The 228136-nt window shown below is 63.2% G+C and carries 204 protein-coding genes, 1 other RNA gene, 2 pseudogenes, 1 CRISPR repeat array and 1 riboswitch (2 of these 209 only partly in view); of the genes and pseudogenes, 114 read left to right on the top strand and 93 right to left on the bottom strand.

The features are described 5' to 3' along the window. The 5 genes from RBH19_RS06860 to RBH19_RS06840 all read left to right on the top strand — a co-directional run. A protein-coding gene (locus RBH19_RS06860; RefSeq protein WP_306728084.1) for a hypothetical protein crosses the window boundary here: on the top strand, window positions 1-52 show its end. The gene continues 1013 nt to the left of window position 1, outside the view; only the last 52 of its 1065 coding nucleotides appear in the window; its start codon lies off the left edge, out of view; its stop codon occupies window positions 50-52. Window positions 53-74: 22 nt separating this feature from the next. Further along, entirely contained in the window at window positions 75-1133 is a 1059-nt protein-coding gene (gene argC, locus RBH19_RS06855; RefSeq protein WP_306728083.1) for an N-acetyl-gamma-glutamyl-phosphate reductase, read from the top strand. Window positions 1134-1210: 77 nt separating this feature from the next. After that, a complete protein-coding gene (locus RBH19_RS06850) occupies window positions 1211-1714 on the top strand; it encodes an FKBP-type peptidyl-prolyl cis-trans isomerase (protein ID WP_306728082.1) in 504 nt (167 codons plus the stop codon). A gap of 31 nt (window positions 1715-1745) precedes the next feature. After that, the gene (locus tag RBH19_RS06845; protein ID WP_306728081.1) at window positions 1746-3404 is read left to right on the top strand and encodes a dipeptidyl-peptidase 3 family protein; all 1659 of its coding nucleotides are present in this window, start codon (window positions 1746-1748) and stop codon (window positions 3402-3404) included. Window positions 3405-3493: 89 nt separating this feature from the next. Then, a complete protein-coding gene (locus RBH19_RS06840; RefSeq protein ID WP_306728080.1) occupies window positions 3494-3751 on the top strand; it encodes a hypothetical protein in 258 nt (85 codons plus the stop codon). A 296-nt stretch (window positions 3752-4047) separates the two neighbouring features. On the opposite strand, the gene RBH19_RS06835 is transcribed toward RBH19_RS06840, so the two are convergent. After that, window positions 4048-4962: a cation diffusion facilitator family transporter gene (locus RBH19_RS06835; protein ID WP_306728079.1), complete on the bottom strand. Its 915-nt coding sequence runs from the start codon at window positions 4960-4962 to the stop codon at window positions 4048-4050. 58 nt (window positions 4963-5020) lie between these two features. Further along, window positions 5021-6286 (bottom strand): 6-phosphofructokinase, encoded by a 1266-nt coding sequence (locus RBH19_RS06830; protein WP_306728078.1) that lies wholly within the window; start codon window positions 6284-6286, stop codon window positions 5021-5023. Between the two features lie 320 nt (window positions 6287-6606). Between RBH19_RS06830 and RBH19_RS06825 the strand changes: the two are divergent. After that, window positions 6607-7245: pseudogene (locus tag RBH19_RS06825) on the top strand (adenylate kinase); the annotation flags it as partial. Window positions 7246-8008: 763 nt separating this feature from the next. Here the strand turns inward: RBH19_RS06825 and rnd are convergent. Then, window positions 8009-9154: a ribonuclease D gene (gene rnd / locus RBH19_RS06820; protein WP_306728077.1), complete on the bottom strand. Its 1146-nt coding sequence runs from the start codon at window positions 9152-9154 to the stop codon at window positions 8009-8011. A gap of 45 nt (window positions 9155-9199) precedes the next feature. Between rnd and RBH19_RS06815 the strand changes: the two genes are divergently transcribed. Genes RBH19_RS06815 through RBH19_RS06805 form a run of 3 tightly spaced genes read left to right on the top strand, consistent with a single transcriptional unit; the run spans window position 9200 to window position 11731 of the window. Then, window positions 9200-9757 (top strand): hypothetical protein, encoded by a 558-nt coding sequence (locus tag RBH19_RS06815; RefSeq protein ID WP_306728076.1) that lies wholly within the window; start codon window positions 9200-9202, stop codon window positions 9755-9757. Further along, window positions 9750-11117, top strand: coding sequence for a UDP-N-acetylmuramate:L-alanyl-gamma-D-glutamyl-meso-diaminopimelate ligase (gene mpl / locus RBH19_RS06810; RefSeq protein ID WP_306728075.1), 1368 nt, complete (start codon window positions 9750-9752; stop codon window positions 11115-11117). Before RBH19_RS06815 ends, mpl begins: the two co-directional genes overlap by 8 nt. Further along, window positions 11117-11731 (top strand): flavin prenyltransferase UbiX, encoded by a 615-nt coding sequence (locus tag RBH19_RS06805; RefSeq protein WP_306728074.1) that lies wholly within the window; start codon window positions 11117-11119, stop codon window positions 11729-11731. The genes mpl and RBH19_RS06805 overlap by 1 nt, the downstream gene beginning before the upstream one ends. 63 nt (window positions 11732-11794) lie before the next feature. On the opposite strand, the gene RBH19_RS06800 is transcribed toward RBH19_RS06805, so the two are convergent. Beyond that, window positions 11795-13162 carry an amidohydrolase family protein gene (locus RBH19_RS06800; RefSeq protein ID WP_306728073.1) on the bottom strand — a complete coding sequence of 456 codons (1368 nt, stop codon included), beginning with the start codon at window positions 13160-13162 and terminating at the stop codon, window positions 11795-11797. 157 nt (window positions 13163-13319) lie between these two features. On the opposite strand from RBH19_RS06800, the gene RBH19_RS06795 reads away from it, so the two are divergent. After that, entirely contained in the window at window positions 13320-13925 is a 606-nt protein-coding gene (locus tag RBH19_RS06795) for an LON peptidase substrate-binding domain-containing protein (RefSeq protein ID WP_306728072.1), read from the top strand. A 125-nt stretch (window positions 13926-14050) separates the two neighbouring features. Here the strand turns inward: RBH19_RS06795 and hemL are convergent, their stop codons facing one another. The 7 genes from hemL to cpdA all read right to left on the bottom strand — a co-directional run bounded on the left by hemL (window position 14051) and on the right by cpdA (window position 19545). Beyond that, entirely contained in the window at window positions 14051-15325 is a 1275-nt protein-coding gene (hemL, locus tag RBH19_RS06790; RefSeq protein ID WP_306728071.1) for a glutamate-1-semialdehyde 2,1-aminomutase, read from the bottom strand. 76 nt (window positions 15326-15401) lie between these two features. Next, window positions 15402-16043, bottom strand: coding sequence for a thiamine phosphate synthase (gene thiE / locus RBH19_RS06785; protein ID WP_306728070.1), 642 nt, complete (start codon window positions 16041-16043; stop codon window positions 15402-15404). Further along, window positions 16040-16828 (bottom strand): bifunctional hydroxymethylpyrimidine kinase/phosphomethylpyrimidine kinase, encoded by a 789-nt coding sequence (gene thiD / locus RBH19_RS06780; protein ID WP_306728069.1) that lies wholly within the window; start codon window positions 16826-16828, stop codon window positions 16040-16042. Before thiD ends, thiE begins: the two co-directional genes overlap by 4 nt. A 13-nt stretch (window positions 16829-16841) precedes the next feature. Next, a complete protein-coding gene (rd, locus tag RBH19_RS06775; protein ID WP_306728068.1) occupies window positions 16842-17006 on the bottom strand; it encodes a rubredoxin in 165 nt (54 codons plus the stop codon). 119 nt (window positions 17007-17125) lie between these two features. After that, complete coding sequence (locus tag RBH19_RS06770) at window positions 17126-18028, bottom strand: TraB/GumN family protein (RefSeq protein ID WP_306728067.1); 903 nt, start codon at window positions 18026-18028, stop codon at window positions 17126-17128. Window positions 18029-18153: 125 nt separating this feature from the next. Next, the gene (locus tag RBH19_RS06765) at window positions 18154-18765 is read right to left on the bottom strand and encodes a class II aldolase/adducin family protein (protein ID WP_306728066.1); all 612 of its coding nucleotides are present in this window, start codon (window positions 18763-18765) and stop codon (window positions 18154-18156) included. Window positions 18766-18777: 12 nt separating this feature from the next. After that, a complete protein-coding gene (gene cpdA / locus RBH19_RS06760; protein ID WP_306728065.1) occupies window positions 18778-19545 on the bottom strand; it encodes a 3',5'-cyclic-AMP phosphodiesterase in 768 nt (255 codons plus the stop codon). A 165-nt stretch (window positions 19546-19710) separates the two neighbouring features. On the opposite strand from cpdA, the gene RBH19_RS06755 reads away from it, so the two are divergent. Next, window positions 19711-20388, top strand: a complete 678-nt coding sequence (locus RBH19_RS06755) for a class I SAM-dependent methyltransferase (protein WP_306728064.1) — start codon at window positions 19711-19713, stop codon at window positions 20386-20388. Window position 20389: 1 nt separating this feature from the next. On the opposite strand, the gene RBH19_RS06750 is transcribed toward RBH19_RS06755, so the two are convergent. Beyond that, entirely contained in the window at window positions 20390-20950 is a 561-nt protein-coding gene (locus RBH19_RS06750) for a thioredoxin family protein (RefSeq protein ID WP_306728063.1), read from the bottom strand. A gap of 185 nt (window positions 20951-21135) precedes the next feature. On the opposite strand from RBH19_RS06750, the gene metK reads away from it, so the two are divergent. From metK to RBH19_RS06735, 3 genes are all read left to right on the top strand, one after another. Further along, a complete protein-coding gene (gene metK, locus RBH19_RS06745) occupies window positions 21136-22314 on the top strand; it encodes a methionine adenosyltransferase (protein ID WP_306728062.1) in 1179 nt (392 codons plus the stop codon). 16 nt (window positions 22315-22330) lie between these two features. After that, window positions 22331-22407, top strand: a riboswitch (S-adenosyl-L-homocysteine riboswitch). Window positions 22408-22425: 18 nt separating this feature from the next. Then, window positions 22426-23841, top strand: coding sequence for an adenosylhomocysteinase (gene ahcY, locus RBH19_RS06740; protein ID WP_306728061.1), 1416 nt, complete (start codon window positions 22426-22428; stop codon window positions 23839-23841). A 299-nt stretch (window positions 23842-24140) separates the two neighbouring features. Next, on the top strand, window positions 24141-24584 hold the full coding sequence (locus tag RBH19_RS06735) for an acyl-CoA thioesterase (RefSeq protein WP_306728060.1): 444 nt from the start codon (window positions 24141-24143) through the stop codon (window positions 24582-24584). A 9-nt stretch (window positions 24585-24593) separates the two neighbouring features. Here RBH19_RS06735 and RBH19_RS06730 read toward each other — a convergent pair whose 3' ends face one another. After that, a complete protein-coding gene (locus tag RBH19_RS06730) occupies window positions 24594-25319 on the bottom strand; it encodes an SAM hydrolase/SAM-dependent halogenase family protein (protein WP_306728059.1) in 726 nt (241 codons plus the stop codon). A gap of 129 nt (window positions 25320-25448) precedes the next feature. Between RBH19_RS06730 and RBH19_RS06725 the strand changes: the two genes are divergently transcribed. The 5 genes from RBH19_RS06725 to pyk all read left to right on the top strand — a co-directional run bounded on the left by RBH19_RS06725 (window position 25449) and on the right by pyk (window position 32855). After that, complete coding sequence (locus tag RBH19_RS06725; protein WP_306728058.1) at window positions 25449-26543, top strand: glycosyltransferase; 1095 nt, start codon at window positions 25449-25451, stop codon at window positions 26541-26543. Window positions 26544-26724: 181 nt separating this feature from the next. Beyond that, complete coding sequence (gene tkt, locus RBH19_RS06720; RefSeq protein WP_306728057.1) at window positions 26725-28734, top strand: transketolase; 2010 nt, start codon at window positions 26725-26727, stop codon at window positions 28732-28734. Window positions 28735-28765: 31 nt separating this feature from the next. Then, window positions 28766-29773, top strand: coding sequence for a type I glyceraldehyde-3-phosphate dehydrogenase (gene gap, locus RBH19_RS06715; protein WP_306728056.1), 1008 nt, complete (start codon window positions 28766-28768; stop codon window positions 29771-29773). A gap of 82 nt (window positions 29774-29855) precedes the next feature. Then, window positions 29856-31058: a phosphoglycerate kinase gene (locus tag RBH19_RS06710; protein WP_306728055.1), complete on the top strand. Its 1203-nt coding sequence runs from the start codon at window positions 29856-29858 to the stop codon at window positions 31056-31058. A 375-nt stretch (window positions 31059-31433) separates the two neighbouring features. After that, window positions 31434-32855 carry a pyruvate kinase gene (gene pyk / locus RBH19_RS06705; protein WP_306728054.1) on the top strand — a complete coding sequence of 474 codons (1422 nt, stop codon included), beginning with the start codon at window positions 31434-31436 and terminating at the stop codon, window positions 32853-32855. A 20-nt stretch (window positions 32856-32875) separates the two neighbouring features. On the opposite strand, the gene RBH19_RS06700 is transcribed toward pyk, so the two are convergent. The 6 genes from RBH19_RS06700 to RBH19_RS06675 all read right to left on the bottom strand — a co-directional run bounded on the left by RBH19_RS06700 (window position 32876) and on the right by RBH19_RS06675 (window position 38303). Beyond that, the gene (locus RBH19_RS06700) at window positions 32876-33970 is read right to left on the bottom strand and encodes a homoserine dehydrogenase family protein (RefSeq protein WP_306728053.1); all 1095 of its coding nucleotides are present in this window, start codon (window positions 33968-33970) and stop codon (window positions 32876-32878) included. After that, window positions 33967-34974, bottom strand: a complete 1008-nt coding sequence (locus tag RBH19_RS06695; protein WP_306728052.1) for a homoserine O-acetyltransferase family protein — start codon at window positions 34972-34974, stop codon at window positions 33967-33969. The genes RBH19_RS06700 and RBH19_RS06695 overlap by 4 nt, the downstream gene beginning before the upstream one ends. Next, the gene (locus RBH19_RS06690) at window positions 34971-36290 is read right to left on the bottom strand and encodes an O-acetylhomoserine aminocarboxypropyltransferase/cysteine synthase family protein (RefSeq protein ID WP_306728051.1); all 1320 of its coding nucleotides are present in this window, start codon (window positions 36288-36290) and stop codon (window positions 34971-34973) included. The genes RBH19_RS06695 and RBH19_RS06690 overlap by 4 nt, the downstream gene beginning before the upstream one ends. A 503-nt stretch (window positions 36291-36793) precedes the next feature. After that, window positions 36794-37408 carry a biliverdin-producing heme oxygenase gene (locus RBH19_RS06685; RefSeq protein ID WP_306728050.1) on the bottom strand — a complete coding sequence of 205 codons (615 nt, stop codon included), beginning with the start codon at window positions 37406-37408 and terminating at the stop codon, window positions 36794-36796. Then, the gene (locus tag RBH19_RS06680) at window positions 37372-37782 is read right to left on the bottom strand and encodes an MAPEG family protein (RefSeq protein WP_306728049.1); all 411 of its coding nucleotides are present in this window, start codon (window positions 37780-37782) and stop codon (window positions 37372-37374) included. The genes RBH19_RS06685 and RBH19_RS06680 overlap by 37 nt, the downstream gene beginning before the upstream one ends. Further along, the gene (locus tag RBH19_RS06675) at window positions 37779-38303 is read right to left on the bottom strand and encodes a gamma-glutamylcyclotransferase family protein (RefSeq protein WP_306728048.1); all 525 of its coding nucleotides are present in this window, start codon (window positions 38301-38303) and stop codon (window positions 37779-37781) included. Before RBH19_RS06675 ends, RBH19_RS06680 begins: the two co-directional genes overlap by 4 nt. Window positions 38304-38391: 88 nt before the next feature. On the opposite strand from RBH19_RS06675, the gene RBH19_RS06670 reads away from it, so the two are divergent. Genes RBH19_RS06670 through RBH19_RS06655 form a run of 4 tightly spaced genes read left to right on the top strand, consistent with a single transcriptional unit; the run spans window position 38392 to window position 44731 of the window. Continuing rightward, on the top strand, window positions 38392-40758 hold the full coding sequence (locus tag RBH19_RS06670; protein ID WP_306728047.1) for a penicillin acylase family protein: 2367 nt from the start codon (window positions 38392-38394) through the stop codon (window positions 40756-40758). Beyond that, window positions 40758-42023 (top strand): sialidase family protein, encoded by a 1266-nt coding sequence (locus RBH19_RS06665; RefSeq protein WP_306728046.1) that lies wholly within the window; start codon window positions 40758-40760, stop codon window positions 42021-42023. Before RBH19_RS06670 ends, RBH19_RS06665 begins: the two co-directional genes overlap by 1 nt. Beyond that, window positions 42016-44280, top strand: coding sequence for an ATP-binding protein (locus RBH19_RS06660; RefSeq protein ID WP_306728045.1), 2265 nt, complete (start codon window positions 42016-42018; stop codon window positions 44278-44280). The genes RBH19_RS06665 and RBH19_RS06660 overlap by 8 nt, the downstream gene beginning before the upstream one ends. 4 nt (window positions 44281-44284) lie before the next feature. Next, a complete protein-coding gene (locus RBH19_RS06655) occupies window positions 44285-44731 on the top strand; it encodes a response regulator (protein ID WP_306728044.1) in 447 nt (148 codons plus the stop codon). A gap of 37 nt (window positions 44732-44768) precedes the next feature. Here the strand turns inward: RBH19_RS06655 and RBH19_RS06650 are convergent, their stop codons facing one another. The 13 genes from RBH19_RS06650 to RBH19_RS06590 all read right to left on the bottom strand — a co-directional run bounded on the left by RBH19_RS06650 (window position 44769) and on the right by RBH19_RS06590 (window position 55790). Then, complete coding sequence (locus tag RBH19_RS06650; RefSeq protein WP_306728043.1) at window positions 44769-45461, bottom strand: nucleotide-binding protein; 693 nt, start codon at window positions 45459-45461, stop codon at window positions 44769-44771. A 166-nt stretch (window positions 45462-45627) separates the two neighbouring features. Continuing rightward, window positions 45628-47373: a phosphoenolpyruvate--protein phosphotransferase gene (gene ptsP / locus RBH19_RS06645; RefSeq protein WP_306728042.1), complete on the bottom strand. Its 1746-nt coding sequence runs from the start codon at window positions 47371-47373 to the stop codon at window positions 45628-45630. A gap of 34 nt (window positions 47374-47407) precedes the next feature. Beyond that, window positions 47408-47677 (bottom strand): HPr family phosphocarrier protein, encoded by a 270-nt coding sequence (locus tag RBH19_RS06640; protein ID WP_306728166.1) that lies wholly within the window; start codon window positions 47675-47677, stop codon window positions 47408-47410. 39 nt (window positions 47678-47716) lie between these two features. After that, complete coding sequence (rapZ, locus tag RBH19_RS06635; RefSeq protein ID WP_306728041.1) at window positions 47717-48574, bottom strand: RNase adapter RapZ; 858 nt, start codon at window positions 48572-48574, stop codon at window positions 47717-47719. Window positions 48575-48686: 112 nt separating this feature from the next. Beyond that, window positions 48687-49166 carry a PTS IIA-like nitrogen regulatory protein PtsN gene (ptsN, locus tag RBH19_RS06630; protein WP_306728040.1) on the bottom strand — a complete coding sequence of 160 codons (480 nt, stop codon included), beginning with the start codon at window positions 49164-49166 and terminating at the stop codon, window positions 48687-48689. 217 nt (window positions 49167-49383) lie between these two features. Next, the gene (gene hpf, locus RBH19_RS06625; protein ID WP_306728039.1) at window positions 49384-49734 is read right to left on the bottom strand and encodes a ribosome hibernation-promoting factor, HPF/YfiA family; all 351 of its coding nucleotides are present in this window, start codon (window positions 49732-49734) and stop codon (window positions 49384-49386) included. Between the two features lie 199 nt (window positions 49735-49933). Then, the gene (locus RBH19_RS06620) at window positions 49934-51355 is read right to left on the bottom strand and encodes an RNA polymerase factor sigma-54 (protein WP_306728038.1); all 1422 of its coding nucleotides are present in this window, start codon (window positions 51353-51355) and stop codon (window positions 49934-49936) included. Window positions 51356-51451: 96 nt separating this feature from the next. Continuing rightward, the gene (gene lptB / locus RBH19_RS06615; protein ID WP_306728037.1) at window positions 51452-52180 is read right to left on the bottom strand and encodes an LPS export ABC transporter ATP-binding protein; all 729 of its coding nucleotides are present in this window, start codon (window positions 52178-52180) and stop codon (window positions 51452-51454) included. Then, complete coding sequence (lptA, locus tag RBH19_RS06610) at window positions 52177-52689, bottom strand: lipopolysaccharide transport periplasmic protein LptA (protein WP_306728036.1); 513 nt, start codon at window positions 52687-52689, stop codon at window positions 52177-52179. Before lptA ends, lptB begins: the two co-directional genes overlap by 4 nt. After that, window positions 52664-53236, bottom strand: a complete 573-nt coding sequence (gene lptC, locus RBH19_RS06605) for an LPS export ABC transporter periplasmic protein LptC (protein ID WP_306728035.1) — start codon at window positions 53234-53236, stop codon at window positions 52664-52666. The genes lptA and lptC overlap by 26 nt, the downstream gene beginning before the upstream one ends. A gap of 15 nt (window positions 53237-53251) precedes the next feature. Next, on the bottom strand, window positions 53252-53773 hold the full coding sequence (locus RBH19_RS06600) for a KdsC family phosphatase (RefSeq protein WP_306728034.1): 522 nt from the start codon (window positions 53771-53773) through the stop codon (window positions 53252-53254). Continuing rightward, the gene (locus RBH19_RS06595) at window positions 53773-54774 is read right to left on the bottom strand and encodes a KpsF/GutQ family sugar-phosphate isomerase (RefSeq protein WP_306728033.1); all 1002 of its coding nucleotides are present in this window, start codon (window positions 54772-54774) and stop codon (window positions 53773-53775) included. The genes RBH19_RS06600 and RBH19_RS06595 overlap by 1 nt, the downstream gene beginning before the upstream one ends. A 35-nt stretch (window positions 54775-54809) precedes the next feature. Continuing rightward, the gene (locus RBH19_RS06590) at window positions 54810-55790 is read right to left on the bottom strand and encodes a calcium/sodium antiporter (RefSeq protein WP_306728032.1); all 981 of its coding nucleotides are present in this window, start codon (window positions 55788-55790) and stop codon (window positions 54810-54812) included. Between the two features lie 216 nt (window positions 55791-56006). On the opposite strand from RBH19_RS06590, the gene RBH19_RS06585 reads away from it, so the two are divergent. From RBH19_RS06585 to hisC, 5 genes are all read left to right on the top strand, one after another. Beyond that, complete coding sequence (locus RBH19_RS06585; protein ID WP_306728165.1) at window positions 56007-56222, top strand: BolA family protein; 216 nt, start codon at window positions 56007-56009, stop codon at window positions 56220-56222. A 71-nt stretch (window positions 56223-56293) separates the two neighbouring features. Beyond that, window positions 56294-57553, top strand: a complete 1260-nt coding sequence (gene murA / locus RBH19_RS06580; protein WP_306728031.1) for a UDP-N-acetylglucosamine 1-carboxyvinyltransferase — start codon at window positions 56294-56296, stop codon at window positions 57551-57553. A 264-nt stretch (window positions 57554-57817) separates the two neighbouring features. After that, window positions 57818-58477 carry an ATP phosphoribosyltransferase gene (hisG, locus tag RBH19_RS06575; protein ID WP_306728030.1) on the top strand — a complete coding sequence of 220 codons (660 nt, stop codon included), beginning with the start codon at window positions 57818-57820 and terminating at the stop codon, window positions 58475-58477. Then, complete coding sequence (hisD, locus tag RBH19_RS06570; RefSeq protein ID WP_306728029.1) at window positions 58474-59790, top strand: histidinol dehydrogenase; 1317 nt, start codon at window positions 58474-58476, stop codon at window positions 59788-59790. The genes hisG and hisD overlap by 4 nt, the downstream gene beginning before the upstream one ends. A 14-nt stretch (window positions 59791-59804) precedes the next feature. Further along, the gene (hisC, locus tag RBH19_RS06565) at window positions 59805-60887 is read left to right on the top strand and encodes a histidinol-phosphate transaminase (RefSeq protein ID WP_306728028.1); all 1083 of its coding nucleotides are present in this window, start codon (window positions 59805-59807) and stop codon (window positions 60885-60887) included. A gap of 15 nt (window positions 60888-60902) precedes the next feature. Here the strand turns inward: hisC and RBH19_RS06560 are convergent, their stop codons facing one another. Then, window positions 60903-62039 carry a trypsin-like peptidase domain-containing protein gene (locus RBH19_RS06560; RefSeq protein ID WP_306728027.1) on the bottom strand — a complete coding sequence of 379 codons (1137 nt, stop codon included), beginning with the start codon at window positions 62037-62039 and terminating at the stop codon, window positions 60903-60905. 399 nt (window positions 62040-62438) lie between these two features. On the opposite strand from RBH19_RS06560, the gene petA reads away from it, so the two are divergent. From petA to RBH19_RS06535, 5 genes are read left to right on the top strand one after another with little or no spacing between them, the layout of a single operon-like run. Further along, window positions 62439-63029, top strand: coding sequence for a ubiquinol-cytochrome c reductase iron-sulfur subunit (gene petA / locus RBH19_RS06555; RefSeq protein ID WP_306728026.1), 591 nt, complete (start codon window positions 62439-62441; stop codon window positions 63027-63029). Further along, a complete protein-coding gene (locus RBH19_RS06550; RefSeq protein ID WP_306728025.1) occupies window positions 63029-64423 on the top strand; it encodes a cytochrome b in 1395 nt (464 codons plus the stop codon). Before petA ends, RBH19_RS06550 begins: the two co-directional genes overlap by 1 nt. Next, the gene (locus RBH19_RS06545) at window positions 64420-65178 is read left to right on the top strand and encodes a cytochrome c1 (RefSeq protein WP_306728024.1); all 759 of its coding nucleotides are present in this window, start codon (window positions 64420-64422) and stop codon (window positions 65176-65178) included. Before RBH19_RS06550 ends, RBH19_RS06545 begins: the two co-directional genes overlap by 4 nt. Window positions 65179-65221: 43 nt before the next feature. Beyond that, complete coding sequence (locus RBH19_RS06540; protein ID WP_306728023.1) at window positions 65222-65842, top strand: glutathione S-transferase N-terminal domain-containing protein; 621 nt, start codon at window positions 65222-65224, stop codon at window positions 65840-65842. A 47-nt stretch (window positions 65843-65889) separates the two neighbouring features. Continuing rightward, window positions 65890-66297 (top strand): ClpXP protease specificity-enhancing factor, encoded by a 408-nt coding sequence (locus RBH19_RS06535; RefSeq protein ID WP_306728022.1) that lies wholly within the window; start codon window positions 65890-65892, stop codon window positions 66295-66297. Window positions 66298-66537: 240 nt separating this feature from the next. Here RBH19_RS06535 and RBH19_RS06530 read toward each other — a convergent pair whose 3' ends face one another. The 5 genes from RBH19_RS06530 to RBH19_RS06510 all read right to left on the bottom strand — a co-directional run bounded on the left by RBH19_RS06530 (window position 66538) and on the right by RBH19_RS06510 (window position 71934). Beyond that, complete coding sequence (locus RBH19_RS06530) at window positions 66538-67161, bottom strand: DUF1295 domain-containing protein (RefSeq protein WP_306728021.1); 624 nt, start codon at window positions 67159-67161, stop codon at window positions 66538-66540. 246 nt (window positions 67162-67407) lie between these two features. Then, a complete protein-coding gene (locus RBH19_RS06525) occupies window positions 67408-68820 on the bottom strand; it encodes an FAD-binding oxidoreductase (RefSeq protein WP_374728963.1) in 1413 nt (470 codons plus the stop codon). Between the two features lie 230 nt (window positions 68821-69050). Continuing rightward, window positions 69051-69644 (bottom strand): phosphoheptose isomerase, encoded by a 594-nt coding sequence (locus RBH19_RS06520; RefSeq protein WP_306728020.1) that lies wholly within the window; start codon window positions 69642-69644, stop codon window positions 69051-69053. 26 nt (window positions 69645-69670) lie between these two features. Beyond that, on the bottom strand, window positions 69671-70027 hold the full coding sequence (locus tag RBH19_RS06515) for a YraN family protein (RefSeq protein WP_306728019.1): 357 nt from the start codon (window positions 70025-70027) through the stop codon (window positions 69671-69673). Next, on the bottom strand, window positions 70024-71934 hold the full coding sequence (locus RBH19_RS06510; RefSeq protein ID WP_306728018.1) for a penicillin-binding protein activator: 1911 nt from the start codon (window positions 71932-71934) through the stop codon (window positions 70024-70026). Before RBH19_RS06510 ends, RBH19_RS06515 begins: the two co-directional genes overlap by 4 nt. 140 nt (window positions 71935-72074) lie before the next feature. Here RBH19_RS06510 and rsmI point away from each other — a divergent pair, with 140 nt between their 5' ends. The 18 genes from rsmI (at window position 72075) to lpxC (ending at window position 91598) form a co-directional block, all read left to right on the top strand. Beyond that, complete coding sequence (gene rsmI, locus RBH19_RS06505; protein WP_306728017.1) at window positions 72075-72950, top strand: 16S rRNA (cytidine(1402)-2'-O)-methyltransferase; 876 nt, start codon at window positions 72075-72077, stop codon at window positions 72948-72950. A 31-nt stretch (window positions 72951-72981) separates the two neighbouring features. Continuing rightward, window positions 72982-73358, top strand: an RNA gene (gene rnpB, locus RBH19_RS06500) — RNase P RNA component class A. A gap of 451 nt (window positions 73359-73809) precedes the next feature. Further along, a complete protein-coding gene (gene mraZ / locus RBH19_RS06495; protein ID WP_306728016.1) occupies window positions 73810-74268 on the top strand; it encodes a division/cell wall cluster transcriptional repressor MraZ in 459 nt (152 codons plus the stop codon). Window positions 74269-74328: 60 nt separating this feature from the next. Then, on the top strand, window positions 74329-75273 hold the full coding sequence (rsmH, locus tag RBH19_RS06490) for a 16S rRNA (cytosine(1402)-N(4))-methyltransferase RsmH (protein ID WP_306728015.1): 945 nt from the start codon (window positions 74329-74331) through the stop codon (window positions 75271-75273). Further along, window positions 75270-75536, top strand: a complete 267-nt coding sequence (ftsL, locus tag RBH19_RS06485) for a cell division protein FtsL (RefSeq protein ID WP_306728014.1) — start codon at window positions 75270-75272, stop codon at window positions 75534-75536. The genes rsmH and ftsL overlap by 4 nt, the downstream gene beginning before the upstream one ends. After that, window positions 75533-77245 (top strand): peptidoglycan D,D-transpeptidase FtsI family protein, encoded by a 1713-nt coding sequence (locus RBH19_RS06480; RefSeq protein WP_306728013.1) that lies wholly within the window; start codon window positions 75533-75535, stop codon window positions 77243-77245. The genes ftsL and RBH19_RS06480 overlap by 4 nt, the downstream gene beginning before the upstream one ends. Next, window positions 77242-78738 (top strand): UDP-N-acetylmuramoyl-L-alanyl-D-glutamate--2,6-diaminopimelate ligase, encoded by a 1497-nt coding sequence (locus RBH19_RS06475; RefSeq protein WP_306728012.1) that lies wholly within the window; start codon window positions 77242-77244, stop codon window positions 78736-78738. Before RBH19_RS06480 ends, RBH19_RS06475 begins: the two co-directional genes overlap by 4 nt. Beyond that, a complete protein-coding gene (locus RBH19_RS06470; RefSeq protein ID WP_306728011.1) occupies window positions 78735-80120 on the top strand; it encodes a UDP-N-acetylmuramoyl-tripeptide--D-alanyl-D-alanine ligase in 1386 nt (461 codons plus the stop codon). Before RBH19_RS06475 ends, RBH19_RS06470 begins: the two co-directional genes overlap by 4 nt. A gap of 1 nt (window position 80121) precedes the next feature. After that, complete coding sequence (mraY, locus tag RBH19_RS06465) at window positions 80122-81210, top strand: phospho-N-acetylmuramoyl-pentapeptide-transferase (RefSeq protein ID WP_306728010.1); 1089 nt, start codon at window positions 80122-80124, stop codon at window positions 81208-81210. A 16-nt stretch (window positions 81211-81226) separates the two neighbouring features. Continuing rightward, window positions 81227-82573: a UDP-N-acetylmuramoyl-L-alanine--D-glutamate ligase gene (gene murD, locus RBH19_RS06460; protein WP_306728009.1), complete on the top strand. Its 1347-nt coding sequence runs from the start codon at window positions 81227-81229 to the stop codon at window positions 82571-82573. Then, the gene (ftsW, locus tag RBH19_RS06455; protein ID WP_306728008.1) at window positions 82570-83751 is read left to right on the top strand and encodes a putative lipid II flippase FtsW; all 1182 of its coding nucleotides are present in this window, start codon (window positions 82570-82572) and stop codon (window positions 83749-83751) included. The genes murD and ftsW overlap by 4 nt, the downstream gene beginning before the upstream one ends. Continuing rightward, window positions 83748-84839 carry an undecaprenyldiphospho-muramoylpentapeptide beta-N-acetylglucosaminyltransferase gene (murG, locus tag RBH19_RS06450; protein ID WP_306728007.1) on the top strand — a complete coding sequence of 364 codons (1092 nt, stop codon included), beginning with the start codon at window positions 83748-83750 and terminating at the stop codon, window positions 84837-84839. The genes ftsW and murG overlap by 4 nt, the downstream gene beginning before the upstream one ends. Continuing rightward, a complete protein-coding gene (gene murC, locus RBH19_RS06445) occupies window positions 84836-86263 on the top strand; it encodes a UDP-N-acetylmuramate--L-alanine ligase (RefSeq protein WP_306728006.1) in 1428 nt (475 codons plus the stop codon). The genes murG and murC overlap by 4 nt, the downstream gene beginning before the upstream one ends. Beyond that, window positions 86256-87200, top strand: a complete 945-nt coding sequence (locus tag RBH19_RS06440) for a D-alanine--D-alanine ligase (RefSeq protein ID WP_306728005.1) — start codon at window positions 86256-86258, stop codon at window positions 87198-87200. The genes murC and RBH19_RS06440 overlap by 8 nt, the downstream gene beginning before the upstream one ends. Next, window positions 87197-87982, top strand: a complete 786-nt coding sequence (locus RBH19_RS06435) for a cell division protein FtsQ/DivIB (protein ID WP_306728004.1) — start codon at window positions 87197-87199, stop codon at window positions 87980-87982. The genes RBH19_RS06440 and RBH19_RS06435 overlap by 4 nt, the downstream gene beginning before the upstream one ends. Next, window positions 87975-89210 carry a cell division protein FtsA gene (gene ftsA / locus RBH19_RS06430; RefSeq protein WP_306728003.1) on the top strand — a complete coding sequence of 412 codons (1236 nt, stop codon included), beginning with the start codon at window positions 87975-87977 and terminating at the stop codon, window positions 89208-89210. Before RBH19_RS06435 ends, ftsA begins: the two co-directional genes overlap by 8 nt. Before the next feature lie 56 nt (window positions 89211-89266). Then, the gene (ftsZ, locus tag RBH19_RS06425) at window positions 89267-90415 is read left to right on the top strand and encodes a cell division protein FtsZ (RefSeq protein WP_306728002.1); all 1149 of its coding nucleotides are present in this window, start codon (window positions 89267-89269) and stop codon (window positions 90413-90415) included. 265 nt (window positions 90416-90680) lie between these two features. Beyond that, window positions 90681-91598, top strand: a complete 918-nt coding sequence (gene lpxC, locus RBH19_RS06420) for a UDP-3-O-acyl-N-acetylglucosamine deacetylase (protein WP_306728001.1) — start codon at window positions 90681-90683, stop codon at window positions 91596-91598. 118 nt (window positions 91599-91716) lie between these two features. Here lpxC and RBH19_RS06415 read toward each other — a convergent pair whose 3' ends face one another. Further along, window positions 91717-92139 (bottom strand): hypothetical protein, encoded by a 423-nt coding sequence (locus RBH19_RS06415; RefSeq protein WP_306728000.1) that lies wholly within the window; start codon window positions 92137-92139, stop codon window positions 91717-91719. Window positions 92140-92356: 217 nt separating this feature from the next. Between RBH19_RS06415 and RBH19_RS06410 the strand changes: the two genes are divergently transcribed. The 3 genes from RBH19_RS06410 (at window position 92357) to RBH19_RS06400 (ending at window position 97188) form a co-directional block, all read left to right on the top strand. Then, window positions 92357-93289: a M23 family metallopeptidase gene (locus RBH19_RS06410; RefSeq protein ID WP_306727999.1), complete on the top strand. Its 933-nt coding sequence runs from the start codon at window positions 92357-92359 to the stop codon at window positions 93287-93289. Window positions 93290-93420: 131 nt separating this feature from the next. After that, window positions 93421-96156: a preprotein translocase subunit SecA gene (secA, locus tag RBH19_RS06405; RefSeq protein WP_306727998.1), complete on the top strand. Its 2736-nt coding sequence runs from the start codon at window positions 93421-93423 to the stop codon at window positions 96154-96156. 75 nt (window positions 96157-96231) lie between these two features. Further along, complete coding sequence (locus tag RBH19_RS06400; RefSeq protein ID WP_306727997.1) at window positions 96232-97188, top strand: Nudix family hydrolase; 957 nt, start codon at window positions 96232-96234, stop codon at window positions 97186-97188. Window positions 97189-97374: 186 nt separating this feature from the next. On the opposite strand, the gene RBH19_RS06395 is transcribed toward RBH19_RS06400, so the two are convergent. From RBH19_RS06395 to RBH19_RS06310, 18 genes are all read right to left on the bottom strand, one after another. Further along, window positions 97375-97560, bottom strand: coding sequence for a DNA gyrase inhibitor YacG (locus RBH19_RS06395; protein WP_306727996.1), 186 nt, complete (start codon window positions 97558-97560; stop codon window positions 97375-97377). A gap of 18 nt (window positions 97561-97578) precedes the next feature. Continuing rightward, a complete protein-coding gene (gene zapD, locus RBH19_RS06390) occupies window positions 97579-98361 on the bottom strand; it encodes a cell division protein ZapD (protein ID WP_306727995.1) in 783 nt (260 codons plus the stop codon). Window positions 98362-98417: 56 nt separating this feature from the next. Continuing rightward, the gene (coaE, locus tag RBH19_RS06385; RefSeq protein ID WP_306727994.1) at window positions 98418-99044 is read right to left on the bottom strand and encodes a dephospho-CoA kinase; all 627 of its coding nucleotides are present in this window, start codon (window positions 99042-99044) and stop codon (window positions 98418-98420) included. Window positions 99045-99060: 16 nt separating this feature from the next. Further along, window positions 99061-99945 (bottom strand): prepilin peptidase, encoded by an 885-nt coding sequence (locus RBH19_RS06380; protein ID WP_306727993.1) that lies wholly within the window; start codon window positions 99943-99945, stop codon window positions 99061-99063. Between the two features lie 183 nt (window positions 99946-100128). Continuing rightward, window positions 100129-101364: a type II secretion system F family protein gene (locus tag RBH19_RS06375; protein WP_306727992.1), complete on the bottom strand. Its 1236-nt coding sequence runs from the start codon at window positions 101362-101364 to the stop codon at window positions 100129-100131. A 113-nt stretch (window positions 101365-101477) separates the two neighbouring features. Continuing rightward, on the bottom strand, window positions 101478-103199 hold the full coding sequence (pilB, locus tag RBH19_RS06370; RefSeq protein ID WP_306727991.1) for a type IV-A pilus assembly ATPase PilB: 1722 nt from the start codon (window positions 103197-103199) through the stop codon (window positions 101478-101480). Between the two features lie 152 nt (window positions 103200-103351). Continuing rightward, a complete protein-coding gene (locus RBH19_RS06365; protein ID WP_306727990.1) occupies window positions 103352-103873 on the bottom strand; it encodes a pilin in 522 nt (173 codons plus the stop codon). Window positions 103874-104068: 195 nt separating this feature from the next. Further along, window positions 104069-104602 (bottom strand): pilin, encoded by a 534-nt coding sequence (locus RBH19_RS06360; protein WP_306727989.1) that lies wholly within the window; start codon window positions 104600-104602, stop codon window positions 104069-104071. A 237-nt stretch (window positions 104603-104839) separates the two neighbouring features. After that, a complete protein-coding gene (locus tag RBH19_RS06355) occupies window positions 104840-106225 on the bottom strand; it encodes a sigma-54-dependent transcriptional regulator (protein ID WP_306727988.1) in 1386 nt (461 codons plus the stop codon). Between the two features lie 186 nt (window positions 106226-106411). Next, window positions 106412-107179, bottom strand: a complete 768-nt coding sequence (locus tag RBH19_RS06350; RefSeq protein ID WP_306727987.1) for an SDR family NAD(P)-dependent oxidoreductase — start codon at window positions 107177-107179, stop codon at window positions 106412-106414. A gap of 266 nt (window positions 107180-107445) precedes the next feature. After that, window positions 107446-108372: a hydroxymethylglutaryl-CoA lyase gene (locus tag RBH19_RS06345; RefSeq protein WP_306727986.1), complete on the bottom strand. Its 927-nt coding sequence runs from the start codon at window positions 108370-108372 to the stop codon at window positions 107446-107448. A 247-nt stretch (window positions 108373-108619) separates the two neighbouring features. Then, window positions 108620-110608 (bottom strand): acetyl/propionyl/methylcrotonyl-CoA carboxylase subunit alpha, encoded by a 1989-nt coding sequence (locus RBH19_RS06340; protein ID WP_306727985.1) that lies wholly within the window; start codon window positions 110606-110608, stop codon window positions 108620-108622. Window positions 110609-110892: 284 nt separating this feature from the next. Further along, window positions 110893-111687, bottom strand: a complete 795-nt coding sequence (locus tag RBH19_RS06335) for an enoyl-CoA hydratase/isomerase family protein (protein ID WP_306727984.1) — start codon at window positions 111685-111687, stop codon at window positions 110893-110895. 259 nt (window positions 111688-111946) lie between these two features. Next, the gene (locus RBH19_RS06330; RefSeq protein WP_306727983.1) at window positions 111947-113557 is read right to left on the bottom strand and encodes a carboxyl transferase domain-containing protein; all 1611 of its coding nucleotides are present in this window, start codon (window positions 113555-113557) and stop codon (window positions 111947-111949) included. Window positions 113558-113940: 383 nt separating this feature from the next. Next, entirely contained in the window at window positions 113941-115125 is a 1185-nt protein-coding gene (locus RBH19_RS06325) for an acetyl-CoA C-acyltransferase (protein WP_306727982.1), read from the bottom strand. 94 nt (window positions 115126-115219) lie between these two features. Beyond that, complete coding sequence (locus tag RBH19_RS06320) at window positions 115220-115588, bottom strand: four helix bundle protein (RefSeq protein ID WP_306727981.1); 369 nt, start codon at window positions 115586-115588, stop codon at window positions 115220-115222. A gap of 120 nt (window positions 115589-115708) precedes the next feature. Continuing rightward, entirely contained in the window at window positions 115709-116875 is a 1167-nt protein-coding gene (locus RBH19_RS06315) for an isovaleryl-CoA dehydrogenase (RefSeq protein ID WP_306727980.1), read from the bottom strand. A gap of 267 nt (window positions 116876-117142) precedes the next feature. After that, the gene (locus RBH19_RS06310; protein ID WP_306727979.1) at window positions 117143-118246 is read right to left on the bottom strand and encodes a Glu/Leu/Phe/Val dehydrogenase dimerization domain-containing protein; all 1104 of its coding nucleotides are present in this window, start codon (window positions 118244-118246) and stop codon (window positions 117143-117145) included. Window positions 118247-118654: 408 nt separating this feature from the next. Between RBH19_RS06310 and RBH19_RS06305 the strand changes: the two genes are divergently transcribed. From RBH19_RS06305 to RBH19_RS06250, 12 genes are all read left to right on the top strand, one after another. Then, complete coding sequence (locus RBH19_RS06305; RefSeq protein ID WP_306727978.1) at window positions 118655-122095, top strand: methylmalonyl-CoA mutase family protein; 3441 nt, start codon at window positions 118655-118657, stop codon at window positions 122093-122095. A gap of 110 nt (window positions 122096-122205) precedes the next feature. After that, on the top strand, window positions 122206-124155 hold the full coding sequence (locus tag RBH19_RS06300) for a S9 family peptidase (RefSeq protein ID WP_306727977.1): 1950 nt from the start codon (window positions 122206-122208) through the stop codon (window positions 124153-124155). A gap of 394 nt (window positions 124156-124549) precedes the next feature. Continuing rightward, entirely contained in the window at window positions 124550-127153 is a 2604-nt protein-coding gene (locus tag RBH19_RS06295) for a TonB-dependent receptor plug domain-containing protein (protein WP_306727976.1), read from the top strand. Between the two features lie 202 nt (window positions 127154-127355). Next, entirely contained in the window at window positions 127356-128297 is a 942-nt protein-coding gene (locus RBH19_RS06290) for a class I SAM-dependent methyltransferase (protein WP_306727975.1), read from the top strand. 125 nt (window positions 128298-128422) lie between these two features. Further along, window positions 128423-131026 (top strand): B12-binding domain-containing radical SAM protein, encoded by a 2604-nt coding sequence (locus RBH19_RS06285; RefSeq protein WP_306727974.1) that lies wholly within the window; start codon window positions 128423-128425, stop codon window positions 131024-131026. Window positions 131027-131253: 227 nt separating this feature from the next. Next, complete coding sequence (locus RBH19_RS06280) at window positions 131254-132108, top strand: DUF3450 domain-containing protein (RefSeq protein WP_306727973.1); 855 nt, start codon at window positions 131254-131256, stop codon at window positions 132106-132108. Beyond that, on the top strand, window positions 132105-133457 hold the full coding sequence (locus tag RBH19_RS06275) for a MotA/TolQ/ExbB proton channel family protein (protein WP_306727972.1): 1353 nt from the start codon (window positions 132105-132107) through the stop codon (window positions 133455-133457). The genes RBH19_RS06280 and RBH19_RS06275 overlap by 4 nt, the downstream gene beginning before the upstream one ends. Next, the gene (locus RBH19_RS06270) at window positions 133454-133978 is read left to right on the top strand and encodes a MotA/TolQ/ExbB proton channel family protein (protein ID WP_306727971.1); all 525 of its coding nucleotides are present in this window, start codon (window positions 133454-133456) and stop codon (window positions 133976-133978) included. Before RBH19_RS06275 ends, RBH19_RS06270 begins: the two co-directional genes overlap by 4 nt. A 13-nt stretch (window positions 133979-133991) precedes the next feature. Then, complete coding sequence (locus tag RBH19_RS06265; protein ID WP_306727970.1) at window positions 133992-134390, top strand: ExbD/TolR family protein; 399 nt, start codon at window positions 133992-133994, stop codon at window positions 134388-134390. Window positions 134391-134434: 44 nt separating this feature from the next. Further along, window positions 134435-134854, top strand: coding sequence for an ExbD/TolR family protein (locus tag RBH19_RS06260; RefSeq protein WP_306727969.1), 420 nt, complete (start codon window positions 134435-134437; stop codon window positions 134852-134854). Further along, on the top strand, window positions 134851-135480 hold the full coding sequence (locus RBH19_RS06255) for an energy transducer TonB (protein WP_306727968.1): 630 nt from the start codon (window positions 134851-134853) through the stop codon (window positions 135478-135480). The genes RBH19_RS06260 and RBH19_RS06255 overlap by 4 nt, the downstream gene beginning before the upstream one ends. Next, a complete protein-coding gene (locus tag RBH19_RS06250) occupies window positions 135477-136748 on the top strand; it encodes a tetratricopeptide repeat protein (RefSeq protein ID WP_306727967.1) in 1272 nt (423 codons plus the stop codon). The genes RBH19_RS06255 and RBH19_RS06250 overlap by 4 nt, the downstream gene beginning before the upstream one ends. Window positions 136749-137022: 274 nt before the next feature. Here RBH19_RS06250 and RBH19_RS06245 read toward each other — a convergent pair whose 3' ends face one another. Further along, complete coding sequence (locus RBH19_RS06245) at window positions 137023-137787, bottom strand: lysophospholipid acyltransferase family protein (protein ID WP_306727966.1); 765 nt, start codon at window positions 137785-137787, stop codon at window positions 137023-137025. Window positions 137788-137853: 66 nt separating this feature from the next. Between RBH19_RS06245 and xerD the strand changes: the two genes are divergently transcribed. Continuing rightward, the gene (xerD, locus tag RBH19_RS06240; RefSeq protein ID WP_306727965.1) at window positions 137854-138771 is read left to right on the top strand and encodes a site-specific tyrosine recombinase XerD; all 918 of its coding nucleotides are present in this window, start codon (window positions 137854-137856) and stop codon (window positions 138769-138771) included. Between the two features lie 22 nt (window positions 138772-138793). Here xerD and RBH19_RS06235 read toward each other — a convergent pair whose 3' ends face one another. The 10 genes from RBH19_RS06235 to metG all read right to left on the bottom strand — a co-directional run bounded on the left by RBH19_RS06235 (window position 138794) and on the right by metG (window position 149110). Continuing rightward, window positions 138794-139534, bottom strand: a complete 741-nt coding sequence (locus RBH19_RS06235; protein WP_306727964.1) for a DsbC family protein — start codon at window positions 139532-139534, stop codon at window positions 138794-138796. Window positions 139535-139674: 140 nt separating this feature from the next. Further along, a complete protein-coding gene (locus RBH19_RS06230) occupies window positions 139675-140124 on the bottom strand; it encodes a DUF1841 family protein (RefSeq protein ID WP_306727963.1) in 450 nt (149 codons plus the stop codon). Between the two features lie 154 nt (window positions 140125-140278). Next, window positions 140279-140926 (bottom strand): endonuclease III, encoded by a 648-nt coding sequence (gene nth, locus RBH19_RS06225; protein ID WP_306727962.1) that lies wholly within the window; start codon window positions 140924-140926, stop codon window positions 140279-140281. Further along, on the bottom strand, window positions 140923-141591 hold the full coding sequence (locus tag RBH19_RS06220; RefSeq protein ID WP_306727961.1) for an electron transport complex subunit E: 669 nt from the start codon (window positions 141589-141591) through the stop codon (window positions 140923-140925). The genes nth and RBH19_RS06220 overlap by 4 nt, the downstream gene beginning before the upstream one ends. 152 nt (window positions 141592-141743) lie before the next feature. After that, entirely contained in the window at window positions 141744-142418 is a 675-nt protein-coding gene (rsxG, locus tag RBH19_RS06215) for an electron transport complex subunit RsxG (protein WP_306727960.1), read from the bottom strand. 222 nt (window positions 142419-142640) lie between these two features. Continuing rightward, window positions 142641-143675, bottom strand: a complete 1035-nt coding sequence (rsxD, locus tag RBH19_RS06210) for an electron transport complex subunit RsxD (RefSeq protein WP_306727959.1) — start codon at window positions 143673-143675, stop codon at window positions 142641-142643. Continuing rightward, window positions 143675-145231, bottom strand: coding sequence for an electron transport complex subunit RsxC (gene rsxC, locus RBH19_RS06205; RefSeq protein WP_306727958.1), 1557 nt, complete (start codon window positions 145229-145231; stop codon window positions 143675-143677). Before rsxC ends, rsxD begins: the two co-directional genes overlap by 1 nt. A 219-nt stretch (window positions 145232-145450) precedes the next feature. Then, complete coding sequence (gene rsxB / locus RBH19_RS06200) at window positions 145451-146008, bottom strand: electron transport complex subunit RsxB (RefSeq protein WP_306727957.1); 558 nt, start codon at window positions 146006-146008, stop codon at window positions 145451-145453. A gap of 228 nt (window positions 146009-146236) precedes the next feature. Then, window positions 146237-146818, bottom strand: coding sequence for an electron transport complex subunit RsxA (rsxA, locus tag RBH19_RS06195; RefSeq protein ID WP_306727956.1), 582 nt, complete (start codon window positions 146816-146818; stop codon window positions 146237-146239). A gap of 213 nt (window positions 146819-147031) precedes the next feature. Next, window positions 147032-149110, bottom strand: coding sequence for a methionine--tRNA ligase (metG, locus tag RBH19_RS06190; RefSeq protein ID WP_306727955.1), 2079 nt, complete (start codon window positions 149108-149110; stop codon window positions 147032-147034). 345 nt (window positions 149111-149455) lie between these two features. On the opposite strand from metG, the gene apbC reads away from it, so the two are divergent. Next, window positions 149456-150535, top strand: a complete 1080-nt coding sequence (gene apbC, locus RBH19_RS06185) for an iron-sulfur cluster carrier protein ApbC (RefSeq protein WP_306727954.1) — start codon at window positions 149456-149458, stop codon at window positions 150533-150535. Between the two features lie 262 nt (window positions 150536-150797). After that, window positions 150798-151364, top strand: coding sequence for a dCTP deaminase (gene dcd / locus RBH19_RS06180; protein ID WP_306727953.1), 567 nt, complete (start codon window positions 150798-150800; stop codon window positions 151362-151364). Between the two features lie 75 nt (window positions 151365-151439). Here the strand turns inward: dcd and RBH19_RS06175 are convergent, their stop codons facing one another. Genes RBH19_RS06175 through purM form a run of 3 tightly spaced genes read right to left on the bottom strand, consistent with a single transcriptional unit; the run spans window position 151440 to window position 153870 of the window. Then, on the bottom strand, window positions 151440-152171 hold the full coding sequence (locus RBH19_RS06175; RefSeq protein ID WP_306727952.1) for a DUF3108 domain-containing protein: 732 nt from the start codon (window positions 152169-152171) through the stop codon (window positions 151440-151442). Continuing rightward, window positions 152168-152842 (bottom strand): phosphoribosylglycinamide formyltransferase, encoded by a 675-nt coding sequence (gene purN / locus RBH19_RS06170; RefSeq protein ID WP_306727951.1) that lies wholly within the window; start codon window positions 152840-152842, stop codon window positions 152168-152170. Before purN ends, RBH19_RS06175 begins: the two co-directional genes overlap by 4 nt. Further along, complete coding sequence (purM, locus tag RBH19_RS06165; RefSeq protein WP_306727950.1) at window positions 152842-153870, bottom strand: phosphoribosylformylglycinamidine cyclo-ligase; 1029 nt, start codon at window positions 153868-153870, stop codon at window positions 152842-152844. The genes purN and purM overlap by 1 nt, the downstream gene beginning before the upstream one ends. Before the next feature lie 135 nt (window positions 153871-154005). Here purM and RBH19_RS06160 point away from each other — a divergent pair, with 135 nt between their 5' ends. Genes RBH19_RS06160 through hda form a run of 3 tightly spaced genes read left to right on the top strand, consistent with a single transcriptional unit; the run spans window position 154006 to window position 156394 of the window. After that, entirely contained in the window at window positions 154006-155103 is a 1098-nt protein-coding gene (locus RBH19_RS06160) for a DUF2066 domain-containing protein (RefSeq protein WP_306727949.1), read from the top strand. Between the two features lie 11 nt (window positions 155104-155114). After that, the gene (locus RBH19_RS06155; protein ID WP_306727948.1) at window positions 155115-155672 is read left to right on the top strand and encodes a CDP-alcohol phosphatidyltransferase family protein; all 558 of its coding nucleotides are present in this window, start codon (window positions 155115-155117) and stop codon (window positions 155670-155672) included. Further along, the gene (hda, locus tag RBH19_RS06150) at window positions 155669-156394 is read left to right on the top strand and encodes a DnaA regulatory inactivator Hda (protein WP_306727947.1); all 726 of its coding nucleotides are present in this window, start codon (window positions 155669-155671) and stop codon (window positions 156392-156394) included. Before RBH19_RS06155 ends, hda begins: the two co-directional genes overlap by 4 nt. A gap of 24 nt (window positions 156395-156418) precedes the next feature. Here hda and RBH19_RS06145 read toward each other — a convergent pair whose 3' ends face one another. The 3 genes from RBH19_RS06145 to arsC are packed head-to-tail and all read right to left on the bottom strand — an operon-like array spanning window position 156419 to window position 157728. Next, window positions 156419-156772 (bottom strand): DUF2069 domain-containing protein, encoded by a 354-nt coding sequence (locus RBH19_RS06145; RefSeq protein WP_306727946.1) that lies wholly within the window; start codon window positions 156770-156772, stop codon window positions 156419-156421. Further along, window positions 156769-157371, bottom strand: coding sequence for an NAD(P)H:quinone oxidoreductase (gene wrbA / locus RBH19_RS06140; protein WP_306727945.1), 603 nt, complete (start codon window positions 157369-157371; stop codon window positions 156769-156771). The genes RBH19_RS06145 and wrbA overlap by 4 nt, the downstream gene beginning before the upstream one ends. A gap of 12 nt (window positions 157372-157383) precedes the next feature. Further along, window positions 157384-157728 carry an arsenate reductase (glutaredoxin) gene (gene arsC / locus RBH19_RS06135; protein WP_306727944.1) on the bottom strand — a complete coding sequence of 115 codons (345 nt, stop codon included), beginning with the start codon at window positions 157726-157728 and terminating at the stop codon, window positions 157384-157386. Window positions 157729-158002: 274 nt separating this feature from the next. On the opposite strand from arsC, the gene RBH19_RS06130 reads away from it, so the two are divergent. Further along, window positions 158003-158752, top strand: coding sequence for a LysM peptidoglycan-binding domain-containing protein (locus RBH19_RS06130; protein ID WP_306727943.1), 750 nt, complete (start codon window positions 158003-158005; stop codon window positions 158750-158752). A 531-nt stretch (window positions 158753-159283) separates the two neighbouring features. After that, window positions 159284-159559, top strand: coding sequence for an acylphosphatase (locus RBH19_RS06125; protein WP_306727942.1), 276 nt, complete (start codon window positions 159284-159286; stop codon window positions 159557-159559). Window positions 159560-159677: 118 nt separating this feature from the next. Here the strand turns inward: RBH19_RS06125 and RBH19_RS06120 are convergent, their stop codons facing one another. Both RBH19_RS06120 and RBH19_RS06115 read right to left on the bottom strand, forming a co-directional pair. Continuing rightward, window positions 159678-160253 (bottom strand): lytic transglycosylase domain-containing protein, encoded by a 576-nt coding sequence (locus RBH19_RS06120; RefSeq protein ID WP_306727941.1) that lies wholly within the window; start codon window positions 160251-160253, stop codon window positions 159678-159680. A gap of 9 nt (window positions 160254-160262) precedes the next feature. After that, window positions 160263-161972 carry a proline--tRNA ligase gene (locus RBH19_RS06115; protein ID WP_306727940.1) on the bottom strand — a complete coding sequence of 570 codons (1710 nt, stop codon included), beginning with the start codon at window positions 161970-161972 and terminating at the stop codon, window positions 160263-160265. Window positions 161973-162204: 232 nt separating this feature from the next. Between RBH19_RS06115 and ilvC the strand changes: the two genes are divergently transcribed. The 7 genes from ilvC (at window position 162205) to RBH19_RS06080 (ending at window position 167841) form a co-directional block, all read left to right on the top strand. Then, on the top strand, window positions 162205-163224 hold the full coding sequence (gene ilvC / locus RBH19_RS06110; RefSeq protein ID WP_306727939.1) for a ketol-acid reductoisomerase: 1020 nt from the start codon (window positions 162205-162207) through the stop codon (window positions 163222-163224). Then, a complete protein-coding gene (locus RBH19_RS06105) occupies window positions 163214-163828 on the top strand; it encodes a phosphatidylserine decarboxylase (RefSeq protein WP_306727938.1) in 615 nt (204 codons plus the stop codon). Before ilvC ends, RBH19_RS06105 begins: the two co-directional genes overlap by 11 nt. An 82-nt stretch (window positions 163829-163910) precedes the next feature. Further along, complete coding sequence (gene pssA / locus RBH19_RS06100) at window positions 163911-164738, top strand: CDP-diacylglycerol--serine O-phosphatidyltransferase (protein WP_306727937.1); 828 nt, start codon at window positions 163911-163913, stop codon at window positions 164736-164738. Continuing rightward, complete coding sequence (locus tag RBH19_RS06095) at window positions 164731-165459, top strand: uracil-DNA glycosylase (protein ID WP_306727936.1); 729 nt, start codon at window positions 164731-164733, stop codon at window positions 165457-165459. Before pssA ends, RBH19_RS06095 begins: the two co-directional genes overlap by 8 nt. After that, window positions 165456-165935: a ribosomal protein S18-alanine N-acetyltransferase gene (gene rimI / locus RBH19_RS06090; RefSeq protein WP_306727935.1), complete on the top strand. Its 480-nt coding sequence runs from the start codon at window positions 165456-165458 to the stop codon at window positions 165933-165935. Before RBH19_RS06095 ends, rimI begins: the two co-directional genes overlap by 4 nt. Window positions 165936-165949: 14 nt before the next feature. After that, a complete protein-coding gene (locus RBH19_RS06085) occupies window positions 165950-166219 on the top strand; it encodes a hypothetical protein (RefSeq protein WP_306727934.1) in 270 nt (89 codons plus the stop codon). A gap of 41 nt (window positions 166220-166260) precedes the next feature. Beyond that, the gene (locus RBH19_RS06080; RefSeq protein WP_306727933.1) at window positions 166261-167841 is read left to right on the top strand and encodes a peptide chain release factor 3; all 1581 of its coding nucleotides are present in this window, start codon (window positions 166261-166263) and stop codon (window positions 167839-167841) included. 258 nt (window positions 167842-168099) lie between these two features. On the opposite strand, the gene RBH19_RS06075 is transcribed toward RBH19_RS06080, so the two are convergent. The 3 genes from RBH19_RS06075 to RBH19_RS06065 are packed head-to-tail and all read right to left on the bottom strand — an operon-like array spanning window position 168100 to window position 172033. Continuing rightward, window positions 168100-170091 carry a transglutaminase TgpA family protein gene (locus tag RBH19_RS06075; RefSeq protein WP_306727932.1) on the bottom strand — a complete coding sequence of 664 codons (1992 nt, stop codon included), beginning with the start codon at window positions 170089-170091 and terminating at the stop codon, window positions 168100-168102. Beyond that, window positions 170084-171076 (bottom strand): DUF58 domain-containing protein, encoded by a 993-nt coding sequence (locus RBH19_RS06070; RefSeq protein WP_306727931.1) that lies wholly within the window; start codon window positions 171074-171076, stop codon window positions 170084-170086. The genes RBH19_RS06075 and RBH19_RS06070 overlap by 8 nt, the downstream gene beginning before the upstream one ends. Before the next feature lie 6 nt (window positions 171077-171082). After that, the gene (locus tag RBH19_RS06065; RefSeq protein ID WP_306727930.1) at window positions 171083-172033 is read right to left on the bottom strand and encodes an AAA family ATPase; all 951 of its coding nucleotides are present in this window, start codon (window positions 172031-172033) and stop codon (window positions 171083-171085) included. Here RBH19_RS06065 and RBH19_RS06060 point away from each other — a divergent pair. After that, window positions 172032-173573, top strand: coding sequence for a hypothetical protein (locus RBH19_RS06060; protein ID WP_306727929.1), 1542 nt, complete (start codon window positions 172032-172034; stop codon window positions 173571-173573). The genes RBH19_RS06065 and RBH19_RS06060 overlap by 2 nt on opposite strands. Here the strand turns inward: RBH19_RS06060 and RBH19_RS06055 are convergent. Further along, entirely contained in the window at window positions 173570-175156 is a 1587-nt protein-coding gene (locus RBH19_RS06055) for a serine hydrolase (protein WP_306727928.1), read from the bottom strand. The genes RBH19_RS06060 and RBH19_RS06055 overlap by 4 nt on opposite strands. A gap of 107 nt (window positions 175157-175263) precedes the next feature. Between RBH19_RS06055 and RBH19_RS06050 the strand changes: the two genes are divergently transcribed. Then, window positions 175264-175887, top strand: coding sequence for a rhomboid family intramembrane serine protease (locus RBH19_RS06050; protein ID WP_306727927.1), 624 nt, complete (start codon window positions 175264-175266; stop codon window positions 175885-175887). A gap of 42 nt (window positions 175888-175929) precedes the next feature. Here the strand turns inward: RBH19_RS06050 and RBH19_RS06045 are convergent, their stop codons facing one another. Both RBH19_RS06045 and RBH19_RS06040 read right to left on the bottom strand, forming a co-directional pair. Beyond that, the gene (locus tag RBH19_RS06045; protein WP_306727926.1) at window positions 175930-179016 is read right to left on the bottom strand and encodes an EAL domain-containing protein; all 3087 of its coding nucleotides are present in this window, start codon (window positions 179014-179016) and stop codon (window positions 175930-175932) included. 80 nt (window positions 179017-179096) lie between these two features. Further along, window positions 179097-179756: an XRE family transcriptional regulator gene (locus tag RBH19_RS06040; protein ID WP_306727925.1), complete on the bottom strand. Its 660-nt coding sequence runs from the start codon at window positions 179754-179756 to the stop codon at window positions 179097-179099. A gap of 708 nt (window positions 179757-180464) precedes the next feature. Between RBH19_RS06040 and RBH19_RS06035 the strand changes: the two genes are divergently transcribed. From RBH19_RS06035 to RBH19_RS05990, 10 genes are all read left to right on the top strand, one after another. Next, entirely contained in the window at window positions 180465-182396 is a 1932-nt protein-coding gene (locus RBH19_RS06035; RefSeq protein ID WP_306727924.1) for a methyl-accepting chemotaxis protein, read from the top strand. A gap of 32 nt (window positions 182397-182428) precedes the next feature. Next, the gene (locus RBH19_RS06030) at window positions 182429-184087 is read left to right on the top strand and encodes a chemotaxis protein CheW (protein WP_306727923.1); all 1659 of its coding nucleotides are present in this window, start codon (window positions 182429-182431) and stop codon (window positions 184085-184087) included. Beyond that, window positions 184087-185208: a chemotaxis-specific protein-glutamate methyltransferase CheB gene (gene cheB / locus RBH19_RS06025; protein WP_306727922.1), complete on the top strand. Its 1122-nt coding sequence runs from the start codon at window positions 184087-184089 to the stop codon at window positions 185206-185208. Before RBH19_RS06030 ends, cheB begins: the two co-directional genes overlap by 1 nt. A 2-nt stretch (window positions 185209-185210) precedes the next feature. Beyond that, window positions 185211-186128, top strand: coding sequence for a CheR family methyltransferase (locus RBH19_RS06020; RefSeq protein ID WP_306727921.1), 918 nt, complete (start codon window positions 185211-185213; stop codon window positions 186126-186128). A 28-nt stretch (window positions 186129-186156) separates the two neighbouring features. Continuing rightward, window positions 186157-188688, top strand: a complete 2532-nt coding sequence (locus RBH19_RS06015; RefSeq protein WP_306727920.1) for a chemotaxis protein CheA — start codon at window positions 186157-186159, stop codon at window positions 188686-188688. Further along, window positions 188685-188951 (top strand): hypothetical protein, encoded by a 267-nt coding sequence (locus RBH19_RS06010; protein WP_306727919.1) that lies wholly within the window; start codon window positions 188685-188687, stop codon window positions 188949-188951. Before RBH19_RS06015 ends, RBH19_RS06010 begins: the two co-directional genes overlap by 4 nt. Then, window positions 188951-189778, top strand: coding sequence for a ParA family protein (locus RBH19_RS06005; RefSeq protein WP_306727918.1), 828 nt, complete (start codon window positions 188951-188953; stop codon window positions 189776-189778). Before RBH19_RS06010 ends, RBH19_RS06005 begins: the two co-directional genes overlap by 1 nt. Next, window positions 189775-190158, top strand: a complete 384-nt coding sequence (locus tag RBH19_RS06000; protein ID WP_306727917.1) for a response regulator — start codon at window positions 189775-189777, stop codon at window positions 190156-190158. Before RBH19_RS06005 ends, RBH19_RS06000 begins: the two co-directional genes overlap by 4 nt. Before the next feature lie 203 nt (window positions 190159-190361). Beyond that, window positions 190362-191453, top strand: coding sequence for a methyl-accepting chemotaxis protein (locus RBH19_RS05995; RefSeq protein ID WP_306727916.1), 1092 nt, complete (start codon window positions 190362-190364; stop codon window positions 191451-191453). Between the two features lie 186 nt (window positions 191454-191639). After that, a complete protein-coding gene (locus RBH19_RS05990; RefSeq protein ID WP_306727915.1) occupies window positions 191640-192143 on the top strand; it encodes a hypothetical protein in 504 nt (167 codons plus the stop codon). 516 nt (window positions 192144-192659) lie between these two features. On the opposite strand, the gene RBH19_RS05985 is transcribed toward RBH19_RS05990, so the two are convergent. From RBH19_RS05985 to RBH19_RS05970, 4 genes are all read right to left on the bottom strand, one after another. Continuing rightward, window positions 192660-195491: a valine--tRNA ligase gene (locus tag RBH19_RS05985; protein WP_306727914.1), complete on the bottom strand. Its 2832-nt coding sequence runs from the start codon at window positions 195489-195491 to the stop codon at window positions 192660-192662. An 874-nt stretch (window positions 195492-196365) separates the two neighbouring features. Next, a complete protein-coding gene (locus RBH19_RS05980) occupies window positions 196366-196686 on the bottom strand; it encodes a hypothetical protein (protein WP_306727913.1) in 321 nt (106 codons plus the stop codon). 12 nt (window positions 196687-196698) lie between these two features. Beyond that, window positions 196699-197127 (bottom strand): DNA polymerase III subunit chi, encoded by a 429-nt coding sequence (locus tag RBH19_RS05975; RefSeq protein WP_306727912.1) that lies wholly within the window; start codon window positions 197125-197127, stop codon window positions 196699-196701. 159 nt (window positions 197128-197286) lie between these two features. Next, a complete protein-coding gene (locus RBH19_RS05970; protein ID WP_306727911.1) occupies window positions 197287-198777 on the bottom strand; it encodes a leucyl aminopeptidase in 1491 nt (496 codons plus the stop codon). Window positions 198778-198983: 206 nt separating this feature from the next. Between RBH19_RS05970 and lptF the strand changes: the two genes are divergently transcribed. Then, window positions 198984-200081, top strand: coding sequence for an LPS export ABC transporter permease LptF (lptF, locus tag RBH19_RS05965; protein ID WP_306727910.1), 1098 nt, complete (start codon window positions 198984-198986; stop codon window positions 200079-200081). Then, a complete protein-coding gene (gene lptG, locus RBH19_RS05960; protein ID WP_306727909.1) occupies window positions 200078-201139 on the top strand; it encodes an LPS export ABC transporter permease LptG in 1062 nt (353 codons plus the stop codon). Before lptF ends, lptG begins: the two co-directional genes overlap by 4 nt. Window positions 201140-201146: 7 nt before the next feature. On the opposite strand, the gene RBH19_RS05955 is transcribed toward lptG, so the two are convergent. Beyond that, the gene (locus RBH19_RS05955) at window positions 201147-201656 is read right to left on the bottom strand and encodes an RDD family protein (protein WP_306727908.1); all 510 of its coding nucleotides are present in this window, start codon (window positions 201654-201656) and stop codon (window positions 201147-201149) included. 207 nt (window positions 201657-201863) lie between these two features. Here RBH19_RS05955 and pcnB point away from each other — a divergent pair, with 207 nt between their 5' ends. The 8 genes from pcnB to RBH19_RS05915 all read left to right on the top strand — a co-directional run bounded on the left by pcnB (window position 201864) and on the right by RBH19_RS05915 (window position 209049). Further along, window positions 201864-203144, top strand: coding sequence for a polynucleotide adenylyltransferase PcnB (gene pcnB / locus RBH19_RS05950; RefSeq protein ID WP_306727907.1), 1281 nt, complete (start codon window positions 201864-201866; stop codon window positions 203142-203144). After that, window positions 203141-203638: a 2-amino-4-hydroxy-6-hydroxymethyldihydropteridine diphosphokinase gene (gene folK / locus RBH19_RS05945; RefSeq protein WP_306727906.1), complete on the top strand. Its 498-nt coding sequence runs from the start codon at window positions 203141-203143 to the stop codon at window positions 203636-203638. Before pcnB ends, folK begins: the two co-directional genes overlap by 4 nt. After that, window positions 203635-204288 (top strand): deoxynucleoside kinase, encoded by a 654-nt coding sequence (locus RBH19_RS05940; protein WP_306727905.1) that lies wholly within the window; start codon window positions 203635-203637, stop codon window positions 204286-204288. The genes folK and RBH19_RS05940 overlap by 4 nt, the downstream gene beginning before the upstream one ends. Before the next feature lie 7 nt (window positions 204289-204295). Beyond that, window positions 204296-205120 carry a 3-methyl-2-oxobutanoate hydroxymethyltransferase gene (gene panB, locus RBH19_RS05935; protein WP_306727904.1) on the top strand — a complete coding sequence of 275 codons (825 nt, stop codon included), beginning with the start codon at window positions 204296-204298 and terminating at the stop codon, window positions 205118-205120. Beyond that, window positions 205120-205974, top strand: coding sequence for a pantoate--beta-alanine ligase (gene panC / locus RBH19_RS05930; RefSeq protein WP_445353966.1), 855 nt, complete (start codon window positions 205120-205122; stop codon window positions 205972-205974). Before panB ends, panC begins: the two co-directional genes overlap by 1 nt. 161 nt (window positions 205975-206135) lie before the next feature. Beyond that, the gene (gene panD, locus RBH19_RS05925) at window positions 206136-206516 is read left to right on the top strand and encodes an aspartate 1-decarboxylase (protein ID WP_306727902.1); all 381 of its coding nucleotides are present in this window, start codon (window positions 206136-206138) and stop codon (window positions 206514-206516) included. A 101-nt stretch (window positions 206517-206617) separates the two neighbouring features. Beyond that, entirely contained in the window at window positions 206618-208285 is a 1668-nt protein-coding gene (pgi, locus tag RBH19_RS05920; protein WP_306727901.1) for a glucose-6-phosphate isomerase, read from the top strand. Continuing rightward, window positions 208282-209049, top strand: coding sequence for a hypothetical protein (locus RBH19_RS05915; protein WP_306727900.1), 768 nt, complete (start codon window positions 208282-208284; stop codon window positions 209047-209049). Before pgi ends, RBH19_RS05915 begins: the two co-directional genes overlap by 4 nt. Here the strand turns inward: RBH19_RS05915 and RBH19_RS05910 are convergent. Both RBH19_RS05910 and queG read right to left on the bottom strand, forming a co-directional pair. Beyond that, entirely contained in the window at window positions 209036-210127 is a 1092-nt protein-coding gene (locus RBH19_RS05910) for an outer membrane protein assembly factor BamB family protein (RefSeq protein WP_306727899.1), read from the bottom strand. The genes RBH19_RS05915 and RBH19_RS05910 overlap by 14 nt on opposite strands. Before the next feature lie 3 nt (window positions 210128-210130). Continuing rightward, complete coding sequence (queG, locus tag RBH19_RS05905; RefSeq protein WP_306727898.1) at window positions 210131-211240, bottom strand: tRNA epoxyqueuosine(34) reductase QueG; 1110 nt, start codon at window positions 211238-211240, stop codon at window positions 210131-210133. 194 nt (window positions 211241-211434) lie between these two features. Here queG and RBH19_RS05900 point away from each other — a divergent pair, with 194 nt between their 5' ends. The 11 genes from RBH19_RS05900 to RBH19_RS05850 all read left to right on the top strand — a co-directional run bounded on the left by RBH19_RS05900 (window position 211435) and on the right by RBH19_RS05850 (window position 224661). Continuing rightward, complete coding sequence (locus RBH19_RS05900; RefSeq protein ID WP_306727897.1) at window positions 211435-212940, top strand: NAD(P)H-hydrate dehydratase; 1506 nt, start codon at window positions 211435-211437, stop codon at window positions 212938-212940. Next, complete coding sequence (tsaE, locus tag RBH19_RS05895) at window positions 212937-213416, top strand: tRNA (adenosine(37)-N6)-threonylcarbamoyltransferase complex ATPase subunit type 1 TsaE (RefSeq protein ID WP_306727896.1); 480 nt, start codon at window positions 212937-212939, stop codon at window positions 213414-213416. The genes RBH19_RS05900 and tsaE overlap by 4 nt, the downstream gene beginning before the upstream one ends. A 149-nt stretch (window positions 213417-213565) precedes the next feature. Then, a complete protein-coding gene (locus RBH19_RS05890; protein WP_306727895.1) occupies window positions 213566-214882 on the top strand; it encodes an N-acetylmuramoyl-L-alanine amidase in 1317 nt (438 codons plus the stop codon). A 90-nt stretch (window positions 214883-214972) separates the two neighbouring features. After that, a complete protein-coding gene (gene mutL / locus RBH19_RS05885) occupies window positions 214973-216844 on the top strand; it encodes a DNA mismatch repair endonuclease MutL (RefSeq protein WP_306727894.1) in 1872 nt (623 codons plus the stop codon). After that, window positions 216844-217788 carry a tRNA (adenosine(37)-N6)-dimethylallyltransferase MiaA gene (gene miaA / locus RBH19_RS05880; RefSeq protein WP_306727893.1) on the top strand — a complete coding sequence of 315 codons (945 nt, stop codon included), beginning with the start codon at window positions 216844-216846 and terminating at the stop codon, window positions 217786-217788. The genes mutL and miaA overlap by 1 nt, the downstream gene beginning before the upstream one ends. 97 nt (window positions 217789-217885) lie before the next feature. After that, window positions 217886-218116, top strand: coding sequence for an RNA chaperone Hfq (gene hfq / locus RBH19_RS05875; protein ID WP_306727892.1), 231 nt, complete (start codon window positions 217886-217888; stop codon window positions 218114-218116). Between the two features lie 59 nt (window positions 218117-218175). Beyond that, window positions 218176-219480 carry a ribosome rescue GTPase HflX gene (hflX, locus tag RBH19_RS05870; RefSeq protein ID WP_306727891.1) on the top strand — a complete coding sequence of 435 codons (1305 nt, stop codon included), beginning with the start codon at window positions 218176-218178 and terminating at the stop codon, window positions 219478-219480. A gap of 249 nt (window positions 219481-219729) precedes the next feature. Then, a complete protein-coding gene (hflK, locus tag RBH19_RS05865; RefSeq protein WP_306727890.1) occupies window positions 219730-221175 on the top strand; it encodes an FtsH protease activity modulator HflK in 1446 nt (481 codons plus the stop codon). Continuing rightward, window positions 221172-222047, top strand: a complete 876-nt coding sequence (gene hflC, locus RBH19_RS05860; RefSeq protein WP_306727889.1) for a protease modulator HflC — start codon at window positions 221172-221174, stop codon at window positions 222045-222047. The genes hflK and hflC overlap by 4 nt, the downstream gene beginning before the upstream one ends. A gap of 85 nt (window positions 222048-222132) precedes the next feature. Next, window positions 222133-223320, top strand: coding sequence for an ATP phosphoribosyltransferase regulatory subunit (locus RBH19_RS05855; RefSeq protein WP_306727888.1), 1188 nt, complete (start codon window positions 222133-222135; stop codon window positions 223318-223320). Between the two features lie 48 nt (window positions 223321-223368). Then, the gene (locus RBH19_RS05850; protein ID WP_306727887.1) at window positions 223369-224661 is read left to right on the top strand and encodes an adenylosuccinate synthase; all 1293 of its coding nucleotides are present in this window, start codon (window positions 223369-223371) and stop codon (window positions 224659-224661) included. 165 nt (window positions 224662-224826) lie between these two features. Then, a CRISPR array of direct repeats spans window positions 224827-225230; the repeat unit is 36 nt; unit sequence GCTTCAATGAGGCCGAGGCAGGATGCCTCGGATAAC. 49 nt (window positions 225231-225279) lie between these two features. Here the strand turns inward: RBH19_RS05850 and cas3g are convergent. The 4 genes and pseudogenes from cas3g to RBH19_RS05830 form a co-directional block, all read right to left on the bottom strand. After that, window positions 225280-226680, bottom strand: a pseudogene (gene cas3g / locus RBH19_RS05845) (type I-G CRISPR-associated helicase/endonuclease Cas3g); the annotation flags it as partial. A 47-nt stretch (window positions 226681-226727) separates the two neighbouring features. Next, window positions 226728-227735, bottom strand: a complete 1008-nt coding sequence (locus RBH19_RS05840) for a helix-turn-helix transcriptional regulator (protein WP_306727886.1) — start codon at window positions 227733-227735, stop codon at window positions 226728-226730. A 109-nt stretch (window positions 227736-227844) separates the two neighbouring features. After that, window positions 227845-228036: a hypothetical protein gene (locus tag RBH19_RS05835; RefSeq protein ID WP_306727885.1), complete on the bottom strand. Its 192-nt coding sequence runs from the start codon at window positions 228034-228036 to the stop codon at window positions 227845-227847. Window positions 228037-228041: 5 nt separating this feature from the next. Beyond that, window positions 228042-228136: the end of a DUF6036 family nucleotidyltransferase gene (locus RBH19_RS05830; RefSeq protein ID WP_306727884.1), read on the bottom strand. 418 nt of this gene lie beyond the right edge of the window; 95 of the gene's 513 nt are visible here — the last part of the coding sequence; the start codon falls outside the window, past its right edge; the stop codon is at window positions 228042-228044.

Below are 228136 nucleotides of genomic sequence, written 5' to 3'. Positions count from 1 at the left end.
GGTCAAGTCTCTCATTGCCCGCCATCAGCCCGGGCAACGTCGTGTTGCCTGATGGTCTGCCCGGAGGCCCGCCAATGAGTAGTGTCGATCAGGGGGTTCACGCGCTGATACTGGGCGCGGCCGGTTATGGCGGCGGCGAGCTGCTGCGCCTGCTGGATGGCCATCCGGCCGTGGGCCGGGTGCAGGCGGTTTCCCGCTCCCATCAAGGCCAGCCCTGGCATGCGGCCCATCCCCGCTTCCGGGGCTTCATCCAGGGCCGCTTTGAAGGCCGGGCGGACTGGTCCGCTCTGGCCCGCAGTGCCCGCCCGGTGTTGTTTTCGGCTCAGCCCAACGGGAGGTTGGCGGAACAGTGGCCGGAACTGGAGCGGGCGTTCCGGGCCCACGGCCTGACGCAGCGGATCACGGTCATCGACCTTTCCGGTGACTTTCGCCTGCCCGATGCCGACAGCTACCAGCGTGCCTATGGTGCGGCCCATGCCTGTCCGGCCTCACTGCCGGGCTGGGTCTATGGTCTCAGCGAGCATCACGCCGACCGTCTTGCCCATGCCCGGCGCATTGCCAATCCCGGCTGCTTCGCCACGGCCATTCAGCTCGGGCTGCGGCCGCTGCTGGAAATGGAACGGCCGGACTGGGTTGCGATCAATGGTGTGACGGGCTCCTCGGGTTCCGGTGTGCATGCCTCGCCCAATACCCACCATCCGGAGCGGGCCGGCGATTTCCGTGCCTACCGGATGCTGACCCATCAGCATGCCGCGGAAGTCCGCCAGGGGCTGGCGGATGTCGGTGGCGAGGACTGCGAGCTGGCCTTCGTGCCCCATTCCGCTCCCCTGGTGCGGGGGATCTTCATCACCCTGCAGGCCCGGGTGTCCGCATCCACCGCCCGGGGTATCCGCGATCATTACGCCAGAGCCCTGGCGGATCAGCCCTTTGTCCGCCCGGTGGAGAGCTCGCCACGGATCCATCACGTGGTTGGCAGCAATGCCTGTGATGTGGGCGTGGCTGTCTCGGGACAGCAGGTGGCGGTCATGGTGGCCCTGGACAACCTCATCAAGGGCATGGCGGGGCAGGCGCTCCAGAACATGAACCTGTCCCTGGGGCTGGATCAGACCCTCGGTCTCGGTGCTCCGGCCTGAGAACCCCGGCCCGGATTTCGCATTTGGGATGATTCGCGGTATTTTGTCCGCCATTGACGATGACCGGGAGTGTCCACATGCGAGCAGCAATTCTTTTGCCGTGCCTGTTTCTGTCGCTGTTTCTGATCACCGGCTGCGAACGCGATGACGTCGCGGAAGCCGAGCCGGAAGAGAACGGGGCAGCCGTGCCGGCCGTGCCGGAGAATGTGTCGGAGCCGCCGGCGGAGGCGGAGCGTTCCGAATCCGGTCTGGCCTGGGTCGTGCTTCGCGAGGGACCGGGCGAAGTGCATCCACGGCCGCAGGACCGCATCAAGGTGCATTATTCCGGCTGGACCACCGACGGCGAGATGTTCGACAGCAGCGTGGTGCGGGGTGAGCCTGCCGTGTTTCCCCTGGGGCGCCTGATCGAGGGCTGGGTGGAAGGCATCCAGCTCATGACCGAAGGCGATACCTTCCGCTTCTGGATACCCGGTGAGCTGGCCTATGACGGCCGCACGGATCGTCCCGGTGCGCCCCAGGGCATGCTGGTTTTTGATGTTGAGCTGATCGAAATTCTCGATGATGACGCTGCGCGTCGCTGAGGCGCCCGAAGCGATCAATGGGGGAAGTGACATGTATCCGCGTATTGCCATTCTGACGCTGTTGTCGGCCCTGCTGGCCCTTGGAGGCTGCGAGCGGGACCGTGAAGAAGCCCTGGATCCGGCCACCCAGAAGACCGAGTATGCCGAGGATCGGGTATCCATCTATGCGCCCTATCGCCTTGAGACCGGCCTGGATCATCTGACGGACAATCAGCGGGACATGCTGCTGATCCTGATGGAGATCGGCGACATCATGGACGATCTGTTCTGGGTGCAGGCCTGGGGTGACCGCGAGGCCCTGATGGCCCGTATCGACAACGAGGCCGTGCGCCGTTTTGCCGAGATCAACTACGGCCCCTGGGATCGACTTGGCGGCGGTCGGCCCTTCGTGCCGGAGGTGGGCGAACGTCCGCGGGGCGCCAATTACTATCCCCGTGACATGAGTCGCGAGGAGTTCCAGGCGGCGGACCTGCAGGGCAAGGACAGTCTCTACACCATGATTCGCCGTGATGAAACTGGCCGGCTGGTGACCATTCCCTACAGCGAGTATTTCGCCGGGGAACTGCAGCGGGCGGCGCAATTGATGCGCGAGGCGGCTGAGCTGGCCGAGTACGATGGCTTTCGCGATTACCTTCTGGCCCGTGCCGAGGCCTTTGAAACGGATGAGTACTATCCCTCGGATGTGGCCTGGATGACCATGCGCGACAACGACATCGAGTTCGTGGTCGGACCCATTGAAACCTATGAGGACCGCCTGTTCGGCAACAAGGCCGCTTTCGAGGCCTTCGTGCTGATCCGTGACCGGGAGTGGAGTGAACGCCTGCAGCGCTTTGCCGACTACCTGCCCGATCTCCAGGCCGGCCTGCCGGTGCCGCCCGAGTACCGGCAGGAAAGCCCGGGCACGGATGCGGACCTCGGGGCCTATGACGCCATCTACTATTCCGGTGATGCCAATGCCGGGGCCAAGACCATTGCCATCAATCTGCCCAACGACGAGCGGGTGCAGCAGGAGCAGGGTACTCGCCGCCTGCAGATCCGCAATGCCATGCAGGCCAAGTTCGACAAGATCGTGGTGCCCATCGCCGACACCCTGATCGTTCCGGATCAGCGCGAGCACGTGATCTTCGATGCCTTCTTCGGCAATGTCATGTTCCATGAAGTGGCCCATGGCCTGGGTCTCAACTTCACCCTGGATGGGGAGACCACGGTGCGTCAGGCCCTGCAGGAACATGCCGCCGCCCTGGAAGAGGCCAAGGCGGATATCCTCGGTCTGCACATGATCACCGAGCTGCTCATGGACGGCCGGCTGGATGACGCCAGCCTGCAGGACTACTACGTTACCTTCATGGCCAGCATTTTCCGCTCCACCCGTTTCGGGGCGGACAGTGCCCACGGGCGAGCCAACATGATTGCCTTCAATACCTTCGAGGAGATGGGCGCTTTCGAAAGGGACGAGGAGAGCGGCCTGTACCGTGTCAATTTCGAGGCCATGCGGGATGCCGTGACGGCTCTGGCCCAGGACATTCTCATGATTCAGGGTGATGGCGACTATCGTCGGGCGGACGAACTCATTGCCGCTCTGGGCCGGATTGGGCCCACCTTGGAAGGGGATCTGCAACGTCTTGAAGAAGCCGGCATTCCGGTGGACGTGATTTTCGAGCAGGGCCCGGAGGTGGCAGGCCTGCACTGAAACGTATAGACTTTACGAGTTGGGATTATCTGCCCATTCTGTGGTGGCCAAACCTTCTCGGTGGTCTTGTTCAACCTGGAGTAAGACGCATGACTGCATTTCTGGCTGTTATCGCCCTTGGGGCCATCATCGCCTTCGCCATCGCCGGTTGGCGGAGTGAGCAGCTCTGGGTGCGCCGCCTGGGCCGTGCCGGTGTCGTTCTGCTGGTGCTGGGCACCGGGGTGGAAGTACTGGTGAATACCGTCAACTGGCCCCCTCTGACACCGGGCTTCTCTTTCGTCATCGGGGCGGGTCTCGGTTTTGGCGTGGCCCTGCCGGGCATGATTCTCTACGCCATGCCACGCTGATCATTGCCCGTAAACTGCATTCAAGCCCCTGCTTCGCCAGGGGCTTTTTTGGTTCCCCTTACGCTTCCGGGCACGCCCCCACCAACCCGACGAATCACCGCTCTGGAAAGGGTCTTGGTGGCCCTGCCCAGAACCGTGGGAAACAGGGATGTTTCCCTCGAGCCTACAGGGACGTATTCACGGCGTGTTCTGGGCAGGGCCACCAAGACCCGCCCCGGCAACCACGCCCAAATTTCCTCCCCGCTTTCCCCGAAGGGGCTTTTTTGTTGTCGGTTCCCGGAGCAATCAGAGGTTCCTTAATCCGGGTTTCCCTGATTCCGCTTCAGATCCTCGATGCGGGTGGCGCCCAGGATGGCGCGTTCGGGCTGCAGGGTGGCGTGCTCGATCCCGAACGTTTCCCGCAGTTGCCGTTCCAGTGCCCAGTGAACACCCGGCCAGTCGTTGATGTCCCGGAGCAGGACATGGGCCGACAGGGCCGTCTGGGTGGAGGACAGCGCCCATATATGCAGGTCGTGCACCGACTCCACCCCGTCCACGGTGGCCATGGCCTGGCCCACTTCCTCCACGTCCAGATGCCGGGGCACACCTTCCATGACGATATGGCCGGCGTCGCGCAGCAGTCGCAATGCCGCCACCAGAATCAATGCGCAGATGAACAGGGTGAGCAGGGGGTCAATCGGCGTCCATCCGGTCAGGACAATGATCAGACCGGCACTGATGGCGGCCACTGAGCCCAGCAGATCACCGATGACATGCAGCAGGGCACCGCGCTTGTTGAGGGTTCGTTCGCCGCGCATGAGCACCAGCGCCAGTGCCAGATTGAGCATCAGGCCGATGGAGCCGACGATGAAGACGATATTGCCTTCCACCGGCCGCGGTTCCAGCAGGCGCTGAATGGCCGCCAGGCCGAGGGCGCCGACAATGACCATCAACACGGTGGCATTGATCATGGCGGCCAGTACTTCGGCCCGGCCCAGACCGAAGGTGTGGATCTTGCTGGCCGGACGCTGCGCCAGCCAGGCCGCACCGCCAGCCAGGGCCAGGGCGAAGGAATCCGAGGCCATATGAGCGGCATCGCCCATCAGGGCCAGTGAGCCGGCGATCCAGCCGAACGTGAATTCGACAATGGCAAAGCTCAGGGTGATGACAATGCCGATGAGGAAAGGCGTGGCGGATTGTCGACTGTCACCGTGGTGGTGATGACCCATCATGGCCTGCCCTCCGCGGGTGAGTGGGCGCCTGCCCGCGGGGCAGGCGCCGGATGGCGGTTCAGCGCAGCTTGAAGGCCGGGAGCTTCTTTTCCACCGCCACATTGCGAAGCTGCACGTACTGCGGCAGGCCGTCTTCACCGTAGGGCGGGTAGGCCTCGCCCTGAATCAGCGGTGCGAGATAACGACGGGCGGCTTCGGTGATGCCGAAGCCGTCGTCCGTGATGAAATCCGCCGGCATTTTCTTTTCCACGTTGGCCACATCGGCCAGCGGGGCCTCGGCGATGTCCCAGCGATAGGGGGCATCGCTCAGGCGGCGAATCGCCGGCATGACGCTGTTTTTGCCGGCCAGGGCCATGTCCACGGCGGCACGGCCAACCGCTTCCGCCTGCTCCAGGTCGGTGCGCGAGGCCAGGTGGCGGGCCGAGCGCTGCAGGTAATCGGCCACCGCCCAATGGTACTTGTGGCCCAGTTCGGATTTGACCATGTCGGCGATGACCGGGCCAACACCCCCCAGCTGCTTGTGCCCGAAGGCGTCCGTGCTGCCGGCATCGGCCAGGAATTTGCCGTCGGCATCGCGAGTGCCTTCCGAGACCACCACGGTGCAATAGCCGTAGTCCTTCACGGCCTGGTCCACCTTGGCCAGGAACTTCGCCTTGTCGAAGGCCACTTCCGGGAAAAGGATCACATGAGGCGGTTCCTCGTCGGTCTTGCCGGCCAGGCCGCCGGCGGCGGCAATCCAGCCGGCATGCCGGCCCATGACTTCCAGCACGAAGACCTTGGTGGAGGTGCGCGCCATGGACATCACGTCCAGGGAGGCCTCCAGGGTGGAGACGGCGATGTACTTGGCCACTGAGCCGAAGCCGGGGCAGGTGTCGGTGATGGGCAGATCGTTGTCCACCGTCTTCGGCACATGAATGGCCTGGATTGGATAGCCCATGGTTTCCGACAGCTGGGAGACCTTGAGGCAGGTGTCGGCGGAGTCGCCGCCCCCGTTGTAGAAGAAATAGCCGATGTCGTGGGCCTTGAAGACCTCGATCAGGCGTTCGTACTCGGCCCGGTTCTCTTCCAGGCTCTTGAGCTTGTAGCGGCAGGAGCCGAAGGCGCCACCCGGCGTGTGCTTCAGGGCGGCGATGGCCTCGGCGCTTTCCTGGCTGGTATCAATCAGATCCTCGGTCAGCGCGCCAATGATGCCATCGCGGCCGGCGTACACCGTTCCGATGCGGTCACGGTGCTCACGGGCCGCTTCGATGACACCAGCGGCACTGGCGTTGATGACGGCGGTCACGCCACCGGACTGGGCATAGAAGGCATTGCGACGGGACATGGGGTCGATCCTCCCGGGATTCGGTCGATGAGTTTGTGTAAGGAGCGGGCTTGTTCCGGCCCCGCCAACCCGACAGAACGCATTCGATCGGGTTATGATGGCCGTGAAGGATAACGGAATTTCCACCGATTTTCCGCCAAATAGGGTGAAAATGACCCGGATTCATTGACTGCGCGCCATGCCGGGGTTAGTTTTGCGCGCAGACCTTGTTGGGGAGCCGAGGCTGGCCTCGACGCCATGAGCGAATCGATCGACCTGGCAAGCAGCCTGATCCCCGCACAGCCACCAAACATCTGATCAGCAGCAAAGCGAGATTGCACATGCGTATCGTCATGCTTGGCGCCCCGGGTGCGGGCAAGGGGACACAGTCCCGCCGTCTGGTTGAGGCTTACGGAATTCCCCAGATCGCCACCGGTGACCTGTTGCGGGCGGCATTGGCCGCCGGCACCGAACTGGGACGTCGGGCCAAGGCGGCCATGGACGCCGGTCAGCTGGTCTCCGATGACATTGTCCTTGGCATCATCCAGGAGCGGCTGCGGGAGCCGGATGCCCGCAATGGCTTCATCCTCGACGGCTTCCCTCGCAACATTGCCCAGGCGGAAGAGCTGGACAGCATGCTGGTGGAGATCGGCCAGCCTCTGGATCTGGCCGTTCTCATGGACGTGGACGAGGACAAGCTGGTGCAGCGCCTGGCCGGCCGTCGGGTCTGTCAGCATTGCGGCAACGTTCACAATATCTACTCCGCACCGCCCAAGCTGGATGGTCAGTGCGATGCCTGCGGTGGCCCGCTGGCGCATCGGGCGGATGACAATGAAGAGACGGTGCTCAACCGCCTCCGGGTGTATGACGCCCAGACCCGCCCGCTGGCGGAGTACTTCCGTGGCCAGGGCAAGCTGGCCACCGTCGATGCGGATGGCGCCATGGACGAGATCTTCCGTCGCCTGAAGGCCGTGCTGGATCCGGTGGCCAGTGGTTCCGCCCCGGCGGCCAGCTCGGGTGGTGCCGCCGGGGCGGTTGCCCCCTACAGCAGTGATACCCCGGCGCAGGGTCGTGCCAGCGGTGCCCCGGGCGCCGGTGATGAGGCCGCCGAGCCGAAGGCCGCCAAGAAGGCCACCAAGAAGAAGGCCACCAAGAAGAAGGCCACCAAGAAGAAGGCCACCAAGAAGAAGGCCACCAAGAAGAAGGCCACCAAGAAGAAGGCCACCAAGAAGAAGGCCACCAAGAAGAAGGCCGCCAAGAAGAAGGCCACCAAGAAGAAGGCCTCCAAGAAGAAGGCCTCCAAGAAGAAGGCTTCCAAGAAGAAGGCTTCCAAGAAGAAGGCTTCGAAGAAGAAGGCTTCGAAGAAGAAGGCTTCGAAGAAGAAGGCTTCGAAGAAGAAGGCTTCGAAGAAGAAGGCTTCGAAGAAGAAGGCTTCCAAGAAGAAGGCTTCCAAGAAGAAGGCTTCCAAGAAGAAGGCTTCCAAGAAGAAGGCTTCCAAGAAGAAGGCTTCCAAGAAGAAGGCTTCGAAGAAGAAGGCTTCCAAGAAGAAGGCTTCCAAGAAGAAGGCTTCGAAGAAGAAGGCTTCCAAGAAGAAGGCTTCGAAGAAGAAGGCTTCCAAGAAGAAGGCTTCCAAGAAGAAGGCTTCGAAGAAGAAATCCCGGCGTCGTTGAAAATCGGGGCTGCGGACATGAAAAAGGGCCGGCAAAATGCCGGCCCTTTTTCATGCAAACCGCGGGTTCAACCTCATTCCGCCACCAGGCGTCCCTCGCTGAGCTTCAGGGTCAGGCGCCCGGCCAGCAACCCCTCCAGATCCCGGCCGGCCATGGCGGCCCGCCAGCCTCTGAGCAGGGGCAGCTCGGTTTCACCTCGCACCAGGGACTCCAGTTGCTTGCGGGTCGCGACCTGGGCGGGGCTCATGTCGTGCTCGGCGCAGCGTGCCCGCAACAGGGCCATGAGTGCATCCACCTGAGCCTCCTGATGAGCGTCCAGACGGTCGGGGGTGGCGGCCATGGAGGGTGGTGTCGCTTCCTTGCCGGCCTGGGCATGGCGGACGATGGCCTCACCGTGCTTCTGCAGGACACGGGGCGGGATGTCGCGCATGTCTTCCATGTCCTGAACCGTCGCCGGCGGGCGGCGGGCCAGATCCACCAGGGCCTGGTCCTTGAGAATCCAGCGACGCGGACGATTGCGCGCCAGGGCTTCCTCTTCCCGCCAGCGGGCCAGACTGGCCAGGATGGCAAGCTGATTCGGTCGCAGCTTGCGGTGCCCCTTCACTCGCTTCCAGGCGCCTTCCGGGTCCGGGCGGTACAGGCCTTCGTCCAGCAGGGCATCGAATTCCTCTCGCAGCCACTCAAGTCGACCGCCCTTTTCCAGGGCCGTGTGAAGCTGCTGGAAGACCGGCCCCAGATAACGCACATCATCGGCGGCGTATTCCACAGCCTCGGCCGGCAGGGGACGTGCCCGCCAGTCCGTGCGGGTGTGACCCTTGGCCAGCTCAACAGCGCACAGGGCCTGGACCAGATTGGCGTAGCCGATCTGGTCGCCATGACCGAGCATGGAGGCGGCAATCTGGGTGTCAAAGACGGGGCCGGGCAGGGCGCCCCATTCATGGTGAAAGACTTCCAGATCCTGACGGGCGGCGTGGAAGACCTTGATGCGGGAAGGGTCCAGCATCAGTTCCCGCAGTGGCTGCATGGCTTCGGCATCCAGTGCCAGGGGGTCAATGCAGGCAATGCGGTCGGCGGCGGCCACCTGGATCAGACAGAGCTCTGGCCAGTAGGTCTCCTCGCGGATGAATTCGGTGTCCACGGCCAGCCAGTCCGCGGTCTGGATACCCGCCACGAAGTCGGCAAGGGCATCGGCTCGGTTGATGAATTCGGTTTCGGCCATTCAGGGATCCTGAAAATCTCAGTGGGAACGGGCGATGATGGTAGCATGCAGGGCTTTGAGGCCGTGGAGCGTTCCGTGTTGGTATTCACTCGCTGGTTCAGCGTTGCCTGGCAGATTCTCGTCTTCCGGCAGGGGCCGCAGGATCTGCCCGGCGGACGTGAGTGGACCGCCATGGCGGCGGCCCTGTATCTGCTGTCGGGTTTTCTCCTCCTGCAGGTGCGGGGCATCAGCGGTGAAGCTCTGTTGATGCTGGCAGTGGATCTTGGCCTCGTTCTGGTCTTCGTCACGCTGGTACTGCGCTTCAGCGGTCGAGGCGAACGTCTGTGGCAGTCCCTGCAGGCACTCTGGCTCTGTGGCGCCGTGCTCAATGCCATTGCCCTGCCGTTTGCGCCGGTGCTGGCCAATCCGCCCGGCGAACCCACCGTCTGGCTGGATCTGGCCGTGGTCATGAGCCTGGCCCTGATCTTCTGGAGCATCGGCCTGATGGGGCAGGTCTTCCGCCACGCCCTGGAATGGCCACTGGGCCGGGCCCTGCTGCTGTCCCTGGCGTATGCGGTGGGCAACATTCTCATTCACTATCATCTGTTCGCACCCAATGGCTAAGCATCTTCATCTACTCGGGGCCTGCGGCACTTTCATGGGAGGTGTCGCCGCGCTCGCCCGGGATCTGGGCTACCGGGTGACCGGTTCCGACCAGAATGTCTACCCGCCCATGAGCACCCAGCTGGCGCAGCTGGGTATCGAACTGATCGAGGGATGGGACCCGTCCCAGCTGGATCCGGCCCCCGATGAAGTGGTGGTGGGCAATGCCCTGTCCCGCGGTAATCCCGTGGTGGAGGCGCTGCTAGAGCGGGGCATTCCCTATGCTTCCGGGCCGGCCTGGCTGGCCCGGGAACTGCTGCGCAAGCGCTGGGTCATTGCGGTGGCCGGCACCCATGGAAAGACCACGACCGCCGGAATGGTGGCCTGGATTCTGGAGTACGCCGGGCTCAAGCCGGGTTTCCTGATCGGGGGCGTGCCAGGCAACTTCCCGGTGTCGGCGCGCCTGGGGGACACGCCCTTCTTCGTCATCGAAGCCGATGAATACGACAGTGCCTTCTTCGATAAGCGCTCCAAGTTCGTGCACTACGGGCCGCGCACGGCCATCCTCAACAACCTGGAGTTCGACCACGCCGACATCTTCCCGGATCTGGCCGCCATTCAGCGCCAGTTCCACCACCTGGTCCGTACCATTCCCGGCAGCGGCCTGATCATCCGGCCCCGAGACTGCCCCGCGCTGGATGCGGTGATCGACATGGGGTGCTGGACGCCGGTTCTCTTCTTGCATGACGCGGATTCCGGTGTCGCGGTGGGCCGGGAAGAAGAAGGCAGCACAGCCTTTGAAGTGATCGTGGCGGGTGAGTCCTGTGGCACGGTGCAGTGGCGCCTGCGGGGCGAGCACAACCGCGACAATGCCCTGGCAGCCATCGCGGCTGCCCGGCACGCCGGTGTCGCCCCCGCGGTCGCGGTGGAGGCCCTGAGCCGTTTTCGCGGCATGAAGCGGCGCCTGGAACCGCTCGGGGCCGTGGCGGGAATTCATCTCTACGATGACTTTGCCCACCATCCCACGGCCATTCGCAAGACCCTGGGTGCCCTGCCGGCCGGGCGCCGAGTGGCGGTGCTGGAGCCCCGTTCCAACAGCATGCGCCTGGGTGCCCACCGCGAGGCCCTGCCCGCATCCTTGCAGGAGGCCGAGCGCATCTATCTGTTCGTGCCCGAGGCGCTGGAGTGGGATGGCAGCCTGCTGGAGGCCGAACTGGGTGATCGCCTCTTCATCGCTCGAAACATGGCCGAGCTGCTGGAACGACTGCCGGATGACTTGCTGCCCGGGGATCAGGTAGCCATCATGAGCAACGGCGGCTTCGAGGGTATCCACGGACGCCTGCTGGCGGCCCTCAGGGAACGGCACGGAGAATCGGCCTGATGAGCAGTGATTACCGCGATGACATCAGCCTGGCTTTCACGGGGGCGTCGGGGGCCCAGTACGGCCTGCGTTTGCTGGATTGCCTGTTGCAGGCGGATCGGCGAGTGCACCTGATGCTGTCGAAGCCGGCCCAGGTGGTGATCGGCACCGAAACCGATGTGAAGCTGCCCGGTCGTCACGCCGACATGGCCCGCTTCCTGGCTGAGCGCAGTGGTGTGACAGAGGAACGGCTGCGGGTCTACGGGCAGGATGAGTGGACCTCGGCCCTGGCCAGCGGCTCCGGCGCGCCGCGCACCATGGTGGTCTGCCCCTGCACCACGGCCACGGTCTCCAATATCGCCATGGGGGCCAGCCGCAGCCTGATCGAGCGGGCGGCGGATGTGGTGCTCAAGGAGCGCCATCGCCTGGTCCTGGTCATCCGCGAGACGCCCTTTTCGGAAATCCATCTGGAGAACATGCTGCGTCTGGCCCGCATGGGCGCGATCATCCTGCCCGCCAACCCCGGTTTCTACCACCGCCCCGACAGCGTCGAGGCCCTGGTGGATTTCGTCGTGGCGCGCACCCTGGATCACCTGGGTGTGGAGCACGATCTCATGGCCCGCTGGGGGCGTTGAACCCCGCTCATTGAATCCCCGTGATGGCCGGGTGGCCACCACGGGGCCGGGCGCGAAGGGGCTTCAGTCCCGGGCGTAGCGGTCTTCGATCGCGCGCAGCTTTCTTCCGATCGCTTCCCGGTCCAGCCAGCGGCTGCCGATCATGACGCCGCGGGGGTCACGGAGATTGGACAGGTCTTCGAGGGGGTTGCCGTCCAGCAGGATCAGTTCGGCGCGCATGCCCTCGCGGACCTGTCCCCAGTCGTCTTCGGCGTTGAAAAACCGTGCCGGATTGACGGTGGCGGTTCGCAGCACCTCGTAGGGACTCAGGCCCGCCGCTTCCATGATGGCCATTTCGTGGTGGATGGAGAAGCCGGGCACATTGAAGACCTGGGGTGCGTCGGAGCCCATGAGCAGACCGGCCCCGGCCTCGTGCAGCGCCTTGATGAGATCCTTGCGCAGGGCCATGAAGGCTTCGGCGGCCTGCCGGTCATAGTCCTCCTCCGCCTGGGTGCGCCTTGCCCAGTCCTGCCAGCGTTCCACCATGTCCGCCGGCAGATAGCGCAGTTCCGGGCGGTCCTTTTCGGCCATGTCCGGATTCATGAGCAGCAGATTGTGCATCAGGGTCTCGGTGGGCACGTTCCAGACGCCCGCATCCCGGGTGCGCTCGGCAATTTCCGGGATGGCGTCCTCATCGGCGAAGGGGGCCAGGCGGTAGTCGAAGAAGCCGGGATCCACCGAGGCCAGAGTCTCCTCATCCACCAGGGCGCGGGGATAGCGATCCAGATGGTCGATGCTGGCGTAGCGCGCCTCGAGCGCACGGTCGATGCCAACATCTTCCGGCACATGGCCGGCGAAGCGGATTCCCACTTCCCGGGCGGCCTCGACCACGGCGTCGAATTCTTCGCGGCTCAGGCCCGGGTGGATCTTGAGAAAGTCGTAACCGGCCTCGGCCTGTTCGCGCACCATGTCGGCGCCCTGTTCGGGGCTCTCCACGCTGTTGCCGTTGAAGGAAGGGCCGGAGGTGATCAGGCGCGGCCCCAGCATGTCTTCACTGGTCAGCGCTTCGCGCAGTTCCAGGTGCCAGGGTTCACCCAGCATGCCCCGGGCCAGCGTCACCCCATTGGAGAGATAGAGAAAGAGAATGTCTTCCCGCAATTGCCTGTCGGCCCGTTCACCGGGCACATGAGCGTGCATTTCGGCCAGGCCCGGCATGAGAAAGCCGCCACGGCCGTCAATGGGGCGATAGCCTTCCGGTCGGGTGCCCGCTGCGCGGATGCCGGTGATGCGCCCGTTCTCGATCAGGACGCTGCGGTCATGGAGTACCTCGTTCCGGCTCATGGGGACGACGTGGACATTGTCGATCACCCAGCGTTCGGCGGATTCGGCCGGGGCGTCCGTGGCGAACAGGCTGAGGAGCAGGATCAGCAAGAGGAGAATGAAGTTGCGCATGAGCGGCTCCCTGCATGTTTCGAATGGATTCGATGGACGGGGGTCTGTACAGCATAGATGAGGAATAGCCGCTGCGGGTTCCGTGTTTACCGGAACCCGGTGTGCTTCTGGCGCATCCAAGCCAGTAGGGCGCTCCCGCCCGGGAGGTGTTGAAAGCATGTCGGAAACCCATCAGACCCTGCCCCTGTTCCCCCTCCACACGGTGCTTTTTCCCGGTGGCCCGGTCAGTCTGCGGGTATTCGAGCCGCGCTATCTGGCCATGGTGAGCCGTTGTCTGAAACAGGACAGCGGCTTCGGTGTGGTTCTGATCCGCAGCGGGCAGGAAACAGGGGCGAGCCGAATCCACGCCGTGGGCACCGTGGCCCGCATCCGTGACTGGGATCGCCTCGAGGATGGTCTGCTGGGCATCACCGCTCTGGGTGAACGGCGTTTCCGCCTGCACGGTGTCGACCGTCAGTCCGATGGCCTCCATATTGGCCGAATCTCCCTGTGGCCGAAGCCGGAAGCGAAGGTGGCGGTGCCCGGCGACCACCGTCATCTGGTTCAGGTGCTGGAACAGGTTCTGCCACGCCTGCCGGCGGCCTGGCGACTGGTGACGCCGGCCATGGACGATGCCGAGTGGGTCGGGTTTCGTCTCGCTGAACTGCTGCCCGTAAGCCTGGTGGAAAAGCAGCAGCTACTGGAAATGAATGATCCCCTGGACCGACTGACCGAAATCAGTCGCTATTTCGAAGGGCCCGAGGGGATGGGGCGGGATGATTGATGGCGGCTGCGGTTTCGGTCAATGAATTGACCGGCCCCGTTCCTGTGTCGCCTGTGGGAGCGGCGTCCGCCGCTCCCACAAACGATGGCTATGCTGGTGGTTGCTCCTTGCTCCTTGCTCCTGTCTTAAATCTCCGCCAGCACCGTCCGCGCCGCATCCACCGTGCTGTCGATGTCCTCATCCGTGTGGGCCGAGGACAGGAAGCCCGCTTCGAAGGCGGAGGGGGCGAGATAGATGCCCTGTTCCAGCATGCCGTGAAAGAAGCGCTTGAAGCGGTCGAGATCGCAGGCGGAGACCTGGGCGAAGGTCTCGATGGGGCTGTCCTCGGTGAAGAAGACACCGAACATGCCGGGCACCTGGTTGATCTGCATGGGCACGCCGGCGGCCTCGGCGGCTTCCTTGAGGCCTTCGCACAGCTTGCGGGTACTGGCCTCAAGCCGCTGGTGGAAGCCGGCTTCGCTGATGATGTCCATCATGGCCAGGCCGGCGGCCATGCCCAGGGGATTGCCGGACAGGGTACCAGCCTGATAGACCGGGCCCATGGGCGAGAGGTGTTCCATGATTTCGCGCTGGCCACCCAGGGCACCCACCGGCATGCCGCCCCCAACGATCTTGCCCAGGGTGGTGATGTGCGGGGTCACGCCGGACCATTCCTGTGCCCCGCCCGGGGCGAGGCGGAAACCGGTCATCACTTCATCGAAGATCAACACTGCACCGTATTCCTCGCAGATGTCCTTGAGGCCCTGCAGGAACCCCGGAACCGGCGGGATGCAGTTCATGTTGCCGGCCACGGGCTCGACGATGATGCAGGCGATTTCGTCGCCCTTTTCCTCGAAGGCCTGGCGAACCGAGTCCAGATCGTTGTAATTCAGGGTCATGGTCAGTTCGGCCAGTGCTGCCGGCACCCCGGGGCTGTTGGGCTCGCCCAGGGTCAGGGCCCCGGAGCCGGCCTTGACCAGCAGGGAATCGGAATGGCCGTGGTAGTTGCCCTCGAACTTCACCACCCGATCCCGGCCGGTGTAGCCGCGGGCAAGGCGAATGGCCGTCATGGTGGCTTCGGTGCCGGAATTCACCATGCGAACCCGTTCAATGGACGGCACGATCTCGCAGATTCGCCGTGCCATGTCCGTTTCCACCTCGGTGGGGGCACCGAAGCTCAGGCCGCGGCTGGCCGCCCGCTGCACGGCCTCGATCACTTCCGGGCGGGAATGCCCGCCGATCATCGGTCCCCAGGAGCCCACATAGTCGATATAGGCCCGGCCGTCACTGGCATGAATGCGTGAACCCTGGGCACTCTCCACGAACAGGGGCTCGCCGCCCACGCCGCTGAAGGCACGGACCGGCGAATTCACGCCACCAACGATGTACTTGCGGGCTTCGTCAAACAGCGGGTGCGTCATGATCAACCTTTTTCAGCTATCGGCAATGATGGAGGGGAAGCGTTGGCCCGTATCCTACCAGCGGATGCGGGCTGAGTCAGAGTCTGGCGCCCTGTTCAAAGCGGCGGCTCAGGGCTTGGACATTGGCTTCGGGGTCGCCCGACCACACGCTGCCGATGACCGCCGCCAGTTGCGCCCCCGTGGCGGCCACGCGGTCGATATTGGCGCGATTGATGCCGCCAATGGCGCAGACGGGCAGGGACAGTCGCTGGCCCGCCAGTTCCAGCAGGGGCAGGGGGGCGTGGACGGCATCGGGCTTGGTGGCCGAGGGGAAGACGCTGCCGAAGGCCACGTAGTCCGCCCCGGCTTCGGCCGCCTGCTCGGCCCGGGTCAGCTCGTTGTAGCAGGATTGGCCGATGAAGACATTCGGCCCCACCTGATCCCGGGCGCGGGCCAGATCGCCATCATCCCGCCCCAGGTGGAGGCCGTCGGCACCCACACGGGCGCACAATGCCGGGTCGTCATTGATGACCAGCGGCACAGCCGCCGCCCGACAGCATTCCAGCAGCCGGCTGGCCCGGCGCTCACGCCGGGCGGTATCGCGGCTCTTGTCGCGAAACTGGACCAGTGCGGCGCCCCCGTTCAGGGCTGCCTGCACGTCCTGGAGCAGTCGGGCATCGTCGTGGGCATCGTGGTCGGTGAGCACATAGATGCCGCAGGGCAGCTGGAAGGAGTTCATTGGCCGCCCAGGCGATTGGGTATGTATTGTCCCTTGCCCAGGCGCCAGCCCCGGGACAGGGCCAGCCAGGTCCAGTGCTGGGCGTGTTGCACGGCCAGCGGCGGATCGTCGCCATGGGCCAGGCGGGCGGCGATGGCCGAGGCCAGGGTGCAGCCGGAACCGTGGTACTGCCCCGGCAGGCGTTCCCAGCGGAAATCCTCCCGCTGACCGTCCGGGCCGAAGAGGAAGTTGTCCACGTCCGGAGTGTCTTCGTCGGCGCCCTTGTGCAACACCCAGTCACTGCCCAGTCCCCGCAGGTATTCGGCCCGGGCAGCGGGATCCCTCGCGTTCGGGGCCAGGGAGCGGGCCTCGCTGGCGTTGGGGGTCAGTACGGTACTCAGGGGCATCAATCGCTGCTTCAGGCAGTCGATGAGGTTCTCCTCGGCCAGCCGTGCCCCGCCCGCCGCGACCAGAACCGGATCCAGCACGACCGGCAGCTCTGGATGGCTTTCCAGCACGCCGGCAACCGCCTCACCCACCTCGGCGTTGCCCAGCAGCCCGAGCTTCACCGCCGCCACCGGCAGATCATCCAGCACCGTGGCGGCCTGTTCGGCAACCAGGTCGGGGTCACTGACTTCCACCCGGTAGGCATTGAGGGTGTCCTGGACGGTCAGGGCCGTAATGACCGGGGCCGGGTGGCAGCCCAGGGCCGACACCGCCTGGGTGTCCGCCGTCACGCCGGCACCCCCTGAAGGATCGTTGCCGGCAATGATGAGAACCACGGGAGGGTGGGGCGACTGGCTCATGGTGAGATGCTCCTCAGATCTCGATCATCTCGAAGTCTTCCTTGCCGGCACCACAATCCGGGCACACCCAGTTCATGGGGACATCCTCCCACTTGGTGCCCGGCTTGATCCCGGACTCCGGATCGCCTTTCTCTTCCTCGTAGACATAACCACAAATGACGCACATATAGGCTTTCATGCGGGCGCTGACTCCTCGGCGTTGCGAGTGAATGAGAAACGCCCATTTTTCCATGCCAGGACAGGCAGGGCCAATGGGCGTTTCAGTACCTTGGCCGGCACACCGGCCACATGGCCGTATTACTGGCGTTCCACCCGGTATCCGGCTTCCCGCAGCAGATTGATGACGCCTTCTTCACCCACCATGTGCAGGGCGCCGACCGCGACGAAATAGTCCTGCTGGCCTTCGTCTAGGAAGCGGGTGAGGTCATTCATCCAGTTATGGTTACGCCGGGTGACCACCCGTTCATACACCTCGGGGTAGTCGGCGAAGTCGGCCAGCATGGTTTCTTCCAGCTTGTCCAGCTCTCCGGACTCCCAGGCGGCGACCAGCATTTCCATTTGCGCCTCAAGATCCTGGATTTCCTCCAGAGTCTGCATCAGGAAGGCCACCTCGGTGTCCCGATCCATGTCGCTGAAGAGGCTGATCTGGAACTGGAGTGTTTCAAGCTCGACGATGGATTTCTGCTCGCGTTCCGCCCGTTCCAGAAAATAGGTCTCAACGCCGTGTGCCGCGGTATAGCCCATGCGTTCCAGTTCGGTGACGCTGAGTACCAGGGCAATCAGCCAGGGTCGCAGCATGGCCATCTGTTCCAGGTCATAGCCATTGTCGGCCGCCAGTGAGCGGGCCCTTTCCCAGCGCGCTTCGCCCAGAACATCTTCCAGTGTCTGACCATCGCGCAGCATGCCGGCATTGATCATCAACTGCTGTTGCGCTTGCGGATCCACATTGACCACATCCGTTTCCACCACCAGGTAGGCGGATTGTTCAAAGGCCTCTTCCACCTTGTCGGCCAGTGGGTAGTGGTCTTCGGTCAGCACATGCACCGAGCCGAACAGCCAGACGGTGTTGTCCTGGCCTTCGGCTTTCCAGAAGCTGGGCGCACGTTCGGACAGGTTCACGTCCTCGGCCATGAGCGGGGCGGCGAGGAACAGGGCAGTAAAGGCGATGAACAGGGATCGAACCCATAGCGGCTTGAACATGAGACTTCCTCTGAATCGAATCGTAATCAGGTGACGATCGCTCGGTGTGTTGCCTTTGGAACGAATCGGATGTCATCGGTTCCCCGTCGTGACCGCGCCGGTCAGGGCGGGATGGGATACTCAGTTTACGTTTTTGGCGCCAGGATGTCGTCCAGGCCGATCAGGCCGGCCTGCAGGGCGACGTAGGCGGTGCGGGCGGACTGTTCCAGTGAACAGCTCCATTTGTAGGCCCGGTCCAGGTTCTCGCCCCGGGCGTAGAGACCATGACCCCGAACGATGCAGATGGGGTGTTCGGCCAATGTGGCGGCCACCCGGGCCGGGGCCTCCTCCACATAGCGGTCATAGGGGACGTCCAGAACCGGCACCCGGCGGAAATAGAAGCTGCCCTCGAAATCCGGTGGCAGAAAATCCCGGCCGCTCATGGTCAGGCCCACGGCGTGATGACCGTGGCTGTGCAGCACGGCGCCGATGTCGTCGCGGGCGGCATGCACGGCGAGATGCAGGGGGGCGTCCAGCGACGCCCCCTCGGGTGGAGTTTCACCCGGGCGGCAGGGGATGAGCTCATCCGCCTGCAGGGTGTCGGCGCAGGCGCCGGTGGGGGTGACCCAGATACGGTCGCCGTCGCGCACCGAGGCATTGCCGCTGTGGCTGTCGTTGTAGCCGTGGCGGCGCAGCAGTTCGTAATACAGAACCAGGGCCTGCGGCGGGGCGAGGTCAGAGACGGGCTGTGTGCTCATGGTGTTCCCGATTCAGGAATGACTCACCGCATCGTGAAGCTGCACGAGCTCATTTTCAAACCTTCCATCCTCGCCCAGCCAAAGGACACGATAGGCCGGAGGCGCCTCGGGATCAATGGCGAAATCCTCGCTGCCGGGCAGGAACTGGGCGCAGGTGGAGGGGGTGCCCAGCAGCTGGATATGCCCATGCCGCTGCTCGGAGGGCTGGTGTACATGACCCCAGATCAGGGTCTTCACCTGCGGGTGGCGCTCCAGACAGGCCAGCAGGGCGTCCCCATCCCGCAGGCCGACGCCGTCCAGCCACGGTGTCCCCACCGGGACGGGCTGATGATGCACTGCCACCAGCGTGGGGCGCTCGGGCTGCGCCTGCAGCAGGCCGTCCAGCTCTTCCAGTTGCGCCTGGCCGACTTCACCGGCCGGTGAGCCGGGGATGTGGCTGTCCAGCTGGATCAGATCCCAGGCACCGAGGGCGAAACGGGTTTCCAGGTGGAAGGGCGGGCGACTGAGCACCTGTCGCATGAGAGCCGGATCATCGTGATTGCCCGGCAGGCACAGCACCGGGATGTCGAAGCGGCCAAAATAGTGGACAAAGCGTTCGTAGGCTTCGGCGGTTTCCTGCTGAACCAGGTCGCCCGTTGCCAGGATGCAGCGGGTATCGGGATGCTCGTGGCGGACATGCTCCAGAACCCATTCCAGCGTTTCGCTGGTGCGTGTACCCCGCAGTTCGCCCTCGTCACTGGCGAACAGGTGGGTGTCGGTGATCTGAAGAACCTTGTTCATGGCGCCCGGCCCGCATCCTGTCCCCGGAATCGGACGGAGCCCGGGGAATCCCCGATTCCGCCCCTGTGCCTGAAAAACTAGCATACTTGAACCTGATCGGGTGTGAAGCAGTTGGCAGTTTCGCAACAATGGGGCCAATGTTGAGCCAGGACGGGAGGAATGAACATGTCGAATCGCACCACGGCGGTTGATCCGTCGCTGCATGAATATCTGCTGTCGGTTTCCCTGCGGGAGCATCCCGTGTTGCGTGAACTGAGGGAGGAAACTGCCCGCCTGCCGGAGCACAACATGCAGATTGCGCCGGAGCAGGGCCAGTTCATGCAGATGTTGCTGCGCCTGATGGGCGCGCGCCGCTGCATCGAGGTGGGCACCTTCACCGGCTACAGCACCCTGGCCATGGCACTGTCACTGCCCGACGACGGGCGGATCCTGGCCTGCGACGTGAGCGAGGAGTGGACGGACATTGGTCGGCGCTACTGGGAAGAGGCCGGGGTGGCCGACCGTATCGAGCTGCGCATCGCCCCGGCCAGTGACACTCTGGCCGATGAGCGCCGGACTGGCGACGGGGCTATCTGGGATTTCGCCTTCATTGACGCCGACAAGGGCGGTTACCCGGATTATTTCGACCAGTGTCTGGCCCTGTTGCGTCCCGGTGGACTGATTGCGGTGGACAACACCCTGTGGGATGGCAAGGTGGCCGATGACAGCGTGGATGATGCCGATACCCGTGCCATCCGCGAATTCAATCAGGCACTGTATGCCGATGAGCGGGTGGACATCAGTCTGGTGCCCATCGGCGATGGCCTGACCCTGGCCAGAAAGCGTCAGGCAAACTCTGATTGAATCATTCGCGCCACTTGATGGAGCAGCCCATGCTGGGGATCTGATCCTCCGGCTCCGGCCCGCGCCCGGTCTGGGCAATGCGCAGCATGGCTTCGAACAGTTCCCGCCGAACCCCGTCGTCGGCCCGGTGGCGGCCGCTGGCATCCAGGCGTCCGCGGTACTGCAACTTGAGATCCCGGTTGAAGCCGAAGAAGTCCGGGGTGCAGACCGCGCCGTAGAGGCGGGCCGTGTCCTGGCTTTCATCCAATAGATAGGGGAAGGGGAAGCCCATCTCCTCCGACAGGGCGCGCATCTTGTCGAAGCCGTCTTCCGGGTAGGCCACGGTGTCATTGGCCATGATGGCCACGCTGCGCACCCCGTGGCCTGCCAGCTCCCGGGTGTCCCGCACGATGCGATCCAGCACCGCCTGAACATAGGGGCAGTGGTTGCAGATGAACATCACCAGGGTGCCGTTTTCGCCCCGGCAGTCCTCCAGCGTCCAGTTCCGACCGTCCACGCCGGGCAGGTCGAAATCCGGGGCCGGGGTGTCGAAGTCACAGTCGGGGGTTTCCAGGCGAACCATGCTTTGTCCTCATCTCGGTCGTCGCTGCGGCTACAGGCTCCACCGCCTTTCCCCATTCGTCAAGGGAAATTGCCGGCGGGTGGTCGAGAAAACATGACTGACGCTGTAAAATCGGGCATCCTAATCGTTTTTCCTTTTGATGGCTTCGCCGGACGCGCCGGCGCCAACCCAGGAGACTGCCTGGCATGTCGAAAAACTACCTGTTCACCTCCGAATCGGTTTCCGAAGGTCATCCGGACAAGATCGCCGACCAGGTGTCGGATGCGGTACTGGATGCCATCCTGGCGCAGGATCCCCGGGCCCGCGTGGCCTGTGAGACCCTGGTCAAGACCGGTTTCGTGATCATTGCCGGCGAAATCACCACCAGTGCCTGGGTGGATCTGGAAGCCCTGGTGCGCAAGACCATCGTGGACATCGGTTATGACAGCTCCGATCTCGGCTTCGATGGCAATACCTGCGCGGTGATGAATGCCATCGGCAAGCAGAGTGAGCACATTGCCCAGGGTGTGGACCGTGCCTCCGAGGAAGAGCAGGGCGCCGGCGACCAGGGCCTGATGTTCGGCTACGCCAGCAATGAAACCGACGTGCTGATGCCGGCGCCGATCACCTTTGCCCATCGTCTGGTGCGCAAGCAGTCCGAAGTGCGTCGCAATGGCCAGCTGGCCTGGCTGCGTCCGGATGCCAAGAGTCAGGTCACCTTCCGTTACGAGAACAACCGGCCGGTGGGCGTGGACACCGTGGTGCTGTCCACCCAGCATGGCCCGGAAGTCAGCAATGAGCAGATCCGCGAGGCGGTGATCGAGGAGATCATCAAGCCGGTGCTGCCCTCGGAGTGGATCGACGACAAGACCCGTTACCTGATCAATCCCACCGGCCGTTTCGAGATTGGTGGCCCCGTGGGTGACTGCGGTCTGACCGGGCGCAAGATCATCGTCGACACTTACGGCGGCATGGCCCGTCACGGCGGCGGGGCCTTCTCCGGCAAGGATCCCTCCAAGGTGGATCGCTCCGCGGCCTATGCCGCCCGCTATGTGGCCAAGAACATCGTCGCCGCCGGTCTGGCCGAGCGCTGCGAGATTCAGCTGTCCTACGCCATCGGCGTGGCCGAGCCCACCTCCATCAGCGTGGATACCTTCGGCACCGGCCAGGTGGATGACGAGAAGCTCACGGCACTGATTCGCGAGCACTTCGACCTGCGTCCCTACGGCATCCTGAAGATGCTGGATCTGGTGCGCCCGATCTATCAGCCCACCGCCGCCTACGGCCACTTCGGTCGCGAGGACGGGGATTTTCCGTGGGAAAAGACGGACAAGGCCGAAACCCTGCGCGATGCCGCCGGTCTCAAGGCAGCAAGACAGGCCTGATCAATTGACAATCCGCCGGCCCGAGGAGCGTTGCAACGGGGTATCCCGCCAGGCTCGGGCCGGTGTCCACCTTCAGAACGGCGCTCGCTTAACACTCACAGGAGAAGCATCATGAATGCTGTGGTTGGAAAGCGAAACGACGGGGATTTCCACGTTGCCGATCTGTCTCTGGCGGAATTCGGCCGCAAGGAAATTGCCATCGCGGAAACCGAAATGCCGGGCCTGATGGCCCTGCGCGAGAAGTACGGCAAGGACAAGCCCCTCAAGGGCGCCCGTGTGGCCGGTTCCCTGCACATGACCATTCAGACGGCCGTGCTGATTCAGACCCTGGAAGCCCTGGGTGCCGAAGTGCGCTGGGCCTCCTGCAACATCTACTCCACCCAGGATCACGCGGCGGCCGCCATTGCCGAAAATGGCACGCCGGTGTTTGCCTTCAAGGGCGAAACCCTGGATGAGTACTGGGAGTTCACCCACCGCATCTTCGATTGGGAAGGTGAAGGCGCCAACATGATCCTGGACGATGGCGGCGATGCCACCCTGCTGATCAACCTGGGCGCGGAAGCGGAGAAGGACCCCTCGGTGCTGGGCAAGCCCGGCAGCGACGAGGAGAAGGCCCTGTTCGCCGCCATCAAGAAACGTCTGGACGAGAAGCCGGGCTGGTATTCCAGGGTCAAGGCCCAGATCAAGGGCGTGACCGAGGAAACCACCACGGGCGTGAACCGCCTGTATCGCATGCAGAAGGACGGCACCCTGGATTTCCCGGCCATCAACGTCAACGATTCGGTGACCAAATCCAAGTTCGACAACCTTTACGGCTGCCGTGAATCCCTGGTGGACAGCATCAAGCGCGCCACCGATGTGATGGTGGCCGGCAAGATCGCCGTGGTCTGTGGCTATGGTGATGTGGGCAAGGGTTCCGCCCAGTCCCTGCGTGGCCTGGGCGCCACCGTGTGGATCACCGAGATCGACCCCATCTGTGCCCTGCAGGCCGCGATGGAAGGTTATCGCGTGGTGGATCTCAATGAGGTGATCGATCAGGCGGATATCTTCGTCACCGCCACCGGCAATTTCAACGTCATCACCGCCGATCACATGGCCAAGATGAAGAACCAGGCCATCGTCTGCAACATCGGTCACTTCGACAATGAAATCGATGTGGCCGGTCTCAAGCAGTACGACTGGGAGAACATCAAGCCCCAGGTGGATCATGTGATCTTCCCCGACGGCAAGCGCATCATCCTGCTGGCCGAAGGGCGTCTGGTGAACCTGGGTTGCGCCACCGGCCACCCCAGCTTCGTCATGTCCGCCAGCTTCACCAACCAGGTGATGGCCCAGATGGAGCTGTTCAACAAGCCGGACGAGTACGAGAACAAGGTCTACGTCCTGCCCAAGCACCTGGACGAGGAAGTGGCCCGCCTGCACCTGGACAAGATTGGTGCCAGGCTGACCAAGCTGTCCCCCGAGCAGGCCGACTACATCGGCGTACCCCAGGAAGGCCCCTACAAGCCGGATTATTACCGCTACTGATCCCGGCCTGTAAGCAACGGCAGTATCAGGGCCCGGGCAACCCCCGGGCCCTTTTTTAATGCGCCGCGAAATGGACGCAAAATGCACGCGAGATAAATTCAAAAGCGAAAAACATTGGGATCACGAGATGGCTGGCATCATGGCAGCTTCTGAGGCTTGGGCTTTTGACTTCAGGTGATGATGCCGAGGGGCAAAAATCCGTCGAGCCATTGAACGCCACCCCGGTTTTTCGCCTTATAAATTTCGCGTGCATTTTGCGTCCATTTCGCGGCGCTTTTAATTTTTCCCCGGAGACTGACATGTTCGAGAGAGACTACGAGATACGCTGGGTGGATCTGGATCCCAATGGGCATATGCGGCATAGCGCCTATCTGGATTACGGTGCCCAGATTCGTCTGGCCGCCCTGGCTGATGCCGGGCTGGGCATGGGGGAGATGGCGAAGCTCGGGGTGGGACCGGTGCTGTACAAGGAGAGCATCGAGTATCACCGGGAGATTCGCGGTGGGGAGACCATTCGCATCGGGACCGAACTCACCGGGGTGTCGAAGAACGGCAAGCACTGGCGCATGCGCCATGTGATCAAGAAGGCCGATGGCGAGGTGGCCGCGGTGATCGAGGTACGGGGTGCCTGGCTGGACCTCAAGGCGCGGCGCATTGCCCCGGCACCGGAACAGGTACAGGCCGTGGTGGATGCCATGCCCCATGCCGAGGATTTCGAGGTGTTTGATTCCAGCCGGCGTTGAGCGGCATTTTCAGGCGGATTCGACCTCGATCGGGGAGCCGATTGCCAACCCCAGTTCTTCGGCCGCACTGGCCTGATTGATGGCAATCTCCACCAGGCCCATGGAATTGATGTACCAAAGGGGGGTTCCCCTGGGCACGCTGGTGAAGGTGAAGGCGTAATCCACGGTCTGTCCGGCCACGCTGAGTTGCTGCTCGGGCTGGATGCCATGACCTTCGATGCCGGTCACGGCATTGCCGTAGCCATCGATGTAGAGAATCTGTTCCCGACGGGTGGCAAGGGTGACCGGGTCATGCAGGGGTCTGGCCCCTATGGCCGTGGGCGTGCGGCCACTGGCGAGCTGCCCGGCGAAGGGTGCGAACTGGTCGCGGCCGTGGAAGCTGCTGGAGAGGTCTTCCGGCTGCCAGGTGATTTCCCACCATTCCTGTTCACGGGACTGTTCGGCGACCGCCGTGAGCAGGCCATTGTCCGGCCCCACGTACCAGCAGCCATCGGCCTTCAGCGCCACTGGCCAGCGCGGTCCGCCAACGCCGGGGTCCACGATGGCCAGGCAGATATCGCCGGGCCGGAACTGGCGACTCAGCCCGGCCAGCAACAGGCCGGCAGTGGCCGCATCAAAGGCCGGGGCGTCGTGCATCAAGTGGATGAAGGGGCCGCGGCAGTGGCGAAGGGCCGCCGCTTCCAGTTCCCCGACGTAAGGGCCGCGATGGTGAAAATCGGTGTAGGCAAACAGCATGAGGCCTCCCGCTTGTGTCGTTGGCCGGCGATCCTGCGCCTGCCGTTTCCCTCAGGGTATACTCTGCGGCCCGATTCTGCCTGTCCATTTCGGTCAGGCCGCCATTGAACACCATAGCCGGGATTCATCATGTCGCTGACGGTATTGCATGTCTTTCGCCAGATTGATGCGGGTGAACGCCACCAGTTGCTGGGCCAGAAGGCTCAGGGGGTGGATGTGCATGTGGTCTGCGCGGGGCGGGCCAATTTCCAGGACGATCTGGCCGCCGCCGGAATCCCGGTGCATCACATCGATTTCGAACGCCGCATTGATCGCCCGGCCATTGCCCGTCTGCGGGAACTGGTCGAGACCATTCGGCCGGACATCGTGCATGCCTTCATGAAGATCTGCCTGTCCAATGCCATTCGGGCCATCGACGGTCTGCCCCCGCGCCTGGTGGCCTACCGCGGCATTGTCGGCAACCTGCACTGGCTGGATCCTTCTTCGCGGCGCACCTTCTTTCATCCCCGGGTGGATCGCATCATCTGCGTCTGCGAGGCCATCCGCCAGGATCTGCTGAGCAATCGCTTCCTCGGCTGGGGCCTGCCGGAAGAAAAGGTGGTTACCATTCACAAGGGCCACATCGTGGACTGGTGGCGGCGGGATGACACGCCGGAGGACCTGAGCGAGGTGGGGGTGCCGGCCGGCGCACCGGTGATCGGCTGCGTGGCCCAGATGCGCAAGCGCAAGGGCATTCCCCTGCTGGTGGAGGCCTTCGAGCAGCTGGCGAATCGGGAGGCCCACCTGGTGCTGATCGGCAAGGTGGGTGACCGCCAGGTGCCTGGGCGCATCGCCCGCAGCCCGGCGCGGGATCGCATCCACCTGCTGGGCTGGCGGCCGGACGCGGCCCGCCTGGCCGGCGCCTTCGACATCTTCGTCCTGCCCTCATTGCGGCGGGAAGGCCTGCCGCGGGCGGTGATCGAGGCCATGTGCCAGAACGTTCCCCCCGTGGTGACCGACTCCGGCGGCAGCCCGGAGCTGATCGAGGACGGCGTCAGCGGGCGTATCGTGGCCTCGGGCCAGGTGGCCCCGTTGGTCGCCGCCCTGGATGGCCTGCTGGCCGACCCCGCCGGGCGTCAGCGCATGGGGGAGGCGGCCGAGCAGCGGATTCGCCAGTGCTTTACCCCCGAGCAGACGGTGGAGCGCACCCTGGCGCTTTATCGGGAGATTCTGCCCGCCCGTTGAGGGGGTGATCGCCAGGCAACTTGCCGTTTGCTCGCCAATCGGCGAAAATTGCGCCTTTGATTTTTCCTGACGCCTCCATGAGTCTCCGCCGACACCCGTCCGGCTGGCCGTGGCCGATTTTTCCGGTCCCGGCCTGATGTCGTTAGGGCTGGCGGCGGTCATCCGCAATCCGGGAGCATGCATGCCCTCACGCAGAGAACTTGCCAACGCCATTCGCGCCCTCAGCATGGATGCCGTCCAGAAGGCCAACTCCGGTCACCCGGGCGCGCCCATGGGCATGGCCGACATTGCCGAAGTCCTGTGGAACGATTTTTTCCGCCATAACCCGCTCAATCCCAAGTGGGATGACCGCGACCGTTTCGTCATGTCCAATGGCCACGGTTCCATGCTGGTCTATTCGGTACTCCATCTGACGGGTTACGACCTGTCCATGGACGAGATTCGCAATTTTCGGCAGCTGCATTCCATGACCCCGGGGCATCCGGAATACGGTTATGCGCCGGGTGTTGAGACCACGACCGGCCCACTCGGTCAGGGTCTGGCGAATGCCGTGGGCATGGCGCTGGGCGAGAAGATCCTGTCCGCCCGCTTCAACCAGCCCGGATACGACATTGTTGACCACTTCACCTATGTCTTCATGGGTGATGGCTGCCTGATGGAAGGCATTTCCCATGAAGCCTGCTCCCTGGCCGGTACGCTGGGCCTGGGCAAGCTGATCGCCTTCTACGACGACAATGGCATTTCCATTGATGGCGAAGTGGACGGCTGGTTCACCGACGATACGCCCCGGCGCTTCGAAGCCTATGGCTGGCATGTGGTGCGTGACGTGGATGGCCATGACGCCGAGGCCGTGAAGGCCGCCATCGAGCAGGCCCGCGCCGAAACCGGCAAGCCGAGCATCATTTGCTGCAAGACGGTGATTGGCTTCGGTTCACCCAACAAGAAGGGAACTGCCGGTGTCCACGGCGCGGCTCTGGGCGACGAGGAAGTGGCGGCGGCCCGCAAGGAACTGGACTGGCCCCATGCGCCCTTCGAGGTGCCGGACGAGATCCGCCATGGCTGGGATGCCCGCAGTGCCGGGCAGGAAGTGGAAGATGCCTGGCGTCGCCTGTTCGAGAACTATCGTCGGGAACATCCGGAACTGGCCGCCGAATACCAGCGCCGCATGAGCGCCGAGCTGCCGGGTGACTGGGAAGCCGTGATGGGTGAGCTTCTCACCCAGGTCAATGAAGCCGGCGAGAAACTGGCTACCCGCAAGGCCTCAGGCAATGTGCTGGATGCGCTTGGGCATGCCATGCCGGAACTGATTGGCGGCTCGGCTGACCTCAGTGGCTCCAATAACACCCAGTTCAAGGGCGCGAAGACCGTCACCGCCGCTGACCCGGATGGCAATTACATTTATTACGGCGTGCGCGAGTTCGCCATGTCGGCCATGGTGTCCGGCCTGGCGTTGCACGGCGGTTTCGTGCCCTATGCCGGCACCTTCCTGACCTTCTCCGATTACGCCCGCAATGCCGTGCGCATGGCGGCGCTGATGAAGGTGGGTTCGATCTTCGTCTACACCCACGATTCCATTGGCCTGGGTGAAGATGGTCCCACTCACCAATCGGTGGAGCATCTGGCGTCCCTGCGGCTGATTCCAAATATGACCGTCTGGCGGCCCTGTGACACTCTGGAAACAGCCGTTGCCTGGCAGGATGCGGTGGAGCGCCGCAGTGCCCCGACTTGCCTCGCCCTGTCCCGGCAGGGGCTGCCTTTCCAGCCCCGAGATGCCGAGACCATCGCTCGTATCCGGCGCGGCGCCTACGTGCTGTCTGACAGCGAGGGCAAACCGGATCTGATTCTCATCGGCACCGGATCGGAAGTGGCACTGTGTACGGAAGCCGCCGATCGACTGCGGGAGGAGGGGCTCAAGGTGCGCGTGGTGTCCATGCCATCGAGCTGTGTCTTCCAGCGCCAGGAGCCGGAGTACCGCCGTTCCGTGCTGCCCGCCGATGTGCCGGCCCGGGTAGCCGTGGAAGCCGGGGTCACGGCTTGCTGGCGGCGCTGGGTGGGTGATGCCGGCGAAGTGGTCGGTCTGGATACCTTCGGCGAGTCGGCCCCCGCCGACGATGTCTTCAAGCATTTCGGATTTACCGTGACCAACGTCATTGAGACCGCCCGCGGCGTGCTCAAGAATCTCGGTAATTGATCATTCAGGAACCTCCAAGGGAGTAAGTGACATGGCGATCAAGGTAGCAATCAACGGTTATGGCCGCATCGGCCGCAATGTGCTGCGGGCCCTGTACGAGTCCGGCCGCACGGGTGAGATCCAGATCGTGGCCATCAATGATCTGGGTGATGCCAAGACCAACGCCCATCTGACCCGCTTCGACACCGCCCACGGCCGTTTCCCCGGTGAAGTGAAGGTGGAAGGCGATTACCTTGTCGTCAACGGTGACAAGATCAAGGTCTGCGCCGAGCGTGATCCGGCCAAGCTCCCCTGGGGCGAGCTGGGTGTGGATCTGGTGATGGAGTGCACCGGCCTGTTTGCCAGCAAGGACAAGGCTTCCGCTCATATCCAGGCGGGCGCCAAGAAGGTCATCATTTCCGCGCCGGCCGGCAAGGATCTGCCCACCATCGTCTACGGCGTCAACCACGACAGCCTGACGGCCGATGACACCGTGATCTCCAACGCCTCCTGCACCACCAACTGCCTGGCCCCGCTGGTCAAGCCGCTGAACGACAAGGTGGGCATCGAGGCCGGTCTGATGAACACCATCCACGCCTACACCAACGACCAGGTGCTGACGGATGTCTATCATTCGGATCTGCGTCGTGCCCGTTCCGCCACCATGTCCATGATTCCCACCAAAACCGGTGCCGCCGCCGCGGTGGGCCTGGTGATGCCGGAATTGAACGGCAAGCTGGATGGCTTCGCCGTGCGCGTGCCCACCATCAACGTCTCCATGGTGGATCTGAGCTTCACCGCTTCCCGCGAAACCAGCGTGGAAGAGATCAACGGCATCCTGAAGGAAGCCGCCGAAGGGCCGCTCAAGGGCGTGCTGGCTTTCAGTGAGGAACCACTGGTGTCCGTGGACTTCAACCACGACCCGGCTTCCTCCACCGTGGATGCCGGTCTGACCAAGGTCATCAACGGCAACCTGGTCAAGGTCTGCGCCTGGTACGACAATGAGTGGGGCTTCTCCAACCGCATGCTGGATACCGCCCTGGCCTTGATGAAGGCCTGAAGGCGCCCGCTGCATGCACTGAGTCCGGGCGCCGGTTTGACCGGCGCCCGCTTTCGTTTTCAGCAAACCATGGAGGCTGGTGATGACCATCCTCAAGATGACGGACCTGGATCTTCACGGCAAGCGCGTACTGATTCGTGAAGATCTGAACGTGCCGGTCAAGGACGGCAAGGTGAGCAGTGATGCCCGTATTCGGGCCTCCCTGCCCACCATCAAGGCGGCCCTGGAAGGCGGTGCCCGCGTGATGTTGATGTCCCATCTGGGGCGTCCCACCGAAGGGGAGTATGACGAGACTCAGTCTCTGGCGCCGGTAGCTGATCGGCTGACCGAGCTGCTGGGCCGCAAGGTTCGTCTGGAAAAGGACTGGATTGACGGGGTGGAGATTGCCGAGGGCGAGGTGGTGCTGTGCGAAAACGTGCGCTTCCTCAAGGGCGAGAAGGCTGATGATGACGCCCTGGCTCGCAAGATGGCAGCCCTGTGCGACATCTTTGTCATGGATGCCTTCGGTACGGCCCACCGTGCTCAGGCCTCCACCCATGGGGTGGCCCGTTTTGCGCCGGTGGCCTGTGCCGGTCCGCTGCTCTCCCGCGAGCTGGACGCCCTGGGTCATGCCCTGGAAAACCCCAAACGGCCGCTGGTGGCCATCGTGGCCGGTTCCAAGGTCTCCACCAAGCTGACCGTGCTTGAAAGCCTGAGCAAGGTTGTGGATCGATTGATCGTGGGTGGCGGTATCGCCAATACCTTCATTGCCGCCGCCGGTCATGATGTGGGCAAGTCATTGCATGAGCCGGATCTGATTCCGGAGGCGAAGCGCCTGATGGAACAGGCCAGGGAGCGGGGCGGCGAGATCCCGGTTCCCACGGATGTGGTGGTGGCCACGGAATTTGATGCCAGCGCCGAGGCGGATGTGAAAAAGGTGGACGAAATTGCCGCCGATGAGATGGTGCTGGACATCGGTCCGGATACCGCCGAGCGCTTTGCGGAAAGCCTGAAGGAAGCCGGCACCATCGTCTGGAATGGTCCCGTGGGTGTGTTCGAGTTTGATCAATTCGGCGAAGGAACGCGCATTCTGGCTGAAGCCATTGCTGACTCATCGGCCTTCTCCATTGCCGGCGGTGGTGACACCCTGGCCGCCGTGGACAAGTACGGCATTGCCGATCGCGTGTCTTACATTTCCACCGGCGGTGGTGCCTTCCTGGAGTTTCTTGAGGGGAAGACCCTGCCGGCCGTGGCGGTTCTGGAAAGCCGTGCAAGTGAAAAGGCGGCCGCCAGCAGTCATGGTTGAAGCCTGTAACTGCCCTGCTTGAACCGGTTTGTTAAAACACCGCCCTCGGGCGGTGTTTTTTTATTCTTTGCGGAAAAGCGGGGAGTTGATTGGGGTTTGGGTGCCGTGGCGGGTCTTGGTGGCCCTGACCAGAACCGTGGGAAACATCCCTGTTTCCCACGGTTCTGGTCAGGGCCACCAAGACCCTTTCCAGAGCGGTGATTCGTCGGGTTGGTGGGAACGCCCCCACCAACCCGACGCCCCCAAACCGCTCGTCCCTCCCAACTTTTACGCGAAGAGCTTTTCCCATGCCAGACGTTTGACTATCGCCGTATTCTCCTTTCCATTCCTGACTGTTAGTCTGTTCGCATCACTCACTGATCTGTGTCCTTTCCCATGCCAAGAAGAACGAAGATTGTTGCAACCCTCGGGCCTGCCGTTGCGTCGCTTGAAAAACTGCGAGAGCTGGTGGCTGCCGGTGTGGACGTCATGCGCATCAATTTCTCCCACGGCAAGGCCGCGGATCATGGTCGCCTGGCCGCACTCGCCCGTGAAGCAGCGAAGGCCGAGAATCGGGATGTGGCCCTGCTGGCTGATCTGCAGGGACCGAAGATTCGTATCGATGGATTTCGTGATGGCCCCGTGGAGCTGGAGGACGGCCAGGCATTCGTGCTGGATGCCGAGCTTGATCCCAGGGGGGGTGATCAGACCCGGGTGGGGCTGACCTACAAGGATCTGCCCCGGGACGTGCAGCCCGGCGATGTGCTGCTGCTGGATGACGGCCTGATTGCGCTTGGCGTTGAACGCGTTGAGGGGGCGCGCATTCATACCCGCGTTGAGATGGGCGGGCGCTTGTCCGATAACAAGGGCATCAATCGTCAGGGGGGTGGCCTGTCGGCACCGGCGCTGACCGACAAGGATCGCGAGGATATTCGTACGGCCGCCGAACTGGATGTGGATTATCTGGCCATCTCCTTCCCGCGTTCGGCCGACGATGTTGAACAGGCGAAGCAGCTGTTGCGTGCCGCCGGCGGACAGGCCGGCATGATCGCCAAGATTGAACGGGCGGAAGCCATCGAGGCCATCGATGAAATCATTCTGGCCAGTGATGGTGTCATGGTGGCGCGTGGTGATCTGGCGGTCGAGATCGGGGATGCCGAACTGCCCGCCGTGCAGAAGATGATCATTCATCGTGCCCGTGAGTTGAATCGGGTGGTGATCGTTGCCACCCAGATGATGGAGTCCATGATTACCCAGCCACGCCCGACCCGGGCCGAGGTGCTGGATGTGGCCAATGCCGTCATGGACGGTGCGGATGCCGTGATGTTGTCGGCCGAGACGGCCACCGGAAAGTACCCGATCCGGGTGGTGGAGGCCATGAACCGGGTGTGCGTGGGTGCGGAGAAACAGCCCCGCACCCAGCGTTCCCGGCATCGCCTGGACAGTCGCTTCCAGCGTATCGACGAAGCCATCGCCATGGCCACCATGTACACCGCCAACCATCTGGATGTGCGCGCCATCGTGGCCCTGACGGAGTCCGGTTCCACCCCCCTGTGGATGTCGCGCATCCGCTCCGGCATTCCCATTTATGCCTTGACCCGGCATGAAAGCACCCGTCGTCGGGTGACCCTCTACCGTGGTGTCTACCCCGTGCCCTATGACATCCTCCACCATGAGCCGCGTCGGATACTCGAGGATGCGGCGGATCTCTTGATCGGCATGGACGCGGTGGAGAAGGGCGAGCTGCTGATCTTCACCAAGGGTGACTTCGAAGGCGTGGCCGGTGGCACCAATGCCATGAAGATCATCACCGCCTGAGTGTCCGGCGCCATCCGAACTCAGTTCCGCTCATTGAAGGTGGCCACCGCCTCGGCCACATCGGCCATGACCGCGCTGGCGGTCACGGCCACGCCGGCACCCGGTCCGAATACATCCAGAGGCGTGTTGGGATTGGTGGCCAGCTGAAGCCGGACCAGATTGCCCGATCCACTCAAACCGGCGAGGGGATGGTCGGCTGGCACGGTCACCGGCCCGACCCTCGCTCGCCTGCCATCGAAACGGGCGGCATAGACCCAGCGTTCCCCGGCCCGGCGGGCCGCCGTCTGTCGGTCCATCCACAGGGCGTCCAATTGCTCGAGGCGCTGAGCGCCGTCTGGTGCTGTCAGCCATTCATCGGGCACCAGCCCCTCACGTTGAATCACCACATCCGGGAAGCCTGCTTCACGCAGCATGATGGTGAGCTTTCTCGCCACATCCCGGCCACTGAGGTCCTCCAGGGGGTTGGGCTCGGTGAAACCTTTTCGGCGGGCATCCTCCACCGCCGCCGAAAAACGTTCTCCCTGACTGACCTGCGCCAGCACATGGGCCAGGGTTCCCGACAGGGCAGCCTCCATGGCCCGTGGCGGATCGCCGGCCAGACGCAGGCGGGCCAGGGTGCGCAAAATGGGCAGGCCCGCTCCCACGGTCGCACTGTAGCGCAGAGGCGCTCGCCCCAGTCGTGCTGTCGCCTGAATACGCTCATACAGCAGACGGTCACCCGACAGACCGTGCTTGTTGGGTGTGACCACGCCAATGCCGTGACGCAGCCAGCGTGGATAGAGCTCGGTGATTCCGGCATCGGCCGTGCAGTCGATGATCAGGGCCGGGCGACCGGCCCGCCGCAATGACTGCATCAGCTGGTCGAGATCGTCACTGGCGCGCGGGACCAGTTGCAGTTCGCCGTCTTCCCGGTGCCCGGTCTGTCGCCGATTGATGACGGTTTTCAGTTCAACCTCCAGGCCGGTGAGCTGTTGCAGACGATGTAGCAGCGCACTGCCGACCTGCCCGCTGTGGCCGATCAGGGCCAGGTTGACTGACCAGTCCCGGCGGACCGGTCGGCGGGTACTGGCAGGCAGCGTCGAAGGGTGGTCAGTGAATGTGGATGGACTGATCATGCTCTCAACTCCAGGGATTGTGCTTGGCCGTTGCGCAGGTGCCGGCGAAAACTCAGCAGCAGGGCATTGACCCGGCGCTGTTCGATGAGAAAGGCATCGTGGCCCTGTGGTGCGTCCAGCCAGCGAAGGGTGGCATTGGGCAGGTGCTCGGCCAGCGCTTGCTGGTCACAGGGCGGGTAGAGCAGGTCGGATTCAATGCCAAGGATCAGGGCCGGCACCGGGCATTGCCCCAGGGCCTGCGCCACTCCGCCGCGATCGCGACCCACATCGTGGCTGTCCATCAGCTCCGTCAGATGTCGATAGCTGATTGGGTTGAAGCGCTGCTTCAGCCGTTCGCCGTGATGGTCAAGCCAGGAGGCCACGGTGCGATCCGTGTCCTGGGGGGCAAAGCGTTCATTGAGGTTGTCCCAGTGGCGGTAACTGAGCATGGCGATCTGGCGGGCCAGTGCCAGATTGTCACTGCTGGCCAGGGCGAGGCGCTGAATGTGATTCCAGGCCCTGGCCCAGGCGCTCTGTCGCGCGGCGGCGGCAATGACGACGGCGGCATCCACCTGATCGGCCTGATCGACTGCCCATTCCAGGGCCTGCATGCCGCCCAGGGAACCACCGACCACCAGTCGCAGGCGATCAATGCCCAGTTCATGCAGCAGGCTTCGCTGCAGGCTGACCACATCGCGAACCGTCAGCACGGGAAAGCGCTCGCCCCAGGGCTGCCCATCTGTGTCCAGGTGTCCTGGCCCGCTGCTGGCATGACTGCCCCCCGGTACATCGATGCTGATGATGTGATCCCGCTGAGGATCCAGTGCCCGGTCCGGCCCCAGCAGCCCCGGCCACCACTGGCCGAGGTTGCTGTCGCCGGTGAGTGCCGGACAGACCAGCACCGTGTTATCCCCCGCGGCATTGCGCCGGCCCCATTGGCGAAAGCCCAGGGTGATGGTTGCCGGACGACCACCGCCCTCCAGGGGCGGTGGTCTCAGCTCACGGGTTTCCAGTGGTGCGCTCACGCCGCTGCCTCCAGGCCGGCCCTGGCAAAGGCCTGGCGGAAGTCCTCGATGATGTCGTCAATGTGCTCAATGCCCACCGAGACTCGCACCATCTCCGACGAGACACCGGCGGCTCGACGTTCGGCCTCACTCAATTGCTGGTGGGTGGTGGAGGCCGGGTGAATGACCAGAGTCTTGGCATCGCCCACATTGGCCAAATGGCTGGCCAGTTCCACGCTGTCGATGAAGCGTTGCCCTGCCTGTTCACCGCCGCGGATGCCGAAGTTCAGCACCGGCCCGAAGCCGTGGCGCAGGTAGCGTTTGGCCCGCTCATGCCAGGGGTGATCCGGCAGGCCCGGATAGTTGACCCATTCCACGGCTGGCTGGGCCTGCAGCCACTCAGCCAGTGCCTGGGCATTGTCCACATGGCGCTGTACCCGCAGCGAGAGAGTCTCTAGGCCTTGCAGGAAGAGGAAGCTGTTGAAGGGGCTGAGGGAGGGGCCCAGATCCCGCAGGCCTTCCACCCGGGCGCGGATGATGAAGGCGATGTTGCCGGTGGGGCTGTCCGGGCCGAAGGCTTGCTGGAAGTTGAGGCCGTGATAACCGGGCGCCGGTCGCGTGAACAGGGGGAAGCGGCCATTGCCCCAGTCGAAGCGCCCGGCATCCACGATCACACCGCCGATGGAGGTGCCGTGCCCGCCAATCCATTTGGTGGCCGATTGCACCACGATGTCGGCCCCGTGTTCGATGGGGCGGGCCAGATAGCCGGCGGCACCGAAGGTGTTGTCGACAATCAGTGGCAGGCCATGCCGTTTGGCCAGGGCGGAGAGTGCCTCGAAGTCGGGAATGTGAAAGCCGGGGTTGCCCAGGGTCTCCACATACAGGCCGCGGGTGCGCTCATCGATCTGTGCCTCGAAGGCGGCCAGGTCGTCGCCTTCCACCAGACGCACGTCGATGCCCAGGCGGGGCAGGGCGACCTTGAACTGGTTGTAGGTGCCGCCATAGAGCGAGGTGCTGGCCACGATGTTGTCACCGGCTTCGGCCAGGGTGGTGATGGTGATGAGCTGTGCCGATTGCCCGGAGCTGGTGGCCAGGGCGGCCACGCCACCTTCCAGGGCCGCCACCCGTTGTTCGAACACATCGGTAGTGGGGTTCATGATGCGGCTGTAGATATTGCCGAACTCTTCCAGGGCAAACAGGCGGGCCCCGTGCTGGCTGTTATCGAAGGTGTAGGAGGTGGTCTGGTAGATGGGCACGGCCCGGGCATTGGTGCCGGGCGCCGGTTCCTGGCCGGCATGGATCTGCAGGGTTTCGAATCGTCGACTGTCTTTGCTCATGGTCTTCTCCTTGCGGGTGATGGACGGGATGAACCCGGCCGGTTTTCATTCACCGCAGCGGAGAGACCAGTTCAGGGGGAATTCAAAGACAAAAAAACCCGCACCGGCATCGCCGCTGCGGGTTGGATGAACAACTGTCTTGCTGATCGTCTAGAACACAGTCGTGCATGACCCCGCAGCCGGAACGGCGGGCATACACATACAAGCCATCATCGCGGACGCGGGAAGCGCCGGGGCCTTGAGCAATGGAACTGTGTCGTTGGCAATGATCATGCTTTTCATCATCAAGACAATGGGGATGCCGTGTCAAGAATTTTTTCGGATTCTTCGCGGAAAAGCTGGGGCATCGAGCGGTTAGGGGGCGTCGGGTTGGTGTGCACCAATCAGACGAATCACCGCTCTGGAAAAGGGGAGGGTCAACAAGATCGCCCAGGCAACCAAACTCGAATACCCCTTCTGCTATTCAGCGAAGCGTATTCTCGATGGTTGTCTTAGTTCTCGTCTTAGTTCTCGTCCAAGCAGGTTTCCAGCCAGGCATCCAGACCGAGGAAGCCGTCGCGAGCGGCCCGCACGCAGGCGTCGCGCTGTGATCGGGACAGGGCCCGGCTGTCCAGCCAGGCACAATGGCGTTGCCATTGGCTTTCCCGGCTCTTGCCGTAGGCCGTGACAAAGCGAAGCGCCGGCTGGCAGGAACGGGGCAGGGCCAGGCGCAGATGTTTTTCCGCCACTTCACTGTTCCAGGCAATGTACTCGCTCAGGAAACAGGCCCCGGCGGCTTCCGAAAGGGAGCGGATGCGGGGCAGGTGAGCAAGGGGTGCGAGAGGGCCAGCGTCCATGTCGAGAACCGCCAGATCCTCGGCAAGCCAGTCGCTCTTGTTCAGGCAGGCATGATCCAGGCCGGTGCGCAGCCAGTCGGGATTGCGGCGGATCAATGTCTCCAGCAGACGGTAGTAGCCATGAAAGCCCATCACCAGGCGTCGATAGGCCTGCGCCTCCACCAGGTCGGCAAAGGCGCGCACGAACAGGGGGTTGCGCCCGAAGCGTTCCCGTTCAGGCTCGGTCTGTTGCAGCAGATGCAGCCTTAAAGGCTGCTCTGGCTCAAGGGCAGTGCCAGCCATATCAGCATCCCGGCCATGATCAATAGTGACAGCCATGTCAGCACCATGCCCCAGAAGCGACCAAAGGTCTTGCCGGCACTGAGGCTCAGTCCCCAGGCATGCAGCAGGCGTCCGAGCAGCAGCAGGCCGCCGATGGCGTACAGCCAGGCCGGCGATATCCCCTGAATTTCCAGCAGGCCCAGCATGAGCAGGCCCAGGGGCAGGTTTTCCACCGCGTTGCCGTGGGCGCGCATGGCCAGGGCCAGGTCTTCACGGCCGCCGGAATTGATGCCTACATGGTGACGTCGTCTCAGGGGTGGAATGCGAGCGGCCAGGGCAATCATCAACAGGGCCCCGAGGCCGGCATACAGGCTGCTTACAGGTAGCCAGATCATGGTTGCTGCTGCTCCAGTGTGTTGGCGAGTGAGGGGTTGTTGTCCATCACGCAGTCCCGCAGGTACTGCTGATATGAGCCGGGCAGATCATGTTCGGCCGCACCACTCAGGATATGCTGCACATAGTGCCACTCGGTTTGCAGTCCGCTCCGCGGTTGGCGGGGATGATAGGTATGCACGGTCTCATCCGGTCGCCGGCCGTCCCTGAAGCACACGTCAATGGGGCCGCGGTCGTAGTCCTTGCCCTCGTCTTCAATGGTATCCAGGGTGGGGAAGGGGGCGTCGGCATGCCGATAGACCCGTTCCTCGGGCACCTCGTAGATCACGCCCCAGGCCGGCCCGGGGCCACCGGGCAGTATGCCGGCGGCGGCGCAGCCATTGATGCCGCCCCAGACGGGGAAGCAGAAACGGTAGGGCGAGCGGGTGCGGGCCACGCCGACCACCCGGGCGTTGCCTCGCAGGCGCGCCTCACTATTCAGGCGCTGGGAGGACAGGTTGGAGCCGTACTGGAAGATAAGCATCCCGCCAACTTAGCTGAAGACACCACAGGCGGGCAAGACAGGCGGGCCTGTGCCAGAATCGTGACATGACAGTAACGGGAGAACGGGCATGAAGCGTGGGCTGCTCTGGGGAAGTGGGGGGCTGTTGCTCCTGGCTGTGGTGATTCTGTTGGCGGCCTGGCTGCTGTTCCGTGCCAGCCTGCCGGCCCTCGATGGTGAAATTGCCCTCGCGGTGGAAGGCCCGGTCAACATCGAGCGGGATCGACAGGGTGTTCCCAGTATTGTCGCGGACAGCGAGGGTGACGCGGCCTTTGCCATGGGTTTCGTGCACGCCCAGGAACGTTTTTTCCAGATGGACACCCTGCGTCGCTCGGCCGCCGGTGAGCTGGCGGCCCTGTTTGGTGAGGTGGCACTGGATTTTGATCGCCAGCGGCGCCATTGGCGAGGCCGTCATCTGGCCAGAGAGGCCCTGGCGACACTGCCCGAAGCCGACCAGGTCCTCTTGAGCCGCTATGCCGCCGGTGTCAATGCCGGGCTGGACGCCCTGGGCAGTCGGCCGCCGGAATACTGGTTGCTGAATGCACGGCCACAGGACTGGCGGGCCGAGGACAGCCTGCTGGTGAACCTCTCCATGTTCTTCTACCTCAACGACGCGCGCGGTCATCGGGCCCTGCAGCTGGATCGCATCACAAGAACATTGCCGGAGGCCGTGTCCACCTTCCTGCTGGATCCGGCTGACCCGCGGGACGCGCCATTGCAGGATGAGCCCCTGCCTGAGTTGCCAGCGATTCCCGGCGAGGATCAGTTTCAGGTGCGCGACTTCGAGGACGTGAACCTGGATTGGCGACGCCTGCTGGGCGGCGAGCTGCCATTGCCGGGCAGCAACAGCTGGGCCGTGTCGGGGGACCTGCTGGAGGGGGAGGCGGCCTTGCTTGCCGGTGACACCCATCTCGGCCTGTCCTTGCCGAATACCTGGTATCGCCTTCAGTTTCAGGTCCGAGGCGAGCATGAATGGCCGATTACCGGCGCCAGCCTGCCGGGCGTTCCCGGCGTGGTGCTCGGCAGCAATGGGCACCTGGCCTGGACCTTCACCAACAGTTACGGCGATTGGTCGACCCGGGTGGTCCTGGATTGGGATGAGGAGGAGGCGGGTCGCTACCTGACCCCGGACGGCCCCGAGCAGCTCATTGAACATGAAGAAGTGATCGAGGTGCGGGGCGGAGCCAGTGAAAGCCTGAGTTATGTCTGGAGTCGATGGGGGCCGGTGGTGTCGGTCGCGGATGATGAGAAGCATGCCAAGGTCTGGACTGCCGCTTTGCCAGGGGGGCTGAACGTGGCCTTCCGCGATGTCTACCGGGCGCGTGATGTGACGTCCCTGCTGGAGGCGGGTGCCCGGCTTGGCATGCCCCCCCAGAACCTCCTGGCCGTGGACCGGGCCGGCGATATTGGCTGGACGATTGCCGGTCGCATTCCCGAGCGGGACGGCGGTTTCCGCTCGGCGGCTCGCCTGCCGCGCTCCGGAGATTTCCATGCGGGTGAGTGGCTTTCGGAGGCGGCGTATCCCCGGGTGGTGAACCCGGCCCATGGTCGCCTCTGGACCGCCAATGCCCGGGTGGCCAGTGGCGAACATCTGGACAGGATCGGCGATGGCGGTTACCCGGTGGCGGCCCGTCAGCAACAGATTCGTGACCGTCTGTTTGAAATGGAACGTCACGATGAACAGGCCATGCTGGATCTTCAGCTGGATGATGAAGCCCGTTTGCTCTACGACTGGGTACCCATTGCCCTGAGCGCGGCCGACGCGGCGGAGGCCAGCGAGGCGCGTCGGCGCTTCCGCGAGGAGATCACCCATTGGCACGGTCATGCCTGGCCGGACTCCGTGGGCTATCGTCTGCTGCGGGATTTTCGTCGCGAGGTGACCGGGCGGACCTTGGGTCCCCTATTGCATCCGATGGTGGAGGCCTGGCCGGATTTTGATTACCGGCATCAGCGCAAGCGGGAGCGTCCGGTTCGCCAATTGCTGGCCGAACGGCCAATGCATCTGCTGGCACCCGATTTTGACAGCTGGGACGAGCTGCTGGTGGATGCGATGGATGCCGTGATTGCGGCCTCCCGGCAGAATGCGAATTCGGACGGAGATTGGCAGGATTGGGGGGAGCGCAACACCACCCATGTCCGTCACCCCATGAGTACCTCACTGCCCTTGCTTGCCCGCTGGCTCGATCTGACACCCGAGCGTTTGCCGGGTGATCAGCATATGCCAAGGGTTCAGGTCGGTGCCTTTGGTGCGTCCCAGCGCCTGGTGGTGCGCCCCGGTGCCGAAGCGGATGGGGTTTTTCACATGCCCGGTGGGCAGAGCGGCCATTTCCTTTCCCCCTGGTACCGAGACGGGCATCGTGACTGGAGCGATGGCCGCAGCAGTCCCTTCCTGCCGGGCGACGCGGCGCATACCCTGATTCTCATTCCGGAGTTTTGATGATGTTGAATTCGAGTCGAGCCAGCTTGTGCCTTGTTGCCGTGACACTGTTCATCCTGGCCGCCTGTGAGCGGACACCGGATGCACCGGTCTTGCAGGAATTGCCATCACCGGCCGGAGAGAACAGCTTTGCGCCACGTCTGGCGGCCGATGCCGATGGTGTTTATCTGTCGTGGTTGAAGGCCCTTGGCGATGGACAGCATGCCCTGAAATTCTCCCGTCTGGACGGGAATGAATGGTCCGAACCAAGAACCGTGATCACCGGGGATAACTGGTTCGCCAACTGGGCGGACACCCCGGGTGTGCGTCCGGTGGGTGACTACCTGTTTGCCCACTGGCTGGTTCGCAGTGGCCCCGGTACCTATCACTACAACATTCACGCGGCCTGGTCGAAAGACGAGGGTGACAGCTGGAGTGAGCCGTTCATCCTCCATCGGGAGGGCCGCCAGGCCGAGCACGGCTTCCTGTCTTCGGTGGTGCTGGAGAACGGTGACCTGGCTGTCGCCTGGCTGGACGGGCGTCACACCGTCACCGAAGGAAACACGGAGGCGGCCGGCCATGGCCACCATGGCGACATGAGCCTGCGCTGGGCACGCTTTGAGCCGGGTGCTTCCATCCCCGGTGAAGATGAAGAAGTGGATGACCGCGTCTGCGATTGCTGCATGACCGCCATGGTGCTGGAGCCGGAAGGGCCACGGGTTTTCTACCGTGACCGAAGTCATGATGAAATCCGTGACATTGCCAGCATCGGCCCGCTGGGTGAATCGATCCAGCGTTCAGAGACGGTCAAGGACGACGGCTGGCGGATTGCTGCCTGTCCGGTCAATGGCCCCGCCGCGCTGCGTCGGCCAGGAAAAACCGCTGTGGCCTGGTTCAGTGGCGCGGTCGAGCCGCGCGTTCAACTGCGTTATCGCCACGATGATTCAGGGCATTACAGCGAAGCCCTGCGTATTGACGATGGTGGCGCGATGGGGCGCGTGGCTTTGGCGGCACTGGATGAGACGTCACTGTTGGTTTTCTGGATGGCGCAGCGGAACGGTGAAGCCCATCTCATGGGTCGGGTGGTGGACGGTGAACGGCTGTCGCCGGCCACCCCCTTGCGGACGGTGGCCGCCAGCCGCGCCAGTGGGGTGCCGGTTGCACTGGCTCATGAGGGGCGCGTTCTGCTCGCCTGGACAGGCATGGGCGAGAATCGGCGCCGGGTCATGCTCGGCGTGGTGAAGCCCGAAAGTCAGGCACAGGACGCTGTTCCGGAACATGAGTGAATCGATTCACGGAAGCGGTCGCTTCAGACGCCGGTGGGGCAGGGGGCCCCCCCGGGGTTTCTGGGCACGACCGATTGCGCTGATCTTTTTCCGCCTGACCATGCTTGCCGCCATCCCGGTCTTTGTCTGTTTTGCACTGCTTTTCTGGCTGGTCTATTCCGGTGAGCGGGAACGTGCGATGGAACAGACGATCACGATCGCCGATACCATGGCCCGATCCCACGCCAATCAGCTGGAGTATTCACGCAGTCTGCTAATGCTGATGAATCGCCAGGCCGGCGAGGCATCACAGCCGGATGCCGTGTGTGGAGGCGCTTTTCAGGACGTGGTTGAGCAGAGCGACTACATCTTCAATGCCGGCGTGGTGGGAGGGAACGGCCACCTGCAATGTGCGACCCGAATGCCCGATGTGCGGCCCGATCTTTCGTCCCATGCCTTCTTCCAGGCTGCCCGATCGCGTTCGGATCCGCAGATCGGCGATGCCGTCATGCCCTTTGCCACGGGCAACAGTCAGCGTGTTCTGCATCTGGCGCAGCGTGTGGGAACGGGGCTGGATCCGGAAGCCGTGGTGTTCCTGGCCATTGATCCGGAGCAGGCCGTTTTGCCGTCAGGCCTGGAACCGTTGGCTTCGGACTACATTCTAACCCTGATCGGTGATGATGGACGGATCCACTATCGAAGTGCCGACGCGGATCGCTGGATCGGTCATCGCCTGGAGAACGTGGACAGCCTGCTTGCTCAGGTGGTGGACGGTTTCATTCGCGAGGCCATGATGGGGCTTGATGGTGTGCGTCGGCAGCATGCCGCCAATCAGGTCGAGCTGGGCGATGGGCGGCGCGTGTTCGCCGTGGCCGGGGTGCCGCTGGAGCCCGGGCTGATCCACGCCCGGCAATACCGGAACTGGTCGCTGATCCTGATGTTCACCGCCTTCTTGTCCCTGCTGGTTCTGGCGATCTTTTCCGGGCGGGTGTTCGTGCGCCGGAATGTCCTGCCCGTGCTTGAGCAGGTTCACGGCATTCGCCGCAATGAACCCGTGGATGCATCGGTTGGCGGTGACAGGATGAGTGATGAATTCCGGACGATACTCTCGCACCTGCATCAGGCGGATGAAGAACGCCGGCAGATCCTGGAGCATCTCCGGCTGCATGTTGGTCATTCGCCCCTGGCGGTCATCGAATGGGATCGTGGGCTTCGGATTCGCTCCTGGTCGTCCCGCGCGGAAAAGCTGTTCGAATGGCCGGCAACGGCCGTGCTGGGCCGTCGACCGTTTGAATGGCTCTTCTTTCATGAGGACGACCGGGCCGGCGTGGAAGAATCCTTTCGCAGGATCTTTTCTTGCGAGGAAGACGGTTGCGAGTTTGCCTGCAGAGTGCACACCCGGATGGGTCGAGTCGTCCACTGCGCCTGGTACATGGCGGCCGTGGATCTGGATGACCCGGAACGGGGTCACATCCTGAGTTTCGTATTGGACATTACCGACAAGGTGTTGGCGGAAGAGGAGCTCAGAGCCCTTAATCGCCAGCTTGAATGGCGGGTAAGGAGCCGGACGGAGGCGCTGGAGTTCGCCAATCGCGAGCTGGAATCCTTTTCCTATTCGGTTTCCCACGATCTCCGGGCCCCTTTGCGCGGGATCGATGGCTATTCCCAGGCCCTGGAAGAAGACTACGGCGGGGCCCTGGATGAAACCGCTCACCATTACATTCAGCGTATTCGTGCGGCAACCTCGCGCATGGGTGACCTGATCGATGACCTGCTTCGCCTGTCCAGGGTGTCACTCTCGGAACTGAAGCGGAGCCGGGTATCAGTCACTGACGTGGCAGTGTCGATCTGCCGGCAGCTGGAAGAGGATTACCCTGATCGTCGCGTTCACTGGCAGGTCGACGAAGGGCTGGAAGCGTATGCGGATGCGGATCTGCTGAAGACAGCGCTGGAGAACCTGTTGGACAATGCCTGGAAGTTCACCCGCCAGGCCGAATCACCCGAGATTCACCTGAGTGCCTTCAAGGGCGAGTCGGGGCAACAGGGCTTTGAATTGCGGGACAATGGTGCAGGCTTCGATTCAGCCTATGTGGAGCGCATCTTCCAGCCCTTCCAGCGCCTGCACGGTTACGAAGAATTCGAAGGGACGGGTATCGGACTCACCACGGTGCATCGGATCGTGATTCGCCATGGTGGGTGGATCACCGCCCATGGCCATCCTTCGATGGGTGCCTGCTTCCGTTTCAGTTTTGGTGACAGGGGAATGAGTGATGGATGATGAGATGGCAGCAAGATCCGAGGTGGTGTCCTTTCCCATCATGTTGGTGGAGGACAACCCGGATGACGCGGATCTGACGATTCGGGCATTGCGAAAATGCGGAATCGAAAATGAGGTATTGCAGGCCCGGGATGGCGTCGAGGCACTCGCCATGCTCGGGATCCAGCCGGAGTCGGAAGGCCCGCAGCCCATGCCGGCCGTCGTGCTACTGGATCTGAAAATGCCGCGAGTGGACGGTTTCGAGGTGCTCAGGGCCATTCGCCAGAGTGAGCGCTATCGTTTTCTGCCGGTGGTCATTCTGACGTCATCGGATGAAGACCGGGATCGGGCAGAGGCCTATTCCCAGGGCGCGAACAGCTATGTGCAGAAGCCGATCGCGTCGGAGGCCTTCCTGGAAGCGGTTGGGCGTCTCGGGCTTTACTGGCTCGGCGTCAACCGCAGTCTGGATTGAGGGCCGGGCAGCGAGACAGGCAGCGCAGTTGCCTGGCCTATTGACCGGCCAGGCGCCCGCCGTGAATCAGTTGATGGACGGGACGTGATTCAATCCAGTCGATCAGCGGCCGCCATTGAGCGCGATCCCGTGCGCACTCGGATTCCGGCAACTCGAATATGCCAATGCCCTGCTCCACGGCACGAACATAGTTCTGTGTATCGCGAAGGGTGGTGACGAAGGGAATGTCCAGGCTGTTGAGGAAGCGTTCGAGTTTGCCGTAGACCCGGGTGTGCTTGCGTACCCGGTTGGCCACCACGGCAAGACGATCGCCCCGGCGACTGATGCGCGCCTTGATCAGCAAATCGGCGATGCAGCGCGATGCCGCATGGATATCGATATTGGACGGCAGCACCGGAATGATGATGGCCTGCGCACCGCGGGTGGCTTCCACCAGACGGTGATAGTCGAGGGCCGCCGGCGTGTCCACGATGAGGCGTTCCGTCCCTTCCGGCGGGCGGGTCTGCCAGGCGCGGGTCGCTCCCGGAACGGCCTCGGCGGCCCGTACGCCCCGGATCTCGGGGCGATCCGGCCCACGCAGCTGCAGCCACTGGGAGCTGGAGCCCTGGACGTCGTAGTCCATCAGCGAGGTCCGAAAGCCCTGAACGGCAAAATAGCTGGCCAGGTTCGTGCTCAGCGTGGTCTTGCCACAGCCCCCCTTGGGGTTGATTACAACGATTCTGCGCATCATGTCCCTACCCACCTCTCGCTCCTCTGGAGCAAGTTCATGCCCGTGGCGGTAACGGTATCCCGCCACCACCGGGGGCATGGGAATTATCAACCATTCCAGAGCTTAGCAGCTTCTGAGCGGCTTTTCCGTGTTTCGGGGCGGTCTGTACGGGATCAGCGCGAATGCACTAGCCCTGGTTGGCATTCAGGCGGCGCAGCAGATCGGGGGCCCGCCCGGGGTCGGTGTTCTGCATGAAGGCGCGGGTACGGCCCTTGAGGTCACGCAAATTCGTGCGGGTAATGACCCGCTTGACTTCCAGCAGGGTCGAGGGGTGCATGGAAAATTCCCGCAGCCCCAGACCCAGCAGCAGGCGCGTGTACTGGGGGTCGCCCGCCATCTCCCCGCACATGGACACGGGAATGCCGATCCGCTGGCCGGCCTGGAGGGTGTTGGAGATCAGCTTCAGCACCGACGGATGCACCGGGTCATAAAGGTAGTTCACATGATCGTCCACCCGGTCGATGGCCAGGGTGTACTGGATCAGGTCATTGGTGCCGATGGACAGGAAGTCCACGTGTCGGGCGATCTGGTGTGCCGTCAGGGCGGCGGAAGGGACTTCGATCATGGCGCCGATGGGCACGGCCGGGTCGTAGTCCTGGCCGCGGGCGTCCAGGGTCTGCTTGGCCACTTCCACCATCTGCTGGGCCTGGAGCACCTCCTGGGCGGTGGTGACCAGTGGCAGCATGATGCGTAGCGGGGCGTCGGCCGATGCCCGCAGCAGGGCCCGCAGCTGTTTCAGGAAGGTGTTGGGTTCGCTCAGGCTGTAGCGAATGCCGCGCAGGCCCAGCGCCGGGTTGCGGGCATCTTCCGGGCCGCGATCGCTGCCCCGCAGGCGCTTGTCGGCGCCCAGATCCAGCGTGCGGATGGTGACGGGTGCGCCATCGGCGGCGGCCAGCAGCTCCTGATAGCGTTCGTGCTGTTCATCCTCGTCGGGGAAATCCGGCCGGTTCATGTAGAGGAATTCGGTTCGGTACAGGCCAATGCCGTCACCCCCGGTCTTCTGGTACAGCTTGAGGTCTTCCGGCAGCTCGATGTTGGCCATCAGCTGGATGCGGGTACCGTCCAGGGTTTCGGCTCGCGCACCACGCAGGCTCTTGAGCTCACGGACGTGTTTCCAGAGCTCTCTCCGCTTGCGCCGGTAGAAGGCGATCTCCCGTTCACCGGGATTGGCGAAGACCGCGCCCTTGAGGCCGTCGATGATCAGGGATTCGCCATCCCGCAGCAGCTGTCTGGCCCGGTGCAGGCCGACCACGGCGGGAATGCCCAGGCTGCGGGCCAGAATGCTGGTATGGGAGAGTGGGCCGCCGGACTCGGTGATCAGGGCCCGCACGCCCCGGCTCTGCATCATCACCAGATCGGCCGGGGACAGATCCTCGGCCACCAGAATGGGGTAGGCGCCCACCTCGTCGTGGGCCTCTTCCCAGAAATCCTCGCCGCGGGTCAGCAGGCGCTGTACACGATTGACCACGTGATCCACGTCATCCCGGCGGGTGCGCAGATAGGGGTCGTCCATTTCATCGAAAACAGCCACCAGCTGGTCACGCTGCTTTTGCAGCGCCCATTCCGCGTTGCACTGCTCCTGACGGATCAGGTCTTCCACCGCCTTGGACAGGGCCTCGTCATCCAGCATCAGCAAGTGGGTATCGATGAAGGCGCCAATCTCGGTGGGGGCATGTTCGGGGATCTGCTCCCGGACCTTGCTGAGCTGCTCCTTTGCCGCCTCCCGGGCCTGATGAAAACGATCAACTTCGCTGTCCAGCTCCGGGCGGGGCAGATTGTATTCGAGGATTTCCATGGGCTCGCCATCGGCCACATGCGCCTGGCCGATCACGATCCCGCGGGATACGCCGATACCATTCAGGAGCAGACTCAAATCGTGGTTCCTCGTGGCTGCCACTTATCCATGGTCATTCACCTTCATCAAAGCGATTCTTCACCAGGCGGCAGAGCTGTTCCACCGCTTCTCTGGCATCCTCGCCTTCGGCGCGAATGTGGAGGCGTGTCCCCTTGCTGGCGGCGAGCATCATCAGGCCCATGATGCTTTTGCCGCTGACATCGCGTCCATCCTTTTCGACCCTGATGTCGGCCTTGAAACGGGAGGCGGCGGTCACGAAGCGTGTTGCCGCGCGGGCGTGCATGCCCAGCTTGTTGCAGATGACCACATCGCATTCGGTCATCGGGGGTTCAGAGTCGGACATGATGCCTGACAGGCCTCCTCAATTGAGACTGATATGCCGCGTGACGACCTTGCCCCAGTGCTGCTGGAAATGTCGGGCAAGGCGGTCAGCCACATAGACTGAGCGATGTTGCCCGCCGGTGCAGCCGATGGCCACGGTGACGTAACTGCGTCGGCCCACCTCGAAGGGGGGCAGCCATTGCTCAAGGAAATCGATCAGATCCCCTACCATGCGCTGGGCGAGATCCGATTTGTCCAGATAATCGATGACTTCCTGGTCCCGGCCGGTGCGGGGTCTCAACACGGGCTCCCAGTGGGGGTTGGGCAGGCAGCGTACATCGAAGACGAAATCCGCGTCCCGCGGCACACCGTGCTTGAAACCGAAGGATTCGAACATCAGCGACAGCGTGCCCTTGCCATCGTGGCTGAGGCGATCATGAATCAGTTCCCGCAGGCGATTGGCCGTCAGGCGGGATGTGTCGATGATCAGGTCGGCCCGCTCGGCGATGGCGGACAGCAGACGTCTTTCCTCACGAATGGCGTCCGGCAGTGTCCGCTCCTCGCTGGACAGGGGGTGCCGCCGTCGCGTTTCGCTGTAGCGGCGCAGAAGCACATCCTCATCGGCATCAAGAAAGATTAATTCGCACTGGATGCCTTCTTTCGAAAAGGTTTCCAGCAGATCCGGCAGGGCTTCCACCTCTTCCGGGCGGTTGCGGGCGTCCACGCCCACAGCCATCAGGCTGTATTCCGGGTTGCCGGTGGCCACGGTCTCACGCACGAAATTCCGGAGCACGGCCACCGGCAGGTTATCGATGCAGTAATAGCCCATGTCCTCAAGCATGTGCAGGGCCACACTTTTTCCGGATCCGGACAGGCCGCTGACAATGGTGAGTTTCATGCCGTGCTCTCCGTGGTCGATCTGGCCGCGGCAGCGAATGAATGGCTCAGATGCTGCTCAGGGGAACCAATATACCAGAGCCGCCCGGCCCGGCGGCGGAGACAGGAGCGGGTCAGGCGGTTGCCTGTTGCTGGTCGTCGGCCTCCGAGCTGATCAGCAATTCGTAGATGGCGTCCGGGCTCTCGGCAAGGCGCAGCTGATCGCAAAGATCACTGCGGGAGAACATGCGGGCAAGCGCCGCCAGTGCATTCAGGTGTTCTTCGGCGCACTGGGTCGGCACGATCAGGGCAAACATCATGTCCACCGGGGCACCATCCGTGGCATCGAAATCGATGGGATCCTGCAGGCGAATGAAGGCGCCCATGCTGTTGCGCAGGCCTTCAATGCGGCCGTGAGGAATGGCAACGCCGGAACCGATGGCGGTACTGCCAAGCCGCTCGCGGTTGATCATGCTGGTGAAGATTTCGCCCCGGCTGAGCTCCTCACCACTGCTTGCCAGCAGGTCACTGAGCATTTCCAGCGCGCGCTTCTTGCCGCCCACCTCGGTGGCCGTGCTGATGCGTTCCGGAGCGATGAGATCTCTTATCGTCATGATATTGCCGTATTCAGCTGGTCAGGGGGCTGGTTTCCAATCCGGTTCCAGCCCACGAAGGCCGCACAGTCTAGACCCGCCCCGTGTCCTTCTCAAGCCTGGCCGGATCCTTTTCGGCACCAACGGCATGAATGTCTGTCGGGCGGTCCGGTGGCCGGCTTGACAGCCGGCCACCGGGGGCAGGATTCCGGCCCCGAGGGGCTGTTCTGACCCGCCGTCAGGCCGGCCCCAGCTCATCCGGGTGCGGGGGAAGCCGGTCTGCCTTGTCCACCGTGGCGGCGTGGTGGTCCTTGATCTTCTCCTTGTGCTTCTTGACCTGGCGATCCAGCTTGTCGACCAGACGGTCGATGGCGGCGTACATGTCTTCCTCCAGGGCGTCGGCGAACAGCGGCTTTCCGGTCACATTCACCTTGGCTTCCGCCTTGTGCTGGAGTTTCTCGACCGTCAGGATCACATGCACCCCGTTGATGTGATCAAAGTGTCGTTCCAGGCGCTCCATCTTGGTGTCCACGTAATCGCGCAGGGAAGGGGTGATCTCGACATGATGGCCGGTCAGATTCATCTGCATGGTCTGGCACTCCTCTCGTGATGCGCCACACACTCGAGCGGCTTGTTCCCCACCGGCAGGCCCGTCTGGTTTGGCCGGTCTCACTGCGCCGCGCTTGCGTGGCGAATCGCCACGGGCCGTTTTGAAGTGCACACGGTGCGGGACCGGATCCCGCTTTCCGCTGTCGTGTGCGCCAGCGCCGGGTCACTTCCTGAACCCGCTATGCGTTTACCCGCTTGCGTTCATGGGACGGCGGTATGTTCATGCCCTCCCGGTATTTGGCCACCGTGCGCCGCGCCACCCGGAATCCCTCCTGCTTGAGGTCGTCCGCCAGGCGGCTGTCACTCAGCGGCTTGGCCGGGTTCTCCGCGGCAATCATGCGTTTTATGCGTGCGCGCACGGCGGTGGCCGAGGTCTCGCCACCGTCTTCCCGTGCCAGCTGGGCCGAGAAGAAGTACTTGAATTCAAACACCCCGCGTGGAGTCAGCATGTACTTGCGGGTGGTGACCCGCGAGATGGTGGACTCGTGCAGATCCACCGCCTCGGCGATCTCGGCCAGTACCAGGGGTTTCATGTGCTCCTCGCCCTGATCCAGAAAGGCCTGCTGGTGCTCGACAATCGCCGAGGCCACCCTCAGCAGGGTGTCATTGCGCATCTCAAGACTGCGAACCAGCCAGCGGGCCTCCTGCAGTTGCCCGCGCATGGTCTGGAACTCGCCACCGCCCTGGCGCTTGGCCACCAGGTCGGCATAGAGCCGGTTGACCCGAAGGCTGGGCGTGATGTCGCTGTTGAGTTCCACCACCCAGCGGCCCTCGTGACGACGTACCACCACATCGGGTACCACGTATTCCGTGGTGGCCGGTGCGACCCGTGTGCCGGGGTGGGGGTGCAGGCTCCGGATCAGTGATATGGCCGCCTGTACGGATGCCACATCGCAGTCCAGGCGATTCGCCAGCTTGTCCGCCGGTTGCCGCGCCAGGGCTTCCAGGTGTTCCTCCACCAGGGTCTCGGCCAGGCGGACATCGGCCCCTTCCCGGGCCAGGGCCTGAAGTTGCAGGTTCAGGCATTCGCGCAGACTCCGGGCGCCCACGCCGGCCGGGTCAAAGCACTGGATACGGCGGATCACCATCTCGATCTCGGCGTCCTCGATCGCCTCCGCGGCCTCCTCGTCCAGTGCCTGGCGCAGGTCGTCGAGGGATTCACGCAGGTAGCCGTCACCGTCGATCCCGTCGATCACGGCCTCGGCGATGCGGCGATCGGCTTCGCTGAAGGAGGCCATGTCCAGCTGCCAGTGCAGGTGATCATGCAGGGAGGTACCTTCCGCATTCTCGCTGCGGCGATCCTCGTCAATATCCTCCTGCCAGCCGCCACCGGTGCCGGTGGAATAGAAGTAATCCGGTGTCTCGAAGCGGGTTTCCACCTCGCTGGCGGTTTGATCCGGAGCGGGCGAGTTGTCGTCGGTGGCGTCGCGGGCGGAATCCAATTCCTCCTCGGCTTCCAGCATGACGTTGCTGTCCAGGGCCTGGCGAATCTCGGTTTCCAGTTCAAGCGAGGAGAGCTGTAGCAGGCGTATGGCCTGCTGGAGCTGGGGGGTCATGGCCAGCTTCTGGCCGATCTTCAATTGCAGTGCCGGCTTAAGCATTTGATTTTTCTTGGATGGCTGGCAAGTGAGACTCCTGCTGAAAGCGTGCTGGCAAGGCGCCGCAACGGCAAAGGGGAAGCGAGGGCCTTTCTCTATTTATAGCCGAAAATCCTCGCCCAGGTAGACTTCCCTGACCTGACGGTGGGCAAGTACCTCCTCAGCGGTACCCTCGGCGATCACCGCGCCCTCGCTAATGATGTACGACCGGCCGCAGATGCCCAGAGTTTCTCTCACATTGTGGTCGGTAATCAGCACGCCGATGCCCCGATCCCTCAGGTGAGTGACGATGCGCTGGATTTCGCCCACGGAGATCGGATCCACCCCGGCGAAGGGCTCGTCCAGCAGCATGAAGGCCGGTTCGGCGGCCAGGGCGCGTGCGATTTCCACCCGTCGACGTTCACCGCCGGACAGGCTCATGCCGAGGCTTTCGCGGACGTGGCCGATATTGAGCTCCTCCAGCAGGGCCTCGGTAATGCGGTCACGGCCGGCGGCGTCGAGATCCCTGCGGACTTCCAGGATGGCCCGGATGTTCTGCTCCACCGTGAGTTTGCGGAAGACGGACGCTTCCTGCGGCAGGTAGCCGAGGCCCGCCTGGGCCCGGGCGTGAACCGGCAGGTGGGTGACATCCTCGCCATTCATCAGTATGCGCCCGGAATCGGCCTGAACCAGGCCGACGATCATGTAGAAGGAGGTGGTCTTGCCGGCGCCATTGGGGCCGAGCAGGCCCACCACTTCGCCGGGTTCAACCACCATATTGACGTCCTTGACTACCTGGCGGGCGCCGTAACGCTTGGCCAGGCCGCGTGCCTCCAGGCGTTTGCTCACGAGCCATTCTCCCGATCCGGTGACTGGCGTTCAAAGCGTACCCGCACCCGTTCGTCCTCACCGTCGCCGCGGCTGGCGCGGATACGCTCGGTGGGCAGGTCGTATTCAATGCGCTCGGCTCGCAGGTCCTGCCGTTCCTGTTTCAGGCGGGCCTCGCCCTGCATCAGCAGGTGTTCGGTCTGGAGGTTGTACTCCATGAAGTGGGCAAAGGCCTCGGTTTTCGCTCGCCCCTCCGGGGTTGAAATCAGATGAACGGGCTGGCCGCGCATCTCCGCACGATCATATTCGCCATCCTCATTCTCGAAAAAGACGACCTGATCCGCGTAAATGAGCAGATTCTGTTGCCGAATCTCCACGTTGCCGCGGTAGGTGGCGGTACCGGCCTGGCCGTCCACGTCCTGTTCGTCGGCAAGAATCTCCATCTCGCCCTCGGCCTGGGCCGCGGCGGCCAGCATCAGACCGGCCAGCAGGCTGATCCAGGCACTAGTTCGGGTCTGTGGGAGAGACATGTCGTGTCCTTACCTCCTGCTTGATGATCAGCCGATCCTCGGCCATGGCCGCATGCAGGCCGATCCCGGTGGTGATGGTCGCCCCGCGTTCCATGCGAACCGGGTCGTCCGTCCGCGCCAGATCGTCCCGGGGCAGAAACTCGAGGCTGTCGGTGTACAGCCAGGTTGACGGTCCGTGGGGTGCGCGGCGCTCCATTCTGACATCTCCGCTCAGGGCCACCAGGCTGCGGTCACCGGTGACGAGCCCGTGTTCGGCGTGCATTTCCCAAAGCAGCGATTCCGGGCCACGTTGTTCGGCGCGCACCTGTCTCATCTCGCTGCGTTCATCGCTGGGGAAATGGGCCAGTCGATCCGAGTCCAGCAGCAGCAGGCGCTCTCCGTCTTCATCGAAGCGCTCGATGCGGCTGCTTTCCATCCAGTAGTCCGGCTGTTCTTCTTCGGCCTCGACCGGTGCGGGTGGCGGCAGCGGTTCGCGCCGTTCCCCCAGCATCAGCAGGCTGATGATGGCGGCGGCAATGATGAGCAGAGCGGCGAGCCAGCGCAGCATGGTGAGGCCCCTTCCTCAATTCCCCGCGTAACGGGTATCGGATCCCCGGGCCGCGAGAATCAGGTCGCAGCACTCACGGGCGGCACCGAAGCCACCATTGGCCCGGCTGGACCAGTGTACCTGCTCAAGGACGGCCGGATGGGCATCGGCCGGGGCGGCCGCCAGGCCCACGTCTGCCATGGCCGGCAGGTCAACCAGGTCATCACCCATGAAGGCACACTGGGCCGCTGGCAGGCCGAGCTGTTCCCGCAGCTCGTGAAAGCAGGGGCGCTTGTCATCCACGCCGAGAAAGACGTGGCGGATCCCGAGTTGGCTCATGCGGTCTTCCACGGCCTGTGAGCGCCGGCCGGAGATGATGGCCACTTCGACGCCTTCCTTCATCAGCTGTTTGAGGCCGTGCCCGTCGCGGGTATGAAAGACCTTGAGCTCAAGTCCGTCGGGGCCGAGGTAGAGGCGGCCGTCCGTGAGTACGCCGTCGACGTCGAACACGGCCAGGCGGATGTCGGCAGCACGTTTCTTCAGGCCGGGATCAATCATTACACCACCCCGGCACGCAGCATGTCGTGCATGTTCAGGGCACCGATCAGGCGTCCGTCTGCATCGGTGATCAGAAGCTGGTTGATGCGCTGGGTCTCCATCAGGCGCAGGGCCTCGCCGGCGAGCATGTCGGGGCGGGCGGTTTTCGGGCCGGCGGTCATCAGTTCCCTGACCGGGGTGCTGTGGACGTCCACCAGGCGGTCCAGGGTACGGCGCAGGTCACCGTCGGTGAAGATGCCCACCACCCGGTTCTCGTCATCCACCACGGCGGTCATGCCCAGGCCCTTGCGGGTCATTTCCAGAAGGGCTTCCCGCATGGGGGTGTCGGCATTCACTTTCGGCACCTCATCACCGGAATGCATGAGGTCGTCCAGCTGCAGCAGTAGGCGGCGCCCCAGGCTGCCGCCCGGGTGGGAGCGGGCAAAGTCTTCCTGGGTAAAGCCCCGGCTTTCCAGCAGTGCCACCGCCAGGGCATCGCCCATGGCCAGCGTCGCCGTCGTGCTTGAGGTGGGCGCCAGATTGAGCGGGCAGGCCTCGCGAGCCACGGACACGTCCAGGTTGGCATTGGCGGCGCGGGCGAGGGTTGAATCCGGTCGGCCGGTCATGCTGATCAGCGGCACGCCCAGGCGCTTGATCAGGGGCAGAATGGTCAGCACCTCGCCGGTTTCCCCGGAGTTGGACAGAGCAAGCACCACATCCTCGCCGGTGATCATGCCCAGGTCACCGTGACTGGCCTCGCCCGGGTGCACGAAGAAGGCCGGCGTGCCGGTACTGGCCAGGGTGGCGGCCACCTTGCCGGCGATGTGCCCGGATTTGCCCATGCCGGTCACGATGACCCGGCCCTGGCAGTCCAGGCAGATGCGCCAGGCGGTCGCAAACTCCTCGCCCAGCCGCGCCGCCAGGTCCCGAACGGAGTCGGCTTCCAGCTCGAGCACCTCCCGCGCCAGTTCCAGTGCCTTGCTTTCACTGGCCACAGCGTTGTCCGGATTCCTGCTTGCCATGTCGCTCTCTTTCCCCTGGATGATGGATGGTGGAATTATCGCACAGCCCCGACGCCGGATGTGCCCAGCAGCAGCAGCTGATAGGCCAGGAACAGCAAGAGCAGCAGGCCACCCTGCCAGCGATGGATGACCCCGCGGCCGCCGAAGCCACGCGCCAGCACCACGATGAGCAGACTGAAGCCGATCATCACCGGGTAGTCCCGCGACAGAACGCCATCGGGGACCGGCCCGGGTGCAATCAGGCCCGGCAGGGGCAGCACGATCAGCAGATTGAACAGATTCGAGCCGATGATGTTGCCCACCGCGATATCGTGCTGCCCCTTGAGGGCGGCGGCGATGCAGGTGGCCAGCTCCGGCAGGCTGGTTCCGATGGCGACGATGGTCAGGCCGACCACCAGTTCGGAGACGCCCAGGGTGGCCGCCAGGCTGCCGGCCCCCCAGACCAGCAGCTGGGCCGCCGCCAGCAATACCCCCAGGCCAAGAAACAGCTGGCCCAGCGCCGTCTTCAGGCTGGCGCCACCATGAAGGGGGTCGGGGATGTCCGGCACGATGGGGTCGTCCGGTCCGGATTGTTTCGCCAGCCAGGCCAGCCAGAGCAGGCTGGCCACGAACATCAGCAGCATGACCCCGGCTTCCAGACGTTCCAGCTGATGATTGGCCAGCAGCAGCAGGCAGATCAGTGTGACCACGATCAGCAGCGGCAGCTCGCGCCTCAGACTGGCCGAGCGCAGTTTCAGGGGAATCACCAGGGCCGTGATGCCCAGGATCAGGCCGATATTGGCCACATTGGAGCCCACGGCATTGCCAATGCCCAGCCCGGGGTAACCCTGGGCGGCGGCCAGGGCGGAGGTGGCAATTTCCGGTGCCGAGGTGCCCACGGCAATGATGGTCAGCCCGATGACCAGGGGGGAAATGCCCAGACGGGCCGCCGTGGTGGCCGCACCGTCAACGAAACGATCCGCCGACCAGATGGTCAGACCCAGTCCCGCAATGATGGCGACGATCTGCAGCAGCATGCTTCCCTCGAATGCCTGGGCTGGTGGGTACTGTCCCGTTCGGGGACGATCAGGCGCAGTGTAGCGGCCGTAACGACCCGCTGGCGAGCGTGTGCGCTGGATTCGTTCATGCCAACGGCATTATCATGTCGCGTTCGCCATTGCCGCTGTCGCGGCATCAACGACGCGATTTCCGCCAGATTGAGGAAGCCTATGGACCCCCAGGCCGTGAAAGCCATGATTGAGGCCGGCATGCCGGAAGCCCAGGTCACCGTGCAGGGTGAAGACCACACGCATTTCGAAGCCGTGATCATTTCCGAGGCCTTTGCCGGCAAGCGCACCCTGCAGCGTCACCAGATGGTCTACCGGACGCTGGGAGACAAGATGGGGCGCGAAATCCATGCCCTGTCCATGCAGACCATGACCCCCGAGGAAGCCGCCGGGGACCAGTAAGGTCATTCTTCGATCCGCATCCGATTGTCGCCGGCACGCGCAGTGCCGATCGCCTTATCAGGGGAAATTCATTGGACAGACTGCTCATTCACGGTTCCGGCCCCCTGGAGGGGGAGATCCGCATTTCCGGCGCCAAGAACGCCGCCCTGCCGATTCTGGCGGCCACCCTGCTGGCCGACGGGCCCATGACCGTGGGCAATGTGCCGCATCTGCATGATGTCACCACGACCATTGAACTGCTCGGCGGCATGGGCGTGGATGTCACCATCGACGACCGCATGCGGGTGGCGGTGGATCCGCGCTCGGCCGACCGTTTCTATGCGCCCTATGACATGGTCAAGACCATGCGGGCCTCCATTCTGGTGCTGGGCCCGCTGCTGACCCGTTTCGGCGAAGCCACCGTATCCCTGCCCGGTGGTTGCGCCATCGGCAGCCGGCCCGTGAATCTGCACATCGAAGGCCTGCGGGCCATGGGTGCCGACATTCACGTGGAGAATGGTTACATCCTGGCCCGCGCCGAGCGTCTGCATGGTGCCCGGATCGTGCTGGATACGGTGACCGTGACCGGCACCGAGAACCTGATGATGGCGGCCTGCCTGGCGGACGGGGAAACCATCATCGAGAATGCTGCCCGTGAACCGGAAGTGGTGGATCTGGCCAACTGCCTGATCAAGATGGGGGCGAAGATCCTTGGTGCCGGTACCGATACGCTCCGCATTACCGGCGTGGAGCGGCTGGAAGGCTGCGAGTACAACGTGCTGCCGGATCGTATCGAAACCGGAACCTACCTGGTGGCCGGTGCCATGAGCCGTGGCCACATCAAGCTGAGGGATACCCAGCCGCAGGTGCTGGACGCCGTGCTGGCCAAGCTGGAAGAGGCCGGGGCCCGACTCAATGTGGGTGAGGACTGGATCGAGCTGGACATGGAAGGCCGGCGCCCCCGCTCGGTGAATATCCACACGGCTCCCTACCCGGCTTTCCCCACCGACATGCAGGCCCAGTTCACGGCCCTCAATTCCGTTGCCGATGGCACCGGGACGATTACCGAGAACGTGTTCGAGAACCGCTTCATGCATGTGCTTGAAATGCAGCGCATGGGGGCGAAGATCCAGCTCGAGGGCAATACCGCCATCATTACCGGCATCGAGCGTCTGACGGGGGCCCCGGTCATGGCCACCGATCTGCGTGCCTCTGCCAGCCTGGTGCTGGCCGGTCTGGTTGCCGATGGGGAAACCATTGTCGAGCGGATCTATCACATCGACCGTGGCTACGAATGTATCGAGGAAAAACTCCAGCAACTCGGCGCAAGAATCCGCCGGGTCCCGGACTAGGGCGGGCGAAAGCCCGCCCCTCGTTGTCGTAGTCGTAATCGTAATCGGCTTTTGAAAGAAGCAAGGCGCAAGAAGCAAGGAGTAAACAGCTCAAGGACGACAACCACGCCGAGCCGGTTCTTTTAGGTTTTTCTCGTCGCTCGGCGTTTGATAATTCCGACAACGACAACGACAACGACAACGACAACGACAACGAAAAAGAACACGACAACGATTCGAATCGGGCTGCTTTTGCAGCTTGTTAACTGTCGGTGACAAGAGACTATGAGCAACCCCCTTACCATCGCCGTCTCAAAGGGTCGGGTTCTGCAGGACACCCTGCCTCTGCTCAAGGCGGCCGGCATCGAGCCCGCCGAGGATCCCGGCAGAAGCCGGCGCCTGATCCTGCCCGTCATCGGTGATCACGCCCGCATCCTGCAGGTGCGTACCAGTGATGTGCCCACCTATGTGGAGCATGGCGCGGCGCACCTCGGTATTGTCGGCAAGGATGTGCTGCTCGAGCATGAAGGCAGCGGTCTCTATGAACCCCTGGACCTGGATCTGGCCCATTGCCGCCTGATGGTGGCCCGGCCAAGGGATTACCAGCCGCCACGCCGTCGTCTGCGGGTGGCGACCAAGTTCATGGCGTCTGCTCGTCGCCATTACGCGCGCAAGGGGCAGCAGGTGGAGCTGATCAAGCTGTATGGCTCGGTGGAACTGGCGCCCCTGGTGGGGCTGGCCGATGAAATCGTGGATCTGGTGGACACCGGCAACACCCTGCGGGCCAATGGCCTGGAACCGGTGGAGACCGTGGCCGACATCAGTGCCCGCCTGGTGGTCAACAAGGCGGCCATGAAAACCCGGCACAGCGAGATTCGCGCGGTGGTGGATCGTATCGCCGAGGCCGTGCGTGGCCGGCAGGCAGCCGCCGGGGAGGGCGCATGAGCCTGATCAATCGCCTGGACAGCCAGGCCGGGGACTTCGAATCCCGCTTCATGGCCCTGCTGGATCGGGATGGCGACGCCGCCGTCCAGGTGGACGAGACCGTCAGGCGCATTCTGCGGGCCGTGCGCGAGGAGGGCGATGCGGCCCTGCTGCGATATACCCGTGAGCTGGATCGCCTCGATTGCGCCGAGGCGGCCGAGCTGGAGATTCCCGCCGAGCGTCTGTCCACCGCGCTGGAAAAGGCCGAACCGGCGGCGAGCGAGGCACTGACGTTCGCGGCCGAACGCATTCGCGCCTACGCCGAACGCCAGAAAGAGGAGGGCTGGTCCTTCCAGGACGCCCAGGGCAATCGCCTGGGTCAGCGTGTTACCGCCCTGGACCGGGTAGGGGTCTATGTGCCCGGCGGGCGTGCCGCCTATCCGTCGTCGGTGCTGATGAACATCGTGCCGGCCCGTGTCGCCGGCGTGGGCGAGATCATCATGGTGGTGCCGGCGCCGGACGGCGTGCTCAACGATCTGGTCCTGGCGGCCGCCGCACTGACGGGCGTGGACCGGGTCTTTACCGTGGGTGGCGCCCAGGCCGTGGCGGCACTGGCCTACGGCACGGCCACCTTGCCGGCGGTGGACAAGATTGTCGGGCCGGGCAACGCCTGGGTGGCATCGGCCAAGCGTCAGGTCTTTGGCCGGGTCGGGATCGACAGTATCGCCGGGCCGTCGGAAGTCGCCATCTATACCGATGGCAGTCTGCCGCCGGACTGGGCGGCCATGGATCTGTTCGCCCAGGCCGAACACGATGAGCTGGCCCAGTCCATCCTGGTTAGTCCCGATTCCGATTATCTTGACCGGGTGGAGGCGGCCATGGAGCGTTTGCTGTCGGCGATGCCCCGTCGCGACATCATCCGCGCCTCCCTGTCCGGTCGCGGTGCCCTGATTGACTGTCATAACGAGGCCGAGGGCCTGGCCCTGATCAATCGCATTGCCCCTGAGCATCTTGAGTTGGCCGTGGACGACCCGGACGCACTGCTGCCTTCGGTACGGCATGCCGGGGCCATCTTCATGGGGCACCATGCGCCCGAGGCCTTCGGTGATTATTGCGCCGGGCCCAATCACGTGCTGCCCACGTCCGGCACGGCCCGTTTTGCCTCACCCCTTGGGGTGCAGGATTTCCAGAAGCGTTCCAGCCTCATCCAGTGCCATCCGGACGGAGTGTCGGCGCTGGCCGAGGCCTCGGTGACCCTGGCCGATGCCGAGGGCCTGACCGCGCACGCCCGCTCCGCGGCCTTGCGCCGACCGGGCGGGGACCAAAGCGCATGAGTCGGGAGGCCTGAGTGAGTCGTGTTCGGGTGTCGGAGGTGGTGCGGCCGGAGATTCTGGCGGCCAGCCCCTATGCGGTGGCGGATGCGCGTGGCCTGGTGAAGCTCGATGCCATGGAGGCGCCCACGGGCCTGCCCCCTGCCTTGCTGAAAGCGTGGCAGGACTGGGTGGCCGAAGCCGATTGGCATCGGTATCCCGACGGCGGTGCGCAGGCGGTGAAGGCCGGGCTCCGGCGCCAGTTCGCCATTGCCGATTCTCTGGGCCTGTTACTGGGCAACGGTTCGGACGAGATCATCCAGATGCTGTGTCTGGCACTGGCCCGCCCCGATGCCTGCCTGATGACGCCGGAACCTGGCTTTGCCATCTTCCGGGCCGCCGCCACGACGGCAGGAATGGGCTACCACCCGCTGGCACTGGATCCCGAGGATTTCAGTCTGGATCCGCAGCGGGCGGTTGCCGCCATCGAGCGCGAGAAGCCGGCGCTGGTCTTTGTGGCCAACCCCAACAACCCCACCGGAAATCGCTTCCCCCGTGAGACCCTGCTGGCACTGGCCGAGGCCACGCCGGGCCTGGTGGTGATCGACGAGGCCTATTTCCCGCACAGCCGCGAGCATTGCCTGGATCTGGCCGGTCGTCCTGACAATGTGGCGGTGATGCGAACCCTGTCCAAGGCGGGTATGGCCGGTCTGCGGCTGGGCTGGCTGGTGGCCGCACCGGAGTGGGTGGATGCTCTGGAGCGGGTGCGCATGCCCTACAACATCAATGTCTTCACCCAGCTGGCGACCCGCTTCGCTCTGGCGCATCCCGACTGGTGGCAGAACCTGGCCGCATCACTGCGCGAACAGCGGCTGCGGCTGCATCAGGCACTGGAGGCCATTCCCGGGCTGCGGGTATGGCCAAGCGAAGCCAATTTCCTGCTGGTGCGGGTGCGGGAGGCGTCGGCCGTACACGCCGCCATGAAGGAAGCCGGCGTGCTGGTGAAGTGTCTGCATGGCCAGCATCCTGCCCTGACCGACTGCCTGCGGCTGACCGTCGGCAGTGAGGCGGAAAATACCCGCCTGCTGGAAGCGCTGACGGCGGCCCTGAACCGGCGATAGCCGGAGCCCTTGCGGTCAGTTCCTTCCCGGGATGCCCCGTTCGGCGATCAGCGCATGGACGGTCAGTGTCTGTTCATCGCGAATCAGGCGAACTTCCGCCAGTTCCCCCGGCTGCAGGCTGGCCACCTTGTTGAGGGCGTCGTAATCGTCAAGGATGGGGCGGCCGTTGATGTGGGTGACGATATCCCCCGGGCGGATGCCGGCCTGATCGGCCGGGCTTGCCCGCTGGACATTGGTCACCACCACACCCGCCGGGGCTTCCAGACCAAAGGACTCGGCCAGCTCCGGGCTGAGCGTCTGCGGAGCAATGCCCAGATAGCCGCGGATCACCCGTCCGTGCTCAATGATCTGTTCCATCACGCCGCGGGCGAGATTGACGGGGATGGCAAAACCGATGCCGCCGCCCCCGTTCTCACCGGACAGCATGGCTGTGTTGATGCCGATCAGCCGTCCCCGGGAGTCCACCAGGGCTCCGCCGGAGTTGCCGATGTTGATGGCCGCATCGGTCTGGATGAAGTTCTCGAACAGCGTGATACCCAGCTGACTGCGCCCGGTGGCACTGACAATGCCCTGACTGACCGACTGTCCGAGTCCGACCGGGTTGCCGATGGCCAGGGTGACATCCCCCACTCGCAGGCGCTCCGAACGGCCAAAGGCAATCACGGGCAGGTTGCTGGCGTCGATCTTCAGCAGGGCCAGATCAGTCTCGGGGTCCGTGCCGACAATCTCCGCGCTGCTGACCCGGCCATCATGCAGGGCGACACGGATCTCGTCGGCACCCTCAATGACATGATTGCTGGTCAGAATGTGACCTTCCGGGGACACGATTACTCCGGAGCCGAGGCTGCTCTCGATCCGCTCCCGATGCAGCCCCGGTGCATCTCCGAAGAATCGCTGCCAGAAGGGTTCGGAAAGCATGGTGGAGGGGGAGTCCTCGACGCGCCGGGCGGTATGCACGTTCACCACCGAGGGTGTGGAGCGCTCCACAGCGGCCGCATAGCTGTCCACGGCCTGCCGCTGGGTCAGCAGTTCCGGGCGGAAATACACCACGACAAAGGCGGCTGCCAGGCCGACCACCACCGATTTGGCCAGGAAATCCATCCAGGTTGACAACCATCCGGGCGGGTTGGGCATCTTGCGGTAGGGCTCCATGTCCGGTCTCCGGGGTGGGCGGAGTTCTGGCCTCCCCGAATGCATTGCCAGAACCCGTTCGCCTTTGGCCGAACAGAATAGCATTGTCGTAATTTGCCTGTCCCGCCACCATTGCCGTCCTTCGCCCCGGCCTGTCCGGATTTGCCGGCAGTGGCGAGTCGCGGGCTGAACTGTGTATAATCGCCCCTTTATTTTTTGGGAGATTCCCGGCCCGTTTCAGGGGCTCCCGACAAGCCAGAACCACCCGGTCGGCCGGCAGGTGACGCGGCCAACGGGTTCCGGACGGGTCCCGCAGGCATATGTCGGGGCTTGCGCGGCAGCCAGGCGCTGCCCGCCAGCCCGGGTTCCGGTCATGGCAAGGTTTCGAAGATCTGCATTGAGCTCCAGGAGAACCGGAGAATGAGCAACGGCGTTGACAACAACAGACGTCACTTCCTCACCGTGGCGACCTCGGTCGTGGGTGGTATCGGTGTGGCAGCGGTCGCGACTCCCTTTATCGCGTCCCTCCAGCCCAGTGCCAAGGCCCGCCTGGCCGGTGCCCCGGTGGAAGTGGATGTGAGCAGAATGGACGAGGGTGAGCGCATCACCCTGAGCTGGCGTGGTCGTCCGATCCAGGTGGTCCGTCGCAGTGAGGACGCCGTGGCCCGGCTGTCCGACATCCGGGATCGCCTGCGTGATCCGGATTCCGAGGCATCCGACCAGCCGGATTACGCCCGCAACGAGCACCGTTCCATCAAGCCCGAGTATCTGGTGCTGGTGGCGGTCTGCACCCACCTGGGCTGCTCCCCGGCCTTCCATCCCAACCCGGGCGATCCGGCCATGGGTTCGGACTGGCCCGGCGGCTACTTCTGTGCCTGCCATGGGTCGCGTTTCGACCTGGCCGGTCGTGTGTACCGGAACGTGCCGGCGCCGACCAACATGGAAATTCCGCCGCATCGCTTTGTCGATGACAACACCCTTATCGTTGGTGAAGACACAGAGGTCGCCTGATGCAGAACAAGAGCAACACGGGTGGCGGTACTGTCGGTGACTGGATCAACGACCGCCTGCCTTACCGGGAATTCGTTGAAAGTCAGCTGACCGGCTACTACGCACCGAAGAACTTCAACTTCTGGTACTTTTTCGGCTCCCTGGCTCTGCTGGTGCTGGTCATTCAGATCGTCACCGGCATCTTCCTGACCATGAGCTACAAGCCCTCCGCGGACGGCGCCTTCGCCTCCGTGGAATACATCATGCGTGATGTGGAATGGGGCTGGCTGCTTCGCTACATGCACTCCACCGGGGCCTCCATGTTCTTCGTGGTGGTCTATCTGCACATGTTCCGTGGCCTCATGTATGGCTCCTACAAGAAGCCCCGTGAGCTGCTGTGGATTTTCGGTGTGCTGATCTACATCGTGCTGATGGCCGAAGCCTTCATGGGCTATCTGCTGCCCTGGGGCCAGATGTCCTACTGGGGCGCCCAGGTGATCATCTCCCTGTTCGGCGTGCTGCCCTATGTGGGTGAGCCCCTGGCGACCTGGATTCGCGGTGACTACCTGATTTCCGACGTCACCCTGAACCGCTTCTTCGCTCTGCACGTGATTGCCCTGCCACTGGTGCTGATCGGTCTGGTGTTCTTCCACCTGGTGGCTCTGCGTCAGACCGGCTCCAACAATCCGGATGGCATTGAGATCAAGCAGAACCTGGGTTCGGACGGCAAACCGGTGGATGGCATTCCCTTCCATCCCTACTACACCGTCAAGGACATCTTCGCGGTGGGCGTCTTCCTGTTCCTGTTCGCCCTGATCGTGTTTTATGCGCCGACCTTCCTGGATCTCTTCCTGAAGCCGGCCAACTTCGTGCCCGCGGATCCGCTGCAGACGCCGGACTACGTGCCGCCGGTGTGGTACTTCACACCCTTCTACGCCATCCTGCGTGCCATTCCGGACCAGTTGGGCGGTGTGATTGCCATGGGTCTGGCCATTGTGGTGCTGTTCTTCCTGCCCTGGATTGACCGTCACCCGGTCAAGTCCGTGCGTTATCGCAGCACCCTCTACAAGACCCTGCTGATGGCCTTTGCCGGCGGCTTCGTCGTGCTGGGCTATCTGGGTCTGCAGCCGGCCACCCCGCTGTACTCCGAGCTGTCCCTGCGTTTCACCCAGTTCTACTTCCTGTTCTTCGGGATCTCCTGGGTGTATTCCTTTGATCGCAGCCGGAATTACTACTACGGGGCCTTCGGGATCGTGGCGGCAATCATGATTCTCATGGATCTGCTGCGTGATACCGGTGGCATGAGCCTGATTGCGCTTGCCATGATGCTGCTGGTCAGCGCCGTCTTCCTGCTGCTGCCGCCGCATACCCGACTGAATGAATCCAAGCCGGTGCCGGAAAGGGTGACCTCATGATGAGAACAATCAAGAAACTGTCTCTCAGCGCAATTGTCCTGGTCGTGGCCGCCTCGGCGGGCGCCGTGATCGCGGACGACAGTGATGTCCGTGAATGGCGGCCCTCATCGGCCGGCAATGACGTGACCAATCTGTCGTCACTGCAACGCGGCGCCAAGTACTACATGAATTACTGCCTTGGCTGCCACTCCCTGGAGTTCAAGCGTTACCAGCGCATTGCCGATGACCTTCAGCTGCCCGATGACGTGGCGCTGGAGAACATCGTCTTCACGGGCGAAGAGCTGGCCGACATGGTCAAGATTGCCATGCCGGAAGATGATGCCTCGGAGTGGTTCGGCATGGCCGCACCCGACCTGACGCTGGTGGCCCGGAGTCGCGGGCCGGACTGGATCTACAACTTCCTTCACAGCTTCTACGTGGATGAAGGCACCGTGGCCGGTACCAATAACCGGATGCTGGGGAACGCCGCCATGCCGCACGTCCTCTGGTCCCTGCAGGGCCTGCAAGAAGCCGTGTACAAGGAAAGTGACAACGGAAGCGAAACCTTCGTGGGTTTCAGAACCGTTCGCGAGGGACGTCTGTCCCATAGCGAATACGATCGTGTGGTCCGGGATATCGTGAACTTCCTGGATTACGCCGGGGAGCCGATTCAGACGCAGCGTCGCCAGATGGGTTTCTGGGTGCTGGCCTTCATCGGCGTCTTTATCCTGTTGGCCTATCTGCTCAAGAAAGAGTACTGGCGCGACGTCAAATAATGTCGCGTCCGCTCCGGCGGGCAGAGGCAGGGGAGTGCTGTTCATGGCCGTGGTTGCCAACCGTCGTTCGGTGATGACGCTGTTCTCGTACCCGGACTCCATTGAGAGTCACCGGATTCGATTCGTGCTGTCCGAGAAGGGCATCAACCACGAATCCGTGCTGGTGGAGAATGGGCAGATTCCGGAAGACCTGATTGATCTCAATCCCTACCAGACGGTGCCCACCCTGGCGGACAGGGACCTGGTATTGCATGGCCCCATGGTCATCATGGAGTACCTGGATGAGCGCTTTCCCCACCCGCCTCTGATGCCGGTGGATCCGGTTGGACGGGCCAGGGTTCGCCTGATGGTCTATCAGATCGAGCAGGACTGGTATCGCCTTGCCGATGTCATTGAGAATGGCACGCCCAAAAAGGTGGAAAATGCCCGCAAGGAGCTGACGGACAGCGTAGTGGCGGCCGATCCCATGTTTGCCACCGAAGCGCTGGTGGAAGGGGAGTTCAGTCTTGCCGATTGCACGGTGGCTCCCCTGTTGTGGCGCCTGGATCGTCTGGGCATCAAGTTGCCGCCACGGGCGAAGAAGGTGCGCGCCTATTGTGACCGTCTGTTCGATCGAGCTTCCTTCAAGGCAAGTCTGACCTCCGTGGAGCGGGAACGCGGCTGATGCCGCTGTTCCCGCGACACTTTTTCGCAAGCCCCAGGTGATAGTCTATGATCTCCCGCCGTCCCTATCTCATCCGCGCCATGCACGAATGGATGGTGGACAATGGTGAAACGCCCCATCTTCTGGTGGATGCCGAGTACGACGGTGTCGAGGTGCCGACCGAACACGTCCAGAACGGCAAGATCATCCTGAACATCAGCCCGTCGGCGGTTCAGGCCCTCTCCCTGGCCAATGAAGGTATCCTCTTCAATGCCCGCTTTGGCGGCCAGCCACGCCAGGTCTCTCTTCCCATTGGCGCCGTACTGGCCATCTACTCCCGGGAATCCGGCCAGGGCATGCTCTTCAGTGACGATGACGACCCACCGCCGCCTGAAGGTGGCGACAAGCCCTCCCCCGACAGCAGCGACTCCTCCGGCAGCAAGGCCAAGCGCCCCAACCTGCGTGTTATCAAGTAAGAAAATGCGCCGCGAAATGCACGCAAAATGAACGCAAAATAAATTCAACCACAGATGAACACAGATGGACACAGATGGGGTTGTGGTGGCTCCAAGGTACATCACGGCAGTCGATGAAGTTCGAACATAGCCAAGTGCCCGTTACCCGGCACGGCCAGAACATCCGTGTTCATCTGTGTTTATCTGTGGCTTCTATTAATTATTTCGCGTTTATTTTGCGTGCATTTCGCGGCGCATTATTCATTTCAGGATCTTCGGAAACAGCAGGCCGCTGCGGGCTTTCCAGGTCTGGAATTCGGGGTAGCGGGCGAGGGAGCGGTCCTTGCGGCGCATGTTGGGGATCCAGATGATGCTCATGAAGGCCAGCAGCACCAGGGGTGGTGCCCAGTGCAGGGGCAGGATGACGAAGCTGGCGTAGATCAGCAGTTCGCCCAGGTAATTGGGGTTGCGGCTGCGTGACCACAGCCCATCGCTCAGGAGAACACCCGGACGATGGGCCAGATGCATGTGTTTCTGCATGTCCGAGGCGAAGTGCAGGAAGACGCCCGAGCAGTACAGGGCAATGCACAGGGCAAGAATCCCCGGATGAGGTTCCACTCCGCGGCTCATCAGAAGCCAGGGTCCGATCCAGTACAGACTCAGGCCACCCCAGATCACCAGACCGTAGCCAAGCCCCGTGGCTGCCTCCCAGCTCTTGTCCCCGAAGATACGGCTCTTGAGCACCCAGAAAACTCCATAGCTGCCATGCAGAGCCAGATAGACCCAGGCCGCCGTCTGATCCCAGGCCCCGTGCCAGGCCATCATGGCAATCACCGCAATGGCGGTGGCGCCCTTGTGGCTGTCGATGAAGTATTTCTGTTTCATGTCATGTGCCTTTTCAAGAAAAAACATTGGAACCGCCGAAGACGCCGAACTCACCGAAGAAACTCAAAAGAAACAAGCACAGAGCGCACAGGGTGTGGGGAGGGCGAAAGATCTGAGGCTTTCCCAGATCCATAAGCACAGCCAGGCTCTCCACCGTTGTGCTCACTCTGTCTTCCCTGGTTATTCATTTTTCTCTTTTCGGTATGTTCGGTGTCTTCGGTGGTTCCCAGTGTTTTCTCCGGATGATCAATCCGGCACCACATCCGGGAACAGCTTGCCCGGGTTCAGCAAGCCATCCGGGTCGAACTGTTTCTTGATCTGTTTCATCAGGGCCAGGGACGCGGGTTCAATCTCCAGGCCAACAAACTGGCGCTTGTCATAACCGATGCCGTGTTCACCAGACAGGGTACCGCGCAGGTCGAGAACCAGTTGAAAGACCTTTTGCAGGCACTCATCCACCACTGCCATTTGCTTCGGATCGTCCGGATCCACCAGCAGATTGACATGAATGTTGCCGTTACCGGCATGGCCGAAGTTGACGATGATGATGCCATACTGCCGGGACAGCTGATCGAGGCCGGCAATCAGATCGGCCATGCGTGAGACGGGCACCACCACGTCTTCATTGATCTTCTTCGGGGCGATCTTGCGCTGGGCGGGGGAAAGGGCCTTGCGGGCGGCCCAAAGCCCCTGACGTTCGTCCTCGCTGGCAGCAGTACGCAGTTCGCTCAGGCCGTCACCCCGCGCGGCCTCGGCAACTGCCTGTTCGGAATACGCCAGCTGCTCCAGGCTTCCATCCACTTCAATCATGAGCATGGCGCCGGCATCTTCCGGCAGATCCACGCTGGCGTAGTCACGGATCATGTCGATGGCCCGCCCGTCGATGAACTCCAGCATGCACGGCGTGACCGGCTGGGCCATGATTCGTGACACGGCTGCCGCTGCCGTGGTCATGCTGGTGTAGACAGCGCGCAGAGTTCGTCGGGCTTCCGGCTTCGGTGTGATCTTCAGCGTCGCCTGGGTGATGATGCCCAGGGTGCCTTCCGAGCCCACCATCAGCCGGGTCAGGTCGTAACCCACCACGCCCTTGGTGGTGTGCACCCCGGTGCGAATGATGTCGCCCGTTCCGGTAACGGCGGTGAGCCCCAGGATATTGTCGCGGGGTGTGCCGTACTTCACGGCGCGGGGGCCGGCGGCGTTGCAGGCCAGGTTGCCACCCACACTGCAGTAGTCGGCCGAGGTCGGGTCCGGTGGCCAGAAAAACCCTTCCCGTTCCAGTGCGCGCTGAAGGTCACCATTGGTCACACCCGCCTCGACGATGGCCAGTCGATCATCCGCATTGATCTCGATGATCCGGTCCATGCGTTCAAGTGAGATCACAAGTCCCCGCCGTATCGGCACGGCGGCACCGGCCGTCCCGCTGCCGCGACCCCGCCCGACCAGGGGCAGGCCCAGTTCGCGACAGGCGTGCACCAGCCCGGCGACTTCCTCGGTATTGAAGGGAAAGGCCACCGCCTGGGGACAGACATGTCGACGGCTGTTGTCATAGCCATAGGCCCAGCAGTCCGCCGGATCGGTGAGCAGGCGATCGGGGTCGATCGCCTGTTGCAGGCGGGCGATGGCGGAGCGGGGAAGTTCGTTCTCGGCACTAAGGGTCAAAGCGGCACCTCCCCTAGAATGAATTTCATCGTTGTCGTTGTCGTTGTCGTAATCGTAATCGGAATTTTCAGAAGCTACGAGTTACGAGCAAAACACGAAAAGCCGGCACTGCACGGTCGTCCTTGAGTAGTGGGCTTCCTGCTCCTTGCTTCTTGTTCTTTTCAAAACCCGATTACGACTACGATTACGACTACGAGATCGGATGGGCCCTGCCGGCGGTGATGTCGTGCCTAGTCTTCGACACCCAGCAACCGTCGGTCCACCAGGTCGCACAGGCAGTGGATGCACAGCAGGTGCACTTCCTGGATGCGGGCGGTGGAGGCGCCCGGGACGCGGATTTCGATGTCCCGGCCCTTGAGGGCATCGGCCATGCGGCCGCCATCACGACCGGTGAGTGCGATGACGGTGACGTCTCGTTCATGGGCGGCTTCGATGGCCCGGATCAGGTTGTCCGAGTTTCCGCTGGTGGAGATGGCCAGCAGCAGATCCCCGGACTGGCCCAGCGCCCGAACCTGCTTGGAGAAGATCTCCTCATAGGCATAGTCGTTGGCGATGGAGGTCAGGGTGGAGCTGTCGGTGGTCAGCGCCACGGCGGGCAGGCCGGGGCGTTCCATCTCGAAGCGGTTGAGCATCTCCGACGAGAAGTGCTGGGCGTCGCCGGCTGAACCGCCGTTGCCGCAACTCATGATCTTGTGATTGCTGAGCAGGGCTTCCACCATGGTACCCGCGGCCCGGGCAATGGGTTCAATCAAGGCGTCCAGGGCGTCCTGCTTGGTGCGAATGCTCTGTTCGAAGTTGAGGCGGATGCGTGCCTGCATATCCATCAGGGTCGGGCTCCCGGTTGCTGTTGTCAGTCATCAAGGCCGAAGGCATCGGCCACCCATTCCACTTCGCCATCCTCAAGGCTGCCATTGATGGCGACGACGTCAAAACGTCCGTCCTGTTCTTCCTCCAGTCCGGCCATGAAGGCCTCGGCGGCGCGAATGAGATGGCGTCGCTTGCTCGGGCTGATGGACTCCAGGGCATCGCCGTAGTCTTCCTGACTGCGATGCCGGACTTCCACGAAGACCACGCAGTCACCATCCTGCATGACCAGATCCAGCTCCCCGCCGGCCAGGTGAACATTGCGCTTCAGGGGGCGCAGGCCGCGCCGGCTGAGCCAGGCTTCGGCGCGGCTCTCGGCGCCCTGGCCCCGGCTTCGGCTCACTGGCCGCCCACATGCACGGGGACGGGCTCCTCGATCTCGCGCAGTTCCTCGATGGGTTCCAGGGGAATGGGCTGGCCACGCGAGAACTGGGCCCAGCTCAGCTGGCGCTGGATCCGGTTGTCGCCGGACAGGCTCAGGACCCCGGTCATGGCGGCCAGCGGCGGCTGCAGGGGATGCTCGAAATTGTTCAGGACCGGCACCAGTCGGTAGGCGTCAAAGCCAAGGGCGTACAGCCGCCCGTGCTGTTCGAAGGCCTCCGGCCAGATGGTTTCCACCCGCAGGCGAGCCTGGCGGGCTTCACCCTCCCGGGCGATGCTCCAGGGCATGTCGGGGAAGCGGATGCCGTCAAGATCACTGTCACTGGCCTGGCCTGGTCGATAGACATGGGAGCTGGCGAAAACCGGCACCCCGATGGCACGGTGAAAGCGCAGCTGAGGACGGATGAGTGAGGCCTGACCGTCCTGGGAAGCGAGGAAAATGGCATCGATGTCCTGGCGCCGGCGGGGCTCGAACTCCAGGCTCTCGCCAACAGCGGATGCCAGGCTGCGGTGGCGGGCGGCACTGCGGTCAAGACCCAGCACACGGGTGATGCGTCCGGAAAAGTCCCGCTGGCCACTGTGATAGGTCTCGTAATCGAGCAACACGCCACCCTGAGCCTCAAGGGCCTCGCGGAAGGCATCCAGCATGCGGTAGCCCCACTCGGATTCCGGCACCAGGGCGATGGCGTTGGAATGGCCCTCGCGAATGACGCGCTCGGCCACCTGGCGGGCCTCGCTCTCCGGGTCAAGCCCGAACTGGAACAGGCCGTCGACACTGTCTTCGTTCTCCAGCAGATAATTCAAGCCCAGTACCGGCACCTGGCGTTCGCTCCTTGCCAGGCGGGCCAGTTCAGGGCGGGTCAGTGGCCCCACCACCATGCCGGCGCCTTCATCAATGGCCTGCTGGTAGACGGTCATGACCTGTTCGGGGTCACCGGCGGTGTCGTACACGCGCACGTTCGGGCGCCGCTCGCCCGGCTGGTTGAAGTGCGCGGCCAGAAAACCATCGCGCACGGCCACCGCCGGGCCGGCAAAGCGCCCGCTCAGTGGCAACAGCAACGCCACCTGATCCGGGTAGCGGAAGCGCTCCCGGTGCTCGGCAAGCAGGCGATCCATCAGTTCCCGCGCCGGATGGCCGCGGTGCAGGGATTCCCATTCGGCGACGGCGTCGTCGAAGCGATCCGGCCTTTGCCAGCTTTCCTGGCCGGCACGTGCCAGATTGATCCAGCCGGCCACCAGGGGGCGGCCCGCCACGGCTTCACGATCCGGCAGCGTGGGCAGGCCCATCAGGCGATCCCAGAGTGTCTGCAGGACGGCCATGCGTTCCTCTCCGGACAGGCGGTCCGCCAGGCGCTGGTAATCCGCCACACCGTGAACGATGTCATCCATCTGAAAGCGGGCCTGGGCGCGCACCCGCAGCAGATCCGGCATCACGACGGAGGGGACACCTTCGTCACGCACGTCCAGGCGGGCAAGGGCTTCCCGCGGGCGGTTGTCCATGACATCCGCACGTGACAGCAGCACGGCGGCCCGGAAGCGATCCTCCCGCGACAGTTCCGCTGCGCTCAGGCTGCGAACCAGGGTGCGGGCGCGATCGGTTTCTCCGGCCTGCAGCCAGGCGTCGGCGGCACGGAACAGCCACTCCGGCCGTTCCTCCTCATCCACGGCACGGGCAATCTCCGTGAACAGGTCGGCGGCCGCGGCCGGGTCGCCTGTCTCCAGCATGATCTCGGCGCTGTCAGCCATCAGCGCCACTTCGTCCGCATCCATGACCGGCCGTTCCACCGGGCGGGGTGCGCAGGCCCACAGCGTGGCCAGCAGCAGGATGACGGCGATTCGTGACAGGCTGGCTGGAGAGATGGCTCGCATTGGCATATCGTGTGTGCTCTCTGGGAGGGATCCGTTCAGTGTGAGACCGCCGGCCGGGCCGGAAAATTCTCATGAGCGCCCTGACATTCTAACAATCCGGCGCCACCCGCTGGGGGAGTGCGCCGTAACAGGCGGTTATTGTGCAACAAAGCGGTACGCTTTACATCGTCGCCACGCCAATCGGTAATCTGGACGATGCCAGTTCGCGGATGCGTCAGGTGCTGGCAGCGGTGGATTGCATCGCCTGCGAGGACACCCGTCACAGCGGGCGCTTGCTGACCCACCTGGGTATCCGCAAGCCGCTGGTCTCCCTGCATGAACACAATGAGGCCGAGCGCGTACCGGGCCTGATTGCCGCGCTGGCCTCCGGCGAGAATGTGGCGCTGGTCTCCGATGCCGGTACGCCATTGCTGAGTGACCCGGGTTTCCCCCTGGTTCGTTCCGCCGTGGCCAGTGGCATTCCCGTTTGTCCCGTTCCCGGCCCGAATGCCGCCATAGCCGCGCTTTCAGCGTCCGGTATCGCGCCGGAACCGTTCCGCTTTCTCGGCTTTCCCCCACGACAGCCGGGGGCCCGCCGGCGTTACTTCGAGAGCCTGGCGGAGGTTGAAGATACCCTGATCTTCTACGAGTCCATTCATCGTCTGGCGGCCACACTGGCGGATCTCTGCCAGACCCTGGGTGCGGAGCGATCCGCCTGTGTCGGGCGGGAATTGACCAAGCGCCACGAGCAGCTTCGCCATGGTGATCTGGCGGAACTCGCCGATTGGGCCGCCCATGCGCCGGAAGCGCGCAAGGGTGAGGCGGTGATTGTCGTGGCCGGCGCCCCGGCCAATGACCCGGACGAGGTGTTGCAGGGGGAGGGCGCGCGGGCGATCAATACTGATGCCCTGCTCAGGGCCCTGTCGGAGGCCCTGGCGCCGCGCAAGGCCGCGCAGGTGGCGGCAAAAGCGACTGGCTTGCCAAAAAACGCCCTCTATCAGCGCCTGCTGGCCCTGAAAGGTGATGATTCCACTTGAACCCTGATGCCCGGCGGTGTCCAATAGACGCGGAGTCAGCCGGGCGGTCGCGGTGGTGTCGCGTCAGCGAGACCACGGAGGAAAGTCCGGGCTCCACAGGGCAGGGTGCCAGGTAACGCCTGGGGGGCGCGAGCCCACGGAAAGTGCCGCAGAAAACATACCGCCGATGGCCTTCGGGCACAGGCAAGGGTGAAAAGGTGCGGTAAGAGCGCACCGCGCCGCTGGCAACAGCGTGTGGCAGGGTAAACCCCACCCGGAGCAAGGCCAAATAGGGGAGCGTGCATGCCTCGTGCATGCGATGTGCGGCCCGCACATGTTCCCGGGTAGGCTGCTTGAGGTGGACGGCGACGTCCATCCCAGAGGAATGACCGTCCTCGACAGAACCCGGCTTACAGGCTGGCTCTGAAACAGGAAAGCCGCGTCCATTCGGGCGCGGCTTTTTTGATTCTTGGCGAAAGAACGGGAGGGCCGCCTTCGGGTCTGGGCGCCAGGGCGGGGTTCCCGGGATTTCCGGTCCCTCGCGGTTTCCCGACGGTTTTGCGCAGGATCACCAGGCCCTTTGCAGCGTGGTGACTCCTTGGGCGGGCCGGGCCGTCCCCTTCTTCCATTATCCCGAAAGTGGCCGAAACTCCTAAATTACACCTGAAGTAGTCTCTGTAAGCCACTGATTTTTCGATTCATCATTACCCTGAAATTGGGCCCTGAAAATGCCGTAACTATTTGACTGGCCGTGGGATTTTTCCTTGACAGTGGGTGGAATCGCTACCTATAGTGTCACGAAGTGGAGAAAAGTGGGAGAAAATGGGTTAACTGCCCATTGGCTCCCGACCCAGGGCGACACGTCGAGTGGTGCAGGGAAGTGTTCAGAGGCGTCAATCACATTGCGCTGGATACCAAGGGGCGGATGGCCATTCCCTCGCGGTATCGAGAGCATCTGCGGGAAGAGCACGAGGGTGAGCTCGTGGTCACCGTGGATCGTGACGTCTGTCTGCTTATCTACCCCCTGAGCGAGTGGGAAGAGATCGAGCGCAAGCTCAACAAGCTGCCCAGCTTCAATCGCCAGGCACGCAAGCTTCAGCGCCTGCTGGTCGGCCATGCAACGGAAGTGGAAATGGACGGCAACGGTCGCGTGCTGCTGCCGGGGCCACTGCGGGATTTTGCCGGGCTGGAGAAGAAAGTCGTTCTCATCGGCCAGGGCAACAAGTTCGAGCTCTGGGATGAGGGTCGCTGGAAAGAACAGCGGGATGCCTGGATGCAGGAGGCGCTGGACGACGAACAGCTGGATCTGCCGGCCGAACTCGAATCCCTGTCCCTGTAAGTGGCAGGGCGGACCGACAGACAGGAAGACCGTCCGAGTCAGACGGTGGAGGCCGCGCTTATGGCGCTTGAATCAGGGTTCGCCAGAGCACATCGCCCGGTGCTGGCCGAGGAGGCGGTGGCGGGTCTTGCGCCCCGGCCGGATGGCATCTACGTGGACGGGACCTATGGTCGAGGCGGCCATGCGGCCCTGCTGTTGGCGACCCTGAGTGAGCAGGGGCGACTGATCCTGATTGATCAGGACCCGGAGGCCATTGCCCACGCCCGCGAGCATCATGGTGGCGACCCCAGGGTCAGTATTCATCACACCAGTTTTGCCGCGTTGCCACTGGTGGTCGACCAGGAAGGCGTGGCCGGCCGGGTCGACGGCGTGTTGCTGGACCTGGGGGTGTCATCACCACAGCTGGATGATCCCGAGCGGGGGTTTTCCTTCTCCCGCAGTGGCCCGCTGGACATGCGGATGAACCCGGAAGCCGGGCAGAGTGCGGCGGATTGGCTGGCCGAGGCGGAGGAGGGGGAGATCATTCGTGTCCTGCGGGAGTACGGCGAGGAGCGCTTCGCCCGGCGCATCGCCCGCGCCATCCTTCAGGCCCGGGCCGCTGAACGTATCGAGAGCACCGGCCGGCTGGCCGAGATCATTGCCGAGGCGGTGCCCGCCGGGCCGCCCGGCAGGCATCCGGCAACCCGTTCCTTCCAGGCCATCCGCATCCACGTCAACCGGGAGCTGGCGGTACTGGATCAGGTGCTGGCCAGCCTCCGGCAGGTGCTGGCCCCGGGCGGGCGCGCGGCCCTGATCAGTTTTCATTCACTGGAGGATCGGCGGGTGAAGCGATTCATTCGCGGCAATGCGGATCAGCCCAAGGTGGTGGCCGGTGTGCCCCTGCCCGATGCCGAGCTGCCGCCGTTTCGTGCTGTGGGCAAGGCCATCAAGGCGGGTGAGGCGGAACAGGCAGAGAATCCCCGCGCCCGCAGTGCCGTGCTGCGAATTGCGGAGCGGCGGTCGTGAGTCTGCGTCTGCTGGCCGCGACCCTGTTGGCCCTGGTGCTGGTCACCGCCCTGAGCGTGATCTGGGCGCGGCACGAGGCCCGCGTGCTGTTCGTGGAATTGCAGGGCCTGCAGGCGCAGCGGGATGAGCTGAATGTGGACTGGGGGCGGCTGCAGCTGGAGCAGAGCGCCTGGGCCACCAAGGCGAGGATCGAGCGCATTGCCCGGGACGAGCTGGACATGCGGCGGCCGATCGATGTGGAAATGGTGTTGGTGGAACCATGAGCAAGCGTGAGCAACAGGAAGGACGCTGGCGGCGCGGGGTGGTCATGACGGCCCTCGCGCTGCTGCTGTTCGCGCTTGTGGGGCGTGCCGTGGAGCTGCAGGTGGTGGATCGCGACTTTCTGCAGAGCCAGGGACAGGCCCGCCATCTGCGGGTGGTGGAAGTGCCGGCACATCGCGGCATGGTCACCGACCGCCATGGCGAACCCATGGCGGTCAGCACTCCGGTCAATTCCATCTGGGCTCACCCCGGCGAACTGCTTGAGGCAGGCGAGCGCATCGAGGAGCTGGCCGGGGCCCTGGGCCTGTCTTCCCTGCAGCTGCGCAGCCGCGTGGAAGCTCGCCAGGATCGGGAGTTCGTCTATCTCAGGCGGCATCTGGCGCCGGAAGAGGCTGAAGCCATCCTCGGCCTGGAGATCCCCGGTGTCTACAGTCAGCGGGAGTACCGCCGCTTCTATCCGGCCGGCGAAGTGGCCGCGCATGTCCTGGGGTTTACCAATATCGACGACCGCGGGCAGGAGGGCATCGAGCTGGCCTTTGAAGGCTGGCTGAAGGGCGAGCCGGGTGCCAAGCGGGTGTTGCGCGACCGCCTTGGCCGGGTCATCGAGGATGTGGAGAACATTCGTTCGCCGCGGCCGGGCAAGACACTCGAGACCAGCATTGACCTGCGCCTGCAGTATGTGGCCTACCGTGAGCTCAAGGCCGCCATGCGTGAGCACAAGGCAGAGTCGGGTTCGATCATTCTCATGGAGCCTGGCAGTGGCGAGGTGCTGGCCATGGCCAGCCAGCCCGGATTCAATCCCAACAGCCGTCGTGGCGTCACGCCGTCCCGGATGAGAAACCGGGCTGTTGTGGACCTGATAGAGCCGGGATCCACCATCAAGCCCTTTGTGGTGTCCGCCGCCTTCGAGGCGGGCCAGATCACCGCCGATGCGCGTTTCGACACCAGCCCCGGGCGCTTTCGGGTGGCCGGTCACACGGTGAGCGACATTCGCAACTACGGTGAGCTCGACATCACCGGCGTGTTGCAGAAATCGAGCAATATCGGCGCCACCAAGATTGCCCTTGAATCCGACCCGGAAACGCTCTGGCGCGGCCTTGGTCGTCTGGGGATCGGGCAGCTAACCACCAGTGCCTTTCCCGGCGAGGCGCCGGGGCGCCTGCGGCACTGGAGCGAGTGGCGTCAGATCGGTCAGGTGACGGCCTCCTACGGCTATGGCCTTTCCATGAGTCCGCTTCAGCTGGCGGCCGCGTATGCGGCGCTGGCCAATGGCGGGGTGTTGCCGGAAGTCAGTCTGATCCGGCGCGATGTCACGCCTCCGGGCGAACCGATCATGCAGCCGGAAACCGCGGCCTGGCTGATGGAAATGCTCGAGACCGTGACCCTTCCCGGGGGAACCGGGACGCGTGCAGCGGTCGAAGGATATCGGGTGGCCGGCAAGACCGGCACCGTGAAGAAGAGCGGTGTCGGCGGCTACTCGGACGACCACTACCAGTCCGTCTTCGTGGGTGCCATTCCGGCCTCACGACCGAGACTGGTGGCCGTGGTCGTGATTGACAATCCGCGCGGTGAGGATTTTTACGGGGGCGCGGTGGCGGCGCCTGTCTTCGGGCGGGTCATGGCGGACGCCATGCGACTGCTGGATGTGCCCCGGGATCGTGTCGAGCCGACGCGCAACAGCGTGGTAGTCCGCGCGGGAGGAACCCCATGATGGCGGCGGAAGCGCTCAGGGGCCTGAATCTGGAGCAACTGCTTCACGGCATCGTCGATGCCGGGAGCGCCGCCGGTCTTTGTCCCGCGGGCGTCAGTCTGGACAGTCGAACGGTCGTGGACGGTGGCGCCTTCCTGGCCTGTGCCGGCCTGCGTGGCAGCCATGGCCTCGATCATCTCCCCCAGGCCCTGCAGCGGGGGGCCACCGTGGTGCTCTGGGAGCCCGTTCCGGGCCATCAGCCGCCGGAAGGTGCGATTCCGTTCATTGCCGTGCCGGGTCTTTCCCGGGAAGCCGGCCGCATTGCCGACCGCTTCTTCGGGCAACCCTCTGCGCAGATGCGGGTGCTTGGTGTGACCGGCACCAATGGCAAGACCTCCATCAGCCATCTGGCGGCCACGGCACTGGAAAAGCTGGATCATCCGGCGGCTGTGCTCGGCACCCTGGGCATGGGCCGGCCCGGATCGCTGCGACCGTCCACCCACACCACGCCCGATGCCGTCTCGCTGCAGTCTGCACTGGCCGATATGGTCCAGTCCGGCGCCCGCCGCGTGGTCATGGAGGTGTCTTCCCATGGTCTGTCCCAGCACCGGGTGGATGCGGTTCGCTTCCGTGGGGCGGTGTTCAGTAATCTGAGTCACGATCATCTCGACTATCACGGCCATGAAACCGCCTACGCCGAAGCCAAGCGGCACCTGTTCCAGCATCGTGAGCTGGAATGGGCGGTCATCAATGCTGACGACTACTGGGGGGCATTCATGGCGGACGCCCTGCCTGAAGGCGTCCGCTGCCTCCGGCTTTCCGAATCCGGCGCGGCTCATGAAGGTGAAATGCTGAATTACCGCTACCAGCCGCGGGCCGACGGTCTGCGGGTGGAGGTCGAGGGCGCACTGGGCAGCGCCATCATCGACAGTCCCTGGATGGGCAGCTTCAATGCCTTCAATCTGGCCGCGGCATTTGCCGCTCTGCGCCTGGAAGGGATCAGCAGTGCCCGGGCGGCCCATGCACTGGGCGAGGTGCCTGCCGTTCCCGGGCGCATGGAGCGATTCGGTGGTGGCCGCCTTCCCACCGTGGTGGTGGATTACGCTCATACCCCCGACGCCCTGTCCAAGGCCCTTTCCACACTGCGCGCGCATTGCACCGGCCGCCTGTGGTGCGTGTTCGGTTGTGGCGGTGACCGCGACCGAGAGAAACGCCCGCTCATGGGGCGTCTGGCCGCCCAGCTGGCCGAGGAAGTCATCGTGACTGACGACAATCCGCGCAGCGAGGCGGGAGAGCAGATTGTCGCTGACATTCTGAGAGGAGCCGGGCGTGAAGCCCGTGTCTGCCGGGATCGAGAGGAAGCCATTGCCCAGGCCGTGGGACGGGCGCGGCCGGGGGATGTGATTCTGGTGGCCGGCAAGGGGCACGAGACCACCCAGACCGTGGGCCGGGATGTATTGCCTTTCAGTGACCGGGATGTGGTCCAGCGTCTGCTGGGGGAGGGTGAGGCATGAGCCGCTGGCAACTCTCCGAACTGGCGGAAATCTGTGGCGGCCGTTTGCGTGGCCGGGATGCGGGCTTCGACCGTGTCAGTACCGATACGCGCACACTGGTGGCCGGTGAGTTGTTCATCGCCCTGCGTGGGCCGCGTTTTGACGGTCACACCTTCGTGCCCCAGGCCCTGGCCAACGGAGCCGTTGCGGCCCTGGTTGATTCAGCGGGCGTTTTCGATGCCGGCGTCGGGCCGCTGGTGGAGGTGGATGACACCCTCAAGGCCCTCGGCCGGCTGGCGACCGACTGGCGTGCCCGATTCCAGGGGCCGGTGATCGCGGTCACCGGTTCCAACGGCAAGACCACCGTGCGCTCCATGATCCAGGCCATTCTGTCCGAGCAGTGGCCCGGCCATGCCCTGGCCACCCGTGGCAACTACAACAATGAAATCGGTTTGCCGCTGACGCTATTGCGTCTGGCCCCGGACGATCGGGCCGCCGTGATCGAAATGGGTGCCAATCACCACGGCGAGATTGCCCGCCTGACCCGCATCACCCAACCCGATGTGGGCCTGATCACCAATGCGGGCCCGGCTCATCTGGAGGGCTTCGGTGACCTGGACGGTGTGGCACGGGCCAAGGGTGAGCTCATCGAGGGGCTGCCGGCCCACGGCATCGCCGTGCTCAACGCAGGTGACCCGCGGGTGGACGTGTGGCGGAAGATGGCCGGCTCCCGATCGCGCATCGAATTCGGGCTCGAATGTGGTGACGTTCGTCTCGCCGAGACGCCCCGGTATGCCGCGGACGGCACCCGGGCCCTGGTCGATACACCGGTGGGCAACGTGGCCCTGCGCCTGGCCCTGCCCGGGCGTCACAACCTGATCAATGCCCTGGCGGCGACAGCCGCGGCCATCGCCGTTGACATCAGCCCCGCCACCATCACTCGCGGGCTCGCCTCGGTGCGGCCCGAGCCCGGGCGCCTGGAGCCGGTGGCCGGGCCGGGTGGGGCCACGCTGATCAATGACTGTTACAACGCCAATCCGGGTTCACTGGCCGCGTCCCTGGATTGGCTCGGCGAACAGCCGCAGCCGCGCTGGCTGGTGCTCGGCGACATGGGCGAGCTGGGCGAGTCGGCAGGCGAAGCCCATGCCGAAGCGGGACGCCTGGCGCGCGAGGCCGGCGTGGAGCGCCTGTATGCCATCGGCGAGCAGGCGGCCGCTGCGGCGGAAGCGTTCGGTCCGGGAGCGATTCACTGCTGGCGCATCGAGCGCCTGATTGAAGTACTGCGCAACGAATTGCGTCCCAATGTGACCGTTCTGATCAAGGGCTCCCGTTCCATGGGGCTCGAACGGGTTGTGGACAGCCTCCGGGATCGGCCGGAGCGAATGGCCGGGAGAGGAGGCTGAAATGCTGTTGTGGTTGACTGAATACCTGACCCAGTTCCATACCGGGTTCTACGTCTTCCAGTACCTCACCATGCGGGCGATCCTCGGGGTGCTGACGGCGCTGGTATTCTGTTTCATTGCCGGGCCATCCATGATTCGTCACCTGAGTCGCTACCAGATTGGTCAGCAGGTGCGGGATGACGGGCCCCAGACGCATCTGGTCAAGGCCGGCACCCCCACCATGGGGGGAGCCCTGATCCTTCTCGCCATCACCGTCAGTACCCTGCTCTGGGGGGATCTGGAAAATCGCTACACCTGGGTGCTGATCGGAGTGACGCTGGCCTTCGGTGCCATCGGATGGGTGGATGACTGGCGCAAGCTGGCCCTGGGTAATTCCGCCGGCCTGTCGGCGAAATCGAAGATCTTCTGGCAATCCGTTGCTGCTCTGGCCACGGCCTGCTTCCTGTATTTCACCGCACCCGAGGGCAATGGTGCGGAAACGGCCCTGCTCATTCCCTTCCTCAAGGATGTGCTGCTGCCTCTGGGCGCGCTCTACATCCTGCTGGCCTACTTCGTCATCGTCGGTACCAGCAATGCCGTCAACCTGACCGATGGCCTGGACGGTCTGGCCATTCTGCCGGCGGTCATGGTGGCCGGCGGACTGGGCATCTTCGGTTATGCCTCCGGCCATCTACATTTTGCCGAGTACCTGGGCATCCCCTTTATCCCGGGCGCCGGCGAGGTGGTGGTCTTCTGTGCGGCCATGGTGGGGGCCGGGCTGGGCTTTCTGTGGTTCAACACGCACCCGGCTCAGGTATTCATGGGCGATGTGGGTGCGCTTTCCCTGGGGGCGGCCCTGGGTACCCTGGCCATCATCACCCGTCAGGAAATCATTCTCATCATCATGGGCGGCGTCTTCGTGATCGAGACCCTGTCGGTCATCGTCCAGGTGGCGTCCTACAAGCTGACCGGGCGTCGTGTCTTTCGCATGGCGCCCCTGCATCACCATTTCGAACTCAAGGGCTGGCCGGAACCGCGCGTGATCGTGCGCTTCTGGATCATCACCGTGATTCTGGTGCTGATCGGCCTGTCCAGTCTGAAACTGCGTTGAGGAGATGAATACCGGCATGTCGGCACTGGCGGACAACAGGCAGGCGGTGAATCTGGTGGTCGGGCTCGGCCGCACCGGATTTTCCGTGGCGCGTCACCTGGTGATGCGCGGTGAGCCCGTGGCCGTCGTGGACAGCCGTCCGTCACCACCCCTGCTGGATCGCCTCCGGGAGGAACTGCCCCAGGCGGAATGGCTGGGCGCCTTTCCCGCCAGTCTGCCGGCGGACGTGGGCCGGCTCATTGTTTCGCCCGGGGTGGCGTCCAATGAGCCCTTGCTGACCGCCGCCCGGCGTCAGGGTGTTGACGTTCTGGGTGACGTTGAGCTGTTTGCCCGCCTGGCCAGGGCGCCGCTGGTGGCCGTCACCGGTTCCAACGGCAAGAGCACCGTGGTCAGCCTGCTGGCGCATCTGCTGGATGCTCCCGGCTACCGGGTCGTGCCCGGCGGCAATCTTGGCCGGCCGGCACTGGAGCTGCTCGAGGAAGACGCGGACCTGTATGTGCTGGAGGTATCGAGCTTCCAGCTGGAAACCACCCGGTCCCTGGATGCCGCCGTGGGGGTGATTCTGAATCTCAGCCCCGATCACCTGGACCGCCACGGTGACATGGCCGCCTATGCCGGGGCCAAGGCTCGCCTGGCCGCCCAAAGCCGGATTGCCGTACTCAACCGTGATGACGAGCGCGTGGCGGCCATGGCAGGTCTCGCGCGCCGCATCATCTGGTTCGGGGCGGGTGAGCCCGCTGCGGATGAGTTCGGCCTGCGCAGCGTCGAGGAGCGCTGCTGCTTCGCCCATGGTGAGCGCGTCCTCGGCCCGGCCGATCTGCCCGGCCTGCCGGGCGGGCACAACCGTCTGAACGTGCTCGCGGCACTGGCTGCCGTGCATGCGCTTGGCCTGGATCCGGTTGCCGCACTGGCGCGCCTGGGCAGCTTCCACGGTCTGCCTCACCGCATGGCGCTGGTCGCCGAGCGGGACGGTGTGCGCTGGATCAATGATTCCAAGGCCACCAACCTTGGCGCGACCCTGGCCGCGCTGGCGGGTCTGAGCGAGCCGGTGGTGCTGATCGCTGGTGGTCAGGGCAAGGGTCAGGATTTCACGCCCCTGCGGCCGGCGTTGGCCCATTCCGTTCGGGCGGTGGTGCTGATGGGGGAGGCAGCCGACGCGCTGGCGGCCCAGGTACCGGAGGCGGTTGCGCTTGAGCGTGCCACGGACATGGATCAGGCCGTAACCGTGGCGGCTGGCCTGGCCCGACCCGGTGACACTGTGTTGCTCTCGCCCGCCTGCGCCAGCTTTGACCTTTTCGATGGCTTTGAGGCGCGGGGACGTGCCTTCGAGCAGGCCGTGCTGGCCCGGGGAGGTGCCGCATGAGCCAGGTGGCCCTTGAACGTCCGATCGACAGCCGCTGGTGGCGCCAGCTTGCCCATGGTGTCGACTGGCCGCTGCTGATTGTTACCCTGGCCCTGCTGACCCTGGGGCTGGTGGCCGTGGCCTCGTCCAGCATTTCCATTGCCGACCGGGCGCTGGGTGATCCCTTTCACTACCTGCGCCGTCAGGCCATGTTCCTGGGGCTGGCGCTGGTAGCCGCTTTCATGACCTGCCAGATTCCCCTGCGGGTCTGGCAGCAGACCAGCTTCCTGCTGCTGTTGTTTGCGCTCTTTCTCCTGCTTCTGGTGCTGGTGCCCGGGGTGGGCAAGGAAGTCAACGGCGCCGTGCGCTGGATCGCCATCGGGCCCTTCCACCTGCAGGTCTCGGAACCCGCCCGCCTGCTGCTCATCCTCTATGTGGCCGCCTACATGGTGCGGCGTCAGGAGGAACTGGCCACCCGTTTCTCGGGTTTCCTGAAGCCGGTTCTGGTGGCGGGCCTTGCGGTCTTCCTGCTGTTGCTGCAGCCGGATTTCGGTGCCGCCATCGTGCTTCTGATCACCATCCTGGCCATGCTCTTCCTTGGCGGTGTGCGAATCCGTGACTTCAGCCTGCTGGGCGGTGTGGGTGCCATGGCCATGGCCGGTCTGGCTTTCTCCTCGCCCTACCGGGTGGAACGTCTGACAACCTTTCTCAATCCCTGGGCCGACCCCTTCAACAGCGGCTTTCAGCTGACCCAGTCGTTGATTGCCATCGGCCGTGGTGAATGGTTCGGTGTTGGTCTTGGCAGCAGTGTGCAGAAGCTGTTCTACCTGCCCGAATCCCATACGGATTTCATCTTCGCCGTACTGTTCGAAGAGCTCGGCCTCCTGGGGGTTCTGGTTCTCATCGGACTGTTCGCCTTCCTGGTGTGGCGCTGTTTTCTGATCGGCACCCGAGCCTGGTTGAGCGGTCACGCCTTCGGCGCCTACGTGGCCTGGGGGGTCAGTGTCTGGCTGGGTATCCAGGCCACCATCAACATGGGCGTCAACATGGGGTTGTTGCCGACCAAGGGCTTGACGCTACCCCTGATCAGCTATGGCGGCTCCAGCCTGCTGGTGACCCTGGGCGCGCTGGCCCTGGTATTGCGGGTGAGCCGGGAAATCACGCCGGTCAGCAATCTGCGCCGGGAGGTGAAGGCATGAGCGCCCGTCACGCCGTCATCATGGCCGGTGGTACTGGTGGCCATGTGTTCCCGGGGCTGGCCGTGGCCGAGGTCCTGCGGGCACGGGGCTGGACCGTTAGCTGGCTGGGAACGCAGGCCGGCCTGGAGTCACGCCTGGTACCGGCGCGGGCCATCGAGCTCGACTGCATCCAGGTCGGCGCCCTGCGCGGCAAGGGCCTGGTCGGCTGGCTGGCCATGCCCTGGCGACTGCTGCGGGCCATTGCCCAGGCGCGGCGGGTGCTGCGCCGGAGAAGGCCGGCCGTGGTGCTGGGCATGGGCGGATTCGCCAGTGGCCCCGGCGGCCTGGCCGCCTGCTTGATGCGCCTGCCACTGGTGATTCACGAGCAGAATGCCATTGCGGGCCTGACCAACCGTGTGCTGGCCCGCTGCGCACGCCGGGTGCTGTGTGGATTCCCGGGTAGTTTCCCTCAATCCCTGGGAGCACAGACCGTGGGTAATCCGGTGCGTCAGGCCGTAGTGGATCTGCCGGCGCCGGAAGAACGGCTTCGGGGCCGGGACGGTCCTGTTCGCCTGCTGGTGGTGGGTGGCTCCCAGGGAGCGAAGGCAATCAACGAATCATTGCCCCGGGCGGTCGCCGGCTTGCCCCAGGGCCGCGTGACCGTACGCCACCAATGTGGTCCGCGCTGGCTGGAGGAAACCCGGGCAGCTTGGGACGAGTCGGGTGTGGCGGCGAACGTGGAGCCCTTCATTGAGGATATGGCGGACGCCTGGGCGTGGGCCGATCTGGCCATCTGTCGCGCCGGTGCCCTGACCGTGGCCGAGCTGGCAGCCGCGGGCGTGGCCTCCGTACTGGTGCCGTTCCCGGCCGCGGTGGATGACCACCAGACCGCCAACGCCCTCTTTCTGGAGCGAGCCGGTGCCGCCCGATTGCTGCCACAGGAACGACTGGAGAAGGGAGAACTGGGTCCGATGCTGGATGCCCTGACCGAAAACCGGGATCACCTGATCCACATGGCCCGTCGCGCCCGTGCCGAAGCCCGGCCGGATGCGGATCAGGTCGTGGCGGATGTGTGCGAGGCCGTGGCTCGGCCGGGAGGTGCCGCATGACGGATCGCATGCATCGTATCCATCGCATCCACATGGTCGGTGTGGGCGGCACGGGCATGAGTGGCATTGCCGAGGTGCTGCACAACATCGGTTATGGCGTCAGTGGTTCCGATCTGAAGGGCAGTGCCGTTACCCGTCGTCTGCAACAGCTGGGTGTGACGGTGTATCGCGGGCACGATGCCGCGCATGTGTCGGATGCCGACGTGGTGGTGATTTCCTCGGCCGTGGCCGATGACAACCCCGAGGTGGCCGCCGCCCGGGCGGCGCGGGTACCGGTGGTGCCCCGGGCCGAGATGCTGGCCGAACTGATGCGGTTCCGGCGGGGTGTGGCCGTTGCCGGTACCCATGGCAAGACCACCACCACCAGCCTGGTGGCCAGCCTGCTGGGCGAAGGCGGGCTGGACCCGACCTTCGTCATCGGCGGTCGTCTCAACAGTGCCGGTGCCAACGCCCGCCTGGGCAGTGGTCGCTGGCTGGTGGCGGAGGCCGATGAGAGCGATGCCTCCTTCCTGCATCTGCAGCCCACCATGGCCGTGGTGACCAACATCGATGCGGATCACCTGGAAGCCTATGAAGGTGATTACCGGCGCCTGCGGGAGGCCTTCATCCAGTTTCTGCACAACCTGCCCTTCTATGGTGTCGCGGCGGTTTGCATCGACGACCCGGGGGTGCGGGAGATTCTGCCCGAGGTCAATCGCTCCCTGATCCGTTACGGCGAATCCGAAGAAGCAGACGTGCGCGGTTACGACTACCGTCCGGAAGGCCACGGCAGCCATTTCAGTGTGGCCTGCCGGGATGGCACTACCCTGGACGTGCGCCTGAACCTGCCGGGGCGGCACAACTTCCTCAATGCCCTCGCCGCCATCGCGGTGGCCCAGGAGCTGGACGTGGATGCCGCCCATATCCAGAAGGCCCTGGATGAGTTTCAGGGCATTGGCCGACGCTTCCAGATGCAGGGTGAGCTGCCGGCCGGGGAGGGGACGGCGCTGCTGGTGGACGATTACGGCCATCACCCCAGCGAACTGCGGGCCACCCTGGCGGCGGCCCGCGAGGGCTGGCCGGAACGGCGCATCGTGCTGGTCTTCCAGCCCCATCGGTATTCGCGCACCCGCGACCTCTTCGAGGATTTCAGCGAGGTGCTGTCCGAGGCCGACGTGCTGGTCCTGACCGACGTCTATGCCGCCGGCGAGGAGCCCATCCAGGGGGCGGACGGGCGCAGCCTGGCTCGCAGTGTGCGTGCCCGCGGCAAGGTGGATCCGGTGTTCGTCGCCTCCGTCCGCGATCTGGCCGAAACCTTGCCGGGCATTCTCCAGGCCGGTGACCTGGTTCTGACCATGGGGGCCGGGGATATCGGCGCCGTGTCCGCGGAGTTGCCCGCGGCCATGGCGACATCCGGCAGGCATGGAGGGGCAGCCAATGGCTGATGCGCGCATAAGCCGACTGGGTCGCGTGGCCGTTCTGCTGGGCGGGGATTCCGCCGAGCGGGCGGTGTCCCTGCGCAGTGGTGCCGCCGTGCTGGATGCCCTTCGCTCCCGCGGAGTGGACGCCCATGCCCTGGATCCGGCCGAAGACGGTCTGGCGCCACTTCTGGCCGGTGATTTCGATCGTGCCTTCATCGTGCTGCATGGTCGCGGTGGCGAGGATGGCAGCATGCAGGGGGCCCTGGAGACTCTGGGCATTCCCTACACCGGAAGCGGTGTGCTGGGATCGGCCCTGGCCATGGACAAGCTGCGCAGCAAGCGTATCTGGCAGGGTCAGCAGCTGCCCACGCCGCCCTATGCCGTGGCGCGTGGCGAGGCCGATCTGACCTCGGCCGCGGAAACGGTGGGTTTCCCCATGTTCGTCAAGCCGTCCCGGGAAGGCTCCAGCATCGGCATGAGCCGAGTGGATGATCGCGCCGCCCTGGACGCCGCGTGGCGCGAGGCCGCTGCCCTGGACGAGCAGGTTCTGATCGAGCGTTTCGTGGACGGTCCGGAATACACCGCGGCCATCCTGGGTGATCGGGTTCTGCCCATGATCCGCCTGGAGACCCCGAATACCTTTTACGACTATCAGGCCAAGTACGAATCCGACAGTACGCTCTATCACTGCCCTTGTGGTCTGGACGCCGAGCGGGAGGCCGCACTGGCCACCCTTTGCCTGTCTGCCTTTGAGGCCGTTGCCGCCTCGGGCTGGGGGCGGGTGGATTTCATGCTGGATGCCGACGGTCGGCCCTGGTTGCTGGAAGTGAATACCGTGCCCGGCATGACCGACCACAGCCTGGTGCCCATGGCGGCGGCCGCGGACGGCATTCCTTTCGACGAGCTGGTATTGCGGATTCTCGAGACCAGTCTGGAGCAGACACGGGAGGGGGCGGCATGAGTCAGGCCCGGCGACGCCAGTCCGAGCGCCAGTGGCAGCCCCCCGCGTGGTTGCTGCCGGTCAGTGGCGGGCTGGTGCTGGTGGCGGTCATCACGGCGTCGGCCCTGCACTGGTTGCCACGTCTGGAAGGCCCGGCCTTCGAGACGCTGGTGATCAAGGGCGAGCGTCGTCAGCTCACCGCCGAAGCGCTGCGTGATCGCGTACGCCCGGCGCTGTTGCCCGGCTACTTCGCCGCCGATCTGGGCGCCTTGCGCGAATCGCTGGAGGCCGAACCGTGGGTGGCCTCGGTCAGCGTGCGGCGCCAATGGCCCTCGACACTGGAACTCACGGTGCATGAGCAGGTGCCGGTAGCGGTCTGGAACCGATCCGGCTTTCTGAACGAAGCAGGTGAATTCTTTGTGCCCCGCGAGATTCACCGTCAGCCGGGCTTCCTGCCCGAGCTGAGCGGTCCCGAGGGCAGTGAGGCAGAGGTGCTTTCCGCCTGGCGGGACATGCGCCGGACGCTGGCGGTCCAGGAACTGGAAATCGCTGAACTGTCCCTGAGCGATCGTCGTGCCTGGACGGTGACGCTGGAGGCCGGCCCGGTGGTCAATCTGGGCCGCAGCGATCATGAGGCGCGCTTCCGCCGCTTCGTGCAGATCGCCTTGCCGGCACTGCAGCAGGCAAGGCAACTGGATTTTGCCGCACTGGAATATATCGACATGCGTTACACCAATGGTTTCTCGGTGGCCCGGGCCAGTGAGGGCCGGGCCAGCGACAGAGAGGACCGGGGAAATGGCTAGAAAGACGGAAAAGAACCTGATCGTCGGACTGGATATCGGCACGTCCAAGGTGGTCGCCATCGTGGGCGAGATCAAGGGCGAGGACCACGTGGAGGTGATCGGCATTGGCCATCATCCCTCCCGCGGCCTGAAGAAGGGCGTGGTGGTCAACATCGAGTCCACCGTGCAGTCGATTCAGCGTGCCATTGAAGAGGCCGAGCTGATGGCCGGCTGCGAGATCCATTCCGTGTTTGCCGGGATTGCGGGCAGTCACGTCAAGAGCCTCAACTCCCACGGCATCGTGGCCATCCGTGACAAGGAGGTCACGCCGGGGGACGTGGAGCGCGTGATCGACGCCGCACGAGCGGTGGCCATTCCGGCGGATCAGAAGATCCTCCACATCCTGCCCCAGGAATTCATCATCGATGACCAGGACGGCATCCGCGAGCCGGTGGGCATGTCCGGGGTGCGTCTGGAGGCCAAGGTCCACATGGTGACCGGTGCCGCCAGCGCCGCGCAGAACATCATCAAGTGCGTGCGCCGCTGTGGCCTGGAGGTGGACGACATCATTCTCGAGCAGCTGGCGTCCAGCTACTCGGTGCTGACCGACGACGAAAAGGATTTGGGTGTCTGCATCGTGGATGTGGGCGGCGGCACCACGGACATTGCGGTGTTCACCGACGGTTCCATCCGTCACACGGCAGTGATTCCCATCGCCGGCGACCAGGTGACCAACGATATTGCCGTGGCCCTGCGCACGCCCACCCATCATGCCGAGGAAATCAAGGTCAAGTACGCCTGCGCCCTGCCGCAGTTGGCCAGCCCGGACGAGACCATCGAGGTGCCCAGCGTGGGCGATCGCCCGGCAAGGCGACTGGCCCGCCAGACCCTGGCGGAGGTGGTCGAGCCCCGCTACGAGGAACTGTTCAGTCTGGTGCAGGCCGAGCTGCGGCGCTCCGGCTTCGAGGACATGATCGCCGCCGGCCTGGTACTGACCGGCGGCAGCGCGAAGATGGAAGGTGTGGTGGAACTGGCCGAGGAAGTGTTCCATATGCCCGTACGCATGGGCACGCCCCAGCATGTGCAGGGGCTGTCTGATGTGGTCAGGAATCCGGTGTACGCCACCGGTGTGGGTCTGCTGCTGTTCGGCAGCAGGGGCTTGAGTTCAAGAGGATCGGAAGAGCGTCTTGGAGGCGGCTTCAAGGAAACATGGGAGCGCATGAAGAGCTGGTTCCAGGGCAACTTCTGAGTGCAAGGCAAGCAAATCATCCAACGGATTTACGGAGCAATCGGGGAGAGTGACTTATGTTTGAACTGATGGATGGCTACAGTCAGAACGCCGTCATCAAGGTGATCGGCGTTGGTGGTGGGGGCGGCAATGCCGTGGCCCACATGGTCAACAACGGCATCGAAGGCGTTGAGTTCATCTGCGCCAATACCGATGCCCAGGCCCTCAACAACACCAGTGTGAAGACCCAGCTGCAGATCGGCTGCAACATCACCAAGGGGCTCGGCGCCGGCGCCAACCCGGAGGTGGGCCGGCAGGCAGCCATGGAGGATCGGGACCGGCTGATCGAAGTGATCGAAGGGACCGACATGCTTTTCATCACCGCCGGCATGGGTGGCGGCACGGGCACGGGGGCCGCACCGGTGGTGGCCCAGATTGCCCGCGAGCTGGGTGTGCTGACCGTGGCGGTGGTCACCAAGCCCTTCGTCTTCGAGGGTGGTCGGCGCATGCAGGCCGCACAGGCAGGGATCGAGGAACTGTCCCGCAACGTGGATTCCCTGATCACCATCCCCAACGACAAGCTACTTTCGGTGCTGGGTAAGCAGACCAGTCTGCTGGATGCCTTCAAATCCGCCAACAACATCCTGCTGGGGGCCTGCCAGGGCATTGCCGAGCTGATCACCCGGCCGGGTCTGATCAACGTGGACTTCGCCGACGTGCGCACCGTCATGTCGGAAATGGGCATGGCCATGATGGGTTCGGGTGTGGCCACCGGAGAAAACCGGGGCCGGGAAGCCGCCGAGGCCGCTGTGGCCAGTCCGCTGCTGGAGGACATCGATCTCTCCGGCGCTCGCGGGATCCTGGTCAACGTCACCGCCGGCATGGATATCGGCATCGGCGAATTCGACGAAGTCGGCCAGACTGTCAAGGAGTTCGCCTCCGACGACGCCACCGTGGTGGTGGGCGCGGTCATTGACCCGGAAATGAGCAATGAGATTCGGGTGACCGTGGTGGCCACCGGCCTTGGTGCACCGCAGCTGAACCGGGAGAAGCCCGACATGAAGGTGGTCAAGCGGGATCCGGACGGCAAGGTGGATTACAAGGATCTGGAGCGTCCGGCCGTGGTCCGGCGCAAGGCAGCCGGCGGCGAGAGTTTCTCGCCGGAAGCGGGTGGCGACTCCGAATACCTGGACATTCCGGCCTTTCTGCGCCGCCAGGCGGACTGAGTCACGGCGTATCCGGGAATGGAACTCGTGTCACGGTATCCGGTCAGTGATCAGACGCCGAGGGATCGGCGACAGAGCGGTCGGGCCTGCTCAGGTGCTTGTGCTCCCAATGTTCCTGTGCTAGAGTCCGCCGGTCCGCTCGTTGCGGGCGGCTTGTCCGTGCCCAACGGAAATGTCAACCGTCGTGCTCCCTCCCCGAGCTGACGACGGGTCTGGTTTGACCGGGTGCCGTGAGCCGGCATTCGCGAGAGAGAGTAGGTAAGGAATGCTGAAGCAGCGTACGCTGAAGAACATGATCCGCGCCACCGGCGTGGGCCTGCACACCGGCGAAAAGGTCTACATGACCCTTCGGCCGGCCGCCCCCAACACTGGCATCGTGTTCCGGCGCGTGGACCTGGATGAGCCGGTGGAAATCCGGGCCAAGGCCGAGAACGTTGGCGACACGTTGCTTTCCACGACCCTGGTGGATGGCGATGTTCGCGTGGCGACCATCGAACACCTGATGTCGGCCTTCGCGGGTCTCGGCATCGACAACGCCTACGTGGATCTGAGTGCGCCTGAAGTGCCGATCATGGATGGCAGCGCCGGTCCCTTCGTCTTCCTGCTGCAGTCGGCGGGAATCGAGGAACAGAACGCCGCCAAGCGTTTCATTCGCATCAAGAAGCCGATTCGGGTCGAGGAGGAAGGCAAGTGGGCCGCCTTCGAGCCTTTCAATGGCTTCAAGGTGAATTTCGAAATCGATTTCCAGCACCCGGTGTTCAAGAAGCACAGCCAGAACGCCCTGATCGACTTCTCCACCACCTCTTTCGTGAAGGAAGTCAGCCGGGCGCGCACCTTCGGCTTCATGCGGGACATCGAAATGCTGCGCGAGCGCAATCTGGCGCTGGGCGGCAGCCTGGACAACGCCATCGTGGTGGACGACTTCCGCATCCTGAATGAGGACGGTCTCCGCTATGAGGACGAATTCGTCAAGCACAAGGTACTGGATGCCATTGGCGATCTGTACCTGCTGGGCCACAGCCTGATCGGCGCCTTCACGGGTTGTCGCTCCGGGCACAGCACCAACAACAAGCTGCTGCGCGCCCTGGTGGCGGACGAGTCGGCCTGGGAAGAGGTCACCTTCGACGATGTGGCCGAGGCGCCGATTTCCTACATGACGCCGGTGCAGGCTGTTCAGCTCTGAGCCCCGCGCGAGAAGCCGGGTCAGCGCACGTCATGCAGTGAGAACGGAAAAATGCCCCGCCCTGGCGGGGCATTTTCGTATGGGGCCGACGGCATTGGACGGATTCAGGGAGGCGACGCTACTCCCTGGCAAGCCTTTCCAGGGCCGCTCGCAGTTCCGGATCCTGGATATGCCGTGCCGCCTCACGCACGTGTTCACGGCTGCGCTGGCTGATGCGTTCAGGGGGCCTGGCGGTCGGTGACTTGCCGCGTTCCCGGTTTTGCCGCCCGCCGCGGACATTGGCCGTGCGCACACGCAGTTGTCGTGCCGGCGGGTCACAGGCCGCCAGCAGACCTTGCTGACGCCGGGCCAGAGCGTAGCGGGCGCGGCTCGCCCAGGCATTACTGTCCATGACCAGGCAAAGCAGCTCACCTTCGCGTTCCCAGCCGACGCAGTGGTCGGCCAGATCATCGGGCAACAGGGCCCGGAGGCGTTCGTTTTCAGGCGTATTCCGACCAATGCGGGCAAAAAGGCGGCCGAGCGGCCCCCTGGAATGACGCATCCGGACTTGCAGTGATGTGGGAAAATTGTTCAACATGTAACTGAATAAAGCCATTTTTGCCCAAGCATGGCAATATGGTGACATTGAACGTGAACCGCTCGCCAGTGTTTCAGGACGGCGGCAAAGATAAAAAGAGCGAAATTTCCTTGCTCCCAAAGCCGAGTGTTGTCGGTGGCGGAGGCCACCAGTCAACCACCAACCGGAGCGGCCCGGGCAGATGAATATCATTATCTGGACAAGACGAGGCGGATCCCAGCAGTTCAATCTCGGGCATCCCGCTCATCTGGCGAGTTTCGTCGGTGGCGGTGTCCTGCTGCTGGGGCTGCTGTTCGGTGCGGCCTTCTTTTCGGTCAAGACATTCGTGGTGGAAACACCCGATGAGCAGGCCCAGCGCTGGAAGGCGGAACTGGCTGCCGAGCGGGTTCGCCTTGAGCAGGTGACCCGGGATTCGGAGATGAAGCTGGCGGCGCTCAATGCGCAACTGGCGGAAATGCAGGCCCAGGTGACCCGCCTCAATGCCCTGGGGGAGCGCCTGACGCGCATGGCCGGCCTGGAAGAAGGGGAGTTCAATTTCGGTCTCGTCCCGGCCCAGGGTGGTCCGGAGGAACCCCTCAGTGATTCCATTCTCGATGATGCCGCCGCTCTTGGCGTGCCGGATCGTGTTGAGGACCTGTCCAACCAGATTCGGGACCGGGATCGTCAGCTGGCCGTCCTTGAAAAAATGCTCATGAACCGCAATGTTCAGGATCGGGTACGTCCACAGGGGCGTCCCATCCGGGGTGGCTGGGTCTCTTCCGGATATGGCTCCCGTACGGATCCCTTCAGCGGGCGCCGCGCCTGGCATGGCGGCATCGATTTTGCCGCCCGCCCGGGAACCGACATCTCGGCGGTGGCGGCCGGCGTGGTGACCTGGTCCGGCAAGCGTTACGGCTACGGCAATCTGGTGGAAATCAATCACGGCAATGGTTATGTCACGCGTTACGCCCACAACAAGGAAAACCTGGTGGAAGTGGGCGAAATGGTCCAGAAAGGCCAGCGCATTGCCCTGCTGGGGGAAACCGGTCGTGCCACCGGGCCCCATGTTCACTTCGAAGTCCATTACAATGGGCGCACGGTCAATCCGGTGGAATACATTCGCGCCAGTAACTGAGCGCGTCGCACAGCATCTCCACGTTTCCCGGCCGGCGCCCTACGTGGTGGCCACGGGGAAAATATTCGGAAGGGGCCGATTCCCGCTGGGGGTCGGCCTCACGCTTTTTTGACGAGGAAAGACGGACAACCATGCTAGGCAAACTGGTCAAGAGCATCATCGGCAGCCGAAACGAGCGACTGCTGAAAAAACTTCGCCGCAACGTCGATCGCATCAATGAGCTGGAATCGCAGTTCGAAGCGCTGGATGACGACGCCCTCAAGGGAAAGACCGCGGAATTTCGCCAGCGACATCGTGACGGTGAAAGCCTCGACGATCTGTTGCCGGAGGCTTTCGCGGCAGTGCGGGAGGCCTCCCGACGTACCCTGGGAATGCGCCATTTCGATGTTCAGCTGCTGGGCGGCATGGTGCTGCATCTGGGCAAGATCTCCGAGATGAAGACCGGTGAAGGCAAGACGCTGGTGGCCACACTGCCGGCCTACCTCAATGCCATCCCCGAAACCGGCGTTCATGTGGTCACCGTGAACGACTATCTGGCCGAACGTGACGCAAAATGGATGGAACCCATCTTCAATGCCCTGGACATGACCGTGGGCATCATCCTCAGCGGTGGCCAGCCCACGGAAGAAAAGCGGGCCGCCTATGGTGCCGACATCACCTACGGCACCAACAATGAATACGGCTTTGACTACCTGCGCGACAACATGGCCTTCCGTGCCGAAGATCGGGTACAGGGAAACCTGGGTTTCGCCATTGTCGACGAGGTGGATTCCATCCTGATCGACGAGGCCCGCACACCCCTGATCATCTCGGGGCCGGTGGACGATTCCACTGATCTCTATATCAAGATGGACAAGCTCGTACCCCGCCTCAAGAAGGAAGAGGACGAAACCGATCCCGGTGATTACACCGTGGACGAGAAGGCCCGTCAGGTGCATCTGACCGAGCAGGGGCATGAGCGGGTCGAGGAAGAGCTGGTGCGCATGGGGCTGCTGAGCGAAGAGCAGAGCCTTTACGATGCGGCGAACATGAACCTGGTTCATCACCTCAATGCGGCCCTGCGTGCGCATGCCCTGTTCGAGAAGGATGTCCATTATCTGGTGCAGGATGACCGGGTGATCATCGTGGATGAATTCACCGGCCGCACCATGCCGGGGCGTCGCTGGTCCGACGGTCTGCATCAGGCGGTGGAAGCCAAGGAAGGCGTCAAGATCCAGGCCGAGAACCAGACACTGGCATCCATCACCTTCCAGAACTATTTCCGCCAGTACGAGAAGCTCTCGGGCATGACCGGCACCGCCGATACGGAAGCGGTGGAATTCGAGCAGATCTACGGGCTTGAAGTGGTGCAGATTCCGACTCACAAGCCCATGGTCCGCAAGGACCTGTCGGATCTGGTCTATCTGTCCAAGAACGAGAAATACGATGCCATCATCGAGGACATCAAGGACTGCCATGAACGTGGCCAGCCGGCGCTGGTGGGTACCACGTCCATCGAGGTGTCGGAGTATCTCTCCGGGCTGCTGAAGAAATCCGGCATCAAGCACAACGTGCTCAATGCCAAGATGCACGCCAAGGAAGCGGAAGTGGTGGCCGATGCCGGCCTGCCCGGCGCCGTGACCATTGCCACCAACATGGCCGGCCGCGGCACCGACATCGTGCTGGGTGGCAATCCGGACAAGGCACTGGAAGAAGCCAAGAGCGATGCGGAAAAGGAAAAGATCCGCAGGCAATGGGAAGAGCGCCATCAGCAGGTGCTGGATGCCGGTGGCCTTCACATCATCGGCACCGAGCGTCACGAGTCCCGTCGCATCGATAACCAGTTGCGTGGCCGTTCCGGCCGTCAGGGCGATCCGGGCTCCAGCCGTTTCTACCTGTCACTGGAAGATTCGCTCATGCGAATCTTTGCCAAGGACCGGGTCAAGGGCATCCTCCAGAAGCTGGGCATGCAGAAGGGCGAGGCCATTGAACATCCCTGGGTGACGCGAACCATCGAGAATGCCCAGCGCAAGGTCGAGCAGCACAACTTCGACATCCGTAAGAACCTGCTTGAATACGACAATGTGGCCAATGATCAGCGCAAGGTCATCTACGAGCAGCGCAATGAACTGATGGCCACGGATGATGTGTCGGATGCTGTGGAAGGCATTCGCGAGGATGTCATCAGCCAGACCGTCGATACCTATGTCCCGCCGGAAAGCATTGATGAGATGTGGGACATTCAGGGCCTGGAGGAGGCCCTGGATCGTGAGTTCAATCTCAAGCTGCCAATCCAGCAGTGGCTGGATGAGGATGATCAGCTGGATGAGGCGGGCATGCGACGCCGCATCCTGGAGGCAGCGGACAAGGCCTATGCCGAGAAGGAAAATCTGGTGGGCACCTCCGTCCTGCGCCATTTCGAGAAGGCGGTCATGCTGCGGGTGCTGGACAACCACTGGAAGGAACACCTGGCCGCCATGGACCATTTGCGCCAGGGGATCAATCTGCGTGGTTTTGCCCAGCGCAACCCCAAGCATGAATACAAGAAGGAAGCCTTCGCCATGTTTGCGGACATGTTGGAGCGCTACAAGGCCGAAGTCATCAGCATTCTGTCCAAGGTTCAGGTGCGCGACCGCGAGGATGTCCAGGCGGTGGAAGAACAGCGTCGCCAGGACAGCAGCCGGATGAAGTTCCAGCACGCCCAGGCCGGTGGTCTGGGTTCGGCGGCCGCCGCCGGCGGTGGCGCCGGTGGCGTGGCTGCCGCGGCCGGAGGGCAGCCGGGCAAGCCCCAGCAGGTGGTTCGCGATCAGCCCAAGGTGGGTCGCAATGAGGCCTGTCCCTGTGGCTCCGGCAAGAAATACAAGCACTGCTGCGGGAAGCTCGCCTGATCCTGGCGATGTCACCGGCGCAGCGTCATGACGCCGACTGCCATGGATGTGACATTCCCGTCACACAGTGCCTGAATGTCTGACCCCCGTCGCCTGCATATCGTCGCGGCCGTCCTGACCCGTCAGGATGGCCGCATTCTTGCCGCCACCCGCCCACCGGGCCGCAGCATGGCCGGTCGCTGGGAGTTCCCGGGCGGCAAGCTGGAACCGGGCGAATCCCGCTGGGCCGGATTGTGCCGTGAACTCCAGGAAGAACTGGCCGTGACCGTGCGCGACGGCCGCCCCCTGATTCGCCTGCAGCATGACTACGACCGGGGACCCCGGGTGGATCTGGACGTGTGGCGAGTGACGGCCTGGGACGGGACGCTCGAGGCCCGCGAGGGGCAGCGCTTCGACTGGTTCCAGCCGGAAGCGTTGACAAGGCTGGATTTCCTGGATGCCAATACCCCCATTGTGGCCGCGGCCCGCCTGCCGGACCGCTATCTGGTGACGCCCAATGTGCCTCCCGGCCCCGAATGGACTGACCGGCTCCTGAGGGCGGTCGGGCAGGGCAGTACCCTTATTCAGTTGCGCGGCCCGGTGGTGCGGGACCCGCGGCATCGCTCATTGCTCCGGGAAATGCTTCCCCGCCTGCAGGCCGCCGGTGCCCGGGTTCTGGTCAATGGTGACGCCGATCTGGCTCGGGAAATCGCCGCGGACGGCGTTCACCTACCCTGGCGGCGTGCCAGCGGCCTTCAGGGGCGCCCTGTGCCGCGTCCCAGCTTGTTTGGGGTGTCCTGCCACAATGGGGAGGAATTGCGCCATGCAGAGGCGCTGGGGGCCGATTTCGTGACCCTCGGTCATGTCCGCGCCACGCCCAGCCACCCGGACACCGCGCCACTCGGCCAGGATCGCTTCCTGGCACTGGCCGCCGCCACCCGATTACCCGTCTACGCCATCGGCGGCATGACGATCCACGACCTCCCCGAACTGCATCGACACAGTATTCAGGGAATCGCTGCCATCCGCAGCCTCTGGCCAACCCCCGATTAATCGTTTTCGTAGTCGTAATCGTAATCGGAATCGTAATCGGAATTTCCAAGCGACGAGCGAAAAACCCCAACACCGGCACCGCCAGCTTTTCGCCTTTCAGGGTTTTGCTCCTTGCTCCTTTCCAAAGCCGATTACGACTACGATTACGATTACGACTACGAAAGGGTTCGACGGGGTGGGGGTTGATTAAGACTCGTCCCCCGGCCAATCCGGCGAATCTTCCGGAATCCGCTTTTCCTCGTTGAACCATTCCCCCAGGTCCACCATGCGGCAGCGTTCGCTGCAGAAGGGGCGCCAGCGATTGTCGGGACTGAAAGGGGTCTTCTTCCCGCAATGGGGGCAATTGACTTCGGGAGCGGGGCGTTCAGGCATGGCAATACGGGATCCGGTTTACAGTTGACAGAGGGAAAGACCGAACGAGACGTCTTCGCTCAGGGGACGGGCCTGACCGGCCAGGTCGCCGATGGCCAGAAAGCGAATGGTGAAACGGTGCCGGTTGCCGCTGATCTCTGGAAAGATGCCGTAGTCGGCCACGGTGACGCGAATCAGGCGGCAGGGCGGCTCGCTCGGCGGGGTGTGGCGAAAAAAGCCGCGTACGGCAACGTGGCTGTTCTCCGAGGCGCTGCCACGAATCAGCTTCAGCAGTTCATTGATGCCGTTCTCCAATGGTGCCAGTTGCTCCAGCCAGGCCTCCAGATCCGGTTTGCGTACATCGGCGGGTTGTTCCAGCCAGGCATGCAGTCGCGGCAGGTCGAAGCCGCAGCTGCCACCCGGGATGGAACGTCGTTGCTGGATCATTGCGAGAAAATCGTTTTCCCGCAGGGGGCGGTCGGGAGAAACGGTACCGGCACCCAAGTGTTCGCGCATGCTGCGCAAGCGGTCGAGAACACCACTGAGGCGATTTTCATCCACACCTTCGTGGTTGCTGTAATCCTTGAGTGCACGGGCGATTCGATCGGCTTCCTTGAGCACCTCGCGGCGAATGTCACCCCGGCTCAGCAGGGCCAGGAGTTCAAGCACGGTTTCGGCGCCACAGAGGCTGTCCCAGGACGACTGTCGTGACACGGCGTGCCGGGCACGGCGAAACAGATGCTCCAGGCGCAGAAAACTGCGCACCTGCTCGGTGAGCGGCTGTTCATAGATTACACGGCTGGAAGAGGTGCGGCCTGTCATGGGCGGGTATTCTCAACCAGGAAAGCGGGTTTGTCCAAGGCCCGCCTGGGAACGGATCAGGCGGTTGGGGCGCCGAGCTGCACGAGCCGGTGGTGGAGGGCATCCACCTGCTCGTTCAGTGCTGCAAGAGTGCCGTCGTTCTCGATCACGCTGTCAGCAATGGCGCACCGTTGCTCCGTGCTGGCCTGGGCGTCGATCAGGGCACGGGCAGCCGGTTCAGTGACACCGTCCCGGGCCATCATGCGTTTCAGCCGCGTCGCCATGGGCGCTTCAACGGTGACTACGTGGTCGAAGCTTCCGGCGTGTCCGGATTCCACCAGCAGCGGAATCTCAGCGACCACATAGGCCCCATCAGCCGCTTCCATGGCCGAGGCCAGGGCCGCCATGATACGGGGGTGAAGGATGGCTTCGAGCTGCCGCCGGCTGCTGGCATCCCCCAGAATCCGTTCCCGCAGGCGTCGGCGATCCAGCTGGCCGTCGTCATCCAGTACATCGCTGCCAAAAGCGCCAACCACCGCTTCCAGGCCCTCACTGCCGGGTGCCACCACCGTCCGCGCCAGCTGATCCGTGTCGATCACGGTCACCCCTTTTTCCCGCAGGCGGGCTGCCACGGCGGACTTGCCGCTGCCGGCACCTCCGGTCAGGGCAACCTTGAATGGGGCTTTTCGCGGCTTCTCACGCATGGTGAACCGGGTGCCGTCAAAGACCGGAGAGACGCAGATAGCCTTCAATGATGTGATCGCCCCAGAACAGGGCCACCAGCCCGGCACCGGCGAGGAAGGGCCCGAAGGGCATGGGCTGCCCGCTGACCTTGCGACCTGCCAGTGCCATGCCGATGGCCGCCAGCACGCCCAGTCCCGAACCCAGCAGAACCACCAGAGGCACCACCGTCCAGCCCATCCAGGCCCCCAGCAGCCCCATGAGCTTGAAATCACCAAAACCCATGCCTTCCTTGCCGGTCAGCAGACGGAAGAGCTGATAGACCGACCACAGGGAAAGGTAGCCGACGGTGGCTCCGATGATGGCATCGGCGGGATCCAGCGGCGCGGATGGATGAAGGGCGACCAGCAGCCCCAGCCACAGCAGGGGGAGGGTGAGCTGGTCGGGCAGCAGCTGATGTTCCAGGTCGATGAAGCTCATGGCCACCAGGGCCCAGACCAGGGGCAGCAGGGCCAGGCTGAAGATGCTTACACCGAAGGCCGCGATAACCCCCACGGTCAACAGGCCCACCAGCAGTTCCACCAGGGGATAACGCAGGGAGATCCGCATACCGCAGCCCGGGCAGCGGCCACGAAGGATCAGGTAACTGATGATCGGGATGTTCTCCCAGGCGCGGATGGCCCGCCCGCAGCCGGGGCAGGCCGAACGGGGCCGCACCAGGTCATAGGTTTGCTCACCATCCGGTGCCTTATCCGGTGTCTCCAGCAGTTCCGCGCATTCCGCCTTCCAGCCCCGCATCATCATGATGGGAAGACGATGAATGACTACATTGATGAAGCTGCCGACAATCAGGCCAAAGGCGGCCAGCCCGGACCAGAACAGCCAGGGCAGATCGGTCTGGAGGAGGTTGAGGTAGTCGATCATTGATAAGTTCCCAGTGAACAGTTCCCAGTGAACAGCGGGGCAGTGCCGATCGCCTAGCCTACAGTTTCCTGATGTCCCGTTGCCACAGAGCATCTGGTGCCTACTTCGGCTTCGCCAAAGCGGCACGGCATCTCCGTCCGCACGGCACCACTGTTCACTGGGAACTGCTCACTGGGAACTTCTTTAAACAACCGAACCCAGCTGGAAGATGGGCAGATACATTGCGATCACCAGGCCACCCACAAGGACGCCGAGAATGGCCATGATCAGCGGTTCCAGCAGGCTGGAGAGGGAATCCACGGCGTTGTCCACGCGTTCTTCGTAGAAGTCCGCCACTTTGCCGGCCATCGTGTCAATGGAGCCGGCTTCTTCGCCAATCGCGATCATCTGAGTCACCATGCTTGGGAAGAGTCCGGCTTCGTTCATGGCCACATTCAGTTGCTGGCCGGTTGCTACCTGATCTCGCATCTTGAGGATGGCTTCCTCGTAAATCACGTTGCCGGTCGCACCCGCAACCGATTCCAGCGCTTCCACCAATGGCACACCCGCGCTGAACATGGTCGCCAGAGTGCGCGAGAAGCGCGCCACGGCGGCGTCCTGCATGATAGGGCCAAGCTGGGGGATCTTGAGTACCATGCGGTCAATGGCTCGCTGGAAGCCGGGGCTGCGTTTTTTCAGGTAAACGAATCCGCTGCCGACGGCAACCATGCCGATGACCACCAGCCAGCCCCGGGTCTGGGCAAATTCCGATAAATCAATCACGAAGCGGGTAAAGGCAGGCAGGTCGGCGCCAAAGCCGGCGAAGAGTTCCTCGAACTGGGGCACCACGTAGATCAGCAGGATGGCCGTGACGATGAAAGCGACGATCATCACCGCCGTGGGATAGAACAGGGCCTTCTTGATCTTGGCCTTCAGGGCTTCGGTCTTTTCCTTGTAGGTGGCAATCTTGTCCAGCAGGGCTTCCAGGGCACCGGATTGCTCACCGGAGCGCACCAGGTTGATGTAGAGCTTATCGAAGTACTGCGGATGCGCGGCCAGGGCGTCGGCCAGGTTGGTACCGGATTCGATGTCCTCACGGATTTCCTGCAGCAACTCGCGGAACTTGGGGTTGTCGCTGCCTCGGCCGATGATCTCGAAGGACTGAACCAGGGGCACACCCGAGCTCATCATGGTCGCCATCTGGCGGGAGAAGATGGCGATGTCGCCGGCAGTGATCTTCTTTCCCTTGCCCAGGCCGGCCAGGGCGCTCTCTCGGTTGACCTTCACCGGGATTACGCCCTTGCGCCGAATTTCCTGTTTCACGGTGGCCTCGGACGGGCCCATGGTGGTGCCCGTGACCTTGTTGCCCTTCTGGTCAGTCCCTTCCCACTTGAACTTGTATTCCTTCTTGGGCTTGGTCTTTGCAGCTGCCTTGGCCATGGTCTTCCTCGTTAGGCAAGTCTCGCCAGCGGTCCACGCCGATCGTCTGCTGTCAGCATAGCACTTTCATGAGGCGGATTTCCCACGGTGCCCAATTGATTCGGCCCTGCGCATCAGTCCGTGGTCACTCGCAGGATTTCTTCCAGACTGGTGGTGCCATCGGCCACCCGGTTAAGGCCGGAGCGGCGAAGATCCTGGATGCCGTCCTTGTTCGCCGCGGCGGCAATGTCCATGGAGTTCCCGCCCTCCATGATGATGCGGCCAATGCCCTCGGTGACCGGCATGACCTGGTAGATGCCCACCCGGCCCTTGTAGCCTTCATTGCACTGGTCGCAGCCAACAGCTCCATAGGGCTTGAGGCCGCCATCCACTTCCTCTTCGCTGAAGCCGGCCTTGAGCAGGGCCTCCCGGGGGATTTCCATGGGTTTCTTGCAGTTGTTGCACAGGCGTCGGCCGAGACGCTGGGCAATGATCAGGGTCACCGAGCTGGCGATGGCGTAGGGTTGCACGCCCATGTCGACAAGTCGCGAAAGGGTCTTGGGCGCATCATTGGTGTGCAGGGTTGAAAGCACCAGGTGGCCGGTCTGGGAGGCCTTGATGGCGATCTCCGCCGTCTCCAGGTCACGAATCTCACCCACCAGAATGACGTCCGGGTCCTGACGCAGGAAGGCGCGCAGGGCGGCGGCAAAGGTCAGGCCCACCTTGGGCTGCACATTGACCTGGTTCACCCCGGGCAGCTGGATTTCCGCCGGATCCTCGGCGGTGGAGATATTGCGGTCGGGCGTGTTCAGGATGTTCACCCCGGTGTAGAGCGACACCGTCTTACCACTACCGGTTGGGCCGGTGACGAGAATCATGCCGTAGGGCTTTTCCAGGGCGTCCAGGTAGAGCTTTTTCTGATGTTCTTCGTAACCCAGGGCGTCAATGCCCAGCATGGCGCTGCCCGGGTCGAGAATACGCATCACGATCTTCTCGCCGAACAGGGTCGGGCAGGTACTCACACGGAAGTCGATGGCCCGGTTCTTGGACAGCTTCATCTTGATGCGGCCGTCCTGGGGGATGCGTCGCTCGGAGATGTCCAGGCGGGACATGACCTTCAGGCGGGCCGCCAGCTTGTTGGACAGGTTGATGGGCGGCTTGGCCACCTCCCGCAGCATGCCGTCCTGGCGGAAGCGGACCCGGTAGAACTTCTCGTAGGGCTCGAAGTGGATGTCCGAGGCACCCTGCTTGATGGCATCCAGCAGCACCTTGTTGACGAAGCGCACCACCGGTGCATCATCGGCATCGCTGGTGGCCGAGACTGCGCCACTGCTGTCTTTCTGTTCATCTTCCTCGCCCACCTCGAGGTCGAGATCATCGTCGCCCAGGTCGCCCAGGGCGTCGTCCATGCTCTCGAAGGCCTTGTCCAGGGCCGTCAGCAGCTTGTCGTCTTCCACCACCACCGGCTCGACGATGCAACCGGTGTGGAATTTGATTTCATCCTGGGCCTGCAAATTGGTGGGATCGGACAGGCCGAGAAACAGGCGCTTTCCACGCTTGAACAGGGGCAGGGCGTGATGACGGCGGAGGAGCTTTTCCTCAACGTCCTTGACCGGGGCCTGACTCAGGTCGAAGACAGCCAGATCCAGCAAGGGGGCGCCGAATTCCTCGGCGGCAAGGTGCGCCAGCGTTCGGGCGTCCACCTTCTTGTTCTCGACCAGAAAACTCACCAGGGACTGGCCGGCCTTGGCCGCGCCCTGGTTGGCTTGCACGGCCGTGTCCTCGCTCAGCAGGCCGTCATTGACCAGGCGCCGCGCCAGACCTGTGAGCCGAACTTTGTTCTGGGTTGCCGACATGCTTGCCACCCGAATTGTGGAATATTCGGAAAGCTTACATCATGGCGAGGGGCATGCCTACAGAATAGCGCTCCCATCTCGGCGTGATGGCGGTGCTGGCGGGCATTGTGCCCAGCCCGCGGGTCACCACCGGGGGCGGCGGGAAAGCCGACTCACAGCTCATAATCTTCACACAGGCCGCTGCTCACGCGGTCGAGTTCATCGGCGGTAAAGCCGGTCACGCCGCTGCAGCTCCATTGCCAGGCACCCGAGTCCGGATCGAAATCGAGGCGATAGCTGATGGTGTTGCCGGCCAGCATTGAGGTGACGTGGGCATCCTCGCCCTGCAGGCCATTGGCGCCGGCTCCGAACATGCAGCTGATCTCCACCGACTGCTCCGCCACATTGACTTCATGCAGGCCTGAATGCTTGCCGACAATCCCGACGCCCAGCGCTGCGCGCAGGGCGAAAACGTCTTCAAAATCCTGGGCGAAGCGCAGGGTGCCAAAACGGGTCAGGCGTTCTTCCACCGGCACCCGGGCGCCACCCAGCAGATTATTGCATTCGGCGAACTGGGCCCGTGCGATATAGAGCTGATATTGGGGAATGGCAATGCTGGCCAGAATACCGATGATGGCCACCACGATCATCAGTTCGATCAGGGTGAAACCGGCCGTCAGTCTGGGCTGTGTCATGATGCGGCTCCCGGATTCATGATGGACGTTTTATGTAATATGCAAGGCCTGTGCCATTCGCGAACACGGTATCAGGATCGGGCGGTGGCAGTTTGTCGACGGGAAAAAGAAAACCCCCACCGGGGTGGGGGTTTTCGTGGTCGGCTTCGCCCGCTTTTGGTGGCCTTTCAGCCGCCGGGCGTCACCGGCCTGGCTTTAGACACCGTCTTCACAGAGACCGGTGGCCCAGCGGTCAAGCTGAGTCGCGTCCAGGCTGGTGGCGGCACAGGTCCACTGGCCGGTGTTGCCATTGTAACGGTAGGTGATGCTCTGGCCGTTCAGTGCATCGGAGACGGTCTGGTCGGCATCACCGCCTACAGACGCACCTTCACCTCCCGTGCCCCACTGGCAGGACAGATCGACCTGAGCGGTGACATCGCCCGTGTCTGCATCCGTCTCGGAGGTGACCTCCAGGCTGTCCAGGCTGGAGTGCCGGCCGCGAACCTGGATGCCGAGGCGCTCGTTCAGGGCCGCAACGTTGGTGAAGTCGGTCTGGAAAGCGTCTACGCCACGACGCACCACGCGCTCTTCAATGGGGGTACGGGCACCGCCCAGCAGGTTGTTGCACTCGGCGAACTGGGAGCGGGCGATGTAGTTGTTGTACTGCGGGATGGCAATCGCCGCGAGAATGCCGATGATCGCGACCACGATCATCAGTTCGATCAGGGTAAAGCCCTTTTGCTGTTTCATGTCTGACCTCCTCAGGACAGGCTTCAGAGACTCGGGTTCAAGGTGTGGTTTCCACCCTCGTCCAATACTAAGCAATGCCCATGCCAGAATGGAAGCCCCGTATTTCGGTGATTTTCGTCATCACATGGGCATTTCCTGACGCGAGTGGGGAGACACTGACAAATTTTGTCAGCGGGGTGAAGCAAAAGGCGGTTTATGTAACAAGACCGAGGGCGGATCAATTCAATCCAGGCTCAGTCAATCCAGGCCCAGCTTGCTGATCCGGTAGCGGAGTTGGCGGAAGCTCATGCCCAGGCGGGCCGCCGCCTCGGTCTTGTTGTAGCGGCACTGCTCCAGTGCCCGCTGGATGGCGGCCCGTTCCACGCTTTCCAGGTACTCGGGGAGGGAGTGGCCGTTGTCAGGAGGCAGGGGCCCCACGGAGGCGCTGGTCGCTTCGGGGAGTGCCGGCGTCTTGATGAAGATCTCTTCGGCCTCGATGCGCCCCCCGTCACTGAGGGTGATTGCCCGCTCGAGAATGTTTTCCAGCTCGCGGATATTGCCCGGAAAGTGATGGCCCCGCAGCCTCGCCAGGGCTGCCTCACTCAGGGCCGGTCGGGGCAGGCTCATGCGCTCGGCCAGGCGGCCCAGGATATCGTTGACCAGGGCATCCAGATCCGACAGCCGTTCCCGCAGGGCGGGCACCCGCAGCTCGATCACATTGAGGCGATAGAAGATGTCCTCGCGAAACTCCCCGGACTGAACCCGTTCGGCCAGATTGCGGTGAGTGGCGCTGAGGATGCGCACGTCCACCGGAATCTCCTCGCGACCGCCCACCGGGCGCACGGCCCGTTCCTGGATCACCCGCAGCAGCTTGACCTGAAGGGCAAGCGGCAGTTCGGCCACTTCGTCCAGAAAGAGGGTTCCCCCCTGGGCGGACTGAAACAGGCCTTCCCGGTCGCTGGTGGCGCCGGTGAAGCTGCCCTTGCGGTGCCCGAACAGCTCGCTTTCCATGAGTTCGGCGGGAATGGCGCCACAGTTGACCGGCACGAAGGGGCCGTCAGCCCGGGGTCCGCTGTCGTGGATCAGGCGGGCCACCAGTTCCTTGCCGGTGCCGGACTCACCACTGATCAGCACCGGGGCCTGGCTGCGCGCCACCCGGTCGATCATATGGCGCAGGGTCTGCATCTCTTTGCTGCCACCCACCAGGCGGCTCTTGCCCTCGCCGGCCTCCACTGACTCCCCGCTCAGGTAGTCGGGTCGCTCACGCAGGCGCAGGGCCGTCGTCACCAGGGCTCGCAGATCCTGCAGGTCAACGGGTTTTGAAACGAAATCAAAGGCCCCGGCCTTGAGGGCCGAGACTGCCGCTTCCACATTGCCATGGGCGGTGATCACCGCCACTGGCGTGCGTGTCTCGTTTTCCTGCAGCCAGCGCACCACCTCCATGCCCTGGCCGTCCGGCAGGCGCATGTCGGTCAGACAGAGATCAAAGGGGCGTTGTGCCTGGTGAGCCGCTTCCAGCCTGGCAATGGCCTCGGCCACGTTCTCGACGGTGACGGTATCCACGGCCATCCGATCCAGGGTCATGGCCAGCAGATCCCGGATGTCCGGCTCGTCATCGACAATCAGTGCGAGGGGTTTGTCCATGGGGGCATGGTAATTCAGCTGCAAGCTGCAAGCTACAAGCTGCAAGCCGACTCTGGAAGATCGTTGGTCGATGGGTCTTGAAAAAGCGTTGTCGGGGGGAGGAGTGGAGGCGGGTAGAGAAAGGCCCCGACCGCTGACGCTGTCGGGGCCTGCTTGCAGCTCGAAATAAGCCGGCCTCCGGCCGGTTTATTTTGCTTGCATGCGAATGCCGCCATCCAGGCGGATGGTGGTGCCATTAAGGTTGATGTTCTCGCACACGGCCTCGACCATCTGGCCGAATTCTTCCGGCTTGCCCATGCGAGAGGGGAAGGGGATCTGGCTGTTGAGCGACTCCTGAACCTCTTCCGGCAGGCCATCCATCATGGGGGTGTAGAAGATGCCCGGGGCGATGGATACGGCGCGCACGCCGATGCGGGAGAACTCGCGTGCCAGGGGCAGCATCATGGACGACACGCCACCCTTGGAAGCGGAATAGGCGGCCTGGCCGATCTGGCCCTCGAAGGCGGCCACGGAGGCGGTGCTCACCAGCAGGCCACGCTCGCCGTCTTCACGCGGCTCATTCTCGGCCATCTTCTCGGCGGCGGCCTTGAACAGGTTGAAGGTGCCGACGAGGTTGACGGAAATGACCTTGGCGAAGAAGTCACTCGGCATGGGGCCCTTGCGACCCAGCACCCGCCCGGCGCCGATGATGCCGGCACAGGCCACGGCCACATCGATTCGACCGAACTTCTCCACCGCCTGCGCCACGGCTCCGTTCACGGCCGCTTCCGAGGTCACATCCGTCTGCACGAAGATGGCCTTGTCGCCCAGCTCCTTCGCCGCGGCCTGACCCTGTTCCTCGTTCACGTCCAGCAGGGCGACCGAGCCACCGGCTTCCACAAAGCGTTTGGCCGTGGCAAAACCCAGCCCGGAGGCACCACCACTGATGACGGCGTTGAGGTTTTCGAATTTCATTGCTGACTCCTTGGGTGAAATGAAAAACCAGCCTCGCGCAGAGACGCAAAGACGCAGAGAAAGATGGATTACGGGCCAGCGCAAACCTGCTGCGGGAGAGGCTTTAGCCCCGACTGTGTTATCAGATAGCAGATATCGAGGCTAATGCCTCTCCCACAACGGCCGCTTCAGTCGCCCAAAATGCATTGCCTTCTCTGCGTCTTTGCGTCTCTGCGCGAGATCATTTTTATTGCATGTATTCGGTGTGTTCGTCGGTTCCCATGTTTTTAGCGCCAGTTCAAAGGCGCAAGCGCCTTCTCCACCGGGATCCGGCCCAGCTTGCTGGCCGGTTCGCAGCCCAGTTCGCGGCTGATCCAGACGGCGGTGGCGTGGAGCTTTTCCAGATCCACGCCGGTCTTGATGCCCATGCCTTCCAGCATGAAGACCACGTCTTCAGTGGCCACATTGCCGGAGGCGCCATCGGCATAGGGGCAGCCGCCCAAGCCGGCCACCGAGGCATCCACCGTGGCCACCCCCAGTTCCAGGCAGGCCTGTATGTTGGCCAGAGCCTGGCCGCGGGTGTCGTGGAAATGAATGGCCAGCCTGTCCATGGCCACGCGTTCGGCCACGGTGGCCAGCATGGTCTGTGCCTTGAGTGGCGTGCCGGAGCCGATGGTGTCGCCCAGGGACACCTCGTAACAACCCATCTTGATCAGTTTCTCACTGACCTCGGCCACGGCCGTGGCCTCGATATGCCCCTCGTAGGGGCAGCCCAGCACACAGGAGACATAGCCCCGCACCCGGATGCCCTTGTCCTGCGCCAGCGCCATGACCGGCATGAAGCGTTCCAGGGATTCGGCAATGGAGGCGTTGATGTTCTTCCTGTTGAAGCTTTCCGAGGCGGCGGTGAACACGGCGATTTCCTCCACCCCGGCTTTCACTGCTCCTTCCATGCCCTTCATGTTGGGCACCAGCACGGGATAGTGAACACCGGTCTTGCGCTTGATGCTCGGAAACAGCTCGGCGGCATCCCCCAGCTGCGGAATCCACTTCGGGCTGACAAAGCTGGTCGCCTCCACCACCGGCAGACCGGCATCGGCCAGACGATGGATCAGCTCGCGCTTGGTTGCGGTCGGGATCGGTTCGGCCTCGTTCTGCAGGCCATCGCGAGGGCCCACCTCGACCAGCTTCACGGATTGGGGGTAGTCTGCCATTTGGGTGCTCGCGTTGTGTTCAGGTGCCTTACGGGAAGCTTTCTGAGTGAACAGTTCCCAGTTCCCAGTGAACAGTGGGCCGTGCCAATGGAACGGCCAACTGTTTTCTGCCAGGCCGTTGCCAAATGGAATCTTGAGTGCACATGTATCTCGCCGAAGCGGCACAGTGTCTCTTAGGGCAGGGCCCGCTGTTCACTTTCATCTGTTCACTGGGAACTGTTCACTGTTCACTCCCGCTGGTGGACATTCAGCCCTCCGGCTGAATGTCCACCAGCGGGACTTCGGCTTCGACCATGTCGCCTTCGCCGTATTTCAACTTTTCCACCGTGCCGGATACGCCGGCCTTGACGGTGAATTCCATCTTCATGCCTTCCAGCACCAGGATGGGGTCGCCGGCTTCCACCCGGTCGCCTTCCTTCACGTGCACGGCGACAATGCGGCCGGGCATGGGGCTGCCGGGGTGGGCTTCATCGGCAGCAGCACCACCGGCGGCGGCGTAGGGGTCGATTCGTTTCAGGACATGGGTCAGGCCGGCCTCGGTGATCTGCAGATCCTGCTCGTCGGCCAGCACCTCGAAGCGCTTCACATGACCGTCGATGGCCAGCACCAAGGCCTCCGGTTCCACTTCCACCAGCTCCACCGCCAGGGAGTCCTCGCCAAGGCTCAGGGCCCACTGCTCGGGGCCCACACTCTGCAGCCAGACATCCTGTTCCTCGCCGGCGGTGGCAACGCGCACCCGCAGGCCGCCGTCGCCCGAGACACGCCAGCCATCCGGCTGGGCCCAGGGGGAGGTGGGGTCTTCTTCGTCTTCGTTGTCGAGCTCAAGCTCCATCTGGCGATACACTGCAGCCGCGGCCAGGACGCCAGTGGAGGGAGAGGGGATCGTGGTCCAGTCGGCCAGGCGCTCATCCACCATGCCGGTGTCCATGTCGCCGGCGGCGAAGCGCTCGTCGGCGGCGATGGCCCGCAGCAGGGAAAGATTGGTTTCCAGACCGAACACAGCGGTGCGTGCCAGGGTTTCACGCAGACGGCGCAGGGACTGTTCCCGGTCCTCATCGAAGACGATCAGCTTGGCCACCATGGGATCGTAGTGAATGCTGATCTCATCACCGGCCTCCACGCCGGAGTCCAGGCGCACACCGTCCTCGTCCTCGGGGCAGTCGAAACCCCGAATCACACCGGTGGCAGGGAGGAAGCCATCGGCGACCTTCTCGGCATAAAGGCGCACCTCGAAGGAGTGACCGAACTGTTCCACCTCATCCTGTTCCATGGGCAGTGGCTTGCCGGCGGCCACCCGCAGCTGCCATTCCACCAGGTCCAGGCCAGTGGTCATTTCGGTGACCGGATGCTCCACCTGCAGGCGGGTGTTCATTTCCATGAAATAGAAGCCGCCGTCGGCCCCCATGATGAACTCCACCGTGCCGGCATTGATGTAGTCCACGGCCTTCGCGGCGTTAACGGCCGCTTCGCCCATCTTCGCCCGCAGACTATCGTCGAGAGCCGGGGAGGGGGTCTCTTCCACGATCTTCTGGTAGCGGCGCTGCAGGGAACATTCCCGCTCGAAGAGGTGGATGACATTGCCGTGGCTGTCGCCGAAGACCTGGAACTCGATATGCCGTGGCTGCTCGATGAATTTCTCCAGCAAGACCCGGTCATCGCCGAAGCTGGATTTGCCCTCGCGGCGGGCGCCATCCAATGCGGCCTGCAGTTCCTTTTCCTCATGCACCACGCGCATGCCCTTGCCGCCGCCACCGGAGACGGCCTTGATCATGAGCGGAAAGCCGATCTTCTTCGCCTCGCTGATCAGGGTCTCGTTACTCTGGTCATCGCCGTGGTAGCCCGGCACCACCGGCACACCGGCCGCTTCCATGATGCGCTTGGAGGCCGACTTGGAGCCCATCTTGTCGATGCTGTCCGGCTTGGGGCCAATGAACACAATGCCGGCCTTGTCACAGGCCCGGGCAAAGTCGGTGTTCTCGGACAGGAAGCCATAACCGGGGTGTACCGCCTCGGCGCCCGTTTCCTTCGCCACCTCAAGAATGCGTTCGGCATTGAGGTAGGATTCGGCCGCGGCCGCCGGGCCGATGTGCACGGCCTCGTCCGCCAGGCGCACATGACGGGCGCCGGCATCGGCGTCGGAGTAGACCGCCACGGTGCGGATGCCCAGGGCATGGCAGGTATCCATGACACGGCAGGCGATTTCACCGCGGTTGGCTATGAGGACTTTCCGGAACATGGTTTTCCTTCCTCAGGTCATTGGGCCGGTATTCGCTGCCCCGGCTTTGTAAAGATATTAAGTGAACAGTTCCCAGTGAACAGTGGGTGGGGCGCTGTTCTTCTGTGGGAGCGGCATTTCTGCCGCGATCAGGGCTTCGATATGCCTCCTGTCGCGGCAGGAATGCCGCTCCCACTGTTATTTGCTTAAGATTGCGAGCAGCATGGCAACTGCCTATCAGGCAACAGTAGGCCTTTCGGCAGGCACGGCCGACTGTTCACTGGGAACTGTTCACTGTTCACTGTTCACTTCTCAACCCAATTCGGTGCCCGCTTCTCCAGAAACGCCGACAGGCCTTCCTGGCCTTCCCGCGACACCCGCAGCTGGGCAATCAGGCGCGAGGTTTTCATCTTGGCGGCTTCCCGCGCGGAGATGCCCTGGCCGTGGATGCTGTCGATCAGCTCCTTGCTGGCGCGCAGGGCATTGGGGCCGCCCTTGAGCAGACGCTTGACATGCTTGTCCACGGCTACGTCCAGCTGGTCGGCGGCCACGCACTCATGCACCAGACCGATGCGCTCGGCCAGCTCGGCGTCCATGGCCTCGCCGGTCATGAAGAAGCGCCGTGCCTGGCGGGTGCCGATGGCGCGGATCACGAAGGGGGAGATGACGGCGGGCACCAGGCCCAGGCGCACCTCGGTCAGGGCAAATTTCGCCTCGGCCACGGACACCGCGATGTCACAGCAGGCCACCAGTCCCACGCCACCGCCAAAGACCGAGCCATTGATGCGGGCCACGGTGGGCTTCTGCAGGCCGTCCAGGGTCCACATCAGCTCGGCCAGGCGCAGGGAGTCTTCCAGGTTCTCGTCTTCGCTGTACTCCGCCATGGAGCGCATCCAGTTGAGATCCGCCCCGGCGGAAAAGGACTTGCCCTCGCCGGTCAGCACCACCACGCGAACCGAGTCATCGTTGTTCAGCTTCGAGAAGGTGGCCGTCAGTTCCTTGATCACATCCTGGTTGAAGGCGTTGTGCTTCTCGGGACGGTTCAAGGCCACTGTTGCAACGCCAAGGGCGTCGATCTTGACTTGAACTTGATCAGACATTGTTCTTCCCCCGGGGGTTGTTGAGTGAACAGTTCCCAGTTCCCAGTGAACAGTGGGGCCGTGCCTTTTCTGGTGGGAGCGGCATTCCTGCCGCGACTGGGGCTTCGATATGTCTCCTGTCGCGGCAGGAATGCCGCTCCCACAACTAGCGCCCCCGCAGTTGCCATTCAGCATGACGACTGCCCATCAGGAAACAGTAGGCCTCTCGCTTGGCACGGCCAACTGTTCACTGGGAACTGTTCACTGTTCACTTCCTGTCTTACATCCGGAACACACCAAACCCGTTCGGTTCATCAATCGGCGCATTCAGGGCCGCCGAGATCGCCATGCCGAGAACGCGTCGTGTATCCATGGGGTCGATGATGCCGTCATCCCACAGACGCGCGGTGGCGTAGTAGGGATGGCCCTGGTCTTCGTACTGTTCGCGGATGGCATTCTTGAATTGCTCTTCCTCGGCTTCGGGCCATTCCTTGCCGCGAGCTTCCAGGCCGTCGCGTCGGACGGTGGCCAGCACCGAGGCGGCCTGTTCGCCGCCCATGACCGAAATCCGCGAATTGGGCCACATCCACATCATGCGGGCACCATAGGCGCGGCCGCACATGGCGTAGTTGCCGGCCCCGAAGGAGCCGCCGATGACCACGGTGAACTTGGGCACGCTGGCGGTGGCCACGGCGTTGACCATCTTGGACCCGTCCTTGGCGATACCGGCGTTCTCGTACTTCTTGCCCACCATGAAGCCGGTGATGTTCTGCAGGAACACCAGTGGAATGCCACGCTGCTCACAGAGCTGAATGAAGTGCGCGCCCTTCTGGGCCGATTCGGAAAACAGGATGCCGTTGTTGGCAATGATGCCCACCGGATAGCCGTGGATGCGGGCAAAGCCGGTCACCAGGGTCTTGCCGAACAGGGCCTTGAATTCGTGCATTTCGGAACCGTCGACGATGCGGGCAATGATCTCGCGAACATCCACCGGGTGACGGGTTTCCTTCGGGGTGATGCCGTAGAGGTCCTCGGCCGGGTAGATCGGCTCCACCGGTTCGGCCAGATCCAGGTCCACATACTTGCGACTATTGAGGCTGGCAACGATGTCACGGCAGATGGACAGGGCATGGGCGTCGTCTTCCGCCAGGTGGTCGGCCACCCCGGAAATGCGGGTATGTACCTCGCCGCCGCCAAGGGACTCGGCGTCCACTTCCTCGCCGGTGGCGGCCTTCACCAGGGGCGGGCCACCGAGGAAGATGGTGCCCTGTTCCCTGACGATGATGGCTTCATCCGACATGGCCGGCACATAAGCGCCGCCGGCGGTGCAGGAGCCCATCACCACGGCGATCTGGGGAATGCCCTCGGCGGACATCTGGGCCTGGTTGTAGAAGATGCGCCCGAAGTGTTCCTTGTCGGGGAAGACCTCGTCCTGCAGGGGCAGGAAGGCCCCGCCGGAATCCACCAGATAGATGCAGGGCAGGCGGTTCTCGCGGGCGATTTCCTGGGCCCGCAGGTGCTTCTTCACCGTCATGGGGTAGTAGGTGCCGCCCTTGACCGTGGCGTCATTGGCCACGATCACCACCTCCCGGCCACGCACCCGGCCAATGCCGGTGATCATGCCGGCGGCGGGCGCGGCATCGTCGTACATGCCGTGGGCGGCCAGGGGCGAGAACTCGAGGAAGGCGCTGCCACTGTCCAGCAGGGCTTCGATGCGTTCCCGTGGCAGCAGCTTGCCCCGGTCGGTGTGCTTCTTGCGCGCACGCTCACCGCCGCCCTGGGCGGCCCGGCTCAGCTGATCCTTGAGATCCGCCACCAGCCCTTCCATGTGTTCGGCGTTGGCCTGGAAGGTTGCGTCAGAGCGGTCTATTGTCGTCTTTAGGACGGGCATCCCTAATCCTCTTGTTTCGTGCAGATTAAGCAGGTCCACGGATTAAGTGAACAGTTCCCAGTTCCCAGTGAACAGCAAACCCTTTGAGCTTGGTGCCTGCGGGAGAGGCTTTAGCCTCAATTCAGGATTTCGGACTGTACTGAAGCTCTGAAAATGGTGAGCCTGTAGTCTTCCCCGGAGCAGCTGTTCACTTTCATCTGTTCACTGTTCACTCGCGCTTGAGAAGCTTACAGCCGCTCAAGCGCGAATGCCGCTCCCACAACTAGCACCCCGCAGTTGCCATTCAGCATGGCGACTGCCTGTCAGGAAACAGTAGGCCTCTCGCTTGGCAGGGCCAGCTGTTCACTTTCATCTGTTCACTGTTCACTTCGCTGTAGAGCGGCTTACAGCCGCTCTACAGCGATGGCCGTCGCTTCACCGCCACCAATGCACAGGGAGGCGATGCCGCGCTTGCCGCCGTTGCGCTTGAGACTGTGCAGCAGGGTAGTGATGATGCGGGCACCGGTGGCACCAATGGGGTGACCCAGGGCACAGGCACCGCCATTGATGTTCAGCTTCTCCCGCGGGATGCCCACATCGTGCATGGCGGCCATGGCGACCACGGCAAAGGCCTCGTTGACCTCATACAGGTCCACATCATCCACTGACCAGCCGAGTTGTTTCTGCAGGGACTGGATGGCACCCACCGGCGCGGTGGTGAACCATTCCGGCTCCTGGGCGTGGCCGGCGTGACCGACAATGCGGCCGAGCGGCTCAAGGCCGCGCTTCTCGGCTTCCGAGGCCCGCATCATCACCAGCGCCGAGGCGCCATCGGAAATGGAGGAGGAGGTGGCGGCGGTAACCGTGCCGTCTTTCTTGAAGGCCGCGCGCATGGTGGGGATCTTGTCCACATTGCACTTGCCGGGCTCTTCGTCGGTGTCCACCACGGTTTCGCCCTTGCGGCCCTTGATGGTGACCGGGGTGATTTCGTCCTTGAAGTAACCCTTTTCGACCGCGGTCTGGGCCAGCTTCACGGATTCGATGGCGAACTCGTCCTGGGCTTCGCGACTGAAACCGTATTTGTCGGCGCAGGTCTCGCCGAAGCCGCCCATCATCTGCCCGTCATAGGGGTTCTGCAGGCCATCGAAGAACATGTGATCGATGACTTCCTGATGACCCATGCGCATGCCGCCGCGGGCCTTGGGCAGCAGATAGGGGGCGTTGGTCATGGATTCCATGCCACCGGCCACGATCACCTCGGCGGAGCCGGCGGCGATCAGGTCATGGCCCATCATCACGGCCTTCATGCCTGAGCCGCAGACCTTGTTGATGGTGGTGCAGCCGGCGCCCTTGTCGATTCCGGCACCCAGGGAGGCCTGACGGGCCGGCGCCTGGCCGAGACCGGCCGGCAGCACACAGCCGAAGATGACTTCGCTGACGTCCGTGCTACCCAGCTTGGCGTCTTCCATGGCGGCCTTGATGGCGGCCGAACCCAACTGCGGGGCCTGGGCGCCGGAAAGGCTGCCCTGGAAAGAGCCGATGGGGGTGCGGCGCGCCGCGACGATGACGATGGGATCGGTGGTGGGCATGTTTGGCCTCCTCAGGTGATTCTGGAATTCGGTTTCTCTAGAAAACTTTTAGTGAACAGTTCCCAGTTCCCAGTTCCCAGTGAACAGAAAACCGTCAGGCTTCGTACGTGCTGCCAGGCTCTTCGGCAATCGTGGAGGTTTGGAGCGATCGCAGCATTGCGCTCAACTCGCGTGTTTCCCTGATCCAGACCTGACCCTGTTCTCTATTCAGGTATTCAGCTTCAATGCCGATGTATAACTGGGTTCGAAGCTCGCCGCATGAACCCAGCGCATACTTCAAATACTGTGAAAACTCCCGTTTGCTGTTTCTTTCCCAGCCTTCAGCGATGTTGCTCGATATCGACAAGGCAGAGCGGGTGATCTGGTCGCGGAATGCAAAATCCTTCAGCTCCCGCAGTGCCTTATATAATTCAGCACTCAGTCGAGCTGATCGTTTCCAGACCTCCAGATCCTCAAACCGCATCCTTGCATCCTCTTCTCTGCCTGTCCTTCTCAAGCTATCCGAAGCAGCTCGGCCTATGAGTTAGCACGGCCAGCTGTTCACTGGGAACTGTTCACTGTTCACTCGCATCGGCGCCTAAATTCAAGGACTCATCGCATTGAACAGCTCGCGGCCGATAAGCATCCGCCGAATCTCATTGGTTCCGGCGCCGATGTCGTACAGCTTGGCATCCCGCAGGATGCGGCCGGTGGGGTATTCATTGATGTAGCCATTGCCGCCCAGGGCCTGGATGCTTTCCAGTGCCACCTTGACGGCGGATTCGGAGCAGTACATCAGACAGGCGGCGGCATCCCAGCGCACCTGCTCGCCCCGGTCGAAGGCCTCGGCCACCCGGTAGGCGAAGGCGCGGGAGGATTGCAGGGCGGTGTACATGTCGGCGACCTTGGCCTGCATGATGCCGAAGGCGCCGATGGACTTGCCGAACTGCTTGCGCTCGTGCATGTAGGGCAGCACAACATCCATGCCGGCCTGCATCAGGCCAATGGGGCCGCCGGACAGCACCAGGCGCTCCGAGTCCAGGCCGCGCATGAGGATGTAAACCCCCTCGTTGACCGTACCCAGAATGTTCTCTTCGGGAATCTCGCAGTCTTCGAACACCAGTTCGCAGGTGTTGGAGCCACGCATGCCGAGCTTGTCCAGCTTCTGGGCGGTGCGGAATCCCTTCATGCCTTTCTCGATCAGAAAGGCGGTGACGGTCTTGGAGCCCAGGTCCTTGTTGGCGGTGCGCATGTAGACGATCAGCACATCGGCCTCGGGGCCGTTGGTGATCCACATCTTGTTGCCGTTGGCGACCCAGACATCACCCTTCTTCTCGGCCCGGCAGCTCATGGAGCCGACCACGTCGGAACCGGCACCCGGCTCGGACATGGCCAGGGCACCCACCCACTCGCCGGAGCAAAGCTTGGGCAGGTATTTCTGCTTCTGTGCTTCCGTGCCGTTGAGGAAAATGTTGTTGACGCAGAGGTTGGAGTGGGCGCCGTAGGACAGGCCGATGGAACCGGAGGCCCGGGAAATCTCTTCCATGCAGACCAGGTGCGCCAGATAGCCCATGTCCGAGCCGCCGTATTCTTCCGATACGGTCATGCCCAGCAGGCCCATCTCCCCCAGCTTCTGCCACATTGCCTGGGGAAATTCGTTCTTCTCGTCCACCTCGGCGGCGATAGGCGCAATCTCACTCTGGGCAAAGCGCTCCACCGACTCGCGCAGCATGTCCAGTTCTTCGTTGATGTGGGTGTTGATGACGGTCATTGGGGTCTCCCCATGAATTCAGTGAACAGTTCCCTAGAAGGGAAGTGAACAGTTCCCAGTTCCCAGTGAACAGTGAGCGTGTAGCGGTTCTTCCGTGGCAGCGGCGTCCGTCGCTCCCGCAGTGACCATTCAGCACGCGTACTGTCTATCCGGAAACAGTAGGCTTCTCGGCTGGCGCGGCCAGCTGTTCACTGTTCACTCAAGCAATATCGAAACCGGCAGACCACATCCCTGTCGATCTGCCTGCCGAAGTCTCCGGTGTGGCCCTCAGGCCTTCGGCCGACGGCCGGAGGCGCGCTTGGAGCGCTGCTCCACGTGCGGCAGCTTGACGTGGCTCATGGCTTCAATGCGTTCTTCGGCCAGGCGATCCGCGGCCTGCCAGCTGGGGATGCTGTCCCGGTCGGCAATCTCGAAGATCTTCTCGATGATGTCGTAGATGCCCTTGACCTGGCGGTAGGCCCGATCCTTGTTATAGCCCTGCAGCTCAATGGCCACGTTCATCAGGCCACCGGCGTTGATGGCGTAGTCCGGGGCGTAGATCATGCCGCGCTTTTCCAGTTCGGTACCGTGGCGTTCCTCGGCCAGCTGGTTGTTGGCGGAACCGGCCACGATGTCGCACTTGAGGCGCGGAATGGTGTCGTCGTTGACCGTGGCGCCCAGGGCACAGGGCACGTAGACATCGCAGTCCACGTCATAGATGGCGTCCAGATCCACGATCTCGCAGCCCATCTCGCGGCATTCCTCGAGGCGCTTTTCGTTCATGTCGCAGACGGTGACCTTGGCACCGGCCTCACGCAGGGTGCGGATGATGTGGATGCCCACATTGCCGGCGCCCTGAACAGCGTAGCTGGCCTTGGACAGGTCCGTGTGGCCGTACTTGCGGTTCAGGCAGGCCTGGATGCCGCGAATGGTGCCGTAGGCCGTGAGCGGGGAGGGGTCACCGCCACCGCCATGCACTTCGGGCACGCCCACCACGTTGTCGGTCTCGGCAAAGATGTATTCCATGTCGTTGACGGTGGTGTTCACATCCTCGGCGGTGATGTAGCGCCCGCCCAGGGAGTCGATGAACTTGCCCAGCGCGCGGAAGAAGGCCTCGCTCTTGTCCTTCTTGGGGTCGCCGATGATGACGGATTTGCCGCCACCCAGGTTCAGGCCGGACACGGCCGCCTTGTAGGTCATGCCGCGGGACAGGCGCAACACGTCGGTCAGTGCCTCGTCTTCGCTCTCATAGGGCCACATCCGCAGGCCGCCGAGGGCGGGGCCGAGTACGGTGTTGTGGATCGCCACGATGGCTTTGAGGCCGCTCTCCTTGTGATGGAAGAACACGACCTGCTCATGACCCATCTGTTCTGCGGTGGCGAAAAGCTCCATATTGTCCTCCTGAGACGGAAATAAACCGGTTCGGCCTGCCCGGCCACTGTTCGTGACCAGCGGCCAGGGTCGCGCGCGACGCTGGCGGACTGGTCATTCCGGCGGCTGGGGTTGCGCCGCACCACCGCGTCATTGCGGGGGGCGGAAAGGCCTGTCGGACGCGGCCCGGGGGCCGCTGTTTTTGCGTGTGGCCGGCCCCATCGGGGTCGACCGCCTGGTTTCGGGAGCGCGAATTATAGCAGGACGAACGCCCTTGCCACGTATTCGTTTGAATTTGCCGTTGCTGCCCGGAGAAGGGCGATTCGCTTATGAAGGGGCAGGGCGGCTATAATTGGGGGCTCGAAAAAAATCCTCACTGGCTGAAAAGCCTTTTCAGTCAGTGTCTTGCGATCAAACCGGAGGATCCCGATGGGTACTGCCGCCTCTCAGATCGAGGGCCGAAGCACCGCTGAAGACACGGTGCCGCTGCGCTTTGTCACCGCCGCTTCCCTGTTTGACGGCCATGATGCCGCCATCAACATGATCCGGCGCATCCTGCAGTCCAACGGGGCCGAGGTGATCCATCTCGGTCACAACCGCGCGGTGGCCGACATCGTGCGCGCCGCCATCCAGGAAGATGCCGACGGCATCGCCGTGTCCTCCTACCAGGGCGGGCACATGGAGTACTTCAAATACATGGTGGACATGCTGCGCGAGCAGGGTTGCGAGCACATCCGCGTGGTGGTGGGCGGCGGCGGCACCATCGTGCCGCACGAGATCGCCGAGCTGGAAGAATACGGGGTCGAGAAGGTCTATACCCCCCATGACGGCATGTCCATGGGCCTCAAGGGCATGATCGAGGATGTCTTCGAGCGCGTGCGCGCCTGGAAGAAACCGGATTTCGAGCCGGCCCGGGGCGACAAGTCCGACCACATCAGCGTCGGCCGCACCCTTTCACTGATCGAGCAGGCCTCGGATGACGAGGCGGCCCTGCAGGAGATGGCCAAGGAATGGCAGGCCACCGCCAACCGGCCTCCGGTGGTCGGCATCACCGGCACCGGCGGGGCCGGCAAGAGCTCCCTGACCGACGAGCTGCTCAACCGCTTCCGCCGCTTCTTCCCGGATCTGGACATTGCCGTGCTGGCGGTGGATCCCACCCGCCGGCGCACCGGGGGCGCCCTGCTGGGCGACCGCATCCGCATGAATTCCCTGATGGACGAGCGCATCTTCATGCGCTCCATGGCCACCCGCCGGGCCCATTTCGCCACCAGCGCGGCCATCAAGGAGTCCATCCAGTACCTGCGCTCCTGCGGCTTCGGCCTGATCATCCTGGAGACCGCCGGCATCGGCCAGAGCGACTCCGAGGTGGTCGATCTGGTGGATTATTCTCTCTATGTGATGACCAGCGAATTCGGCGCCGCCAGCCAGCTCGAGAAGATCGAGATGCTGGATTTCGCCGACATGATCGCCATCAACAAGTTCGAGAAGCGCGGCTCCAAGGACGCCCTGCGGGACGTGCGCAAGCAGTGGAAGCGCAATCACCTGGCCTTTGACAAGGGCGAGGACGAAATCCCCGTCTATCCCACCATCGCCAGCCAGTTCAACGACCCGGGCATGAACCGCCTGTTCAAGGCCCTGGTGAACGGTTTTACCGAGAAGCTGGACCTGGCCGCCGACCGCTGGAAGGTGGACGCCGAGTTCCCGGAAGTGGACGTGGAGCGCCAGGCCCTGATCCCGCCCTCCCGTGAGCGCTATCTGGCCGAGATCGCCCAGACCGGCCGCCGGGCCCACGAGGCCGCGGATCACGCCGCCGAGGCGGCGTCTCGCGCCCATGCCTGCTACGAGGCCCTGAAGACCCTGGAAGACGAAAAGCTGCCCGAGCCGCTCGATCCTTACGCCGGCGAGGCCCTGACCGAGGGCGACGACAACAGCTTGCGCACCCTGCGCCAGCGCTATAACGCCGCACTGGATGACATCGGCGAGGAGGGCCGCAAGCTGCTCAAGGCCTGGCCCGAGCGCCGTGATGCGGCCCGCAGCGAGACCTTCTCTTACAAGGTTCGCGGCAAGGAAATCACGGGCGAGAACTACAGCGAGTCCCTGTCGGGGCTGAAGATCGCCAAGATCGGCGTGCCGCGCTACCGCGACTGGGGCGACATTCTCAAGTGGCGGATGGAAGAGAACCTGCCCGGTGAATACCCCTTCACCGCCGGTGTCTATCCCTACCGCCGCGAGGGCGAGGACCCCACCCGCATGTTCGCCGGGGAGGGCACGCCCGAGCGCACCAACCGCCGTTTCCACTATGTGGCCGGCGGCCAGCCCTTCACCCGCCTGTCCACCGCCTTTGATTCGGTGACCCTCTACGGCGAAGACCCGGACGAGCGCCCGGACATCTACGGCCGAATCGGCAACTCCGGGGTGTCGATTGCCACGGTGGACGACATGAAGAAGCTGTATTCCGGCTTCGATCTGCTGGCGCCCACCACGTCCGTGTCCATGACCATCAATGGCCCGGCCCCCATCATCCTGGCCATGTTCATGAACGCGGCCATTGATCAGCGGGTGGAGAAGTACCTGAGCGATGAAGGTCGCTGGGATGAGGCGAAGAAAAAGATAAAGACCCTGTTCAGCGACGGCGAGGCCCCGGAATACGTAGGCGATCTGCCGGCAGGACACGGCAGCCGTGGCCTGAATCTGCTGGGCGTGCCGGGGGATCAGCTGGTGGAGCCGGCGGTCTATGAAAAGCTCAAGGCCGAGGCCATCCAGACCGTGCGCGGCACGGTGCAGGCGGACATTCTCAAGGAAGACCAGGCCCAGAACACCTGCATCTTCTCCACCGAGTTCGCCCTGAAGATGATGGGCGATGTTCAGCAGTATTTCTCGGACAACAATGTCCGCAATTTCTACAGTGTCTCCATCAGCGGCTACCACATCGCCGAGGCCGGGGCTAACCCCATCACCCAGCTGGCCCTGACCCTGTCCAATGGCTTCACCATCGTGGAGTACTACCTGGCCCGGGGCATGGACATTGATGACTTCGCGCCCAACCTGAGCTTTTTCTTCTCCAACGGCATGGACCCGGAGTACGCCGTGATCGGCCGGGTGGCCCGCCGCATCTGGGCCCGCGCCATGCGGGACATCTACAAGGGCAGCGAACGCTCCCAGAAGCTCAAGTACCACATCCAGACCTCCGGGCGCTCACTGCACGCCCAGGAAATCCAGTTCAACGACATCCGCACCACCCTGCAGGCCCTGTATGCCCTGTACGACAACTGCAACAGCCTGCACACCAACGCCTACGACGAGGCCATCACCACCCCCACCGAGGAATCGGTGCGCCGGGCCATGGCCATCCAGATGATCATCAACAAGGAGCTGGGGCTGAACAAGAACCAGAACCCCATCCAGGGCTCCTTCATCATCGAGGAACTGACCGACCTGGTGGAAGAGGCCGTGTACCAGGAGTTTGAGCGCATCGCCGAGCGGGGCGGCGTACTGGGCGCCATGGAAACCATGTACCAGCGCGGCAAGATTCAGGACGAGAGCCATTACTACGAGCAGCAGAAGCACGACGGCTCCCTGCCCATCGTCGGCGTGAACACCTTCCAGCCGCGGGAAGACGCCGAGGAAGAGGAAGAAATCGAGCTGATCCGCTCCACCGAAGAAGAGAAGCAGAGCCAGCTGCGCAACATCCAGAGCTTCTGGCGCCACAACGAGGAGAAGGCCGCCGAGCGCCTGGAGCGCCTCAAGCAGGTCGCCTCCGAGAATGGCAATCTCTTCGCCGAGCTGATGGAGGCGGTCAAGTACTGCTCACTGGGTCAGATTACCCATGCCTTGTATGAAGTGGGCGGGCAGTATCGCCGCAACATGTAATCAATAATGTCATTGGCAGCGGGACGGCCGCCTGTTGGCGGCCCGCCCCGGCTGCCGTCGCAACACCGGCCCCCGGGCCGGACAACCACAGCTGATCCTTGGGGGGATTTATGCGTTTTTTCCATTGCCTGGCCCTGGTGCTGGGTCTGAGCCTCTCCGTCCATGCGGACACCATCCCGCTGGAAGATTTCGTCAAGCACAATGAATTTCGCAGCGTGGCCCTGTCACCCGACGGTCGGCATCTGGCCGTGGCCGCCCCGGCCGGCGACCAGACCGGCCTGGCCATTCTCGACATTTCCGACCCCGAGCGCATGCAGGCCACAGCCTCCATGCGCATGCGCCGGAATGAGCACGTCGCCCAGGTATTCTGGGTGAATAACGAGCGGGTGCTGTTCACCACCAATCGCGAGGCGGGTACGCTCTACCAGCCCATGCCCACGGGGCGCATCTTCGGTATCGATGTGGATGGCGGCAACCAGAGACTGTTGTTCGGTAATTACGATGGCGACTATGTCATGCGGCGCGCCAACGTGGTTTCCCTGCTGCCGGATGAGCCTCGTCACATCCTGCTGCAGAGTCAGGCCTTCGGTGCCTCGGGGGCGGAGCTCAAGCCCCGCGTCATGAAACTGGATGTTCTGCGGGGGCGAACCACGGTTCAGGATGAGAGTCCGCTGGATAATGGCGGTGTCATTGCGGATCAGGAGGGCGTGGTTCGCTTTGCTCATGGCAGCGACGAAGAGGGCAATGCCCAGTATGCCTATCGCGAGAGCAAGGACAGCCTCTGGCGCGAGTTCGAAAGCGATTTCGAGGCCAACAGCCTGTCCGTCTTCGGTTTCGGTCCGGAAGGTCGGGGCATCTATCTGAGTACCCGTGAAGCCGATCGCATGGGCTTGTACCGTCTCGACACCAAGTCGGGTGAAGCCGAACTGCTGATTGCCCACGATAATGTGGAGATCGGCGGTTTCGCCTCCCTGATCGGCAGTGATGTGCTGTGGGATCGGAGCGGCCAGGCGGTGATCGGTGCGGTCATTGAGGATGGCCGGCCCCAAATGCATTTTGTTGACCCGGAGGAGGAAACCAGCCGCATTCAGCGGGCCATTGCCCGGGCCTTTCCGGGGCAGTTCGCCCGTGTCGTGAGTTTTGCGCGGGAGGCCGACCGGGCTATTGTCCAGGTGGACGCCGATATCCTGCCGGCCGGCTGGTATCTGTTTGACCTGGAATCCATGGCCGCCCGTTTCCTCCTGGACGCCCGTCCCTGGGTCAATCCCGAGCTGATGCAGCCCATGGAGCCCATCCGCCTGGAGGCCCGTGACGGTCTGGAGCTGCATGGCTATCTGACCCGGCCGCGTGGTGCCGAAGAGGACGAAGCACAGCCCATGGTGGTAGTGGTGCATGGTGGCCCCCACGGCCCGCGTGACTTCTGGCGTTATGACCCCGAAGTGCAGCTGCTCGCCCATCATGGCTACGCAGTGCTGCAGGTGAATTTCCGCGGCTCCGGCGGCTATGGCAAGGCCTTCGAGGAGGCCGGTTACCGGGAGTGGGGCGCGGCCATGCAGGATGACGTGACCGATGCCACCCTGTGGGCCATCGAGCAGGGAATCGCCGACCCGGAGCGCATCTGCATCTACGGGGGCAGTTACGGTGGCTACGCCACGGCCATGGGCCTGGTGCGGGAACCGGATCTCTACGCCTGCGGTGCGGCCAATGTGGGCGTTTATGATCTGCCGCTGATGTTCGAAGAGGGGGATATCCCACAACGACCGCAGGGCGTGGCCTATCTGCGGCGTGTGCTGGGCACCGACGAGGCGGAGTTGCAGGAACGTTCGCCGGCCCGGCGGGCAGACGAAATCACCGCGCCCCTCTATCTGGCGCATGGGGAAGAGGACATTCGCGCCCATATCGCCCATTTCCACTTCTTCATGGAGCAGCTTGACGAGGCCGGGGTGGATTACGAAAGCCGCCTGTTCGAAAACGAGGGGCATGGCTACTACAAGGTCGAGAACCGCAAGACCTACTACCAGGATCTGCTCGACTTCTTTGCCCGCCATATCGGCGACTGAGCCGGAGCTCAGGCCCGGCCCCCCTTTTCCGGGGGGGGCGGGCCCCGCTCTTCCGGCTGATGCGGCGATACAACAGACAGTTGGTCCGCGCATCTCGGCCCGATTGTTGTTTTTTTCACAGCGGATGATCCGGTTTTGGCTCCGCGCTCCTCTCCGGCCAGCAATGACAGGCCTTCCGGACCGGAAGGCCCCCGCCCATTTTTTTGCAACAAACCCCTTTTCTTCTGGCTTCAGTCTGCTAGTATCGGCAGCTGAAGGAGCATGTTGCCTGTTCGCTACACGTTGCACAGGGATTGTGTGACCGTTCAGGCGACACAGCAGTAACCGCTGACGGGATGTGCCCGCAGCGGCCACTGACACGAATACAACCTCGTTCGCTTAGGAGGATTGATCGATGAAATCCAATAGCATGCTGCGTAACGCAGTGCGCATGGCCCTGGCTTCGGGCATGGCCACTGCTTTCGTCGCTCCGGCCGCCATGGCCCAGGACAACGACGAAGAAGCACGTGAGCTGGACCGCGTCCAGGTTACCGGTTCGCGCATTCAGCGTACCGACCTGGAAGGTTCTCTCCCGGTGACCACGATTGACCGCGAGCAGATCGAGCTCAGCGGTGAGTCCAACGCCGCCGACCTGATCCGGAACATGCCGTTCAACTCGTCCGGTTCCTATCGTCCCCAGTCCGGCTCCTCCTTCGGTGGTGCCGCCCTGGTGAGTCTGCGTGGTATCGGTGCCGACCGCACCCTGGTGCTGATCGACGGCCGTCGTCAGCCCAAGTCCCCGCTGACCGGTTCCACCAATGACCTCAGCACCATCCCGCTGGGCGCCATTGAGCGCATCGAGATCCTGTCCGACGGTGCTTCCGCCGTCTACGGTTCCGACGCCATCGGTGGTGTGATCAACGTCATCCTGCGCACCGACTTCGAAGGTGCCGAGCTGATGATCGGTGCCGCCGATGTGGATCCGGAAGGTGGTGACCGTCGTGAAGGTCATGCCGTGTTCGGCACCTCCGGCCCCTCCGGCCGCATCATTGCCGGTGCTTCCTGGAACAGCCGCGACATCATCTTTGCCCGCGACTTCCCCTGGTACACCCCGGGTGGTTCCATCTACGGCAACAACTACACCACCCTCACGGGCGGTTTCGACAACTTCGACTGGACCGCCCTGCCGGGTGCCTGTGAAGAGATGGGCAGTGATGCCTTCTATACCCTGGGCAGCATTTGTGCCTACAACTTCGCCCTGGTGTCCGCGGACGAAGCCTCTTCCGGCAACAAGTCCGCCTTCGTCAAGGCCGACCACTACATCAATGATGACTGGTCCGTCTGGATGAACATCAACGTGAACAAGGGTGAGTCCTTCGGCCGTTACGCGCCGGTGCCGGATTCCACCTTCTTCGGCAGCCCGCTGAGCGCAGACAGCCTCAACAACCCGACCAACCCGGACGGCTACTTCGGCGACCAGACCGGCCTGCCCCAGCAGGAAGTCAACATCTGGCACCGCTTTGACGCCCTGGGCAACCGTGACAACTTCATCAACACCGAAGTGGCCGACCTGATGGTGGGCACCACCGGTTACGTGGGTGGCATGGAAGTCGAGTTCGGTGGCCGTCAGACCTACAACAAGGTCTACGACATCGGTGAGAACTACCTGGTTCGTACCACCGCCTTCAACTACATCGAAGACGGCATCTACGACCTTTCCGATCCCTATGGCAACCCGGACGACGTCCTGAACGCCATGAAGGCCACCATCTCCCGCATCGCCCGTTACGACCAGCAGGAGATCTTCGGTTCCATCGCCTTCGACGCGGGCGCGACCGGTGCCGGTCCCATGCAGTGGTTCGTCGGTGCCGAGTACCGCACCGAAGACTACGAAGACCGCTACGACTCCCTGTCCGAAGCCGGTCAGATCGGTGGTTCCGCCGGTAACAGTGCCGGTCTGGATCGCGACGTGACCTCCGTCTTCGGTGAGGGTCTGGTGCCCCTGACCGATCGCCTCGAGCTCAACGTGGCCGGTCGTTTCGACAGCTACAGCGACTACGGTGATGACTTCTCGCCCAAGCTGTCACTGCGCTGGGACGCCACCGATGACCTGGTGATCCGTGGTTCCTACGGCCAGGGTTTCCGCGCTCCGTCGCTGGATATCCTGTCCCAGCAGACCGCCTTCTCCGCCGACTCGGTGCGTGACCCGCAGACCTGTGAGGCCCAGGGCCAGCCGGCAGACTGTACCACCCAGATCAATGCCTACCGCATTGCCAACCCGGATCTGGAGTCCGAGAAGTCCGAGCAGTTCTCCATCGGCGCTGCCTGGGCCCCGGTTGACTGGTTCAACGGTACCCTGGACTACTACCGCATCGAGATCGATGAGCGGATCGCCTTCTTCTCGTCCCAGAACCTGATCAACCGTGAACAGCGCGGCGATCCGATTCCTCCGGGCCTCGGCATCACTCGCGCTCCCTCCGGTGCGATCACCGAGATCCTCACGGGTTACGGTAACGAAGGTGAGCTGAAGACTGACGGTGTGGATATCAACCTGCGTGCCAACACCGAGTTTGGCGGTGGTCGCTTCCAGACCAACCTGCAGGCCTCCTACGTGCTGGGCTTCAGCATCGATGATGGTCCGGATCTGTCCGGTGACCCCGGTCTGCCGCGGATGCGTGCCACCTGGTCCAACCAGTACTCCATCGGTGATTTCAGCTTCGCCTGGAACGTCAACTACATCGGTAACCAGTGTGACCAGGTTGCCAATGTGGAATACGTGACGGCGCCGGAGCTGGGCACGGTGCGTGAGTGCCGTGGCAATGTGCCCTCCTGGGCCACCAACGACGTGCAGTTCAACTACTTCACGCCGTTCGATGGCCGGGTGACCCTGGGTGCCCAGAACGTCGGCAACAAGATGCCCCCGGTTGGCCTGGGTAACATCGGCAGCCGCGACTACGACTTCAACCTGTACAACGGTTATGGTCGTATCGTGTATGCCCGTTACACCCAGTCCTTCTGATCGGGCTGAGTTGACGCAAGTCGGGAAAGGCGGGCCTTCGGGTCCGCCTTTTCTTTTTGTGGGGCAGCATGGTGATCCGGGTCAGTGATCCGCTTAAGGTCGAGGCCTTGTTCCATCCCCTTGTCATCGGACGATGATGAATCGGTGCCATGGCGAAGGGATGGAAGAGGGCCGGCGAGTGAGGAAAAGGAGAGTGGAGTCAATGGCAAGTGGCCGCAGTGAGCACTGGAGTGACTTCTGGGCCAGTGGTGCCCTGACGTCCCTGCCACAGGATTTTTCCGGCAACTACGATGGGGAGCTGGCGGCCTTCTGGCAGCGTGAATTCGAGGCCTTGCCGCCCTCTGCCCGTCTCCTGGACGTGTGCACCGGCAATGGGGCGCTGGCGGTGCTGGCGGCCGAGTACAGCGCCCGTCAGGCCCGTTCATTTCATATTACCGGCCTGGATGCCGCCCGCCTGCAACCCCGGCGCATGGCCGAATCCCACCCCGAAGCGGCCGCCTTTCTCGAGCCCATTCGTTTCATCGACCAGACCCCGCTGGAGTCGGCGAGCTTTCCGGCCGGCCAGTTCGACTTCATCATGAGCCAGTACGGAATCGAGTACTGTGACTGGCCCAGGGCTGCCGAGCGAGTCGCCAGGTGGCTGTCGTCGGGGGGCTGTTTCAGCCTGGTGGCCCACGCGGCGGACTCCGCCATGATCGAGCGCATGGGCCGGGAAGAGGCCGAATATGACTGGCTCGAGCAGCAGGGGCTGATGCCGGCACTGGCGCAATGGCTTGCCGCAGAGATCGACGCAACTGTCTTCAGGCAGTCCATGGCGGCACTGCAGCCTGTGCTTGAGCGGGAGGCCAAGAAACGTCGTTCCCCCTTGCTGGCCAATGCCCTGAATATGGCCGTGGCGACCGCTCGCATGGATGAGGCGGCGATGCAGCGGCGCGAACAGGATTTCCGGGGCTTTCACCAGCAGCTCCGCCTGGGACGGGCCCGCTTGCGCGACTTTTTGCGTGTCAATCGTGCCATTGCCGCCGATAGGCAGTGGTACCGGCCCTTCCTGGAGGCCGGGCTCCGCCTGCGGGACAGTGGCGACATCCTCTATCGCGGGCGCCATCACGCAGGGCGCTTTTATCGCTTTCAGAAGGACGATTAAATGGGTCCGGCGGCGCCCTGAGCCTGTCTTGTCCGGGCCGGGCTGGCTGGTTACCATGATTTCAAGGTGAGACCGGCCGACACGGCCGATCCGTCAGTGTGGGGCCGGAGGCTCCGGAGTTTCTTATGTCATCGAGTCCGACCCTCGCAATCACCCGGGGGACTGTCATTCTCCAGAATGGTGGGCGAATCGTGGCCGCCCGGCTGTCGGGGACATCCCGGCCCTTTCCGCTGGAGCTGCCTGATCTGCTGCTCCTGTCCACCCTGTTCGAGCCCGCGCGGCCGGAAGCTGCCGTTCGTGCTCTGCAGGAAGGCGAGGCGGCGCGCCAGTTGCCGGCGATGCCCCCGGCCTCGGCCCTCCTGGAGCGCCTCGGACAGTATGCTCAGGCCGGTCTGCTGACTGCGGAACCCTCGCTCTGGGCCACGCCGCCAAGCGAGCCGGCCTGTGATTTATCCGTCGCCGATGACAGTGCGCCGGTCGAGGCCGGGCAGCGCTTCAAGCTGGGTGCGAACTTCATGCTGGAGCCCGGGGCACAGGGATACCGGATCTATTTGCCCCGCGAGCGGCGCTGGTGTCAGTTGCGGCCCGCATTGGCGATGTTGCTGCTGTCTTTTCGAGAAGGCCGGGCCGTTCGCGATGTGCTGGCGGAAACGGCGTCTCTGGGCGGCGAAGATGAGCGCCGGCAGGCGATCACCTGCTTCCATGAGGCCGGCCTGCTGTTGCCGGCCATGGAACGTCCGGACCGGGACAGTGTGCGCCATGCGGCAGATGCCCCGCGCCCGGATCACGATGCACCCCGCCGGCGCAAGGCGCGATGGCAGGATCTGCCGGCGGATCCGGAGCGGATTCCCGTCTATTTTTTTCCCCACATGGAAAATCACTATCCGCTGGCCCTTGGGATGCTGTTCAGCGCCATCGAGGCCTTCGATGGCGGAAGACTGCTGGAGCGCTTCCAGCTGATACCCATTACCTACATGGAGCCGCGGGCGTTTCTTGAAGGCCCGTACCGCAAGTTTGGCCCCGGGGTGTGGCTGTTTTCGAACTACATGTGGTCGGTGGACATCAATCTGGAGGTTTCCGCCCTGGTAAAACGGCATCATGGCGCCAACCTCACCATCCATGGCGGGCCGAGCACGCCCGGCTACCGCGACGCCTGTGAGGCCTTCTTTGCCCGGCACGAATCCGTGGATCTGGCGGTGCACGGGGAGGGCGAGGTCACCATTTGCGAGGTGCTGGATCAGATCCGTCGCCAGGAGGGGGGCGGACCACAGTTCCATGAGGACGGCATGCGTGAGGTGGCCGGGGTCAGCCTGCGTTCACGCCAGAACGGGTCGACCATCCTGCATGCCCCGCGCCGGATCCGCATGAAGCAGCCGGATCGGATTCCCTCTCCCTACGCGGAAGGCATCTTCGATGTCTACGATGGCCGCATTGATGCGGCGATTGTCGAAACCAATCGGGGTTGCCCCTTCGCCTGTACCTTCTGTGACTGGGGTTCGGCCACGAACGGCAAGGTCAGCAAGCTGGACATGGACCGCGTCCGGCAGGAAATCGAGTGGACGGGTCAGCATCGAGTCCCGGTACTCTGGGTGGCGGACGCCAATTTCGGCATGCTGCCGAGGGATGTGGAGATAGCCGGCTGGATTGCCGAGACGAAGCGTCGCTACGGTTACCCCCGGGAGGTGGTGGTGAACTACACCAAGAACGCCACCCGCCGCCTTGCCGACATCATCCGCATCCTGGGTGAGGGCGGCATCATCAGCCAAGGGATCATTTCCATCCAGACCTCGGATGAGCAGACCCTGGAGGTTATCAACCGCCAGAACATCAAGACCGAGAAATACGATGAGCTGATCCAGGTCTTTGCCGAGCAGGGTCTTCCCCTGTCCACGGACCTGATGATCGGGCTGCCCGGAATCACCGTGGAGGCCTTCGATCGCGACCTGCAGCGTTACATGGACGCTGATGTGGCGGTCAAGGCTTATCCCACCCAGCTTCTCCCCAACAGTCCCATGGCGGACCCCGGTTATCGCGCCCGCTACCAAATCGAGACGGACGAGAACGATTTCCTTATCGCCTGTTACAGCTACACTCCGGAAGAACTGCGGGCAATGAAGGATATCTTCGAAGTCTATGTTGCCTGCGAGGGCTACGGCACCCTGCGTTATGTGCGTCGCTATCTGCAATGGGAGCATGGTATTCGGGGTATTGATTTTCTGCATGCGGTATGGAACCGCGTGAGGCAGTCACCCGATGACTTTCCGGCGATCACCTGGGTACTGATGTTCTTCAATGCCAATAAGCGCATGCCGGGCGGCTGGCGGCGTTTCTATGATGAGATCGCCGACTTCATTCGTGAGCACTACGGCATCGGCCGGGACAGCGGCCTGGAGACCGCGTTGACGGTCAATGAGCTTGCCATGCCGGAGCCAGGCAGGCGGTATCCCGCTGAAGTGGCGCTGGAGCATGATTTCGTGCGCTGGTTCAAGGCCCGTAATCAGCAACAGCCCGTGCACGCCGAAGCGCTGACCGACCTGGGGCCGGGCCGGATCACTTTTGAGGATCCGGAGCATCTTTCCCTGTGGGGTGTGGCCGGCGAGCAGTACGATACCCATCAGTATTTCTGGGAACTTTTCTCGCCGGTGTCCAGGGCGCGGTCGGTGACCCTGGCTGGCGAAGCCGAAAATTCGCTTCAGTCACCCGCTGCCGGCGATGCGGCCGCCGGCTAGATCGGCCCGGCGAACGTGCGCAGACCGCTTTGCCGGCTCATCGGTCGTAATCACCGTCCTGATCGAGGTGCTTCCTCCTGAGTGTCAAACTTGTTGCAGAAAGCCGACCACTGGTCGCAAAACGGTTGTTTGAATGTTGCGTAAGTGTCTGTATTGCAAGAAAAAGGGTTGCTTTTCCCTTGGCTTTCCTTTTTTTTTGTCTTTTGCTACAGTCGGTTTGCTCTGGGATGAGCACGCATCAGAAGTGGCTCATCCGTTCCCATCAACCTTCCATACGCATAGGTAAAGAAGGTATTGGCATGCTCAATCGCACCAGTATGAAAATCGCAGGGGTAGCCGCGCTTGGCTTCGCGATTGCGGGTCTCTCCGTGGCCGGAACCCCTGAACCACTGAGGACATCCATTGATGTCGAACGGCAGATCAGCCAGTCCGCCGCAGCATCTCAACAACGTGTTGATCAGCTTGCGGACGAGACTCGCTCGATGCTGAATGATTATCTCGCTGTCCGTCAGCGTATCGACCGGCTCCGGGTCTACAACGACCAGGTGGAGCGTCTGATCCGTTCCCAGGAAGAAGAAAAACGTTCCCTGGAAGAACAGATCGAGGAAGTGGAAGTGGTCGAAACCGAGATCATCCCGCTGATGATCCGGATGATTGAGAGCCTTGAGCGCTTCGTGGAGCTGGACGTGCCCTTCCAGCCGGACGAGCGCCGCAATCGAATCGAGCGCCTGTGGGAAACCATGGACCGTTCCGACGTGACCATTTCCGAGAAATATCGGAATGTCATGGAGGCCTATCAGATCGAGGCCGAGTTCGGACGCGACATGGAAGCCTACCGCGGCATGCTGGAGATGAATGGCTCCGAGCGTAATGTGGATTTCCTGCGCGTAGGCCGCCTGCTGCTGGCCTACCAGACCCTGGATCGTGAAGAAACCGGGTTCTGGAACCCCGTCACTCGTGACTGGGAGCGCCTGCCGGATCGCTATCGCAGCTCCATCAACGAGGGTATCCGTATCGCGCGCCAGCAGGCCGCCAGTGACATCCTGCAACTTCCTGTCCCGGCTCCGGAGCGTGTGCAATGAATTTCTTCAAACGTAGCCTTATTCTCTTCAGCCTGATGGCCGTTGCCGCTCCGGTGATGGCCGACAACCAGCCGACCACGCTGGACGAGCTGCTGCAGCAGGTTCGGGAGGCCCGGACGGAAGCAGCGCAGAAGAACCGTGAGCGTGAGCGTCGTTTCATCGAGGCCCGTAACGAGCAACAGCAGATGCTGGAAGAGGCTCGTCGCGAACACGAGCGCGAGGAAGCCCGGCGTGATCGACTGTCACGAACCTTCGAGGAAAACGAAGGCATCCTGACGGAGCTCAACGACCGCCTGCAGACCCGCATGGGCACGCTGGGCGAGCTCTCGGGCGTGGTGCGCCAGATGTCCGGTGACGCTCAGGGCATCGTTCGCAACTCCATTGTCTCGGCGCAGTTGCCGGCACGGGGTGACCAGGTGGCCCGCCTTGCGGAAGGGCGTGCGCTGCCCTCCATTGCCCAGCTGGAAAGCCTCTGGTTCCTTTTCCAGGAGGAAATGACCGAGTCCGGCAAGGTGGTCAAGTATCCCAGCACAATCGTGCGTGCTGACGGTACCCGTGAGGACGTAGACGTGGTTCGCGTGGGTGTGCACAACACCATCTACAATGACCGCTTCCTGCGCTACCTTCCGGAAACCGGCCAGCTCGTGGAGCTGGGTCGCCAGCCGGCCGGTCGCTACCGCAGCATGGCGCAGAATCTCTACAATGCCGATTCCGGCGACATTGTCGCCATGGCGGTGGACCCGTCCCGCGGCAGCCTGCTCGCACTGCTGATCCAGACACCCTCCCTGGGTGAGCGCATCCAGCAGGGTGGTGCGCCCGGTTACGTCATCATCGCCCTGGGTATCATCGGTCTGCTGCTCGTGATCGAGCGCCTGATCTTCCTGACCATGGCCGGTCAGCGCATCAAGGCCCAGGTCGGTACCGGCAAGCCCAACCCGAACAACGCCCTTGGCCGCGTGATGGGTGCCTATGCCGAAAACAAGGATGACGACATCGAGACCCTGGAGCTCAAGATCGACGAGGCGATCCTGAAGGAAACCCCGGCGCTTGAAGCGCGTCTGGGTGCGATCAAGATCATCTCCGCCGTGGCTCCGTTGCTGGGTCTGCTGGGTACCGTGGTGGGTATGATCCGTACCTTCCAGATGATCACCCTGTTCGGCGCCGGTGACCCGCAGCTGATGGCGGATGGTATCTCCCAGGCCCTCATGACCACGGCCATGGGCCTGACCGTTGCCATTCCGCTGGTTCTGCTTCACGCCGTTGTGGCTGCCCAGAGCAAGCGTCTGGTGCAGATCCTTGAAGAGCAGAGCACCGGTATCATTGCGACACATGCGGACAAGAAGAAATGATCTGGATTGCTGAGTCATTCGCGGCTCTCCGGGACTTCTTTGAAGCCGGCGGGGATGTGCTCTGGGCCATCCTGGTTGTCACCATCATGCTCTGGACGCTGATCCTGGAGCGCCTGTGGTACTTCCGGATGATCCAGCCCGCCAAGACCCGGAAGGCGCTGGAAGCCTGGAACAACATGTCGGACCATGACAGCTGGTATGCACGCCAGATCCGCGAGCAGCTGTTATCCGAGATCCGGGTGGACTCCGGTCAGTTCATCTTCTACATCAAGACCATGGTGGCCGTGCTGCCCCTTCTGGGGCTGCTCGGCACCGTGACCGGTATGATCCAGGTCTTCGATGTCATGACGGTACTCGGAACCGGCAACCCCCGTGCGATGGCCGGTGGCGTATCGGCCGCCACCATCCCGACCATGTCGGGCATGGTTGCCGCCCTCTCCGGCCTCTATTTTGGCGCCAGTCTGGACAAGCGCGCCAAGGTGGAGGTGGAGAGAGCCGCCGACCTGCTCCGTTACCATTAAGGGTTAGTGATCAATGCGGCGTAAACACCGAAGACAAGAGGAAAGCGCGGAGGTCAATGTCACGCCACTCCTGGACATCGTGTTCATCATGCTGATCTTCTTCATCGTGACAGCATCATTTGCACGTGAATTCGGGATTGACGTTGACCGGCCCTCTGACGAGCCGGCCGAGGTTCAGCAGGAAGTGGACGTGATCTTCGTCGAAATTACCGCGACGGGTCAGATCCAGGTGGATGGACGCACGGTGGACATCCGTGCGGTTCAGGCCAACGTCCAGAACCTGCTGTCCGCCAACCCGGATGCTCCCGTGGTCGTTTCTTCCCACGCGGATGCCGAGTCCGGCCTGCTCGTGCGGGTGATCGACCAGGCACGTCGTGCCGGCGCGGAGAATGTTTCAATCGCCACTAACTGACGGGGCAATCCGCCCCGTCAGGGCGTCTGACAGATGGATTGAACATGGCCAGAAGACAGGTACAAGCAGAGGCCGAGACCGAAGAAGAGATCAACATGACCCCGATGCTCGACATCGTGTTCATCATGCTGATCTTCTTCATCGTGACCAGCTCCTTCATCCGGGAAACGGGGATTGATCCCCTGCGGCCGGATGCGGAAACCGCCGTGGAGCAGGCCCGGGGCAACATTCTGATCGGGATTGCGCCCAATGGCGATATCTGGATGAACCAGGAACAGATCGAGCTCGGGCAGGTTCGTCCCATGGTGGAAGACATGCTTTCCCAGAACCCTGAAAGCAGTGTTGTTGTCGTATCTGATGAGACTGCCCGAACCGGCCGCGTCATCGAGGTGATGGATGAGGTCCGGCGAGCGGGAGTGATGGATATCGCCATCGCCACTGAAGGGCAGGGAGGTCAGCTATGATTCGTTTCATTGTCGCGCTGTTGGGGGGTGCCGTGGTTGCGGTGCTGCTCTTCTTTGCCATGCAGCGCATGATCATGACCGACGAGGACGGTGCACCCAGCCTGGACCGAGGCGAGCGGATTGATTTCATACGCGTCGAACGCGATGAACGAGTGCGTGAGCGTGAGCGCCGGCCGCCGGAAGAGCCTCAGGAGCCGGATCAGCCACCGCCGCCGCCGGAAATGCAGATCCAGCAGGATCAGCCGCCCCAGACCCAGCTGGATTTCGACATGCCCCGCCTGGATATCCCCATGGGTATGGAAGGTGGCGCCTTCATTGGGCGTGGTGGACAGGCCCAGGGCTCGGGGGACGGAGATGTCATTCCCATTGTCCGGGTGGAGCCCCAGTGGCCCCGGGAAGCCCTGGTTCAGGGTATCGAGGGTTGGGTACGGATCGAGTTCACCATTCGTGAAGATGGTTCCGTGGCTAATCCACGGGTGATCGAATCCGAGCCGAGGCGGGTCTTTGACCGGGCCGCGCTGCGGGCCATCCAGCGCTGGCGCTTCCGTCCCCGAATCGTCGACGGGCGCCCTGTCGAGCGGCAGGCCACACAGACCATCGAATTCAACCTGGAGGACGCACAATGAAGGCGGATCGTTTTAACGTCTCTGAGAAGCGTCGACCCAGTCTCTTTGTTGGCGCCCTGGTAACGGGCTTGCTGCTGTTGTTCCTCGCGGGGCCGGTTCTGGCTCAGGGGCTGATGACGCAGCAGACCTATAATCGACTTGAGCGCATTCATGACCTCATGGACGAAGACGAGTTCGAGGAAGCGCTCAATCGCCTTGGGACAGCGCGGGAACGGGCCCAGAATGATCATGAGCGGGCGATTATTGCCCAATTGGCAGGTCACCTGCACATCATGCTTGAAAACTACCGGGAGGCGCTTGAGGAGTTTGAGCGTTCGGTGGAGTTTGAGAATGGTCTGCCGGAGGATCCGCTGCTCAACACCATTTCCAATATCGCCCAGCTCCATATTCAGTTCGAGAATTATGAGAAAACACTGGATTATGTGAATCGCTATCTGCGTATCGTCGAGAACTCTGACGAGAAAGAGGATGCGCCTTCGCGAATCTATGTGATCGGTGCTCAGGCGAATATGTCGCTGGACAACATGCGCGCTGCGTTGCCCTTCATCACCCGAGCCATCGAGCTGGAGGATGAACCGCGGGAATCCTATTATCGGGTCAAGCGTGGTATCGAGTTTGAGCTGGAGGATTATCGCGCAGCACGGGGCACGCTGGAATCGATGATCGGCTACTGGCCGGATAATATGGAATACTGGTTCCAGCTGTTCAGTCTTAACGTGGAACTGGAGGAGGAAGAGCGAGGCTTGAGCGTACTCAAGCTGGCTCATCGTAAGGGCCTGTTCGAGCGGGAGACTCATTACGTCAACCTGTACCGCATGTACATGCTTCAGGAGTCACCCTTTGAGGCAGGGCAGGTGCTCCAGGAAGGCCTCGACAACGGTACCGTTGAGCACAAGGTCCAGCATATCGAAATGCTGTCCCGCGCCTGGATTCAGGCGCAAGAGCATGATCGGGCGGTAGAGGTTCTGAATGTGCTGGCAGAAATGAAGGATACCGGTGATCCGGAGCTGACCATCGCGCAGATTGCCCAGGAACGGGCGCACTGGGAAGATGCCTATTCCGCCGCCATGCGGGCCTATGAGAAAGGCGGCCTGGATGAGCCGGGTCGGGCGCTGTTGCTCGCCGGCCGGGCGGCTGCCGAAATGAAGGACTACGACGAGGCTCTGGCGGCCTTTGAAGCGGCAACCAATTATGAAGATGCCCGCAATCAGGCCCGACAGTGGCTCAGCTACATCGAGGAAGAACGTGCGATCATGAGCAATCGCTGAGCCGGCGTCATTCGTCGAGCCAACGATCATGGCACGGCCAGGAAACACCCCGCCCAGGCGGGGTGTTTTTTTTTTGCTTCCACCTGTGCATCCGGGAAGGCTGTATGGAGCTTCCGATTGACCCATTCACAGCCGCAGCCGATTCCACTCTTCACACTGACACAAGAACCGTCGATGCCTTCAGTCGGTATCGCGGCGAGTGCCTTCCCTTTCTGAATCAGTGGATCCTCAGGCTGTGCGAACTTCCTAACACGGAAAGCCGTGAACGCGGGATTCAGGTTTGAGGGCGGCCACTCCCATCCATCAGATCCGGTTCATCGAGATCACGCAGGATGGCAGCCCTGGCTTCGGCCTGAAGTGACGCTCGCTCCTCACGCCCCCCGCCACGCGGGTAAATGGCTGGATGAATCTGAACGAAGAGTGTTCCGGGCAGTGGGGCCAGTGATTTGGCCGGCAGGGCCCGTCGGCTGCCCCTGATCGTGATGGGCAGAACCGGAACCTGTGCCCGGGCCGCCGTGACGAAGGCACCGCTCCGGAACGGAAGCAGGCCCGTCTTGCGCTTGAAGGTCCCTTCCGGAAAGATGCCCAGCGCATCGCCCGCCGCCGTGTGTTCCAGCAGGCGGCGGGTATCGCCGCGGTCGGCCCGTTTTCGGTTTTCCACGAACAGGGAGTCCAGTCGGCGCAGCAACAGGCCGGCGATGGGGACCGCGGCCATCTCCTTCTTGATGACGAAGGCGAAGCGGGGAGGTAGCAGGGCCGTGAGGATGATTCCGTCCAGATAGGAGGCGTGGTTGGCGACGACCACGCAGGCACCGGCTGGCTGCCGCTGTGCGCCGTGAACCTGCGCTCGCAGGCCCAGCAGCCGCAGCAGTACGCGCGCTGACCAGCGGGCCAGGTTTCGACGCCGCGCCAGGCCCGGTGTCACGATGATCAGGGCCGCCAGAGGAAGGCTCCACAGAAGCGTGACTGACCAGCACCAGGGTGCCAGCAGAGCAGCGATGAATTTTTCCCTGGCGCTGCGAATGTCGCTCAGTGGCACGGAGGGGTTTAATTTTGACATAATATCTGGATAATCAGACTGAGTCGCTCGAATTAAGGAATTGGAATGACCCAGAAACCGGATTTTCGCCCTCACCGTGATCAGCAGTCGATTGAACGCTTTCTCGATGCCATGTGGGTCGAGAAGGGACTTTCCGATAACACTCTGGCGGCCTATCGCGCTGACTTGCAGAATCTGTCACGTTGGGCGACAGACCTTGGCCGGACGGTTGAATCACTGGACCGAGAAGACATTCTGGAGTTTCTGGCCTGGCGAGTCCAGGGTGGTGCCCGCCCTCGCTCGACGGCACGCCAGCTTTCCAGCATTCGCCGTTTTTACCGCTATCTGGTGCGCGAGAATGTTCGCGGCGACGATCCCTCTGCCGAGATCGAAATGCCGCGCCTCGGGCGCCCCTTGCCCAAATCACTGGGCCAGGAAGAAGTCGAGGCATTGCTGGCGGCACCGGATACGCGACAGCCGCTGGGGCTCAGGGATCGTGCCATGCTGGAGATGCTCTACGCCACCGGCCTTCGGGTTTCCGAACTGGTTGGCCTGCGTGTTGATCAGGTCAATCTTCGCCAGGGTGTGATCCGGATCCTCGGCAAGGGGGATCGGGAACGACTGGTACCGATCGGTGAGGAAGCCCAGGCCTGGTTGCAGCGTTTCGTTGAGCAGGCCCGGGCAGAGCTTCTGGGTGGCCGTCAGAGCCCCCATATGTTTCCCACACGGCGCAGTGATTGCATGACACGGCAGGCCTTTTGGCACATCATCAAGCGGTACGCGCAGAAAGCCGGCATCTCGCGCGGGCTGTCACCCCATACCCTGCGTCATGCCTTCGCCACCCATCTGCTGAACAATGGGGCGGATCTGCGCGTGGTCCAGATGTTGCTTGGACACAGCGATGTGTCCACTACACAGATCTATACCCACATTGCCCGGGAACGTCTGAAATCCCTGCACCAGGCCCACCACCCACGGGGGTGAGGGTGGTGGCCCGCCGATCACCCTATTGGCGATTTTCCCGGGACTGGAGCTCGTTCACGAGCCGAGCCACGGGCATGTAGCCACGAATCATGTGACCGGATTCCGTCACCAGCGCCGGCGTGCCGGTTACCTGCATCTGACGGCCCAGTGCAAAGTGTTCTTCGGTCGGGGTATCTTCACAGCGCTCCGCTTCCGGTGTGCCGCCACTCTTGGCATGATCCATGGCCTCATGACGGTCATCGGAGCACCAGACACGATCGGATTTGTCCCAGGCCGCACTCTCGGGGCCACCCCGCGGGTAGAAAAGATAGTCCACCGTGATCCCGGCTTCATTGAGCGCTTCCATGTCCCGGTGCAATTGACGGCAGTAGCCGCAATCGATGTCCGTGAAAACCGTCAGACGAAATTGCTCATCGTCAGCGGTGAAGGTGATCTTGCGTGAATCCGGCACCGTTTCCAGGGCAGCGGCCCTGGCCTCGGCGCGGGTGGCTTCGGTCAGGTTACGGCGGGATTCCAGCTCGATCAGATCACCCTGGATCAGGTATTGGCCATTTTCATCCAGGTAGACCACTTCCGGGCCGATGCGAAGGACCCAGAGCCCGTCGATGGGGGTGGGTTCAAGCTGGTCCGGCACGACCTGAAGGTCCGGGAGATGTTCATTCAGTCCGTTGATGATCCGTTCCCGCGTATCCGGGTTTCCGGCATGGGCTGCCCCAGCCAACAGGCAGCTGAACAGGACGAGGAATTTCGACAATCTGATCACGGTGCATTGCTCCCAAATAATGTTGCGCTCTGCAGGCTATCAGGAAGTGGCTGCCGCCGCCATGTTCCCACAAGCCGTAGCTGACTCCCGGCTTTTTGACCACGTAATTCATTCACAGTGCGGCGGTATCCGACCAGCGTTCATATTCCGGGTGCCGGCGGAAGCCCGGCAAGATGGCGAACTTCCCGGACATAGGCCTGCTCATCCGGTGGCAGGCCCTGCCGCTGGGCATCCCAGAGGATCCGACCCAGTATCTCCATGATTTCGTGTTCCGCCCCCATGACGCTGCCGCGGCGCTGCACGAGTGTGCGGTGGGCTTCACGCAGGCCGGGCGGACGATCCGCCGCAATCTGCTCGCGGATGGTGATGTGCATGCCCATGTGCAGAAACGGGTTTTCTTCCCCGCTGTCAGGTGTCCATTCCCGGGCAACGCTGTCCGGCCCCTGTTCGAGCAGCGCATGGTACTCCGGGTGTTCCTCGATCACGTCGGCGATGATGCGCTCCAGGTCCTGTAAAGCCTCACCGCTTCGGGCCCGGGCCCAGGTGCGCAGGAACATCTGACGAATCTGATCTCGGTTGGCGTCGAACATAAATTCAGTTCCCAGTTCCCAGTGGGGCTGTGCCCACGAAATTGCCGTGCCGCTCAGGCAAGGACCCGATAACGCCAAGCCTCAATTGGGCAGCGCTCTATCAGGGAGCAGTAGGCAGTTCGGCGGGTACGGCCCGCTGTTCACTGGGAACTGCTCACTGTTCACTTCTCATGGTGGGTTTCTCCGGCCATTCACACAGGTCTGCAATCGGGCAATGAAAGCAGTCGGGCTTGCGTGCCTTGCAGACATAGCGGCCGTGCAGGATCAGCCAATGGTGGGCGTCCTGCTTGAATTCATCGGGCGTCACCTTCAGCAGCTTCTCTTCCACGGCCAGAACCGTCTTGCCTGGTGCCAGGCGCGTGCGGTTGGAGACGCGGAAGATGTGAGTGTCCACGGCGATGGTGGGCTGGCCGAAGGCCGTGTTGAGTATCACGTTGGCTGTTTTTCGGCCCACGCCGGGCAGGGCCTCGAGCGAGGCGCGGTCCCGTGGGACCTCGCCGCCGTGCTCTTCCAGCAGGATGCGGCAGGTCTTGATCAGATTGGCCGCCTTGCTGTTGAACAGGCCAATGGTCTTGATGTACTCCTTCAGCCCGTCCTCGCCCAGCGCCAGAATGGTCTCCGGCCTGTTGGCCACCGGAAACAGCCGGGCCGTGGCCTTGTTGACACCCACATCCGTCGCCTGGGCCGAAAGCAGCACTGCAACCAGCAGTTCAAAGGGGCTGCTGTAGTTGAGTTCGGTGGTCGGGGCTGGGTTGGCGGCTCGCAGGCGTTCGAATATCGCCACGCGCTTGTCCCGGTTCATGCTCGCGCCTCCCGGCTTTGCCTCACGCGAGATTTCCGTTGACGGCTGTCCAGCCAGTTCTTTGCCGCCACCAGCAGGCCCAGGCCGATGAAGGCCCCCGGCGGCAGCACGGCCAGCAGCAGGCCGTCATAGGCCGGTATGGGGCGCAGAGTCAGATCCACGGCGGTACCGAACATCATCTCCGCACCCTGGAGCAGGGTGCCCTGGCCAATGAGCTCACGCATCGCCCCCAGTACGACCAGCACGGCGGTGAAGCCCATGCCCATGGACAGGCCATCCGCAAAGGCCCTTGGCACCGGGTTGCGTGAAGCGAAGGCTTCGGCGCGGCCGATGATGGTGCAGTTGGTGACGATCAGCGGAATGAAGATACCCAGCACCCGGTAGAGGTCGTGGAAAAAGGCGTTCATGACCAGTTCCACGGCGGTCACCAGGGAGGCAATGATCAGGACGAAGACCGGAATTCGCACTTCGGGGTGCACGGCGTGGCGAATGAAGGACACCGCCAGGTTGGAGCCGACCAGTACGATGGTGGTGGCAATGCCCAGGCCGAGACCGTTCACCGCCGTACCGGTCACCGCCAGCAACGGGCACAGGCCCAGCAACTGCACCAGGCCGGGGTTGTTCGTCCACAGACCCTCACGGGCGATGTCGCGATAATTCGACATAAACAAGTGAACAGTGAACAGTTCCCAGTGAACAGTGGGACCGTGCCCGGGGATCTGCCATGCAGCTTCGGCGAAGCCTCGACCACTTTATGGCAGGATACGGTAAAAGCCTATCTGGAAACAGAAGACGGCTCGTTGGCACGGCCCGCTGTTCACTGGGAACTGTTCACTGGGAACTGTCCTCCTTCCTCGGGATCTTCAGGGAAAATCAGGCTCCGATTCTCGTCGAAGTATACCAAACCCCGATGCACGGCCCGGACCACCGCGCGCGGCGTGATGGTCGCACCGGTGAACTGGTCGAACTGGCCGCCATCGGCTCTGACCTGCCATTTTCGGTCCGGATCCTCACCCAGCCTTCGGCCTTCAAAGCCGTGAATCCAGTCCGAGCGACGGGTTTCAATGGGATCGCCCAGGCCCGGGGTTTCCGCGTGTCGGGTGACGCGTACGCCGGCCAGCCGACCATCCACATGCACGCCCATCAGAAGATGGATGGGCCCGCCATAACCGTCCGGAGCGACAAGCGGAAATATTGCAGCAACGGCTTGACCGTCCAGGTAGGCCCGATGGATGACGACGGGAGCGGCCACATTGAGCCCACTCACCTTCTCCAGCTCGACGGTATCGGCCACCAGGTCATTGTCATAGGCATCCGCCGGCAGGATTTCCTGCAGGCTCGCCAGCCGCGCCCGGCGTTCGTTCTCCACGATACGCTCCCGGGTCAGCTGTTCGGTCAGGGCCACCAGACCCCCGCCCACCACGGCAAACGCCGCCAGCAGCCCGGCGCTGATGGCCATGGAGCGGAGCAGTTTGGATTTCTGTGTGTCCATGACCGAGTTCCCGTTTTGGTGGTAGCGGGTATATTGTGGGTTCCCAGTTCCCAGTTCCCAGTTCCCAGTTCCCAGTTCCCAGTTCCCAGCAGGCCGTGCCCAGTCAGCTATCTGCTGTTTCCTGATAGTCCCCTGCCCGATTGAGGTTTGGTGCTGCCGGGGTCTTGCCGAAGCGGCACGGCAGATTGCTTTGGGCGCGGCCGGCTGTTCACTGGGAACTGTTCACTTCGTTCCATAAACCCTGGGCTTGGTATAGCGGTCGATCAACGGCACGGCCAGGTTCATCAGCAAGACCGCGAAGGCCACCGCGTCCGGGTACCCGCCCCAGGTGCGAATGACGTAGATCAGCACACCGATGCCGGCACCGTAGATCAGGCGGCCCAGCCGGGTGGTGGCCGCGGAAACCGGATCCGTCGCGATGAAGAAGGCGCACAGCAGGGCGGCGCCGCTGAAGAGGTGAAAGGCGGGCGAGGCATGACTGCCCGGGTCCAGCAGATAGAAAAACGTCGCCGGTGCCAGCAGGCCGGCCAGCACCGCCACCGGAATCTGCCAGCGGATCACCCGCATGTAGATCAGCCACAGACCGCCTATGATGACCCCGTTGCCGATCCATTCCCAGCCATAGCCGCCCAGGTCGCCAAAACGCGGATCCATGGTGATTTCGGCGACGGTGCGCGCCATGCCCAGTTCCGTCTTCATCACATCCAGGGGAGTGGCCCGGCTGATGGCGTCCACGGTGGCCGCGGCCGGAAGATCTCCGGTCAGGATGGCCACGAGCTGTGCCCAGGCGCCGGGGAACTGTCCATCGTCCACCAGTTGCCGGGGTGGCAGCCACTGGGTCATTTCCACCGGAAAGGAAATCAGCAGCACCACATAGCCGGCCATGGCCGGGTTGAAGGGGTTGTGCCCGAGGCCCCCGTATAGATGCTTGGCGAAGATGATGGCGAAGCCCGCGCCCGTCGCCGTGATCCACCAGGGCGTGGTGGGCGGCAGGCAGAAGGCCAGCAGTACCGCGGTGACGATGGCGCTGAGATCCAGCAGGTGGCGCTGGATGGGTTTGCCGCGCAGATGGAGCATCAGCACTTCGGCCGCCACGGCCACGGCCGAAGCGATGAGGATATTGAAAACGATGCCCCAGCCGAAGAACCAGACCCAGGCGAGCAGGGCCGGTACCAGTGCCAGCAGCACCCGCAGCATCACGGTAGTGACTGAATTCTGCGGCGCCAGATGGGGCGCCGGGCCGGTGGCAAATCGCATCAGTTGTCCTTCTGCTCCCCATCCCGCCGCTTGCGGGCCTTGACCCGGGACATGATGGCATCAATCTCGGATTTTACCGACTCGTCCCCTTTCTTCTTCTCCGCCAGCGCCGCCTTTTTCTCTTCCAGGCGGCGCCTCTTCGCTTCGGCTTCCCGGGCCAGACGAGCCTGACGTTCTTCGTAGCGTCGGCGCGCGAGATCGGACTTGCGTCGTTCCTGCTCCCGAGCCCAGGTCTCGGTCTTGGCGGCCCGGAAATACTGCACCAGAGGAATGTGACTGGGGCAGACCACATCGCAGCAGCCACATTCGATGCAATCGAAGAGGTGATGGTTGGCGGCTTCTTCCAGGTCACGGTCACGGGCGTGCCAGTAGATCTGCTGTGGCAGCAAGCCCGCCGGGCAGACTTCGGCACATTCCCCGCATCGAATGCAGGGCATGGCGTCTTTTTCGCCGACCACTTCATCGTCACTGGCCGCCAGGATGCAGGTGCTGCCCTTGACGACTGGTACCTCGTCGCTGGCCAGGGCGAAACCCATCATGGGCCCGCCCATGATCAGGCGGCTGACCCGGTCGGTGTAGCCGCCGCAGAAGGCGATCAGCTCGGATACCGGCGTGCCAAGACGGGCAATCACGTTGCGCGGTTGTGCCACGCCTTCCCCGCTGACCGTGACCACCCGCTCGGTGAGTGCCTCACCATGAAAGACAGCACGCCAGGCCGCCAGCGCCGTGGCCACGTTGTGGCAGATGGCGCCTACGTCGATGGGCAGGCCGCCACTGGGCACTTCCCGGCCCAGCAGTGTCTGTATCAACTGTCGTTCGCCTCCTTCCGGGTACACCGTGGGCACGGCCACTCGCCGGATGCGTTCGTCACCGGCGTTGTCGATGGCCGCGTCCACGGCGGCCATCGCTTCGGGCGTGTCCGACTCAATGGCCACCAGAGCCTGCGGGCAGTCCAGGGCGGTCAGCATCAACTGAACACCGGCAACGACTTCTTCCGAGCGCTCACGCAGCAGCATGTCGTCACAGCTGATATAGGGTTCGCACTGGGCACCGTTGATGATCAGGACCTCGGCCTTGCGACCGCCGGTGGGATTGAGTTTCACATGGGCGGGAAAGGCGGCCCCACCCAGGCCGGCCACACCGCATTCCCGCAGGCGGTTGCGCAGGCGCGAGGGATGAACACTAGCCGGATCCCGGATGGGTTCCCGCTCCGGGGCCGGTTCGTCCATACCATCGGCCTCGATCACGATGCAATCCGCCAGCAGCCCGGAAGGGTGCGGGATGGGACGGGGCAGAATGGCCGTCACCGTGCCCGATGTGGGGGCATGGATGGGCAGGCTGAGATAGCCCTCGGCGCGGGCAATGACCTGCCCCCGCAGAACGCGCTCACCGACGGCCACCACCGGCTCGGCCGGATCCCCCTCATGCTGCAGCAGGGGCAGTACGTACTCGAAGCCCAGCGGCAACCGCACCAGCGGCTGCGCGGTGGACTGATCCTTGCGCGGATCCAGCGAAAGACCGCCGGGGAATCCGTGTAGTGAGTGGGGGCTGTCCATTCGCTTGCCGTTTGTCTGCTGTGGGGGAAGGCCTAGTCTGCCGTCCCTGTGTGGGGAAGTGAACAGTTCCCAGTTCCCAGTGAACAGCAGGCCGAGCCCAAAAATTCTGCTGTGCCGCTTCGGCAAGGCCCCGGCAACGCCAAGCCTCAATCAGGCAGCAGCCTACCAGGAAACAGTAGGCAACTCAGTGGGCACGGCCTGCTGTTCACTGGAAACTGTTCACTGTTCACTCCGCCATTCCCGGGTTTCATCCGGGAATGGCGGTTTCCAGTCACTGATGCCCTTGCGGCGGGGAACCATGTCAATGCAGTCCACCGGGCAGGGTTCGATGCACAGGTCACAGCCGGTGCATTCCTCTTCGATGACTGTGTGCATCTGTTTGGCCGCGCCCAGGATGGCGTCCACCGGGCAGGCCTGGATGCATTTTGTGCAGCCGATGCAGACATCCTCGTCGATCACCGCCACGGTGGGGGCCGCTTCTTCTCCGTTCTCGGGATTCAGTGGCTTGGCTTCCCGATCCAGCAAGTCGGCCAGGGCGGCAATGGTGGTCTCGCCACCGGGCGGGCACTGATTGATGTCCGCCTCGCCACTGGCAATCGCCTCGGCATAGGGCCGGCAGCCGGGAAAGCCGCATTGCCCGCACTGGGTCTGGGGCAGCAGCGCATCCACCTGATCGGCCACGGGATTGCCCTCGGTGCGAAAACACACCGAGGCAAACCCCAGCACCAGCCCGAAGGCGGCGGCAAGACCCGACAATGTGAGTACGGCTTCGATCATGGTGCTTCTAGTTGGCTCCAGTGTGTGTTGCTGATGGGGTGCCAATCAGGGGGTAAATAGTGAACAGTCCCCAGTTCCCAGTGAACAGCAGGCTGTGCTCGCTCAGCTGCCTACTGTTTCCTGGTAGGCTGCTGCCTTATTTCAACTTGGGGTTGCCGGAGCCTTGCCGAAGCGGCACGGCAAACTCGCGGGTACGGCCTGCTGTTCACTGGGAACTGTTCACTATCTTCACCCCGCAACCAGCCCCGAAAAGCCCATGAACGCCAGTGACATCATCCCCGCCGTGATCAGACCGATGGCCGCGCCCCGGAAGGGGGTGGGCACGTCGGCAGCGGCGAGGCGCTCACGCAGGCCGGCAAACAGGATTAGCACAAGACAGAAACCGGCCGCGGCGCCAAAGCCGAAGATCACCGATTCGAAAAAGCCATGGGCTTCCTGCACATTCAGCAGCGCGACGCCCAGTACCGCGCAATTGGAGGTAATCAGGGGCAGAAAGATGCCCAGCACCTGGTAGAGCAATGGACTGGTCTTGCGGACCACCAGTTCCGTGAACTGCACCACCCCGGCAATGATCAGAATGAAGGCGATGGTGCGCAGGTACTCCAGCCCCAGCGGGGCCAGCAGGTAGGTGTTCACCAGATAACCCGCCACCGAGGCAATGGTCAGCACGAAGGCCGTGGCCAGGGCCATGCCGGCGGCCGTCTCCAGCTTGCGCGACACCCCCATGAAGGGGCAGAGGCCCAGGAACTGAACCAGCACGAAATTGTTCACCAGCACGGTCGCCAGGAGAATTAACGCCAGTTCGGTCATGTGTCACCTTTCAGGTGAAGTGAACAGTTCCCGAGGGGAGTTCCCAGTGAACAGTTCCCAGTGAACAGTGGGGCCGTGCCAACCGGACGGCCTACAGTTTCCTGAGAGGCCGCTTCCGCATTAAGACTTGATATTACGCGGGCCTCGTCGAAGCGGTACGGTCTCTTCGCGGGCACGGCCCCACTGTTCACTGGGAACTGCTCACTGGGAACTTCATTTAACGCGCATCCCCGGTTTCGCCCCCGAATCCGGTTCCAGAATATGCAGGCTGTTGCCGTCACCGGCCGCCAGCACCATGCCTTCGGACATTCCGAAGCGCATCTTGCGCGGCTTGAGGTTGGCCACCATGACGGTCAGCTTGCCTTCCAGCTCTTCCGGGCTGTAGGCGGACTTGATGCCGGCGAAGACCTGGCGGGTCTCGCCGCCGATGTCGAGCTGCAGGCAGAGCAGCTTGTCGGCGCCTTCCACGTGATCGGCCTTGACGATTCTGGCCACGCGCAGGTCCACCTTCATGAAATCATCAATGGTGCATTCCGGGGCGAGATCATCCACGGCCTTCTTCTCCTCTGGCTTGTTCTTTTGCTTGCCGGCATCGGCGGCGGTCTGGGCCTCGAGGTTTTCCTTCGAGGCCTCCAGCAAACGGTCGATCTGTTCCGGCTCCACGCGGGTGAGCAGGGGCTTGAACTTGCGAATCTCGTGATTGAGCAGGGGCTCGCCCAGGTCCCGCCACTGTGGGGCCTCGATATTGAGAAAGTGCTCGGCGCGCTCGGCCAGGGCGGGCACCACCGGACGCAGGTAGCCGGTCAGCACCCGGAACAGGTTGAGCGCGGCGGTGCAGATGGCCTGAACCTCGGCCAGCTTCGAATCATCCTTGGCCAGGGTCCAGGGCGCCTTCTCGCTCACGTACTGGTTCACCCGGTCGGCCAGGGCCATGATCTTGCGCATGGCCTGGGAGAAGGCACGACGCTCGTAGTCCGCGGCGATTTCCTCGGCCGCGGCCACCACTTCCTGGTACAGGGCCTGCCCCTCGGGATCCATTTCCCCGCCCAGGCGGTTGTCGAATTTCTTGCGCACGAAGCTGGCGGTGCGGCTGGCGATGTTGACCAGCTTGCCCACCAGGTCCGAGTTCACCCGGCTGGTGAAATCGGCCAGGCTGAGATCAATGTCCTCCACCCGGTCGGAGAGCTTGGCGGCGAAGTAATAGCGCAGGTATTCCCCGTCCAGGTGATCCAGCCAGCTGCGGGCCTGGATGAAGGTACCCCGGGACTTGGACATCTTTTGCCCGTCCACGGTGAGAAAGCCGTGGGCCCAGACGGCGGTGGGCCGGCGAAAGCCCGCCCCGTGCAGGATGGCCGGCCAGAACAGGGCGTGGAAGTAGATGATGTCCTTGCCGATGAAGTGATAGACCTCGGTCCTGTCTTCCTGCCCGGCGGCCCAGAAGTCGTCGAAGTTCAGGTCTTCCCGGCGATCGCAGAGCTGGCGGAAGCTGGCCATGTAGCCCATGGGCGCATCCAGCCAGACATAGAAATACTTGCCGGGGGCATCGGGGATCTCGAAGCCGAAGTAGGGGGCATCCCGGGAGATGTCCCAGTCCTGCAGGCCGGCGTCGAACCATTCCCGCAGCTTGGCCGAGACCGCCTCCTGCAGGTTGTTCTGCACCTTGCCATCGGCCCCGGTCCACTCCCGCAGCATGGCCTCGAAGTTGCCCAGGCGGAAGAAGTAGTGCTCGGATTCGCGCTCCACCGGGGTGGTGCCGGAGACCACCGACACCGGGTTCTTGAGCTCGGCGGGGGAGTAGGTGGCCCCGCACACCTCGCAGGAATCTCCGTACTGGTCCTCGGCCCCGCACTTCGGGCATTCGCCGCGGATGAAGCGGTCCGGCAGGAACATGCCTTCCTGCTCGTCATAGGCCTGGCGGATGGTGCGGGCCTCGATGTGGCCCCCTTCGCGCAGGCGCTTGTAGATGGTCTCCGCCAGCGTCCGGTTCTCGTCGGAGTGGGTGGTGTGGTAGTTGTCGAAATCCACCCGGAAGGCGTCGAAATCCGCCTTGTGGCTCTTGGCGAAGCGCGCGATCAGCTCTTCCGGCGCGATTCCCTCCTGGCGGGCCTTGAGCATGATGGGCGTGCCGTGGGCATCCTCGGCGCAGACATAGTGACACTCGTGCCCGCGCATCTTCTGGAAGCGCACCCAGATATCGGTCTGGATGTACTCCAGCATATGGCCCAGGTGCAGGGGGCCATTGGCATAGGGCAGGGCGCTGGTCACGAGTATCCGGCGTCGCTGGTCGCTCATGGGCGGACGGGCTCCGGTTGAATTGGGGAAAATGGCGGAAAATCAAGCCCCTTATTATGCCATAGGCTGAGATGGGTCTGGGAAACCTTGCTGTGCTGGCGACACGCTGGAACTGGCCCCCTGTAGGCGCGGATTCATCCGCGCAATGATCGCAGCTGCCGTTTGATTCTCTATTGGGCGACGTGGCAATCCGAAACCCACCTTATGGAACAGGCCAACGTCGGATTCCAACCATTGCGCGGATGAATCCGCGCCTACCAGGGGGAGTTCGCCGTAGCCGTGGCGAATTCCCGCCCCGGTATTTGCTAGAATGCCGCCACCTCCCAACGACACCCCGGAAGGACCATGAGCCGCGAGATTCTTGATCGCTTGGAGCCCCTGCTGGCCGATTTCGACGACCCCATCCTGGGCCGGGCCCTGACCGGCGCGCGGGTGACGGTGGAGACTGAATCCCCGCTCGCCCTGCGCCTGACCCTGGGTTACCCGGCCGCCGGAATCCGTGAGCCCCTGGCCGAGGCGGTCGCCGACTGGCTGGGAAATCGGCTGGGTGAGCCCGCCGCTGTCGAGATCGATTGGGATATTGCCAGTCATGCCGTGCAAGGCAGCCTGCGGCCCATGGCCGGGGTGAAGAACATCATTGCCGTGGCCTCCGGCAAGGGCGGGGTGGGCAAGTCCACCACCACCGCCAATCTGGCCCTGGCCCTGGCCGCCGAGGGTGCCTCCGTGGCCGTGCTGGATGCGGATATCTACGGGCCGAGCCAGCCCCAGATGCTGGGCGCCAGCGGCCGGCCCACCACCCGCGATGGCAAGACCATGCAGCCGCTGGAGGCCCATGGCCTGAAGATCATGTCGGTGGGCTTTCTGATGGATCCCGAGCAGCCCATGGTCTGGCGCGGCCCCATGGTCACTCAGGCCCTGAATCAGCTGATCAGTGATACCGACTGGGGCGAGGTGGATTACCTGCTGGTGGACATGCCGCCTGGCACCGGTGACATCCAGCTGACCCTGGCCCAGCGGGTGCCGGTCAGCGGCGCCGTGATCGTCACCACGCCCCAGGAGATTTCCCTGCTGGATGCCCGCAAGGGCCTGAAGATGTTCCAGAAGGTGGACGTCAGGGTGCTGGGCATCGTGGAGAACATGAGCACCCATGTCTGCAGCCAGTGCGGTCATGAAGAGCACGTCTTCGGTGAAGGAGGCGGCCAGCGCCTGGCGGCCCAGTTCGACACCCCCCTGCTTGGCAGCCTGCCGCTGGACCCGCGCATTCGCGAGGAAGTGGACAGCGGACGGCCCACCGTGGCCGTGGAGCCGGCGGGTGCGGTCGCTCAGCGTTATCGGGACATGGCCCGGCGCATGGCCCGTGAACTGGCCACCCAGGGTGGGGAAGCGGAAGCGGCTTTTCCCACTATCTCAGTCGTGGACGACTGAGGTAGTGGGAGTGAACAGTGAACAGTTCCCAGTGAACAGCGGGCCGTGCCCATGAAGGTGTCGTGCCGCTTCGGCGAAACCTTGGCAACCTCATGCTTCCTTGTGGCAACGACCCATCAGAAAACAGTAGGCACCCCGTTTTGGCACGGCCCCACTGTTCACTGGGAACTGTTCACTGTTCACTCAACCCGTTTGCCCGGTATCATCCCATCGATCGGCCCAGTGCCGGATCGCAGCAAACAACCCCGAGGGAGAGAACGTCGTGAGTATCAAGTCGGATCGCTGGATCAAGCGCATGGCAGAACAGGAAGGCATGATCGAGCCCTTCGAGCCCGGGCAGGTCAAGACCAATGGCAGCGATCGCCTGATTTCCTACGGCACCTCCAGCTATGGCTACGATGTCCGCTGCTCACGGCATTTCAAGATCTTCACCAACATCAACTCGGCCATCGTTGACCCCAAGGAATTCGATGACAAGAGTTTCGTGGACGTGGAGTCGGACGTCTGCATCATTCCGCCCAACTCCTTTGCCCTGGCCAGCACGGTGGAATACTTCCGCATTCCCCGCAGTGTGCTGACCATCTGCCTGGGCAAGTCCACCTACGCCCGCTGCGGCATCATCGTCAATGTCACGCCCCTTGAGCCCGAATGGGAAGGGCATGTGACCCTGGAGTTCTCCAACACCACGCCCCTGCCGGCCAAGATCTATGCCAACGAGGGCGTGGCCCAGATGCTGTTCCTGGAATCCGACGAGGTCTGCGAGGTGTCCTACAAGGATCGCGGCGGGAAATACCAGGGCCAGCGCGGGGTGACGCTACCTAAGGCGTAGGGGCATAGATTAGGGTCGTGCCATCCGTCGAATGTATTTCGCGTTTATTTTGCGTTCATTTCGCGGCCAGATGTTTTACCGCATTTGCCGGTTGGTGCTTTCCAGTTCCATGCGGACGGTGGTTTCGCCGGGTTCGCGCTGTTCCAGGCGCACCGGCAGATAGCCCAGCTCCGGGGCCATCCAGACCACCAGCTTGCGGTCGGAATCCTCGTCTTCCATGGCCACCTTGACGGTGCTGAAGCGCCCGGCGCGGGTGCGTACCCGTTCCTCGCCCTGGTAGCGCAGGTCCTGCTCGAAGGCCTCGTCCCGATAGACGATGAGATAGCGTTCCGGCCGTTCACCGCGAGCCAGATCCCGCATCAGGGCGTACTGGGCCAGGAAGCGATCCAGGCTGCCATTCTTCAGCGGCAGCGTGCCCGTGTCGCCGTCATCATCGAAACGCACTTCCTGACGATTCCAGTTGAAGTTCAGTGTCCGTTCCCGCCGGGTGTCACCACGGTACTGATGGTGGTAGCGGTAGCTCAGCGGCTGCAGCCCTTCATTGCTGACCCGGAAGCGGGAGCGCTCGGTGACGATGTCGTCCCGGAACATGGACACCATGCCGGCCGGCTCGCTGCGAGACTGCCACAACCATTCATCGTCACCGGCCGATTCCAGCCAGAAACGGGTGGTCGCCCCCCGCATGGATCCATAGAAGGCCCGATACTCGGCTTCAAAGGCCCGCTCACTGGCACTGCCGGCCATGGGCCAGAGGGCGGTGCTCAGCAGCAGGGGCAGCAGGAATACGGCAAGGCGTCGGCTGATCATTCCAGGGTCTCTCCATCCGTGGCCAGGCGCAGTGGTCGTTGCAGTTTACGGCCATCCAGCAGGACATCACCATCCCGGGTGTCCAGCCGGCCACTGGCCGCCAGGTGAACGATTCGGGGATAGAGCTTTCTTTCTCTGGCTTTGGTGCGCGCCTCAAGTTCCCCGGGGCTGTCCCCGCTTTCGATGGGAACCTCTGCCTGGGCAATCACCGGGCCGCCATCCAGATCCTCGGTAACGAAGTGAATGCTGCAGCCGTGCAGCGGGTCGCCGGCGTCCAGGGCCCGTTGATAGGTATTCAGGCCCCGGTATTTCGGCAGCAGAGAAGGGTGGGTGTTGAGCATGCGACCGGCGTAATGGCGGACGAAATCCGCGCCCAGTATCCGCATGTAGCCGGCCAGCACCACCCAGTCGGCACCGCTGGCGTCAATGGCTTCCATGAGCGCGGTTTCGTGGGCGGGCCGGTCGGGGAAGTCGCGGCTGGGAATGGCCCGGGCCGGGGTGCCATGATCCCGGGCAGTGGCCAGGCCACCGGCGGCGGGTCGGTCGCTCAGTACCAGCACCACCTCGGCCGCGCAGGCACCCGAGTCACAGGCGGCCTGAATGGCGGCATAGGTACTGCCCTGGCCGGAGAGGAGCACCGCCAGGCGGGGTTTGGCACTGCGGCTGCCCATCAGAGGTAGTGCACGCCTTCCCGTTCAGCCACTACCCGGCCGATGCGGTGCACGGTTTCACCGGCCTGCCGCAGGGTCTCGGCGGCCGAATCGGCTTCGGCCTCGGGCACGATCACCACCATGCCGATGCCGCAGTTGAAGGTCCGGCGCATTTCGGGGGTTTCCACACCGCCCTTTTCCTGCAACCACTGGAACAGTGGGGGCAGCTCCCAGGCGGCGGGATCAAGATCCACGCCCAGGCCTTCGGGCAGAACCCGGGGGATGTTCTCCGTCAGGCCGCCGCCGGTGATGTGTGCCACGCCGCCCACGGTCTGGGCCTTGAACAGGGTGAGCAGGGGACGGACGTAGATGCGGGTGGGGGCCAGCAGCGCCTCGGCGAGTGGCACGCCATCCACGTGTACATCGCTCACGTCGCCCTCCCGCTCCAGAATCTTGCGCACCAGGGAGAATCCATTGGAATGCACGCCGGAGGAGGCCAGGCCCAGCACCGCATCGCCCTCACGGATGCGGCTGCCGTCGATGATGTCGTCCTTTTCCACGATACCGACGGAGAAGCCGGCCAGATCATAATCACCGTCTCCGTACATGCCCGGCATTTCCGCCGTCTCGCCGCCGATCAGCGCGGCGCCGGCCTGCTCACAACCACGGGCAATGCCCCGAACTACCGCCTCGGCCACATCCACGTCCAGATGGCCGGTGGCATAATAGTCGAGGAAGAACAATGGCTCGGCTCCGGTCACCACGATGTCGTTGACACACATGGCCACGAGATCGATGCCCACCGTGTCGTGGCGGTTCAGGTCCAGGGCCAGGCGCAATTTGGTGCCGACACCGTCCGTCCCCGAGACGAGCACCGGCTTGCGGTAGCCTGCGGGCAGCTCGAACAGGCCACCGAAGCCGCCCAGGCCGGTGACCACGCCTTCACGGCGAGTGGCGGCCACGGCACTGCCGATGCGGCGGACGAGTTCGTTGCCGGCATCAATATCCACGCCGGCGTCGCGGTAACTGAGGGGACGCTTGCTGCTCATGCTTGACTCTGTTTCCTTGGGGTTCGGGGTGCGGACAGGCCCGGGGGCCGATGGTCGGCTGCGGCTCCCGCCCGGAGCTGTGGTATTGTACACCAGCCTTGCTGTTCCCAACGTTTCTGATGGACTTCCAGCTAGATGAATCTGCTAACTGACCTTCGTCAATGGATTGGCCTTCTGGCCCTGTGCGTTCTCCTCGTTCCCCCGGCTCCGGCGGCTGAGGTGAGCGGTGCGGCGCTGTATGAGGCGCGCGTGGTGGTGGATGATCGCAGCCGCGAGGCTCGGTCCGAGGGCATCCGCTCGGCCGGCATCACGGTGCTCACCCGCATCACCGGTGAACGCTATCCGGAGCTGCACGGTGAACTCGGCCCCATCGTGGATCGCCTGGAAGGGCTGGTGGAGCGATTCCGCTTTGAATCCGGAGACGATGGGGAACTGGCCTTGTGGGTGCGTTTCGATCCGGATGCCATGGATCGTCAGGTGCGCGAAAGCGGCCACCCCCTGTGGGGTCGGGAACGCCCGCGTACTCTGGTCTGGTTGGCGCTGCGTGACGGCGGTAATCGCAGCGTACTGACCGAGGATGAAGCCCGTGAACGCGCCCCCGTGCTGCTGGAAGCGGCGCGCGAGCGTGGTCTGCCCCTTTTGTTTCCCCTGATGGATCTGAGCGACCGCGGTCAGGTGGATTTCGCGGATATCTGGGCCGGGTTCGATGAGCAGGTGCTGGAAGCGTCGGGGCGGTATGGCCCCAATGCCATCCTGATCGGGCGCGTGGATCGTCTGGGTGGTGACGGCTGGAGTGCCCGCTGGACGCTGTATCAGCCGGATGGTGTGGTGCGCTGGCGGAGTTCGCCCCAGGCGCGCCATCTCGCCCTCGGCGACGGTATCCATGAGACGGCCGACAGGCTTGCCATGCGTTTCGCCGTGGCGGCCGCCACCGGGGGCGGCGATGGCCTGCGCCTGCGCATTCGCGGCCTTGATGAACTGGAAGATTACGTCGCGGTGGAACGTTACCTTCAGGGGCTGACGCCGGTGGAGCGGATCCGCCTGGAATCCCTTGAGCGGGATACCGCCATATTCATCGTCGAGGCACGCGGTGGTTTGCGTAGCCTGGAACAGGCCATCGAGCTCGGTGATCGCCTCGTACGGGTGGATCCGTCCGATCAGCGGAACCGCGAGCAGGGAGCCATGATCGAGCTCAGCCCTGTCGAGGCCTTGCCCACCTACCGCCTGCGCTAAGGAGAGCGATGATGTCCCTGCGCTGGCTGCCCAACGCCCTGAGTGTGGCCCGATTGATCCTGATCGTGCCCATGCTGCTGCTGCTGTTTGCCGAGCAGTACCTTCTGACACTGATCCTGTTTGCCATCGCGGGCATCTCCGACGGCGTGGATGGCTGGCTGGCCAAGCGATTCGGCTGGCAGACCCGGCTTGGCGCTGTCCTGGATGCCGCCGCCGACAAGCTCATGATCGCCGCGGTTTTCATCGCCCTTGGTTGGAAGGGGCTGGTGCCCGTTTGGCTGGTGGTACTGATTTTCGTGCGCGATCTCTGGATCGTGCTGGGTGCCTGGTACAACCGCCATCACCTGGCTGACTTTGAAGTCCGTCCCTTTCTCACCAGCAAGATCAATACCGCCGTCCAGGTCTGCTTCGTGCTGCTGGTGATTGCCGATGCCGCCTGGCCTTTCCTGACGCCGGCTCTGAAATCCGGAGCGGTGGCCGTTGCCGCCCTGTCAGTGGTGGTCAGCGGTCTGGATTATCTGCAGGACTGGATGCGGCAGATGAAGAAGGCGCGTCAGGGGGAGGCGTGAGTCAGGACGAGCTACCCGCAGGGGGAGAGCAGCTGCCACTCGGTATCGAGCTGTCCGTGGAAAGTCGCCTGGAAGATTTTTTCCAGGGTGACAACGTGGCCGCCGTGTCGGCCAGCCGCGCCATGGCGGCCGGTGAAATGACGGGTTGTCTCTTTCTGGCCGGGCCACCGGCCAGTGGCAAGACGCATCTTTTGCAGGGCAGCTGTCACCATGCTCATGCCCTGAAGCGGCAGGCCGCCTACCTTCCTCTTCGTCAGCCTGCCCTGCGATCGCCAGATCTGCTGGCGGGATGGGAATCCTTCGAACTGGTCTGCATCGATGATCTGGAAACCGTGGCCGGGCTGCGAGACTGGGAACGGGCCCTGTTCCGTCTCTTTGAAGGACTCAAGGAGCAGGGTGGCGGGCTTCTGGTGACGGCCGCCGCTCTGCCTGGCGGGCTTGGGCTCGCCCTGCCGGATCTGGCCTCTCGCCTGGCCTCCGGCCCGGTCTATCAGTTGGCTTCCCTGGACGACGAAGACCGTGTCCGGGCGCTGAAAAAGCGCCTGGCACAGCGCGGACTGGCGCTGCCGGACGACAGCGCGCGCTGGTTGATGCGTCGGGCCCGCCGCGACATGCATACCCTGATGGATCTGGCCGATCGCCTTGATCGCCTGTCCCTCAGCGCCCAGCGTCGCCTGACCATCCCCTTCCTGCGCGAAGTGCTGCCCGAGGCATCGGACTAGGGGCGGGTTGGTTCTGCCAGCGGCTTATTCCGGCCGATGCAGGCTCTGGATTCTCAGGCTGTGACTGGCTGACAGGAAGAGCAGCAGGGCGAGCAGGGTGGAAGCGCTGGCCAGCACCCGTACGGCCGGATTTGCCACCAGTTCCGTGAAGCCGTGTGCCAGGTAGAACAGGGAAAGAAAACCCAGCACGGCCGTGGGCAGAACCTTGCCTTGCAGCATGCCCGGAATCAGCAGGATCAGCGGTGCCATGCCCACGATGGCCAGGCCGATGCCCAGATCGTCCGACGGGGCGACCACCCCGTACCAGAGGCCCCAGTTGAGCGCCAGCAGCAGGGCGCAGCCGGCGCAGATGGCACGGGCGCGTTTGAGTGCATTCATGATCGTCCTTCCTTCAATGTCCGGGCCAGGCGCGCCACCCGTTCTCCCAGCGCCCTGGCCAGGGTCTCTTCCTCGTCCGTCTGTGCCTGGTCGCCATCACTGCCGGCAAAGTGACTGGCCCCGTAGGGGCTGCCACCGCTGCGCGTGGTGTTCAGCGCGGTCTCCGTATAGGGGATGCCGGTAATCAGCATGCCATGATGGAGCAGGGGCAGCATCATGCTGGTCAGAGTGGTCTCCTGCCCGCCGTGCAGGCTTCCCGTGGAGGTGAATACCGCGGCGGGCTTGTCGACCAGAGTGCCCTTGAGCCAGAGGCCGGCCGTACCGTCCAGGAAATACTTCAGGGGGGCGGCCATGTTTCCGAAGCGGGTCGGGGAACCCAGAATGAGGCCATCACAGTTGCGAAGATCCTCATGCTCGGCGTAGGGCGGACCCGATTCGGGCACCGGTGGGGTGGTGGCTTCGGTCGTGGCTGACACCGGCGGCACCGTGCGCAGGACGGCTTCGGCACCCTGCACCGCGGAGACCCCTCGGGCGATCTGGCGGGCCAGTCCGGCCACGCTGCCGTGGCGACTGTAGTAGAGGATCAGGATTTTCGTCATCAGAGGAACGCCTTACTCCAGAATTTCCAGCACGTCTTCCGGGGGGCGCCCCAGCCTGGCCTGGCGACCTCTTACCACGATGGGACGCTGGATCAGTTTCGGCTCCCGACTCATGGCTTCAAGTAACGTTTCCTCGCTGGCGGAGGACAGGCCCATTTCCCGGAAGGCGGCCTCGTTGCGACGGACCAGATCGGCGGCTCCGAGCCCCAGTTTCGTGAGCAGATCCCGCAAGGTGTCCACCGAGGGTGGTGAGTTCATGTACTCGATGATCTGCGGTTGAAATCCGGCGTCACGAATAAGCTCCAGCGTCTGCCTTGATTTTGAGCAACGCGGGTTATGGTAAATGGTTACCGGCATTCCAGAATCTCCATCCGATGGCTTGAAAAAATGAGTGCTTGACCCTACTTACGCGCACTGCTAGCTTTTTGATTGCAGTCAGAAAAATTCTGCTGCTGAATGCTTTCCCGGAAGTCAGGATGGTAGCAGAAGAGTGGTTGAAAACGCGCCTGAACTTTGGGCCGCGTTTCTTGACTGAAAAAATTGTACAGTGCTAGTTTTCCGTATGTGAAAGGCTGTAGTATTCGTTACTTTCGACTCACCAGAATAACAAGCTACTCAGGAGTTGCTTCCCATGATCAAGCTTTCCCGCAAGCATGCCGCGATTCTGGCGATCGCCGCCGCCATGGCGGTGGGCTGCCAGACTGCTCCGGATGAGCCGGAGGTTGACGAGCAGGCCCGTGACATGGCCCGTCAGGCCATTGATGATGCACAGGCCATCATTGCATCCGCCGAAGAGCCCTGCACCGACGTGGGTAACGCCGGGGACTATCTGTCCCAGGCCGAAGCCGCCGAAGCCGAGGGTAACTTCGAGGAGGCACAGGAACTGGCCGAGCGTGCCGCCCGGGTTGCCCAGGAAGCCCAGGACGAGTGCTACGCTGAGAAGGCCGCTGAGTACATCGAGAAGGCCAAGACCTTCACCAACATGACGGCTGATCAGCGTGATCGTCTGCGCCGGGCTGAGAGTGCCTACGATGCCGGCAACTACCGTGATGCCTACGAAACCGCACGTGCCCTGGTGTCCGAGCTGAAAGCCGCCACCATGAACTATCGTGTGGAGCGCGGTGACAGCCTGTGGCGCATTTCCGGCAAGTCCGACGTCTACGGCGACCCCTACCAGTGGCCGCTGATCTTCCGCGCCAACCGCGACAAGATCGAAGACGCCGACCTGATCTACCCGGATCAGGAGTTCAAGGTCTACAAGCACCCGACCCAGGCCGAGAAAGACAAGGCCGTTGACCATGCCCGCAACCGCGGTGCCTGGCAGATTGGCCGGGTGGAAGACTCCGACCGTCGCTACCTGCGTGAAGCCGGTAGCCGGTAATCGGACTCTGACAAGTCGTCAGGAAGAAGGGGCCCCACTGGGGCCCCTTTTTTTGGTTCTTCGCAGAAAAGCGGGGAAGTACGAGCGGTTAGGGGGCGTCGGGTTGGTGGGGATGTTCCCGGAACCGCCGCAAGTACGTCCCTGTAGGCTGCGTAATCAACGTCCTGTTGATTACGCTTCCGGGAACATCCCCACCAACCCGCCGAATCACCGCTCTGGAAAGGGTCTTGGTGGCCCTGACCAGAACCGTGGGAAACAGGGACGTTTCCCTCGAGCCTACAAGGATGTATTCACGGCGTGTTCTGGTCAGGGCCACCAAGACCCACCCCGGCAACCACTCCCGATTTGCTCCCCGCTTCTCTGCGAAGAACTTTTTTGGGGCCCACTGACCAGAGTGGAAGTCCGGGGCAGGGATGAATCGGGAACGCAATCGCTTGCGCTTCCTTCGAGGCGTAGCGCTGCTACGCCACTGGGCTGCAGGGGGCGATGGGTCATAGAATGGTGGCATGAACAGCAGAAGGAGAATGCCGCATGAGTCGAACGATCACGCGTCGCTGTCTGGTTTCCGGTCGTGTTCAGGGTGTCTTCTATCGGGCCAGTACCAAGAAGGAGGCGAGGGCACTCGGTGTTTCCGGCTGGGCAAGGAATCTGCCGGACGGTCGAGTCGAGGTCGTGGCCAGCGGACCGGCAGAGTCGGTTGATGCCCTGTGCGAGTGGCTATGGGAAGGATCCCCTTCTTCCAGCGTGGAGGATGTAGTTTGCCGTGATTACGAGGGCGAAGTGGAAGAAGGTTTCCGTACCCGTTGAGCCACGACAGGCTTGGCCACCACCCTCGTTGTCGTAATCGTAATCGTAATCGTAATCGGCCTTCCCGACGCCCGAAAATGCCGACAACGACAACGGAAAGGCTGAACCCGGCGGCGGGTCAATCCCGATACCACACATCCGCCAGTGCCGTATAAACCAGACTCGGGTAGCGCATGCTGCCCAGGCTGCCGTTGTAGCGGGCCAACGCCCGGGTCAGGTTGCCGTTTTCCTTGTCCAGGTAGTAGCGCAGGATGGTGGTGCCGTAACGGAGATTGGTGTCCAGGTGAAAGAGGTTGTCATCCGGGCGGCCGATTTCATCCAGCCAGAAGGGCATGATCTGCATCAGGCCACGGGCGCCAACGCGGGAGATGGCGAACCGGTCGAAGCGGCTCTCAACATGGATCACGGCGAGCACCAGTTCCGGCTCCAGCTCGGTCCGTTGCGCTTCGGCATGCACCATGCGCAGCAGGCGCAGGCGTTTTTCCTCATCTTCGATCCAGCGCGTCAGGCGGGACGACATGTCCATCAGCCAGACTTCGGCCTCGAAACGATCGGAGAAGCTGTTGCTTTCCTCGACGGCCGCCTTGAGGGTGTCACGCAGGCCCGGGTCCACGGTCTGTTCATCCGCCACTGCCGGTGAGAACAGCAGGCCGCTACAGGCAATGATCAATCCCCGGGTCATGTGCCTTGGCATGCTTCCTTCCTAGCTTCGCAGCTTTTCCAGCAGGGTGTCTGCAATTCCAGCATAGTCCAGCTTCGTCGACTCGTCGTCCCGCCGGCCCTGGTATTCCACTTTGCCTTCCTTGAGACCGCGGTCACCGATGACCACACGATGAGGGATGCCCAGCAGTTCGGCATCCGCGAACTTCACCCCCGGGCGGGCATCCCGATCGTCCAGCAACACTTCGACGCCGGCCTGCTGGAGACGGTCATGCAGATCCTCGGCTGCCTCACGCACCGCCTCCGATCGATCCATGCCGATGCCGATAATGAGCAGCTGGAAGGGGGCCAGGGGAGCCGGCCAGATGATGCCCTTCTGATCGTGGTTCTGTTCGATGGCGGCGGCCACAATGCGGCTGACGCCAATGCCGTAGCAGCCCATGTACATGGCCTGATCGCGGCCATTCTCGTCCAGCACGGTGGCATTCATGGCTTCGCTGTACTTGCGTCCCAGCTGGAAGATGTGGCCGACCTCAATGCCGCGACTGGAATGCAGGGTACCCTTGCCGTCGGGAGCGGGCTCACCTGCCTTCGCCATTCGCAGGTCGGCCGTCTCGGGCAGCGGCACGTCCCGGTTCCAGTTGAGATTGATCCAGTGCTGATCTTTCTCATTGGCGCCGGAAGAAAAGTTCGTCGCGGTGGCGGCGCGATGATCCACCAGCACACGCAAGCCGTCCGGGAGGCCGACGGGGCCGATGAAACCCTTGGGGACGCCGGTGGCCTCAAGCACCTCCTCGGCCGTGGCCAGTCGGACCTCTTCCGCAGCCAGGGCCCGGGCGGCCTTGATCAGGTTGAGTTCATCGTCACCGGCAATGAACAGCACCGCCGGGGTATCGTCATCGCTCATCACCACCACGCTCTTGACGATACGATCCAGCGCCAGACCCAGCATCTTCGCCTGGGCCTCCACCGTTTCCGTGTCCGGTGTGGCGCACTTTTCGGCATCCGCCGGGGCCAGCGTGTCAATGGCCGGGCCGGGGCTGCTGGCCAGTTCGGTATTGGCAGCGTACTCACTGCCATCCGAGGAAAGGATTTCATCCTCGCCGGAGTCGGCAAGGACATGGAATTCCCGGGAGACGCTGCCGCCAATGCTGCCGCTGTCCGCCTCCACGGAACGGAAACGCAGTCCCAGGCGCTGGAAGATTCGCGTATAGGCCTGGAACATGGTTTCGTAGCCTTCCGCCAGTGACGCCTCACTGATATGGAAGGAATAAGCATCCTTCATCAGGAATTCCCGCGCCCGCATGACGCCAAACCGTGGCCGGATCTCGTCGCGAAACTTCGTCTGGATCTGGTAGAAGTTGACCGGCAGCTGGCGGTAACTCTTGAGTTCCCGTCGGGTAATATCGGTAATCACTTCCTCATGGGTGGGGCCGAAACAGAACTCCCGATCGTGGCGATCCTTCAGGCGCAGCAGTTCCGGGCCGTAATGCTTCCAGCGGCCGGATTCCTGCCATAGTTCGGCCGGCTGCACCGCCGGCATCACCAGCTCCAGGGCGCCGGCGCGATCCATTTCCTCGCGCACGATCCGTTCCACCTTGCGCAGCACCCGCAAACCCAGCGGCATCCAGGAATACAATCCCGAGGCCAGGCGGCGGATCATGCCCGCACGCAACATCAGCTGATGGGAAACGACTTCGGCATCCGCCGGCACTTCCTTGAGAGTGAACAGCGGGAACTGGGAAACGCGCATTGGAGCCCCTTGTAACGGCAAATGAATCGGAAAACGGCGCAAGGCCTGCATTTTAACGGCTTGGCCGGTTCGGCGACAGGGGCGCGCCTCCCCCTTCGTGAGCATCGTCATACGACTACGTTCACGAAGGGGGGCGAGGGCGGGGCGAAACCCGGGGCTTGATTAGCGCTCTTCGCCGCAGTAGCTTACGCCGCCTCGAACCCCCCTTTTTGCGTGCCCTGGGAGATCAGCCATGCGCCGTTGGTACGATGCGGATCTGGACCGCCAGCCGCTGGAGAAGCGGATCATCGCGGTTTTCGGCTACGGGGCCCAGGGGCGTGCCCAGGCCCGCAATCTGCGTGACGCCGGTCTGCAGGTTCGTGTCGCCTTGCGACAGGGCTCGGCCAGTCGGGCCCGGGCCGAGGCCGATGGTCTGACGGTACTGGATCCCGATACCGCCGCCGAGCAGGCGGATATCGCGGTTCTGCTGGTTCCGGATACGGCGCAACCACGCCTGTACGAGGACGTGCTGGCCCGTCATCTCAAGCCAGGCGCGGCCCTGCTGTTCGCCCACGGTTATGCGATTCACCATGGCCATCTCAGAGCCCGGGACGATCTGGACGTGATCATGGTCGCGCCCCTGGGAATCGGTGAACAGGTTCGGGCCACCTTCGAGAAGGGCGCCGGTGTGCCTGCCCTGGTGGCGGTGCACCAGGACGGCAGCGGGCAGGCCTGGCCGCTCGTTCTCGCCTACGCCGGTGCGGGTGGCCATGGGCGGGCCGGGGTCATGGAAACCACCTTTGCCGAGGAAACCGAGACCGATCTTTTTGCGGAGCAGGCCGTGCTCGTGGGTGGTCTGAGCGAACTCATCCGGGCCGCCTTCGATACACTGGTGGAAGCGGGCTATCAGCCGGAGGTGGCCTATTTCTGCTGTCTTCACGAGGTCAAGCTGATTGCCGACATGATTCACGAGCGTGGTATAGCCGGTATGCGGGAATCCATCTCGGAAGTAGCCGATCTGGGCGCCGTGCAGCAGGGGCCCAGAATCATTGGAGCGGCCTCCCGGGAGGCCATGCGCAAGGCGCTGGCCGAAGTGCGCAGCGGTGAATTCGATCGCCAGCTGCAAAGGGAGCAGGCGGCCGGCTTTCCCACTCTGAAGGCGCATCGACACCAGGCGAAGGACGATCTGATCGAAACCGTGGGCAAGCGCCTGCGTGACCGCATGCCCTGGATGCGGGCCTCCGATGACGAGGAGGGCGGTCATGGCGCGTGAAGCGTCTCTGGTGGCCGGCGAGGCGTGGCTGCCGGTGGGAGTGCTGCTGCTCCTGTCGGCGCTGGCGCTGCTGTGGCCGCTGCCCTGGCTTTCTCTCCTGGGCCTGCTGATGGCGGTGGGCCTGTTGATTCTTTTCCGCGACCCGGTGCGCCGCATCCCATCCACGCCCCTGGCCGTGGTCAGCCCGGTGGACGGTGAGGTACTGGCCGTCGAACAGCCGGAAGAGGGGGCGTCCGGCGAACGCTGGACGGTCATTCATCTCCGGATTTCCCGTCTGGCGGCCTGGTCCATCCGTGCCCCCGTGGAGGGCAAGGTCATGGGTTTGCGCGGCAAGAAACAGGGTCCGGAACGGGGCCTGTGGCTGCGCACCGATGAGAACGACGACATCATTACCGAGCTGGAAGGCCGGTCCCGGCCTCACTGGTGCCGGCCCATCGCCTTCATCCGGCCGGGGGAACGACTCGGGCAGGGTCAACGTTTCGGTTACCGGCGTCTGGCACGTGAGGCGCGTGTGCACATCCAGGGCAATCTCAACCTGAAGGTCGCCGCCGGGGACAGAGTGCGGGCCGGAACCGACATGCTGGCCGTGCTGATACACGATTGAGGCGTTTCTCGCTGTCCGTGGCTCGTGGCAGTATGTAGCCGTGGCGACATGCCTTTTGAACCAAGCCCAAGGAGTGATGCCGGTGGCCCGGAAGAAACGCAGCAAGACGACAAAGCGATCCAGCATCGTCGGTCGGCGTGGTATCTACCTGCTGCCCAATCTGTTTACCACGGCGGCCATGTTCGCGGGTTTTTTTGCCATGATCGCGGCCATGAACGGGGAATTCCGTGCGGCGGGGGTGGCCGTGCTGGTGGCCATGGTGCTGGATGGTGTTGATGGCAGAGTGGCCCGCCTGACGGGGACGGAAAGCGAGTTCGGACGAGAATACGACAGCCTGTCGGACCTGGTTTCCTTCGGTCTGGCGCCGGCCATGATCGTCTACAACTGGGGCATGGGCGTACTCGGCGACGAGCCCTGGTGGTGGTGGGCCCAGATCAGCTGGCTGGTGGCCTTCTTCTTCGCCGTGGCCGCCGCACTGCGTCTGGCCCGCTTCAACACCCGAGCCGCCACCACGGACCGCCGGTACTTCCAGGGCCTCCCGAGTCCTTCTGCCGCCGCCTGCATCGCCTTTGGCGCCTGGCTGTTGGCTCAGCTCGAGCTGCACACCGCCTTCATGTTGCCGGTGGTGTACCTGCTGGCCGTGGCCATCGCGGCCCTGATGGTCAGCAATTTCAGTTATTACAGCTTCAAGGATCTGGATCTGGCCGGTGGTCGGGTGCCTTTCACCTACGCCATTCTCATTCCCAGCAGTTTCATCCTGATTGCCCTGGCTCCGGCCCCGGTCTTGTTCGCCGGGTTCTTCCTCTACGCCCTGTCAGGTCCCGTCCTTGCTCTATGGCGTCGATACTACCGTCGCGGGGTGACCAGTCGTGGCAGTGATGCGGACGCGAAGGAAGGCCGGGGTGACTGAGGAGGCACGCCGGAAGGCCTATCTGCAGGCCCTGAATATCCCGGCCTGGCAGTTGCGCTCGGCTCCGGTGGTCGAACCGGGTGGGCCGCAGGAGACAGCGGCCGAGGCCAATCAGTCGGTGGAGGGAGCGGATTCCGCGGCCGACCGTCCGCCGGTGGCTACCCTCGACTGGTCTGCCCTGCGTGAACGGGTCATGCAATGCCAGGCCTGTCCTCTGCATGCCACTCGAACCCAGGGTGTTTTCGGCGTCGGTAATACCCAGGCGGAATGGATGCTGATCGGCGAAGCCCCCGGTGCCGAGGAAGATCGCCAGGGCGAGCCTTTCGTGGGCAGGGCGGGGCAGCTGCTGGATGCCATGCTGGCCGCCGCCGGCACGGATCGTCAGAAGGTCTATATCGCCAACATCATCAAGTCGCGGCCACCGGATAACCGGGATCCCCAGCCCGGGGAGATTGCGGCCTGCCTTCCCTACCTTCGCCGCCAGATCGAACTGATATCGCCCAGGGTAATCATGCTGGTCGGGCGCGTTGCTGCCCAGACCCTGCTGGAATCCACGGCCGCCGTGGGCCGCCTGCGGGGACAGGTTCATCGCCTGCCCGGTTTCGCCATTCCTGCCGTGGTGACCTATCATCCGGCCTATCTGCTGCGTTCACCACTGGAGAAGCGCAAGGTCTGGGATGATCTGCGTCTGCTTCGCCGAACCCTGGAGTCCACTTCATGAGCCAGGTCCGTGACGAGGTGGCCCCGAGCCGCGTGCGCGGCATGTCCGTGGCGGACCTTGAGCGTGTGCATGAGATCGAGAACCGTGCGTATGGTTTTCCCTGGCCGGTGGGTGTCTTTCGTGACTGTCTGCGGGCGGGTTACCAGTGCTGGGTCATTGAGGTGGACAGCAGCATTGCCGGCTATGGCATCGTTTCCGTGGCGGCGGGCGAATCCCATGTGCTCAATATCTGCATTGACCCGGCCTGGCAGCGCCTGGGCCTGGGCCGCATTCTCATGAATCACATCATGTCGCTGGCTCGCAAGGCGGGTGCCGAGCGCATGATTCTGGAAGTCCGCCCCACCAACCATGCCGCCCGTCAGCTTTACGACAGTCTCGGCTTCAACGAAATCGGTCTGCGTCGGGGGTATTACCCCGACCACTCCGGCATCCGCGAGGATGCCCTGGTGCTGGCCCGGGAGCTGTCACTGGACTGATGTGCCCCGGGGGCATGATCCGGAAAACCCCTGGAACCACCGAACACGCCGAATACACCGAAAAAAATCAAAAAGCCATTACGAAGGAGAGAAGAAAGGCAGAAGATCACGAAGAGATGCGGTTCATCTCGGTCAGTATTGAACGCGGCAACGCATGTACCGGTTTGCCAGCATTGATCTTCTTCGTGTCCGCTGTTGAATTCTTTCGCTTTCGATTTTTTCAGTGTATTCGGCGTGTTCGGTGGTTCCACGGTTTCCCCGCCTCGCCGCCGCGTCAAAGCTGATAAAATGTGCGGTTTATCCTGACGATATCCGGATTCCTTCCATGACCGAGCAATACCAGCGTCGGCGAACCTTCGCCATCATTTCCCATCCCGATGCGGGCAAGACGACCCTCACCGAGAAATTGCTGCTTTTCGGTGGTGCCATCCAGCTGGCGGGCACCGTCAAGGGGCGCAAGTCGGCCCGCCATGCCACTTCGGACTGGATGGCCATGGAGAAGGAGCGCGGTATTTCCGTCACCTCCTCGGTGATGCAGTTTCCCTTTGACGACTACATCGTCAACCTGTTGGACACCCCGGGTCACGCGGATTTCTCCGAGGACACCTACCGCACGCTGACCGCGGTGGACTCGGCACTGATGGTGATCGACTGCGCCAAGGGTGTGGAAGAACGAACCATCAAACTGATGGAGGTCTGCCGGCTGCGGGATACCCCCATCTATACCTTCATCAACAAGCTCGACCGGGAAGGGCGAGATCCCATGGAGCTGATGGATGAAGTGGAGCGGGTACTGGGCATCCAGTGCAGCCCCATCACCTGGCCCATCGGCATGGGTAAACGCCTCAAGGGCATCTACCATCTGCTGGAAGACCGCATCTACATCTACGAGGAAGCCAAGGGGGGAGCTCGTGGCGTGCACCGTACCATTGACGGTCTGGACTCCCCCGAGGCACAGGCCTTTCTGGGTGATGATGCCGGGGAATACGCCGACGAAATCGAGCTGGTGCGCGAGGCCACGCCGGATTTTGACCTCGATGCCTATCTGGCCGGCAAGCTGACCCCTGTTTTCTTTGGTTCCGCCATTGCCAACTTCGGCATCCAGGAACTGCTGGAAAGCTTCGTCCGTACGGCACCGGCTCCGAGGCCGGCCAGTACCACCGTGCGTGAAGTGCAGCCCTCGGAGAACAAGCTGACCGGCTTCGTCTTCAAGGTGCAGGCCAACATGGATCCGGCCCACCGGGACCGGGTGGCCTTCATGCGCATCTGCTCCGGGCGCTTCACGCCGGGCATGAAGCTGCGCCACGTGCGTATAGGCAAGGATGTGAAGATCAGCAAGGCTCTGACCTTCATGGCCTCGGAACGGGAGAAGACCGAGGAAGCCTGGGCCGGCGACATCATTGGCCTGCACAACCACGGCACCATCCGCATCGGCGACAGCTTCACGGAAGGGGAAGAACTGCAGTTCACCGGCATCCCCAATTTTGCCCCGGAGCTGTTTCGGCGCGCCGTGCTGGCCGACCCCCTGCGCATGAAGCAGCTGCAGAAGGGCCTGGATCAGCTCTGTGAAGAGGGGGCGACCCAGCTCTTCCGTCCCCTGCGCAACAACGATCTGATTCTGGGCGCCGTGGGTCAGCTGCAGTTCGATGTGGTGGCCGAACGCCTTCGGACTGAGTACGGAGTGGACTGCAAGTTTGAAGCCATCAACGTGGCCACGGCCCGCTGGGTGTATGGCGAGGATGACCGGGCCCTGGAGCAGTTCAAGCGCAAGGCGGCGGACAACCTGGCCATCGATCACGCCGACACCCTGGTCTACATCGCCCCCACCCGGGTCAATCTGGACCTGGCCATGGAACGCCACCCGGAGATCGAATTCCGCGCCACGCGCGATCACCTGGCCGCGTAAGCGAACGGGAAAACATTGGAACTACCGAAGACGCCGAACTTAAGGTGACTCGAAACCCCCTGTAGGCGCGGATTCATCCGCGCAATGGCTCGAATTCTGCAGGGCCATGTTCGTGGAACGGCCAGCCAGGCTCACCAGGTGTTCGGTAGAGCAACATGATTGACGGCGGATTCCAGCCATTGCGCGGATGAATCCGCGCCTACAGGGGTATTGACCAGAATGTTCTGGCAGTTTCCCCAGGACGCGTCCATCGCCTCGCTATTCACGCCCCAGGCGGCGGAGGGACCGCGCGCGCAATGCCCGGAGTTCTTCCCGGATTCGCTGCGCTTCCTCGGCATTGCCGGCATAGCGTGCCCGGCGGAAGCGGTCCATGAGGCTTTGAGTGGCCTGGGCCACGGCGGGGGCTTCCTGTTGCAGGCGTTGCTGCCAGCTCTCCGGGCCTTCGCTGGGCTGGCGCGGGAAGCCGGCGCGGGCCATGCGGCGCTGGAACTGCTGCCAGGCACGTTCCACCGGGTCGCGTGAGGGTGGCGGTTGTTGGCGCCACCACAGCCCCAGCCACAGCAGCAGGAGGCTCAACCCGATCAGGGCCACCATGATCAGGGCGAGGCGCAGGGCATCCCGGCCGGGCAGGCCGAGGTTTTCCAGGAATTCCTGCTGGCGCTCCGGGCCGTAGGCCAGGAACCAGCCGTCCCAGCGGGCCTGCACGGTGTCCCACAGCATCTCCAGCTGGAGCTGCAGGTATTCCAGGCTCAGTCCGCCTTCCCATTCCTCTTCTTCAGCCTGCTCGCCCAGGGCCAGGGTAGTTTCCACCCGGCTGGGGTCGATGGCGCCGGTGGGGTCGACCCGGCGCCAGCCCTCACCGGCGATCCAGACCTCGCTCCAGGCGTGGGCATTGGATTGGCGAACCCGGTAATGGCCGGCCATGGGGTTGTACTCCGCCCCGAGATAGCCGGTCACCACCCGGGCCGGGTGACCGGCCGCACGCATCAGCAGGGTGAAGGCGGCCGCATAGTGTTCGCAGAAGCCCCGGCGGCTGTCGTTCAGGAACTCGTCCATGGCGTGACGCCCCAACCGTGGCGGTTCCAGGGTGTAGTAGAAATCTTCCTGGCCAAAATGATCCAGCACCCGTTCGATCAGGGCCTCGGCGTCGCCATTGCTTTCCTCACCCCAGCGAGCCCCCAGGGCCTGTGTTTCCGGGTTGCTGTCTTCCGGGATGCGAGTCAGTGCCTCACGCCAGCTGTCGGGCAGCGCCGGATCCAGACTGTAACTGGGCCAGGAGTCCACCATGTATCGAATACGGTCACTGATCCGATCCTTGGACTCCAGGCGCATGTCGCTGCGCTGTCGGGTGTTGTTGGGCAGGTCACCGCCGGGGATATCCAGGGCAATGACCCAGTGCTGGCCGTGGTCCTCCAGCGTGATTTCCTGGCGAATGGGATCTCCCAGGGGCAGGAAGCCCGGTTCATGATCGGGGAGTGAGCCCTCACGCCATTCCTGACCATCGAATTCATGGAACACCGGCCCTCGCCAGTAACGTTCATCGGGGCGTGGCTCACGGCTCTCGGGAAAGCTGACCCGGAAGGCCAGTTCGTTCGACTGGGCCAATTGGCTGACCGAGCCCGGGCTCATGCGATCCGACAGGCCGGTGACGGCACGAGGTTCCGGCGTGGGCGTGCCCCACAGCGGGCCGGGGACGCGGGGAAACAGAACGAAAAGAATCAGGGCGACGGGCAGGGCCTGCAGCAAGAGCTTGCCGGCCGTGAGAAAACTGGGTGCCAGCGGCCCCGGCTCACCGATGCGCGACAGGCGAAGCAGAACCCCGGTCTGGAAGGCGGCCACCAGTGTCAGCCAGACGGCCACCGGGAGGTCCTGGTTATTGAGAAACGCGGCCAGTAGCAGAATGTAGGCCAGCATTGCCAGAATCAGTCCATCCCGCGGCTTCCAGCTTTCCAGCAATTTCAGACCCAGCATCAGGCAGAGCAGGGCGGTGCCCGGTTCCACGCCATTGAAGCTGCCAAATTCCAGCCAGACACCACCGAAACAGGCCAGGCCGATGGGCAGGCGCAGGAAGGCCAGTGGCGCATGGCGGCGCCCCAGCCAGCCCGGGATCAGTCGCCAGACCGCGAACAGCAGGCTGAACAGTAACACCCAGACGGGAAGGGTGCCGGCCACCGGCAGGATGCTGGCAAGCATGCCCAGTGCCAGCAGTTGCAGCTCGCGTTCCCGCAGTTTGGGCGTGAGCTCACTCATCGGGGCTACGCTCCTGCTGGAACAGGGCCAGTGCATCCAGGGCCTGACGGGTCTGGGAGGCACCCCGGCCCGGGCCAATGGCCTGATCAGCCAGACGAAGGCCCCAGACCTGATCGTCCGCCTCGGCCTTGAGCACCCAGTGGGTCAGCCGTGACAGGCGAACTTCGGTGTCACCGGGGCCGCTTTGTTCCCAGTCGAACCAGATGGCGCTTTCCCCAGCCGGACTGGCGAATTCCTTGACCACCAGTTCATCGCGGGCGAGATAGTGCCGCCACAGGAGGCGCGCGATGGGATCACCCCCCACGTAGTCACGCAGGCGGGCGAAGTCCTCGGTACCGGCCTGTTCCCGCTGGCCGCTGTCATCCTCCGGATCGTCGGCATGGCGTGGCTCGCTGTTCAGCGGGGTCGGCCAGGCCAGGCCCTCCAGCGGCAGATCCAGCCAGCACCAGGCGCGGAACAGGCCAAAGGGGTAACGGCTCTCGATGCCGAAACGACGAATACGCAGTGGCCCGCGCCGGCCGGGGGTCACAGGCAAGGCCAGGCGGGCCTGTTGGCCGGCGGCCAGGTTCGTCACATCCCGCGGTTCACCGGACTCATCGGTCAGCAGGAGATCGCAGCGGTCGACCCGGTCATCGCTTTCCACGCTCAGTGACAGCGTCTGGATTTCCCCGACAAAGCCGCGGCTTGGCCGGCCGCTGCGAATGAGCAGCCCGGTCAGTTGCCGGTGACAGTGATGCATGCTGACCAGGGCCAGGGCGGCCAGGGTGAAACCCAGCAGGAAGCCCATGCTGTTTGAATAATTCATGGCGGCGAGAACGATGCCGACAATGACAATGGCCATGGCGGCGCCGCTGCGAGTGGGCAGGATATAGATGCGCCTTCGGTGCAGTCTCAGGGGGCTGTGATCAGGCCCCTGACGCCGATAGGCCCAGTGTCGGGCCAGGGTCTGCAGGGTGCGCAGGGGATGACGGAGAACGGCAGCCAAGGGGCCTCACGCCACCGGCGTGTCCCGCAGCAGGGTCTCGACGACCTCATTGAGGCGGCCACGGTATTCGGGCAGGGGTACCAGGCGGTGGCCGGCCACGGCCGGGAACACCGTCTGAACGTCTTCCGGCTCGACGCCCTTGCGTCGGTGCATCAGGGCCCAGGCCTGAGCCGCCTGACGCAGGGCCAGGCCACCACGGGGCGACAGGCCACTCTCCAGCATGGGCGATTCCCGGGTGGCGATCACCAGTGCCTGGAGGTAATTCATCAGGGGCTCGGACAGATGCACATTGCGGGCATGGGTCTTGAGGGCGCTTAGATCATCGGCCCGCAAGACGGGCTCCAGTTCGGTCAGCAGTTCCCGTCGATCCTGACCCAGCAACAGCTGCCGTTCAGCCGCCGGATCCGGGTAGCCCAGGCTCAGGCGCATCAGGAAACGATCCAGTTGGGATTCCGGCAGGGGAAAGGTGCCTACCTGCTGTTGCGGGTTCTGGGTGGCGATGACAAAGAAGGGCTCCGGCAGGGGACGGGTGGTGGTTTCCGTCGTCACCTGGTGTTCTTCCATGGCCTCCAGAAGGGCGCTCTGGGTCTTGGGGGTGGCGCGATTGACCTCATCCGCCAGCACCGTCTGAGCAAAGATCGGTCCGGGGCGGAAGGTCAGGTCGCCCCGTTCCCGGTCAAACACCGATGCCCCGAGAATGTCGGCGGGTAGCAAGTCGCTGGTGAACTGGATACGCTGATAGCTCAGCCCCAGACTGCGAGCGATGGCGTGCGCCAGAGTGGTCTTGCCCACCCCGGGAATGTCCTCGATCAGCAGATGGCCACCCGCCAGCAGGCAGCACAGGGACAGGCGAACGGCCCGATCCTTGCCCAGGATGATTTGATTGAGCTGCTCGATGGCGCGCTCAACACCCTCGATTGACGAGGGTTCGGATGCTCGGGAGGCAATGTCATTCATGGAATTCAGAGTAAGAGAAGCCTTGAGTGAAGTCCATGCCGGACGTGTGTTTTTCTGTCTGGTTCTGATTCTGATGCTCGGGGCCTGTGATCGTTCCCCCGATGAGACCACCCCGGAGGCGGCCGATGCGGCCATCGAAGAGGAGGAGACCGGTGATCAGCAGGAACTGGCTGATTCCGAACCCTGGCAGGTGGCCTGTTGCCTTGCCGAGGAACAGGCGGCGGGCTTTGGCGACACCATGCGATTCTCTGATGCCATTGACGCCCTGAACGTCCTGTTCATGGAGGCGGCGCGATCCCGCGACAGCGAAATGGGGCATTCATCGTTCAAGCCCGAGATGAATGATGACTTCATGCGGAACCGTGCCAGTGAGTGGTTGAGGCTGTTCCAGGCCATCCAGGCCAATTTCTCTCGCGGTATTTCCGTTTACCCGCATGCCGTCATGGAGGCCGGGCAGTGGCAGGGGCGGGGCGAGTCACGTCTTGAGGATCATGTCTGGGGTGTCTATCTCTATCACATGCATCACCGGGAGAGCTGGTTTGCGCACCATGATCTGGATGACGGCATTCGCCATCTGCCGTTGGGCCTGCTGACTGGCCTCAGCAGAAACGTATATGACGGCCATTATCAGGATGGACGATTCCATGCTGACCCGGAAGGTGAGGACTTCTCGGCGGCCAGCATGATGCAGGGCATGGCCGCCGCTCATGCCATGAACTATGCCTGGGTGCGCTGGAAGAAACCGGGTGGTGAGGACGATATGGGGCGACTTGAGGAGGAGCGACTGGCTGGCTGGTTGGGGCGAGGGCCGGAAGATCTTCTGCTCAAGGCCCGTCTGATCGTGCACGAGCTGGATGCCGCCTGGGATGAATCGCGCGCCTTCTATGATTTCGGTGAGGACGAATGGTCTCTGAGGACACTGGCTGCCATGCTGCGTGGCCACAAGGGCTTTTACGAACTGCTTTATCTGTTTGGCGATGATGCCGACCGTGAAGCCGCCCGGCGTCTATTCGACCGTAGCGCCATCAGCGTGGAATCATTGATGGCCATGGCGCGGCCCTGGGGCCTGCCGGCGCGAATCCGCTTCAGCGAAGACGGCTGGCTGGCGGCCGATGAACGTGTCGATGTGGCAGCTCATTGGACGTTGATCGCGGATCTGACCGCCGGCTTTGCCTATACCCGGGAAAGAGACGGTACCGCGCGTTTTCTGGCGCGTGAGCGACCGGCGCTTGCCGAAGGCCTGGCAGCCTTCGTTGACCAGCAGATTGCCGGCGCTCTGGCGTATCAGATGCCGGAGGGATTGCTGGTGAGCAGCCTCGACTGGGCGGATGGCACGGTCGTGGATGCCGATGTGTCCCTCCGGGCCATCAGTCGCTTCCTCCTCGGCGCCGGGGAAGGTTACGGCGGAAGCGACGCCTTCGCCTCTCCATCGGGCTGGGAAGGAGGTGATACGGAAACCGCGACTCGTGAGTTGTACCATGCCCTGTTGCGGCAAGGCGAGTTCGCTCGGGAAACCTTCATGCGTTTGCCAGGCCGCTAATTCTGTTCACGCCGCTGATAAGTAACCGACCGTTGATAGCTGGACGGGTATAAACCCACCTGCAGTACATCCGGACGCAAAGTGAAGTTGACTGTCAGGGTGTCTGGCTGACCGTCCGCATCCAGGGTGAAGTGCACGAACTTTTCCCGTCGGGCCGGGTTGCGCCAGATGGCCCGGAAGGTGTCATGGTGCCAGTGTTCCAGATCGGCGATGTGGCGATCATCCCCCCAGAAGCGCAGGGCCAGGCGTCCTTCGCCCGGGGAAAAGACCTCCACGTCTTTGTATAGCGGGTCGTGGTAATGCCCGGCAAATTCATTCAGTGAGACGGAAGGCCGAGTGCCGGATTGCCGGGCCGCATGGATCTCGTCGCGTTTTTCCTGGGCACTTTGTTTGCGGTCCTGGAAATCGGACAGGTAGTGCTCATGCCAGTCCTTCTCGTCCAGGCCAGCCATCCGGTCAATGATGGTGTTGGCCAGGGCCAGGCGGAAGTTGTTAAAGGTATTGCTGACCACGACCACGCCGAGCTCCAGTTCCGGCACCATGATCAGCTGGGTATTCATGCCGTCTGAAGCCCCTCCGTGCTGGGCAATGCTGTAGCCACGATAGTCACCCAGGCTCCAGCCCAGGCCATAGGCACGGATGGGGGATTGATGGTCATCGCGCCCGGTGGCGATCTGTGGCTGATGGGTTTCACGCATCTGCTCTTCGCTGATCAGCCGTTCACCCCCGTACACCCCGGGCTCACCCAATTGCAGGCGCATCCACTGGGCCATGTCGTGGACGCTGCTGTTGACCGACGCCGAGGGGCCCACATTGTCGAAATTGCGGCGGGGAATGGTCACCACCTCACCATCGATTTCCTGATGGGGCCAGGCGGCATTGGCATCGCTGGCAATGGCCGTGATGCTGGTGTTGCTGTCCTTCATGCCCAGTGGTTCGAACAGACGCGCCATGATGAAGTCATCCCAGCTCTTGCCGGTAATGGCCGGGATGAGCTCCCCGGCCACCGAATACATCACATTGGAATAGACATAGGCCGAGCGGAAGGGCTGCTCGAACTCCGCGTATCGCATCTGGTGGATGATGTCGGCTCGCGGGCTGTAGTTCATGAACTGCAGGCGGTTGCCGGTCATGCGGCCGACGCCGACCCGGTGAGTGAGCAGGTCGCGTACGCGAACCTCGTGGGTGACCCAGGGATCCGACAGGCGGAAATTCGGCAGGTGATCGACGACTCGATCGTCCCAGTCCAGCTTGCCGTCATCCACCAGCATGGCGAGAGCAGCTGCCGTCATGGCTTTGGTGGTGGAGGCCACACCGAAGAGGGTGTGTTCGTCCACGGTCGCCGATTCCCCCAGCTTGCGAAGGCCGAAGCCCCGGGCGTAGATCACTTCGTCCTGATGCACCACGGCGATCGCCAGGCCAGGGATGCCCCAGTCGGCCATGCCGGCCTCAATCCACTCGTCCAGGTCTTCGAGCGACGCCTGGTCGGCCGCTGGCGCGTTCATAGGCAGCAGGGCAGCGCAGGCGAAGAGGGGCAGGGCGATCAGGCGATGCAGGGCAAACATGGCTGGCTCCGTGGTCATGACAGGCCATGATCGTAACCGAGGCCGGGAGCCGGGGCCAGTCAACCCCTTGCGCCGGAGGCAACAGGCGGATAGCGTAGAACCTCATTCTTCGGAGGATGGCAGGCATGGCAAGCATTCAGCGACCCTGGTCGAACTTTCCCCCGGTCGTGACCGGGGTGATGGCCAGTTGCGTCATCGTCTTCATGATGCAGTTGTCCAATTTCAACTGGATGGTGGAGCATTTCGCCCTCTGGGGCGCCAATACGCCCTATTTTCAGCCCTGGCAGTTGCTGTCTTCGGCCTTCCTGCATGGTGGTTACCTCCATCTGTTCGTCAATATGCTGGCGCTGTGGATGTTCGGGGTACAGATCGAGAACGTCTGGGGCTGGCGCCGATTTTTTGTCTTCTATTTCTTCTGCGTGATTGGCGCCTCTGTTGTGCAGTTGCTGGTGGCGAGTGCGGCCGCGGCAGACGGCAACATCTATCCCACCGTCGGTGCCTCGGGTGGTGTTTTCGGCATCCTGCTGGCCTTCGGTTTGATGTTTCCCAATCAACGCATCGTTCTGCTCATTCCACCCATCCCCATGAAGGCAAAGTGGTTCGTGGTCCTTTTCGGGGCCTTTTCCCTGTTTGCCGGATTGACCGGTGCCATGGGCAGCATTGCCCACTTCGCTCACCTGGGCGGCATGGTCTTCGGTTTGATCCTGATGGTCTGGTGGGGCTGGCGCCCGGGGCGTCACTGGCGCTGAGGGGCCGTCACTGGCCGGCATCCGGGTCCGTGCATTGCCGGTTCACGACAGGGGCGGTGGGATCAGTTCCTCCAGTGCCTGGGGTCGATGAACGGCGTAACCCTGCGCCATGTCCACGCCCAGTTCCCGCAGTACGGCGAGAATGGCGTCGTCTTCGACGAACTCCGCCACGGTATCGAGGTTCATTGCCTTGCCCACTTCGTGCATGGCCCGGACCATGCTGCGGCTGACTTCATCACTGGCGATGCTGCGGACGAAGCTGCCGTCTATCTTCAGGGCATCCACCTCGATCTCCCGCAGGTAGGCAAACGAGGAAAGGCCGCTGCCGAAGTCGTCCAGGCCTACCCGGCAGCCCAGTCTTCGAAGGTGCCGGAACAGTCGTTGTGCTTCTTCGAAGTTGTGGATGGCCGCGGTTTCGGTAATCTCGAAGCAGAACCACGCTGGATCCACTTCATAATGCCGGAAGCGGCCTTCTATGAAGGCATGCAGGTCCCCGTTGCCCAGTGAGGTACCGGACAGATTAATGGACCATCGACGTGGGCGATGAGCGTCGTCGGTATTCGCGGCAATGGCGAATACGCGGTCGATGACATGGCGGTCGATTCGGGTCATCAGATTGTAGCGTTCCGCCGCCGGAACGAATTCGGCGGCATCGATGACGGTGCCATCCTCGTCGATCAGGCGCAAAAGGACTTCCAGGCTGGGTGTCAGGTGGCTGTCCGGGGATGTGGGTACCATCCATTGCCCGAACAGCTGAAAGCGGTTCTCCACCAGGGCGCGGTCCAGACGGGGAACCCAGCCCATTTCACCATGCCGTGCGCGGATGTGCAGATTGTCCACCTGATAGACCTGGATACGATTGCGGCCGAGATCCTTGGCCGCATAACAGGCCAGATCCGCCTGGGCGAGCAGATCGCTGGCGGCACCGACCGCCTCGCGGGTATGGGTCATGCCGATACTGGCACCCACCGAGAAGCTGCGGCCTTCCCACTGGAACTGGAAGGCGCGGATGGTATCCAGCAGTGTCTCGGCGATCTCCATGCTGCGATCCATGGGGCAGTCCGCGAGAATCAGGCCGAACTCGTCGCCCCCCAGCCTTGCCAGCTGGTCTGAACGCCGCAAACGGGTGCTCAGCGATCGGGCCAGCTGGCGCAGCAGTTCATCGCCTGCCATGTGGCCGCAGGTGTCGTTGACCACCTTGAACTGATCCAGATCCATGTAGATCAGGGCGTGCACCATGCCCTTGGCCGGTGGCCTTGCCAGGGTCAGCCGTAACTGCTCATCAAAGGCCCGCCGGTTGAGCAGGCCGGTCAGGGTGTCGTGGCTGGCTTCCCAGCTGAGGTCGGCCTGTGCCTGGTTGCGATCCAGCTCCAGGGCAATGCGCGCAGCAAACACATCCAGTATGGGTTCCACCCGGGACAAACGCACGCGTGTCACCCGCTGGGTATCCAGAGCGATCAGATAACCCCAGCGAATGCCGGAAGCCGGGCGAATGGTTGTTGCAAACAGGCTTTCTCCCTGCATGGCGCTGACCAGGCGATCATCCGGGATTTCGCTGGCCAATCCGTCGCAGATCACCAGCCGTTCTTCACGTAGCAAGGCCCTGATGATCTGTTCCGGCAAGGCCGGGCACTCATGACCGCCCTTCTCGTCGTGCCATGCACGCATTTTCAATTGCTCCTCGCCGACGCACTGAACGAGAACGCAGCATCGCATGCCCAGGGCTCTTGCCAGGTTCCGGTTGGCCAGCTGGAAAAATTCCTGCTCGGACTCCTTGCCGGTGAGCAGAGCCAGGCTGCGCAGGGCCTCTTCCAGGCGTTTGCGTTCGGTGATGTCCCGATCAATGCCGCGATAGCCACGGAAGTTGCCCTCATCATCAAAGACCGGCACACCGCTGGTCTCGAGCACGACCTCATGCCCGTCCCGGTGGACATTTCGGTTCTCCAGCATGTGGAAGGGTTCCCGGGCTTCGATGATGCTGTGGTAGACGTCGGTCAGTCGGTCCTGTTCCCGCGGTGTCATGGGGTCGTAGGGGCGCATTCCGACCACTTCCTCGGGGCGGTATCCCATCATGTCCTCGATCTGGGGGCTGGCGTAGACGCAGTAACCGTCGGCATCCATCTCCCAGACAAAGTCGCTGGTGGATTCGATCAGACTGCGAAAGCGGGATTCACTCTGCCGCAGCTCCTGTTGAACCCATTCACTGCGCCGGGTTTCCCGCCAGAGCAGAACCACGCCCAGGAGCAGTAGCAGACTGACTCCGGTGCCGAGGAAAAGGTAGCCACGCAGGGTGGCCCGCCAGGGCTGGAGGACCCGGTCGACGTCGATGGTGACGGCCTGCACCAGTGGATAGCCGCCCACGGGGCGTTGAACCAGAAAGTAATCCTTCCCGGATTCCCGATCACTGAACTGTCTGAGGGTCTGTGCCGAACCATTGTCTGCCACGGTTTCGATCAGCGAGCCGGGGATGTCACCGCTGGTCGTCACCAGTGCCCCCCGGGTATCCACCAGGGCCAGGCCACCCGCCAGATTGACGCCCAGTTCCTGAAAGAGCGCCTGGTAGTGGCCGGGGTCGATGATGGCGGCGATGACACCGAGGAACTGGTCATCCTGATCACGCAGGGCACGGCTGGCGGCAATGAAGTGCATGCCGCTGGTGCGTGCCTCCAGGGGGCGGTCGAGAAAGAGACCGTCGGTGGGCATGAGCTGGTGGGTGCGGAAATAATCCCGATCCGCCAGGTTGGAGGCCAGGTTGGGGTCGCCGTAGAGGTCATTGACCCAGCGCCCGGAGGCATTCACGACGATGATGTTGCTGACCATCGGGCCGCGCACACTCTGGCCCAGGATGGCGGTGATGTCGGGGTGTTCCAGGGTGATAGGTCCGTAGGCATCAAGTACACGGCTGGCGAGGGCGTCCAGCGTTGTATCCACGCTCTCAAGGGTGCGGATCGTGTACTGCTCAAGCCCGCTGGCAATGATCCCCGCCGATGCCTGGGCATCGCTCAGCGTGCGCTGGTACTGGCGATAGAGGTCGCTGGCCAACAGGCCATTGATGGCCACGATGGCCGTCAGGCCGAAAACGAGCAGCCCAAGCCGAAGTCTTGGGGAGGACATTGCTGGATGCGTCATGGAGTTCTTCCGTGTCGACACACCCATTCTTTCCATTGTGCCGGAACATTGCAAGGCACGAACGAATGACCAGAGGTTCCTCAGAACATGCGCCGGCCGCACCAGATCACGCGGCCGTGAATGCGGATGCGGCCGGCCTTGAGTGCATTCAGCTCCATCTCGAAGCTCTGGTAACCGGGGTGTTCACTGTGGAATTCGATTTTCTGTCCGGGCTTGTGCTGTATCCGCTTGACCAGAAAGGCGTCCTGGAGGCTCAGGGCGTAGATGCCGTCGTGTCGGGGGCCTTCGCCTCGCTCCCTGTCGATGACCATGACATCGCCGGTTTTCAGTAGCGGACTCATGCTCTCATCCTGTACCAGGCAGACGGCGAGATCTTCGGGGGGCGCCTGCAGGGCCTGCACCACCCACTCGCGGCGAAGCGACAGGCCGGGGAGGCTGGCCGGTGAATGTCGTCCGCTGCTTTCACTGCCGTCGGTATCCAGTGGCGGGATGCGAAAGTCCTCATGGTCACAGCTGCCGCGCCCGGTTGCCAGCCAGTCAAGAGACACATTGCAGGCAATGGCCAGTCTCGCCATGGCACCGACCGGGGGCTGGTTGTCTCCCCTCAAATAGCGGCTGAGTGCGTCCGTCGAGACGCCGGCCGCCTGGGCCATGGTCTTCCTGTTTCGGAAGCGCTGTCCGAGGGAATTCAGGCGCTCGCGAAACGCCTCCGGTTCGAATTCTGCATTCCTTGCGGTCATGGGTAACAGGGTTCCGTCGAATTTCCGGGGGAAACCGCTTTCTGGTCGAGGGGGCGAGGGGGTGCCCCTGCATTTCGTCTGGAACGGTCGCCATTCGGTGATGAACGGTGACGCAGATTCTTGCCATTTGGCGCATTTATGCCACGCTTTAAGTGAGCATGTGCGGAAAACGGCGCATATCTGCGTCTATCGGGCTTGCTTTTTTTCGCGTCTCGCACCAGGGAGACAGGGATGGAAGGGTTTTGTTTTAAGACAGGCCTATGCAAACGGTGTTCCGTGAATTGCTGCGGTCGCTTTCGAGCCAGGGGCCGGCTCGATCCTGGCGGTGGGTACACACATCAGGATCGGTCGTGGCCGCCAGGATCGGTGACGGCATCGTGCGCCCACTGGTCTCGCACTGTGTGCGCACCCGATATACGCAATTTAAAACAAAGAATCAGTCGTGAACAGCCAGTTCACCCACGCTTCCAATCGATATCCGGATGTCGTGGATCGATCGTCCCAATTCCCGCGAATTTTTACCATTCACGCCAGTTTTGCGCCCGCTTATCGGCTGTAGTGTATTTGTAATGGTTTTGTATCGTCTTTGTGTCATAGTGAAACGACACGACATAAGATCGACAACCGATGATCCTGCGCTCATGAAGCGGATCAGCAGACGTAACGTTGTCGACTACCGCAACTGCCATCCGGCACTGGAGGAATGAAATGGCATTGGTCAAGACAGGTGAAGTCAAGCAGGACGCCGGGGCGGCCCCGCCGCCGCCCGCAGACGGGTTCGATCCGGACGCTGATCGGAGTCGTGCCGATGCGGTTCGACGCCGGGCACGCAATACCGCACGCCGGCAGCAGACCGCTGAGCGAATTGCGGCGGCCGCAACGCAGTTGTCCAGCTCCGTAAGTCAGTCGGTGGCCGCATCGGAAGAACTGGGGCGTTCCATGGAGCAGGTGTCCACCGGTGCCGAAGAAGCGGCTTCCGCCGCCCAGGAAACCCTTCAGGCGGTTGCCAGCTCGGCGGCAGCGGTACGACAGCAGCGGGATAACAGTCGCAGTGCCATCAAGCGCCTGGATGCCATGAAGGACGAGGTGGAAGCTGCCAATCGCCTGATTGAAGGCATGGTGGCGGGGGTGCGCAAGGGGGTGGCCCGGCAGGAAGAGGCGGTCAAGCAGGTCAATGCCATGGCTGACTCCGCCCGGGAAGTGGGTGAGATCGTTCGTGCGGTCACCCGTATTGCTGATCAGACCAATCTGCTGGCGCTGAATGCTGCCGTGGAAGCGGCCAGTGCCGGTGAGCATGGCAAGGGATTTGCCGTGGTGGCGGATGAAGTGCGTGCATTGGCCGAGACAGCCCAGTCCAGTGCCGACCGGATCCAGACCCATGTGACGTCAATCGGTGAGCAGGTTGAGGCGCTGGTGGAAAAGATCCAGCAGGCGGCTCAGGCCGGTGCGGATGACCGCAAGGCGGGGGATGCCGCCATTGAGCAGCTGGAGCGCACCCGCAAGAGCATGGATGAAATGCTGCAGGGTGCAAGGGAGATTCTGGAAACCGCCGAGCAGTCAGCGGAAGTGTCGGACCGTGTGCAGCAGGAGATGGAGAAAGTGGCGTCGGCATCCGAACAGCAGTCCTCCGCTTGCGAGGAAGCCGCCCGCATGGTGACCCAGCAGAACCGGGCGCTGGCGGAATGTCAGGAATCGGCCCAGCACCTTGCCCAGGTTGCCGAGGAGGTGAAGGGGAATACCGATGGCACCGGGCGTGGCGCCGATCTGGCCTCTTCGGCGGAACAGCTGGCGGCCTCTGTGGAAGAAATCCAGCGGGCCTCGGAGCAGATTGGAACGGCGATTGAACAGATCGAGCAGGGGGCACGGCTGCAGAGCCAGGGAGCATCGGCCACCAGTGCGCAGGTGGAGCAGCTGCTTGGGGGTGCACGCCAGGCCTCGGAACGTGCGGACGCACTGGTAGAACAGGGCGATCGAATCCTGGAGCTCCTCAAGGAAAACAGGGAGAAGGTGGAGGGCATGCTTAAACGCATTGCCGAAAACGGTGAAGAAAGCCTCGCCTTCCATCAGGACGTGGCCGGTGTGGAAGGTGTCTGCGGAGACATCGAGCGGGTCATGAAGAGCATTGAGACTGTCAACATCAAGACCAGCATGCTCGCCGTCAGTGGTGGAATCGAAGCGGCCCGAGCCGGAGAGTTCGGTGACGGCTTCGTTGTCGTGGCCAACGACATCCGCAATCTGTCCCATGATGCCGCTGAGAACGCCGAACAGGTTGGCGAGGTGGTGGGTAATGCCCGTGGTCAGGTGGATGCTTCGCAGCACCTGTTCGACACCCTGGCGCGTGATTTTTCCGGCGATGCCGAGCGTTATCAGGAGATCATCGAAAGCATCGAGTTGGTGGAAAAGCGCATCAGTGGCGTCGTGACCGGCAACCGTGAAAGCGCCCAGGCGTCCCACGAGATCCGCAATGCGGTGGAAGAAGCCAAGACAGCGGTGGAGCAGATTGCTTCGGCGGCAACCCAGGCGGATCAGTCCAGTTCCGAGGCGGCTGCGGCGGCTCGACAGCAGGGGCAGGGTGCACGTGAGTTGGCTCGTGCCGCGGAAGAGATCGCCGGTCTGGCCGACGAGTTGCAGGCCCTGTAAGGGCGGTCACCATTGCCAGGGGAGAGACAGTCATGTCGACCCATGCAGAAGATGTATCCGACGGTACAGAGCCGTCCAGGGAGGCCAGGACGGCCGTCGAAGCCGCTGCCAGGGATGACTCGCTGGAGTCCTACGACGACCGACAGACCACCATGGCATCAGAGATGTCGCAGTATCTCGCCTTTGATGTCTGTGGGCGGGAAATGGCGCTGCCGCTGGAGATGATCGGTGAAATCATCCGCCCACCAGCCATCACCCCGGTGCCGCTCAGCCCCGATTGTCTGCCGGGGGTCTTCAGTCTTCGGGGCAGTGTGTTGCCCGTGCTCTGCCTGCGTCGTGTGGCCGGAGACGAGGAAGCCGAAGATGACGAGGGGCAGCGCATTCTGGTTGTTCGCTGCCAGCCGAAACTGGGCCTTCGTGTCGACCGGGTTCATCGCGTATTTCAGGCGCCCGCCCCCCTTCGTCGAGAGCGTGGCGAGGATGGCGATGGGGCGGGAACATCGGAGGACAGCCCGGGTGGTCTGATGACCCGGGGCGCGATTCAGGATCAATCCCGCATTCTCCAGTTGCTGGATGTCGACGCCGTACTGGATCACCAGCTGGGGGCATGGCAGCAAGGCGGTGTCATGGCGGCGGAAAATGATGCCAGCCCGCTAGCGGGCAGTGACATGGAGTCTGCGTCCCGCAGTCAGGTCGCCGAACAGATCGTGGTCAGCGTACGTGTGGATGGGCAGGATTTCGGTCTGGATGCCTTGCCGGTGCGCGAGATACTCGATTGTCCCGAAGAGATCAGCCCGGTACCCAGGGCACCGCAGGGCATGCTGGGCCTGGCCGCCTTGCGGGGTGCCACCGTCCCATTGTTCAGCCTGCGTCGCCTGCTGGACTTCCCGGAAGCGGCCGGTGGACGACGTGTGGTGATTCTGCCGGTGGGCGACGCCGGGCTTTCCATTGGCCTGGTGGTGGATGATGTCAATGAAGTTCTGCGCATCCCGGAAGATGATATCGGTCCGGTGCCTCAGCTGGGTGGTGAACAGGCTCGGGAGTTTTCCGGTGTTTACCGGCCATCGTCGGTCTCGGCCAGCGAGGAACGAAGTAACACAGGCCTGCTGACCCTGATTGATGTGGATGCCTTCCTTTCTGTTCACCGCCTTGTGGAGATGGCGGAGAAGATGATTGATCAGAAGAGTGAAAAAGGCACTGACAAGAACATGCGAGCAGGCAACAGCGAGGCAGCCGCCATGCAGCAATATGTGATTTTCGAGCTTGACGGGCAGTCGTTCGGAGCGCCGATTGAAATCGTCAAGGAAATTCTCAGGCTTCCCGAAACACTCACGGGCGTGCCGAGTGCGGGTGCTCGTGTGGAAGGTGTCATCAATCTGCGCGGCCGTGTTCTTCCCGTGGTGGACATGCGTAGACGATTCGGCTTACCAGTCAGTGAACGCAATGAATCGCAACGGGTGCTGGTTCTGGAGCTGCAGGGACAAAGGGCCGGCTTCATCGTGGATTCGGTCAGTGAAGTACTGAAGGTTGCCGAGGAGCAGGTCAGTGATGCCCGTGAACTCGCGGCGTCCAGGGCAGACTGGGTCGCGGCCGTCATCCGACGGGAAGGTGATGCGGGGATGGTGCTGGTCGTGGACAGGAGCCGGCTTCTGGCGCCGGAAGACCTGGCAGAGCTGGAGGCGGTCAGCTGATGGGGCAGACAGCCGAGCGGATCAGATCAAAGGGAGAGGGCGTTACCCGTGTTCTGGTGGTGGACGATTCCGCCCTCATGCGCAGGCAGTTGATGCGTATGTTCGATGCCGAACCGGACATGGAAGTGGTTATGGCGCGGGACGGTGCGGATGCCCTGGAACGTGTTCGTGACTTTCGCCCACACGTGGTGACTCTCGATATTCATATGCCGGTAATGGACGGCCTTGAATGCCTCAGCCGAATCATGACCGAGATGCCTACGCCGGTGGTGATGGTTTCCTCCCTGACGGAACAGGGGGCGCTGGCAACGCTGGAGGCCATGGAGCTGGGGGCGGTGGATTATATCCAGAAGCCTGGCGGCACGGTAACGGTGGATATGGAGCGGGTTCGTCGTGAATTGATCGAGAAGGTGCGCGCCGCCGCCACGGCGAGAATCGGCGGTGTTTCCGATACCGAGATCGATCCCGCAGAGCCAGTGGCGGTTACCAGCCCAAGGCGTGCGGAAACAATGCCGGTAAGTCGTGAGGGAGTGGTTCTCATCGGCGTGTCGACCGGAGGCCCGCGTACATTGGAAAGCATCCTCCCCGAGCTGCCCGCGGACTTTCCCTGGCCTGTGCTGGTAGCGCAGCACATGCCTTCCAGCTTTACCGGTGTGTTCGCCAAACGCATGAACGAGCGCTGTCAACTGACCGTTACAGAGGTGGACAAGTTGACCGATATTCGGCCGGGCGGTGTCTATATTGCCCGAGGCGATGCCGACATGGTCATGACCAACCGCAATGGCGTACTCAAGGCCATGCCTGTCCCGAGCGACGAAAGCGGCTTCTGGCATCCATCGGTCAATCGCCTGGTGAAGTCGGCGATCGAACAGCTTCCCTCAGCCTCGATTGCCGGCGTGCTGCTTACCGGAATGGGCGACGATGGTGCCGAGTCGATGGCTGAGCTGTACCACGGTGGCGGGTTCACCATTGCGGAATCCGAGGCCACGGCTGTGGTATGGGGCATGCCCAAGGCGTTGATCGACAGGGGCGCGGCCGACATGGTCATTCCGTCAAACCTGGTTGCCCAGCAGCTCCTTCGCCACCTGCGTCAGGTTGGCCAGAACGCGGAGACGGCCTGAACATGAACGATGTCTCCATGGCGATGAGTGACAAGGATTTCGAAGCGTTCCGTGCTCTCTTTCTCGAGACCCTGGGTCTCTACTTTGAAGATCATCGTCGTTATCTGGTGGAGAAGCGGGTCGCCAGCAGAATGAAACAACTCCGATTGTCCGACCATCGGCGTTATCTCGCTGTACTTCAGTCATCCACGAGTACCGAGGAGTTCGAGGCGTTGACCAATGCCATCACGGTCAACGAGACCTATTTCAACCGCGAGTACTATCAACTCCAGTGCATGACGCGCAGTCTCCTGCCTGAGATTGTGGTAAACCGCCGTCGCCGGAAGGTGCCCGACAGCGAGCCATTGCGTATCTGGTCCATCCCCTGCTCCACCGGCGAGGAGCCTTACTCAGTGGCCATGGAGCTCCTTGATGCCTGGCCTGCGGTGGATGACTACATTGTGGAAATTCATGCCTCGGATGTGGACACCGATGCGCTGCGTCGAGCAAAGGAAGGGGTCTACGGTGAGCGCGCCCTGAGGATGCTTCCGGCAGCCCGACGGGAATGTTACCTGCGCCCCGAGGGGCCGGGACAGTATCGCATCTGTGAAGCCATTCGGCGTTCGGTCAGTTTCAGCAAGATCAATCTGAACAGTGATGACTGGATGGCACGTCTGCCTCCGATGGATGTGATTCTCTGTCGCAATCTCCTGATCTATTTCAATGATGAAAGCCGACGGGAAGCTGCCGGGCGACTTTTCAAGGCGCTCAGGCCCGGTGGATTCGTTTGCCTGGGCCATTCGGAATCCATGCACCGCATGAATGCAGATTTTCTGTATCGCCGCTTCCCGGAAGCCATTGTGTATCAGCGTCCCGTGGGAACCCGTGGCCCTGGCCAGGATGGTTCCGTTTCGGACATGGAAGATCTGGCCTGCGGCTGAATCGCCGTTGACCAGCTTAGGAGGTTATGTGAATCAGGCTGATGATGTCAGTGCTACGGAAACGGATCCCCTGCTTGCACAGTTCGTGGTGGAGGCACGGGAGCAGTTGCAGTCGGCCGCTGACGGCCTGCTGGTTCTGGAGCAACAACCCCGTGAGCGGGCAGCCGTGGATGCGGTGTTCCGCAGTCTCCATACGGTCAAGGGTGGCGCAGGCCTGTTCGAGGCACCGGCACTCAACCGCCTGCTCCACGAAACAGAGCAGCTCTTGCATGGGCTTCGCACGGGCGAGCTTGAGCCTGATGCTGATTTCGTGGATCTGTTGCTGGAGGCGGTGGATCAGACTCAGGCCTGGGTCGATCAAATGGCGGAGGGGGGCGTATCGAACCTGAGTGGGTCCGAGCGTGCAGAGCGGCTGGTCAAACGTATTGCTTCCGTGCTGGGCGAAGGTGTTCTGGCATCACAGGCAACGCCTTCCGATCATGGATCGCCTCCGGATGTGCAGATCAATCCGAATGCCATGGCCTGCTTCCCGGTAGCTGCGTTGATCCGCAGCTTCGTCCATCAGTTCAAGGCGGGGGCATCGGATCTTAGGCTGATCCGGCTGGAGCCGGATCCGGAGGCTTTCCTGAAGGGGCGAGATCCTCTGGCCTGGGCCATGGAACTGCCGGGGTTTCTGGCATTGGGCGTGGAGGCTGCCGAGGTGCCTGAAGACCTTTCCGAGATGGACACTTTTCGCTTTAATCTCACGCTTTCGCTGCTCACCTCAGCAGATACCGGGACGTTACAGCAGTTCGCCGATCGTTCAGGAATCCCGGTTGAGATAATGACGGTACCCATTGATTCGTTGCTGCGTCTGGACGGTGACCCACGTCCGTTGACCGCGGAAGATGATCTGCTGGATGCCCTCGATGACGCCATCTGCCGACACGATGGTGACGCCCTTGAGCGTGCCATTACAGTGGGCATGAACCTATTTGGTAATGGCCTTTGGGTGTATCGGGGCCTGGAATGGTTGAGTGCGCTACAGGACCTGGGAGAAATCCCGGTGGCATGGAAGCGGGCCGTGGTTGAGGCCATGAAGCGCCGCTGTCAGCCCTGCATGGAAGATGGGGCTGGCAGCGGCGTCAATGACGACGAGGCCTGGTCGCTGCCGGATGGCGGCGGCGGCCTGTTCCTGTCGGAACCGAGTGCCGATTCAACGGCCACGGCGGAGATGGATCCGGCCATGGTCGGTTTGTTTGATGACGCCCCTGGAATGCCGTCTGAGGCACAGGTCGGGAATTCCCCGGAAGTTGTCGGCACGGGATCGGAGGTTTCAGAACAAAAGGTGGAGGCCGGAGCTGGTAACGACTCCGGTGTTCAAGCGCAGTCTCGGAAGGGGCCGGCGCATGTGCATGTGGACACCCAGCGCCTGGATCAGCTGGGTGAGCTGGTGGGCGAACTGATTGTGGCGCGCAATGGTTTGCCTTATCTGGCACGCCGAGCGGAACAGGATCACGGGTCCCGCCAGCTCTCACGAGAGATCAAGGAGCAGGCTCAGCTATTGGAGCGAGTGACCGGAGAACTTCAGAGGGCGGTGTCGGCAGTGCAGATGCAGCCGGTGGCGACCACCTTCCAGCGCTTTCGTCGGCTGACACGCGACATTGCACGCAAGCTGGACAAGCAGGTCGAACTGGTGCTGGAGGGGGAGGGTACCCAGGCGGATCGTCAGGTGCTCGCGGCCATGGTTGACCCCCTCACGCACCTTGTACGAAACAGTCTGGATCATGGGATCGAGTCACTGGAGGAACGACGTGCCGCTGGCAAGCCGGATCGTGGCCGACTGTTGTTGCGGGCCAGGCATTCGGGCGACTGGTTGCGGCTGGAAGTAGCCGATGACGGCCGAGGCCTGGATCCGGAGCGGATTGCTGCCATGGCGCTCGAGAAAGGCATTGTCAGTGCAGAAGAACTGGACGGCATGGATGAGAGAGAAAGGCAGAAACTCATTTTCGCGCCAGGTTTCTCCACGGCGGACGCTGTTTCGGAAGTCTCTGGCCGAGGTGTTGGCATGGACGCCGTTCGCGACACCGTGGAGGCGTTGGATGGACAGATCGACCTGGACAGCGTCCCTGGAGAAGGCAGCTGTGTGACCTTATCCCTTCCGCTCTCCATGGCGGTCACTCGGGTATTGCTGGCCCATTGCGGGCGGCAGCAGCTGGGGATACCCATTGAGGCCGTCGTCGAGATCGTACGCCGCAGTCCCGCCGACATTCAGAAGGTTAGCCATCAGCCGGTGATCATGGTTCGGGAGGAAGTCTTGCCAGTGCTTGATCTCAACCAGCACCTGGGGATCGAGCCACCGGAAGAAACGCAGGAGCCGGACGCGGTGGCCAGTTTCGTTCTCCTGCACTGGCAGTCCCGGCGTGTTGCCCTTCGTGTGGATGACGTGGGTGAAGACATGGAGGTGGTGGTCAAGCCACTGGAAGGGCTGCTCAGGCAAAGTGACCTGTTCACCGGTCATGCCTTGTTGGGTGATGGGCGAATACTTTTCATCCTGGATATGAAGGGGCTACTGACATGAGTCTTGAGATTGATGCGGATCGCATTCAGCTGATCGAGCGTTGTGAAGTCGAGGAAGCGGAGGATCTGTTCCAGGCGGTGCGTGCTCACCCTGAACGCCCGGTGGATATTTCCCATTGCATCTGGATGCATTCCGCGGTGTTTCAGGTTCTTTACTATCTGGAAGCGGACGTGGTTGGCGAGCCGGCGGATCCCTGGCTTTGCCAACATATCATGCCCCTGCTCAATCGGATCGATCAGCCGGTGCAGAGGGAGACGGGTTGATGGATATTCGGCCCCGTACCATTGCCATAACCAACCGAAAGGGTGGCTCCGGCAAGACCACAACGGCGGTGAATGTTGCCGCGGAACTGACAGCACGTGATGCCCGTGTGCTGATCATTGATCTGGATCCGCAGAACCATGTGGCCATTGGCCTGGGTTTGCAGGAAGACGTGCGCATCGGCAGTCATTGCGTGTTTGCCGGCAAAGAGTCACAGCTCTCGCAGGCTATTCATTCTACCCCCACGGGGGTGGATGTGATTCCTGCCGATCCTGCCTTTGATGGGAGCCACCCGGGTGGTGACTGGCATCGTCTTCGTCGGGCGCTCTGCCATCCGGCCTTCGAGCCGTATGACGTGATTATTCTGGATACGCCGCCTTCCATGGATTCGATCTTGATGAATGCGCTTATGGCATCGGGCAGTGTTCTGGTGCCACTGATCCCTCATCACCTGGCTGCGGCTGGTGTGAGAGCGCTATCACGCCTGTTCATGCGCGCCAGTCTCAGCGGAGGTCATCAGCCGAATCTGCTGGGCATTCTGCCTGTGATGGTTGATCGCCGAGTGCGCTTGCAGCGATCCGTTCTGGATGAGTTGGCGGCAGAGTTCGGCGCAACCCGTATTCTTCGGGGAATTCGAAGTGATATTCGGTTGGCGGAGGCCTTCGGGGAAGGGAGGCCGGTACGTGATGTGGCCCCTCGAAGTCGGGGCAGCATGGATTATTTTCTTGTGGCCGAGGCTCTGGTAAGGGGGGCGGGCTTGCCGAATCTTGAGCACGGCTGCGTCGATGTGTATCCCAAGTCACAGGCACTCCAAGGAGGACTGCAATGAAGACGATCTACCTGGTGGATGATTCAGGAACCATACGCATGAGTATGGCGACGATCATGGAGCGGGCTGGCTGCAAGGTGGAGACGGCCAATGACGGACAGGAAGCGCTGGAGCGATTGAGGAATGGCTTCAAGCCCGATCTTCTGATCACTGATGTTCATATGCCGCGCATGGATGGTCTTACCTTGATAAGAGAGGCCCGTGCCCTTCCTGCTCACGCACGAACGCCAATCCTTGTGTTGACCACCGAATCCCAGCAGGAGAAAAAGGACGAGGCCCGTCGCAATGGGGCCACCGGCTGGATGGTCAAACCGGTGACTGCGGATAATCTCAGGGCAGTCCTCGGCAAGCTCCTGAATCTGGACATGAATGCGGCCTGAGGAGGCGCCATATGGCATTCAATCCGGAGGAGCCTGACAGAGAGTCCCAAGTTCCCGGCTGGGCCGCACGCTTGCCGTGCTTACTGCTTGCCGGCCTGCTTGGTGGGCTGATGATTCTGTTGCCTTTGCAGTTGTTTCTGTCGAATCCGTATCTTGTGGCCTTGACGGGGGGTGTCTTGCTGTCTCTTGGGGTAGCGGCGGCGATGTCACTGTTCACCCCCGCATCAACGGGGCTTCTCGGCAAGCTCGGTATCAGTGGTCCGGGTGAGCGTGGCAACCTCAAGGATGTGATACGGAGAACCCTGGGCTCCGTGCAGCCGGCTTATCCGATTTTGAGAGGGCATCTTCAGCGTGTTCAGGCTGAAACCGACTCCGCTGCGACGGGCATGATTCAGCGCCTTCAGGCAATGGATGATGAATCACGACGTTTTTTGACCTTTGTTGAAGAATCGGAGGCGGAAACAGAGACGCTGGGAGAGGGTAATGTGGCATTGCGGGCCAGCAAGGATAAGGCGGTCAGTGACATTGCCAGTTACATCGAGCGACGCAGTGCTCAACTCCAGCTTGAGCGGGAGCGGGCTGAACAGATGCTGGGGCGTGCCGACAAACTGATGGAGTCGGTGCAGATGATCCGTGACATCGCCGTCAAGACGAATCTCGTTGCCTTGAACGCGGCGATCGAGGCGGCGAGAGCGGGCAGGGCAGGGAGGGAGTTCGCGGTGGTGGCGGATGAGGTTCGCGCCCTCGCCATGAAGAGTCAGGAGGCCGCTCGATTCGTGGAACAGGAGATTCCCGCCGTCACCGCCATCATCAAGGACCAGTCAGCAGCAAAGCTGCAGGGGGAATCGGACGAGGTCGTTGAGGCCGAAGAGAGTGTGCTTCGGCGAATTCGAACAGAGCTGGAAGTGATGGCAGAAGAGCGTGAACGAGTCATGTCCCATCATGAAGCGGTCATGGCTCATTTGCGGGGCACCAGTCGCCGTCTGGCTGAGCAGAGCATGGAGGCACTGGCCGGAGTGCAATTTCAGGATATTACCCGTCAGCAGCTTGAACAGGTACAGTCCGCGCTCCATGCCATTGAGATGCATGAGCGCCGGATCTGTGATTCGCTTGAACCAGGGGAAGGCGATTCGAATGCCATTGAATCGTTCGATGTGGACGCACTGGCGAGCCATTATGTGATGGACTCTCAGCGTGATACCCATGTGCAGCATACGGGGACGTCCGGTTCTGAAGCCTCCCTGGATCAGCGGCGCACTTCCAGGGATGATTCAGCGACCGTGGAGCTGTTCTAGGCGATTCGCTGTCTGCGGGGTTGCCCGACAGCCCCCTTGAGGTATCCATGGCAGGTCGGGTGTGCGGGGAGCTAGACACCGTCGCTGCGGTCAAATGCCTTGTTGGAGGTATTGACCATGAGGCGATGGATTTGCGCATTGGCGTGCTGCCTGGCTTCCACTCCGCCAACCGCGGATGCATGGTCTGTGGCGGCCTATTGGGCCAAGAACAGCCCGGACCGCCTGATCGATATCGTGCGCGAGCTGAATCCGGAGATGCGCCGTTCCTATCTCAATGCGGTGGCACTGAGCTACAGCTGGCACGAAAGCGAGCGGGTGAGCTGGGAGTGGGAGGGGCAGCTGGTACGCCACTACGGCATGCAGCATCACTGGGAGAGCAATGTGGTGCTGGTGGCCCGCTGGATGGATTTCCCATGGGATCGCTGGCTGGATACCCGCTTCGCCTTCGGGCAGGGCCTGTCCTACGCCTGGGAAGTGCCTCCCCTGGAACCCCGCTCGGAGCCGGACGACGAAGGCTCGGCCCGCCTGCTCAACTATCTGCTGATGGAACTGGAATTCGCGCCGCCCTCACCGGACAGCCAATGGAGCGCCATGATTCGCCTGCATCATCGTTCGGGGGTGTTCGGCACCTTCAGCGGCGTGGAGGGTGGTTCCAACTTCATTGGCCTGGGATTGCGGTATCGGTTCTAAGGGGTTGTTGGTCTCGGTTGGATTCGTGCTTTTCTGGTTTCGATTGGGGTTGGTCCCTCCGAGCCGGTGATGGGGGCGCGTCTCGGCCTAGGTGCCGGCAGGGGTTTGCAAGGACGCCGTGAACCCATCCCTGGGGGCTCTGGTCGCGACGTCCTGTCGCTCACAGCCTTGCAAACCCCTGCCGGCACCTAGGCCTGCTGATTGGGGTTTCACCTGTGCCGTGCCTGCTGAGAACGAATTCGCGCTGCGAGAGGAATGACTTCGGCCTGCGCTATTGGATGACACCCTGACAAGGGCCTGAACCAAACCAGCGGCTGGCACTGCCCAGGTGACAATTACCCAGAGTAGGTCCGGGTTCCGGTGGCCTTGCTCAGGGCTGTGAGCGACAGGACGTCGCGACCAGAGCCCCCAGGGATGGGTTCACGGCGTCCCTGAGCAAGGCCACCGGAACCCGGACCGGAACGCAGCCCCATCACCGGCATCGAAGGGAACAAAGCTAGCCGAAGCCACAAGCTCTTAAAGCGCGGATATCTTCTCCCGCTTGGCATCCAGACGCTCCAGAGCGGCACGCATTTCCTCGGCCTTGCCGCGCTCCTTCTCCACCACCTCGGCCGGGGCATTGCTCACGAACTTCTCATTGGCCAGCTTGCGCTCGGCCTGCTCCAGGCCCTTGCGGAGCTTGTCCAGCTCCTTCTGCAGACGCGCCAGCTCCGCTTCCTTGTCGATCAGGCCGGCCATGGGCACCAGAATCTCCATCTCGCCCAGCAGGGCCGTGGCCGATTCCGGCGGATTGCTGTCCGCCTCCAGCACCGTCACCGTCTCCAGGCGGGCCAGATTGCCCAGCAGGTGGTGGTGGCGCTCGAGTCGTTCACGGTCCTCATTGCCACTGTTGGCCAGCAGCACGTCCAGTGGCTTGTTGGGTGAAATATCCATCTCACCGCGGATGCGTCGCACGCCCAGAATGAAGCCCTGCAGCCAGGCCATCTCCGATTCAATGGCCGCATCGGCATGGCCGGCCGTCTTCGGCCAGGGGGCATACATGATGGTGTCGCCCGACTGCCCGGCCAGCGGGGCCACCCGCTGCCAGATCTCTTCGCTGATGAAGGGCATGATGGGATGCATCAGGCGCAGCAGGGTCTCGAGCACCCGCACCAGGGTCTGGCGGGTGCCGCGCCGGGCCGCCGCTGAGCTGTCCTCGGACTGCAGCACCGGTTTGGACAGCTCCAGGTACCAGTCGCAGTACTCGCTCCAGGTGAATTCGTAGAGGGCCTTGGCGGCCAGGTCCAGACGGTACTCGCCCAGGCGCTTGCCCACCTCCTCGATGGCGTGATCCAGGCGCGAGAGGATCCAGCGATCCGGCAGGCTCAGCTCCACCTCGCCCTCGAGACCGGTGTCCTGGTCTTCGGTGTTCATCAGCACATAGCGGGCCGCATTCCACAGCTTGTTGCAGAAGTTGCGGTAACCCTCGATGCGCCCGAGATCGAAACGGATGTCACGGCCGGTGGTGGCCAGGGCCGCGAAGGTGAAGCGCAAGGCATCGGTGCCGAAGGCCGGAATGCCGTCGGGGAACTCCTTGCGGGTGGCCTTCTCGATCTTCTTTTCCTTCTTGGGCTGCATCAGCCCGCGGGTGCGCTTGGCCACCAGATCGTCCAGCTCGATGCCGTCAATCAGGTCGATGGGGTCGAGCACATTGCCCTTGGACTTGGACATCTTCTGACCTTCACCATCGCGGATCAGGCCATGCACATAGACTTCATGGAAGGGCACATCGTCCATGAACTTCAGGCCCATCATGATCATGCGGGCCACCCAGAAGAAGATGATGTCGAAGCCGGTCACCAGCACATTGGTGGGGTAGAAGTGTTTCAACTCCGGAGTCTGGTCCGGCCAGCCCAGGGTGGAGAAGGGCCACAGGGCGGAAGAGAACCAGGTGTCCAGCACGTCCTCATCCTGTTCCAGCGCCACCTCGGGGCCCAGTCCATGCCTGGCGCGGACTTCTGCTTCGTCGCGCCCCACATAGATCTTGCCCTGCTCGTCATACCAGGCCGGAATGCGATGACCCCACCACAGCTGGCGGCTGATGCACCAGTCCTGAATGTTGCGCATCCACTCGAAATAGGTGCGATCCCAGTTGCCCGGCACGAAACGGATGCGACCGTCTTCCACCGCCTTGATGGCCGGTTCGGCCAGTGGCTGGGCACGCACGAACCACTGATCGGTCAGCCAGGGCTCGACGATCTCGCCACTGCGATCGCCTCGTGGCACCATCAGCTTGTGATCATCAATCTTTTCCAGCAGGCCTTCACGCTCCAGCCAGTCCACCACCGCCTGGCGGGCCGCCTTGCGATCCAGGCCCTGCAGTTCGGCGGGGATCTCCTTGAGGGTCTCCAGCTCCGACTGCACCCGGCCCTGATCACCGGGGCCGGCTTCACGGGCGGTGTCCGCTGACAGGATCGCCGCGTTGGCATCCATCACATTGATCAGCGGCAGCTCGTGCCGTTCACCGATGGCGTAGTCATTGAAGTCATGGGCGGGGGTGATCTTCACACAGCCAGAACCAAAGGCCGGATCCACGTAGTCATCGGCCACGATGGGGATCTCGCGCCCGGTGATCGGCAGGCGAATGGTCTTGCCGATCAGCCCGCGATAACGCTCATCCTCGGGGTGCACCGCCACGGCCGTGTCACCCAGCATGGTCTCGGGCCGGGTGGTGGCCACCGAGACATGGCCGCTGCCGTCACTGAGGGGATAACGGAAGTGCCAGAGGTGGCCGTTTTCCTCTTCCGATTCCACTTCCAGATCGGACAGGGCGGTGTGCAGCACCGGGTCCCAGTTGACCAGGCGCTTGCCGCGATAGATCAGGCCTTCTTCATGCAGGCGCACGAAGACCTCGCGCACGGCCCTGGACAGGCCGTCATCCATGGTGAAGCGTTCCCGCGACCAGTCCACCGAGGCGCCCATGCGCCGCAGCTGGCCCTGGATGGTGCCACCGGATTCCTCCTTCCATTCCCACACCCGCTGCACGAAGGCTTCCCGCCCCAGATCATGGCGGGTCTTGCCTTCGGCGTTCAGCTGTCGTTCCACCACCATCTGGGTGGCAATGCCGGCGTGGTCGCTGCCGGGCTGCCAGAGGGTGTCCTTGCCCTGCATGCGCTGGAAGCGGATCAGCGCGTCCATGATGGTGTCCTGGAAGGCGTGCCCCATGTGCAGGCTGCCGGTCACGTTGGGTGGCGGGATCATGATGCAGTACGGGTCGCCGCTCAGGCTGGCGGGGGCGAAATAGCCCTTTTCTTCCCATTCCCGGTAACGTGCCTGCTCGAGATTGCGGGGATCGTAGGTCTTGTCCATGGGGCGAGGCCTTGAGTTCGGATCGCGGAAAAACGTTGCATTATAGCGGGTGTGGTGGGGGGATTGGCAGGGGCGTGGTTCTTGGCTTCTTGTGAGGCTGGACCCTTCGGCTCGGTGACGGGGGGCGTCCCGACCCAGGGGCAGACGGGGGCTTCGCAGGGACGCCGTTAATCCATCCCTGGAGGCTCTGACCGCGACATCCCTGTCGCTCACAGCCCTACGAAGCCCCCGTCTGCCCCTGGGTCTACTGTTTGGTGGGGTCACCTGGGCCCTGCCAACTGAGAGCGTTTTCAGGCTGTGAAATCTGTGACTTCAATAGGGCACATGAAGTGGTTACAGCTGCAGCCTGAACAGGTTCTTCGGTTGGCAGTGCCCAGGTGACCAACACCCAAGATAGGCCGAGGGTCTGGCGGGCTTGCTCAGGACTGTGGGCGACAGGACGTCGCCCCCAGAGCGTACAGGGATAGGCCCTTCCCTTCGCCCCCAACGAGCCCGCGACCGCACGTATTTCGTCTCTCGTGCGGCGCGCCGAGCGTGGTGTAGCCGCTGTGCTACATGAGCGAGGCGCAACAAAGCGAGAGGCGAAATACGTGTGGTCCCTCCGGGTTCACAGTGAGATCCGCCGCTCCGGCGTTGCAGTGCTTGCCCGTAGTTGAACTACTGTGCTGCGCACTGCGCCTTGGAGCGACGAATCTCACTGTGAACGCGGGTTCGTTGGGGGCGAAGGGAAGGGCCTCACAGCGATCCTGAGCAAGCCCGCCAGACCCTCGGCCGCAACGCCCCCCGTCACCGTGTCGAAGGGCACAGCCTATCCAATGGCAGTGTTATTTGAGTGAACCAGGAGAGAAATCTCGTCAGGTGGGGGAGTGGAGGGTCAGGGCCGTTCCTGATCTTTCGCGATGTTCCGGATTTCGCGTTTGAGGGTTTTCATCACATCTTCGGCCAGGCTGTCCGCCAGGCGCTGCACACGCGAGCGAATCAGATTCTCCACCCGGCGGTCCAGCTCCTCGATGAAGGCCTGGCGCAGGCGTTCGGCCTCATCGGGGCCGGCCGCGGCAGCCGGCTCCGTGGCGGCAGGCGGGTCTTCGAACAGATCAAGATTGGGGGGTGGAGCGGCCTTGCTGCCAGGCTGCACCACTTCCCGCAGGGTCGGGATATGTTCCTTGCCACCACCTTTGCCATCTCGCCCACGCATGGCTGATCTCCTCTAGAGCCGGTGCATTTCCAGCGGATAGCCCCGGTCGCGGTAGAAGCGGTAACGCGTTCTGCCGCGGGCCTTGGCCTGATCCTCGTTGGGAATGGTTTCTACCACCCGCTCGAAGCGGCTGAAGAAGTCGGGGATGTCGTCAGCGCAGTTGATCAGCAGATCGTAATCACCCCTGGGCGCCTCGCCGCTGCCGATGACCACCGGGAAATCGGGTTCGGCGTCCACGTCGGCGGCCAGGCCGTGGGGAATGAAACTGCGATCACGGAAAGTCCACAGCAGTTCGTCCAGCTTGCGGGCCTGCTGCTCGTCCTTGCCGTGGAGAAAGATGCGGTGCCCGAGCCGGAAGGCCTTCTCGGTGAGACGGCACACGAACTGCTCCTGTGCCGTGGGCTGTTGCTGCGAAAGGAGGTAGAAATCCACCCGGGTCATGAATGCCCTGCCTTCAGTGGTTTGGGAAAGTCTGGTTGCAAATGAGGCACTTGTCAAACATTCCTTCGGGTTTTTCGATCCCTGGCAAGAGCCCGGTGCCCCGGATACAAAAAACCCCGGTGGCCGAGGCCACCGGGGTGTCACCGGAGGGAATCCGGTTCAGGCCTTGTCGATCAGGTACTGGCTGAGCAGCGGCACGGGCCGTCCGGTGGCGCCCTTGTTGGGGCCATTGCCACTGACCCAGGCCGAGCCGGCCACATCAATATGGGCCCAGCGCTGGCCTTCGGTGTAGCGGGCCAGGAAACAGCCGGCGGTGATCGAGCCGGCTTCCTTGCCGCCGATGTTGGCCATGTCGGCAAACTTGGTCTTGAGCTGATCCTGGTATTCATCCCAGAGCGGCAGGCGCCAGGCTCGGTCCCAGGCCTTGTTGCCGGCGGCCAGCAGTTCTTCGGCCAGGTCATCGTGCTTGCTCATCAGACCGGAGGCATGGTGGCCCAGGGCGATGACGCAGGCGCCGGTCAGGGTAGCGATATCGATCAGGGAGACCGGCTTGTAGCGCTGGGCGTAGGTCAGCGCGTCATTGAGAATCAGGCGGCCCTCGGCATCGGTGTTGAGGATCTCGATGGTCTGGCCGGACAGGCTGGTGACCACGTCACCCGGCTTGTTCGCCTTGCCGTTGATGTGATTCTCGGTGGCTGGAACAAGGCCGACCACGTGGATGGGCAGTTCCATGTCGGAAACGGCCTTGATGGTGCCGAAGACACTGGCGCCACCGCACATGTCGTACTTCATCTCGTCCATGCCCGGGCCGGGTTTGAGGGAGATGCCGCCGGTATCGAAGGTCAGTCCCTTGCCCACCAGCACGTGGGGGCGGGTCTTGCCCTTGGTGTTCTTGTATTCCATGACGATGAACTTGGCCGGTTCATCGCTGCCCTTGGCCACTGACAGGAAGGAACCCATCCCGAGTTTCTTGCAGTCGGCTTCGCTGAGGATGGTCGCCTTGATGTTCTTGTCATCCTTTGCCAGTTTGCGCGCCTGGCTGGCCAGATAACTGGGGGTGCAGACATTGCCCGGCAGATTGCCCAGTTCGCGCGCCAGGGCGGTGCCGGCAGCGATGCCGCTGGCATGACGCAGCGCCTTCTCGGCGGCCGCCTTGCCACCGCCTTCGTAGTGCACATCAATGGATTTCAGCGTGGCGGCAGGAGCCTTCCTGGACAGGGTTGCCTCATAGCGGTACGCGGCGTATTCGGCGGCTTCCACCAGGTGACGAACACCCCAGTAAAGCGGATCTTCCTCACACGGGAAATCGCCGGCGGTCAGGAACAGGGCTTTCTTGACCCCGGCCTCGTTGAGCGCCTGGACCGCCGTAATGGTGGCTTCCCGGAAGGCGCGGGGGCCGAACTTCTCCTTCTCGCCCAGACCCACCAGCAGCAGCTGCTGGGCGGCGGTGCCTTCAGGATCAAACAGCAGGCGGCTGCTGCCGGTGTCACCACTCATGGCGCCGGCCTTGATCACGGACTTGATGCGTCCACCGGTGGCCTTGTCCAGCGCCTCGGCCGTCGGGCTGAGCTTGCCCTTGCTGAACACGCCAGCGACCAGGCACTGGCTTTTCTGCTTCTCGGGGGCGCCTGACTTGATCCTGAATTCCATGCTGACTCCTGAGCAAATCCTGAAGAAAATCGCGGTGTCGGGTGTGTGCCCGGCAGCGACTGAAGAGGGGCGTAATTATACAGGATCAGGCATGCTTTCGCCGATGAATCCGGCCCCCTCCGCTGCAGGCCGCGGTCACATCGGCATGCCTCTGCCGGTGTATCCCTGATAAACTGCCGACTCCTTTCAGCATCAGGACAGCCGGTGTGCAGACGGTCATCGAGCGCTACATAAACAGGGAAGTGCTGCTGAACTGGATCGGTGTCACCGGTGCCTTGCTCATCATTCTGATGAGTCATCGATTTGCCCGGTTTCTGGGGCAGGCCGCCAGCGGTGACATCCCGGCCGATGCCATCTGGTCCCTGATGGGTCTGTCCACGGTTCAGTATCTGGTCATCCTGGTGCCCATTGCCTTTTTCCTCGGCGTCCTGCTGGCGCTCGGTCGCCTGTACAAGGACAGCGAGATGGCGGCCATGATGGCCTGTGGCGTGGGCCCCCTGAAGCTTTACCGTGCCCTGGCCTGGATTGCCCTGCCCATCATGTTTCTGGTCGCCTGGCTTTCGCTTTACGGTTCACCCATGGCCAGTCAGGCCATCCACCAGGTTCAGCAGGCGGCCCAGGCAGAAGCCCGGCTTGGGGTGTTCGAACCGGGCGCTTTTCGCCGACTGGAGGGGGCGGATGGGGTGTTTTACGCGGAACGGCGCGAGGCCGATCTGCTCCGGGGCGTGTTCATTCAGGCCTTCGATGGTGATGAAGAGATCGTGATCCGTGCGCGCCGTGGCCGGGTCGAGACCGATGCGGCGGGATACCGTTACCTGGTGCTGGAGGAGGGCTACCGTTACGAACTCCAGCCGGGCAGCCGGGCCATGCAGCGCAGTCGTTTCGAGCGCCATGGCCTGCAGTTGCCGGAAGCGGCAGAGCCCGGTATGAGCGATCGCCGTGATACCCGGGCGGTTCGTGAGCTGCTGGCCTCCGGCACACCGGAGGACATGGCGGAATTTCACTGGCGCCTTGCCATGCCCATCGGTGGCCTGGTGCTCACCATTCTGGCCGTTCCCCTGGCACGGATTTCGCCGCGACAGGGGCGTTATGGTCGCCTGTTCGCCGGTATCATCGTCTATGTGCTGTATTCCAACCTGCTGGCCACCGGACAGGTGTGGCTGGAGCGTGAGCAGATACCGACCTGGCTCGGCCTGTGGTGGGTTCATGCCCTGGTGCTGGTTGCGGCCTTGCTGTGGCTGCTTCGGCAGAACGGTGGTGCGCGCCGATTCCTGGCGCGGCCCGGGGAGGCGGCCGGGACATGACCATCCTTGATCGCTACCTCTCCCGTGCCGTGATCGGCGGCAGTCTGCTGGTGCTGATGGTACTCATGGCCCTGACTGCCTTCGTTGGTCTTGTGGGGCAGTTCGGAAATGTGGGGACGGGGAATTACGGCATCAGCGAAGCCCTGCTCTACGTGCTGCTCAGCCTTCCGCGTCAGGCCGTGGAAATGATGCCGGTGGCCGTGCTGATTGGCAGTCTGCTGGCCCTGGGTACCCTGGCCAGCCAGAACGAGCTCACGGTGATGCGGGCCGCCGGCATGCCCATCGCCCGTATCGGGCGCGGTGCCGTCTTCGGTGGTTTTCTGCTGGCGGTTGCCTGCGGCCTGCTGGGGGAGTGGGTGGCCCCCCAGGCCGAGCGACAGGCCGAACAGCTGCGTGCCCAGGCCATGTACCAGAATGTGAATATCCTGGGTCGGGACGGTGTCTGGCTCCGGGATGGCAGGCAATACATCAATGCCCGCCAGGCGCGTGATGCCGGGCAGCTTGAAGGCTTGTACATCTACGAGTTCGCCGATGACCAGCAGCTTCGGCGTGTGACGCGTGCCGCCCGGGCGGTTTTCGATGGCGAGAGCTGGCAGCTGGAGGGTGTGAGGGAAACCCGGCCCGGTCCGGATCGTATCAGTGCGGAACAACTGGAGCGACGGGACTGGGAAACAGGCATCGGGCCCGAACTGCTGTCATTGGTGAGCGTCAGCCCTGAAATGCTGGGCGCCCTGGGGCTGCGCGATTACATCCGCTATCTGGAACAGAACAACCTCGACGCGGACCAGTACCGAATCGCCTTCTGGTTCAAGCTGGTGATTCCCGCGGCGCTGCCGGTGATGGTGCTGCTGGCCATGCCTTTCCTGTTCGGTTCCCTGCGATCATCCGGTGCCGGGCAACGACTGGTGGTGGGCCTGGTGATCGGGATTGCCTTCTATCTGGTCAACATCACTTTGTCCAATGTGGGCGCCATCATCGCCGCGCCGCCTTTCCTGATCGCCTGGGCACCCACGCTTCTGCTGCTGGGTATCAGCCTTGCCGTCATTCGCCGGCTCTAGTGAGCCACTAGCGCTTCTCCCTCGGCAGCAGCACCATCTGCGTACCCGACCCCAGGTCATGCAGGCTGCGGCCCTGGCCGTCCACCAGTGTCCAGCCCATGGACAGGGTCAGCGGCAGCAGACACAGCATGCCCAGCCAGTCCGGATAGTCATCCAGCTGCATCAGGGTGAGGCCATAGAGTGCCGCAACGATCAGGGCCAGCATCAGTGCGGCCCGGATGATCAGTGCCCGCAGACCGGGTGGGTTCTGCCGCCCGTCCACGATACGCAGGCGCCAGGCCAGCATGCCCAGAGTTCGGCCGCTGCGATGCCAGAACCAGACGAAGAACAGGCCGGTAATCAGAATCAGGTAGGCCAGGTAGGCAGGATGCTGGCTGTCGATGGCTTCACCGCCGGTGAGCGGCAGCAGCAGCAGTGTGCCCAGGAACCAGATGGCAATCACCAGCAGGCCATCATAGAGGGCGGCGGCCAGGCGTCGAAGCAGGCTCGGGGCAGGCAGGGGCGTGGAGATGGACATGGTGTTCGGTTTTGCCGGTTTCCGGGTTGGATCAACGCACTGGGCGCGAATGAAATCTCCGGAATGGTATCATGAGCCCCCATTGAGGCCCCGCCCCGGCCGGGATTCCCGGCGGGCAGGATCGGCCATCCATCTGACCATTCACTGCAACAGGCCGGAGCCGGCCGGAAAAACAGGGAAGGGATCGTCATCGCTACGCCAGTGATCGTGCCGAGACCCCAGCATAATGTCTCGCGCCAGCACATCTCCGACAATGCGCTCAAGGTGCTCCATCGCCTGAACAAGGCCGGGTTCGAGGCCTACATCGTGGGCGGCGGGGTGCGTGATCTGCTGCTGGGCGGTCAGCCCAAGGATTTCGATGTTGCCACCAATGCACGCCCCGAAGAGGTGCGCGAGCTGTTCCGCAACTGCCGCCTGATCGGTCGCCGCTTCCGCCTGGCCCATGTGTTGTTCGGCCCGGAAGTGATCGAGGTGGCAACCTTCCGCGCCCTGTCGGTCGCCGAGGACGATGATCGCAACGTGGATGACAGCGGCATGATCCTGCGCGACAACGTCTACGGCAGCATGGAGGAAGATGCCTTCCGGCGCGACTTCACCATCAATGCCCTGTATTACGGCACGCATGATTTCGCCATCGTCGATTATGTGGGTGGCATGGAAGACATCGAGCGCCGCTCCATCCGCCTGATCGGGGATCCCGAAGAACGTTACCGGGAAGACCCGGTGCGCATGCTGCGGGCAGTTCGTTTTGCCGCCAAGCTCGACTTCGACATTGCGCCGACGACTGAAGCGCCCCTGCAGTACATGGGCGATCGCCTGGAAGACATTCCGCCGGCCCGACTCTTCGATGAATACCTCAAGCTCTTTCTCTCCGGCCAGGCGCTGAAGACCTTCGAGAAGCTGCATCAGCACGGCTTGTTCGGCATGCTGTTTCCGCATACGGTGGCTGCCTTCGATGGCGAACAGGGCGAGGTGATGCTGGCCTTCGTCCGCGCTGCCCTGGCCAATACCGATCGCCGGGTGGCGGAAAACAAGCCGGTGACGCCGGCCTTTCTGATAGCCGCCTTTCTCTGGGGACCCATCCAGACCCTGGCGGCTCGACTGGAAGTGGAGGGCAACAGCCCCGCCGAATCCCTGCAGCTGGCCACGCGTCTGGTGATGGAACGACAGCAGTCGCGGGTGTCCGTGCCACGGCGTTTCGGCCTGGTGGCCCGCGAGATGATCCTGATGCAGCCGCGGCTGGAACGAAACCGTGGCCGCCGCGCCATGCGCCTGCTCGGCCATCCCCGTTTCCGGGCCGCCTATGATCTGCTGGTGTTGCGGGCAACGGCGGGTGATGCACCCCGGGCACTGGCGGATTTCTGGACCGAGGTCCAGAACATGGATGAGCGCGCTCAGGAGGAGGCATTCCAGGTGCGTGGCGGTGGACGCGGCCCCCGGAAGAAAAGGCGCCGACGCCGCAAGAACCCGGCCGCCGGTCAGTCATGACGGCTTCAGCGACCGCCTGGATCGGACTGGGCGCCAATCTGGGTGAGCCAAGGGCGCAGGTTCTGCAGGCCCTGGCGGCGCTGGAGGCGCATGAATCGATGTGCCTGCTGCGGCGCTCCAGTCTTTACCGGACGCCCCCCATGGGGCCACCCGGGCAGCCGGATTACATCAATGCCGTGGCCGGTATCGCCACCGGCCTCACTCCGGAAGCCCTGCTGGAGCAGCTGCTGACGCTGGAAGGTCGGCTGGGGCGTCAACGCCAGGGCGAGCGCTGGGGGCCGCGGGTGATTGATCTGGATCTGCTCTGTTACGGGAACGAACAGCGCCACAGTGATTTTCTTCGCCTCCCGCACCCCGGCATCAGCGAGCGCGGCTTCGTGCTCCTGCCACTGGCCGAGTTGGCACCCGGGCTGGTGATTCCCGGTCATGGCCGTGTCCGGCAGCTGCTGGATCGGCTGGACGTGAGTGATATAGAGATGATCGAGGCAGCATGAACGTGGACAGTCCCGGACATCGCTACGTGGTGGTCGAAGGGCCCATCGGTGTGGGCAAGACCAGTTTTGCCCGCCGTCTGGCCGAAGACTGGAATGCCGAACTGATGCTGGAAGGGGCGGACGCCAATCCCTTTCTGGAGCGTTTCTACGAGGACCCGCGCGCCGCAGCCCTGCCCACCCAGCTCTTCTTTCTCTACCAGCGGGCCCAGCAGATCCAGTCCCTGCGCCAGTCCGACCTCTTCCAGGCCGGCACCCGGGTGGCGGATTTCCTGCTGGACAAGGATCGCCTGTTCGCCGCCCTGAACCTGGATGAACATGAACTCAGGCTCTACGAACAGGCCTGGAGCCATCTCTCCCTGGACGCCCCACGGCCGGATCTGGTGGTCTATCTGCAGGCGCCCGTGCCGGTGCTGCTGGATCGCATCCAGCGCCGGGGCATCGCCTGGGAACAGTCCATCACGCCGGAATATCTTAACCGCCTGGTGGACGCCTACACGCAGTTCTTTCACCATTACGATCAGGCACCACTGCTGATCGTGAACACCACGGATATCAATCCGGTGGAGCGCGAGGCAGACTATCGCCTGTTGCTGGATCAGCTGCGCCAGATTCGCAGTGGCCGGCATTACTTCAACCCCGGCCCGATCTGAGGTTTTCATGTACGGCAACCATTCCACACAGCCCGCCCGCAAGCCGGTGACCCTCCGCCGTCTGGCGAAGATGAAGGCCGAGGGCGAGAAGATCGCCTGCCTCACCGCCTATGACGCCAGCTTCGCGCAGGTGGTGGATGCCGCCGGAACTGATCTGGTGCTGGTGGGGGATTCCCTCGGCATGGTGATCCAGGGGCATGCCACCACGGTGCCCGTCACCATGGACGACATGGTCTATCACACCCGCTGCGTGGCCCAGGGGCTGTCGACCACCTTCCTGGTGGCGGACATGCCCTTTCTCAGTTACAGCGATCCGGTCCGGGCGGTGGATAACGCCGGGCGCCTGATGCAGGCCGGCGCGGCCATGGTCAAGCTGGAAGGCGCGGCCGGTCAGGCCGAGGTCATCTCCGCCATGGCCGGGCAGGACATCCCCGTCTGTGCCCACCTGGGTTTGCGCCCTCAGTCGGTGCACAAGGCCGGGGGCTTTCGCGTCCAGGGCCGGGAGGATACGGCCGCCGCGGCCATGCAGGCCGACGCCCGAGCCCTGGTCGAGGCCGGTGCCGACCTCTTGCTGCTGGAATGCGTTCCGCGGGATCTGGCCGAACGCATCACCCGGGAGGCACCGGTGCCGGTGATCGGGATTGGTGCCGGCCCCGGCGTGGATGGGCAGATCCTGGTGCTGTACGACATGCTGGGCATTCCCCCCGGGCCAAAGCCACGATTCGTGCGTGATTTCATGGCCGACGCCGACGATGTGCCGGCGGCCATCGCCGCCTATGTGCAGGCCGTGAAATCCGGTGATTACCCGGCCCCGGAGCATGGATTCGAATGATTGAGACAGTGCAGGCAACAGAGGCCCTGCGTCGGCAGGTGAGTGCCTGGCGGGCCGAAGGGCTGAGCGTGGGCTTCGTGCCCACCATGGGCAATCTGCATGAAGGCCATCTGGCGCTGGTGCGGGATGCCCTGCGTCAAAGCGACCGGGTGGTGGTGAGCATCTTCGTCAATCCCATGCAGTTCGGTGCCAATGAGGATCTGGATGCCTATCCGCGCACTCTGGCCGAGGATCAGCTCAAGCTGGAGGCCGTGGGCGCGCATCTGCTCTTCCATCCTTCCGTCGAGGCGGTGTACCCGGAAGGCGAGGCCGCCTGCAGTGCGGTGCTGGTCCCCGAATCCCTGACCGATATCCTCTGCGGAGCCTCGCGACCGGGGCATTTTCGTGGCGTGGCCACGGTGGTGGCGAAGCTGTTCAACATGGTGCAGCCGGACTGCGCGGTGTTTGGCGAGAAGGATCTCCAGCAACTGCGGGTCATCGAACGCATGTGTCGGGATCTGGACTTTCCCGTCCGGATCATTGGCTCCCCCACCCTGCGAGAGACCGATGGCCTTGCTCGCAGCTCCCGCAATGCCTACCTGACTGAATCGGAACGTGCGGTGGCGCCGGCCCTGCATCAGGCGCTCCAGGGTGTGGCCCAGGCCGTGGCCGAGGATCGCGGCCGCATTGACGAGGCCGTGGCATCGGCGGTGGTGGATCTGGAGGCCCGGGGTTTCCGGGTGGATTACCTGGAAGTCCGTGACCGGCTAACCCTGGCGCTGCCCGAGCCCTCGGCCGATCGTCCCCTGGCCGTGCTGGGCGCGGCCCACCTCGGGCGTGCCCGACTGATTGACAACGTGGCCGTTCCCGCCTGAGGCTCCCGGCTTGAGCGGCAGAGGCGCCTGCTTTAGAATCCGCGCCCTGTGCCGGGGCGTCGCCTTATGTCACGCGAGCGGTTCCATGCGATAATGGCGACCGGCTGGCGGGCATTGCCAGCCCTTTTGATGACCGTGATGTGCTGGAAGAACCGAACACCATGTTTGTAACCCTGCTGAAAGCCAAACTGCATCGTGCCTGCGTGACCCACGCCGAAGTGGATTACGAGGGATCCTGCGCCATTGACGGCCAGTTGCTGGATGCAGCCGGCATCCATGATTACGAGCAGATCGAAATCTACAACGTCACCAATGGTGAGCGTTTCTCCACCTATGCCATTCGTGGTGAGGAAGGGTCGCGCATCATTTCCGTGAACGGCGCGGCGGCTCACAAGGCCAGTCCGGGTGACCGGGTTATCATCTGTGCCTACGGTTCCATGGACGAGGCCGATGTGGCTCGCCACTCGCCGCGTCTGCTGTACATGGACGAGAACAATCAGGTGAAGAACAGTCGTAACGCCATTCCGGTCCAGGCCGCCTGAGGCCGGCCGCGAATGCACTGGATTGCTGACACTGCCGGGCCATGCCCGGCAGTGTTGTATCCGGGGCCGGCCAAGCCGGGCCTCAGCTGACTGGGGGATGCATGAGAAGGGACTATCAGAGCAGCCCGGCCGCCAGTGGTGCGGATATGGAATGGCTGGCGCTGGCTGAATATTGGCGGGGCCGCAGCCTGGCTGGCTGTTTCCAGGAGGATCCGGAGCGGGCGCGGCGCTATCGGGCCGATGTCGCCGGTCTGCATGTGGACTGGTCACGCCAGTTCATCGACGAGGCCAGCCGTGATCGTCTGCTGGGCCTGGCCGATGGCGCGGGTTTTCATGCCTGGCGAGAGGCCCTGTTTGCCGGTGAGCCGATCAATCGCAGCGAAGGCCGGCCCGCCCTGCACATGGCCCTTCGGGGCGGCAGTGAACGCGACTGGCGTGCTGCCGGCGAAGCGGTCTCCGGGCTCGTGGCCCGGGAACTGGAAGCCATGGCGGGCTTTGTCGAGTCGCTTCACCACGGCCGCCAGGGTGCTGGCGGCAAGCCCATTCGCCATGTGGTCAACATCGGTATCGGCGGTTCCCACCTGGGCCCTGAAATGCTGGTCAAGGCCTTGCCCGCGGCGGAACAGGCCCCGGCGGTGCACTTTCTCTCCAATGTGGATCCGGATCAGGCCGATCGGCTTCTCGGCGGTCTGGACCCGGCGGAGACTCTCTTCCTGATCGTCTCCAAGACCTTTACCAGCAAGGAAACCATGGAGAATGCCGCGATTGCCCGGCGCTGGATTGCCGAAGCGCTGGGCGAGGAGGCCGTGGCCACCCATTTTGCCGCCGTCTCGACCGCCCCGGACAAGGTGGCCGGGTTTGGCATTCCTGCGGATAGCACCTTTCGTTTCTGGGATTGGGTCGGCGGACGTTACTCCCTGTGGTCCGCCGCTGGCCTCGCCGCCGTCGTGCACCTGGGCATGCCCGCCTTCCGGGCCCTGCTGGAGGGGGCCGCCGAAATGGATCGTCATTTCGAGCAGGCGCCCGACCAAGAAAACCTGCCCCTGCTGCTGGGGCTGCTGGACGTCCAGTCGGTGTCCGCCTTCGGCTGGCCGGTGTGGGCCGTCGTGCCCTATGCCGACCGCCTGCGCCTGCTCCCCCATTACCTGCAGCAGCTGGTGATGGAGAGCAACGGCAAATCGGTCAACCAGGACGGTCAGGCCGTGAGTATCGACTGTGCGCCGGTGCTGCTGGGAGGCATCGGCACCGACGCCCAGCACGCCTTCTTCCAGCTCCTGCACCAGGGGCCATCGCCCGTGCCTGTGGATTTCATAGCGGCGGCCCGGCCGGCCGGTAGTCCGGACGAGTCAGCCATGGCCCGGCATCGCATCCTGCTGGCCAACTGTCTGGCTCAGGGTGAAGCCCTCTGCCATGGTCGCCTGCTGTCGGATGTGGAGATGGAGCTGGCCGAGGCCGGTGTTGCCGAGGAGGTCGTCCGGTACCTGGCGCCGCAGAAGGCCTTCCCCGGCAACCGGCCCAGCAATCTGATCCTGATGGAATCCATGGGGCCCCGGACGCTGGGTGCCCTGATTGCCCTGTACGAGCACCGGGTATTCGTCCAGGCCTGCCTGTGGGGCATCAATCCCTTTGATCAGATGGGCGTTGAACTGGGCAAGCAGCTGGCAAAGCGGGCTGAAACATTCCTCGACGGCACCCCCGACGATCAGGTGCTGGATCCCGCCATGCGTCAGCAGATGGGCTGGCTGTCCCGGCAATGGAATCGCTCATGAGGGAGACCCCGTCGAAGCCGGATCTGGCCTACTTCATTGCCGTCGGGCATTTCCGGTACCGCATGGCGGCCCGGGCGGCTGCGGCGAGTCTGCTCGGACCGGGCGCCTTTCAGGGGGAAGTGGTCATTCTGACGGACCGGGTGGCACGCTGGCCGGAGGGGGTGCGGGGCATTGTCGTCAGCGATCCCGTCCTGCTGGCCCAGCCCAAGCGCCTGAAATTGCGCATTGGCGATTTCGTGGACCTTTCCGCCTACGGGCGCGTCACTTTCTTCGACGCCGATCTGGTCATTCGGGGCCCGGTCCTGGATCGCATCGCCGAACCACTGGCGGCTGCTGCCCTGGTGTGCACCGACGACATCGGGCAGACCGTGGACCAGGGTCTGTGTGCCCGCTGCCTGGAGCCGGAGGAGCTGGCCGAGCATGGGGGGCGGAGTCTGGGGGCCAACAGCGGCTTCTTTGCCGCCCGGGCCGATGTGATAGGCGGCTACCTCAAGATCTGGGAAGGAATTCTGGATGACCATGCCGACCGTCCCGGTGGCGGCTTCGATCAGCCGGGGCTCAATGCCGCCATGCTGCGCGGCAGCCTGCCGGTCTGCATGGCCCGTGGCCTGATGTGGTTTCCCCGCCGCGACCCGGAGATGGCTACCTGCCTGCCGGATGCCCCCCTGGTGCACTTCCATGGAGCCGGCCGCCGCTGGCGACGAACCTTCCGCATGCGGAAGTTTGCCCGGCGCCTGATCCGCGAGGCCGTCAGCGACTCCTGAGAGCGTAGACGTTCCCGGCTCGGGTGGTCACGAAGAGCCGATGACGGTGGGGCAGTGGGCTGCCGGAGATGGCGCCGTCACCCTGCCATTGCCAGAGAACCTGGCCGTCATCCGGATCCAGGGCCGTGATCTGTCCGCCGTGATCGGCAACCAGCAGGGCGTTTCGGCTCAGGGTCGGTGCCGCACTGATCCAGCGTTGACCGATCTGGCGTTCCCAGATGCGCAGGCCAAGGTCATCGCGCAAGGCGTAGACCCGGCCACCGCGATCCGCCGCGAACACCCGGTCACGCCCCTTGGCCACGCCGGCGCTGAAGCCGGCCCGGCCCTCGAATTTCCAGTTTTCCACACCCACGTTGAGATAGAGGCCGCGGACGGTGCCATCCAGACTGGCCGTGTAGCCGAATTGTCGGTCCAGAGCCACACCACCGTGAAGGGCATCGCCGAACTCGAAATCCCAGCGGGGTTCGCCGGTGGCCAGAGCCAGCGCCTGCATCTGTCCGCGACTGTTGCCGAAGACCACCATGCCCTGGCCCTCGGCCACGGCGGCATGCACCGAGCCACCGGTGGGTGTCTGCCAGAAACGATAGCCGTCCTCCGGATCCCAGAGGCTGATGAGACCGTTGCCGTCGGCACTGACCAGCCCGAGATCCGTCATCTGCAGGGGGGCGGTCAGTGCGCCACCGGCTGTTTCCTGCCAGATCAGGCGACCATCCTGAAGATCCAGTGCATAGATCTGTCCGCTCATGTCGCCAAAGAAGACGCGGCCATCGGCGGCGACCGGGGTCCCGCGGATTGCGCTTTCGGCCTCGAAGCGCCAGTTGAGCTGTCCGCTTCGGATATCCAGGGCCAGCAGCTCGCCGGCTTCCGTCCCCGCGAACACCTGGCGGTCGGCAACCAGTGCTCCCCCGCGAATCTCGTTCCGGGACTGGTAGGTCCAGTCCACCATCGGTGCGGAGGTGAACAGGCGCTGGGAGAAGTAACCACTGCGCTGGCTGTCGGCGCGCTCCATGACCACCGTGCCGCCCCCACAGGCTGACAGCAGCAGTGTGAGCAGTATCGCAATGCCTGGCCGTATCACCGTTCAGTCTCCCTTGATGTCGGTGTTGTCACTGCGCAGCCGGCGGCTGTGCTGTTCGAGTGCCCATTCTACATGCTCTCTTACCAGAGCCGAGGGGTGGTCGAGGCGAGCTTTCAGCGCGGCCTGAACGCCCGGCTCCGAGGGGGCATTGCCAAGCGCCACGGCAATATTTCGAAGCCAGCGCTCGTGCCCGATTCGCCGGATGGCGCTGCCTTCCAGACGTCGCAGGAATTCCGCTTCCGACCAGGCGAACAGCTGGGTCAGCTGTGCCTGGTCCAGCCCCTCCCGGGGCAGGAAATCCTGTTCCTCGCTGTAACGGGCGAATTTGTTCCAGGGGCAGACCAGCTGGCAATCGTCACAGCCGTAGATGCGGTTGCCCATGGCCCGTCGGTAACGCTCGGGAATGGCGCCATTATGTTCGATGGTCAGATAGGAAATGCACTTGCGGGCATCCAGACGGTAGGGCCCGGTGATGGCGCCGGTCGGGCAGGCATCGATGCAGCGGCGACAGCTGCCGCAATGATCGACACCAGGCTCATCCACGGGCAGGGGCAGATCCGTGTACAGCTCGCCCAGAAAGAACCAGGAGCCGGTCTTCTCGTGCAGCACATTGGTATGCTTGCCCACCCAGCCCAGGCCGGCTTTCTGGGCCAGGGGCTTTTCCATCACCGGCGCACTGTCCACGAAGGCGCGATAGCCGAACGCCCCCACTCGCTCACGAATGTGATCGGCCAGCTGCTGCAGGCGCTTGCGCAGGAGCTTGTGATAATCCCGTCCCAGGGCATAACGTGAAACGAAAGCCTGCGTCCCATCCGCCATGACCGTCCAGCTGTCGGCCATGGGAGCGGGCAGGTAATCCATGCGGGCCGAGATCACCCGGCATGTACCGGGCAGCAGTTCATCGGGCCGGCTGCGCTTGTGGCCATGGCGCGCCATCCACTCCATGCTGCCGTGGCGCCCATCGGCCAGCCAGGCATCCAGTCGGGCCTCATCGCTGCGCAGATCAATGTCGCTGATGCCGATGGCCTGGAAACCCAGCGCCAGCCCCCAGCCGCGGATGGCTTCGGCCAGTTGCCCGTAGTCGATTGGGGGTCGGGTTTGCTCGGTGTTCATGTTCGCAAGGGCCATGGAAGCAGCAAAGCCATTGTCGCACCCCCGCACGGCGTCTGTCGCCCCAATAATCGTAGTCGTAATCGTAATCGTAATCGTAATCGTAATCGGCTTTTTCGAATTACGAAGAACCCGATCACGATTACGACTACGATTACGAGAAGGATTCGAGGAACTGGAGCTGTATAATTCTCGTCATGGAAACGATTCCCCAACAGGGCTTGTATACCGTCGAGCAGGTTCGAGAGCTGGACCGTCGAGCGATTTCCGCTGAGGGCATCGATGGCTACGCCCTCATGTGCCGCGCCGGCGAAGCGGCCTTCCGGCGTCTGCGTTTCTTCTGGCCGGGGGGCAGCGGCCGTCTCCTGGTCCTCACCGGACCCGGCAACAACGGGGGAGACGGCTATGTCATCGCCCGGCTCGCCCGGGAGGCGGGATTGCCGGTGACTCTGATGAGCGCCGTTGATGGCGAGGCCCTGCGCGGTGATGCGGCCCGGGCGCGGGCGGACTGGCTGGCCTGTGGCGGTGAAGAAGGCGTTTTCGAGGGGGCCTTGCCGGCGGATGCCGGCCTCATCGTGGATGCCCTCCTGGGCACCGGACTCAGCCGGCCGCCGGAAGGTCGCATTGCCGAGTTCATTAGCCTCGCCAATGCCCATCCGGCACCGGTCTTTGCCGTGGATTGTCCCAGCGGTCTGGATGCCGACAAGGGCACCATTCCCGGTGACTGTATCCGGGCCGCGCATACCGCCACCTTCATCGGCCAGAAGCGCGGCCTGTTCACGGCCCGGGCCCGGGCCGTGACTGGTCGCGTTCATTTCGAGCGCCTGGGGGTTGCGGACGCGGTCTATCAGGGCATGAACCCGGCGGCCTTCCTGATCGACCGCCGGCAGGTCTCCCGCAATCTGCCGGATCGGGCACCGACGGCCCACAAGGGCCTGCACGGCCATGTCGCCATTGTGGGCGGTGATCACGGCATGGGCGGCGCCACCATCATGGCGGCAGAGGCCGCCCTGCGCGGTGGCGCCGGACGCGTCAGCCTGCTGACCCGCCCGAGTCATGTGGCGGCGGCCCTGACACGTCTGCCGGAGGTTCTGGTGCGGGGTGTGCGTCGATCGGGGCAGGCCCGAGCGGTGCTGGCCGCGGCCGATGTGGTGGTAATCGGCCCGGGCCTGGGACAGGCACGCTGGGGGCGTCGCCTGCTTGCGGAGGCGCTGGCCAGCGGTCGGCCGCTGGTGGTGGATGCGGATGGCCTGAATCTGCTGGCTTCGGAATCCCCGGTACTGCCGGCGGCCTGTGTGCTGACGCCCCATCCCGGTGAGGCCGGGCGTTTGCTGGGGCTGTCGGTGCCCGATCTGGAGCAGGATCGATTCGATGCCATGGAACGGTTGCTGGCCCGCTTCGATACCGCGGTGGTGCTCAAGGGCGCGGGCACCCTGGTCGGGGCGCCGGATTGGCCGATCCATGTCTGTGATGCCGGCAATGGCGGAATGGCCGTGGCCGGCATGGGGGATGTGCTTGCCGGACTGATTGGCGCCTTGATGGCGCAGGGCCTGCCCGCCAGGGAAGCCGCGACCGCCGGTGTCTGGTTGCATGCCGCCGCCGGCGATCTGGCGGTGCGTGAACAGGGGCCCCGTGGCCTGAGGCCGACGGATCTCTTTCCGGCCATCCTGCGTCTGAGCAACCCGCCCGAGGCAAGGCAATGAAGCGCATCTTGCCGGATGAGTCGGCCACCGGGGATCTCGGCCGTGACCTGGCCGCTGCCCTGACGGCGGATGCAAGCGTGCCCGGACAAGGGGCGGTCATCTATCTCCATGGCAGCCTCGGCGCCGGCAAGACCAGTCTGGCCCGGGCCCTGCTGCGTGCCCTGGGGGAAACCGGGCCGGTTCGCAGCCCGACTTACACCCTGATGGAACCCTACGAAGTGGCCGGTCTCACCGTCTGGCACATGGATCTCTATCGCCTCGGTGATCCGGAAGAACTGGAGTTCCTCGGCATTCGGGAGCTGGACACCGCTTCCGCGGTGATGTTGGTGGAATGGCCTGAGAATGGCGCCGGCCTGCTGCCATCGGCGGATCTCTCCATCCGGCTGACGCATCTTCAGCAGGGGCGCGAGGCCGTGGTCGAGGCCAGCGGGAGCCGGGGTGAAGCCCTGATGAAGGGGCTCAGTGTTTCAGGTTGAACCATAAGAAAGCGGCGTATCCCACCAGAATTACTCGAAAAAACTTGATTTCTTGCCCGCCTGTTATATATCTTTTGCCTTAAGGAAGGCTTTTTTCCGACTGTCGCCGGGTTCCGCGACTGCGTCCGGCAAGGGAGTGGCCCACCACAATGCGCCCGTTCAGCCTGCTGATCACCGTTCTGATCCTGGCTCTGCTGCCCTTGCCCGGCATGGCGGCGGAAGTCGAAGGCGTGCGCCTGTGGGATTCGCCCGAACGCACCCGTGTCGTCTTCGACCTGTCCTCGCCGGTGGATCATCAGCTGTTCACGCTTTCCCAGCCGGACCGCATCGTCATTGATCTCAGTCGCGCACGCATGGGCAGCGGTGTTTCCGGCGCGGGCGAGGGCGTGGTCAAGGGGATCCGCAGTGGCCGGCGTGGCGACAACGACCTGCGCATCGTCCTGGATCTGGCCGAGGAAGCCCGTCCGCGCAGCTTCCTGGTCAAACCCAATGAACAATACGGCCACCGCCTGGTGGTGGATCTGGATCGCCGCAACGGCCGCAATCGCGTGCGTGAGACCGTTCGCAGCCTGCCCAGTGGCAACGATCGCCCGGTGATCATCGCCATTGATGCCGGGCACGGCGGTGAGGATCCGGGGGCGATCGGTCCCAACGGTACCCGTGAGAAGGACGTGGTGATGCAGATTGCCCGACGTCTTGAGCGGCTTATCGACGCCGAACCCGGCATGGAGCCCTTCATGGTGCGCTCGGGCGATTATTTCGTCTCTCTCCGTGACCGTGTGGCCCGGGCGCGGGAGGCGGAAGCCGATCTTTTCGTTTCCATCCACGCCGATGCCTTCCGTGATCCCAGGGCCCGAGGCGCATCCGTCTATACCCTGTCCCAGCGCGGGGCGACCAATGAGGCCGCCCAGTGGCTGGCGGATCGCGAGAACTCCGCCGATCTGATTGGTGGTGTACGGCTGTCCGACAAGGACGATACCGTGGCCTCGGTTCTCATGGATCTGTCCCAGTCCGCGTCCATCAGCGCCAGCCTGGATCTGGGGGATCATCTGGTGCGTCAGATGGATGGGCGCATGCGCCTGCACAAGCGCGAGGTCATGCAGGCCGGCTTCGCCGTGCTCAAGGCGCCTGACATTCCATCGATCCTGGTGGAGAGCGCCTTCATTTCCAACCCGCAGGAAGAACGCCTGCTCAATCAGCGCGAGCACCAGGAGAATGTGGCGAGCGCCATTCGCGACGGTGTCCGTGACTATTTCTGGGCCAACCCCGTGCCGGGCACACGAATTGCGCAAATGGTGCGCAACGGCGAACGCCCTGGCCGCGAGCACCGCATCAGCCGTGGTGAGACCCTCTCGGCCATCGCCCGCAAATACGATGTCAGCATCCAGCAGCTGCGTCAGGCCAACAATCTCAACGGCGACCAGATCCGTGTCGGCCAGGTCTTGACCATTCCCACCTCCAGCTGAGGCCTTCGCGGTCAGACCGCTCCGGTCATCACTCCACGTCATACGGGTGTCGGGTTACACTGGGGCTTTGACCCGCTCAGGACAGTATCCATGAGTTCAGCTCCCGATTCAGCCGGCCAGTTTCACGCCCGCCGTATCCGCGCTCTGCCGCCGCAGCTGGTCAACCAGATTGCAGCCGGGGAAGTGGTGGAGCGGCCCGCTTCCGTGGCCAAGGAACTGCTGGAAAACAGCCTCGACGCCGGGGCGAAGCGCATCACCATTGAAGTGGAGCAGGGCGGGGTGAAGCTGCTGCGGGTGCGGGATGACGGGGGTGGCATCCCCGCTGATGATCTCTCCCTGGCTGTCAGCAGCCACGCTACCAGCAAGCTGCAGGATGTGGCTGACCTGGAACGGGTGGTCACCCTCGGTTTTCGAGGCGAGGCCCTGGCCAGCATTGCCTCGGTGGCCCGCCTGAAGCTCAAGTCCAGGGCGAGCGGCGAAGAGCAGGCCTGGGGCCTGGAAGGTGACGGGCAGGGTGGCTGGGACGGCCCGCAGCCCGTGGCCCATCCCGCCGGCACCACGGTGGAAGTGCGGGACCTTTTCTTCAATACACCCGGCCGCCGCAAGTTTCTCCGCACCGAGCGCACCGAGTTCGGGCACCTGGAGACCGTGGTCCGTCGCATCGGCCTGAGCCGGGACGATGTGGAGATCCGGCTCAGTCACAATGGCCGGCCGGTCTTCAACCTGCCGGCGGGACAGGACCAGTCCGTGCGCGAACGCCGGGTGGCGGCCCTGTGCGGGCAGGCCTTCATGGATGAGGCGCTGCATATCGAGCACAGCGGTGCCGGGCTGCGCCTGAATGGCTGGGTGGCCCGTCCGAGTTTCTCCCGCAGTCAGCCGGATCTGCAGCATTTCTTCGTCAATGGTCGCATGGTGCGCGATCGCCTCGTCGCCCACGCCATTCGTCAGGCCTACCGGGATGTGCTTTACGGCCAGCGGCATCCGGCCTATGTGTTGCACCTGACGCTGGATCCGGCCCTGGTGGACGTAAACGCCCATCCCCAGAAGCACGAAGTGCGTTTCCGTGAACAGCGCCTGGTGCACGATTTTCTCTTTCGCACCCTGCACGAAGCGCTGGCCGAGACCCGCGCCGGTGCCGATGCTCGTCCGGCGGCGGAAACATCCATGGGTCTGGCATCCGGCCCCGGCCCGGCCGGGCGGCAGGAGAGTGCGCCACAGCAGACGGGCATGGGGCTGGGGCTGCCGTCCACGGCGCATCCGGCCGGGATCACCCCGGCGGGCAGGGGCGGCGGCGCCTACCCGGAGCCACCGCCCTTCGAGCGCGGCCATCGCATTGCCGAGCCGGCGGCAACGGTGGACGGCGAGGCGGTGGCCGAAGTACCGCCCCTGGGCTTTGCCCTCGCCCAGCTGCACGGCATATACATTCTGTCCCAGGCGGCAGACGGTCTGGTGGTGGTGGACATGCACGCCGCTCACGAGCGTATTGTCTATGAGCGCATGAAGCGGGATTTCGATGCCGGTGCCGTCGCCAGCCAGCCCTTGCTGGTGCCGGTGGAGTTGCCGGTCTCCCAGCGGGAAGCCGATCTGGCCGAGGCCGCCGCCGATGATTTTTCCGCTCTGGGTTTCGAGGTCAGCCGTTCCGGCCCGGAACAGTTGATGATCCGCCAGATCCCCGTGCACCTGCGCAACGCCGATCCGATCCAGCTGCTGCGTGATCTGCTCTCGGATCTGTCCGTTCATGGTCGCAGCAATCGCCTGCGTGACAGCGTGGATGAAGTGCTCTCCACCATGGCCTGTCATGGCTCGGTGCGGGCCAACCGCCGGCTGACCGTGGAGGAGATGAATGCCCTGCTGCGTGACATGGAGCGCACGCAACGCAGTGGCCAGTGCAATCATGGCCGCCCCACCTGGTTCCGCCTCGGCATGGACGAGCTCGATAAACTCTTTCTCAGAGGGCAGTGATGGCAGAGCAGCCAGTCGTCTGCCTCATGGGCCCGACCGCCAGTGGCAAGACCGATATTGCCGTTCGCCTGGTGGAGGAGGGGCCCTTCGATATCATCAGCGTGGATTCCGCCCTGGTGTATCGCGGCATGGATATCGGTACCGCGAAACCGGATGCCGCCACTCTCGCGCGGGCGCCGCACCGCCTGATCGATTTCCTTGACCCGGCCGAACCCTATTCCGCCGCCCGCTTTCGCGGTGATGCCCGCGACGAGATCAAGGCCATCCACGCCGCCGGGCGCATTCCCCTGCTGGTGGGAGGGACCATGCTCTACTACCGGGCGCTGCTGCAGGGGCTTTCCGAGTTGCCGGATGCCGACCCGAGCGTACGTGAGCGCCTGGAGGCGGAAGCCCGGGAGCAGGGCTGGGAGGCTCTGCATGAACGCCTTGCCGGGGTGGATCCGGCCGCAGCCCGCCGCATTCACCCCAATGATCCTCAACGCATCCAGCGGGCGCTGGAGGTCTGGGAGATCAGTGGTCGCCCACTGTCTGAACTCCAGAAGCGGGCAACGGTCTCACAGCCACCATGGCCCGTTGTGCGGATCGGCCTGATGCCGGATGACCGTGCCTGGCTGCATGAACGCATCGCCCGCCGATTTCAATTGATGATACGGCAGGGCCTGCTGGATGAAGTGCGCGCCCTCCATGAACGCGGTGATCTGAGCCCCGATCTGCCCTCCATCCGGGCGGTGGGTTATCGCCAGATATGGGCTTGCCTTGACGGGGAGTGCGATCTGGAAGAGGCCACGCGGCGGGGTATCGTTGCCACTCGGCAACTGGCCAAGCGGCAGATGACCTGGATGCGTTCGGAGCCCGTGCTGTGGCGGGTGGCCTGTGACCAGGCCGGAGTCTTTAAACGGGTTCGCGAACGCCTTGCGGGTGAATTGCCGATGTGTGGCCTGTGATACACTTTTCCGGTAGCGTTGGGCCAATCAAGGCCGTCTCCAGCCGAGCAACGGACAGCCACCAACAATAAGTACAGAGCGCTGAGGAGCAAGAATAATGGCCAAGGGGCAGTCACTTCAGGAGCCGTTTCTGAATACCCTGCGCAAGGAGAAGATTCCGGTCTCCATCTATCTGGTCAATGGCATCAAGCTGCAGGGGCAGATCGACTCCTTCGACCAGTTCGTGATTCTGCTGCGCAACAGCATCAACCAGATGGTGTACAAGCACGCCATCTCCACCATCGTTCCGGCCAGGAATGTCCGGATCAGCGGTGACAGCGAAGATTGACGGGGCGGCTGACGTCTCCGGGTCTGGCCTGTCACCCCGGTTTTTGACCCGAGGTAGCCTTGTTCGATCGTCCTGAAATTGGCAGCCGCGCCCTCATCGTCCATGTGGACCTGGGGCCGGCGGCCGACCCGAATGCCCTGTCGGAATTCCGCGAATTGGCCCGTTCGGCCGGGGCGGAAGTGCTTGAGGTGCTCAGCCACAAGCGCAGTGTCCCCGATCCCCGCTATTTTGTCGGTGGTGGCAAGGCCGAGGAAATTGCCGAGTCCGCCGAGTACCACAAGGCCGATCTGGTTCTGGTCAATCACCATCTGTCACCCAGTCAGGAGCGCAACCTGGAGGCGCGGCTGAAATGCCGCGTCCTGGATCGTACCGGCCTGATTCTGGATATCTTCGCCCAGCGCGCCCAGACTCATGAGGGCAAACTGCAGGTGGAACTCGCCCAGTTGACCCACCTGTCCACCCGTCTGGTCCGCGGCTGGACCCACCTGGAACGCCAGAAGGGCGGGATCGGACTGCGCGGTCCGGGTGAGACCCAGTTGGAGATGGACCGCCGCCTGATCGGCCAGCGCATCAAGCAGGTGTCACGCCGGTTGGAGAAGGTTCGCAAGCAGCGGGATCAGGGTCGGCAGGGGCGTCGGCGCCGGGAGGTGACCACCGCCTCTCTTGTGGGCTACACCAATGCCGGCAAATCCACCCTGTTCAATCGCCTGACGGATTCGGCCGTCTATCAGGCCGATCAGCTCTTCGCCACCCTGGATCCCACGCTGCGCCATCTGCCGGTGCCGGGGGGCAGCGAAACCGTGATCGCCGACACCGTGGGTTTCATCCGCGATCTGCCCCATGATCTGGTGGCTGCCTTTCGTTCCACCCTGCAGGAGACCCGGGATGCGGATCTCCTGCTGCATGTGGTCGATGCCGCCGACCCGGAGAAACGCGAGCGCATCGAGACCGTCAACGAGGTGCTGGCAGAGATCGGTGCCGAGAAGGTGCCCCAGCTGCTGGTGCTCAACAAGATCGACCTGGCCGGACTTGAGCCCGGCATCGAGCGTGATGAACAGGGTGAGGTGCAGGCTGTGCGGGTATCGGCCCTGACCGGTGAAGGGATGGATCTGCTGCTTTCCGCCACGGCGGAGCGCCTGGCGGGGCGGGAAGTCATCGGCTGGGTGAGTCTGGCGCCGGAACAGGGGCGGCTGCGGGCACGCCTGTTCGAGCTGGACGCTGTGGAGGAGGAAGGGATGGACGATCAGGGGCGCATTCTGCTCCGGGTTCGCCTTTCCGAGGCCGTCTTCCAGCGCCTGGCCCGCGAACACGGTCTGCCACGGCCGGCCATGCCCGAGGACGCACGGCTCGTCTCCGGCAGCTGACGGGAGCCCTTTGGGGGTGGAACCCCGTCGATTGGCGGCGACTTTGCTTGCCCCGGCCCTTGTGGCGTCCGTAGAATAGACACGCTTTTTCCACGGATTCAGCACCCGGCTCTACTGCGGCATCGGCGTTTGATCGCGCCCGGTGCGGGCTCCCTTCGGGAGCCGGGCTGAACCTGCAACAGGCTGATGTCGCTGCGCTCTTTCCGGGCGCTGGCGACTGACACTCATGCCACGCGAGGAAACGCACTGATGGCTTGGAATGAACCGGGCAAGAACCGCGACCCATGGGGGAGCGGCAATGGTGGACGAAACGGTTCCGGCAACCAGGGTGGTCGCGGCGACCAGGGCCCGCCGGATCTGGATGAAGTCTTCCGTAATTTGAAAAAACGCCTGTTCGGCGACGGCGGCGGCAGTGGCGGTGGTCGAGGTGGTGCCGGCAGCGGCCAGGGCCCCAACGCTGCTCTGGTCGGCATGATTGCGGGCGTGCTGCTGATCGGCTGGCTGCTTTCCGGCTTCTACACCATCGATGACGCCGAGCGCGGTGTGGTGCTGCGCCTGGGCGCCTATGACCGCACGGAAGGTCCCGGTCTGCACTGGCGCATTCCCTGGCCGGTGGAAACGGTAGAGAAGGTCAACGTCAACGAGATACGGCGTTTCAACTACCGTTCCCGCATGCTCACCAAGGACGAGAACATCGTCGAGGTGGATCTCAACGTGCAGTATCGCGTCGGAGATTCCGGCCCGCTGAATGAACTGGCGGCCCGCCTGATGGACGCGGCCGATGTGCGCGAGCGTGAAGTGCGTGTGGAAGATGTCGACGAGCTCGACGAAATGGACACCGATGTGGTGGACGACGAGGACGTCGATATCGATCTGGATGAAGGCGACATGGTTGGCCGTGACCGGCAGTGTGTCTATTCCTATCCAGATTACGAGAATGGCGGCGAAGAAGAGGAACTGGGCCCGGAAGCCGCCGGTCCCCAGGCCATCTCCGAGCCGGCCCACAACTATCTGTTCAATGTCCAGCGCCCGGATCAGACCCTGAACGAGGTCACCGAGAGCGCAGTGCGTGAAGTGGTGGGTAACACGGTCATGGGCTGTGTGCTCATTGGCCAGGGCCGTACCTTCCTGGAGCTGGTCACTCACCTGTCCGTGCAGGAGACGCTGAACCGCTACGGCGCCGGCATCGAAGTCACCCAGGTCAACCTGCAGGACGTGAACTTCCCCGAGTCGGTGCAGCCGGCGGTGGAAGACGCCATCAAGGCCCGCGAGGATCGGGAGCGTCTGATTCTCGAGGCCGATGCCTACCGCAATGACGTGGTGCCGCGTGCCCGAGGTCTGGCGGCCCGCGAAGTCGAGGATGCCCGTGCCTATCTCGCCCGGGTGGTTGACCGCGCCGAGGGTGATGCCTCGCGCTTTACCCAGCTGGTGGTGGAATATCAGCTGGCGCCGCAAGTAACCCGTGAACGCATTTATCTGGAAACCATGGAAGAGGTGCTGGGGCGCACGCCCAAGCTGATCATCGATTCCTCCGAGGGCAGCGGCAATCTCTTGTACCTGCCCATGGATGAACTGTTGAGAAAGCACCGCAACCGTGACGATGGCGAGAGCCGTTCCGAAGATCGTGATCGCAGCAGTGAACGTGCCGAGCCCCGCTCCCGTGATGTGCTGCGCAGCCGAGGAGGTCGCCGATGAACCGCTGGATTACACCCATTGTTGTTGTCCTTGGTCTGGCGCTGTTCATCGGCTCCCAGTCCATGTTCATCGTGGATGAGCGCGAGGCGGTCGTGAAGCTGCGCTTCGGTGAAATGGTGGGCGAGAACTACGAGCCGGGTCTTCACTTCAAGCTGCCCTTCGCCGAGCGGGTCATCAAGTTCGAGCGTCGCATCCTGACCCTGGACCATCGTCCGGAGCGTTTCCTGACCCAGGAGCGCAAGAACGTGCTGGTGGACTTTTTCGTCAAGTGGCGAATAGAGGATGCCGGTGATTTCTACCGTGCCACCCGTGGTGACATGAACCGGGCCCGTGAGCGTATGCTGGAGATTTCCCGTGCCGGCATCCGCAACGAGTTCGCCCGTCGCCAGCTGGAAGACGTGATCGCCGCCGAGCGCATGGAAATGATGCGTCTGATGGTGGATCGTGGCCGTGATGCGGCGTCCGCGCTGGGTGTGAGCATCGTGGATTTTCGCATCAAGCAGATCGAGCTGCCCGACGATGTGACTCAGTCGGTCTTCGATCGCATGGTCATTGAACGTCGCCGGGATGCCACCTTGCTGAGGGCACAGGGTGAAGAAGGGGCCGAGCGCATCCGCGCCGATGCCGACCGCCAGCGGGAAGAGATCCTGGCGCGGGCCTATCGTCGGGCCGAGGAACTGCGTGGTGAGGGTGATGCCCGGGCGGCCGAGATCTATGCCGCTGCCTATGAACTGGACCGCGAGTTCTTCTCCTTCTACCGGAGTCTGGTGGCCTACGAGCGAGCCATCGGCCGCGAGGACCGGGACATCATGGTGCTGGAGCCGGATGGCGAGTTCTTCCGCTACTTCAAGCACATGATCCAGGAGGACTGAGGCTCGGGTCTCAGCCCTCTCTGCTGCCGCCGGCCGCCTTGTGCGGCCGGCGGTGTGTTAGTGCAAACACTTCCGGGTACAACGCATGACTGCCACTGAACGCTGGTTGCTGCCGGCCGGGGTGGAGGAGATCCTCCCGCCCCGGGCCTGGCGCCTGGATGCCCTGCGGCGAAGCCTGCTGGATCTGTACTGGTCCTGGGGTTATGACCTCATGTTCCCGCCGTTCATCGAGTATCTGGAGTCCCTGCTTACCGGTGTGGCCCATGATCTCGACCTGCAGACCTTCAAGGTCATGGATCAGCTCAGCGGGCGGGTCATGGGTATTCGCGCCGACATGACCCCGCAGGCGGCACGCATCGATGCCCACGTCATCAATGCCGATACACCCACCCGCCTGTGCTATATCGGCACCGTGCTGCGCACCCGCCCCGAAGGGGTATCCGGTGCCCGCAGCCCCCTGCAGGTGGGGGCCGAGCTGTTCGGACACGAGGGGGAAGCCAGTGATGTGGAGGTGGTGTCCCTGATGCTGGAGACCCTCAAGGTGGCCGGGGCCGAGGGGCTCACCCTGGATCTGGGGCATGTGGCCATCTATCGCAGTCTGGCGCGTCAGGCCGGGCTGGACGAGGACGCCCGGCAGGAGCTGTTCGAGATTCTGCGTCGCAAGGCCGTGAGCGAATACCGGCGTTATCTGGCGGAACTCGATCTCAGTGAAGCGCATCGTCGTCGCCTGGCCGCGCTGGTGGAGCTGCACGGGGGTGCCGAGGTGCTCGAACAGGCACGCGACCGACTGGCCGGTAGTGGCCAGGCGGTCGTGGATGGTCTGGATCGCCTCGAGGCCGTTTCCGCACGCATCCGGCAGCGCTACCCGGATCTGGCCCTGCATTTCGATCTGGCCGAGCTGCACAGTTACCACTATGAGAACGGCCTGGTTTTCGGCGCCTTTCACCCGGACCACGGTCAGGCCCTGGCTCGCGGTGGTCGCTACGATGGCATCGGTGAGGTCTTCGGTCGCGCCCGGCCCGCCACCGGCTTCAGTGCCGATCTCAAGCCATTGTTGAGCTTTGCGGCCGAGGGTCCTGCCGAGGGACGCAGTGGTGGCATTCTGGCGCCGGCCGACCCCGATCCGGCGCTTGAAGCCGCCGTGGCCAGGCTGCGGGAGCAGGGCGAACGGGTGGTGCGCCAGCTGCCGGATACACCCGGGGCCGACGATCACCATGGCTGCGATCGTCAGCTGAAGCGCACGGGCGACGATTGGTCGGTTCAATCCATTTAGGCCACCATCGCAAGGATGGGGGCATCAACACAGAGAACGGGAAGAACAATGGGCAAGAATGTCGTCGTAGTCGGTACCCAGTGGGGTGACGAAGGCAAGGGCAAGGTGGTGGACTTGCTGACCGATCGTGTCTCGGTCGTGGCGCGCTTCCAGGGTGGTCACAATGCCGGTCATACCCTGGTCATTGACGGCAAGAAGACGGTTCTGCACCTGATTCCCTCCGGCATACTGCGTGAAAACGTCAAGTGCATGATCGGCAACGGCGTTGTGCTGCACCCCGAAGCGCTGATGGAAGAACTGGGGGCGCTGGAAAAGGAGGGCGTGCCGGCCCGTGAGCGCCTGCGCATCAGCCCCGCCTGCGTCCTGATCCTGCCCTCCCATGTGGCGCTGGATCAGGCTCGTGAGCGTGCCCGTGGCGCCCGTGCCATCGGCACCACCGGCCGCGGCATCGGCCCGGCCTATGAAGACAAGGTGGCCCGTCGGGCCCTGCGCGTCTCCGACCTTTTCCATCGTGAGCGCTTTGCCGCCAAGCTGGGCGAGGTGCTCGATTATCACAATTTCGTGCTGCAGAACTTCTTCCACGCCGACCCCGTGGATTTCCAGTCCGTGCTGGAGCAGTACCTCAAGTTCGGGGAAATCCTCGAACCCATGGTGACCGATGTCACCGAAGCCCTTCACCAGTCTCACGAAGCCGGTGAGAACGGGCTCTATGAAGGCGCACAGGGTTCCCTGCTGGACATTGATCTTGGCACCTATCCCTTCGTGACCTCGTCCAATACCACCGCCGGTGGTGCCGCCACGGGCACGGGGCTTGGGCCACGCTACTTCGATTATGTGCTGGGAATCGTCAAGGCCTACACCACTCGCGTCGGCGCCGGTCCCTTCCCCACGGAGCTGTCCGATGAAATGGGCCAGCACCTGGCCAGGCGCGGCCACGAGTTTGGTGCCACCACCGGCCGTCCCCGTCGCTGCGGCTGGTTCGACGCCGTCTCCCTGCGCCGCTCGGTGATCAACAACTCCGTCTCCGGCCTGTGCGTGACCAAGCTGGATGTCCTGGACGGCCTGGAAACCCTGCGCATCTGTGTCGGCTACAAGACCGAGCATGGCGAACGCAGCACGCCGCCCGTGGGTGCCGAAGGCTTCGATGAGTGCGAACCCATCTACGTGGAAATGCCGGGCTGGCAGGAAAGCACCGTGGGTGTGACCGAGCTGGAAAAGCTGCCGGAGGCGGCGCGTAACTATCTCAAGCGCCTGGAAGAACTGGTGGGCGTGCCCATCGATATCATCTCCACCGGCCCGGACCGGGCGGAGACCATCGTGCTACGCCATCCCTTTGATTGAAGGCGAGTCGGCAGTGGCAACAGGGTGGTTTGCCGTGAGATAACGAAAAAGGCCGGTCGGTTGACCGGCCTTTTTCGTTCGTTGGCTTGAGACAAGCCCAAACCATATGCCTTCAATTCAGGTAGATCGCCGTGAACATCTCAAAAGTCACACCAGATTTGAAATGCTTCAATGAGGCCGAGGCAGGATGCCTCGGATAACGCTGGCGGCCACGGTGGGCGATCCGGGGTACGTTCTCGCTTCAATGAGGCCGAGGCAGGATGCCTCGGATAACTTGGCAGAGACGATAACGACCGATTCCTGCTGACCGCGCTTCAATGAGGCCGAGGTAGGATGCCTCGGATAACCCGTGATGCCGGCGAGGGCCGTGCCGCCCGCCAGCGCGCTTCAATGAGGCCGAGGCAGGATGCCTCGGATAACGAGGCCGTGATCCGCGGCCTCTGCGGCATCAATGACTGAGCTTCAATGAGGCCGAGGCAGGATGCCTCGGATAACCCTCGTCGAGCATGTCGGCAAAGTCCACCACCCCGCGCGCTTCAATGAGGCCGAGGCAGGATGCCTCGGATAACGGGCTGCCTGCTCACCGGGATCGTCCTCGAAGTCTCGCCAGAAGACCTGGGACTGGGCCTGGCCCGGGTCACGGATATAGGCCGATATGTCCACGTCAAAGCCGCTGAGGTCCGGGTCCGTGTTGAACAGGTCGATCAGATCCCGGCGGCGGATGACGCGGCGAAGGCCGGTGGCGGCATCCACCGCTGGCAGGTCGCCGGGGCTGGCGGATTCGATGGTGGACAACTGCTCTCGAGCGGCCAGTAGATCCTCCATCTCGTAGGGCAGGGCCTCCTTGCTCTCTTCTTCGATGTCGATCCAGTAAATTGCCGCCTCCGGATGTTCTCCGCTGCGATTGCAGCGGCCAAAGCGCTGAACCAGGGATGACCAGGGTGCGAGTTCGGTGAACATGACCCGGCTGGAAATATCCACGCCGGCCTCCACTGCCTGGGTGGCTACGATGATGCGCCCCTCGGCGGGCGTATCGGCGCGAATGGCCGCCTCGATCTCGTCCCTCTCCGGGCGTCTGAAGCGAGCGTGCAGGAGCAGCGGTGCCGTCTCCATTTGCTTGGCCAGGGCGGCGTGGAGTGCCTGGGCACGCTCGACCCGGTTCAGGATGACCAGTGTCTGGGAGCCCGGCTGATGCGCTTCCAGGATTTCCTGTGCCAGCCCCTTGATATAGGCGGCCGCTTTCGATTTGCGGTTGTCTGCCGTTAGCCGCGTCTGGGCGGGCTGAAGTTTCTTTTTCGCCGCAAGACGCCGGGTGACCTGAGCATGCCGGCGGTCATCGTCGTTGAGTGATAGCCAGTCCAGCGTTTCCAGATGCGACCGAAAGTCCACGGTATCCAGCCAATCCCGATGCAGGGTGGCAGAGGCCCACAGGCTGCGGGTGGGGCGTTGGGTTCGCAGCGTGCGGCGAAAGCCCTCCAGTTGGGTGGAGGTGGGCAGGGCGGCACCCATGAGCTGGATTTCGTCATACACCCATAGGGCGTCGTTGTGGAGCAGGCCGAAATGCACGGGCCACTGGTAGCGGCTCATGCCATAACCGCGCATCAGTGCTCGGGACAGGAGCATGTCCTGTGTGCCGATCAGGATGGCTTCTTCCTCGGGGAAAGAGGCCCACGACGCACTGCGAAGGGATGGTTCACCGCCCATCAAAAGGTGCGTGGAGATCTTGCCTTCACCCGGCTCACCCAGCAGGTCAAGTGCAGCCAGCCATTCACGAATATTCCGATGGGTCTGTTCCACCAGTACACGCATGGGCAGACACCAGACGAGCCGCCGGGGCATGTCCGTGGCGCCCTTTTCCCGACGTCGCCAGGCCCAGGCCAGTGTTACCGCTGCAGTCTTGCCAAGGCCGGTTGGAATATCCAGCACTTCGGGCCATTCATTTTCTGCCAGGCGTTTTTGGTAAGGGTAGGGCGCCGGGAGCCCCGTGGCCTGGCGGAAGAAGGTTTCGAAGTCTTTCACAGTTTTCTCCCTAGCTCGTTTGGGTCAAGGCTAGTCCTGTTGGTGTCTCACTGATTGCAACTGCAATCTTGCAAGTCATCTGGATTCTTACGGTATTGGGCTGCCGCCAATTCGTGCTGTCTCTTGATTGCGTTTCGCAGACGACTGGGTGCCACGACCCATACGTCCGGTCCCCAGGCGAGGATCTCCCGGGTCAACTCCGTCGGTTCGCCGTAGGGCACTTGAAGTTCGTATTCCCCATCCTTCCACTGCCCGATCTGGTCGGGATGCCAGGTTTGTTCGGCGGCCCAGCGGGCGGCTTCGGAGGTGAAGCGGAGCACGGCCCAGTGTTCGGCGGGGCCGGTGAAGATGCCGAAATTGCCTTCCAGTTGCCGGTCGAGTTGTTTTTCGGGTAGGTCTCGGGCGGTTTGGGTCTGGATTTCCGGGTTGCGGATGCGGTCCAGGGAGAACAGGCGGAGGCCGCCAGCCTGGTGGCAGTTTGCTGCCAGGTACCAGTTGTTTCGGTAGTGGATGAGGCGCTGGGGGTCGGTGTGGCGCGGGCGGTTTTCGTCCTGGCTGCGGGAGCGGTATTCAAAGCGTAGCTGTCGGCGGCGGAGGACGGCTTCGGCGATCCGGCCGAAGGCGTCCGATTCGGTGTTGCGGTGGGCGATCTGGCGGATCTGGATGCGTTGCCCAAGCGCTTCGGCGTCGATGCCGCTCTGGCCGAGGAGTTGGCGGATGCGTGTTTTCAGGGGCCCGATATAGGGTTTGAGCAGGCCAGGCTGGATGGCCTCCAGGAGCTGCTCGGTGGCAAGCAGGCCGTGGAGTTCGGAGGCGTTGAGCCAGAGACCGGGTAGTTCGAAACGGGGTTCGTAGGGGTCGTAATGGTGGCCGTAGTGGCCGTCCTCGTGCCGGGTGCAGATGATGGGGGCGCCGAGGAAATCCCTGAGGTATTCGAAATCCCGGAAGAGGGTGGCCCGGGAGCATTCCAGTTCCGTGCGAAAGCGCTCGACAGGCACGGGCCGGGGGCTGTCGAGGAGGCGGTGGATCTTGATCAGGCGTTCAAAACGATTCATCAGCGTCCATGCTTTGGCGGTCTGCCCTGTTCAGCATAGACGATGGGGGTGGTGTTTCAAGGTGGGTGAGACAGGAGGGTGGCGCGGGTGATTCTGGCTGAAGCTGGAGTTACTCCGGCTTAATGGTGCGCTGGCCACGCCGTTCTCGATTCTGGGCAAATCGTTCGGCCAAAACACCCATTTCCTCGACAGCACGCATCTTTTCGTACAGGCTCAGTTTGCGCCAGCGATACAATTGCTCTCGGCGCGCACCGTCCCAAGTGGTCTTGCTCCAATCGATTTCATCTTCGGGCGGTGACATGATTACTACTCCTCTTCTGCACTCTGGTCGCGAAGAATGCGCAGGTGCTCCACATCATCTAGGTCGCGGGGTCGACCAACTGCCTCCTTCATGGTGATCA

It is taken from the genome of Natronospira bacteriovora, from assembly GCF_030848495.1.
In the GTDB taxonomy this organism is placed as follows: domain Bacteria; phylum Pseudomonadota; class Gammaproteobacteria; order Natronospirales; family Natronospiraceae; genus Natronospira; species Natronospira bacteriovora.
The sequence above is the reverse complement of the archived record's forward strand: the minus strand, read 5'-3'. Positions and strand labels throughout refer to the sequence as shown.

What these genes read in the sequence shown, in the direction of transcription:
- RBH19_RS06115 (WP_306727940.1), bottom strand. Translation starts at nt 161,972, where the DNA reads ATGCGCGTTTCCCAGTTCCCGCTGTTCACTCTCAAGGAAGTGCCGGCG.
- RBH19_RS06005 (WP_306727918.1), top strand. Translation starts at nt 188,951, where the DNA reads ATGGATATTCGGCCCCGTACCATTGCCATAACCAACCGAAAGGGTGGC.
- RBH19_RS06295 (WP_306727976.1), top strand. Translation starts at nt 124,550, where the DNA reads ATGAAATCCAATAGCATGCTGCGTAACGCAGTGCGCATGGCCCTGGCT.
- RBH19_RS05955 (WP_306727908.1), bottom strand. Translation starts at nt 201,656, where the DNA reads ATGTCCATCTCCACGCCCCTGCCTGCCCCGAGCCTGCTTCGACGCCTG.
- RBH19_RS06410 (WP_306727999.1), top strand. Translation starts at nt 92,357, where the DNA reads ATGAATATCATTATCTGGACAAGACGAGGCGGATCCCAGCAGTTCAAT.
- RBH19_RS06065 (WP_306727930.1), bottom strand. Translation starts at nt 172,033, where the DNA reads ATGAATGACATTGCCTCCCGAGCATCCGAACCCTCGTCAATCGAGGGT.
- RBH19_RS06125 (WP_306727942.1), top strand. Translation starts at nt 159,284, where the DNA reads ATGAGTCGAACGATCACGCGTCGCTGTCTGGTTTCCGGTCGTGTTCAG.
- murG (WP_306728007.1), top strand. Translation starts at nt 83,748, where the DNA reads ATGAGCGCCCGTCACGCCGTCATCATGGCCGGTGGTACTGGTGGCCAT.
- RBH19_RS06320 (WP_306727981.1), bottom strand. Translation starts at nt 115,588, where the DNA reads ATGCGGTTTGAGGATCTGGAGGTCTGGAAACGATCAGCTCGACTGAGT.
- miaA (WP_306727893.1), top strand. Translation starts at nt 216,844, where the DNA reads ATGGCAGAGCAGCCAGTCGTCTGCCTCATGGGCCCGACCGCCAGTGGC.
- RBH19_RS06835 (WP_306728079.1), bottom strand. Translation starts at nt 4,962, where the DNA reads ATGATGGGTCATCACCACCACGGTGACAGTCGACAATCCGCCACGCCT.
- RBH19_RS06590 (WP_306728032.1), bottom strand. Translation starts at nt 55,790, where the DNA reads ATGCTGCTGCAGATCGTCGCCATCATTGCGGGACTGGGTCTGACCATC.
- RBH19_RS06000 (WP_306727917.1), top strand. Translation starts at nt 189,775, where the DNA reads ATGAAGACGATCTACCTGGTGGATGATTCAGGAACCATACGCATGAGT.
- purN (WP_306727951.1), bottom strand. Translation starts at nt 152,842, where the DNA reads ATGGGCAGCCGCAGTGCCAAACCCCGCCTGGCGGTGCTCCTCTCCGGC.
- mraY (WP_306728010.1), top strand. Translation starts at nt 80,122, where the DNA reads ATGCTGTTGTGGTTGACTGAATACCTGACCCAGTTCCATACCGGGTTC.
- RBH19_RS06080 (WP_306727933.1), top strand. Translation starts at nt 166,261, where the DNA reads ATGACCGAGCAATACCAGCGTCGGCGAACCTTCGCCATCATTTCCCAT.
- RBH19_RS05900 (WP_306727897.1), top strand. Translation starts at nt 211,435, where the DNA reads ATGGAAACGATTCCCCAACAGGGCTTGTATACCGTCGAGCAGGTTCGA.
- RBH19_RS06535 (WP_306728022.1), top strand. Translation starts at nt 65,890, where the DNA reads ATGATCTCCCGCCGTCCCTATCTCATCCGCGCCATGCACGAATGGATG.
- ftsZ (WP_306728002.1), top strand. Translation starts at nt 89,267, where the DNA reads ATGTTTGAACTGATGGATGGCTACAGTCAGAACGCCGTCATCAAGGTG.
- RBH19_RS06680 (WP_306728049.1), bottom strand. Translation starts at nt 37,782, where the DNA reads ATGATCTGGCTACCTGTAAGCAGCCTGTATGCCGGCCTCGGGGCCCTG.
- pyk (WP_306728054.1), top strand. Translation starts at nt 31,434, where the DNA reads ATGCCAAGAAGAACGAAGATTGTTGCAACCCTCGGGCCTGCCGTTGCG.
- RBH19_RS06840 (WP_306728080.1), top strand. Translation starts at nt 3,494, where the DNA reads ATGACTGCATTTCTGGCTGTTATCGCCCTTGGGGCCATCATCGCCTTC.
- hpf (WP_306728039.1), bottom strand. Translation starts at nt 49,734, where the DNA reads ATGCAGATGAATCTGACCGGCCATCATGTCGAGATCACCCCTTCCCTG.
- RBH19_RS06355 (WP_306727988.1), bottom strand. Translation starts at nt 106,225, where the DNA reads ATGGACAAACCCCTCGCACTGATTGTCGATGACGAGCCGGACATCCGG.
- RBH19_RS06055 (WP_306727928.1), bottom strand. Translation starts at nt 175,156, where the DNA reads ATGACCACGGAGCCAGCCATGTTTGCCCTGCATCGCCTGATCGCCCTG.
- RBH19_RS06380 (WP_306727993.1), bottom strand. Translation starts at nt 99,945, where the DNA reads ATGATCGACTACCTCAACCTCCTCCAGACCGATCTGCCCTGGCTGTTC.
- RBH19_RS06275 (WP_306727972.1), top strand. Translation starts at nt 132,105, where the DNA reads ATGAATTTCTTCAAACGTAGCCTTATTCTCTTCAGCCTGATGGCCGTT.
- apbC (WP_306727954.1), top strand. Translation starts at nt 149,456, where the DNA reads ATGAGCCGCGAGATTCTTGATCGCTTGGAGCCCCTGCTGGCCGATTTC.
- RBH19_RS06060 (WP_306727929.1), top strand. Translation starts at nt 172,032, where the DNA reads ATGGAATTCAGAGTAAGAGAAGCCTTGAGTGAAGTCCATGCCGGACGT.
- RBH19_RS06675 (WP_306728048.1), bottom strand. Translation starts at nt 38,303, where the DNA reads ATGCTTATCTTCCAGTACGGCTCCAACCTGTCCTCCCAGCGCCTGAAT.
- panD (WP_306727902.1), top strand. Translation starts at nt 206,136, where the DNA reads ATGTTTGTAACCCTGCTGAAAGCCAAACTGCATCGTGCCTGCGTGACC.
- purM (WP_306727950.1), bottom strand. Translation starts at nt 153,870, where the DNA reads ATGAGCAGCAAGCGTCCCCTCAGTTACCGCGACGCCGGCGTGGATATT.
- cheB (WP_306727922.1), top strand. Translation starts at nt 184,087, where the DNA reads ATGGGGCAGACAGCCGAGCGGATCAGATCAAAGGGAGAGGGCGTTACC.
- RBH19_RS06325 (WP_306727982.1), bottom strand. Translation starts at nt 115,125, where the DNA reads ATGCCCACCACCGATCCCATCGTCATCGTCGCGGCGCGCCGCACCCCC.
- RBH19_RS06010 (WP_306727919.1), top strand. Translation starts at nt 188,685, where the DNA reads ATGAGTCTTGAGATTGATGCGGATCGCATTCAGCTGATCGAGCGTTGT.
- RBH19_RS06845 (WP_306728081.1), top strand. Translation starts at nt 1,746, where the DNA reads ATGTATCCGCGTATTGCCATTCTGACGCTGTTGTCGGCCCTGCTGGCC.
- RBH19_RS06510 (WP_306728018.1), bottom strand. Translation starts at nt 71,934, where the DNA reads ATGCGAGCCATCTCTCCAGCCAGCCTGTCACGAATCGCCGTCATCCTG.
- RBH19_RS06160 (WP_306727949.1), top strand. Translation starts at nt 154,006, where the DNA reads ATGAATCTGCTAACTGACCTTCGTCAATGGATTGGCCTTCTGGCCCTG.
- RBH19_RS06440 (WP_306728005.1), top strand. Translation starts at nt 86,256, where the DNA reads ATGGCTGATGCGCGCATAAGCCGACTGGGTCGCGTGGCCGTTCTGCTG.
- mpl (WP_306728075.1), top strand. Translation starts at nt 9,750, where the DNA reads ATGGCTAAGCATCTTCATCTACTCGGGGCCTGCGGCACTTTCATGGGA.
- RBH19_RS06120 (WP_306727941.1), bottom strand. Translation starts at nt 160,253, where the DNA reads ATGCCAAGGCACATGACCCGGGGATTGATCATTGCCTGTAGCGGCCTG.
- RBH19_RS05980 (WP_306727913.1), bottom strand. Translation starts at nt 196,686, where the DNA reads ATGCGTGGGCGAGATGGCAAAGGTGGTGGCAAGGAACATATCCCGACC.
- RBH19_RS06475 (WP_306728012.1), top strand. Translation starts at nt 77,242, where the DNA reads ATGATGGCGGCGGAAGCGCTCAGGGGCCTGAATCTGGAGCAACTGCTT.
- RBH19_RS06085 (WP_306727934.1), top strand. Translation starts at nt 165,950, where the DNA reads ATGATCCGGAAAACCCCTGGAACCACCGAACACGCCGAATACACCGAA.
- RBH19_RS06550 (WP_306728025.1), top strand. Translation starts at nt 63,029, where the DNA reads ATGCAGAACAAGAGCAACACGGGTGGCGGTACTGTCGGTGACTGGATC.
- RBH19_RS05985 (WP_306727914.1), bottom strand. Translation starts at nt 195,491, where the DNA reads ATGGACAAGACCTACGATCCCCGCAATCTCGAGCAGGCACGTTACCGG.
- rsxC (WP_306727958.1), bottom strand. Translation starts at nt 145,231, where the DNA reads ATGGACAGCCCCCACTCACTACACGGATTCCCCGGCGGTCTTTCGCTG.
- zapD (WP_306727995.1), bottom strand. Translation starts at nt 98,361, where the DNA reads ATGACAGGCCGCACCTCTTCCAGCCGTGTAATCTATGAACAGCCGCTC.
- RBH19_RS05850 (WP_306727887.1), top strand. Translation starts at nt 223,369, where the DNA reads ATGGGCAAGAATGTCGTCGTAGTCGGTACCCAGTGGGGTGACGAAGGC.
- lptG (WP_306727909.1), top strand. Translation starts at nt 200,078, where the DNA reads ATGACCATCCTTGATCGCTACCTCTCCCGTGCCGTGATCGGCGGCAGT.
- panB (WP_306727904.1), top strand. Translation starts at nt 204,296, where the DNA reads ATGTACGGCAACCATTCCACACAGCCCGCCCGCAAGCCGGTGACCCTC.
- ilvC (WP_306727939.1), top strand. Translation starts at nt 162,205, where the DNA reads ATGCGCCGTTGGTACGATGCGGATCTGGACCGCCAGCCGCTGGAGAAG.
- RBH19_RS06395 (WP_306727996.1), bottom strand. Translation starts at nt 97,560, where the DNA reads ATGCCTGAACGCCCCGCTCCCGAAGTCAATTGCCCCCATTGCGGGAAG.
- tsaE (WP_306727896.1), top strand. Translation starts at nt 212,937, where the DNA reads ATGAAGCGCATCTTGCCGGATGAGTCGGCCACCGGGGATCTCGGCCGT.
- RBH19_RS06770 (WP_306728067.1), bottom strand. Translation starts at nt 18,028, where the DNA reads ATGTTCAAGCCGCTATGGGTTCGATCCCTGTTCATCGCCTTTACTGCC.
- hflK (WP_306727890.1), top strand. Translation starts at nt 219,730, where the DNA reads ATGGCTTGGAATGAACCGGGCAAGAACCGCGACCCATGGGGGAGCGGC.
- RBH19_RS06400 (WP_306727997.1), top strand. Translation starts at nt 96,232, where the DNA reads ATGTCTGACCCCCGTCGCCTGCATATCGTCGCGGCCGTCCTGACCCGT.
- RBH19_RS06755 (WP_306728064.1), top strand. Translation starts at nt 19,711, where the DNA reads ATGTCGAATCGCACCACGGCGGTTGATCCGTCGCTGCATGAATATCTG.
- lptA (WP_306728036.1), bottom strand. Translation starts at nt 52,689, where the DNA reads ATGTCTCTCCCACAGACCCGAACTAGTGCCTGGATCAGCCTGCTGGCC.
- RBH19_RS06815 (WP_306728076.1), top strand. Translation starts at nt 9,200, where the DNA reads ATGCAGGGCTTTGAGGCCGTGGAGCGTTCCGTGTTGGTATTCACTCGC.
- thiE (WP_306728070.1), bottom strand. Translation starts at nt 16,043, where the DNA reads ATGAACTCCTTCCAGCTGCCCTGCGGCATCTATGTGCTCACCGACCAC.
- RBH19_RS06345 (WP_306727986.1), bottom strand. Translation starts at nt 108,372, where the DNA reads ATGGCAGACTACCCCCAATCCGTGAAGCTGGTCGAGGTGGGCCCTCGC.
- argC (WP_306728083.1), top strand. Translation starts at nt 75, where the DNA reads ATGAGTAGTGTCGATCAGGGGGTTCACGCGCTGATACTGGGCGCGGCC.
- RBH19_RS06725 (WP_306728058.1), top strand. Translation starts at nt 25,449, where the DNA reads ATGTCGCTGACGGTATTGCATGTCTTTCGCCAGATTGATGCGGGTGAA.
- RBH19_RS06300 (WP_306727977.1), top strand. Translation starts at nt 122,206, where the DNA reads ATGCGTTTTTTCCATTGCCTGGCCCTGGTGCTGGGTCTGAGCCTCTCC.
- RBH19_RS06480 (WP_306728013.1), top strand. Translation starts at nt 75,533, where the DNA reads ATGAGCAAGCGTGAGCAACAGGAAGGACGCTGGCGGCGCGGGGTGGTC.
- RBH19_RS06795 (WP_306728072.1), top strand. Translation starts at nt 13,320, where the DNA reads ATGTCGGAAACCCATCAGACCCTGCCCCTGTTCCCCCTCCACACGGTG.
- RBH19_RS06260 (WP_306727969.1), top strand. Translation starts at nt 134,435, where the DNA reads ATGGCCAGAAGACAGGTACAAGCAGAGGCCGAGACCGAAGAAGAGATC.
- RBH19_RS06270 (WP_306727971.1), top strand. Translation starts at nt 133,454, where the DNA reads ATGATCTGGATTGCTGAGTCATTCGCGGCTCTCCGGGACTTCTTTGAA.
- RBH19_RS06155 (WP_306727948.1), top strand. Translation starts at nt 155,115, where the DNA reads ATGTCCCTGCGCTGGCTGCCCAACGCCCTGAGTGTGGCCCGATTGATC.
- rapZ (WP_306728041.1), bottom strand. Translation starts at nt 48,574, where the DNA reads ATGAAACTCACCATTGTCAGCGGCCTGTCCGGATCCGGAAAAAGTGTG.
- RBH19_RS06435 (WP_306728004.1), top strand. Translation starts at nt 87,197, where the DNA reads ATGAGTCAGGCCCGGCGACGCCAGTCCGAGCGCCAGTGGCAGCCCCCC.
- RBH19_RS06640 (WP_306728166.1), bottom strand. Translation starts at nt 47,677, where the DNA reads ATGACCGAATGCGATGTGGTCATCTGCAACAAGCTGGGCATGCACGCC.
- RBH19_RS06340 (WP_306727985.1), bottom strand. Translation starts at nt 110,608, where the DNA reads ATGTTCCGGAAAGTCCTCATAGCCAACCGCGGTGAAATCGCCTGCCGT.
- rsxG (WP_306727960.1), bottom strand. Translation starts at nt 142,418, where the DNA reads ATGGACACACAGAAATCCAAACTGCTCCGCTCCATGGCCATCAGCGCC.
- RBH19_RS05915 (WP_306727900.1), top strand. Translation starts at nt 208,282, where the DNA reads ATGAGGGAGACCCCGTCGAAGCCGGATCTGGCCTACTTCATTGCCGTC.
- secA (WP_306727998.1), top strand. Translation starts at nt 93,421, where the DNA reads ATGCTAGGCAAACTGGTCAAGAGCATCATCGGCAGCCGAAACGAGCGA.
- ahcY (WP_306728061.1), top strand. Translation starts at nt 22,426, where the DNA reads ATGAATGCTGTGGTTGGAAAGCGAAACGACGGGGATTTCCACGTTGCC.
- RBH19_RS06670 (WP_306728047.1), top strand. Translation starts at nt 38,392, where the DNA reads ATGAAGCGTGGGCTGCTCTGGGGAAGTGGGGGGCTGTTGCTCCTGGCT.
- RBH19_RS06710 (WP_306728055.1), top strand. Translation starts at nt 29,856, where the DNA reads ATGACCATCCTCAAGATGACGGACCTGGATCTTCACGGCAAGCGCGTA.
- RBH19_RS06280 (WP_306727973.1), top strand. Translation starts at nt 131,254, where the DNA reads ATGAGCACGCATCAGAAGTGGCTCATCCGTTCCCATCAACCTTCCATA.
- RBH19_RS06040 (WP_306727925.1), bottom strand. Translation starts at nt 179,756, where the DNA reads ATGACCGCAAGGAATGCAGAATTCGAACCGGAGGCGTTTCGCGAGCGC.
- ftsW (WP_306728008.1), top strand. Translation starts at nt 82,570, where the DNA reads ATGAGCCAGGTGGCCCTTGAACGTCCGATCGACAGCCGCTGGTGGCGC.
- RBH19_RS06805 (WP_306728074.1), top strand. Translation starts at nt 11,117, where the DNA reads ATGAGCAGTGATTACCGCGATGACATCAGCCTGGCTTTCACGGGGGCG.
- rsxA (WP_306727956.1), bottom strand. Translation starts at nt 146,818, where the DNA reads ATGACCGAACTGGCGTTAATTCTCCTGGCGACCGTGCTGGTGAACAAT.
- RBH19_RS06050 (WP_306727927.1), top strand. Translation starts at nt 175,264, where the DNA reads ATGGCAAGCATTCAGCGACCCTGGTCGAACTTTCCCCCGGTCGTGACC.
- pilB (WP_306727991.1), bottom strand. Translation starts at nt 103,199, where the DNA reads ATGTCGGCAACCCAGAACAAAGTTCGGCTCACAGGTCTGGCGCGGCGC.
- RBH19_RS06660 (WP_306728045.1), top strand. Translation starts at nt 42,016, where the DNA reads ATGAGTGAATCGATTCACGGAAGCGGTCGCTTCAGACGCCGGTGGGGC.
- RBH19_RS06665 (WP_306728046.1), top strand. Translation starts at nt 40,758, where the DNA reads ATGATGTTGAATTCGAGTCGAGCCAGCTTGTGCCTTGTTGCCGTGACA.
- RBH19_RS06310 (WP_306727979.1), bottom strand. Translation starts at nt 118,246, where the DNA reads ATGGAGCTTTTCGCCACCGCAGAACAGATGGGTCATGAGCAGGTCGTG.
- petA (WP_306728026.1), top strand. Translation starts at nt 62,439, where the DNA reads ATGAGCAACGGCGTTGACAACAACAGACGTCACTTCCTCACCGTGGCG.
- RBH19_RS06290 (WP_306727975.1), top strand. Translation starts at nt 127,356, where the DNA reads ATGGCAAGTGGCCGCAGTGAGCACTGGAGTGACTTCTGGGCCAGTGGT.
- hflC (WP_306727889.1), top strand. Translation starts at nt 221,172, where the DNA reads ATGAACCGCTGGATTACACCCATTGTTGTTGTCCTTGGTCTGGCGCTG.
- mutL (WP_306727894.1), top strand. Translation starts at nt 214,973, where the DNA reads ATGAGTTCAGCTCCCGATTCAGCCGGCCAGTTTCACGCCCGCCGTATC.
- RBH19_RS06175 (WP_306727952.1), bottom strand. Translation starts at nt 152,171, where the DNA reads ATGATCAGCCGACGCCTTGCCGTATTCCTGCTGCCCCTGCTGCTGAGC.
- queG (WP_306727898.1), bottom strand. Translation starts at nt 211,240, where the DNA reads ATGAACACCGAGCAAACCCGACCCCCAATCGACTACGGGCAACTGGCC.
- RBH19_RS06850 (WP_306728082.1), top strand. Translation starts at nt 1,211, where the DNA reads ATGCGAGCAGCAATTCTTTTGCCGTGCCTGTTTCTGTCGCTGTTTCTG.
- cpdA (WP_306728065.1), bottom strand. Translation starts at nt 19,545, where the DNA reads ATGAACAAGGTTCTTCAGATCACCGACACCCACCTGTTCGCCAGTGAC.
- RBH19_RS05890 (WP_306727895.1), top strand. Translation starts at nt 213,566, where the DNA reads ATGCGCCCGTTCAGCCTGCTGATCACCGTTCTGATCCTGGCTCTGCTG.
- RBH19_RS06650 (WP_306728043.1), bottom strand. Translation starts at nt 45,461, where the DNA reads ATGATGCGCAGAATCGTTGTAATCAACCCCAAGGGGGGCTGTGGCAAG.
- lptC (WP_306728035.1), bottom strand. Translation starts at nt 53,236, where the DNA reads ATGCTGCGCTGGCTCGCCGCTCTGCTCATCATTGCCGCCGCCATCATC.
- RBH19_RS06520 (WP_306728020.1), bottom strand. Translation starts at nt 69,644, where the DNA reads ATGGATATGCAGGCACGCATCCGCCTCAACTTCGAACAGAGCATTCGC.
- RBH19_RS06105 (WP_306727938.1), top strand. Translation starts at nt 163,214, where the DNA reads ATGGCGCGTGAAGCGTCTCTGGTGGCCGGCGAGGCGTGGCTGCCGGTG.
- coaE (WP_306727994.1), bottom strand. Translation starts at nt 99,044, where the DNA reads ATGCGTGAGAAGCCGCGAAAAGCCCCATTCAAGGTTGCCCTGACCGGA.
- metK (WP_306728062.1), top strand. Translation starts at nt 21,136, where the DNA reads ATGTCGAAAAACTACCTGTTCACCTCCGAATCGGTTTCCGAAGGTCAT.
- RBH19_RS06545 (WP_306728024.1), top strand. Translation starts at nt 64,420, where the DNA reads ATGATGAGAACAATCAAGAAACTGTCTCTCAGCGCAATTGTCCTGGTC.
- ptsN (WP_306728040.1), bottom strand. Translation starts at nt 49,166, where the DNA reads ATGACGATAAGAGATCTCATCGCTCCGGAACGCATCAGCACGGCCACC.
- RBH19_RS05970 (WP_306727911.1), bottom strand. Translation starts at nt 198,777, where the DNA reads ATGGAATTCAGGATCAAGTCAGGCGCCCCCGAGAAGCAGAAAAGCCAG.
- pgi (WP_306727901.1), top strand. Translation starts at nt 206,618, where the DNA reads ATGAGAAGGGACTATCAGAGCAGCCCGGCCGCCAGTGGTGCGGATATG.
- rnd (WP_306728077.1), bottom strand. Translation starts at nt 9,154, where the DNA reads ATGGCCGAAACCGAATTCATCAACCGAGCCGATGCCCTTGCCGACTTC.
- RBH19_RS06265 (WP_306727970.1), top strand. Translation starts at nt 133,992, where the DNA reads ATGCGGCGTAAACACCGAAGACAAGAGGAAAGCGCGGAGGTCAATGTC.
- RBH19_RS05995 (WP_306727916.1), top strand. Translation starts at nt 190,362, where the DNA reads ATGTCACTGTTCACCCCCGCATCAACGGGGCTTCTCGGCAAGCTCGGT.
- RBH19_RS06530 (WP_306728021.1), bottom strand. Translation starts at nt 67,161, where the DNA reads ATGAAACAGAAATACTTCATCGACAGCCACAAGGGCGCCACCGCCATT.
- RBH19_RS05840 (WP_306727886.1), bottom strand. Translation starts at nt 227,735, where the DNA reads ATGAATCGTTTTGAACGCCTGATCAAGATCCACCGCCTCCTCGACAGC.
- RBH19_RS06130 (WP_306727943.1), top strand. Translation starts at nt 158,003, where the DNA reads ATGATCAAGCTTTCCCGCAAGCATGCCGCGATTCTGGCGATCGCCGCC.
- RBH19_RS06750 (WP_306728063.1), bottom strand. Translation starts at nt 20,950, where the DNA reads ATGGTTCGCCTGGAAACCCCCGACTGTGACTTCGACACCCCGGCCCCG.
- RBH19_RS06560 (WP_306728027.1), bottom strand. Translation starts at nt 62,039, where the DNA reads ATGGAGCCCTACCGCAAGATGCCCAACCCGCCCGGATGGTTGTCAACC.
- gap (WP_306728056.1), top strand. Translation starts at nt 28,766, where the DNA reads ATGGCGATCAAGGTAGCAATCAACGGTTATGGCCGCATCGGCCGCAAT.
- RBH19_RS05835 (WP_306727885.1), bottom strand. Translation starts at nt 228,036, where the DNA reads ATGTCACCGCCCGAAGATGAAATCGATTGGAGCAAGACCACTTGGGAC.
- RBH19_RS06685 (WP_306728050.1), bottom strand. Translation starts at nt 37,408, where the DNA reads ATGGCTGGCACTGCCCTTGAGCCAGAGCAGCCTTTAAGGCTGCATCTG.
- rd (WP_306728068.1), bottom strand. Translation starts at nt 17,006, where the DNA reads ATGAAAGCCTATATGTGCGTCATTTGTGGTTATGTCTACGAGGAAGAG.
- RBH19_RS06255 (WP_306727968.1), top strand. Translation starts at nt 134,851, where the DNA reads ATGATTCGTTTCATTGTCGCGCTGTTGGGGGGTGCCGTGGTTGCGGTG.
- RBH19_RS06220 (WP_306727961.1), bottom strand. Translation starts at nt 141,591, where the DNA reads ATGTCGAATTATCGCGACATCGCCCGTGAGGGTCTGTGGACGAACAAC.
- RBH19_RS06365 (WP_306727990.1), bottom strand. Translation starts at nt 103,873, where the DNA reads ATGACACAGCCCAGACTGACGGCCGGTTTCACCCTGATCGAACTGATG.
- RBH19_RS06700 (WP_306728053.1), bottom strand. Translation starts at nt 33,970, where the DNA reads ATGATCAGTCCATCCACATTCACTGACCACCCTTCGACGCTGCCTGCC.
- ftsA (WP_306728003.1), top strand. Translation starts at nt 87,975, where the DNA reads ATGGCTAGAAAGACGGAAAAGAACCTGATCGTCGGACTGGATATCGGC.
- RBH19_RS06305 (WP_306727978.1), top strand. Translation starts at nt 118,655, where the DNA reads ATGGGTACTGCCGCCTCTCAGATCGAGGGCCGAAGCACCGCTGAAGAC.
- RBH19_RS06730 (WP_306728059.1), bottom strand. Translation starts at nt 25,319, where the DNA reads ATGCTGTTTGCCTACACCGATTTTCACCATCGCGGCCCTTACGTCGGG.
- xerD (WP_306727965.1), top strand. Translation starts at nt 137,854, where the DNA reads ATGACCCAGAAACCGGATTTTCGCCCTCACCGTGATCAGCAGTCGATT.
- hfq (WP_306727892.1), top strand. Translation starts at nt 217,886, where the DNA reads ATGGCCAAGGGGCAGTCACTTCAGGAGCCGTTTCTGAATACCCTGCGC.
- RBH19_RS06690 (WP_306728051.1), bottom strand. Translation starts at nt 36,290, where the DNA reads ATGAGCAAAGACAGTCGACGATTCGAAACCCTGCAGATCCATGCCGGC.
- rimI (WP_306727935.1), top strand. Translation starts at nt 165,456, where the DNA reads ATGAGCCAGGTCCGTGACGAGGTGGCCCCGAGCCGCGTGCGCGGCATG.
- RBH19_RS06655 (WP_306728044.1), top strand. Translation starts at nt 44,285, where the DNA reads ATGGCAGCAAGATCCGAGGTGGTGTCCTTTCCCATCATGTTGGTGGAG.
- RBH19_RS06145 (WP_306727946.1), bottom strand. Translation starts at nt 156,772, where the DNA reads ATGAATGCACTCAAACGCGCCCGTGCCATCTGCGCCGGCTGCGCCCTG.
- tkt (WP_306728057.1), top strand. Translation starts at nt 26,725, where the DNA reads ATGCCCTCACGCAGAGAACTTGCCAACGCCATTCGCGCCCTCAGCATG.
- RBH19_RS06335 (WP_306727984.1), bottom strand. Translation starts at nt 111,687, where the DNA reads ATGTCTGATCAAGTTCAAGTCAAGATCGACGCCCTTGGCGTTGCAACA.
- RBH19_RS06830 (WP_306728078.1), bottom strand. Translation starts at nt 6,286, where the DNA reads ATGTCCCGTCGCAATGCCTTCTATGCCCAGTCCGGTGGCGTGACCGCC.
- RBH19_RS06735 (WP_306728060.1), top strand. Translation starts at nt 24,141, where the DNA reads ATGTTCGAGAGAGACTACGAGATACGCTGGGTGGATCTGGATCCCAAT.
- RBH19_RS06600 (WP_306728034.1), bottom strand. Translation starts at nt 53,773, where the DNA reads ATGATTGATCCCGGCCTGAAGAAACGTGCTGCCGACATCCGCCTGGCC.
- RBH19_RS06415 (WP_306728000.1), bottom strand. Translation starts at nt 92,139, where the DNA reads ATGCGTCATTCCAGGGGGCCGCTCGGCCGCCTTTTTGCCCGCATTGGT.
- arsC (WP_306727944.1), bottom strand. Translation starts at nt 157,728, where the DNA reads ATGCCGGTAACCATTTACCATAACCCGCGTTGCTCAAAATCAAGGCAG.
- rsxB (WP_306727957.1), bottom strand. Translation starts at nt 146,008, where the DNA reads ATGATCGAAGCCGTACTCACATTGTCGGGTCTTGCCGCCGCCTTCGGG.
- RBH19_RS06470 (WP_306728011.1), top strand. Translation starts at nt 78,735, where the DNA reads ATGAGCCGCTGGCAACTCTCCGAACTGGCGGAAATCTGTGGCGGCCGT.
- RBH19_RS06075 (WP_306727932.1), bottom strand. Translation starts at nt 170,091, where the DNA reads ATGAGTGAGCTCACGCCCAAACTGCGGGAACGCGAGCTGCAACTGCTG.
- nth (WP_306727962.1), bottom strand. Translation starts at nt 140,926, where the DNA reads ATGAACCGGGACAAGCGCGTGGCGATATTCGAACGCCTGCGAGCCGCC.
- RBH19_RS05975 (WP_306727912.1), bottom strand. Translation starts at nt 197,127, where the DNA reads ATGACCCGGGTGGATTTCTACCTCCTTTCGCAGCAACAGCCCACGGCA.
- RBH19_RS06315 (WP_306727980.1), bottom strand. Translation starts at nt 116,875, where the DNA reads ATGACCGTCATCAACACCCACATCAACGAAGAACTGGACATGCTGCGC.
- RBH19_RS06595 (WP_306728033.1), bottom strand. Translation starts at nt 54,774, where the DNA reads ATGGCAAGCAGGAATCCGGACAACGCTGTGGCCAGTGAAAGCAAGGCA.
- murD (WP_306728009.1), top strand. Translation starts at nt 81,227, where the DNA reads ATGTCGGCACTGGCGGACAACAGGCAGGCGGTGAATCTGGTGGTCGGG.
- rsxD (WP_306727959.1), bottom strand. Translation starts at nt 143,675, where the DNA reads ATGCGATTTGCCACCGGCCCGGCGCCCCATCTGGCGCCGCAGAATTCA.
- wrbA (WP_306727945.1), bottom strand. Translation starts at nt 157,371, where the DNA reads ATGACGAAAATCCTGATCCTCTACTACAGTCGCCACGGCAGCGTGGCC.
- hisD (WP_306728029.1), top strand. Translation starts at nt 58,474, where the DNA reads ATGAGCCTGATCAATCGCCTGGACAGCCAGGCCGGGGACTTCGAATCC.
- RBH19_RS06285 (WP_306727974.1), top strand. Translation starts at nt 128,423, where the DNA reads ATGTCATCGAGTCCGACCCTCGCAATCACCCGGGGGACTGTCATTCTC.
- lpxC (WP_306728001.1), top strand. Translation starts at nt 90,681, where the DNA reads ATGCTGAAGCAGCGTACGCTGAAGAACATGATCCGCGCCACCGGCGTG.
- rsmH (WP_306728015.1), top strand. Translation starts at nt 74,329, where the DNA reads ATGGCGCTTGAATCAGGGTTCGCCAGAGCACATCGCCCGGTGCTGGCC.
- RBH19_RS06045 (WP_306727926.1), bottom strand. Translation starts at nt 179,016, where the DNA reads ATGACGCATCCAGCAATGTCCTCCCCAAGACTTCGGCTTGGGCTGCTC.
- hisG (WP_306728030.1), top strand. Translation starts at nt 57,818, where the DNA reads ATGAGCAACCCCCTTACCATCGCCGTCTCAAAGGGTCGGGTTCTGCAG.
- RBH19_RS05855 (WP_306727888.1), top strand. Translation starts at nt 222,133, where the DNA reads ATGACTGCCACTGAACGCTGGTTGCTGCCGGCCGGGGTGGAGGAGATC.
- hemL (WP_306728071.1), bottom strand. Translation starts at nt 15,325, where the DNA reads ATGACGCACCCGCTGTTTGACGAAGCCCGCAAGTACATCGTTGGTGGC.
- RBH19_RS06035 (WP_306727924.1), top strand. Translation starts at nt 180,465, where the DNA reads ATGGCATTGGTCAAGACAGGTGAAGTCAAGCAGGACGCCGGGGCGGCC.
- RBH19_RS06250 (WP_306727967.1), top strand. Translation starts at nt 135,477, where the DNA reads ATGAAGGCGGATCGTTTTAACGTCTCTGAGAAGCGTCGACCCAGTCTC.
- RBH19_RS06030 (WP_306727923.1), top strand. Translation starts at nt 182,429, where the DNA reads ATGTCGACCCATGCAGAAGATGTATCCGACGGTACAGAGCCGTCCAGG.
- RBH19_RS06330 (WP_306727983.1), bottom strand. Translation starts at nt 113,557, where the DNA reads ATGCCCGTCCTAAAGACGACAATAGACCGCTCTGACGCAACCTTCCAG.
- RBH19_RS06020 (WP_306727921.1), top strand. Translation starts at nt 185,211, where the DNA reads ATGAACGATGTCTCCATGGCGATGAGTGACAAGGATTTCGAAGCGTTC.
- RBH19_RS06800 (WP_306728073.1), bottom strand. Translation starts at nt 13,162, where the DNA reads ATGCGCAACTTCATTCTCCTCTTGCTGATCCTGCTCCTCAGCCTGTTC.
- RBH19_RS06360 (WP_306727989.1), bottom strand. Translation starts at nt 104,602, where the DNA reads ATGAAACAGCAAAAGGGCTTTACCCTGATCGAACTGATGATCGTGGTC.
- folK (WP_306727906.1), top strand. Translation starts at nt 203,141, where the DNA reads ATGACGGCTTCAGCGACCGCCTGGATCGGACTGGGCGCCAATCTGGGT.
- RBH19_RS06230 (WP_306727963.1), bottom strand. Translation starts at nt 140,124, where the DNA reads ATGTTCGACGCCAACCGAGATCAGATTCGTCAGATGTTCCTGCGCACC.
- RBH19_RS06620 (WP_306728038.1), bottom strand. Translation starts at nt 51,355, where the DNA reads ATGCTTAAGCCGGCACTGCAATTGAAGATCGGCCAGAAGCTGGCCATG.
- murC (WP_306728006.1), top strand. Translation starts at nt 84,836, where the DNA reads ATGACGGATCGCATGCATCGTATCCATCGCATCCACATGGTCGGTGTG.
- RBH19_RS05940 (WP_306727905.1), top strand. Translation starts at nt 203,635, where the DNA reads ATGAACGTGGACAGTCCCGGACATCGCTACGTGGTGGTCGAAGGGCCC.
- RBH19_RS06375 (WP_306727992.1), bottom strand. Translation starts at nt 101,364, where the DNA reads ATGGCCAAGGCAGCTGCAAAGACCAAGCCCAAGAAGGAATACAAGTTC.
- RBH19_RS06765 (WP_306728066.1), bottom strand. Translation starts at nt 18,765, where the DNA reads ATGAGCACACAGCCCGTCTCTGACCTCGCCCCGCCGCAGGCCCTGGTT.
- thiD (WP_306728069.1), bottom strand. Translation starts at nt 16,828, where the DNA reads ATGAGCCAGTCGCCCCACCCTCCCGTGGTTCTCATCATTGCCGGCAAC.
- metG (WP_306727955.1), bottom strand. Translation starts at nt 149,110, where the DNA reads ATGAGCGACCAGCGACGCCGGATACTCGTGACCAGCGCCCTGCCCTAT.
- RBH19_RS06540 (WP_306728023.1), top strand. Translation starts at nt 65,222, where the DNA reads ATGGCCGTGGTTGCCAACCGTCGTTCGGTGATGACGCTGTTCTCGTAC.
- RBH19_RS06585 (WP_306728165.1), top strand. Translation starts at nt 56,007, where the DNA reads ATGATTGAGGCCGGCATGCCGGAAGCCCAGGTCACCGTGCAGGGTGAA.
- RBH19_RS06350 (WP_306727987.1), bottom strand. Translation starts at nt 107,179, where the DNA reads ATGAAATTCGAAAACCTCAACGCCGTCATCAGTGGTGGTGCCTCCGGG.